The sequence below is a fragment of the Brucella cytisi genome, assembly GCF_038433355.1.
Taxonomy (GTDB): Bacteria; Pseudomonadota; Alphaproteobacteria; order Rhizobiales; family Rhizobiaceae; genus Brucella; species Brucella cytisi.
In genome coordinates this window covers 1-229,180 of record NZ_JBCAUP010000006.1, presented here as the reverse complement: position 1 = coordinate 229,180, position 229,180 = coordinate 1, and the positions used below count along the sequence as shown (strand labels likewise).

Here is a 229,180-nt window from a genome sequence, read left to right as displayed (position 1 = left end):
CTTTCGCTGCGGCAGTCGTCGAGCGAATTGAAAAGATGAGATCGGGGGATCACCAGAGACTGGACGGCAAAGCCTTTACAGGGTCACAAATCGAAGGCATGGACCGCGCAGTTGCCAGAGGTCTGCAAGCACTTCATGGCAAAGACAAAAATACGGACCAGGCATGATGCATACCGAAAATGTCACTTACCGGAATATCCTTGGCGTGAAGGTCGCCTGTTTCGACTGGGACAGCGCCTTTGCCTTTTTCGAGAACCGCATCAATGAAGGCCGGTTCATGAAACAGGGCTGGCTCAATGCCAACAATTCCAACATTACGGATACTGACCCAACTTACCGCACTGCATTGCAGGATTTCCTGATCCTGCCCGACGGTGTAGGCGTCGATATTGCCAGCAAGGTCGCCTATGGCAGCAAATTCCCCGCCAATCTCAACGGGACAGACTTCATTCCGGGCCTTCTGCAGCATATGAAACGCCCGCTGAAGGTTGCACTTCTCGGTGGAGGTCCAGGCGTCGCCGCCGATACCGCGCAGCTCTTCATGCAGCAGATACCGCACCATGAATATCATGTGATTTCAGACGGCTTCTTCAAGCCCGCCGATCTCGACGGTATTCTGGCGCAGCTGAAGGAATTTCATCCCGATATCCTGCTCGTCGCCATGGGCGTTCCGCGCCAGGAACTCTTCATCGACAAGCATCTCACGGAGGAACATTGCACGGTGGCGAGTGCCGTCGGTGCGCTGTTCGACCTGCATACAGGTCGTGTGCAACGCGCCCCGCAATGGGTACGCAAGATCCAGATGGAATGGGTGCACCGGCTGCTACAAGAACCGCGACGGCTCGCAAAACGCTATCTCATCGGTAATCCCGTATTTCTGTGGCGCGTTGCCAAAGGCTGGATGAAGGGAGCCCCCCGGTGAAAACCGCAATCGTCACAGCGAGCTGGGATCAGGATTTCGAGCGCTGCAAGCTGCTTTGCGAAACCATAGACAAATATGTCAGCGGTTTCACGAAGCACTATATCCTTGTCGACAGCAAGGACATTGCCCTGTTCCGCAAGCTCGAAAGCACACAACGCGTCATCATTGATGAACGCGATCTGCTACCCTCATGGCTCCACGCCTTTTGGGACCCGGCCTATCTGTGGCGCAGGCGCGTTTGGCTCTCACTCAGAACCAAGCCGCTGCGCGGCTGGCATGTGCAACAGCTGCGCCGCATCGCGCTTGCCGGTGCCGTGGAAGAAGACGGATTTCTCTATACGGATTCCGACACGGCTTTTCTGCGCCCCTTCGATTGTGGCACGCTCTGGCACCACGAAAAGCTTCGGCTCTTTGTACGTCCCAATGCGCTTGCCAATCCGGAATGGCCGGAGCATCCGGTCTGGGCAGCCAACGCGGCAAAGCTGCTCGGCATCAGGAAAGGGAAAAGCGGCCTGAACGACTATATCGGCCAGCTTGTCTCATGGCGGCGCGATAGCGTGATTTCCATGTGCGAGAGGATCGAAGCCCATACCGGACAGCACTGGGTGGCAGCCCTTGGCAACATACGCCGTTTCTCCGAATGCTTCATCTATGGCCGCTATGTCGATGATGTACTGCAAGGTTCCGGTCATTACAGCGACACCCATGATCTGTGCCGGATGCAATGGTTCGCACCGCCACCGAGCGAAGAGGAATTCCGCACCTTCATCGCCGAAATGGAACCACATCAGGTCGCAATCGGTATGCAGTCTTTCCTCGGTCTTTCGGTTGATGACATTCGCCGCATTATCGGAACCTAAATCTCAAACCCGCTTTGCCGGTAAACGAATGCTCGTATAGGTAAAAACCAGAGACAGCAGATAAAGTCCGGCGAATACGACATTGAGCCCGAGAATCCAGTCATTGTCATCGACATAATTCACGAGCAGAAGCCAGACAAAGAATGCTTTGGCGGCGGTCATCAACACCATGCTCAGCGTCCTGAGACCGGACTGGCCGCGCGCATACAGAATTTCCGTCTGATACTCGATGAGATTGCGAAACCCCGGCACGAGCCACACCAGTGGCAGCAGCCCGACAATCGGTGCAACGCTTGAACCGAGTGCGTTCGGGAAGATTTGCAGGAACACAACCATCGCGCCGAGGCCTGCCACCGAAACGGCAAAGACTGCAAGTTCCAGCCCGGCGCGGATGCGCAATGAGGACAGCATGTCCGGCGTGCGCATGAGCTTTTGCACCAGCATCATGTTGAAGGACCGCACCGGCAAAGCCGTCAGATCGACAAGCCGCATGATGATCGCATAAAGGCCCGCCGTCGCAGGCCCACCGACGGTCAGCACAAGTAGCTTGTCGAGCTCGGCCTGAATATAGAACAGCAGTTCGGCCCCCATGACTGCAATCGCATCGGAAAGCCGCCGTATATAAAGCGCCGGTTTGAAGCGGAGCTGGATAGACGGATAGAATTTCAGCGCCGTCAGCAGCGCAACACCATTGGCCGCCGCATACCACCACGCCCAATGGGCGATGTCATGAACACTCGCCAACCACATGAACAGGACTGCCGCCACGGCGCGCGTGGCTGTCCCGAAAATCACCAGTCCTGCAGATATACCGAACCGGCGCAGGCCGTTGTTGATGATGATGACGATTTCCGTCGAACGCCAGAGCAAGGCTTCAGCAAATACCACCACGGCAAAAGGCAGAAAGGAAATGTCGCGGCTGAAAAAGACGAAATAGATCAGCCAGGACGCCAGCGCGAACAGCGGCAGGGAAACCAGAAGGGCGACAAGAAAACCCGCCGTATAGATACCGAGCAGGCGCGGCTTCACCGTCGATATGCGGTAAAGCGGTGAGCTGAAGCCGAGAGAAATGATACGTGACAGAACCACGCCTGTGCCCGATGCGGTGGCAAATATGCCGAAATCACCGGTTGGGAGTGTGTTTGCGAGCGCGATGAAATAGACGAGCGAAACAACCAGCCTGCCGGCGGAACCGGAAAACAGGGATAGGTAATCACGCACCATTCCGGCATTGTTGCCTGACAATTTCCGGAGCGCTTTTGCTATCAACAGGGGTCCTCGTCTATCATAGTCTGGTGCATGTGCCTTTCCATTGGAACGGAGACATAATCGGGGTTTAGCTAAAAAGACTTAAACTCTTCTTTGCAAGCTCAAAGAGTAAACAAGCAAAAGCTAAAGTTGTAGATTCAAGGAATTGACACTCCACCTCGACATTATTTTAACGTTTTGTTTTCTATAAAAAATTACATTCGGCCTTGAGGTGCGAGCCAACCGGACTCCCGTTTGGCAGGCGGGAGCCTTGGCTTATGAATTTCAAAGCAGCCGCTGGCGCCGGGAACGGTTGAGACGGCTTACAGACACGGACGATTTCAGCAATGAGGGATCACGAGGAGCGCAGAAAGGCGGGAGTTGAGAAACCTCTTCTCGCATTCTCCGACGCTCGCCCGGCTGATCGTCTTGACAGCGAAACCGCACCACCCTGGACACCCCCCGCGACACCGGATGAACGCGCCGCGTTCTTCCGCCAGCGCGATCATACTGCGCAGGAAACACCAGAACCCGCGGAACCCGTTCTCGAAGAAGAACTGGATGATGCCGATGTCGCCGAGCTGCAAAAGCGCGTCGCGCTGATCGAGGCGGAACTGGAACGCAAGGTTCAGGAACGCGAACGCCACAAGGTCGCAGTTGAAACTCCCGCTCCCTCATTCGAGCCGACCGGCGAACCGGTACGGCGCGAACGCCCTGTCATTGACGGACCGGCACCTGATGCGGAGTGGAAACCGCTGATCGATCCGCGCATCGCTATCGACGTGCTGCGCGGATCGCGCAAGCTCCTGCTTGTCAGTACAATACTGGGTGGTGTGGTCGCTGCGCTCTATGCATTGTCCCTGCCACAGATGTATGTCGCATCGACGGATATTCTGGTCGACCCGCGCAATATCAAGACCGTGGGAGACGAGCTGACGCCGGGTCAGCTCCCGACCGATGCGTCACTTGCCGTTGCGGAAAGCCAGGCACGTATCATCGATTCCAGCAGCGTGCTGCTTAAAGTGATCGACAAGACAGACCTGACAAAAGACCCCGAATTCAACGGCACTCTGGTTCCGACCGGCATTGCCGGGCTGTTTACACAGATCAGGGATATGATGTCGCCCCAAAAGGCCAGCGACAGCCAGACACTGCAAACCCGCGTCCTGTACAATCTCCACAAGAACATCGCCATTGGCCGTGATGCCAAGACCTTCATCTATTCGATCTCGGTGAAAACGCGAGACCCGCAGAAATCGGCATCGCTTGCGAACACGATCAGCTCCGTGTTCCAGAGCGAGCTTGCATCCGTGCAATCCGACGCTGCACGGCGCACTTCGGATGAACTGTCGAACCGTCTTGCCGATATGCGCGCCAATGTCGAACAGGCGGAGCGCGCAGCAGCCGACTTCCGCGCGTCGCACGATCTGGTCAATGTCGACGGCAAGCTGATCAGCGACAACGACCTGACTCGGCTCAACGACCAGTTGACCAACCAGCGCGCCGAAACGATGCGGCTTCAGGCCCGCGTGCAGGTGCTCAGCAGTGCTACTTCCGACAGCGTGGTATCCGGGACCTTGCCGGAAGACCTGCGTTCCAACACGCTGACCGCGCTGCGCGCCCAATATGCGCAGGCGCGCCAGACTGCAAGCGGCCTGTCTACCCAGCTTGGCCCACGTCACCCGGCGCTCATTCAGGCGCAGTCGCAGGCAGGCACGGTCCTGAACGACATCGATGCCGAATTACGGCGCATCCGCTCCTCGTTGCAGGTCGAGGTTGCCCGATCCGCGCTGCAGGAAAAGGACCTCAGCGCCCGCCTGGCGCAGCTAAAATCCCAACAGGCGAACAATAGCGGCGATCTGGTGAAATTGCGTGAGCTTGAACGCGAAGCAACAGCGCGGCGCTCGGTCTACGAAGCCTTCCTCCTGCGTTCACGTGAGACGAACGAACAGGAAGGCCTGAATACGGCCAATGTCAGGGTTCTGTCGGAAGCTCGCCCGCCGCTCGATCCGGCAGGCACATCGCGCAAACTGATCGTCATTGCGGGGCTGATTGCAGGCTTCCTTGCAGGCCTTGCAATAACAGCCGTCCGCAACTTCGGACGGCTGCTGCGTCTATCTTAATTCACGCGGACTGCCGCAACGAGGCCTCAACGCGCGTTACCTTGCGTCCACTGGCGCGCAGAATGCCGTGCGCCCCGTCAAGATGGCCCGGCTTCAGCTCAAGCGCCAGAAAGCGACGCTTCTCGTAAGGGCCGGGCATGGCAAGCTCGCCGGTCTTTTCAGCGGTGAAACCAAAACGCTCATAATATTCCGGATCGCCGACAAGGATGATCGCGCCATGGCCGCGGTCTTTTGCTTCATCAATCGCATGACGCATCAACGCCGAACCGATTCCGCAACCGGCAGCCGAAGGATCGACGGCCAGCGGACCGAGCAGCAAAGCAGACACCGGAAAGCCGAAAGCATCGAGACCGGCATGGACATTCCACAACCGCACAGTACCTGCGAGCAGGCCGTCTTCGCCAAGCGCAGCGAAAGCCAGCCCGTCCGCATGCAGGCGACCGCGACGCAGCTTTTCCGATGACTTCCGGCGACGGCCTTCACCCATCGCGCGATCCAGCAGCGCTTCACGCGCAAGCACGTGCTCCAGCGTTTCGCCCGCTATTGTAAAAGCCGGAGCGACGATGGTTGCAGTATGTTCCTGAATTTCAAGAGTTACGTTCATGACATCTATCCCCGCAAAGCGGCAGCAGCACACCCCACCCAGCGCCTTGCAGCACTGGGCGGATTGAGAGGATCATTCGGGACTTTTAAAGGTATGATCTAATCCGAAAACCGGTTCCCACTTTTCGGGATCATACCAAGTCTGAATGATCAGATGACGTAGGATCGCAGCGGTTCGAAGCCGTTGAACGCCACCGCCGAATAGGTGGTGGTGTATGCGCCCGTGCCTTCGATGAGGATTTCATCACCGATGGTCAGCGAGACCGGCAGCGGGTACGGCGTCTTTTCGTAAAGCACATCGGCACTGTCGCAGGTCGGGCCAGCCAGCACGCATGGTTCGGTTTCGCTGCCGTCATGCGGGGTCACGATCTGGTAGCGGATCGCCTCGTCCATGGTTTCGGCGAGACCGCCGAACTTGCCGATGTCGAGATAGACCCAGCGCACATTGTCGTTGTCTGCCTTGCGCGAGACCAGAACCACTTCAGTCTTGATCACGCCTGCATTACCGACCATGCCGCGGCCCGGTTCGATAATGGTTTCCGGAATACGGTTGCCGAAATGCTTGGACAGCGCATCGAAGATCGCCATGCCGTAGGCCTGAGCAGTCGGCACGTCCTTGAGGTAACGGGTCGGGAACCCGCCGCCCATATTGACCATGCGCAGAACAATGCCTTCGTCAGCAAGGATGCGGAACACCGACGCCGCATCGCTGAGCGCACGATCCCATGCAGAAAGGTCCGTCTGCTGCGAGCCGACGTGGAACGATACACCGTAGGAATCGAGACCGAGCGACTTTGCATGACGCAGAACGTCGATGGCCATCGCAGGCACGCAACCGAACTTGCGCGACAGCGGCCATTCGGCGCCTTCGCCATCCGTCAGCACGCGGCAGAACACGCGGCTGCCGGGAGCGGCGCGAGCAACCTTCTCGACTTCTTCAACGCAGTCAACCGCATAAAGGCGAATGCCCAGCTCGAAGGCGCGCGCAATATCGCGCTCCTTCTTGATGGTGTTGCCATAGGAGATGCGGGTTGGCGTTGCGCCAGCTTCCAGAGCCATTTCGATTTCAGCAACCGAAGCGGTGTCGAAGCACGAGCCGAGCGAAGCGAGCAGGCGCAGGATTTCCGGCGCAGGATTTGCCTTCACCGCATAGAAGATGCGCGAATAGGGCAAAGCCTTCTCGAAGCTCTGATAGTTGTCGCGCACGACGTCGGTGTCGACGACGAGGCAAGGACCGTCCGGACGGCGGGTGTTGAGGAAGTCGATGATACGCTGCGTTGCCATGGTCGTTCTCCCGCACGGCTTATCTGTTGCCGTATTCTAAGGGACAAAGTGTGCATGAACGCATCCGCCGTGAAGTCAGCCTTTGGAGGTGCTGATGTCACGCGAAAACTCATGCGGCGATGGAACAACGCTAAACCCGCGTTACTCCGCTTTGTCTGCCTTGGATTGGAATTGGAGAACCGCATCCGCACTTCTGGCAATGAAGGTGTGCCTCTTCAGTAATTTCGGCTTTTGGACAGCCGAAAGACACTAGAAAGGCCCGCACCGTCGTTGCTTCAAGATGTCCTCGATCTGGCGGTTGGCCAACAGATCGACTGGAGCGGTTAGGTCCAGGTACCGTACCGAATTCCTCACCATTCGAGGATCGGCGGACACCCACAGGCACGTGCGACTTTGGGCAAGCGCGATATAAGCGCAAAGTCGTGACCATTCAATGACAAAAATTTCTCCGGACGAATTTATTTTGGCAGGCTCGCGCTGAACGGCGCGCTTGCCATTGTTCAATATAAGTGAAACATTCGCAGCTCAGACCTGCCTCGAAAGAGCGTAAATAGACCGTTAATTGCTGCATGTTGTGAACAATGGCCAGTTTTGATCCCTTCAACGCCATCATTGCAAAACCTGAAAGGTCACCCGTTCACACAGCGGACGGACCGCTCAAAGGCGAACGGCTGGCCGTAAAAGACATTTATGACGTCGCCGGAATGGCAACCGGATGCGGCAATCCGCAAATCGAGGCCGAATCACCTCGCGCCGAAAGATCAGCTCCGGTGGTGGAGAAACTCCTCGCCGCCGGTGCCGAATTTGTCGGCAAGGCGCAGACCGACGAACTTGCCTTCTCCTTGATGGGGCAGAATTCGCATTTCCCCTATCCGATCAATCCCGCAGCATCGGACCGCGTTACTGGTGGCTCATCATCCGGCTCGGCAGCGGCAGTAGCAGGCAAGCTCGCCGATATTGCGCTCGGCTCCGATACGGGCGGCTCCATTCGTGCGCCTGCAAGCTTTTGCGGTCTTATCGGCTTGCGCACCACCCATGGCCGCATTCCGCTCGAAGGTATCATGCCGCTTGCGCCCTCGCTCGATACGATTGGATGGTTTGCACGCGATATCGACCTTTACGACCGCGTTGGCTCTATCCTGCTTGGCGACGACGCCCGAGAATTCAGGCTGACGCAGCTTCTCTATATGCCGGTTCTGGAACAGCTTCTGCTCGGCCAGGAAGAAACTGACGCCTATCGCACCATGTTCTCCGAAGTGCGCCCGCACTTTTCCACCCTGAAGGCGGCAAGTCAGCCGACGCTCTCGATAGACGAACTCTATCTGGCCTTCCGCCACATACAGGGCGCGGAAGCCTGGGCGACGCACGGCGGCTGGATTTCTTCGGGTGATCGCAAGCTCGGCCCCGGCGTCGCAGACCGTTTTGCCTTCGGAGCGAGAATCGCCGCTGATCTCGTTACCAGCCAGCGTATGCGCCGGGCACAATTCACGCAGGAACTAGAACAGATCGTCGGCAATGATGCAGTGCTGGCGCTACCGACCGTACCAGGTGCTGCTCCGCTGGCAAAAGAGCCTTTCGAGGCGTTGCAGGCCTATCGCGAACAGGCTTTGCGCCTGCTTTGCCTTTCGGTGCTTTCCGGCCTGCCGCAGATCACATTACCTTTGGGACAGGTGCAGGGCGCACCTTTCGGCATTTCCTTCATCGGACCACGCGGCAGCGACCGGGCGCTGATCGCACTGGCCAAAAACATCGTCGGGAAGCGGGGCTAGACTATGGACACCCTCACACGTATGCGGGCCTTCATCGACGTGGTCGAGGCGGAAGGCTTTTCCGCCGCCGCGCGAAAAATCGGGCGCTCCAAGGCACTCCTTTCCAAATATGTGCGGGAACTGGAAGACGAGCTCGGCGCACGGCTTCTCAACCGCACAACCCGTCAGTTCTCGCTGACCGAAGCCGGGCACACCTATTATCACCGCGCAGTTGAAATCATTCGCGAGATCGACGCGTTGCAAGATGCTGTCAGCGAAACCAGTTCAGACGCGCGCGGGCGCATCAAACTGTCGGCCCCGCGCACTTTTGCCGATGCCGTGATTGGCCAGTCGCTGATCGACTTTTGCCTCGCCCATCCGGAAATCGTGCTCGACGTTCGGCTGGATGATCGGTTTGTCGATCTAGTGGAAGAAGGCTTTGATCTCGCGATCCGCATCACGCGCTTGCAGGACTCTTCCCTCATTGCCAAGCGCCTCTCGCCCTTCCATTCAATCCTGTGCGGCGCGCCCGAGCTAATCGCCCGCGTAGGCAAGCCCGAACGTCCGGAAGACTTGGCCGACCGGCCCTGCATCATCGACACCAACGCACGCTCACGCAACAATTGGCATTTCCGCAATACCGACGGTTCGATGATGACGGTTCCCGTTAACGGTCCGATTGAGGTGAACAGTCCGGTTGCAACCAAGAATGCTGCACTCGCCGGGCTCGGCTTCTGTATGCTGCCCGCCTTCATCGCCGAAGAAGAAATCGAACGCGGCAGGCTCGTAGCCTGTCTGGACGAATTCATCGTGAAGGATGGCGGCATCTATGCCGTCTATCCACATCGGCGCTATCTGCCAGCAAAAATCCGGGCATTGGTCGATTTTCTGACCCAATGGTTCAAGGAACGGGAATAGAGCGCATCCAGAAAAGGGTGAAACGGTTTTCGGGACTAAGATGCACGATAAAACAACTAGAATGTCGCACTTTCGCCGCCTTCGGGCATAAGCGTGAGAAAACTCTAACGGAAAATTTTATGCTGGTTTCGTCGTCTTGGTTCAAAAGCAGGTTCGTTCGGGCTGCCGCAACTGCGCTGCTGGCCAGTCTCGTGCCGACGACGGTGCTCGCTCACCCGCATGTCTTTGCCGACGCCCGACTGGAACTGACTGTCGCACCTGACGGCACCGTGCAGCAACTTGCTCATGTCTGGCGCTTCGACGACGTTTTCTCCTCGACTGTGCTGATGGAATTTGACAAGAATGGTGACCTGCAACTCGACAAGAATGAACTGATCGACCTCGGCCATGTCATCAATGGTTCGATTGCGGAGTTCAAATATTTCCAGACCGTTTTGGATAACGGCAAGGACGTTAAAATGGCGAGGCCAACCGACCTCGCAGCCGATTTCACCGACAATCGCCTGCTGATCGTTTTTACCAGCAAGCCTGAAAAGCCATTGAAGCTTGCCGCTGGCCATAAAATCAGCTTCGGTGTCTATGACCCGACCTTCTACACGGCCATCGATTACATGGACGACAGCGATCTGGTTGTGAAAGGCCTGCCCGCAGGCTGCACCTCCAAGGTCGTGCGACCCGATCCGGATGAGGCACTCGCCCAGAACCAGGCGACACTGACCGATGCCTTCTTCAACGACCCAACGGGTACGGACATGTCGAAAATATTCGCAACCCGTCTTGAGATAGACTGTGAACCGAAAGGAAAGACAGGCTGATGAGAAAACCGGCTGCCTTCATTCTAACCCTCTGCCTTACGATGATCGTTGCGCAAGCCTATGCGCAATCATCTCTCGGCATTGGCGCGAATGAGGTGGCGATGAAGCCGACCGGGACTTTCGCGCATATCATCCTCTGGATGAACGAGCAGCAGCGCTCGTTTTATCTCGCCATGACCAACGCGCTGAAAGCCATGCGCGAGGATCCATGGCAGGCTTCTGTTCTGGTCGGACTTTCCTTCGTCTACGGTATTTTTCATGCGGCAGGGCCCGGCCACGGCAAGGCGGTCATCTCGTCCTACATGATCGCCAATGAAACAGCGCTCAGGCGCGGCATATTCCTGTCGTTCATTTCATCGCTTTTACAGGCCATCATGGCAATCGCCGTGGTTGGCCTCGCATGGTTTCTGCTGCGCGGCACCGGCATTTCCATGAACCAGACCGCCCGCTATATGGAAATCGCGAGTTTTGCGCTTGTCCTGTTTTTTGGCCTCTGGCTTCTGGCGCGCAAACTGCCACTGCTTTTCAAAAAGCAAGACAATGCAAACCGCAAGCCGGTCTCATCACTTTTTGCTGCAACACCCGCACAGGCAATGGCCTCCGGTCCTGCATGGCAGGGCAGCATTTCGCAAACCACACGCGCGGCAGCGGTCGGAAGCACGGTAAAACTCAACTACAAACCCGCAACTGCCGCTGCATCGGATCATATTTTCATCGGCGAAGGGGATGTATGCGCCGCATGCGGCAATGCCCATATTGCCGATCCGTCGACGCTCGGCGACGATTTCAACTGGAAGACGGCGTGGTCGGCGATTTTCGCGGTGGGCCTGCGTCCCTGCTCCGGCGCGCTGATCGTGCTGACGTTTGCGCTTTTGAATGGCTTGATGGTCGGTGGGCTTCTTTCTGTCTTCGCCATGGCGTTCGGCACATTCATCACCGTGGCTGTTCTTGCCACGCTGGCCGTCACCGCAAAGAATACGGCTCTGCGATTTGCAGGCAGCAATGCCATGTCGGGTCGCCTGAAGGCGGCAATCGAAGTCGCCGCTGCCCTGTTCATCGCGCTGACTGGCGCTCTGCTGCTCAGCGCTTCGCTTGTTAGTTAGTCCTTGTTCTGACGGCGCGAGCGCAGCCAGAAAATGGCAAAGAAGCCCAGAACGAAAACAATCGGGAAGATGATCGCCGCGATTTGCGAGCGTTCGCCCAGTGCCAGCATGATGCTGGGCACGAAATAGGCAAGCACACCGAAGCCGATCAGGATAATGGCAGCGGCAATTGCCGGATTGCTTTTCTTACGCTCAGCCAAGATCACGGAACTCCTCCAGCTTCTTCTTCTGCTGACCGTCACTATCAAAGTTTTCCGGCGCAAGCCATGCCTGATAGGCTTTCTTCAAGGCAGGCCATTCACTGTCGAGAATGGAATACCACGCCGTATCGCGGTTCTTGCCCTTCGCCACCATATGCTGGCGGAAAATTCCCTCGAACGAAAAGCCGAAACGCTCGGCAGCCCGCTTGGAAGGCTCGTTTTCGTTGTGGCATTTCCATTCGTACCGGCGATAGCCAAGCTCGTCGAAAATATACTGCATAAACAGGAACTGCGCTTCCGTGGCGGCAGGCTTCCGCGAAATCAGCGGCCCCCAATAAATGCTGCCTATCTCGATAACGCCATGGGTCGGGTCGATGCGCATCAGTGTCTGGCGCCCGGCAACCTTGCCGCTCGCCTTGTCGATGACAGCGAAGAACAGCGGGTCTTCGCTCTTCGACACCCTTTCCAGCCAGGGCTCGAATTCGTCTCGGGTTGCAGGTGGAAACTCGAACAGCCACGTAAAACGCTGATCTGCATCGTTGACCGAAGAAGCAGCGAAAAGCTCGTCCCCATGCTTCTTCGGGTCCAGCGGTTCCAACCGCACATAACGGCCTTCAAGCACTTTGCGTTCCGGCTTGGGGCGCGGCGTCCAGTTCTGCAAATCAGTCATGCATATTCTCCCAATCACCAGAGACAGGAGCATAAAACAAGCGGGGCGAAAACCGGATTATTGTCCCCGCGTCATTTTTCCCGAATAGCCGCCCGATCAACCGAAACCGCCTTCACCAGCGCAACCACATGGTCACCCGATTGCAGCGCCAGTTCGTCAACCGAGCGCCGCGTCAGCCGCGCACCGAGACGACGTCCCTGGAAGTCCAGCGAAACATAGGCGTTCGGGCCATCATCCGTAGTAATGGCAGTAACGGTCACCGGTAGTACGTTGCGAATGCTGATCGCTTCCGGCACCTTGCGTGCGATGGAAACATCGCGTGCTCGCACGCGCAACCGCACATGCATATTCTGTTTCAGCCCTGCATCGCTGAGCTGGAATGACGCGCCACCAAGGTCGATCTCGGCCAGCTTGTAACGATCATCATAGGACGAAACCGTCCCTTCCAGCAGCACACCGCCGCCCTCGCCCTCTGCGTCGATCAGCGGAAACACATCCGCCGCCGCACCACTTGCCGTCACGTGGCCAGCAGACAGAAGCACGATTTCGTCTGCAAGCCGCGCGACTTCATCGATTTCATGGCTCACATAGACGATCGGCACATGGCTTTCATCGCGAAGACGCTCGATGAAGGGAAGGATTTCCTGCCGGCGCGCGTGATCGAGCGAAGAAAGCGGCTCGTCCAGCAAAAGAAGTGCGGGATCAGACAAGAGCGCGCGGCCAATGGCGACACGCTGTCGTTCACCACCGGAAAGTGTCGATGGCCGCCTGTCGAGAAGATGGTCAATGCCAAGCAGCGCCACAACTTCATCGAAGCTGCGCGTCGCCTGCCGGTGCCCGGCCCAACGCGCATATGTCAGGTTGCGTTTGACGCTCATGTGCGGGAAAAGCCGTGCTTCCTGAAACACATAACCGATGCGGCGTTTTTCCGGTGGCAGATTGACGCCCTTTTCGGCATCGAACAGCGTGAAATCACCCACTGCAATGCGTCCGCTCTCTGGACGGAGTGTTCCGGCAATCATTTTCAGAAGCGTTGTCTTGCCCGCACCGGAATGGCCGAACAAAGCGGTCACGCCCCAGTCGGCAGCAAAATCGGCGGCAACAGGAAACCTGCCATTGCGGCCCGTAATCGAGACAGAAAGCCCGCTCATTTCGTTGCTCCCGCAAGCTTGCGCTGAAGCCATTCGGAAAGGACTACGGCCACAATTGAGATAGCTGCAGATATGGCGATCAGGCGGAACGCCTCGGCATCGCCGGAGGGGGTCTGCATCAGGGCATAGATGGCAAGCGAAAGGGTCTGCGTTTCGCCCGGAATGTTGGAAACGAAGGTTATCGTGGCGCCAAATTCACCCAGCGCCTTGGCAAAACCAAGCACTGCGCCTGCAAGAACACCGGGCAGCAAGGGCGGCAGAATGACTGTGAAGAAGGCCGTGAACCGGTTAGCGCCAAGCGTGCGTGCCGCTTCCTCCAGCCCGCGATCCAACCCCTCTATCGAAAGCCGGATCGGACGGACGAGCAGCGGAAACGCCATGACACCAGCAGCAAGTGCCGCCCCCGTCCAGCGAAAGGAGAAGGAAAGGCCAAACCATTCCTGCAATGGCGCTCCCAGAGCGCCCCGCGCGCCAAACAGGATCAAAAGCAGATAGCCCGTCACCACGGGCGGCAGGACCAGCGGCATGGTGATTATGGCCTGTGCCAGAGACTTGCCCGGAAAATTGAACCGGGCAAGAATCCAGGCGACGATAAAGGCAACTGGCAGCGCGACAATGATAGCTATTCCGGCAACCCGGAGCGACAGAGACACAATCTGCCAGACATTGCCTTCCATCATTATTGGGCAGCCTCCGCAGCTCCCACGAAGCCCTTGTCCTTGATGATCGCCTGTCCGGCATCGCTTTCAAGGAAAGCAAGGAAAGCCTTAGCGGCATCAGTTTCGTTCTTCGCAACAAGCGCCGCCGGGTAGAGGATCGGCGCGTGGCTGCTTGCAGGGAAGCGATAGGCTTCGACAAGTTCCGGTGCCGCGGCACGGTCCGACGCGTAGACGATCGCGGCCTTCACTTCCGCACGGCTGACATATTGCAGCGCAACGCGTACATTCTCGGCAAACACCCCATTCTTCTCGACGTCTTTCCAGATGTCGAGCTTTTCAAGCGCTGCCTTGCCGTATTTGCCCGCCGGGACATTCGACGGGTCACCCATGGCAAAACGACCGACGCTCAAAAGCTCCTTGGCGTCACCCTTCGGCGTGTCCTTCTGCGTTGCAATCACCAGAGCATTGCCAGCGATAACCTTGCGCGAAGCCTTGTCGATGGCATCGGCCTTTTCGACATAATCCATCCAGTCGAGATCGGCGGAAATGAAAATCTGCGCCGGAGCGCCCTGCTCGATCTGCTTGGCCAGAACCGAGGAAGACGCAAACGACGCGACCACTTCGGTACCGTCCTTGGCCTTCACCTGCTTGGCGGCTTCTTCGATAACGTCTTTCATGCTGGCGGCGGCGAAAACAGTCACCTTCTCGGCAGCATGGGCAACCGAGGCAGCACCCGTAGCAACGATGATGAGAAATGCAGCGATCAGTTTTTTCATAAATATCCTCCATATCGCCCGTAGCAACGGACAAAACCATCATCCGCCGGAAAACCGGCGCTGTTTCTGTATGAGCATTGGAGATCTCCTATGCCCCGACTTGCGATGATGGGTGTGATGGAGGCAAACGCGACCCGGATGCCGTCAGACCCTTGATGCACGGGCGTCCATGCAAAAGCCGCCCAAATTCCGTAACGAATTCAGATCGTTCCGGAACCAGAGCCAACATAATGCGATGAAATCTGTTTGACCAGCCCTATGGGGAGCATGCGGCAATAGAGCATTTCCTGTTTTGAAAAAAACATTGGAAATGCTCTATTGTTCTGTTCTGACGCGCATCTTAACCGAGAAATGCTTCACACTTCTCGGGATGAGCTTTGGAGCATTGCCGCAAAATCGCGTCAGCTGCCGATATGTCTGCGCGCCCCGCGCAGTTCGGCGAGCTTCACCTGCTTCTGGCGTTCTGCGTAGCGCGCGCGATCTTCCGGGGTGCGTTCGTCATAACAACCGGCACAGGAAACGCCTTCCTCGAAGAACTGCGAAAATTTGTCTTCCGGCGAAATCGGACGACGGCACGCACGGCAAAGTTCAACGTCGCTTTCAGCAAGGCCGTGACCCACGGCAACGCGCTCATCGAACACGAAGCACTCGCCGTTCCACATGCTTTCCTCGCGCGGGACTTCCTCAAGGTACTTCAGAATACCGCCCTTCAGATGAAAGACATCGTCGAAGCCCAGCCCCTTGACGAAAGCCGTCGCCTTTTCGCAACGAATTCCGCCAGTGCAGAACATCGCGATCTTCTTGCCTTCCAGCTTGTCGCGATTCTGCTCGACCCATTCGGGAAACTCACGAAAAGTCTTGGTCTGTGGATCAAGCGCCCCTTCGAATGTGCCGATGGCATATTCATAGTCATTGCGCGTATCGACCACGACGGTGTTCTCATCGGCAATGAGTGCGTTCCAGTCCTGCGGAGCGATATAGGTGCCGACGCTTTTCAGCGGATCGATGCCATCGACACCCATCGTGACGATTTCACGCTTCAAGCGCACTTTCATGCGATGAAACGGCATTTCGGTCGCATGGGAATATTTGAGCTCCGGCTGAGCCAGATCAGGGATAGCCGTGATGTACTGCACGAGCTTCTCAATTGCCTGGGGTGTGCCTGCGACCGTCCCGTTGATGCCTTCCGCCGCCAGAAGCAACGTTCCCTTGATACCGTTCGAGCAGCAAAGCTGCGCCAACGGCTCGCGCAAGCTCTCATATTGCGGGAGCCGCGCAAAGCAATAAAGGGCGGCAACGGTGAAAGGCAAATTGCTCATCGGTTCTATCTTCTTTGAAAACTATCCCGCAACTAGCCCCCACAAACGGCGAATTCAAGTCAACTTTATCCTCATGCGACCAAGACGCCCCAAAATCGGCCTCGAAGACCACCTTTTTGAGGAGAGAGATATGTTCGACAGCCAGACGATTGCAGCCCTGACGACAATAGCAAATGAGACAGAAATCGACCCGGCGGCTTTGCTGGCAATTGCGGAAGTGGAAAGCGGCGGGCGCGCGCTGTTCGATATCAACGGAGCCAAGGAACCAGCGATCCGGTTCGAAGGGCATTATTTCGACCGCAGACTATCCGGCCGTCTGCGCGACTATGCGAGAAGCAACGGCCTGTCCGCACCGGTTGCAGGCCGGATACGCAATCCAAAATCGCAAGAAGCGCGCTGGCTTCTGCTTGAACGCGCTATGGGCTTGAGCAGAAAGGCAGCGCTTGAATCCACATCCTGGGGGCTCGGGCAGGTCATGGGCGCGCATTGGGAATGGCTTAATTATCCTACGGTCGATGAACTTGTGACGGAAGCACGCGGATCGGTTGCCGGGCAGGCGCGGCTGATGCTGCGCTTTATTGAAAAGGCAGAGCTTCTGGATGTGCTGAGGGCCCGCAACTGGAGCGAATTCGCCCAGCGCTATAACGGCCCTGCTTTTGCCCGCAACGAATATGACAAGCGGATGGCCGAAGCCTATCAGCGCTGGCAAAAGCAACTCGACAGTTTTAAAAGAGCCGCATGAACAAACCTTCTTCAATGGTGGACAAACCGACGAAGGAGATTTAAATCGATTAATAAACTCAAACAGCCGAGCAAGCCATGTCCCAGAAAACCGATCTTCTCGTTCCCATCATGACAGGCCAGCCGGTCATTCCGGTTCTGTTGATCGATAAGGTGGAGCATGCTGTTCCGCTGGCGCGTGCGCTTGCCAAGGGCGGGTTACCTGCGATCGAAATCACCCTGCGCACGGCTGCGGCACTTGATGCCATCCGCGCGGTTGCGTCGGAAGTGCCGGAAGCAATCGTCGGTGCTGGCACGATCCTCAATGCCAAGCAATATGAGGATGCAGCAAAGGCTGGTTCGCGCTTCATCGTTAGCCCCGGCGCGACAAAATATATCGTCGCCGCAGCCAATGACAGCGACGTACCACTTCTGCCCGCTGCCATCACGCCGAGCGAAATGCTGGCGCTCCGTGAGGAAGGCTATACCCATCTGAAATTCTTCCCTGCTGAACAGGCTGGCGGCGCATCGTTCCTGAAGGCGCTGTCCTCACCGCTGGCTGGAACCGTCTTCTGCCCGACCGGCGGTATCAGCCTTGCAAACGCCAGGAATTATCTGTCGCTGCCGAACGTAGTCTGCGTCGGCGGCTCGTGGGTTACACCGAAAGAACTGGTCGAAGCTGGTAACTGGGATGCCATTACCGACCTTGCAAGCGAAGCAGCTGATTTGAAAAGCTGAGTAAGATCAAACGCGAATGAAAAAAGGGGCCCCAAAGGCCCCTATTCTTTTGATTTGCCATCGTTTGGATGGCGATCAGTTGGTTTCCGTGAACTTGGCCACCGTCAGGAAGGTAACGGCATTACCGCTGAACTGGTTGGCGCGCTCGGTAGGCAAATTGCCACGCTGGAAACCTGCCGTGTAGACCATGGCCGGTGCGGAGCGCAGCGCATCGTTGCGGAGGACCGGATTGGTCACCGGTATGGTGCTCGACACCGATTCCGTCGACATGGCGACTTCCGAAGTTGGCATTACCGCAGGCTGGACAACTGCACGCGGCTTGGACTGGGCCTTGGCTACATAACGCCCACCCTTCGCGGTGGTACGAACACCAGTTTCTGCTGCCTTGCCAATCGCTGCAACCTGCTTATGGATTGCGGCAGAAGCAGTAGCTGTGGGCTTTGCCGGTGCCGTGCGGGCAACCGACGCTGTCTGCACAGCTGCTGGAGCCTGTTTTGGCGCAGCGTCTGCAACCGGCTTGCTGTCGTAATCATCGTCAGAAGGCGGTGCGATCAGTTCGCCGATCTCATCCCTCTTGGAAAGCAGGGCAAGCTGCGTATTGGCACGCGGCGCTTCCTTCGGCAGCGGGAACGCTGCCGTTTCGCCCGGCTGCGGCACGGCCGCATTGCCTGCATCAGCAAGCTGTGTCGGTTCGGTCTGCTGGCTATTGACCAGCGCGGCAATTGCATCCTGACCGCTTGCGGCAGGATGTTCACCCGGGCGCGCCGGACGCGCCGACGGGACCACCGCAGCAGCAAGCTGCATATTATCCGTCTCAAGCTGTGGGCGAGCCGACGGGATTGGCACAAAGCCATTCATCAGCGGCGAAGGCGTACCGGCATCGGCAACCTGAACCGTATTCGCATCCACGGCAGCACGGGCGGCAGCTGCTGCATCGGCGGCAGGTTCGGCTGCGGCGAGTGCAACGGCATCCTGAGGCGCCATCGTCGGTTTGCGAGCTGGGATAGGAACGTTTAGCGCGGCGACCGGGACTTCGGCTGTGGTCTGTGCCTGAGCATCAAGGCCAGTTTCTGGACGCGGGGCCTGCACTGGAAGCGGAGCATCGCGGGCAGGCAGAGCTGCAACCATGGTTTCACGCGGCTGCTCGACCGGCTGTTCCGGAACAGCTGCCGGAGCCTGACGCGCAGGCGCCGCGCGAGCTGGGCGCGCTGTCGCCGGTGGGGCGCTCGCGTCACCAGTATCTTCTTCTTCATCGGCGCCGCCACCAAACAGTGCGCCGAAGAGGCTCTTGCTGCGACGCGGCGCAGAATTGCTGGCCATCAAGATTTGGCCACCGCCAGCCTTGCGCTTCTCGATCATGGCCAATGCCTGGTCATAGCCAGGCAACGGCTTACCGTCTGCGGGAAGGTGAGCGGTTTTGCCATCCGGGAAGAGTGCGAGCAGTTCGCGGCGGCTCATGCGTGGCCAGGAGCGAACATTGCCAACATCCATGTGGACGAATGGCGAGCCGGAACGTGGATAATAGCCAACGCCACCGATCTGATAGCGCATGCCGATGCCGCGCAATTTTGCCAGAGGTACGCCAGGAATGTAGAAGTCCATCGCCCGGCCGAGCATATGCTGGCTTTTCTTGGCAACGCCGGTCTTCGCGGAACGCGAGCGCAGCATGGCATTGGTGGCAGGTGAACGATAAGCGGAAACGACGGTGATATACTGGCTCGATCCAGTGGAGCGATAGACCTGCCATACCAGATCGAACAGGCGCGGGTCCATTTTGGTCGGCTCATTGCGGCGCCAGTCTCGCAGGAAAACGTTCAGCTTCTTCAAACCCTGGGCGTCAAAGCGACCGTTTCTCTTGAAAACGATTTCCGCTTTTTCACCGGTGTGAACGTAATAAAGCTTGAGAGAGCGGGTTTCAGCCGAAGCCTGCGAAGGAGACAGCGCCATGAGAACCGCAGCAGCGGCAAGGGCAGACGGAACAGACACAAATGCCTTCATCCCGGTCCAAACCTTCGCAAAGCGCGCTTTAATGGTCGATATGCTGTTCATCGAATCGTATCGCCTTACCGTTTTTCCGCCCCAGAAGCATTCTCCAGGCATCCCTCGGGACTTTCTTTTTGGTGCCACCAAAAGCCTGCGTCCCAGTTCCGCTCGAGCTCCGATTGTCGGGTTTAATGGTTAATGGACGCTTAGTGAACAACAAATGAGGAAACACCATGGCAAAAAAGCCACACACGTGCATCTATTTTTGTCATGGTTAAAAAACTATTAACAGTCTTTAATCGGCAACAGTACCCGCAAAGCGTGACAGCCAAACCGTTATAAACTACTAAAATTCAAACAGTTACACAGAGTTTCATCAGCTGGCTGCACGGCTGAAAGGGGTAGCTTCCTCTTCATCATCGGCACTTGGTCCCTTGCCGGAAATAGACGTCACATCGATGCCATATTCTTTCAGCTTCCGGTAAAGCGTGGTTCTTCCGATGCCCAAACGACGGGCAACTTCGCTGATTTGCCCGTCATAATGGGCGATCGCGAACCGGATCATTTCTTCTTCGGCTGCGGCAAGGGTGCGCACCTCGCCTGCCCCGTCGATCCCGCTGAACAAGCCTGACTGACCACTCACCGTCGGATCGTGGTCGACAAGGTTGAACCGAGCGGATTGTTGTGTTGCCCTTGCCGCCTCAGTCCCCGAACCGATCTGTGCAAAGTCGACCGCTGTCAGTTCGCCAGTCTCGCAGAGAAGGACGGCACGATAAACGGCATTTTTCAACTCCCGCACATTGCCGGGCCAATGATAGGTCTTCAGCTTTTCCAACGCGTGCGTGGTGATGCCGGTGATGTGCCCCATCCGCTCTTCGCTGACATAGCGCATCATGAACTGATGCAGCAGGATCGGAATATCTTCCAGACGGTTGCGCAGCGGCGGCATAGCAACGGCAAAGGAGCCGAGCAGATGGTAAAGCCCTGCATGGAAACGCCCCATATGGACGAGATCCGCCAGAGGACGGCTGTTCGATGCCATGATGCGGGCGTTGGACAGCACGCGTTCGCCTCCCCCGCCAGTTTCGAACTGGCCGGACTGCATGGCAGCAAAAAGCTTGATCTGCGTATGGCGTGGCAGCGCACCCACCTCATCCAGGAAAAGTGTGCCACCATCGGCCTCCGCAAGCTTTCCGAGACTGCGAATGGCGTCATCATCGCGGCGATCACGCCGTGCAGTCGAAACGCCGAAAAAGACTTCGTCAGCGTTGTCCACGGTCAAGGTGCGGCAATCGACGGCCACGAAAGGGCCACGCCAACGTGCACCGCCGCTGCAGATGGCTCGAGCCAGCGTTTCTTTGCCGCTACCGGGTTCTCCCTCAATCAAAAGCGGCGCATCAAGCGCCGAAGCGCGACGTGCCAGAATGCTGACTCGTTCCATTTCCGGGCTTTTGATCGCCATGTCGGAAAGCGTCAGATGGGCCTTCAGCGATGAGCGCGCGCGGCGGATTTCCTGCGTCAGCGCATCGATCTTCAGCGCATTGGAAACTGAAACCTGCACACGTTCGAAAGTGACCGGCTTGGTCACGAAATCGACCGCGCCCATTTTCACTGCCTGCAGAACCGGCTGGAGATCATCATTTTGAACGAGAACGATAACGGGAACATTATTTCCAGCTTCGCGCATTCGGCGCAATACGGTCAGGCCATCCATATCCGGCATCGATAGATCGAGCAGCATCAGGACAATGTCCTTACGCTGGCTTACGAAGCCGAGTGCACTTGCCCCACCGTCAGCAAGAATCGTTCGATAGCCCATGCGCATGACTATCGCTTCAAGATTGCGTCGATGAATCGGATCGTCATCCGCTATGAGTATGCGCGTGGCCATTGACAGCTATCATCAACCTATGGAGTTCCCGCGCCCAAAATACTTAAACAGTTTAAATGTCTCATATTCCAGGCGCGTTATTTGGAGGCAAGCCTTCGTTGAATGCAAGGTACTAAATGTGCCTGAGCGTCCCATTCACAAAAATTGTATCCTGAATCCACTTCCCGGTTCAGGTATTTGCTTTTCTGCAATCCACCGCAGGACAGGCCATCACAAAATTTCGAGGCGCTTTTCCCACCTCTTGGCGATCCTGGCAAGACATGCGAGAAGGGGCTTAATAGAGCGGTTCCGGTTAACACGAAATCGTAGAACCGCTCTATCTCTTTGTTTGTACGCATTATCCGACGAAAAACCGCTTCGCACTTTTTCTGGAGATGCTCTTGGAGAATGTTCATGACCCGATTTTCAGAATCCGTTTTCTTCAACAAGGTTTTGCACGCACCGGCTGGCGATACGGTTGCTGCGGAAAAAACTGACCTCGGCAACCTGCCGGAATGGAATCTGGGCGATCTTTATCCGTCTGCAGACAGCGCAGAACTGAAGAACGATATCGAAAAGGCCTTGAAAGATGCGGCGGCTTTCGAGGAACGCTGGAAGGGCAAGCTCGGTGACCACGCAGCCAAGGCCAATGGCGGCAATTTTGCCGATGCGATCAAGGAATTCGAGGCTCTGGACGAACTGATGGGCCGTATCGGCTCCTTCGCAGGCCTATATTACTATGGCGACACGGCCGATCCGAAGCGCATGAAGCTTTTTGGCGATATGCAGCAAAAGCTGACCGACGCCAGCACCCATCTCATTTTCTTCGGCCTGGAGCTCAATCGCATCGATGATGCAGTTCTCGAAAAGGCTATGAGCGACAATGCAGCCATCGGCCATTATCGCCCGTGGCTGACCGATCTGCGCATGGACAAGCCGTACCAGCTCGATGACAAGCTGGAGCAGCTCTTTCACGAAAAGTCGATTACCGGCTATAGCGCCTGGAACCGGCTGTTCGATGAAACCATGTCCGGTCTTCGCTTTGAAATCGACGGCAAGGAACTCAGCATCGAGCCGACGCTGAACATGCTTCAGGATGCCGATGGCGCTGTGCGCAAAAAGGCATCCGATGCACTGGCAAAAACTTTTGGTGCAAATCTGCGTACTTTCACGCTGATCACCAATACGCTCGCCAAGGACAAGGAAATTTCCGACCGCTGGCGCGGTTTTCAGGATATTGCCGACAGCCGCCACCTTGCCAACCGCGTCGAGCGGGAAGTGGTGGACGCGCTTGCCAAGGCGGTGGAAGACGCTTATCCGCGCCTTTCGCACCGCTATTACGCCCTGAAAGCCAAGTGGCTTGGCCTTGAAAAGCTTGAAAACTGGGATCGCAACGCGCCATTACCGGAAACGCCGCAGGCGCTTATCCCTTGGGATGAAGCGCGCGAAACCGTGCTTTCCGCCTATGGCAATTTCGCACCGGAAATGGCCGAGATTGCGAAGAAGTTCTTCGACAGGAACTGGATCGATGCGCCGGTCCGCCCCGGCAAGGCGCCCGGTGCATTTGCGCATCCGACCGTTCCGTCAGCGCATCCTTACGTGCTTCTCAACTATATGGGCAAGCCGCGCGATGTGATGACGCTGGCACATGAGCTGGGCCATGGCGTGCATCAGGTTCTGGCGGGTAGTCAGGGCGCTCTGATGGCCTCAACGCCACTGACGCTTGCCGAGACCGCATCCGTGTTCGGCGAAATGCTGACCTTCCGTTCGCTTCTGGAGCGCACGAAGGACAAACGCGAGCGCAAGGCCATGCTGGCGCAGAAGGCAGAGGACATGATCAACACGGTCGTGCGCCAGATCGCCTTCTACCAGTTCGAACGTCGCGTCCACACCGAGCGCCGCGAAGGCGAACTGACCGCAGAACGCATCGGCGAAATCTGGATGGATGTGCAACGCGAAAGCCTTGGCGATGCCATCAATCTCAATCCGGGTTACGAAACCTTCTGGACCTATATCCCGCACTTCATCCATTCGCCGTTCTATGTCTATGCTTATGCTTTCGGCGATTGCCTGGTGAACTCGCTCTATGCGGTCTACAAGAACTCGGAAAAGGGCTTCCAGCAGAAATATTTCGACATGCTGAAAGCTGGCGGTACCAAGCATCACAAGGAATTGCTTGCGCCGTTCGGTCTGGATGCAAGCGATCCGGATTTCTGGAGCAAGGGCCTGTCGGTGATCGAAGGTATCATCGATGAGCTTGAAGCGATGGAAGACTGAGCAAACCTGTGACCCAACCGGGTAACAAACCGCTTATCCTGTTTCGGGATGACAAGGCGGGCCGCGATGTGCTTTTCACGGCCCCCTCATCGATCATCCGCGCCGACACACCGGATGAATTCGAACCCGCATGGGATGCAATACAGAAAGCCCACGATGCCGGAAAATGGCTCGCGGGCTATCTGTCCTATGAAGCCGGCTATCTTCTCGAGCCCAAGCTGAGGCCGTTGTTGCCCGAAGGGCGCAATGCCCCGCTTCTCTGCTTTGGCGTGTTCGATGGCCCTTCCGACCTGCACATGCAGGGCCGCGACGCAGACAATGCCACCTTTCTGCGCAATCCGGTCGCACAATGGTCGTTTGACGAATACGTATCGCGCTTCGAGCGCTTGCATCAGCACCTGCGTCAAGGCGACTGCTATCAAGGTAATCTCACCTTTCCGATCCATGCAGAATGGGGCGGCGACCCGCTGATCCTGTTCAACATGCTCGCAAAGCGCCAGCCGGTTCGCTACGCGACTTATTGCGATCTTGGTGGGCCGATTGTCCTGTCGCGCTCGCCGGAACTTTTCTTCGAAGTCGACGGCGACGGGTGGATTGAAACCCATCCGATGAAAGGGACCATGCCCCGCGGTGCGACGCCTGAAGAAGACGAGCAAAACCGCCAGTTTCTGCTGAAGGATCCAAAGAACCAGGCCGAAAACCGCATGATCGTCGATCTGCTTCGCAACGATATTTCGCTCGTCAGCGAAGTGGGATCACTCGACGTGCCGGAACTCTTCCGCATCGAAACCTATCCCACTGTTCACCAGATGATCAGCCGCGTGCGGGCCAGACTAAAAGAAAACCTGCCGCTGCGCTCGCTTTTTGCAGCCCTTTTCCCGTGCGGCTCGATCACCGGCGCACCAAAGATCAGCGCCATGGAAATCCTGCGTAAGCTGGAGGCGGAGCCGCGCGACATCTATTGCGGCTCGCTCGGCTGGATCGAGCCAAGCGGACGGATGCGTTTCAACGTTGCCATTCGCACGATCTCGCTTCTGGATGAAAATCGTGCGATCTTCAATGTCGGGGGTGGCGTGGTCTTCGATTCCACGGCGCAAGCGGAGTACGAGGAATGTCTTCTGAAAGCACGGTTCGCGACAATGTCGAGCCACACGGGGCACAGGCCGTGATCATGGAGCCGGATTATCAGTTGATCGAAACCATGCGCTGGGAACCGCTCTCCGGCGTCCTACGCTTCGATCTACACATGGCGCGCCTCGAAAATTCCGCCCGTGAGCTCGGTTTTGCCTGCAGTATGGAGAACATCCGACAGACGGTTTCAGAAAGTGGCACCGGCGAACAGGCCCTGAAGCTGCGGCTGACGCTAGCGCCAGATGGAGTAGCCACCGTAGCGAGCATTCCTTACGAACCGCTGCCCTCCCAGACGCTCTGGCGAATTGCGATTGCCCGCACATACCTTGATCACAATGATTCTCTGTTGCGTCACAAGACGACGCGACGGCAGGCCTATATCGCAGCGCGCGAAGAATATTCTCCAGCCGAGATCGACGAAGTTATTCTACTCAATGATCGCGGCGAAGTTTGTGAGGGAACCATTACGTCGATATTTCTCGATGTTGGCGGCACGACCTGCACAACACCCGCTCTGTCATGCGGCCTCCTCGACGGTGTGCTGCGCCGTGAATTGCTGAACAACAATGTTGTCGAAGAGGGTATCGTTACCGTCGAAACGCTAAAAAAAGCGCGCAACATTCTCGTCGGTAATTCGCTGCGTGGCATGGTCCGGGCACAGCTGGTCGAAGCTTAAAAAGCCAAAACACGTTAAACATGTATTGATGTCATAGGCTTGTGACGTTTCTTTCTTTCTATGAAGTTGTGTTATCGTTCCCGCGCATAAGCTAAACCGGGCTAAGGATAACCCAACACCGCAATTCTGCGGCTATCAAGAGGAAGAAAATGGCGAAAGCGAAATGGCAAGTCTATGGTGAGATAACCGGCCCCGTCATCATGATCGGCTTTGGGTCGATCGGGCGCGGTACCCTGCCGCTGATTGAACGTCATTTCAAATTCGACAAATCGCGTATGGTCGTGATCGATCCGAGCGAAGCCAATCGCCAGATTCTCGATGACAAGGGTATTCGCTTCATCAAGGAAGCGATCACCAAAGATAATTACAAGAAGGTTTTAGGTCCTCTGCTGAAGGAAGCGGAAGGCCAGCCTTTCATCGTCAATCTTTCAGTCGATACCGGATCGCTCGATCTGATGCGTTACGCCCGAGAGCATGGTGCGCTTTATATCGACACCGTGGTGGAACCCTGGCTCGGCTTCTATTTCGATGAAGAAGCTGACAATGCCTCGCGCACCAACTATGCGCTGCGCGAAACGGTTCGAGCTGAAAAGCGCAAGAACCCCGGCGGTCCAACCGCCGTCTCCTGCTGCGGCGCCAATCCGGGCATGGTCTCGTGGTTCGTCAAGAAAGCACTCGTCGACCTTGCGTCCGACCTGAAGCTCGATTTCATTCAACCGGTAGCGGATGATCGCCATGGCTGGGCGAAACTGATGAAAAAGGCTGGTGTCAAGGGTATCCACATCGCGGAACGCGACACCCAACGCGCAAAAGAGCCGAAGCCTTTCAACACGTTCTGGAATACATGGTCCGTCGAAGGCTTCATCGCCGAAGGCCTGCAACCGGCTGAGCTTGGCTGGGGCAGCCATGAAAAATGGATGCCCAAGAACGCCCGCAAACAGAAGAAGGGCAACAAGGCCGCCATATTCCTCGAACAGCCGGGTGGTAATACCCGCATCCGCACATGGTGCCCGTCGCTCGGCGCACAATATGGCTTGCTCGTCACCCACAATGAAGCGATTTCCATCGCCGATTTTTTCACACTGCGCGACAAGAAGGGCAAGCTCGACTTCCGCCTGACCTGTCATTATGCCTATCATCCGAGCAACGATGCCATTCTGGCACTTGATGAAATGTTCGGCGCAAGCGGCAAGGCACAACCGGTGCAGCACGTTCTGGAAGAACATGAAATTCTGGACGGCAGCGATGAACTCGGCGTTCTGCTCTATGGCCACGACAAGAATGCATATTGGTATGGCTCGCAGTTGACCGTCGAGGAAGCGCGCAAGCTCGCACCTTATCAGAATGCAACCGGATTACAGGTTTCCTCTGCTGTTCTGGCGGGCATGGTCTGGGCGCTGGAAAATCCGCGCAGCGGCATCGTAGAGACCGACGAGATGGATTACCGTCGCTGCCTCGAAGTCCAGATGCAATACCTTGGTCCGTTGAACGGCTATTACACCGACTGGACGCCGCTAGAAGGTCGCGGTCATCTGTTCAAGGAAGATCTTGATACCAAAGATCCGTGGCAATTCCGGAATATTCTGGTGCGCTAATCGATCTGGCCCGGTTTTTGACCGGGCCATTACGTGAGGAATATGTGCGTTTATCGATGTTTGCCCGCAATACGATAGGGCTAGCTGTAAGCCGGTTTCCTGATCTAATGGCTCTGATCTGCGGACTTCTGGTCTTGCCTTGGATTCTTGGTGTGCCGGGCCATCCCAGCCAGACCGTACAGTTTGGATGGACGATCGGACTTGTCTTCATTGTCCTCTATCTCGTTCTCTACCAGATAGCGAAATCCGCTGCCTCCATGGTCTCGCTCAAGAACAATATTGTGCTCAAGCACTATCTTCGTCGCATACTTTCAGCGTCGTCGGTCATCGTCGCCATCATAATGTTGATATCTGCAATACTCGTTTTCAGATCGTGACAGTGGAACGGAAAAATCGAATAGACCCCTTCCACTCTGCGCGGCGATCTTGCATCATCGCCAACAAATCGACAGTCGGAAGCCCATTCCTCACAATGAGGGCTTGTTTTCGTGCAAGTTTCAATACATCAAACTAACCATCCCCGAGCGGTTCCAATCAGCACGGAATCGTTGAAGCCGCTCTAAATACTTGGTTTTACGCATTTCAAACGCCAGCCATTTCGCAGTTCTGGCCCGAAAATGCCTTAATGGAGAGCATGGATATGAAACGCTTCCGCATCATTGCCCCTCTTGCAGTCATGTCGCTGGCGTTGGCCGCGTGTGAAACGGCTGGCCCGGTCGGCGGCAATGTCCCGACAGTATCCCGCAACCCTGCAGGCATTGAAGGCAACTGGGTCGATCCAAACGGCATTGTCTCGTCGTTCAACGGTGGTATTTTCGAGACACGCGCCACCGACACGAACGAAAAGCTTGCCGAAGGCAACTATCGTTACCAGTCGCCGCAGCTTGTCGAGATTGACATGCGCTCCATCGTGCGCGGCACGTCGTCGAAAGTGAACTGCGCACTCGTTTCGCCGTCGCAGCTCAATTGCACGTCGTCATCGGGCTCACGCTTCTCCCTGACGCGTCGCGCGGCAGCATAAGCACCCGATATCTTGCGTAAATTTCAAATATTTACGGCGCGGAAATCACCCGCGCCGATAGAAATTCGCCAGCGGCAATTGTCAGGATTGTAATTTGTCTTTTTTTCTCTAGTTTTCCGGCTGAACAGGAGTCGGAAGATGAGTGAGATGGATAAAGTGCAGGAGAAACCCAGCCAGACAACCAAGCCGGAGGTGCAGGCAAAGCTGCCCAAGGTTGGGGTTCTGCTGGTCAATCTCGGCACACCGGATGGCACGAGCTATGGCCCGATGCGTCGCTATCTGGCCGAGTTTCTCTCCGATCGCCGCGTCATCGAATGGCCGCGCCTCATCTGGTACCCGATCCTCTACGGCATCGTTCTCAATACCCGTCCGAGACGTTCCGGTAAGCTTTATGACCGCATCTGGAACCGCGAGAAAAACGAATCTCCACTGCGGACTTATACGCGCGCCCAGGGCGAGAAGCTTGCCAAGGCGCTCGCCGACTATCCGAATGTGGTGGTGGACTGGGCGATGCGCTATGGTCAGCCGTCCATCGAAAGCGTGACCGACCGTCTTCTGCAGCAAGGTTGTGAGCGGATCGTCATGTTTCCGCTCTACCCGCAATATTCGGCAACGACGACCGCCACGGTGAACGACAAGTTCTTCGAAGCACTCATGAAAAAGCGCTTCCAGCCAGCAGTCCGCATCGTGCCGTCCTATGAAACGGAGCCCGTTTATATCGAGGCGCTGGCCCGCTCCATCGAGAAGCATCTGGAAACGCTTTCCTTCAAGCCGGAAGTGGTCCTTGCATCCTACCACGGCATTCCGAAGAGCTATTCGGACAAGGGTGATCCCTACCGCGAGCAATGTCTTGAAACGTCGCGCCTTTTGCAGGCCCGGCTGGGCTTTGATGACAGTCAGTTTCGCTCCACATTCCAGTCGCGCTTCGGCCCGGAAGAATGGCTCCAGCCCTATACCGACGAAACGGTGGAAGAACTGGCCAAGCACGGGGTAAAATCCATGGCAGTTCTCAATCCGGGTTTCGTGGCCGACTGTCTGGAAACCGTGGATGAAATCGGCAATGAGGCCGCTGAGGAATTTCTGGAAAACGGCGGCGAGAATTTCAGCCATATTCCTTGTCTTAACGACAGTGAAGACGGCATGAAGGTCATCGAGACACTGGTGCGCCGCGAATTGCAAGGATGGGTGTAAGCAATAGGTGATAAGGGCAATATGTTTGCCTCGCTAAAGCATCTATTGTCATATTGCCCTACTGCCTTAAAAGGGAAACAATCAATGACCGGTTTCGATATCATGCTGCTCATTCTGACCGTACTGGTTCTGGCAACGCTGTTTGCCGGTATCAAGACCGTGCCGCAGGGGTTTAACTACACGGTCGAGCGGTTCGGTCGCTATACGCGCACCCTCAATCCCGGCCTCAATCTGATCGTGCCTTTTTTTGATCGTATCGGCGCGCGCCTCAACATGATGGAGCAGGTGCTCGATGTGCCGACGCAGGAGGTCATCACCCGCGATAACGCCATCGTCGGCGTTGATGGCGTGGCTTTCTATCAGGTGCTGAACGCAGCACAGGCGGCCTACCAGGTGGCGAACCTGCAATATGCGATCCTCAATCTGACCATGACCAATATCCGTACCGTCATGGGTTCGATGGATCTCGATGAGCTGCTGTCGAACCGCGATGCGATCAATGATCGTCTGTTGCGGGTCGTCGATGAAGCTGCCCATCCGTGGGGCCTCAAAATGACCCGCGTGGAAATCAAGGATATCAATCCGCCAGAAGATATCGTCACCTCCATGGCACGCCAGATGAAGGCCGAGCGTGACAAGCGTGCGCAGGTTCTTGAAGCCGAGGGCGACCGCAACGCACAGATTTTGCGCGCTGAGGGTCAGAAGCAGTCGCAGATTCTCGAAGCTGAAGGTAAGCTGGAAGCGGCCAAGCGCGAGGCAGAGGCACGCGAGCGCCTTGCCGAAGCCGAAGCGAAAGCCACCACCATGGTTTCTGATGCCGTTGCCAACGGCAATGTGCAGGCGCTTAACTACTTCGTTGCGCAGAAATATACGGAAGCGCTCAGCAATATCGCCAGCGCCAAGAACCAGAAGATCGTACTGATGCCGCTTGAGGCAAGCTCCCTAATTGGTTCGCTCGGCGGCATTGGCGCAATTGCCAAGGAAGTCTTTGGTGATGGCAGCAGGCCAGTCGACCCGGCTCCGCAGCCACCGACTCCTTCCCGTCCGCGCAGCGTTCCGTCCGCAGGGCGCTAAAGCTGCTCAACAAAAGGAAGTGAAGGCGCCATGATTATTGAGTATCTGTCCGGCCTCGGCATCTGGAACTGGCTCGTTTTCGGGCTGATCCTGCTGATACTGGAAATCTCGGCGCCCGGCTTTTTCTTCATCTGGTTCGGGCTCGCGGCATTGGTAACCGGTGCGCTCGCCTTTCTCTTGTCTTCAACGACAGGGTTTGGGTGGCAGTTTCAGACAGTTGTGTTTCTGGTCTTGGCCATCATTTTCGTGCTGGTGGGGCGTCGCTTTTTTGGCTCACGCAGCAGCGACGCCGACGAGCCTTTGCTCAATCGTCGCGGCGAGCAGCTGGTCGGCCAGCGCGCGACATTGACCGAACCGATCATCAATGGTCGCGGGCGTATCCGCATCAATGATACGATGTGGCGCGTGAAAGGCCCTGACCTGCCAACCGGAACAGAAGTCCGGGTAGTAGCCTTCGATCCGGTTTCGCTAGAGATTGAAATCGCAGAGTAAGGCAGTAGGGCAGCATGTCTGCCCTACTAAATATAATGCCTCAATGCAGTATCAAGCAGCGCCGATCCGCAGGAGGTCATGGAAGTGCACGAGCCCGATCGGGCGTCCGGCGTCGGTGACGATCAGCGCACCGATGTGATTTTCATTGATGGTGTTGAGTGCCGCGGTCGCCAGCATGTTCTGGTCAACCGTCTTCGGCTTGCGTGTCATGATGTCGTCAACCGCCAAAGCCGCAAGGTTTCGGCTCAGATTGCGCGATATATCGCCGTCTGTGACGATGCCAGCCAGATCACCACCACTGTCGACAACCACAACACACCCAAAACTCTTTTGCGCCAGAACCTTCATCGCGTCTGGCAGAGAGGTGCCCACTTCCACCAGCGGGAGGCGTTCGCCGCGATGCATGATATCGCGAATATGGATAAGACTTGCACCCAATGAACCGCCGGGATGAAAGGTCTTGAAGTCGCTCGGGGTGAAGCCGCGCGCTTCCAGAAGTGCTATTGCCAGTGCATCGCCGATGGCAAGCTGCATCATGGTTGAGGTCGTAGGCGCCAGGCCATGCGGGCAAGCCTCAGCAGTTTTGGGCAAGAGCAGCACGACGTCCGCAGCACGACCAAGTGCAGAATCCTCACGTGAGGTAATCGCGATCAATGGAATGCGGAAGCGCTGCGAATAATTGACGATCCCTTTCAATTCTGCCGTTTCACCCGACCATGAGATGGCCAGAATAACATCGTCTCGGCCGATCATGCCGAGATCGCCGTGATTGGCTTCCGCCGAATGAACGAAGAATGCCGAAGTACCGGTCGAGGCAAAAGTAGCAGCGAGCTTGGAGCCGATATGGCCGCTCTTGCCGACGCCCGTAACGACTAGACGTCCGCGCGAGGCGACGATACGCTTCACGGCTTCGACAAAGGGGCCGGAAAGTCCGTCATTCAGTGCTTCTTCAAGCGCAGCGAGGCCCGCATTTTCGGTTTTTATAGTGCGCAGCGCCGAAGCGATAGTCGCTTCCGCATCTGCCGGAGAGATGATCTGATCGAGCTTTTCCATGGCGGCAAGGGTTAGCTTTTTCACAGTCGGTTGTCCAAACATTTGTGCAGCGAGCATCGCCATGAATTCAGCCACAGCAACCAAGAATTAACCATGTGCCTTTACCGTTCATCTACCACGTTGCGACGGTTTGAAAACACGACATGCTATTTGCCAAGGCCCCTTCTGGCGGTTCGACGCCCATTGCCCGCAGGCTGCGATGCCTGTTTTTGTCGGGCGTGGCGATGGCAATCTGTCATGGTTCTGCATTTGCTCAGGGGGCCTATCTGCGCGGAAGCGTTGCCGAGGACGTACTTTCAGCCTCCTCGCCGGAAACGCTCGCAAATCGCGGGCTTGCCGCGCCCGGATTTGATGACAGTACCAGCGAGACGACAGACGACAGTTATACCCCGCCTGAAAACACGACAGCAGCAGACCCGACCACCACAACACAAACCGCTCCGACGGTTCCCGTGTCACAGGACAGTCAGCCACTTCTGCCCGACAATATTCGTGTTGGCTCGGTCGATACTGACGCAAGCGACGAAACGGGCGGGGCACAGCGCGAAAATCTTCGGCAATCGCCTGAGCAAGGGCGCAGCTCCACGCAGGAAGCCGATCCGTTCGCGCCGGTCGGCATTCGCACCGGTTCGTTTATCCTGCGACCGTCGCTGGAACAAGGTATCCGTGTCACGACCAATGGCGACAACAGCGCAAGCGGTTCCAGCGCCGTTCTCAACGAAACCACATTGCGGCTCAACGCACAGTCGGACTGGGTACGCCATCAGGCAACGCTTGACGCATCGGGCACCTGGGCCAAGTCCATTTCGGGAGAAGACGTTTCCGAACCGCAAGTTGATATTCAGGGAAAGCTTCGTTTCGATCTCGGTGACCAGACGACCGTCAATACTGGCGCAGGCTACCGGCTGCGTCGCGAAAGCGCGTCGAGCCCAAACGGGGTCGTCGGCGCATTGCAACGGCCTCTGGTTCACACACTCAATGGAAGCCTCGGCGTCGAACGCGACATGGGCCTGATCTTCGGCAGCGCAATCGGACGGGTCGAGCACAATATGTATGGCGATGCGGAATTGTCCTCTGGTGGCACGGTCAGCCAGAAGGATCGCGACAACACCTATGCCAGCATTACGCTGCGCGGCGGTTTCAGCCTGTCCCCGGCAATCAAGCCCTTCACTGAGGTTGAGCTGGGCAAGCGCATCTTCGACGAGAAGACAGACAACAACGGTTATGAACGCAGCGGATCGCAATTTGCCCTGCGCGGCGGCATGATGCTGGATATGGGCGAGAAACTGAACGGCGAATTCGCCGCCGGTTACATGCGCGCCAACAGCGATGATTCTCGTCTTGGCGACATCAGCGGACCGTCGATCAATGCAGCGCTCAACTGGTCACCGCTGCGCGGAACCGATGTGAGCCTCTATGCGCAGACAATGGTCGATACTTCGACCACGCCCGGCATTGCAGGGTCGCTCCTGCATTTTGCAAGCCTCGATGTCACCCACCGCATACGCTCCGACCTGAGTCTCAATGGCAGGCTCGATGCGAATATCCGGCAAAACAAGGATGGCACCGGAACCGACTACACAATCGGTGCGCAGATCGGGGCAACCTACTGGATCAACCGGTTTGTGGGGCTGGATGCACGCCTGCGTCACGAATTCCTGACGAGCAAGATTTCCGATCGCGAATATACCGCCGACAGCGTCTATCTCGGCGTGAAGGTACAGCGCTAGTGTGGAGATAGAACGGCACCCCTTTTCGGGATGCCGTATTATCGTGAGTTTAAGCGAGCCAGAACAGAATACACGCCAAGCCGAAGCCGAGAAGCCCGATAAGGGTTTCCAGAACCGTCCAGGTTTTCAGCGTTGTCTTGACGTCCATATTGAAGAAACGACCGACGAGCCAGAACCCGGAATCGTTGACGTGGGAGAGCATGACCGACCCTGCAGCAAGGGCGATCACCACCGCCGCAATCTCTAGCCCGTGATATCCTGCTGCCTGAACGGCAGGCTGGATAAGCCCTGCGGCCGTTATCAGCGCCACCGTTGCCGAGCCCTGTGCTACGCGCAAAATCGTTGCGATCAGGAAGCCTGCCACAATGACCGGGAGTCCTGTATCTGCGAACGCGTTTGACAAGGCGTCGCCGATTCCGGACGCGCGCAGGACACCACCGAACATGCCGCCTGCACCCGTAATCAGGATGATGGAACATACCGGCCCGAGCGCCGAGTCGAGAATGCGTTCAACGCTGGCTGTATCTCTGCCACGCCTTGGTCCCAGCACATAGGAAGCCACCAATACCGAAATCAGAAGCGCGACAGGTGTAGATCCGATCATTCGCGCCAACTGATACCAGTTTGCATCGGCACTGACCCAGCCTTGGGCGCGGGCAAAATCAAGACCCGTGTTAATGAAAATCAGAACCAGCGGCAGCAGAAGCAGAAGCATGACCAGGCCGGAACTCGGAGGATTGACAGCTGCTTCCCCGTTTTTACCAGCATCAAAACTGTCGGGGATCGGAAGAACAATCTTTTTGCCGATCCATGCGCCAAAAAGGTGCCCGGCAATGAACCAGACAGGTAAGACGACCACGATCCCGACGAGGATGAGAAGTCCCACATCCGCCCCAAGAAGCTCGGATGCGGCAACCGGACCCGGATGCGGCGGCACGAAAACGTGCATCACTGAAAAGGCCGCGGCAACCGGAATACCATAGAGAAGCAGGCTTCCTTTCAGACGTCGTGCAACGGTAAAGACCACGGGAAGCATCACCACCAGACCCGCATCGAAAAAGATGGGGAAGCCGAAGATGAGTGACGCGATGCCAAGCGCCATGGGCGCGCGCTTTTCACCGAACCGCCGGATGAGATCGTCGGCAAGCGCCTGTGCGCCACCGGATATTTCAAGCAACCGGCCCAGCATTGCGCCGAGACCGACCAGAAGTGCCACCCCGCCAAGGGTTGACCCGAAGGCAGCAGTGATTGTCGTCAGAATATTGCCTGCCGGGATACCGGTCGCGAGGGCCGTCAAAAGGCTGACGATTATAAGCGCTACGAAGGCATGGACACGAAACCGGATGATGAGCAAAAGCAATAATAGAACAGCGCCCACCGCGATCGAGATGAGCGCGCCTGCACCCATCGTCTGCTGGAATTCCTGCATGCTTTATTCCTTATGAGGGGAGGAACCTGTTTGATTGATTGCACACGAAAGATGTTTCACACTGTTTTGGGTACGTACTAGGCCAAAAGCCTATTGTCATTGTCAAAAAAGGCAAGTTTCACGGAAATGATACCCACGACCATAAAAAAACGCCCCCTTTGCAGGGGGCGTGACCAGAGATCAGACTGGTTATATCAAGCTGGTTTAATGGTGTTCAGCAGATTGCCAATCGAGCCTTCGACAGAAGGCCGAATGTCGTTGCGCCATAGCGCGAAGGCAACGTTGGCTTCGATAAAGCCAGCCTTGGAGCCACAGTCGAATGTCAGGCCCTGATAATCGAAGCCAAAGAATTTCTGTGCGTCGGCAAGCTTCAGCATGGCATCCGTCAGCTGGATTTCGTTGCCGGCGCCCTTTTCCTGCTTGCTCAGAAGCTCAAAGATTTCCGGCTGCAGGATATAGCGACCATTGATGTAAAGATTGGAAGGCGCCGTGCCCTTGGCAGGCTTTTCAACCATCTGCGTGATTTCGAAACCGCTGCCGATGGCTGCACCCTTGCCGACGATGCCGTATTTATGCGCCTCTTCCGGATCGCATTCCTGCACGGCAATCACATTGCCGCCGGTCTTTTCATAAAGCTCGACCATCTCCTTCAGGCAGCCCTTCTTCGACTGCATGACCATATCCGGCAGCAGAAGAGCGAAGGGCTCATCACCGACGAGCTCGCGAGCGCACCAGACCGCATGGCCAAGACCGAGTGGCACCTGCTGGCGGGTGAAGCTGGTCGTTCCCGGTTGCGGCTGGATATCCTGAAGATGCTCCAGTTCGGCCTTCTTGCCGCGCTCGGCGAGCGTGGAATAAAGCTCAACCTGCGCATCGAAATAGTCTTCGATGACCGCCTTGTTGCGTCCGGTGACGAAAATCAGATGTTCGATACCAGCTTCGCGCGCCTCATCGACCACATACTGAATGACGGGCTTGTCCACGACTGTCAGCATTTCTTTGGGGATCGACTTGGTGGCGGGCAGGAAGCGGGTGCCAAGACCTGCGACAGGGAACACGGCCTTGCGAATTTTTCGGATCGAACTCATTCCTCTCCTCGATTTCACTATTTCAGATTTACTATCAAAGCATTGAAACGACTGAATTTCAAATAAGGCCTTTTCATTAAAGAACGACGAAATTGCGTGACCCATCCCATCACATTCAATGACCCGGCCTTAATGTTGCTTGATTCAAAAATTTTTCGAAACTTCAGGCAAATTTTATTGCAGACCCGCGATGGTAAACCAATTGCTAACCGACAGGTTCTAATTTGAACATTCAACGGTTCGATCCGGAATTTTCTGCTGGCTCAAATTCAACACAGGATGGTATTAATTGATTAATGCAATCCGGAGCGGGCAGAATCCAGATCGAAGGGAAACGCGCCGGTATCGGCTAAATTTTATTGCATAAGGGAAACACAGAATGCTGCGATTTCCATTCACGGTGGGCCAGACGATGAAGCTGAAAGCAGCTGCAACGGTTGCGATAGCTGTGCTCGCCTCAACGCTGACAACCGGTTCCGCACTGGCTGATGCGAAATTTCGCCAATGGGTCGCCAACTTCCGTCCTGTCGCCATAAAGTCGGGTGTTTCACCTTCCACTTTCGACCGCGCGTTTCGCGGCGTGGATGCGCCGGACCCGGTCGTCCTGCAGAAGGCACGCTATCAGCCCGAGTTCACCGAACCAGTCTGGAACTACGTCGATAACCGCGTGAACGAACATTCCGTCTCGGTCGGCCAGAACATGGCGCGCAAATGGGGGCCGTGGCTCCAGCGCATCGAACAGCGGTTCTCGGTAGATCGCAATATCCTGCTCGCCATCTGGTCGATGGAAAGCAATTACGGCGAAATTCTCAAGCGCGATGACGTCATGCGCGATGCTGTGCGCTCACTGGCGACTCTTGCCTATGCAGACCAGCGTCGCGCCAAATATGGCCGCACACAACTGATTGCCGCAATGAAGATTCTCCAGACTGGCGACATCGACCGCGGCCATCTTTCCGGCTCATGGGCCGGTGCGCTTGGCCACACACAGTTCATCCCAACGAGCTATCAGGCTTATGCCGTCGATATGGACGGCAATGGCAAGCGTGACATCTGGAACTCGGTTCCCGACGCGCTGGGCACTGCAGCCAACCTCCTGCATCGCAATGGCTGGCAGCCGGGCCGTAGCTGGGGCTATGAAGTAGCCCTGCCAAAAGGACGCAAATTCCCTTCCGGCTCACTCTCGATTTCCGAATGGCAGAAAATTGGTCTCGTTCGCGCCAACGGACGCGCCTTCCCCGATCCTAGCGAAAAGGCAACCCTGAAAGTGCCGGATGGCCGGCAGGGACCTGCCTTCCTCATGACGAAGAACTTTTTCGTCTTGAAGCGCTATAACAACGCCGACAAATACGCACTTGCTGTCGGCCTGCTTGCTGACCGCATCGGCGGTTATCAGGGGCTTCGTCAGGACTGGAATCGCCCATTCACGCCGATTACCATGGACGAGAGGCAGGAATTGCAAACGCATCTAAAAGCACTTGGCTATTATGATGGCAATATCGATGGAAAGATCGGCTCCACTTCGCGAGCGGCCATCGAAGCTTTTCAGCAGCGCAACGGACTTCAGCCGGACGGTCATCCGAGCAAGGAAGTTCTCTCGGTCCTGCGCCGCCGCTAGACTGGCGGGTTAAATTATCGAATGGGGCGCACTTCTGATTAAGTGCGTCCCATTTTGTTTTTCCAAGCAGCCAAGCTAATATAAAGGCCATGAAGGCAAGACTGATGCGCGAAAATCGGACGGGGAGACCACTGGTGAATGCTGCTTGCGTCATGCTGGCGGTAGCAGCGTTTCTATTATCAGGCATTGCCACAGCTTCTGCACAGGAACGTCCACGCACACTTTTCGATCTCCTGTTCGGCTCGCGGCAAGCACAGCCACAGCGCCAATATCAACAGCACGCTCCACAACGCGCCCGGCCAAAGGCGAAGCGGCCCAAGACCGCCTCTCCCGCTTCACGACCGACGCCACCACCGGCGGCGACCCCGGCAGTCGAGTTCGTCGAGAAAAAACCAGATGCCAAAAAGGTTCTTGTTGTCGGTGACTTCATCGGCAACGGTCTGGCCGAAGGCCTTGATGTTGCTTTCGCGTCGGACCCCGATCTCCAGGTTGTAACCCGGATAAATGGCTCTTCCGGCTTTGTGCGTAACGATCATTTTGACTGGCCCGACAATATCGGCAAGATACTGGACGAAGAGAAGCCGGCAGCTGTCGTCGTAATGATCGGCTCCAACGACAGACAGGCAATCACCGAGAAAGGCGTGAGTCTGCCGGCCAGATCCCCGGAATGGAATGAAGAATATCAAAAGCGCGTCGCCGCCTTCATCAAGGTGATCAACGACAAGCATTTTCCGCTGGTGTGGATCGGACAACCACCTTTCCGTCCGAAAGGCATGTCACAAGACATGTTGGCGCTCAATGAAATCTATCGCACCACCACCGAGAAAGCAGGCGGCAAATTTGCCGATGTCTGGGATGGTTTTGTCGATGAGGACGGGAATTTCACCCAGACGGGTTTCGACATTAACGGTCAGACCGCTCGTCTGCGCGGCAATGACGGCATCAACATAACTTCGGCAGGTAAGCGTAAACTCGCCTTCTACGCAGAAAAGCCGCTCCGAGCCTATCTCGGCGGTGCAAAGGAAGAGGACCAACCCCTGCCTGCGGCAGGCACTCATGACCCGTCCAAGCCAGTTGATCGCGTGGCTCCAGTCAGTATTCGCGACGTTGACAAGGATGAAAGCGGCGTTTTGCTTGGTGGCAACATCGCAGCGCGTCCGCAAGCCACACGGCCAGCCCGGACTGATAGCAAACCGACACCTGGACGAGCCGACGACTTTTCCTGGCCGCAGAAGAGCACAAATCCCTAAATTATTGCCCTTCCTCAATAGGATTGAGCTATCAGCTGATTGATAGCCAGCACCTTTCTCTACCCAATATGATTCTAATTGCTACATTCTGCGCTGTTCACAGGAGCGTTCGCATCGTCTATCAGAAGGCGCTGTCTGCCTGAAAAAGGCTGTACAGGAAGGGTGCTTTTCCTCGCGCGAGCAGGAGTAATTCTCAGCGTCCGCCAGAAACAAGAGGCATTTGAATGAATATTGCATCAAAGCCTTCTGTCGATCCACATCGGGAGGAGGAACCCCATCTTGCACGCAATCTGTCTAACCGACACCTTCAACTGATCGCCATTGGCGGCGCCATCGGCACCGGCCTTTTCATGGGTTCAGGCAAGACCATTTCGCTGGCAGGCCCTTCGATCCTGCTCGTATATGCCGTGATCGGCTTCATGTTGTTCTTCGTCATGCGCGCATTGGGCGAAATCCTGCTGTCCAATCTCGAATATCGTTCCTTTGCGGATTTCGCAGGCGATTATCTCGGGCCGTGGGCGCAGTTCTTCACTGGCTGGACCTATTGGCTTTGCTGGATTGTGACCGGTGTGGCCGACGTGGTTGCCGTTTCTGGCTATGTCTCGTTCTGGTTCCCGGAACTGGCTCTATGGATACCGGCACTCGGCCTGATCTTCACGCTTCTGGCGCTCAATCTGCCGACCGTGCGCAATTTCGGTGAAATCGAATTCTGGTTCGCCCTCATCAAGATCGTCGCCATTGTCGGGCTGATCATTGCCGGCGTGTACATGCTTTCAACTGGTTTTACCCTGCCCAATGGCAGCCAGGCATCGGTCGCCCATCTGTGGAACCATGGCGGGTTCTTCCCCAATGGTTTCCTTGGCTTCGTTGCCGGTTTCCAGATCGCGGTTTTCGCCTTCGTCGGTATCGAACTGGTCGGGACCGCCGCTGCGGAAACCAAGGACCCGGAGCGCAATCTGCCCAAGGCGATCAACTCCATTCCGATCCGTGTGGTGCTGTTTTATCTCGGCGCACTGTTCGTCATCATCACCGTCATTCCCTGGGATCAGGTCGATCCGAATTCGAGCCCATTCGTCGCCATGTTCTCGCTGGCCGGTCTCGGCATCGCCGCTCATGTCGTGAATTTTGTAGTGTTGACTTCGGCAACGTCGAGTGCAAATTCCGGCATCTACTCGACCTCGCGTATGATCTACGGCCTTGCCACTTCAAAGCTCGCGCCAAAAGCGCTCGCCAAACTCAATCAGCGGCAAGTACCGGTGAACTCGCTGTTCTTCTCGTGTGTTTTCCTGCTCGCGGGCGTGGTCCTACTTTATGCCGGCCAGAGCATCATCGAAGCCTTCACCATCGTCACGACGATTTCGGCGCTGCTCTTCATCTTCATCTGGTCGGTCATTCTGGCTTCATATCTGCAATATCGTCGCAAGCGCCCGGACCTCCATGAAAAGTCTACTTTCAAGATGCCCGGCGGACGCCCAGCCGTCGTGATGGTCTTCGCTTTCTTCGCCTTCATTCTCTGGGCGCTGGCGCAAGAGCCGGACACTGCAGCCGCGCTGAAAGTCACACCGTTCTGGTTCGTGCTTCTCGCCATCGCCTATCTGGTGATGAAGTCACGACGCAGCCAAGGCTAAAAACAAAAAGCCCGCCAATCTGGCGGGCTTTTCATTTCTATATGCCTCTCTTAGCGCGGCAGAACCGAACTCCCCATCAAATCCGCATCGATTGCATGCGCTGCCTGGCGGCCCTCGCGGATCGCCCAAACGACGAGAGACTGGCCACGGCGCACATCGCCGGCGGCATAGAGCTTGTCGACATTGGTGCGGTAGTCACGCTCATTGGCCTTGACCGACTTGGAGCCGCGACGGTCGGTAACGATGTCGAGCTTTTCGCCCAGTTCCTTGACCACGCTGTCTTCTGCCGGTCCGGCAAAACCAATTGCGATAAAGGCGAGATCAGCCTTGATGAAGAACTCCGTTCCAGCAATCGGCTTGCGCTTTTCATCGACCTGGCAGCACTTCACATGAGTGAGACGGCCATCTTCGCCAATGAACTCCAGCGTTGCGACCTGAAACTCGCGGGAAGCGCCTTCCGCCTGGCTGGAAGAGGTGCGCATCTTGGTCGCCCAATAAGGCCAGACGCTGAGCTTGTCTTCCTTTTCCGGCGGCTGCGGACGAATATCGAGCTGGGTGACATTGACCGCACCCTGACGGAACGCCGTGCCCACGCAGTCCGACGCGGTATCGCCACCGCCGACCACCACGACATGCTTGCCGCCTGCCAGAATCGGAGCCGAAGTCCAGGCAACGGATTCGATATTCTCGCGACCGACGCGACGGTTCTGCTGCACCAGATAAGGCATGGCATCGTGCACGCCTTCAAAATCTGCACCCGGGATGCCAGCCGGACGCGGCATTTCCGATCCACCCGAATAAAGCACAGCATCATAGGTATCGAGGAGGCCGCGCAGCGGCTTGTCGACGCCAATATTCACCCCGCACAGGAAACGAACGCCTTCGCCTTCCATCTGGGCGACGCGGCGGTCGATGAGGTGCTTTTCCATCTTGAAGTCGGGAATGCCATAACGCAGCAAACCGCCGGGGCGGCTTTCGCGCTCGTAAACATCGACCATATGACCGGCACGAGCCAGCTGTTGTGCAGCCGCAAGGCCAGCCGGGCCAGACCCGATGATGGCGACTGACTTGCCTGTCTTGTTGGCGGCTGGCTGCGGCACGATATGGCCAAGCTCATACGCCTTGTCGCCCAATGCCTGCTCGACCGTCTTGATCGCAACCGGCGTGTCTTCGAGGTTCAGCGTGCAGGCTTCCTCGCAAGGCGCCGGGCAGACGCGACCCGTGAATTCCGGGAAGTTGTTGGTCAGGTGCAGGTTGCGGATCGCCTGATCCCAGTTGTCGTTATAGACGAGATCGTTCCAGTCAGGGATCTGATTGTGGACAGGGCAGCCCGTTGGGCCGTGGCAGAACGGAATGCCGCAATCCATACAACGTGCCGCCTGCTTCTGCACTTCGCCGTCCGTCATCGGAATAGTGAACTCGCGGAAGTGACGGATACGATCCGACGCTGGCTGGTACTTCGCTACCTGCCGGTCGATTTCAAGAAACCCAGTTACCTTACCCATTCTCTTACTCCCCTCGGCCGGCGACCAGCGCATGGTCGGCTTTGCCGGAAGTTGCCCTGTCTGCCGCATCATCTTCCAATGCGCTGGCATGCAAGGGCGTTGTTATCTCTCACGTGGCGAAGGGCACCCGACCCAAAGGCCGGGTTCCACATTTCAGGATGATGTCCTATTCAGCCGCGACACCGATCTGCATACGCTCCATCTCTTCCAAAGCGCGGCGGTATTCAACCGGCATGACCTTCACGAATTTCGGGCGATAGCTCTCCCAATTGTCGAGAATGTCCTTCGCCCGCGTCGAGCCGGTGTAGTGCAGATGATTGGCGATCAGTTGCACCAGACGTTCCTCATCATGATGGGTCATGTTGGCCGAAACGTCCACACGGCCCTTATGCATGAGGTCGCCGCCATGGTGATGCAGCTTTTCGAGGATATCGTCCTCTTCCGGAACCGGTTCCAGTTCGACCATCGCCATGTTGCAGCGCTGGGCGAAATCGCCTTCTTCGTCAAGCACATAGGCGACGCCGCCCGACATACCTGCCGCAAAGTTGCGCCCCGTCTGACCGATAACCACGACGACACCGCCGGTCATGTATTCGCAGCCGTGGTCCCCCACACCTTCGACAACCGTGACCGCGCCGGAGTTGCGGACGGCGAAACGCTCGCCAGCAACACCGCGGAAGTAGCACTCGCCTTCAAGCGCACCGTAGAGCACTGTATTGCCAACGATAATGGAGTCCTCGGCAACGATACGCGTATCTTCCGGCGGGCGGATGACGATGCGACCGCCCGAAAGGCCCTTGCCGACATAGTCGTTGCCATCGCCGATCAGTTCGAACGAGACGCCGCGCGCCAGGAACGCACCGAAAGACTGGCCAGCCGTACCGCGCAAGGTAACAGCAATGGTGTCTTCCGGCAGACCCTTATGACGGAAGCGCTTGGCAACTTCACCGGAAAGCATGGCACCGGCAGAACGATCGACATTCCTGATGTCGATGTCGATCTTGACCGGCTGGCGGTCTTCCAGCGCGGGCATAGCCTCGGCAATCAGCTTGCGATCGAGAACGTCCTCGATCGGATGATGCTGGCGCTCGGTCCAGTAGATTTCGTGCTTCTCCGCCTCAGGCTTGTAGAAGATGCGGCTGAAATCGAGACCCTTTGCTTTCCAATGGTCGATCATGGCTTGCTTTTCCAGAAATTCGGTCTCGCCGATAATCTGTTCCAGCTTGGTTAAGCCCATCTCTGCCAGCAAAGCACGTACCTCTTCCGCCAGATAGAAGAAGAAGTTGATGACGTGTTCCGGCGTCCCCTTGAAGCGCTTGCGCAGAACCGGGTCCTGTGTTGCCACGCCCACCGGGCAGGTATTCAGATGGCACTTGCGCATCATGATGCAACCAGCGGCAATCAACGGAGCCGTGGAGAAGCCGAACTCATCCGCACCGAGCAGCGCGCCAATGATGACGTCGCGACCGGTACGCAAGCCGCCATCAACTTGCAACGCCACGCGGGAGCGAAGCCCATTCAGCACCAGCGTCTGGTGGGTTTCGGCAAGGCCGATTTCCCATGGGCTTCCGGCATGCTTGAGTGAGGTAAGCGGCGAAGCGCCTGTACCGCCATCATAACCTGACACAGTGATGTGGTCGGCACGTGCCTTGGCAACACCGGCAGCAACCGTGCCAACACCCACTTCCGACACCAGCTTGACCGAAATATCGGCAGCCGGATTGACGTTCTTCAGGTCGTAGATCAGCTGTGCAAGATCTTCGATCGAGTAGATATCATGGTGCGGCGGCGGCGAAATGAGGCCGACACCCGGCGTCGAGTGACGGGTCTTGGCGATAGTCGCATCGACCTTGTGACCCGGCAACTGGCCGCCTTCGCCGGGCTTTGCACCCTGCGCAACCTTGATCTGGATCAGATCGGAGTTGACCAGATATTCCGTCGTCACGCCGAAACGGCCCGAAGCTACCTGCTTGATGGCAGAGCGTTCCGGGTTTGGCGTGCCGTCCGGCAGCGGATAGAAGCGATCCGGCTCCTCACCACCCTCGCCGGTGTTCGACTTGCCGCCAATGGCGTTCATCGCGCGAGCCAGCGTTGTGTGAGCTTCTCTGGAAATCGAGCCGAACGACATCGCACCCGTCGAGAAACGCTTGACGATTTCCGTCGCCGGTTCAACGTCATCGATGGAAACCGGTTTCAGACCGCGCTCTTCAGCGAAACGAATATTGAACAGGCCGCGAATGGTCTTCGCCTGCGCCGACTTGGAATCGAGCATGCGCGTATATTCAGTGAAGGTTTCAGGGTTGGAGGTGCGCACTGCATGCTGCAGTCTGGCAACCGCATCCGGCGACCACAGGTGAGCCTCGCCGCGCATGCGGTAGGCATATTCGCCGCCCACTTCCAGCGAGGTAAGCAGAACCGGATCATTGCCGAAAGCATCGGTGTGGCGACGCACGGTTTCTTCTGCGATCTCATCGAGACCAACGCCTTCAATGCTTGTTGCCGTGCCGAAGAAGAATTTGTCGACAAAGCCCGTCTGCAGGCCAACGGCATCGAAAATCTGCGCACCGCAATAGGACTGGTAGGTCGAGATGCCCATCTTGGACATGACCTTGAGGATACCCTTGCCGATGGACTTAATATAGCGCTTGACGACTTCATTCTCGTCCACTTCCGGCGGGAACTCGCGACGGCGATGCATGTCGAGCAGCGTGTCGAAGGCAAGGTAAGGATTGATCGCCTCGGCGCCGTAGCCGGCGAGGCAGCAGAAATGATGTATTTCGCGCGGCTCGCCCGATTCCACAACGAGGCCAACCGAAGTGCGCAGACCCTTGCGGATCAGGTGATGGTGCACGGCTGCCGTCGCCAGAAGGGCCGGGATCGGAATGCGATCCGGGCCAACCTGACGATCCGACAGGATGACTATGTTATAGCCGCCGTGAACGGCCGCTTCGGCACGGTCACAAAGGCGCTCGATTGCGCCGTGCATACCGGCCGCGCCTTCACCTGTATTGTAGGTGATGTCGAGCGTCTTGGTGTCGAAGCGGTCTTCGGTGTGACCGATGGAGCGGATCTTTTCCAGATCGCCATTGGTCAGGATCGGCTGGCGCACTTCCAGACGCTTTCGGCGTGACGTGCCGACAAGGTCGAAAATATTCGGACGCGGGCCGATGAAAGAGACAAGGCTCATCACCAGTTCTTCGCGGATCGGATCAATCGGCGGGTTGGTGACCTGCGCGAAGTTCTGCTTGAAATAGGTGAACAGCATCTTCGATTTGTCGGACATGGCCGAAATCGGCGTATCCGTACCCATCGAACCGATGGCTTCCTGACCCGTCGTGGCCATGGGTGACATCAACAGTTTGGTGTCTTCCTGCGTGTAGCCGAAGCTCTGCTGGCGGTCGAGAAGACTCACATCCTTGCGCAGCGCACGTGGTTCAACCGGGTTGAGGTCTTCCAGAATGAGCTGCGTGTTGGCGAGCCACTGCTTGTAGGGATGCTTCTGCGCAATCTGGGACTTGATTTCCTCGTCCGAAACGATGCGACCTTCTTCCATATCGATCAGCAGCATGCGGCCCGGCTGAAGGCGCCATTTCTTGACGACCTTCTTTTCCTCGACCGGCAGAACACCGGCTTCCGAAGCCAGAATGACAAAATCGTCGTCCGTCACGATATAGCGCGCCGGACGCAGGCCGTTACGGTCGAGGGTCGCGCCAATCTGACGACCGTCCGTGAAAGCGACAGCCGCAGGGCCATCCCACGGCTCCATGAGCGCCGCATGGTATTCGTAGAACGCACGGCGTTCATCCGACATCAGCTTGTTGCCAGACCATGCTTCCGGGATCAGCATCATCATCGCATGAGCAAGGCTGTAGCCACCCTGATGCAGGAATTCGAGCGCATTGTCGAAGCAGGCCGTGTCCGACTGGCCTTCGTAGGAAATCGGCCAGAGCTTGGAAATGTCATTGCCGAACAGTTCCGAGTCGACCGAAGCCTGACGCGCAGCCATCCAGTTGACATTACCGCGCAGCGTGTTGATTTCGCCGTTATGCGCTACCATACGGTATGGGTGCGCCAGACGCCAGGACGGGAAAGTGTTGGTGGAGAAGCGCTGATGCACCAGCGCCACCGCGCTTTCAAAACGCGGGTCCTTCAAATCCTGATAGTAGGCACCGACCTGATAGGCTAGGAACATGCCCTTGTAGACAACCGTGCGCGCCGACATGGACACGACATAGAAACCCTTATCGTCGCCGTCGTTTTCCTGATAGATACGGTTGGAAATGACCTTGCGCAGAACAAACAGGCGGCGTTCGAAATCGTCGTCCGTCTCCAGCATCGGATTGCGTCCGATGAAGACCTGAACGTGAAACGGTTCGGTTGCAGCAATATCCGGCGCCTTGGAAAGCGATGAATTGTCGACAGGCACTTCGCGCAGGCCGATAAAGGTCTGGCCTTCGGCAGTGATGACCTCCTTGATGATTTCTTCAATATGGGCGCGCAGTTCCGCATCGCGCGGCATGAACAGATAGCCGACGCCATAATGGCCGGGCTGCGGCAGATCGATGCCCTGGCGCGCCATTTCCTCGCGGAAGAAGCGATCCGGAATCTGCACGAGAATGCCAGCACCATCGCCCATCAGCGGATCAGCGCCCACCGCACCGCGATGGGTCAGGTTCTCGAGCATCTTGAGGCCGTTTTCCACGACCTGATGCGACTTCTTGCCCTTCATATGCGCAATAAAGCCAACGCCGCACGCATCACGCTCGTTGCGCGGATCGTAAAGTCCTTGCGCTGCGGGCAAACCCGCCGCCGTCGTTTTTCGCGTCGTTCGGTTGGGAGCGGTCGTCGCAGCTTTGACCGTTCCGTTCTGTACGTTGTGAGAAACCACATTCAATACAGATGGCGTCAAATGCGTCATCGTCATTCCCTCCGTTTGGCCCTCATCATGAGGTGCGCGATCAGTATATACCGAGATGGTGTGACAACCATCCCGCCGTTGCTTTACGTATAAAGGAAGCCTTATCGACAAGGCGTTGGACGAGGTTCCGGGCGTGCGGCAAAGCCGGTGCGAGGAACGATGTTTAGCGCCTTATTCTCATCAGGCTTGGACAGACGACACTCAGCCCACCGGAAAATGGCGCACTAGAATTCCTCCCGTCGCGGTCGGGGCGCCTGTTACCGCCAGGCTATGTGCCTGCCAGTACGGCGCCTCTTTCTGAAACTTTTCGGAGAGCGTTGCGTCACTTCCGTTTGCATCAGCGTTTAATTGGACAGCATTGCTGTCCTAATTACGTATGACAGAATTCAAATTGCCTCACAAGATGGAAACGCAATTTTTCTCATCATCTTCCGTAATAAAATATCAAAAGCCGTGATTTTACTGGATTTTAATTACGTTTAGCCGCCATTGCGTCAGTTTGGCGCGCTTTCGCTCAATCCTGAAGCGCCTAAAAAATAGGCAGTTTGATGACATTTTTCGCGCAAACCGGGCCTTAACCGCTTCTGTCAGACAGGTTATAGAAATATCGACTGTGCGACAGCCCATGCAACCCATCTGGAGGAACACGTGCATTTTGCGTCAGACAATTGGGCAGGCGCCCACCCGAAAATCGCCGAGAGCCTTTCGTTGCATGCTGCGGGTTTTGCGCCAGCCTATGGCGCGAGCGAAATCGACAAGCGCGTGGAACAACGTTTCAACGAATTGTTCGAGCGCGAAGTTGCCGTGTTCTTTGTCGGAACCGGAACAGCCGCCAACTCTTTGGCGCTCGCCAGCGTCAACCGGCCCGGCGGGGTTTCGCTGGTGCACCGTGAAGCACATGTGATCGAGGACGAGTGCGGCGCGCCTGAATATTTTACCGGTGGGGCGCGCCTCCACCCGATTGACGGCGCGCACGGTCGTATCGACCCCGAACTTCTCAAGCGCGAACTGAAGAGGTTTAACCCTGCTTTCGTTCATGCCGGACAGCCCATGGCCGTCAGTATCACGCAAGCGACCGAAGTTGGCACACTCTACCAGCCCGAACATATCGTCACCATTTCCAATATCTGCCGCGATGCTGGTCTGCCGCTGCATATGGACGGCGCACGCTTTGCCAATGCGCTTGTTTCGCTGGACATGACGCCAGCCGAAATGACCTGGAAACAGGGCGTGGACATCGTTTCCTTCGGTGGAACGAAAAATGGCTGCTGGTGCGCCGAAGCATTGGTATTCATGGACCCGGCCCGCGCCAAGGACCTACCATTCATCCGCAAGCGTGCAGCACAGCTTTTTTCCAAGACCCGCTTTGTCGCAGCGCAGTTTGATGCCTATCTGCAGGACAATCTCTGGATTGAGCTGGCAAAACATTCGAACGCACTTGCAGCGCGCCTCGCTGGCCAAATCAATGCGTCGAGCCAGATGCGCCTTGCATGGAAGCCAGAGGCCAATGAAGTCTTCGCCATCATGAAACAGTCGGTCTATGATCGCCTGCGCAATGCCGGAGCAATCTTCTACGACTGGAACCCGCCGCATTCAGAAGTGAACCGCATCAGCGACGGCGAAATTTTCACCCGCTTTGTGACGAGTTTTGCCAATACGGAAGAGGATGTGGATCAGTTCGCCGAGTTGATCATCTGACACTTTTAATGACTATGAGAACGAAAAAGGCGGCGCTTGAAACGCCGCCTCTCTTGTTCATTCTCAACCGAGCTTAATGCGCGGTTTTTGCCTCGATCTGCTGAGCGCTGTCGGAGCCAGCCTTGGCAACTTCGATCTTGCGCGGTTTCATCTGTTCAGGAATCTCGCGCTTGAGATCAATGTGCAGGAGACCGTTCTTGAGGCTCGCACCGGCGACTTCAACGAAGTCGGCAAGCTGGAAACGGCGCTCGAAAGCACGTGAGGCGATACCACGATAGAGAACTTCACCGATATCGGAAGCATTTTCGTCCGCCTTCTGACCCTTGATCGTCAGCAGGTTGCGATGCGCTTCGATTTCGAGTTCACTTTCGGAAAAGCCCGCGACCGCCATGGTGATGCGATAGGTGTTCTCACCCGTGCGCTCGATATTATACGGCGGATAGGACTGGTTACCTTCCGGCGAAGCGAGCGTGTCAAGCATGGAGAAGAGCCGATCGAAACCGACCGTGGAACGATAGAGCGGAGAAAAATCTACGTGACGCATGTATTAGCCCTCCTTTAGAGCGACATGATGCTTGTTTCAGCATGGTCTGTTCCGAAGAGCGCTGAGCGCATTCGGGACCATACACGGCGGCGAAACTCCCTTATGGCGAATTCCTTGATGCCGGCGACCCCTTCAAGGCGACCGCAAAACTCATTTGGGAATGGTTCTTTTTCATTTCAAGGCCGCTTGCCCGCGAAGATTGCGAAACACGGGCTGTCACGCGGCGTAATAACTCCTGATCAATAGGGGCCTACATTTTGGGGGATTCGCCGCACAATGAACCCAAAATGAACATCATCTTTGGCGAGCGTTCAGCTGCTTGGGGCTAATGTCCCACTATGCCTGCTGCAAAGCGGGTTCACTAAAGGATCACGGTTATGAGAAAAGCTGTTCTCGCTTTCGCCGCACTTGCTACCGTCGCGACAGGGATTGCGACACCCACCCTTGGAGCCGATAGCGGCCTGCGCGTTCAGATTCAATATTACGATGATGACGGCTATCGTCCGCCGCGTTCATATCCGGGTCCACGCCCTGATTGGGATGGTGGCCAGGATCGCCGCCCGCGCTGGGGCGACGATTATGGTCGTCGCGACATCATGGGACCGCGCCGTATCGCACGCTCGCTGGAACGCCGCGGCTATGATGTCGGTGACATGCGCCTTAACCGCGACACCTATTTCGTGCGCGCCACAAGGCCGAACGGTCGCCGCGTCATCGTCATGGTCGATGCTTATTCGGGCCGCATTGTCGGCGAGCGCCGCCCAGGCGGGTACTAAGCTCTACCCTCTTCAAGTTTCTCTATAGACCAGCTGGTGTAACGTCCCTTGCACCGGTTGTTCTTTGAGCCGGAAGTTCGTTCTCGAACTTCCGGTTACTTTTTATCATCAATTGCCCCATTATGCTGGAGCCCCATATCACGATCTGAAACAGAAAGGTTCGCAATTGGATGTCGGAACTACTTTTCGAAACCGACGCAAATCCGATTCCGCACGGGATTAAGGCCGGACTGCTCGAAGCGAAGAGCGGCAAGACCCTGCGCTATGCCATTCTGAAAGCCGAAACAAGGCCGATACGAGGAACGGTGGTCCTGCTTCAGGGGCGCAATGAATTCATCGAAAAATATTTCGAAACCATGACCGATCTGAGCGCACGCGGCTTCACGGTCGTAACTTTCGACTGGCGCGGGCAAGGCGGCTCGCACCGGTTGCTGAAGGACCGCCAGCGCGGCTATGTCCGCAGTTTCGACGATTATTCGGACGATCTCGACCTTATCCTTGACCAGATCGCTTTGCCCGACTGTCGTCCGCCCTTCTACATTCTCGGCCATTCCGCCGGTGCACTTGTGGCGCTTTCATCGATGGACAGGCTGACATCGCGCATCAGCCGTATGGTGCTGTGCGCGCCCTTCATGGGGCTCGATGGACAGAAACTTAGCGACGATAATGTACGTCGTATCGCCGCCGCTTTTCGATGGCTCGGCCTCAGCCGGGTTTATGCCTCCGGCGGACGCAGGCTGGCTTCGCGTCCTTTTGCAGGCAATCCGCTGACCAGCGATCCGGCACGCTTCATGCGTAATATGGAAATTCCACGGCTTCACCCGGATCTTGCACTTGGCGGTCCGACCGCCCGGTGGCTCTGGAGCGCCCTCGAGACCTCGCGACGCATAAATCAACCGGATTTCTACAGCGGATCAACGGTACCGGTTCTCATCATTGCCGCTGGCGCCGACCGCGTGGTTTCCACGTCGGTGATCGAGCGTTTTGTCGCCCGCACGCGCAATGTCTCGCTGACGACAATTACCGGCGCACGTCATGAGATGCTTCAGGAAGCTGACTTTTATCGTGAGCAGCTCTGGGCCGCCTTCGATGCCTTCATTCCAGGCTCGTCCGAGGTCGAAACCATGCCGGAGACCATTGAACCGATGGCCTCCGGTATTTAGCTAGCTATTCAGCAGATCAAGCGCTGCCCTGTGCAGTTCAGGAGAAGCGGCGGCGACAACATCGCCGCCCTTTTCCGCCGGGCCGCCATCGCGTTGCGTCACCACACCGCCAGCCTGCTCAATCAGCGGAATAAGCGCGACGATGTCATAAGGCTGCAGACCTGCTTCAACTACAATGTCGGCAAAGCCGCTTGCCAGCATCGCGAACGCATAGCAATCGACTCCATAGCGGGACAACCGAACAGCGCTTTCCAGCCGATCAAATCCCTTGCGGCTTTCACCCTTGAAAAGAGCGGGCGTCGTCGTGAACATCGTGGCATCGGCCAAGGTTGCATTCTTGCGCACCGACAAACGGCGAGGCGCGTCTTCGCCGCCATTACGCATGAGATAAGCGCCATTGCCGTCGCTGTAGAACAACTCGCCGGTGAAGGGTTGCGACATCATTCCCGCTTTGGCATCGCCGTCGACTGTCAGCCCCAAAAGCGTGCCCCAAACCGGCAGGCCGGAAATGAAAGCACGGGTTCCATCGATGGGATCGATGACCCAGACATGGCTGCGGTCAATATTCTCCGGCCCGTATTCTTCCCCAAGAATACCATGGTCGGGAAAAACGCTGCCAATAACCGCACGAATCGCACGCTCTGCCGCCCGGTCCGCTTCGGTCACCGGATCGAAACCGACACTATATTTGTTGTCTATTTCCGTCAGCTGACGAAAACGTGGAAGCGTCTGAGCAGATGCAGCTGCAGCCACTTCGGAAAAAAATGCCTTATCGATCAGCAACCCCGAACTCCTGTTTCCAAGACATGGCGCATACTTATGCAAACCATGCTAATTTTGCCTACATAACGAGCACACTAGAATAAGCCCAAAAAATGTGCGCATTTTCTTGACGTTACCGCTATTCGGACGTAACTTAAATCCCAGACAGGTTTTCCTGTCGATGCCTTTCGGGGCATTTCCTCCCTAGTCTTTGACCGCGCTCGTATCGTTCGGGCGCGGTTCTTTTTATTTGCGAGAAGCGCTCGACGGAACGAATTATTCTGCTGCCAGAGGCGGCGTAATAAAGAGATCGTCCGGTAAGGATGTCAGGTCGCTCAGAAAACCATGCAGATCAGCACAGAGCGTTTCGAAACCGGCAAGCTTGTGCAGGCTCTGCTCATTCACATAAAGACTGCGATTGATCTCGATCTGGAGAGCGTGGCAAGCCATGGCGGGTCGCCCGTAATGCTCCGTGATAAACCCGCCCGCATAGGGCTTGTTGTGCGCAACAGTATAGCCCAGATCCTGTAGCAGATCGATGGCAGCCTGCGTCAGCCTTTCGCTGCATGACCGACCGAAACGATCACCAACGATAAAATCCGGACGCGATCCAACTTCACCGGGCCGCGAACCACCAGGCATCGAATGACAATCTATCAGTACCGCATAACCAAAACGCTGACGGGTGGACTGAAGCAATGTATCAAGCGTCTGATGGTAGGGCTTGTAGAGGTCTTCTATACGGTAAAATGCTTCGGCGAGCGGAATGCGCCCCGGATAGATCAACTGCCCCTCACCGACCAGACGCGGCACCGTACCAAGCCCGCCGGCAACGCGCGCCGACTGGCTGTTGACGAAAGGCGGCAATGGCTCAGCAAACATGCGCGGGTCAAGTTCGTAGGCCTCACGGTTCACATCGAGGAAAGCGCGCGGGAAATGGGCCTTGAGTAAGGGCGCCCCGAGCCGCATGGCGGAAGCAAAAAGCTCATCGACATAGCAGTCTTCCGAATGACGTATGCTCAAGGCGTCGAGACGCGACGCTTCGACGAAAGAATGCGGGTAATAGCGTCCGCTATGCGGTGAATTAAAGACGAACGGAATACGCTGTTCCGCCGGAGCGCAGATCTCGAAGGGCGGTATCAGACTAAAATCGCGCTCCAAACTCATTCTTCACCCGTTTTCGGCCTGATCATTCAGGCCATTCGACGACGATCCACGTCAGTATTGCAATAAATTACGTCAGACGGCCCATGCGTGCAAATGGCTGGAAGCCGAATCTTCCGGCCTTCGCATGGCATGCATATGCGACAATCCTGTCACACTAAACAGCTTGTTGCCAAATACGCGCCATAACAATTAACATTCACGCGAGTATTCATTTCATATTTACCAAAGAAGCGTTTTCTACGGTGGATATCGAGTCGTAAGGATCAGCTTTCGGGCGATGAACACGACACAGAATTCGGACGGAACAATGAAGAGAATCCTTCTAGCTGAAGATGACAATGATATGCGCCGTTTCCTCGTCAAGGCGTTGGAAAAAGCCGGCTATCACGTAACGCACTTCGACAATGGAGCGAGCGCTTATGAAAGATTGCAGGAAGAACCTTTCTCCCTTCTGCTGACCGATATTGTCATGCCGGAAATGGACGGCATCGAACTGGCGCGCCGCGCGACAGAAATCGATCCGGACCTGAAGATCATGTTCATTACCGGCTTCGCCGCTGTTGCACTCAACCCCGATTCGGACGCACCGCGCGACGCAAAGGTACTTTCCAAACCATTCCACCTGCGTGATCTGGTAAACGAAATCGAAAAAATGTTGATCGCCGCATGAGGCGATCCCGCAGATTTGCGGCCCTTTGTTTTATCATCAACAAAAAGACGAAAAAACTTCATAAAAGGGCATTGACGGGCGCAACGTGATATGGTGTATGCGCCACATCGAATGGGCGTGTAGCTCAGCGGGAGAGCACTACGTTGACATCGTAGGGGTCACAGGTTCAATCCCTGTCACGCCCACCATTCGATCTCCTTGAAATTGTTAAGATAATTTGCACAAACTAATCGTTTGCTCCAAGAATGAGTTTAGCTTAGCAACAGGCTAGCAGCTTCAAAATCATGATGGCTTTTTTGTACTTACATAGGCAAACGTCGACTCCTTAGCACTGCTGATTTTCCTTGGCCGTCCTTCTAACGATCGGCATTCAATCGCAACATTCATACGAGATTATCGGGTTTTAACTAACAAGAACTCAGAAGCGGTCGTCACTGACGCGTTGATCGAGCCATCTCATTGCCGGTCGAGATGCTCGCAATCAGCGTTCGGCACTTCTCTTGAAATGCGACATCACATTTGATGAGCGTAATACTGATGCCACGCCCGGTTCTGAGCCGTTCATTGGAACCATTTGGACGGGCCTTTCGTTTTTCCTGTTTCTCTGCCTTTCATGCTGATGTCTACAGAGAATGGATTGGGTCCATTTCGACCCGAAAGAGCGACAATGAGAAATCTTGAGAAAGCTCGCGCCCAAATGGTGGAGCAGCTTATCCATCACGGTATCCACGACACGCGCGTGCTGGAAGCGATGGGCACGGTGGCTCGTGAGAAATTCATTGATGAAGGCTTTATCGAGTTTGCCTATGAAGACACACCTCTACCAATCAAAAATTGCCAGACGATCTCACAACCATATATGACCGCCTTCATGATTGCATCGGCGCAGCTAGATGGGGCTGAACGCGTCCTCGAAATTGGAACAGGCTCCGGCTACGCCGCGGCGATCATGGCACAGATAGCCGGTCAGATATTCACCGTCGAACGGTATTCCTCCCTTGCCGAAGCCGCGCGACAACGCTTCGAAGACCTTCGCTGCGATAATATCCATGTGCGTACGGGCGACGGCAGCAATGGTTGGCCAGAAGAAGCTCCTTTCGATGCGATCATTGTTGCAGCAGGCGCTCCGGACATCCCCTCACCCCTCAAGGAGCAACTCAAACCAGGCGGGCGGCTCATCATACCGGTCGGCAGTATGGCGGGTGCCCAGCGCCTTCTGTGCATCACTCGTAAATCTACGGAGGAATTCGACGAGGAAGATCTCGGCGGCGTGATGTTCGTACCGCTTGTGGGAGACAGGGCTTGGCCCGACATGAACTGATATGATTTGGGCCGCGAAGAACGGGAGAAGACCATGATCGAAAACGGATACAAACTTCACAAAAATGGCGATGGCACCTGGTCGGTGATTGACGCCTTCAAGGGCAATCCGATCACGTTCGAAGGCAAGCTGCAAATCGCATTGAACGAAGAAGAGGCAAAGCGGGTTCTCGAGCATCTCAACCGTCAGAATCTTGAACGCCACCCCGAAGACGGCAGTGGACGCTTGCCGTGACTTCTAAGCGCGCCCCAAAACATGAAGTGATCAAATGGGGCAATCTTAAACAGTCAGGAAGCATATCGTTGATGCTTGCGAAAGGAGAATGAGATGCCGCTCTTCAACGAAGCAAGCCGCATTTATAAGCCAGAAGAAGTGAACTTTATGCGCAGCTGCTTTTCCAACGCCGCGATCATTCTTGAAGAAAGCGACAGGGAATATGCTGCGACCGACCTTTCTTCTGCAATCGTTATGCTTTACCAAAACGGGCTGAGGGATTTGAACTACATTGCGGAATTGGCGTCGGGACTTGCCCACAAGAGATATATGGAGCGTCACCCTGATGCGCCCGTCGCAGCGAATGTGAACGTTCTGCCCGGCTCGAAGGGCCCTTCCTGAATTCCCAGCCCAACTAGAGTTCGCCTATCGACACGGGTTAGTTGCAATCACGAATTCTGCTCGGCGTCTATAAACTTGTTAAAGCGGCTATCGCCCATTTCTTCGTAGAGGAAAGCGAGCTTTCGATCGTCAAAGATGGTGAAGAAATCATCCCAATTGATTTCCTCCAGATTGTGGTCTTTTTCTGCGAAATCGATACGCAATATGCCGCCTTCGCTGCCGGTTTCCACCATTGCGGGCCGCCCGTTTCGGTCTTCCGCCCACCGGCGGATCTTGTCGTGGTCACGTGTGATCTGAGCCATGGTTCTACCCTTCCGCTTTAAATTTCTTCGCTTCTTCAAGCAATTTTTTCCGATCCCTTCCAAACCGCTCGATCAACTGGCTAGCTTGCAGCGGAGAAATATCCGAGTTCTCGGCCAGGAACTTGATGTCTTCATCATCCGTCAGCGGGGTGGTTGATTTCTCGTTCATGATTGATCCTCATTTCTGGTGAGCGGGCGCCTGCACCGGCTGGTCGCCGCCCGTGCCGGTCTCTGGTCGGTCATTTTCTACCGGCGGCTTGGTCTTCTGGTCGGCGGAACCTATGGCGGGAGGTGTCTGGATGTCTTGCTTTTGCGTTACCGATCCACCACCGGTCAGGCTCCACCCGAGAAGGAGAAGGAGCAGAACTGCCACTATGACTAATACGAAGCGCGGAAAATATCGGAGCGCTCGCGGCGAAGCCTGTCTCTCCCCTCGTTCACGTTCTGATCGCTTGTTCATGACCACATCCATGAGACTATAAAATATCCGATGACAACCACGGCAATGATGAACCACCAGACCATGTAGGCTGGACCTTCACGCATCTGCGTAGTTTTTCTTGCGGATCGCGCATTCTCTTTCGGTGGCCATGCGCGCAGGCCGGACGCATGACTGGAAGCATTGCTGTCATCGGGTTTTACCGGAGCCGCTAACGGCCGTGTCCCGTGATCTTCAGCCGGTTGAGCGCTGCCGCCAGCCTCTGCATCTGTTTCCATTGGCGCTACCGCAGGATCAAAGCCGGGAACCTTGTCGCCGGTTTCACCCCGTTGGATCGCGCCTCTTGCGCGAGCGCCAGAGCTTTTATCCGGTGGAACTGTTTTCATCATTATGGGCCTCTAAGCTCCAACCATGAGGAAAACCAATTGTTCCGCAGAATTTCATTGCTTCAACCTTGCCATTTCCCGCTCCATCATTCGGTGCTCCTTTTCACTCAATGAAACAATCCGAGGTTTGAAAGGTTGGGCCGCCGTCTCAATAAACGGAGGTTTCCATGAAACACGATCCGAAAACCGGCACCACCGATCAGAAGCCGAAATGGGAAGGCCCGCCGGAAAACCGGCCTCGTGGTTACGAACCCGCTGACGACGATCCCGCAAAGAAACGCGATGCCGCGGGGCACAATCTTGCCGATCCTGACCGCAAAAACCTTGCTGATGCGTTGAGTGAACCCAAGCACACCAGGAGAAAGGGAGGTGGAAAATGACAGTGTCTTCCCTTCCTCCCCTCAAAGCTATCGCGCTCAATGCCACCTTGAAGCGAAGTGCAGACCAGAATCCATCTTCGACCGACAGGATGCTACATTATCTCGATACACATCTTGTTCCTTATGGCGTGCAAACGGAGCATGTGCGGCTGAGTGAATTCAACATCGAACCCGGCGTTACATCGCGCGAAGGCGAAGACGACGAGTGGTCGGCACTCAGAACCAAAATCCTCGATGCGGATATTCTTATTTTCGGCACGCCGATCTGGCTCGGTCAACCATCAAGCATCTGCAAGCGCGTGCTGGAACGTATGGATGCATTTCTTTCAGAGACCGATGATGCCAACCGAATGCCGTCTTACGGGCATGTCGCCGTCGCGGCAGTGGTTGGGAACGAGGACGGGGCACATTTCGTGTCATCGCAGCTCTATCAGGCGTTGAACGATGTGGGCTTCACCCTCCCCGCCAACGGCGTAACCTATTGGGTGGGCGAGGCGATGCAATCAACCAATTTCGTCGATCTGGGAGAAGTACCCGAAACCGTCGTTTCCGCTACGAAAATGTTGGCTGCCAATTGCGCACATCTGGCACGATTGTTGAAGACCGCTCCTTATCCCGGTTCAGACTAACGAGGAGGTTGGCGCGCAACGCATTGTCGGCTGGCCCGGATTGACCGGGCCGGGCGATGGATGTTCAGGCATAGGAAGGGGCGGTATCTGTTCGGGTTCGTCGGGGCTGAACGGCCCCTTATCTGGTTGCGGAATGGTCTCCGGCGGCTCAACCGGAATGCCTTCAGGTTCATTTTCAGGAATTTCCGGCGGGTCGGACGGTGTCCCCGAAGCCGCAGATAGAGTGATCGTCCACCATTCAGCGATATAGATTTTCATTGGTCTCTCCGTTGTCCAAAGCAGGTTAAGCCTGATCTGGTTTGCCGTAAGCCTTGCGCAACTCTTCTTTGGCGGTTTCCAGCACTTGCTTGCGATTTTCCGGCAAGTTCTTGCCAGCGCGATTGACGTAGAAGGTCAGCATGGACATGGCCGAGCGAAACGGTTCCACCTTGCGTTTGTGGCTCTTGTCAGCCGAGCGTTTCAAGGAAGCTGCGATTTCCTTCGGATCATCCTGCTCGAACACATGCGGTTCGAGATCTAGCGCGTCGCTGTGTTCGGTCACGTCGGCTGACCATTTCTTTGCCTGGACCATATCAAAACTCCTGTGTTGCAAGTTTCGATAACCGCCGAGGGCAGCTCATGTTCCCTTTCACTTGTCTGCAGCCGTGATCCAAGGTCCAGTGCCCCAGAGTTTCGTCACTCTTGGTGGAACAATGTGCCTGCAAGCTTGTTCGGAGCGCAGTTAACCACCGGGTCGTCGGAACGGAGAAAGCACAATGTTCAACACTGCACCCTCAAACATCCAGTTACTCTTCTTCAACAAGGATCGCGTCGGAGCGGGCGAACCATCCCAGCACGAAACACGGGATCATCAGGCACGCCCGACGCACGAACAGTCCAACGCACCCGGCAATCCACGTCGGCCTCAAGCGGAGGATCGGCAAAAGGACTTCGATTTTGACTACCCCAATAGCGCGCGCCCGAATGACCTTGCCAATCCCGGTCCGCGTGAAATGAGACGCGAACGCAGCGATCGAGACTGATCGCCCCCCTTACAGGAGCAGAAGATGCCTGCGAAATCCAAAGCACAACAACAGGCAGCCGGCGCGGCCTTGGCTGCAAAACGCGGAGACAAATCAAAAAGTGAACTCCGTGGAGCGTCCAGGGAAATGGCCAAGTCAATGAGCGAGAAAGAGCTCGAAAAAATGGCCTCCACCAGACAGAAGGGTAAGCCGGAACATAAATCGAAGTCCTGACAGAATGAAGAGGAAGTAACGATGATCGTCCTGAAATCGATTGCCGTCGTCACGTACGCCGTCGCATTACCAAGGCTGGAGCCCTGTTCGTCAACATCGGACAAAGGGGACGTATCCCCAGAAAGTCCCTCACAACCGGCCAGCTCCCCGACGCAACCCTGATCGCGACTGCTCGCCTGTTTTTTTCGATCGCGCGAAACAAAATTATTCCTAGCGGGTTAGGTGCGCCGTCGTCGCAATTTTCAACCGCACGACAAGAACAGTTCATAACCACAAGGAGGAGCCGGAAATGGCCAGCACCAAGCAACGCAATCTCGATGACCTATTCTACGACACGCTCAAGGACATTTATTATGCGGAGCGTAAGATCTTGAAAACGCTTCCCAAAATGTCCCGAGCGGCCACTGATGAAAAGCTCAAGAACGCGTTCGAAAAGCACCGGGAACAAACCGAAGGACATGTCGAACGTTTGCAGCAATGCTTCGAGATTCTCGGCAAGCGTGCGCAAGGCAAGACCTGTGATGCCATTGAAGGTATTATCGCTGAAGGGGAAGAGATCATCGAAGAGTTTTCGAATAGTCCCGCCCTTGATGCCGGTTTGATATCTGCGGCCCAGGCGGTCGAACATTACGAAATCACGCGTTACGGCACATTGAAGCGTTGGGCCGAAACCCTGGGCCACAAGGATGTGGCGAAACTCCTCGACCAGACCCTTCAAGAAGAGGGTCAGACCGATAAGGACCTGACGAAACTCGCGGAGTCCTCTGCCAATCCCCGTGCGGAAGCCGCCTGAGCGCAGACTTTTCAAGACCGCTAGCGAGGTGATGACATGGAAAGTGCCCTATTCCGGGGTGATCCTACGGGAAAAATTCGTGTCGTTTGCCAGTCTTCCGACAGTCCTCACAATGTAGCCAGCGTGGAAGCGTTGGCTGCCCGCTTATGTTCGCTGACCGGCAGGCAATTGCGGCCCACCCTGCAAAGCTTTGACGAGAACAACGAAACGTTTTTCGTACCGACTTTTGCTCTGGTCCGCCAGGACGGGCACCCCGAAATGAGCGTTGAGAACTTCTACGGCGGCATCGTTCACCACGGTTTTATGGCAACGAAACTCGTTACCCATCCACACTGGCACGACGATGACAATTTGCCGGAAGGTTGGGCAGGACCCTTTGCAGCTTGTTTACAGGATTGTGTTCTACCCGGCTTTTCGGTCTTTTCACATGGCCATGCACTGGATGCCGCTGGTGCCCTGCTAAAAAAGCACAAGGTTCGATTCAAAAATCCCTATGCGTCCGGCGGCAAAGACCAGACCGTCATCGAAACCGTTCGCGCCCTCGACCGATTTCTGGAAACCGTGTCTGATCGCGAAATTGCGAACGGGCTCGTCGTCGAAGAGGACGTTGAAAACTCTACCACCTATTCCGTCGGACAGGTCCAGATCGAAGATCACATCGGAAGCTATCTAGGCCGTCAATATACTTCGCACGACGAGGACGGGAGTAAAGTTTATGCGGGTAGCCGTTTGCGTGTGGTGAGCGGCGGCTGGGACGCTCTGCTTCACCAAGTCCAATCGCCCGTTGCACGTAGGATCGTAGAGAATGCCAGACGTTACGATGAAGCAGCTCTGCAACATCTCGGTCTCGTTGCGTCGCGCAGAAACTACGACGTTCTTGTCGGGCCGATAACGGAAAATGGCGTCCGCTGCGGCGTATTGGAACAATCATGGCGTGTGGGAGGTGCCTCCCCTGCCGAAGTTCTGGCATTGGAAAAACTGGCGCAGGACGAAACTGTTACCGCCGTACAGGCAGTATTGCGCGAGAGCTATGGTCAGCCATCTACATTCAACGAGGACGATTTCGTCGTTTACGTCGGCGACGACGATTTCGGACGACCTCTCCACAAATATGCGCGAATAGAGAAAATCTATCATGATCCGTAACGCCACCGCCGTCAGCGTCGACCAGCACGAACTGGCCGCGACTGTCATTTCTCCGGATACCACCATTCCGGGCGTTCTATTTCTGCACGGTTGGGCCGGTAGCCAGGAACGCGATATCGAAAGAGCAAATGCGATATCCTCGCTCGGTTGTGTTTGTCTTACCTTCGACATGCGCGGCCATGGGGAATTGCTGTCCAGCAACAAAACCGTAACGCGCGGTGAAAATCTTGACGATGCTATTGCTGCATATGACCGGCTGGCCAGCCTCAAAATGGTCGAAGACGGTTCGATTGTGGTCATAGGAAGCAGCTATGGAGGGTATCTCGCGACATTGCTGACCGAATTTCGGCCCGTCCGTTGGCTGGCATTAAGAGCCCCGGCACTTTATCGTGACCAGCTTTGGCAAGTCCCTAAAGCACGGCTCGACCGCAGTGACCTGCAATCCTATCGTTCGACACTCGTAAAGTTTGATGATAACCGCGCACTTCGACAGGCCCGAGAATTTCTTGGCGATGTACTGCTGGTCGAGTCCGAACACGACATCATCGTCCCACATCCCACGGTCGCAAGTTATCAAACTGCCTTCATCAATTCTCAATCGTTGACCGTTCGGATGATAGGTGGCGCGGATCACGCACTTACCGGAGACCATCATCAAAAGGTCTACAATCAGCTTTTGACCCGTTGGATCAGAGAAATGGTTCTCGGAGCACGCTAACGGAACAATGTAAGGGTTCATTGGTTGGGACAGTCCCTCAGAAACAAGGGAGCCAACGATGAAACGGTCTATTCGAAATCTCGCAGGCGCAGCCTTCTTGCTGCTCGCACCAGCGGCGTTTGCCCAAACTACACCTACTGAAGAACCTCAGACTCCCGCAGTTACCACGCCCGGAGAGAAAAATCCGAAGGCACCGGTGCCTGGGCAGAACAGTTTTACCGAGGATCAGGCAAAGGAACGCCTGACCGAAGAGGGGTTCAGCAACATTATGAATCTTCAACTCGGCGAAGATGGCATCTGGCGCGCCGAAGCCGCGCGTGACGGTCAGCCTGTCAAAGTTCTTCTCGACTTTCAGGGAAACATCACCACGCAGTGACCGGTTGTAGTCGCAACACCATAAAGGAGATAAAAATGGCTTATATCACGGGTCTATTCGACAATCACGACGAAGCCGTCGATGCCGTTAGAGCGCTCGAAGAAGCCGGGATTCCGGCTGAAAATATCAGCCTGATTTCGAATAACACAGATGGTCGATATGCAGGCGAGGCCCTGAAGGACGAAGAGAGCGCAGTCACAGGTGCTGAAACCGGCGCCGGTCTTGGTGCAGTAGCAGGCGGTGGTGCCGGGCTGTTGACCGGGCTGGGCCTGCTATCCATACCGGGTGTCGGTCCGGTCGTGGCGGGCGGTTGGCTCACCGCCACACTGGTCGGACTGGTCGGCGGAGCGACTGCCGGCGGCGTCGCAGGCGGTATTGTGGGCGCTCTCGTGGAAACCGGCGTGCCCGAAGAAGAGGCGCAGGCCTATAGCGAAGCCATTCGCCGTGGCAGTACTCTGGTTGCCGTTCGTTGCGATGAGACGGAGCGAGAGAAGGTCGAAGCTATTCTTGATGATTGGGCGCGGGTCAATATCGGCCAAAGACGCGATGCTTATATCGAAGAAGGATGGGAGAGCTTCAATGCGTCGGGCGCGCCCTACACTGCGGACGAAATTGAACGCGAACGTCAGCGCTGGGGCTAGGCGGATTGACTATGAAAGAAGTAGATCCGCGCAAGGCCCGTCAAGGTTTGAATGGGCGGCGTATTCTAATGATACTCATTTCCAGCCTAATACTGGCCGTGATTGTCTGGGGCGCAGTCGAATTTTACGGGAAAATGCGCCCCGGTCGCGGTTTCATGGATGACAATAGCAAGCCGCCTGCATCCACGGAATCGCAGCCGCCACCTTCGGCCACAGGTCGGCAATGACATCTTCAGCAATCGCGTGTCACCGGCACATTCTTAAACAAGTCTGCGCAGAAGCGCGGACTTGTCGGCGTTGCGAACTCTATCGAAATGCTACACAGACCGTTTTCGGCGAAGGCCCCATCGATGCCCGAATTTTCTTCGTTGCCGAACAACCCGGCGACAAGGAAGACATCGAAGGCCGCCCCTTGATCGGCCCGGCCGGCCAACTCTTCGACACCTGCCTCAGTGAAGTCGGGATCAAACGAGAGCGATGCTATATCACCAATGCGGTAAAACATTTTCGACACACCCAGCGCGGCAAGAGACGTCTTCACCGGCGCCCCTCTACCAGCCATATCGAGGCCTGTCGCTGGTGGCTTCAGCGTGAAATTGACCTAGTTGAACCCCGGATCATTGTTGCGCTGGGCGCAGTTGCCGCCCGCTCCCTTCTCGGCAAACCGGTCAAAATCGCCGCGACGCGCGGTCGTCCTCTGGAGTTCGAGAACCATATTATTCTTGTGACGATCCATCCATCCTACCTGCTACGCTTGCGTGCCGAAACTGGCTTTGAGCGCGAGCGCTCGATGTTTCTCACGGAGTTGACCAAAGTCGCGGAGTTCGAATGCGGCACCGAAACGTGAAGTTTATTACAGTGGTTTCCCCGGAACATCATTTGCTCTTTCTGGTTAGGCTTATGTCACGCGCGACAAATTCCACTCCCAACAATCAATGGTCTGAAACCACTGAAAGGAAAGAGAATGGCACAGAACCACACGCAAGGTGGCACACAAGAACAACACGTGAAAGCCGGCCAGCAGAGCCATAAGAATGATGGCAAGCATGCGAGCAGCGGAGGCGGCGAAAAGCAACAGCAGCAGGCGTCTTCCCGTGGGGGAACCCATGAACAGCATGTAAAGGCAGGTCAACAGAGCCATAAGAATTCATAATTCAAAGGGGCGGCTTCGTGCCGCCCCATTCTCAAACCGGACTTTTGTTCGGAAAGGCTAAGACGATGTCTTTCAAGCCAAATCCCGATTACATGCTGGAGCCGGAACATCTCGTAGCGATGATACCGGCTTTGCGAGCGTTTTCCCGTACATTTTACCGCCAGAAAGAAGATGCTGAGGATCTCGTTCAGGAAACATTGCTGAAAGCACTGGCCAATCGGGAAAAATACGTTCCCTATTCGCCGCTGAAATCCTGGCTTTTTACCATCATGCGCAACACGTTCTGCACGCGTATTCGCATCCAGAAGCGTGAAGCACCGGGCGTGAGCGAGTGCGTTTCACCCATAGTTTCAGTCAAAGCCTCGCAAGAGCTGACGCTCGAGGCACACGACGTGCAAACAGCAATGGAAACCCTGCCCCACAAATATCGCCGCGTTCTGGCATTGGTGGTGTTGGAAGGCCAAAGCTATGAACGAACGGCCCAGCTTTGCGAGTGCTCAATCGGAACGGTGAAAAGCCGCCTGCATCGCGCTCGCCATAAACTCCACGAAATCGTGGAATGCGCCTAGATGAGGTTATCCAGGCATCTGCATTCGAAAAATCGTGCTGTGGTTCGTGATGTGAAATCAACACGAGACATCTTGTCAATCGTTTTCAGACATGGCCAACTGTTTGTAATGATTAGATCTAGCGATGATACGATGCGTCTATTCTCAGGAAAGCGCATTTTGATTTTTGAAGATGATTTTCTGCTTTCAGAAGAAGCAGAAGCCTGTCTGACGAAGGCTGGCGCTGTCGTACTCGGTCCCGTAAACACGGCTGATCAAGCACTGTATTATCTGGAACGTGAGAGGGTAGACGCTGTTGTTATGGATGTCACTCTGGAACCGGAAGCGGTGCTTCCGGTTGTCGCTGAACTGGAACAGAGCGCCATATCCTTCATATTCGCCCTATCAGACACCCCCGTCTTGGACAGTCTGGGCTTCGCAGGATTTGTACTCAGCGCGCGCCACAGAGACCTGTCCACAATAGCGGAAGCATTGTTTCTTCATCGTAACCTGGAACATTAATAGTCCAAATCGATTGATCACTGTTTCTCCTCCAAATGCTTCTGAACGTCTGGAACAGACAGCGTACTTCGTTGTTAGGGCGACAGGGCGAAAAGGAAGGACTAGTCGATATGGAAAGCCAATATCCCAAGCCACCATTCGAAACAAAGCAGCAACCGATGCCGGGCATAACCGATAAGATGAATCCGAAACCGGATCATGGCGAAACATCCTATAGGGGTTCGGGAAAACTGAAGGGGTTGAGGGCAGTCATTACTGGAGGAGACAGTGGCATTGGTCGTGCGGTTGCGATTGCGTTTGCACGGGAAGGCGCGGATATCCTGATTGCTTATCTGGAAGAGGATGAGGATGCACTGGAAACCCAAGCGCTTATCGAGAAAGATGGTCGAAAAGCCGTCTTAATGAAATGCGATATCCAGCATGCCCAGACCTGTCGCGACCTGATTGATCGTGCGGTAGGCGAACTAGGAGGAATCGATATTCTGGTGAACAATGCGGCTCATCAGGCAAGTTTCTCCGAACTCGATGATATCAGCGACGAAGAATGGGAGCTGACATTTCGCGTCAATATTCACGCGATGTTTTATCTGACAAAAGCCGCCCTTTCTCATATGAGACCCGGCGCTGCGATCATCAATACGGCTTCCATCAATTCAGATATGCCGAATCCAACTCTTCTGGCCTATGCGACGACAAAGGGTGCGATCCAGAATTTTACCGCTGGGTTGGCCCAGCTTCTTGCAGAAAAGGGAATCCGTGCCAATGCGGTTGCGCCCGGTCCGGTTTGGACCCCGCTCATACCGTCGACCCTTCCTGATGAAGCGGTACGTAATTTTGGCAAACAGACGCCAATGAAAAGACCGGCCCAACCAGCGGAACTCGCTTCCGCATATGTCATGCTGGCAGACCCGCTATCGAGTTTCACGTCCGGCGCTACAATTGCAGTCACTGGCGGCAAGCCGATTTTGTGATGCGTACTCGTTCGCTTTGCGGCTATGGCTCCACTGCATTGTTATTTTCGTGGATCAATCAGCGCTATGCCGAATTCCGGTCGATAGGTCCGCACCATAGTGCTGGTATTTTCCTTAATCATTACTTCGAGCGTCGGCCGCACCAAGGCTTCAATCAGGTGCCCGCCTTTCGCCTCACCGTTACGAATTCCCAAAACCACATGCAAATGAAGAATCGGACTGCCCTCTTCGCCCAGAGCGCAATCACCCAGCAAGCTAAGTACCTCGCACTGCTCGTCAAGTTCGATCCGGTGATAGTCTTGTCGCTCAAGGTCGAAAAATCCAAGCGTAGCGCGTCGGAAAGCTCCAATCGCGGTTACCGAGGCTGCTGTTAGATCCTGTCCCCGGACAAACCGGGTAAGTGTCGCGACCACCGCTTCTTCCGGAGCGAGAATGACGACGAAGATCCGTTGCCCCGCTCCTTCTCCCAGCAGTTTGAATTGCATTATCTGTGCCTCCTGTTTTCAGGTTTTTGAAGATGCAACCAATAGCGGGACAAAAAGTTTCAGCTTGCCATCAAAGGAAAATTCGGTCGCAACTCATTTCCAGATTTGTCCGCTACCGTACCAAAAATCATTTGCCGGATCAGAGTGTTATAGAATCCCAACCGTAAAAGAGAGTTGGGGGGGCACAACGGCGAATAGCTGGTACTTTGCCCGAAGTAGCACAGATGTACGACGAATCTAAACTGCACAACCGCCTGTTGAAGAGCCTGCCTCCAGAAATTCTCAATAGTATTTGTTCGTCCCTGGAACCTGTCACGCTTGAGCGTGGTCAAGTTATTGTCAGGGCCAATCAATCGATCGACTATCTATACTTTCTTTGCGGCGGGATCAGTTCGGTCATCGCCGTATCGACCAGAGGTCAGCTGGTAGAGGCTGGCATGGTCGGACGCGAAGGGTTTTCACCAACGTCAGGAGCGGTTGGCGCCACAACCAGCATTCATGAAATTATCATGCAAGTCAGCGGCTACGGTCATCGGATTGCCGTCAGTGCTGCACGAGAGGAAATCAATCGCAACAGCGTGTTTGCCAGTTTGTTGGCCCGTTACATTCAGACTTTTGCCTCACAGGTTTCTTATACTGTCTGGGCCAACGTAAACTTGCATGTTCACGAGCGGCTGGCGCGCTGGCTCTTGATGTCACATGATCGTGTTGACGGGGATGAAATTATCCTGACCCACGACTTCATCGCTCTCATGCTCGGTGTAAGACGCCCCAGCATTACGACAGGACTTCACCTACTGGAAGGCAAAAAACTGGTGCGATCAGAGCGAGGCCGCATCACAATACGTGACCGTAGGGGTCTCGAAGAATTTGCTGGCGAAGCCTACGGAAAACCCGAAGAAGAATATAGCCAGCTTTTCGGCGCTCAAAACTAGATGTCACCGACAGGTTCAAATCCCTGCATCAGCCGCACGTATTCCTTTTCCGGCCAGCCATAGGCATCTCGAGCATAGCGTTCCAGCCCGTGACGATTACGAATAAAGACAACTCCTCGTTCAGACTTGATCAAGCCCAATCCTTCAAGAACATGAAGAGAAGTCGTGACACTTGGCCGACGAACTGCAAGCATTATCGACAGGAACTCGTGAGTGATTGCTATTTCTTTGCCTAATATTCGGTCATCACACATCAGCAACCATCGGGCCAATCGTTGCGTGACTTCATGAATGGCATTCGAGACGGCGGTATAGGCAAGCTGAACGGAAAACGCCTCGATAGAGCGGATCATGATCCTGGAAAAACTGCGGCTTTCGTCCATCCACCGCCGAAACTTCTCATAAGGCATTTCATAACCTTGCGCAGCAACCTGAACCAGGACGTCATAAGAACTGTTTTCGACACCAGCGATTGCAGACGTTGGAATATACCCATCGAAGCCGAAAATTCCCGCTTCTGCACGTTTTCCTTCGGCGGTCGTCACAATAACCGAGCCGATGCCTGTCGTAAGAAAATAAACTTTCGCGATCGGCTTCCCCGTTTCTGCAAGCACCGTCCCACGCGGAAGTTCCACATAAGTAGTTTCCTGGATAATGGCTTCATAATCGGAGGGCGGAAGCAAAGCCAAAAGTTTGTTAGCAATGGCATTCTGTGGAGGAAACGGCATTTCGTGATCCTCATTCCATCATCATGAAGTGGAAACACCGCGGAAGGATGGTTGGTTCCGAGAAGCAATCGGTAAACGCTTATTTCGGTACGCTACCGCACCAATGCGAAAGAACAGGTTTTAAGACTATCTAAGTCCAGTAAACAGCGTATCATTGAAGCTTCGTTTCTTGATGGAGGCTGACATGCCGTTATTTAATGAAGCCAGCAGAATTTACTCATCAGTTGAAGTTAATTTCATGCGTAGTTGTTTTGCTCAATCTGCAATAATTCTCGAAGAAAGTGACCGTTCTTATTCGGCCACTGAGCTCGCAGAGTGCATAATACGACTATATGAAAGCGGCTTGCGTGATCTTAATTACATTTCAGAGCTAGCTGCAAGGCTCGCTCATTCACGATTTGAGATCCGGCATCACGATTTCGCGGCCAACACCAATCACTCGCAGAAATTCGTTTAAGCTATCATTTCCGAAGACTCTTTTCAGCCGGATACAAGTCGCTTTCGAGTTGCGCTCTTGCTCTGTTAAGCCTGCTCTTGATCGTTCCGACCGTGCAGCCTGCCGCCATCGCAGCCTTTTCGTAACTCAGCCCGCGAAATATCACTAAGTCAAGAACGCTCTTATGTGCCGGCGACAGTTTACAGAAAGCCTCCCCGACATCCTGCAATTCCATGGCCCAATCCTGCGATGGGTTGATTGTTGGTCCCTCCCAATTCTCAATTGCATCTTCGCGGCGGGATTTCTTGATCCGGGTGCAGAATGTGTTCTTCATGATGGTGAACAGCCAGGATTTGAGCGATCCATAGGGGACGAACTTATCGCGATTGCACAGAGCTTTTAATAGCGTTTCCTGAACAAGGTCCTCTACGTCGGAACGCTGATGGTACATCGTTCTGGCGAACTGATGAAGCGCAGGTCCAAGTGCCAGCAACTCTTCTTCGAACTCGGATATCGAGGGCATGTGTCTCCTCCTTCCCCAGGTAAGGTAAGGCCCAGCCAGCCAGTTAGTTCCTCCGCAAGGTCTGTCTGTACGATAGCGTACGGTTGTGAAGTGGAGCGCGATGAGCGTGGGAACCAGCCGTATTCGGCTTCGCCTCGTTGCTGAAACCCCGGGTATTTCAATCTGGAACGAAAGCAATTCTGGCGGGTTCGGCATATTTGGCAGGAGTTTGGCAAATGACTATGGAAACCCAAGTCGTTTCGATGGAAGACAATGAAGCTTATTCGGTTCAGTTTTTTGACGATGCAGGAACTGCCGTTTCTGTCTACTTCCAGAACCCGCAGCATGTTCACTTGTCAACAGCCGACGCGGTGAACGAAGCAACGGCGCGGATATTGCGTCTGCTTGAGGGAGCCCGTGGGCAAATCGTCATAGAAAGACTTGAAGGATAACATGCCTCTGGAAACCGGGCTTCTACGTTGAGATTTGCGGGGCGGCTGCATGCATCTATGCATAGACATGCAGAATCTTTTCGGACCTGCTTCGCCTTGGCACGTGCCATGGATTGACGCAATCTTGCCCAATATCGTGGATATCTGCTCCCAGCGCAGTGAAGAAACGATCTTTACTCGCTTTATACCTCCAAGGTCACCCGACGCTGCCCTGGGAGCATGGAGAGGTTATTACCGCAAGTGGGAAACCCTTACTCTCAATCGTATCGATCCGTCATTCATCGACCTTGTGGACCCGCTGGGAGATTTTTCGCCGCCTGCTGTTGTACTCGATAAGACTGTTTACTCCCCTTGGACCGAAGGCTTCCTCCAGCGATATCTGCACAAAAGGCGCGTTCATACTTTGATCGTTAGCGGAGCGGAGACCGATCTTTGTGTTCTCGCAACACTATTGGGTGCCGTAGATCGCGGATATCGGGTGATCATTGTCCACGATGCAGTATGCAGCGTTTCCGATCAAACCCACGACGCAATTATCTCTCTTTGTCACCAACGATTTAGTGAGCAATTGGAACTCGTCTGCACGGATGAGCTGATCGACTCCTGGCGATAAGACTTGGCAAACCACGGAACTTTCAAATTGATGGGGGTTTGACCTGCTCCCCTTGTTGTCCGCGATTATAAGCTCACCATGGAACATGGTACACCGGGATGACGCTGTGGTCATTAAAATTGCGGACGGCATCCCGCAGACGCTGAGAACAGTCGCAGATGCCGAGAATATATTGCTGTCTCAATGGAATAGGCTCAAACTAGATAGTCTCGGCGTCGCTATCACGGTCTGCCTTTTATGCACACGACATTGGGAGTGCCGAAGACGCACGACTTGCTTTCGAAATGCCGCTTCGACGTCAGGAATCCTGGCTTAACTCTTTGGCTGAGCAGGACCTTTCAGAACCGATCTCAAAGCGGCCTAAACACGTCAGATACCCATCTGTCAGCCGTTTATAATAAAGCTCATGACAAGGGGGGACTGGAATGGAGCATTTCTGGTCCAACTAAGTAGAGTCGAAAAGACGACCTTCACCCTGCAACTGGCGAAGAGGGGCAGAGAATTTCGCAACAAACCCTTCGGTTCCATAGTCAGCGTCAACCTCACCGGCGCCTAACAGTCCCATTTTTATGAGCTTGGAGCCAAACCCGGTCTTAGTTGGCGCGATAACAGGTGGCCCACCAAATTCAGCCCAACGCAACGAGAAAACTGCATCATCCTGTTTTTTTGACACAGCTACTTCTAACAGCACATGACCCTCATTGTTTGAAAGAGCGCCATATTTGATCGCATTGGTGGTCAGTTCGTGGATTAGAAGCGATAGCGTTGAAGCTCCTTTAGGGCCGATCAGCACATCCGGTCCGCTTATCTGTACGCGATCCGCCACCGCCAGCGCGTTTGTTATTCCGCTCACAATCTGACGAAGAGAACCTTCGGAGCTTTTGCCCAATCGTAACACATCGTGTGCATTTCCGAGTGCAAACAGGCGTCTGGTAAAGGTGTTGATCACTTCTTCATCAGCATTGTTATTGAAAGTCTGACCTGCAATCGCCGCTACTATGCTAAAGGTATTTTTGATCCGATGAGCGAGTTCGGCATTCAGTATGCGAGCATGTTTTTCCGCTTCAACCTTTGCCGTGGTCTCGATGACAGTATCCATCATGCCGGCTATTTGTCCCCGTTCATTATAAATCGGACTGTAGCAGAAGGTAAAATAACATTGCTCTGGGTATCCGTGCCGATCGATGATCAAGGGAAAGTCTTCAATAAAGATGGCTTCACCCGCATAGGTCTTCTGGACCATTGGTTGAATTTCATCCCAAGCCTCGGCCCAAATATCGCGGAAAGAAGCTCCCAAACAGTTCTCTTTCTCACCGAGAATCTGCCGGAAGGCATCGTTATAAATCGTGGTGAATTCCGGTCCCCAGATAATGGCCTTTGGGAAATGCGAAGCCAGCATCATCTGAACCGCAGTTATCAGAGAAGTGGGCCAGTTTTCTGGCTTTCCGATTGGATTGCTGTTCCAATCCAACATCCGGATTTCATCGGCCGACTGTCCACGCGCATGCAAGAAAAGCACTGCACTATCCATAAAATTTTTCCATACCGGTATGCGGAAGATTCAAGGGCGACCAAGAAAAAATCTATTGGATTCAAGTCGTAAATGCCAGACGAATGTTATTCGTGAAAAGCCATAAAACAAAAAAGCGGCCTCGCGGAGCTGCCTTTCTATGTGAGAACTCGTGAGCTACAACCTTCGATTGATCAGTTATACCGCAGGCAAGAGGTCTCACCTCCAGTCTTAATGAAAAGCAGCCATTTCAACGTGCAACGTTCAGCGTCGCTGAGCTCCGGCGCTGCTAGCCGGATAGCCCCAGCGGCGTTGATCTCCGAAGCAAGTTTTCCAGTCAGCCAGTGTTCAGGGATAGCGGGATGTATATAAGACCTCCGGCATACCTCTCTTGTATTGCCGAGCAGGTGCGCAACCTTATCGATTTCGCTATTAAGCCTCTGCTTTTGCGCCCTGTCACTCTCAGGCAAATCGAGGCAGCGTAACAACTCAAGGGCAGTTGCCGTTGCAGCCCATGTCCGGAAATGCTTCGACGTGAAATCGGACCGCATGGCCATTCGCAGATAGTCATTTATATCCTGTGAGGAAACGGGACAGCGATCACCCGCCTCGTCAATATATTGAAACAACTGTTGCCCAGGCAGTTCCTGGATGGAGCGTACGATACGGGCAATTCGTTTATCGGAAAGCTTGAGAGTCCACATTTTTCCCGATTTTCCAGTAAAGACGAGCCGCAATCCGCTACCATCATCCCGCAAATGCCGATTGCGAAGCGTAGTGACCCCAAAGCTCTTGTTGTCGCGTGCATAATCTGGATTTCCGACCCGCAGCAATAGTCGATCCATTAGCCAGATGACGGTCGCAACGACCTTTTCACGACAGAGCGAGCGTCGCTGCATATCAGCATCAAGTGCTTTACGCAGTCGGCTAAGTGCACGGGCGAAGTCTGGCAGATTTGAGAATTTGGTTTCCTCCTGCATCGCCATCCACGCGGGGTGATAACGATACTGCTTCCTTCCGCGCGTATCACGCCCGGTTGCCTGTATATGTCCGCGCTGATCGCAACATATCCAGACATCGCTCCAAGCAGGCGGAATGGCAAGCTTAGCAATCCTGTTTCGATCTGCGACGGAAATCGCCTTTTTGTCAAACTGGACATAACGGAAACCGGCTCCGCAACGCTGGCGTCTAATTCCCGGCGCGGTATCGCTGACATGGAGCAGCTTGTCCTGAGCAGCTTCGTTTTCAAGCGACGGTACGGCGGAATACTTTTTAAGCAATTGGCAACTCCAGTTGTACTTTCCTTGCCGAATAACCACTACAAACCGCGACAGGTTCCCAGGCTGAACAAATCTGATCGGGAACTATCGGGCTTCAAACAGGTTATCCTGTTCTTTCCGGAGGATCAGCTCGTGCCCCACAGTTTCTGGAAAGGCTATCTCAAACTCTCGCTCGTCACCTGTGCAGTGGAGCTGACACCTGCGACCAGCGAAAACGAGAAGGTGCGCTTCCACACCCTGAATGCCGAGACCGGCAACCGGGTGATCAGCCGATATGTGGATTCCGTTACGCAAAAGCCTGTACGAGATGACGATGAGGTCAAAGGGTTCGAGAAAGACGACGGCAGCTATATCATACTTGAAGAGGATGAGCTGGAAGCTGTGGCACTCGAGAGCACCAGAACTATAGACATCGACAAATTTGTACCGCGCGACAGCATTGGCTGGATCTGGTACGACAAACCGCACTATCTCGCGCCTTCCGACAAGGTAGGTCAGGAAGCCTTTTCCGTCATTCGGGAGGCAATGTATAAAAGCGCAGTCTTCGGTCTGGCCCGCCTCGTCATGTACCGGCGCGAAAGAGCAGTGCTTCTTGAGCCAAGCGGGCGCGGGATTATCCTGTGGACGCTGCGCTTCGGCGATGAGGTGCGGAAAGCGACCGACTATTTTCCAGATACTGAGGAAGACAAACCGGACACGAAGCTTCTTTCCATGGTCCGCAGACTCATCAAGGGTAAGACAGAAGATTGGAATCCCGATTTTCTTCAGGACCCAATGCAGAAGAACCTTCAGTCGATGATCGCTGCAAAGAAGAAAAAGAAACCGGCAACAGGGTCGAAGCCGCGCAAGACGGCACCAGAAACCGAAGACAATGTTATCAACATCATGGATGCCCTACGAAAAAGCCTCGCCGGTGAAAACAAAAAAAAATGATGTGAAGAGCGCTGCTTATTTCTTCAGCTTGGGCAGCGGTGTTTCCGCGCTGCTAAACTCCTGCCAAGGATCATTATTCAATGCAGCCAGCCGGGTCGGCGTGTTGAGAATAGTAAAATGGGTGGGGCCTATTGCTGGCGTCACTTCTTCCCACGCAAGTGGCATGGAAACTGCAGCTCCAGGACGTGCTCGCGGCGAATAGGGTGCTACAGCAGTCATGCCGCGCTGGTTGCGTAGATAGTCGATAAGAATTTTGCCTTTGCGCTTGGCCTTGGAAATAGTCGAGACATAGCGATCAGGGCTGTCCGCAGCCATCTGATCGGCAATAGCCTTGGTAAAGCTCTTGAGGGCGTCCCAGTCGGCCTTCGGTTTCAATGGCGCGACCACATGCAGCCCCTTGCCGCCAGACGTTTTAACAAACGTCGTCAATCCGAGTTTTTCCAGACGTTCCTTAGTCTCGGTCGCAGCTTCGATCACGTGTGGCCAGGGAACCCCCTCACCCGGATCGAGGTCCATGGTCAACATGTCCGGCAGTTCCCAGTTTTTAAGCGTAGAACCCCAGGGGTGAATTTCCAGCGTCGCAGCTTGCACCAGACCGATCAGTCCGTCAAACTCCCGAATACTGATGTAAGGTTCTTCTTCCTTGTTCTTTGGGTCCTCAACCTCGACAATATGCTTATTCAGCCCTTTCCATGCATGTTTTTGGAAAAAGTGTTCTCCGTCGATGCCAGTCGGGCAGCGCACCAATGCCAGGGGGCGGTTGACGATAAAAGGTTCGATGCGAGGCCAGACATCGGCGTAATAATCGGCAAGCCCCTGTTTTGTGACACCCTCACCCGGCCAGTAAATCCGGTCGGGATGTGTGAGCTTCACGTCGATTTGATCTGGAGCGTTGCCGGAAACACGAGCTGACATGGTTTGCGTCTCCCATATGATGTCCTTGGCAGCTTTATCGTCGCGCAATCCTCTGAAAGAAGCGTGACGCAAACGTTTGTCAGCCGTCCAGGCGCCAAATTCGATTTCTGCTACCAGTTGGGGCGTGACGAACCTGATGCCGCGTTTTTCATCTGCGGTCAGTGGTACGGCGAATGGACTCTCTTCCAGCCGCATGGCCTGCAGCCGTTTGTAAAGTTCTTTTGCAATCCTGACCGAAAAGCCCGTTCCCACCCGGCCCACGGGAACCAGCCCCGTTTTATCCTGTACACCCAGGAGGAGCGAACCGACTGCCGCTCGCGTTGCCGACGAAGGAACATAGCCTGCAATGACGAATTCCTGTCGTCCAATGCATTTCGACTTGCGCCAAGCGTTGCTTCGACCGCTTCTATAAGATGCGTCTCTGAGCTTCGATACAATGCCTTCAAGACCGAGCCCGCATGCATTCTTCAGTACCGTAGCCCCATCCGCATCAAATGCCTCACTGAAGCGAAGAGTTGACGATGATCCAGAGATCAGTTTTTCAAGCAACCTCTTGCGCTCAGCCAGAGGTGTCTGGCGCAGGTCTTTGCCGTCAACATACAGAAGATCAAAGAGATAGTAGACGAACCGATCCGAACGCCCCTCGCTCAAATCCTCCTGCAAAGCTGAAAAATCAGATAGTCCCGACTGGTTTTCGACCACGACCTCACCATCGTAGATGGCTTCATTCACGCCAGTACCAACAAGATCGTCGACAATCAGCTGCCCGAATTTTCCGGTCCAATCCAGTCCCCCGCGCGAATAAAGGTTGACCGTGCCCCCTGCAATATGAGCCTGAATGCGATAACCGTCGAACTTGATCTCGTGGAGCCAGAGGTCTCCATCTGGAGCGGCTGATACGAGTGTAGCAAGCTCAGGCTTGACGAAACCCGGCATCGCCCGCTTCCTCGCATTTCTGATCTTTGCCCCCCTGCGCGCTTCTTGAACGGCCGCCTCCTTATGGATGGGACCGGTCTTCGATGACCAGCCTGGCGCTTCGTCTTCCACATCAGCGATCGTACGACCAGTTTTTACAGAATTCGGCTTCTCTTCAAGAATGTCGGGCTCATCAGGACCTCCCCTGGCGAACTCGTCCTCTCCCTTGATGAGGAGCCAATTTTCTCGCTTCTCGCCTGGTTTTCCGTGCATACGAACCAAATGCCAGCGGCCTTTGAGTTTTTCTCCATCAAGCTCAAACTCGAGATGTCCTTTTTTGTATTGCTTATGTGGGTCGCCAATGGATTTCCACCGCCCTGTATCCCAGACGATAACTGTACCTCCCCCATATTCGCCTTTCGGGATCGTGCCTTCAAAGCCCCCATATTCAAGGGGATGGTCCTCCACATGAACCGCAAGCCGCTTTTCACCAGGAACAAGGCTTGGACCTCGCGTCACGGCCCAGCTTTTCAGCACGCCATCCATTTCAAGGCGAAAATCATAATGCAATCTTCTGGCATCGTGTTTTTGCACGACGAAGAGATCACCTTTCATTCGTGAGGATTTACCGCGTGGTTCCTTGGTCCGCGTAAAATCGCGTTTCCTACGATAGGTTTCGAGTGGCTGTCCCATGATCAGCCTGCCTTTTTTCCAGACTTTGTTCCAGAGGCCGCCCCGAACTTGGTTTTGCCTTTTGTTGCTTTGGTCGGGGCCTGCCTGGCCCGGCCCAGACTCACGCTCTTGCGAAGAGCCTCCTTGAGATCGATGACCTCGGCAGTCTTCCGCACGACCGGCTTCTTGAATGGTCTCCCCTCAATCTTCGCCTTTATCAAACTTGCCAGTGCTGCATCGTACCGGTCATCGAAGGCTGCGGGGTCGAAACTGCCCATCTTGGTGTCGATAATATGCTTCGCGAGGTCGAGCATTTCCTGATCGAACTTGAAAGTGCCCACGTCGGCAAATGCCTCCGCTGCCGCTCGAACCTCATATTCGAAATTGAGCGTCGTGGCTATCAGACCATCATCGTCGGCACGGATCAGAACCTGTCGCGCGCGGCGGAAAAGGACAGTCTCGGCGATTGCGGCTACCTTTTCAGATTTCATACCCTCACGAACGAGCACGAAACTATCGCTATCTCCAACCGGGGCAAGATAATATGGCCGGTCGAGATAGACATCGTCGATCTCGGCGCATTTGACAAATCGGGTGACATTCAGCGTCTTGTCACTTTCGGGAATGGCCGAAGCGATTTCCTCTTCATTGAAACTCAAATAGGTGCCGGACGACACTTCATAACCCTTGACCTGGTTTTCGCGCGGCACCGGTTTGCCCGTGTCGCTGTCAACGAATTCCCGGTTGAGGCGGTTTCCGGTCTTGCGATTAATCAGATGGAATGACACACGATCAGACGTTGATGCCGCCGTAAACAACGCGACGGGGCACAAAAGCTGATCAATTTTCAACTGGCCTTTCCAATTTGCACGGGGTGCCATCGATTTGTCCTTGCTTCCGTTAAGTTCGATCTTCGCCCGCGCTGGTACCCCCCGTACGCTTTAGATAATGTGCATATGCGAAGCCGCTTATGAGAAGCACGGGCAGCCCAATCAAAACAATCCAAAACAACAATTCACCCATTTCGCGCTCCTCTATGTTGGTCATAGATTTGTTGCCTGAGACAAACTCAAGGGACGCGGCAATTGTTCCGATATTGATTAGCCAAGTGTAATCGTAAATGTTCGATCCATAATGAAAATTGGAGAATCCACGTTTTTGCCGAAGCAAACTAAGCATATCGAACAGACCCAACTTTCCAAAAGCGATGGAACTGATCTTTTTGCAGATACCGCCGGTGGGTTTCATCGACGCTACGCTTTTTTAGTTCCAATACTCTGCCCCAAGGGCGACGCTGAACTGCGATGCGCTGGTATTCACATGCTCCCCAAAAGGGTCGTTACGCCTACATTGCTGTCAACGTCCGCGAAGGAGTAGGAAGCGGAATATCCGCTTTGTTGTACTAGTTGGCTGAAAAGAGGAAATCTCAACGTGTGAGGCGCTACAATGCGGCCAGTGCACCATTCGACCTCCTTGAAATCGTTGTGATAAATTGGTTCAATGAAACGTCGTTCCAGAACAGGTTTTCGGTCCGGCAACGTCAACGATCATCAAGGCTCTATGGTGCTTTGATTGGCAAAATCTAGCTCCTCACGTCGTCCTGACATTCATTCTAGAGACCAACAAAACCTCATCGTGACGTTTGCATAAGAAACCCTGATTCTTCAAAAAACCGCTTAGTTTTTCCCGCCTTCCCCTGAGTATCAACCTACCTAGGACGGGATGCGCCTGCGATCAGTACGATAACGCAGCCCATTATCCTACGAGCGCAGGACTACTCGTTCGCCTGACCGTGTCTGTGCAATCACAGACATATCCGGCTCGCTCCCGATTACTACTTTGATCTGATTCTTGTCCATGAGGCTGAACGCAGTCGCCCAGGCATCAGCTCGTGCTGCATCGCGGGCTACTACGGTCACCCGGCGATAAAGTGCCGCTGAAAATCCGGTTTTTGGGTTGAGCAAATGGTTAAACCGTCCGGACTCCTCGAACTGAAATCCAGTGAAACTGGATGTTGCGAGCGCCTGATTGCGGATATCAACATACTCTTCGGCAGCAGCTCGGGCTTCCAGATCGGCGATGCCAATGCGCCATGACGTGCCGTCAGGTCTTGAACCGAGAGCGCGATACTCCCCCATATCGACCAACGCATGTTCGGCTCCTGCCGTTTGCAACAATGCCGTCACGCGGTCGGTGACGTAGCCCTGCGCAATACCGTTTAAAGTCAGAGACATAGATGACTTGGTGAAAGCAATACGGTTATCATCGAATAGAACATAACCGAACCCTACCCTTGCAAGCGCTTCGTCCCAAAGCTGTCGCGACGGCCCGTCAGGAGAAGAATGCTCTTGCGAAAAATGCTTCTTCAGACAGTTCCAAAGGGGCTGTACTGTCGGATCGAAAAGGCCATCGCTGGCCTGCCAGCATTTATGGCAGATCCGCAAGACCTCGACCAGATCAGGCGAAGGCGATGCCAACGCCCCATTGCGATTAAGTTTGGCGAGTTCTGATTCTGCGCGATAAAGGCTGAAGATATTCTCCAGCCTTTCCGCTTCTAGAGCAGATTCACGTAGCAACCGTTCAGCGGTCGGACGATCAGAATGATAGAGTATGATCTTCGCAGGCGCTCCCATCGCTTGGCCGCGCCAGATGATAGACTCAGGAAGCTCGAGTGAAGCTGCCTGTTTTGGAATTGCGCAGAGCATTACTCCAGCCGCACCGCCCGCAAGCACAAGCCGGCGACTGACACGCCGTCCACCTTCAATGCGCATGGCTTTCGGCTCCAACGTCGGTGGTCCGTACTGACTGACCGCCGAGAACGTAATCCTCCGGTATTTCGGTGAACGTTCTAATACGGCCGCCCTTTTCCGCAACGAACTTCTCCGCTGCTTCTCGTGTCGAAAACGGTACGGCCTCCTGTGCCCCCATTCCGCCTACAGCAGCGCTTTCAATCACGAAAAAGGCTTTGCGCGCATCGACCCAGTTTTCCGCTCCCGGCTCTTCCCAGCTTGGCGCTTTCGCCATGTCCGAAACGTAGATCGCTGCGATCCCCTTCGGCTCCTCCGGCAACATTGTAAAGGCGAGTGTATCGCGGGCGGAAGAGAACCATACCGCCTCATTTGCCGGTTCGAGAATGATCTGGCCCTTGGGACCAGGATGTTCCAGAACATTCATCCCGCAATAGCGGCCCATCGCGCTTTCTGTCAGCGCGAAAGGAGCAATGACGACATCTTGCTTTTCATCCGGAGAACATCCGGCAAGCAGAACAAGAAACAGGGGAGCAAGAAACAGAGTGCGTTTCATAATTCTTTCCTCGAGAAAACCAGCATGGAAAGGGACAGCGGCAGCAAGACCCAGAGGCCGAGCGCCAGCGTCAGAGCTGGAGCCGAGAGTGTAGCGTTACCGGCTATACCACCCATACCAGTCAGCGATCCGGCATGGCCGAGACCGAAATTGAGAAGCCGGTAGGAATCGGCCGGGTTGAGAAGAAGCAGACCGTTGAGTACACCACCGCCAACAATACGGCCCTGATCGAAAACCAGCAGAGCAAGAAGTGCTGCATCATAGATCAGCACGAAGAACAGCCAGACGCCGATGGCGATACCTGCTGCCGTGCTCCGCTCCCGCACCAGCGTACTTGCGAGAAAGCCGATGGCGATGAACACGGCTCCCAGCAGGACCGACGAGATAATGAGTTTGAACAGCGACAGCCAGCTTCCAGCATCCACGCCGGACCCGGTCACAATCAGCGCCACAGCCGCCACGCCGTACCCGAACAATGTCGCGAAGGCCAGAATGGCAAGCTGGCCGATGAATTTGCCAAGAACCAGCTGAAACCGGCTTATCGGATAGCTTAGAAGCAGCAACATCGTACCGCGTTCCATTTCACCGACGACCGCGTCATGCGAAATGAGAAGGGCAATGAGAGGAATGAGGAAGATGGTCAGGCTGGAGAGGCTGACGATCACAACGTCCAACTTGCTCGCGGCAACCGAACTGCCGGTGGGAGCACTGCCGAGAAAAGTCATACTCAGTGCTAATGCCGCAAGCAATAACGTGGTCGCCAGAACCCAGCGATTGCGCAAGCCTTCCTGAATTTCCTTGGAAGCGATTATGAGAATATTGTTCATTCCGCTGCCTCCGCAAGGGCCGCTTCTCCGGCATTCAGAAAATGGGCGTAAAGTTCGTCCAGCGTCGGCGGAACGAGATCAAATTCTGTGAGATTGTCGTTCATGGCTACGATTTCGCGAACAAGAGCCATCTTGCCTTCCGTCGGAGCTTCCGTTTCGAAAATATCCAGGCCGAGACGATGCCAGCGCAATGCAGCATTGGCGGCTGTCGAAGGCAGCCGAGAGACATCGGGCGTCTGCACCCGTATGCGAAGCGGCAATTGTGAAATCCGACGCAATGCATCAATGGAGCCATCGGCAATGATCTTGCCCTTGTTCGCGATGATGACGCGCCCGACCTTGGTTTCCAGTTCGGTCAAGGCATGGGACGACATGAGGATTGTCGTGCCTTTGCTCCGCAATTCTTCAAGGACTTCATAGAAGCTCTGGCGCAAGGCGGGATCGAGACCGGTCGTCGGCTCGTCAAGCAACAGAACGGATGGCTGCCCAAGCAATGCCTGAGCAAGCCCCAGTCGTTGGCGCATCCCTTTCGAATAGGTGCCGACCCGCCTGTTCGCAGCATGGGCAAGGCCGACGTGCTCCAGCAGCTCCACATTTTGGGCAACTGGCATTCTCTTGAGCCGCGCATAGAAGCCGAGCGTTTCTGCTCCAGTCAGCGCCAGATTGAAAGAGACGTGCTCAGGCAGATAGCCAAGCCGCAATCTGGCGGCAAAGGCACCGGTCGCTGGGTCCTCGCCTAACACGCGAACCGCGCCCTTGGTTGGACGGATCAGCCCGAGCATGAGCTTTATTATCGTTGTTTTTCCAGCACCATTATGGCCGACCAGTGCAATGTTTTCTCCAGCGTGGAGGCTGAAACTCGCATCGCTGATGGCGTTGAACCCGCCATAGGACTTTGTGACCTGATCAAGAATGACAGTCTCAGTCATTTGGTTTTCCTTTCACCGGATCGGCCGGATGCGGCGGCTTCATAAGGGGATGGCTATCGATGACACCGCCCGGCAGAAGCGCTGGAAACTGGGTCTGTGCCCAGCGGATAGTCTCGATTGCCGGACTATTGATGAGAATTTTTGCTTGTGGCGCAGTCCACAAAACCTTGTCGATCAGATCATTGGGTCGGTAAGGGCTGTCTGCGATACCGTCGCCGTTTAGATCGAAAGCAGGGTTGTCGCTCCAGTAATTGCCACGTCCATTGACCGACCAGTCGAGGTTGCGCGTGCCGACATATTTCACCTGATTGCGGTTGTTGATGAAGGCGTTGCCGCTCATGGCATTGCCCTCGGAACCGGCAGTAAAGTGAATGCCTATGCTGCAGTTCTCGAAACTGTTTTCAGTGAACTTGTTCTTGTTGGCATTGTAAATGAAGACGCATTTTTCCGGACCGAGCCGCGAGGTTTCGCCCGTCTGCGTTTCCGTCTGGTCCTCCGCAGGAAGGCCGTGTTCAGCTTTCTGGACACCGGCATCAAGCCAGCGATCTATCGGTTGCCTGCGCCCGATCACGCGATTGCCGGAAATGACCGAACTGTTTGCATAATTGAGCAACAAGCCATGATCCCGGTCGCCGTCAGACAGATTGTCCAGCACCTTGAGACGGTTGGTGTACATGATCGCGAAACCGACCGAATTGTTGCGCGAAACATTGCCGATGACCTGGCTGTCATCCGTGTACATGTAATGAACGGCGAACCTGACATCCTCCATCACATTGTCGCGGAATATATTCTTACGACTGGCATTGGTATAGATGCCGTCGCGTCCGTAGCGAATGACGTTGCCGATAACCTGTGCGCCGAGGGCATTCCATATTGAAACTCCACTGCCGGTTTGCGCCATGCGCACGCCTCGGCGGCCAATGATCTCATTGCCGCTTGCGATGGAATTCGCAGCGCCGTGCAAATAAATCCCGTAGAGATTATCGATAAGGCGATTGTTCTCAACGCGTGCGCCCGTGGCGGTTTTTGCCACGAAAATCCCGGAATTGAGGTCGGGCATGTTTTCGCCCGAGCCACGCACTTCCAGCCCACGCACGATCGCGTCCGGCGCGTTGACCGTTATGGCATTGCCCGAGCCAAGTCCGTCTACAACGGCACCTGGCTCGCCACTCAGTTCAATGGCGCGGTCGATCGTGACCGCGCCATTGTGCTTACCTTTCAGAAGCCGGACGACATCGCCCGGCTCCGCCTTGTCGATGGCCGCCTGTACGCCTTCGCCTGCCACGACATCGATCTGCCGTGCCTGCAAGCCGTCGCACAGAACGACGGTCAGCAGCATTGCGGCGCTCAAGGACTGAAACCGGCGGGGGAACCTCATGGCAGTCAGGCCTTCTTCGGTTCCACGAGCATCCGGCCCTTCATTTCCATGTGCATGGCATGGCAGAACCACGAGCAGTAATACCACCACACACCTGGCTTGTTGGCCGTGAAGGTGACAGACGCAGTCGCCTGCGGCCCGATCTCCATGTTGACCCCGTAATTGATGATGGCGAAGCCGTGCGTAAGATCTTCGATCTCGTCGATATTGGTGACACACACCGTCACCTCATCGCCCTGCTGGACAGTGAACTCGGTGAGACCGAAGGCTGGCGCGGCAGACGTCATATAAACGCGCACCTTATTGCCATCCCGGATCACTTCATTGGCGTCCATCAGGTCGAGACCATCGGCCTTTGCCTGAGTGACAGCGTCGGCGAAAAACGGATCCTCACGGTTCCAAAAGTTGACGGGATTGATCTTCGAGCGATGAACAATCGTTGCATCGTGCGGTTCGGCAAAACTTGGCCCGTCATGGACAATCACCATCTTCTCACCTGAAATGTCGATGAGCTGGTCATTTTCGGGCTTGAGCGGCCCGACATTGAGATAGCGATCCTTGGAGAACTTGTTGAGCGAGACCAGCCACTGACCGTCAGCTTCCTTGGTTTGCCCCATGGAAGTGTGGTTGTGACCCGGTTGATAATGCACGTCGAGCTTCTGACGGATCGGATCGACCTTTTCACCCTTGAAGGCACGCTTGGCGTCCTCAATGTTCCATTTGCATATCTGGCTGTCGATGAAGAGCGTTGTATAGGCGTTGCCCTTACCGTCATAAGCCGTATGCAATGGTCCAAGTCCGAGTTCGGGTTCCGCAACCACAGCATCGCGGGGCTTGATCTTGTCGTCGAAAAGTTCGTCGAACTTGCGAACGTCGAACACGGTAACGGTCGGCGACAGCTTGCCATTGGCAACCACATGAATACCGTCTGGCGCGGTGTTGATGCCATGCGGGCTGTTCGGCACAGGAATATAACGGGTATATTTGGAACCGTGACGTCCATCGATAACCGGCACACCGTTGATTTCCTTGAAATCACCCTTGGCAACGGCCTCTTCGATACGCTTCAGGTTGAAGATGACGATCCAGTCCTGTTCGCTCGACATCATTTCGGCGAGCGTCGTACCTTCCTCGGAATTGTAGCAGGTGGCAAAAGCGTATTTGCCCTGATAATCGCAGTCGACATTGTCGAGATTACCATCGACCATGATCTGCCAGGCAACCTTCATGGTCTCGCCGTCAACGGCCGTGAAGATTGCATGATATTGCTTGGTGTCCGTCAGATTGCTGCCGTCATTCGGGATCGGCGCACGGTCTTCACCGTTGCAGAAGACATACCCGGTTTTCGGATATTTCTGCACTCGCAAGCCATGCACAGTGTGCTGGTTCGGAAGCTGAATGATCTTGTCGCATTTCATCACATCGAGACGGATGCGGCAGACACGTGTATTGGCCTTGTCGTTGGCGTAGAGATAACGCCCGTCATAGGTGCCTTCCGTGAAGGACGGGTGCGGGTGGTGCAGGTCACCATTCAGGAAAATGCCGCCACGATCCTTGAGGAACTCTTGATCCTGCGGCAGAAGGCCTTCGGTCAGCACCTTAAGGCTTTCATTTGTCTGGCCCCAGCCGGTAGCGCTGTCGCGGTTAAACACCGGAATGCGCATCAATTCGCGCATCGATGGCAAGCCGACAATACGGACCTCACCACTCTGCCCGCTGGAAAAGAAGACGTAATATTCGTCCAGTTCTCCGGGCTTTACCTCTGCACTGTGGCCAGCACCACCGGCAGCAGCCATTGCCGGTTCAGTTGAACCTGCAAACAGCGCCCCACCAAGACCGCTTGCACCGGCAGCAGCCACAAAAGCCGACGTGCCGAGCAGCTGTCTTCGACTAAGCTGCGTTTTCTTGGTTTCTTCAGACATGCTTCTCTCCTTTAGAAAAGTCAGGCAGCAGGACCGGTATCGGCAGCGCCTTCAACCGGTTTCCCTTTGACTGAGATGACGGGTCTGGCCGGTCCACCGCCACGTTCGGCAGCCGCTGCGAGGGGGGCATTGCGAGCTGCGAATTTTTCACGCTTCACGCGCACCTGAATCATGTGCGGGCAGCGCTGGTCGTCGTGATAGAGTTCCTGACAATGCATGCAGTAAATGCATTCATTGACGTTGATCTGCCCCTCCGGATGGATCGCCTCGACCGGGCATTCCTTTGCGCAACGGTGGCAGGGCGAACCGCATTCCGGCCAGCGCTTCAGCCATTCGAACATCCGGATTCGTCCGGGAATGGCGAGAGCTGCACCAAGCGGGCACAGATAGCGGCAGTAGAAACGCTCGATGAACAGGCCCGCGGTCAGAAGTGTCAGGGCATAAATGACGAACGGCCACTCACGTGCAAATTTGAGAATTATCGAGGTCTTGAACGGCTCGACTTCCGCAAACACTTCCGCCAGCGCAACCGAATAAAGCGACAACCCAAACAGGCCGAGGAAGATCATATATTTGAGAGGCCAGAGCCGCTCGTGCAGTCCCCATGGCAGCTTGACTTGCGGTACCTTCAGCCATTGGGCGAGATTGTTGGCGAGTTCCTGCAGGGCGCCAAACGGGCACAGCCAGCCGCAGAAGGGTCCACGGCCCCAGAACAACAGCCCCGCCGCCACCGATGCCCACAGAATGAAGATCAAAGGCGAAGTCAGGAAGAACTCCCAGTTGAAGCCGGTAATCAGGGAATTAGTGAAGGTCAGGACGTTGACGACCGACAATTGTGCATTGTTGTAGAAGCCAAGCCAGACGAGGATGAACAGGAGATAGCTACGCCGCAGCCAGGTGAAGAGGCGCGGATGCCTGACCAGACTGTTCTGGAAGAAGAAAATACCGACAAGAACCGTGATGGCAAAAGCGGTGATGACCACATTAATACGATTCATCTCCCACATGCGGACCCAGAGCGGATTGCCCTCGCCCAGAATGTCGGCAGCATTTGCTTCGCCGACCGGCTGCGGCTGACGCGGTGCATCGGCAGTTGATGTAGAAGGCTTGGCCGGAGCCGGTTCCGGTTGCTTCGCCAGATATTTATCCGGCAAACTATAACCGAGATCATAGCTGACGTTGGCCTTGTCGCGAGCGCCAAAGCCGCGCTGCACCAGAAGCTGCAAATCCCACGGTTCCGTCACGTCGAAGGCAAATCCGTCCGGCACCTCGAACAGTGCTATCTCGCGCAGACGCGGTGCGCCATCGGCCATGATGTCGCCAATACGGGTATGGTTCTTGTCGCGGAAACGTACGCCCTGTCCACCCTGCATCAACTCGATGCGGTCAAAGATACCGCCGCGCACATATCCAGAGCCCTTGAAAGAATAGGCTCCGTCGCCCGCAACCAGGATCGCCTGGCGCCCCGGCTTCAACCGCTTTTGCAGACGCTCGAAGCCATCCTTACCAAGCAGGCTAATGCCGATCGACGGCACCGAGACTGGCGCAACATAAAGCTCGATAAATTCGTCTTCAGGATCGGTTGTTTCAGGGTTTTCGGCAGCGCGATCGTGCTTTGCGTCACGGAACGCCTGTGTTACATCACCAACCGACAGTTTCAGGCCGCGGACCGAACCGTCACCGATCAGTGCCTGCCAGTCCTGCTCATCACGGACCTCCAGATTAACCGTACGCTGCGCATCGGCTGCAGCAGCCTGCACAGGCGCGTTGCCGAGACGCCCGCTGCGGACAAGCCCAACGGCCGAGCGAACGACGCTGTCTCCCATGACGAGCACAGTAACCGTGGCACCGCTGACGATCTCCACCTGCGGAGGTTTGCTCTGGCCAGCAGCAACAGCGCTCATGTTGCTGTCTACCAGCGAGTTCAGCGCAGCCACGACTTTAGCTTCGGGAATGCCTATCAGCACGATCGGCTCTTTGTGGTCGACCAGTTTTATGCCGCGTATGACGCCTTTGGTATCAATGCCGACGACGATATGGATAGGCTTGCCGGAATAACCGATGGAACTGGTGAAATCAGAATTCAAGTAAGCATAACCGATCACCTCGCCCCGCTTCATCAGTGGTGCGATTGGCGGCTCGCCCTGTGGCTTGCCGATAGCATCGGCCTCTTTAAAGAGCGCGTTTGCTTCCACCTTGGGAAGGTATTTTTCCAGATCAGCTGCGGATGCCGTGGGCTGCCAGCAGAGCGTCAGAACCATCGCCGCCAACGAGACGATCCTGACGGCTTCTAGTAAAAATGAAAATGACTGATTGACACTTGGAAAACCCTGCTCCGGCAGTCGGAAAGCTGGAGCGACCACACGGCCCAATATTGCTATTTTCACGTCCAACCTGCATTTGCTCTGCTATTATTTGCGAGCATGTCTTTCGGTTGGAAACTATCGGATCAGACAAAGAGTTCATTGATTTGGAACAAATACAATAAGAAATCGCCCAACAACACGACAACCAGAAATCCAAACGGACGAACGCCGGTTTGCCTGGCATATCAAACCAATGTTGGGGAAGATGGCGGTCACTGACGTCGGTACAGGTATCGTCAAGCGCATGCCCCATGACATCAAGGTCGGCAAGATGAAGGCGATTGCCAAAACAACGAAATAAGGACACACAGTCATTACAAGCAATGCCAGAAGTGCAGCGAGTCCCCCGTCATGGACAAGATGAGGCGGACTTAGCATCCGAACGCACCTTTCTAAAATCTTGCAATATATATCTAAGGTATCTCACCGCGCAGATGGCTCGACAGGAAGCCCAGATTGTCCTGCCCCCAATAAACTTCATTTTCATAGATATAGGTTGGAAATCCGAATACGCCCTTTTCGGCGGCGATCTCGCGATCACTTCGCCATTTTTTCTGGACGTCTTCGTCCTGCTCCCGTGACAAAAGATAGGCACCGTTGAAGCCTGTGGCGTCAGCCACTGCACGGCGGACACTCGGTTGCCCTATGTCCTTCGCTTCCTCCCATAATGCCTGTTGCAGCGCTCGCGCCAGCTGCAACCAGTTTTCCCCGTCAAGATAAGCAGCTATGACCAGAAAGGAAGCGGACGTCGGGTCGCCAATCGCCGGGCGATTTTCCACCAGCAAAGGTTTACCGCGAAACTTCGCCCACCGTTTCAGGTCACGCGCGCCATAGGCACGGCGCGCATCGGGACGGTTTCTGGCGAATATTCCGCCATTCTCCTCGATTATGGTCGCCAGATGAGGCTTGATTTCAACCAGATGCCTTGAGGACAGCTCTTCCAGCGTATCCAGCCCGAGATATGACCACGGCGATCCAATGGAGAAGAAATATTCGACAGTTTTTGGCACTTTCGATCCTTCAGTTGCAGGGAAATAATGTCCGGCTCAGTTGAACTTCGGCAGTCCCGGCGGATTTGTTTCGGAGCGGGGAAGCGCTTCTTCCTCCAACTGCCAGCGCTCGAGAATTCTGGAATAGGTTCCATCCTCAATCAGACCATTGGTAGCTACCGTCAGCGCAGCGGCCAGGCCGCTCCCCTTGCGGGTTGTGATCGCGACATCGGAACGATCAGGCCAACCTGCACTCAGTGTTCCGACCCGCTTGATGTTCTTGTCGCGCGCTGCAATGAAAACGAGCTGGGCGTGGGGTTGCACGATCACGTCTGCGCGTCCCGACCTGAGCGCGAGCAGGCTGGCTGCCTCATCGTCATAATATTGAAGATCGATAGGCTTCAGACCCGCCGCCACGTTCTCCTCGCTCCATTTGACGAGAATGCGCTCCTGATTTGTCCCTGCGCCGACGATGATGCGCAAACCGGCAGCATCCTTCGGTTCCTTAATGGAAGTAACCGGACTGTCCGACTTGACAAAGAACCCGTGCAGGCCCTGCCGATAAGTCGAAAAGTCGAATTTTTCCTTGCGTTCCTCGGTCACGCCAACGTTCGAAATGACGGCATCATACTTGCCGGAAGCCAGCCCCAGCGGCCAGTCGATCCACGCCACTGGAACGAGCTCCAGCTGCAGGCCCAGACTTTCAGCGACCGCAGAAGCATATTCCGGATCGGCGCCGACGACCGTTCGCGCATCAGTGGCATAAGTCGCCAGAGGCGGGCCACCGGGAGCCACCGCCACGGTAAATTTACCCGGCACAACAAATTTGAAGTCGGCAGGAATGGCTGTCGCAGCCGTCTCATTCTTCTTCGTATGAATACGGCCCGGTTGCTCTGGAGAGAGGTCGAAACCGTCCCCGGCCACGACCGTCAGAACCGGAAATATCATCCATGCAAGGGCCGCGATCAACAGAGCTCCTGCTCTCATGTAAATTTTCTCCAGTATCACAGGAATATGCGGGTCAGTTCGCGTCCACTCAAACCGGCCCGCCCCCTCACCTTTCAACTCACGAACCGCTCTTCGGCAATCCCTGCGGATTGGTTTTGGCTTCGGTGATTGCCTCCGGTCCAAGATTCCAGGTTTCCAGAACTTTCTGATATGCCCCGCTTGCGATCAGATCGTTGAGAACATCGGTCAACGGCTGGGCAAGGCCACTTCCCTTGCGCGTCGTGACGGCGATTTCAGCCGTAATCGGCCAGCCCCCACTCACAGTACCGACGAGCTTCGTCTTGCCGTTAATGCCCGCAGAGTAAGCTTGCGTCGCATTCACGCTGAAAACAGCGTCGGCGCGTCCGCTCTGGACGGCAAGATCCTTGACCGCATCATCATCGTAATACTGCACCTCAACGGCTTTCAGACCAGCAGCCACGTTCTGGCGGTCCCATTCCAGCAGGATTTTCTCCTGATTGGTGCCCGCATCTGTTATGATTTTGAGGCCAGCAATATCTTTCGGAGATTTGATCTCTTCGATCTTACTGTCGGACTTCACATAGAAGCCCAGCTCATCCTTGCGATAAGTGGAGAAATCGAATTTCTCCTTGCGTTCTTCCGTTACCGTCACATTCGAAATCACTGCATCGAACTTGCCAGAGGAAAGCCCCAACGGCCAGTCGGCCCATGCGACAGAAACCAGTTCCAGCTTGAGGCCCAGACTATCGGCGATGATTTGCGCCAGATCGACGTCGTAACCGATGACGGTCTTGGAATCCGACGCATAGTCATGCAACGGCAGATGTCCGCTGGTGCTGATGCCGATGGTCAAAACGCCGTCCTTGACGAACTTGAAGTCCTTGATCTCCTCGACACGCTTGTCGATCTTCTCGACGCGCAGCCGGTTCGGCTGTTCCGGGCTGAGATCGAATTTCCCCTCGCTGCGCGCAACACCGGAACCAAACAGCCCGATCGCGATAATCCCGGCGGTCCAGTAGCCCGCCTTTCTGATAAATGTCATTTCCCATCTCCTTGTTGTGTCAGTTCTTCCAGCGGCAGTTCAAAAGACCTTGGCCAGAAATTCGCGTGTGCGCGGATGCTGCGCGTCGTTGAAAATGCGAGATGGCGGACCGGCCTCCACAATCTGCCCGGCTTCCATAAAGACAACAGTGTCCGCAACTTCACGCGCAAAGCCGATCTCGTGGGTGACGATCACAAGCGTGGTCCCGGTACGGGCAAGTTCCTTGATGACGTCGAGCACCTCACCGACCAGTTCGGGGTCAAGCGCCGAAGTCGGTTCGTCGAACAGGATGACCTTCGGACGAAGCGCCAATGCCCGGGCGATCGCCACGCGCTGCTGCTGTCCTCCGGACAATTGGCGCGGATAGGCTTCAGCCTTGTCGCTGAGGCCGACACGAGCAAGCAGATCAAGCGCCAGCCGAACCGCTGCATCGCGCGCAAGACCGCGTACCTGAATCGGCGCTTCGATGATGTTTTCAAGAACTGTCATGTGCGGAAAGAGATTGAAGTTCTGGAACACCATCGCGATATCGGCTCGGCGTTTGAGGATTTCCTTTTCCTTCAACTCATAGAGCGTATCTCCGTCCTGACGATAACCGACCAGCGCGCCATCAACGGAAATGAAGCCTTCATCCACACGCTCCAGATGATTGATAGAGCGCAGCAGCGTGGATTTACCGGAACCGGACGGGCCGAGAATTGCCGTCACGCTGCCTGCCGGAAGGGACAGTTCCACATGGTTCAGCACCGTGTTCGTGCCGAAGCGCTTGGAAATATCGTGGATATGAATAGGTGCGCCCGCAGACACCGTGCCTGCATCGCGGAAACCGGCGACTGGAACCGTCCTGTGCACTTGTCCCGACAGCCCCGAGGTCAACGGCAAGGAGCGCTTGTAACGATTGAAGAATGCCTGGAATGGCAGGGGAACGGGATTGCGAACCGCACCCTTGGCGAAATAGCGCTCGATATAATACTGCACCACCGAAAGCACGGTCATGATGACCAGATACCAGACGGTCGCGACCATCAACAGCGGAATGACTTCCAGATTGCGCCGGTAGATCACCTGAACCGTGTAGAACAGCTCCGGTAAGGCCAGCACATAAACCATTGAGGTGCCCTTGGCGAGACCGATGATCTCGTTGAAACCCGTCGGAAGGATGGAGCGCATGGCCTGTGGCAAAACAATTCGCAAGGCTTGCCGGTTGCGCGGTAGGCCAAGTGCGGCAGCAGCCTCATGTTGACCCTGATCGACGGAGAGAATGCCGCCGCGCACGATTTCGGCGAAGAAAGCTGACTGGTTGAAGGTCAGGCCGAGAAAGGCAGCTGCAAACGGTGTCAGCAATTGTACCGTCGGGTAATCGAACAAGACCTGACCACTGAAAGGTACGCTCAGCGTGATGTTGGCATAGAGGTAACCGAGGTTATTCAGGATGAGCAGCAATACAATCAGGGGTATGGAGCGCAGCAACCATATATAGCCCCAGGACAGGCCCGAAAGCAGAGGCGAACTCGATACACGGGCTAAGGCCAGCAGCGTGCCGAGAATGGAACCTGTTACAGCCGCAAGTGCTGTTAGCAGCAGCGTCCGCCCAAGGCCGACCAGCACCGGTTCGGCAAAGAACCATTCAGCAAAAACGTTCCAGCCCCACTGTGGATTGGTAAAGATCGAATAGAGCACAAGGCCGATCACGAGGGCCGCGAACACGCTACCGGCAAAGCGTGCTGGATGTTTTGCTGGAACGATCCTGTAGCGCGAATAGTCGTGCTTGCGCTCCACCGGGCGGGTTGCAATCTGCGCGTTTGGGAATTCTGTCGTTACTGCCATCTGGTCATTCCTTGGCCTTCAGCCCTGTGATGAAGTTCACTGGCTGGCGATATGTTGTCGGTCCGTAATGCGGTGATCAGTGCCGCGCCTGAGTGGAGCGACCAGATGGCCGATCTCCTTTTCAAAAGGCAGCGTCTTGTAAATTTCAGGATCTGCACCCGTGTCGAAAAGCGCCGTATAGCCGTTGTTGAGATAGAGACCGACGGCTTCAGGCTGACGGAAGCCGGTCGTCAGGTAGATGCGGGAATAGCCCTGTCTTGCCGCCTGTTCTTCCAGTTCCACGAGAAGCTTGCGCGCCAGCCCCTGTCGCCGCAGATCCGACCGCGTCCAGATGCGCTTGAACTCCGCAGTATGTGCATCAAAAGCCTTGAAGGCACCGCCACCGATGGTTTCACCGTCCCGGATCAACAGCACAAAATTACCGCTGGGTGGCGCAAACGCTTCGGGCGGATAGCGGTTCATTTCAGCCGCCGCACCTTCCGCGTTGAAATATGTGCCGTAACGACTGTCATATTCATACAGAAGTTCATCGATGAGCGGCTTCGCACGTGGATCAAGAGAACTGGTGTACAGAAAAATATCGCTCATCATCATCACCGTCTGTTTTCGTTGAGAAAGGCTTCGGCAAGCTGCACCCAATAGAGAGCAACTGGCGCGATGATCTGATCGTTGAAGTTGTATTCGGCACTATGCAGCGGCGCACTGTCGCCGTTACCGACAAAGAGATAGCTGCCGGGCTTTGCCTGCAGCATGAAAGCAAAATCCTCGCTGGCAGTGCGTGGCGCAAATGCGCTGTCTAGAGCACCATCGCCGAAGGCATCGGCTGCAACCTTGCGGGCGAATGCGGTCTCCTCAACCGGATTGATGACAGAAGGAAAGCCCAACCTGTAGTCGACCTCCGCAACGGCGCCAAAACTTTCAGCCTGAGCGCGGGCAAGCGCCGGGATGCGTATCTGCAATCCGCGCCGCACCTCTTCACTGTAGGAACGGATCGTCAGTTGCAGTTCCACCGAACCAGGAATGACGTTCGAAGCTTCACCGCCATGAATCGAGCCAACAGTGACAACCGCCATTTCACGCGGATCAACATTGCGCGAAACGATGCTCTGCAAGGCGATAATGAGACACGCAGCGGCGACAATAGGATCGACCGCATTGTGCGGTTCAGCTCCGTGACCGCCCTTGCCGACGATCTTGATGACAGCCTTGTCCACAGATGCCATAGCCGGTCCCGCGACAAACCCGAAACGCCCTGCAGTGACACCCGGCCAGTTGTGCAATCCAAACACCGCATCGGAGGGAAACCGCTCAAAAAGCCCTTCGCTTATCATCTTACGCGCTCCGGCACCGATTTCTTCTGCCGGTTGAAAGACAAGATCGAGCGTACCGCTGAAATCCCCCTCCTCGGCCAGATATCGCGCAGCTGAGAGCAGGATCGTCGTGTGCCCGTCATGGCCGCAAGCGTGCATCACACCTTTGTTTCGACTAGCATAGGGAAGCCGCGTCGCCTCTTCTATCGGTAGAGCATCCATATCTGCCCGGATCGCGAGACGGCGCTGACCTTGCCCCCGCGCCAAGGTTGCGACGACGCCGGTTCCCGCAATTCCCGTCGTGACCTCATAGCCCCAGGAGGCGAGTTTTGAAGCAACGAGATGGCTCGTGCGATGCTCGTTGAAGGCAAGTTCCGGATGCTGATGAATGTCATGGCGAAGCGCTATGAATTCGTCGAGATGCGCGGCAATGCCTTCTCTCGCGGCATCGAGCCTGTTGCGGGATCGGGAGGTAACATCCATGAAACCGGCTCCTCAGGCCCGCGCGGTCTTGTTTACCGGTTGATCTACCGCCGATGAATAACGGCTTTCGCGGAACGGCAGCCCCAGATGATCGCGCAGCGTTTCACCGCGCAGTTCCGGGTTGAAATAACCACGCTCTTCCAGGATCGGCAGTACATGTTGGATGAAATCGTCGAGACCTTCCGCAATGATGGGAAAGCCGAGAATGAAACCATCGGCCGCTTCGCTTTCCACCCAATCGATCAGTTCGTTGGCGATAGCTTCCGCCGTTCCAATAAAGGCGGTGCGTGGTGTCGCGACATCGAGTGCGATCTCGCGTAATGTGGCACCGGTTTCCCTTGCCGTCTTCTTGATGCGATCTGTCGTGGCGCGGAAACTATTCTTGCCGATTTCGCCGAGTTCAGGGAAAGGCTCGTCGAGCGGATAGATACTGAAATCGTGATGATCGAAGAAGCGACCGAGATAAAGCAGCGCTTCTTCAACCGACACCAGATTACGGATCGCCTGATACTTCGCCTCGGCCTCCTCCTGCGTACGCCCGACAATCGGGCCAATACCGGGGAAAATCCCAACATCGGAAGAACTGCGCCCCTGCGCAACCGCACTTTGCTTTACTTGCCTGTAGAAAGATCGCACGTCCTCAATCTTGGTGCCGTTCGTGAACACCGCATCGGCATGTTTACCGGCAAGCCGGATGCCGGAATCCGACGATCCGGCCTGAAACACCACTGGCTGCCCCTGCCTGGAGCGGCTGATATTTAGCGGTCCTTCGACATTGAAAAAACGCCCTTTGTGATTAATGCGACGTAACTTGTTTTTATCGACATAGACACCGGTTTCGCGATCGCGGACGAAAGCATCGTCATCCCAGGAATCCCAGAGCCCTTTGATGACGTCAAGATACTCGTCCGCAATTTCATAGCGTAGTTCGTGTTCCGGATGCGGGCGCCCGTAATTGCGGCCAGATCCTTCCAGCGGGGAGGTGACAGCATTCCATCCGGCGCGTCCGCCAGAAATGAGATCCAGCGAAGCGAACTGGCGCGCGATGGTGAATGGGTCGCTGTAGGACGTCGATACCGTACCTACCAAACCAATTTTTGAGGTGGAAGCAGCGAGCGCCGAAAGGATTGAAATCGGTTCGAAGCGATTGAGGAAATGCGGTATCGACTGTTCATTGACGTAAAGTCCGTCAGCAACAAAGGCGAAGGCGATCCCCGCCGCCTCTGCCTTGCGCGCGGCATTGACGAAAAAATCGAAATTGATGCTTGCATCGACGGGCCCACTTGGATGCTTCCATGCGTTCATATGGCCGCCGGCCCCCTGCAGCATGACGCCAAACGTGATTTGCTTTCGTTCACTCATGTCATTTCTCCAAGGAAGAGTTCGACGCCATGCGTCCATCTTGCAGTTTCCGGTCGTGCTGCATTCGCACTGAGCAGCTAGACGTTTTCCATGAGAACAGCGTAAGCACGCCTCGGCCTGCCGATAAGAAAAGTAATTCTATAATTTTTATATACTTTAAAATTGCAATGCGGCTTGAAGCGGAGCAAAACAGAATAGGTAATAAAATCAATTGGATAGAACGACTATCCCCTCGTTTTTTGTCCGTGACGAGCTCAAAAGAAAAATCTGACTGAAAAGAGGCGAATTTTGAGACGTCTGTTCCTTGATGAAGAATGCTTGGTGGCCCACCATTCAAACATGGACACGAGCTATACCTATATCATCATCGCCCTGCTCCCGTTTCTGCTTTGGAGCACGATTATCTTCGTATTGTCGGAAGCCAGCATCCAAACCGATTACCGGGACTGCGAGGGTACGAATGACGATCGCCCGACCGACGATCAGATGGCCGATATCGTGACCATTCCCTACGGTCTAATTTTCCCGCTTTATTATCATACACCGACCACATCGCACGAAATCGGTTAAAACAGCCACTATGCTGCGACACTCGGCCAGCCACGGTACGCTATTAATTCTCTCGATTTCGTGCCAAAGCATTCCGGCGAAACATCGGCGGAGTGGATATGCTTACAAAGAAGGGCAAATACGGTCTGAAGGCTCTGGCTCATCTCGCCGCACTTGAACCGGGAGAAAGCGCGTTCGTCGCCGAGATTGCCGCCAGGAACAATATCTCCAAGAAATTTCTCGACGCAATCCTGCTGGAATTACGCAATGACGGCATTCTGCGGTCCAAGAAAGGTCCCGGTGGCGGCTATAGCCTTTCCAAGTCTGCGTCGGAAATTACCATTGGTCAGGTCGTCCGTGTTCTCGACGGACCACTGGCACCAATCCGTTGCGCCAGCCGCACAGCATACGAACCGTGCAACGATTGCGTGGATCATCGAGCCTGTCAGGTGCGCCGGTCCATGCTGCTGGTGCGCGAAGCAATAGCGGGTGTTCTCGATAGGATGACGCTGGAACAGTTCGCTCGTAACGGTGGGTTGGAAGACGACCGCTCTGCGCCCGCTTGGGCACAGTTAAGCGCCTGATATAGCGTCCAGAAGGCGATAGCCGCCATTGTGATACAGAAGCGGTTGACCGGAACCCGTAACGATTTTCAGAACACGACCGATCACGATTGCATGCGTATGACGTTCGATTACGTCTTCCACGGCGCAATCAACTGAAGCCAATGCGCCAGCAAGTGCTAGCGCACCGCTTTCGAGTGCATACCATTCGGCATCCGCGTAACGTTCAATGCCCTTGATCCCATCTTTGCCAGCGAAACGATCAGCAATGGACTGATGGCCAGAAGACAGCACATTCACACAGAAATGGTTATGGCGACTAATCGCCGACCAGACCGATGAACCCCGGTTGATGTTTACGATAATCGTTGGCGGTTCAACCGAAAGCGCAGTGGCTGACGTCACAGTCGCCCCGGTGCGCCCTTCATCGAAACCCGCCGTGACAACGCTCACGCCACCTGCAAGCTGTCTCATGGCTGCTTTAAGCTCGCCTGGAGAAACCTCGATATCTTCAGGCTCTTCAACATATTGCGGAATGCTCTCGCGGAGATATGTAACCGTTGATCCCATCTCTGTTTATTACTCCAGATTTATCAATCTGCCATACGGTAGCAGCGCTCGGCAAATTGGCCGAGAATGCACTTTCTATATTCGACTGATTTTGTAGAAAATTAGAGCCTGTCTGCAAAACGGAAGTAGATGTGCGGCGACGCCACTATTTGCCACTGATGAATGCTTGCAGCGGTTACGCTGGTAGATCGAGATTATCGAACAGTTTTCGTTCGGTATAACCGTCTCAAAACACACTCAGGAACAGATTTTGAAATCTGCGTCATGATTTTATTCCGATCGTCATTGAATGAATTGGATAACTAGCCAGCGCGAACAACGCTCAGCTCTGGCTTGCTTGCGCCCGAGGCAGGAAGAAGCCGCGCAAAGTCTGTGAGGATTTGCGCATAATCCTCTGCGTGAAATTCGTAAGGCAGCTCCAGCCGAAATTCGGAGACAAGCGGCAAAACAGGATCGGTGGTTAGTGTTTCCAGAATTTGCTCTGTCGTGCCCACAATATCTGGCAGGAAAAGTGTGCGGCGCGGACCATGGGCAAAACCCGTTCGCTTGTTGCGTTCGGCGGCGAATTCTGCATAGCGACGGCGCGCATCGGGACTTGCGCTGTCCGTGGGCAGGATCACCCGGCCAAGTGCGACACGCGGCGCACGTTCATGCGCCCATTCGTGACGGAACCGTTCGATGAGTGTTTTCTGGGCCGTCAGAAAATCATCCGTGTTCTCACCGCTGACAATGTTTCCCGTCAGGAGATTGAACCCGGCCTGCCCCGCCCAACGTGCTGAATTCTGTGATCCACCACCATACCACAGGCGGTCGGTCAGCCCTTTGGCAAAGGGTCTCAAACGCGGGATTTGCGCTCCGGCGGCATTGCCCGCTTCGGTCTCGCCCGAAAGCGGTTCTGACCGCAGGGCCTGTGCCAGTTTTTCTGCACGCGCATGACTGTAATCAGCGATGGGAGCCACATCGACGAAATCTGCAACAAGATGCGCAAAGGGCGGCGCACCAACTGAAACGCCAACATTCAGCCTGCCGTTTGACAGCAGGTCTACAGTTGCAAGATCTTCGGCCAGCCGGAACGGGTTTTCATATCCAAGCTGGATGACCGCAGTGCCAAGACCGATGCGTTTTGTTCGCTGCGAAGCTGCGGCGAGAAAGGTCGCGGCGGATGAAATACCACGCTCCAGATGGCGCTGGCGCACCCATGCGCTGTCATATCCCAGTCGCTCTCCATATTCGAAAAGCTGCAATGTGTCCTCCAGACCCTGCGCGGGATCATTTTCGCGATGACTGCCAGGAATGAGGAAGGCAAAATGTTCGATATGTGAAAGGGGCATGGCTTGTTTCCCTTCTCACGCAGCGGTTTCGCGATAGCTTTGAAGCCGCGCCAGAATGTTTGCTTCCTGCACCGCCTTGCGCTCCCGTACACACCGGGTTGCTTCTTCAAAGGAGGCAGATGCTGGATAAAGTGGCGAGGAGATCTGCTGGCCCAATCTGGTGCCAATGTGCTTTTCAAACGGCAGCGACCGATATTGCCGGACATCGACGGATATATCGAAAAGCGGACGATAGCCGAGTGAAATGTAAAGCGCTGTGGCCTCGGGTTGGCGATAGCCGGTCGAGAGATAAGCCCGTGTGTAACCTAGCTCACCGGCACTTTCTTCGAGCGCCAGCACAATACGGCGCGCCAGCCCCTGCCTGCGCAAATGCGATGCCGTCCAGATACGCTTGAGTTCGACGGTTTCATCGTCGTGGCTCATATAGGCGCCCCCGGCAATGGTTTCCCCATCGCGCTGAAGCAGCAGGAATCCGCCAAGCGGCGGCGCAAATGCGTCCGCGGGGTAGCGCAGGATTTCTGTGCGCGCGCCACCGGATCGGTCCAGATCGGCATAACGAAGATCATATTCGTGAACCAGGCCATCGATAAGGGGCTGCGCTGCCGGATTTAAAAGAGAGGACTGGACAATAATATCAACCATGGAAAGCCTCCGCTGAAACAAATGCTGCCCGACCTGTGTTGAGTGGAAGCAAAAAGCCGCCATCGAACAGTATCTTCCTCTAACGGTGCCTGTTAGCGCGCACGTTTGCACGGCATGAACGTTTAATGAGTGTGCAAATATTGGAAGATCGTTGCTCGATTAATATTCTACAAAAAACATAGATTACTCCTCGTCAAATTGTTGATGAGGATGAAATGCCCTACGCGCTCAGTTTACTCGATAAAAGTCCCATTCATGACGGCGAAGCGGCTCAAACCGCACTGGCCCGCACGATAAAGCTTGCGCAGAAAGCAGAAACCGCAGGCTTTCATCGCTTCTGGGTGGCTGAACATCACAACTCACCAGAGCTCGCCAGTTCATCGCCGGAAGTGCTGATCAGCTTTTTGCTGGCACATACCAGACATATCCGGATTGGTTCGGGCGGCGTTATGCTGCAGCATTACAGCGCTTATAAAGTCGCTGAGAACTTCAATCTTCTTGCTTCGCTTGCGCCCGGACGTGTCGATCTGGGTGTGGGAAAAGCCCCTGGGGGCTTGCCGCTTTCAACGCGCGCCTTGCAGGGAGCCTATGACCCTGATCGCAAACCATCATTCAATGAACAACTGATTGAGCTGGATAAATTTCTCGACGAAAGCCCTGAAAATACCGATAACCGGAACGGCCTTGCCGCTTATCCGGTTCCGCCGCAAAAACCCGAACGTTTCCTGCTGGGTGCGAGTGTCGAAAGTGCTGAACTTGCCGCACGTCTCAACTGGGACTTCGTCTATGCCGGTCATATTCAGGGTGACCCGACAGCCATAAAGGAAGCGGTTGAAGCCTATCAGGCAATCGCGAACCGCCCTGCCATTCTAGCTGTCGGCATAATCGTTGCGGAAAGCGAGGCCGAGGCAGAAAGGCTTGCCGTTGACATTCGGCGCTTCCGTGTCGCGGTCGAAGGCCTGCAGCCGGTCAATGTCGGCAGCCACGAACAGGCGCTTGAATATGTGCGGCAGGCCGGTACCACACAATACAGCATCGAAGAGCGCACGCCTCGTGTGATCCGTGGCACCGCCACCCATGTTCACACTGAGCTTCAACGCCTGCATCGGGAGTTGGGCATCACTGAGTTTGTAATCGACTGCCCTGTTTCAGAAGGTAGCCATCGCCTCAAAACCATTGAGCTGCTCGCCAATAATCGCCCGGCCATCGCGGCATAAGTTTTCCCAATTTCCCGACATCGGATGGTGGTTATGCATCGGTTGACGCTATGGGAGAATAGGTAGCGGTTCACCAAAATCTGCTTACTTGCTCATTCATTATCAGGCATGCCGTTCTGCTTGAGTTCGGCAAACTTGATAGCCATCGTCGGGTTACCGCGCGTGAGCCGTTTGACCGTCAGGTCCTCCGCCTTGTCGTTTGCAAGCCGCAAGTTATTGGCAGACTTGTGAAGCGCTTCCTTCGTTTTCTCCAGATCCTTGATGGCTTCGTCGATGCGTTTGACTGCCTCCTCAAAGCCATCTGAAGCCAGACGCCAGTTGCGCCCGAATGCGGCTTTAAAGTCATCAAGCTGGGATTCGAAGTTTGTTATGTCGACGTTTTGCGCCTTCACCAGCGCTAGCTCTTTCTTGTATTGGAGCGAGTTCATCGCCGCATTGCGCAGCAGCGTGATGATTGGGATGAAAAACTGCGGTCGGACGACGTACATTTTTGGATAACGGTGGGATACATCAATGATCCCGGTGTTATAAAGCTCACTCTCAGGCTCAAGCAACGAGACCAGCACGGCGTATTCGCAGCCTTTCGCGCTCCGGTCCTTGTCTAACTCTTTGAAAAAGTCTTCGTTCTTCTTCTTGGTAGCCGTCTCGTCATTTTCGTTCTTCATCTCGAACATGATCGAGACGATTTCAGAACCTGCATCGTCAATGTCGCGGAAGATAAAGTCGCCCTTGCTACCGTTGCGCGCGTCGTTATCCTTCTCAAAATAAGCGCGCGGGAAAGCGGTGGCACGAATGCGGTCAAACTCGATTGCGCAGTGCTGTTCCAGCGTCTCACCGATCATTTTTGTCGATAGTTTCGCTTTCATATCCCTCAGACGCTCGATTGCGTCGTTGCGATCCTTTAGCTGCGTTTCGTACTTGTCCCTAAGTGCAGTTTCAGCAAGCTGTTTTTCGAGCGTAATTCGAGCAAGCCCGTTCTTCAGTTCGTCACGCTCTTTCTCAACTGTATTGACGGCTTCGGTGACAGCGAGCTTCTGTGAAAGCTCCCCGGCATCGAGCCTGGCCTTCAGGCTCTGGATCTCCACGTCTTTAGTGGTGGCTGCCTTCTGTAGTTCAGCAGTAAGCTTCGCCTCGGCCAGTTTTGATGCAGCCTCCTGCTCCCGTCTGGCTTTCTCAAGCTCATGCAAAAGAGTATCGCGTTGTTTTTCGACAGCACTCAACGCCTCAGCCACTGCGAGTTTCTGCGCGACTTCACTGGATTCAAGTCTTGCCCTCAGTTCCTGGATTTCAGAATCCTTGGCTGCAGCAGTCTTCTGCAATTCATTGGCAACTTTAGCCTGTGCAAGCTCAACAGCGTTACGCTTGTCCTGATCAGCCAACTCCAAGCGCTCATGCAGCTGCTTCTCGAAATCACTGTCACGCACCTGCTTCAGGATATCGGCATAGCCCGTCTCATCGATCTTAAATGCCTTGTTGCAATGCGGGCAGATGATTTCATGCATGATTATTTCCATTAGCCTTGGCCAGAACCTCTTGGAGAAACTCCATGAGCTGCTATTGATCCGTCACCTTGTGAACGATCACTGTCTACACGGTCAAGGTCATTTACGGTTGCTTGACCAGGCCTGCGGTCTAGCGAACCGAAGAACCCAGCTGAAATCAGCCACGCTACAACATGAATCAGGGCTCGCCGGCTGTCAGCGCAGATGACAGATTGATGGTCAAACGGCTGTACCAACGAATGGATAGCGCATCCGGCTTGCTTGTAATTTCAGCGATCGGCTTTAAACCAATAAATACGTCGTGGTCTGCGGGTCGAAGCCGACAATACGCTTACCTTCATCGAAGGCAGTCAGCAGCTGTTCGCGAAGCAACAACCTGGCATGTATCGCCGCCGCCGGATCAGTTGCAAGCAGGTGATCGATGTCGCCCGGTATTTGCACACGTTGAGCATCTGCGGGAAACTCAAATTTCTGGCCTTGAGATCGAGCTTCCACACGCAGATCGTCCAATTGCCAGTCAGCCACGATCCTGTCCGAAGGCAAACCGGAATTGATGCCGACCATAGGGCCGTAATAGTCGATATGATAAATGGACGATGTAGCCCCGAGGCTCGCAATGTTAAGACTGGCATTGACCGCCCGGATCGGATCATAGGTCCAGCGCACATGAGTAATGCCTCTCGCAAGACACCAATCGCGCTGGAACCACTTCATCCGCGCGCCAAGTTTCAAGCCTCTTGCTTCTGGAAGAACTGCCAGACGGTGAGAATGCTGAACGCCCTGCGCTGCACTTGGGAAACCAAAAATGAAACCTATCATCTTCCCGCCATCGAACGCTCCGGCGACAAGGCCACCTTCGTGCTGGATCGCAAGCAATAGGTCTGAGGCATCGACAGGATCGTCCTCTCCCCACACCAGCCGCTGCACGATCTCCGAATCTTTCATCTCATCGAGAGAGGCGAGCTCGCGGACCAATATTTCGCTCATGCGACGAAATCCTCGCGATGGCTGGTGACCGTATCGAGAAATACATGGTCCAAGGTCACACCGATACCTGGACCGTTCTTGGGAACGGCCATTCGGCCATTTTCGGCTTCCAGCGGCTCGTTGACAATATCGCGCGGGAAGTAGCGGCTGGCGGACGATGTATCCCCCGGCTTCGTGAAATTCGGCAATGTGGACAGGTGAATATTATGCGCCCTACCAATGCCTGCCTCAAGCATCCCGCCGCACCATACAGGCACATCGAAGGCTGCGCAGACATCGTGAATAGCGCGTGAAGCACTGTGTCCACCGACGCGACCCACCTTGATATTGATGACACGGCAAGCTCTTGCGACAAGCGCCTTGCGCGCATCCACCGAAGACCGGATGCTCTCATCCAGGCAGATGGCGGTCAGCAGCTTTTCCTGTACATGAACGTGATCGGTAATGTCGTCGAAAGCCAGCGGCTGTTCGATATAATCGAGTGCGAAAGCATCCATGGCCTTGAGAAGCGGCAGGTCGGAAAGCCGATAGTCTGTATTGGCATCAACCGTCAGCTTGGCTTCCGGGAAACGCTCGCGCACCGCCTGAATCATAGTGAGATCATGACCGCGCTTGATCTTCAGCTTAACGCGCTTGTAACCGGCATCAAGCGAGGCCGCGACCCGGTCAATCGTCGTTGGAATATCGGCAATGCCAAGGCTGACCCCCACATCGATAGCATCGCGAACGCCACCAAGCGCAACGCTCAATGGCAGGTTCAGTGCTTTCGCCCACAGGTCCCACACGGCCATTTCGACCATGGCCTTGCTCATTCTATGTCCGCGCCACGGATCAAGAATTGCGGAAAGGTCCGCCGGACCGGCGAAGCGTTTCCCAACGATTTGCGGCAGCAGGACGTCGCGCAGGAAAGAGAGCGAACCGGAGATGGTTTCCTCCAGATAATCCGGCAACGGATCCATCACGCCCTCGGCATAGCCTTCCAGGCCTTCAGCCCGCAGAGTGAGGATCGGAATGATCTTTTCGGTCATTGTTCCCGTGGAAATCACGAAAGGCACGAGCAGCGGCAAACGTATGACCCGTATTTCAGCCGCCTCGATCTTTAACCCGGTGAAAATTGGCGCTGCGTGCATCGGATACTCCATCCGTGAGTACAAATGATCGGTCTGGTCCAGGAGTTCCTTGGTGACGAGGCGTCATCCTAATTGTCCCCCTCGACCGAATTAAATTCCCTGTTCGCTGTCAAAAGTCCAATAGTTTCGTCAGCGCGCTTACTGATGCTGATCCGGCAGTGTATCCAGAGGGAAAACCGGACGCCGCAGTCGAGCGTAGATCCGTCTCGACAGATCCGGTGAGCTCAAACCGCCAGCATCTGTAACAATGATCTGTACTGCAATTGGGCCGAACGCCCCTTTGAAATGCTGCATTGATTTGACCGCCAGAACGGATTTTTCCTTAGGCTCGATGCCGACGATCCGGAAAATGTTCTGATCCAGCATTTGCATGCGTTCCGACACGATCATGATATCGATCCCCTCGACGCGCAGGCAAACGGCTTTTCCGGTTGTTCCAGGCAAACCTGTAAACATCGGCCCCTCAAAGACGAAGGTACCGTCGCTGACCGACATGACACGGCCTGTCACAGTCAAAGGACCGCCACCGACAGATGGATCGGATTTGCCGCCAATCGTCACCGTAACAGTCTCGCCTATCGCCTTGGCTGCAATCTCCGTCACCGCTTCAGGGTCGAGAAGCGCACCTGCGGCGGCATTGGTCACACCGGCCTGAAGCATCGCAGCAATGAGCGCAGTGCAATCGCTATAAGCGCCCGAACCGGGATTGTCGGAGAAATCAGCGACGACAATCGTGCCTTCAGCACTCCGAGCCTCTTTCAATTGCCGGATACATTCATCGAGAGGCATAGGCTGCGACCATTGATCCTTATAGGACCAGATTTCATCGCACATCTTGCCCGCAACATCACAAGCGGTTTGCTGATCGACACTTTTATGATCGAAGGTTACGATGACACTGGGTCCAGCTGCCCAGACGTCCGCATCGGTAAACCCCGCATTGATCGCAACGTTCAAAATACCCGGTTGCTGCATCTCACGACCGGCACTTTCAAGCAAGCGGCACATCGGGCCGTTATCCGTTGTGCGACCGTCGTCGCAACCGAGCAGCATTGGTGGGCGCGCGATGGCCAGCGCAGGTTCGATTTCGCCCCTCATCGCCCGATCCAGCAACGAACATGCTTCAACGCCAACCTCATTCATGTCGATATGAGGATAGGTACGGAATGAAACGGCGACCTGCGCCAGATCAGCCAGTTCATCAAAAATATTCGCGTGAAGGTCTAGGGTGATGGCAATGGGGACATCATAACCAACCGCGGACCGGATTTCTCGCAGGAACTGGCTGTCGCCATCCTGATCCGTCTCCGTCACCATGGCACCATGCAGAGCAACAAATATGCCGTCAAAAGGCCCGGCTTCCTTCAGCCGCCGCAGGCACTCGCCCGTGATTTCCTGACGCGCAGTTTCAAGCACTGGTCCGTTCGGTTCCGCATGGGCTGCGGTGATGTAAACAGGCGTCCAGCCTTTTTCATCCGCGACCTTTATCGCGCCACCGACCTCAGAGCCTGTACCTCGGAAATTGGCTGGAATCTCATCGCCCTTGAAATAATGCGACGCCCGAAAATCACTGATGCTCGTGCGATTTTGCGTGAAAGTATTACTTTCATTGATGAGTTCTATGATCGCAACACGATAGGACACGGATCGACCTTTCTTTTGTCAGCAAAGACCAGTCTGGGTTGGTCGAAACGAAATGGCTGAGGCCAGATTATGCTCACACGCAGTGAGCACCTGATCTGATGTGGTGTCTCAAATCAGGCACTCTGTATGCGAGGGTGGGAGCGAACTACTTCGCGAAGATTTCGCTCGCGAATTTCGGCTTTTCCCTGATGTCGAAATCAAAGTACTTGGCACTGATCTTGTCATAGCTACCGTCCTGGATGATCTCTGCTAGCGCCTTGTTGACACGCGTGCGCAGTTCTTCGTCATCCTTGCGGAAGGCCATTCCGGCACCAAGAGTTCCATCTAGAAGGAACTCGCTGCCGACAAATTCGCAGCAATCTGCACCCTTCTTAATCCAGTCGCTGAGCGCGAACTTGGATTCAAGCAAGAGGTCAATGCGACCGTTCTCGATATCCAGGAAGGCTTCTTCCAGTGTGGGATAGAGCTTTACCTCATTATCCGGGAAAAAGCGCTGCAAAGCATCGACTGCGATGGAGCCAGTCTGGGTGCCTATGACCTTGCCCTTGGCGCTTTCCGGCGTTACGTCCTTCAGGCCGAGCTCCTTCAAAGCAACAAACCGCATGGTGTTGTAGTAATACGGATCGGAGAAGTTGACCTGCTGCATACGCGATTCAGTAATAGCCATCGAAGAAGCCATGATGTCGAACTTCTTTGACTGAAGCGCCGGAATAATCCCGCTCCACTCGTTGGCGCTCCATACGCAATCAGCTTTCAGTTTTTCACAGATCGCATTGCCGACATCGATATCAAAGCCTTTGAGCTGCCCGCTCGGGTCCAGGTAATTGAAAGGGGCATAGGCACCTTCGGCTCCCATTCGGATTTCCTCAGCATGGGCTGGAAGGGTACCGCATACCGCGACAAGAGCCGCAATAATTCCCATTTTAGCTTGCTTAAGCACGTTTCGTTCTCCTTTTATACGCCCTTGCCCAGTACATCACAGACATGCACTGCCGTCCGTGATCAGGACCAGATGAGCTCAGACACCCAAGGGCATTTTTGTTTATTGACGATTATGCTTGTGCCGAGGGTCGATCAATGCAAAAGATCTATTCAATGGTATTAGAAAAATTCATAATGATATGACTTTAAGGGCGAAACGACGAAAACTCCCAAGCTTGAGAGCCTTAAGGGCTTTTGAAGCGGTTTCGCATTGTCAAAGCTTCACTGCCGCTGCGGAAGAGCTTGCAGTCAGCCAAGGCGCCGTGAGTCATCAAATCAAGCTTCTGGAACAGGCTTTGGGTTGTCAATTGCTTATTCGCGGCTCGCGCGGTGTATCCGTTACCGCAGAAGGTGCGCTGCTGCTGGAGGTTTGTGCTCGGGCATTTGATGAAATCGGCGCGGTTACGACGCTGATCGGACAGGACAACAAGACCCAAATTCTGCGGGTTCGGGCCGGCCCCTTTTTTGCAATGGAAGTGATAGCAAGCAGGATTGCTGGCTTCTTAAAGAAGAATCCAGGTATCCAACTCCACCTGAATAATCTCGATGTAGATTCCATCGCTCAGGATAGAGAAGACGCACAGATCAAGTATTGTCTGCATCCGCCCGCAGGCATGTACAACATCGAAATTCTTAAAGAAAAACTGGTACCTGTCTGCAGCCCATCACTTCTGGCCAACGTGAAAAATCCAGAAGATCTTCTCATAACTCCTGACATTCCTCGCTTGCATTATCGGGACGTAAACGACTGGAAAAGATGGATATCCCACCACGGATTTGATGATTTAACCGCCAATTCAAACCTTTTTTTTGACGATCAGCACACACTGTTGGCGGCTGCTCGTTCCGGACAGGGCATTGGTTTTTCTCATCGACCTCTGGTCGAAAACGACGTGCAGCGCGGAAGCCTCTGTATCGTGTCCGAGCGATATTTCGAGCCCAGGGAATCCTACAAGTTTATATGCAGCCACGAAAACATTGCCTCTAATCCGGCGTTGCAGCTCTTCCGCGACTGGCTTGTCAAAGAGGTTTCAATGATCTCTTAGGTTCAAACAACTCCTGAAAGTTGAGACGGGAAAATTGCAAGTGAGCAGGTAAGCAAGCTACAAGAGAAAGTCTGAGCGGGTGCGCTCGATAATGATTTGTCGTAGCGACACGTTTGCAGGTGCGGAAAGTGCGTAGAAAATCGTTTCCACCACCTCCCTATTCGTTATGCCTTCGTCTGCCCTACGTGTTCTGTGCCATTCCGCCGTGGTCGGTGAAACGTCCTCAATGAGGCCTGGATAGATCGACGTGATGCGGACGGAAGTTCCTGCCATTTCCTCGACCAGCCCTTGCGTGAAACCATCTTGTGCTGCTTTCGCTGCCCTGAAAGGAAGCGAGGCTCCGACAAACCTCGCGTACGGCAAACCGGACATCGAAACGATGTTATGGATATCTGCGCGCTTTCGAGCCTTCAATAAAGGTATTAGCCGTCGCGTCAGAATCATGGTGCCCGTGACTGCCGAATTCACCACGGACATGATCTGCTCGTCGGTGTGATTTTCCAGTGATCCTGATGTGAAGTGCGCGCCGTTGTTGATTAATATGTCGATATCGGGATGCAACGCCGCGATCTGGTTCCCCGCGTTGAGGATGGATTGGGGTTCGGAAAGGTCGCAGACAAAACAATCGATTTTCGGCCCGCCGTTACCAGTAATGACGTCAACTACTTCCAGCAACATGTCTGCAGAGCGTCCAAGAAGTATCGGAATGGCCCCATATGACGCAGCCGCGATTGAGAGAGCTCGACCAAGACCTCGGCCAGCTCCTGTAATAACGATTTTCCTGCCTTGCATTGACATTTCCCAGGTTAGTTGCTGCACATAACGAAGTTCTGCTTATCATAGAGTTGCAACCGGAACCCGCCAGTCCACTCCCAGACCCTTCACGGACGTTGAAAGCTTGATCGATGGAACGACCGCTTTGAGAAGTGTGTGATTGATACATTAATTTCAAACATGAAAGCGCACTCCAGTCGGAGAGGTACAAAGTCCCTTGCTGTCCGTCTTTTTCTCTGACGTGTCGACCTCAGGAGACAGACAAAGCCCGCCCGCTTCAATTGGGCAGGCTTTGGAATGGTTAGCGACTGAAGGGTAAAACGGACACTACCCAACCCTACCAATCGACCGCTTCAATCATTTGCGGAGACACACGATCATTTCCATATCAGACCGCGAAGTAGCCTAGTATTTCTGCCGTGCTGCGCACTTCAGCAAAGGTATCTTCCAATGATACGAGTGCAGACTGGTGCAACTGTTCATGGGGAATAACGATGCCTTGATAATTAGACAGGTCTCGCGTGGCGCTGGCGTCGGCTGCGACAATAACGTGGTAACCGAGCGGAGCCGCATCCCTTGCTGCGCCTGCAACACAAGCATGTGTCATCAACCCGGTAATAATCAGGGTCGTTGCACCGGCGGCCTTGAGCTGGGCATCAATATCGGTGCCTTGAAATACACTAACCTCAGATTTCCTGATGACGGCGTGGTGGCCCGCCGGGGTGATATCGCGACGAAAAGCGACCGTTTCCCCATCTTCGGCAAAAATGGGAGACCCTGAAGGTGCAACGTGCTGGACGTGAAAAACGGACATTCCGGCGTGGTCCGCTTTTTCAATCAGGAGCTTCGCATTCTCTAGCGCTGCTACACCATTCGGGATGGGTAGTCGGCCGCTGAAATATTCCTCCTGAAAATCAATCACAAGGAGAGCGGTCGTTGACGGGACGACCTTTGAAGTTTCAGGAGCGCCGGCAATTACCCGTATCGTTGGATTTTCCATCATAAAGTCCTCTTGATCAACAGATGCAGTTGCTTCGCCCAGTTTTGATCGACTTAAAAGTGGCTCATCGGACAATATATGCTAACATTGGGCCAAACGGACGATGGAACCCGACAATGCACACCATAGCTGTTTTGGCCTATGACGGAATAAGCCCCTTTCATCTATCAGTACCGGGGATCGTGTTTAGCGACGACCTGTTGAAGCTCAGCACCCCGCGATACAATTTGCATGTATGTGCCGAACGCATCGGTCCGATAAGAACGCTTTCCGGATTTAACATCGACGTGAGATACGATTTATCGGCCGTGGAGCAGGCTGACACTGTGATCATACCTTCCTGGAGCGCTCCCGATGACATTCCCCAGAAGGCATTGATTGATGCCTTGGTAGAAGCGAAAGCACGCGGTGCCAGAATTGTGGGACTTTGCCTCGGGACATTCGTTCTGGCTTATGCAGGTCTTCTCGAAAAAAGAACTGTCTCTACACATTGGGCTTGGGCTGATGACTTCCAAAAGGCCTATCCAGATGTCCGCCTCGATGCAGATGCTCTTTATTCGGATGAAGGAGACATCATCACTTCGGCCGGGACAGCCGCTGCCATTGATTGTTGCCTTCACATACTGCGGAAGGATCAGGGTGCAGAAATTGCCAATCGTGTTGCTCGAAGACTGGTCGTCGCGCCGTATCGTCATGGTGGGCAGTCCCAGTATATTGAGATGCCTAAATCGGATTTAATTCGAACCGACGGTCTATCCAATGCAATGGATTGGGCACTGGCACATCTGAATGAGACCATCACCGTCGACGTTCTCGCCAATCGGGCTAATATGAGCCGCCGCAGTTTCACGCGCCATTTCCGCCAGAAAACAGGGACAACCCTTGTCCAATGGCTGCTCAATCAGCGGCTTTCCGTTGCGCAGCGCTTGCTGGAAACCGGCGATTGTTCAGTCGAGAATATCGCCAGTATGGCAGGCTTTGGCTCAACGGTTTCATTCAGGCTTCAGTTCGCGAAAACATTCTCTGTGTCCCCTGCAATCTATCGCAGACATTTCAGAAACACAAAACATCAGATTATGATTTAACCGCATATACCCCCTTCACGGACGTTAACGGAATTGTAATCGGAGCCGGCTTTCGGGAGTTCGCGAAATGCATTCCAACGACCGAGTAAAGCGTAAAACGGACGCCGGCTTACGACAAATTTCACATCTTGATCAGATCACTGCTTTCAGAAGGACTATAATGGTTTGTCAACTGGATCCGGCCATCACATATGTGCCTACCGTCAGGCTGAACTGAAGCGAAAGTCTTTACATATCCATAACTGAAGAAACTCTTCATCCAATCGACAGTATCAATAACATTCGATCCATGCGTCGCTGGCCCAGTTGTTTCAGATCAACATTGGCGATCCTTTGATCACAACAAGCGCCCCGGCATGTTAGATCCGAAAAGCAGAACCCGACGATGCGTAACCAGGTGGTTAAGCGCGATGCCGGGATCTGCCAACATTTCCTTCAGATTGTGATAGCTCGGTCAGCTGATAAAGAGCCGAAAGACCAGCGTCTTCGTCACAAGCAGAACTTTATCAGCCATTCCTTGGCCTTCTTATGTGTTTGCCGAAACGAAAGCCGACATGCTGGTAATCAGCAGCATTCCAACCGTTGCACCTGCGTCCTGAAGGCCGACAGTCTTTTCCTGGAAAGCAGCCGCCTTGCCGTGCTGGGCAACCATGGTCTTGGTTGCTTCAAGCGCATCTTCGGCGGCTTTGGCAGCAGCTGCAAGTGCATCAGTAAGTGATACACCCGCTGTGGCTTGGGCTTCCAGCGTTACGGCAATCGGATCAAGCACATCGAGAAGCGTCTTGTCTCCGACCTTTGCCTTGCCGCGCTCGGCGATGCCATCGCGATAGGCACGCCAGAAAGCGGCGATCTCTGCGGTGCCTAGCTCATCGGTGCCATCGCAGGCCTTGCTTGCACGCAAGAAGCCCGTTGCGGTCAGCGTACCCATGGTCGATGGTGCAGCGCGTGCCATGGTTGCACCAACCGTGCGCAAGAGCTTGGCGATGCCTGCAGTTTCGCCCTCTGCATGGGCTACTTCAGCCGCAGCTGCAAAGGCCTTACTCATGGTAATGCCGAGATCGCTATCGCCGACTTTGCCGTCCAGCGCGATGAGGAATTCACGCTGTTCTGCAAAAAGTTGCTTCCAGCTGTCGAAGAGATTGATGAGATCAGATGCTGTAATAACGTTCATGACCAGACCTTAACCCGCAAAATGCTTGAAGAATGGCGTGTTTGCGGAAGCTGCAACCAGCGGCTCCAGTTCTTCATCGAGATGCAGTACGGATACCGATGCGCCAGCCATTTCCATGGAAGTGGCAAACTCGCCGATCCAGACATGCTTGACCTTGACGCCACGCTCGTCGAAGAGCTGCGAAACGCGACGGAACATGATGTAAAGCTCTTCAAGCGGTGTGCCGCCAAGACCATTAACCAGCACAGCTACTTCCTCGCCCTTGGCATAGGTCTGTTCCACAAAAATGCGTTCCATCAGCTCATCGATGACCGCATCTGCACTGGCAAGCTTCGTGCGACTGATGCCTGGTTCACCATGGATGCCCATGCCGATTTCCATTTCATCTTCGCCGATGGAAAAGGTGGCATGACCGATTTCCGGCACAACGCAGCTCGAAAGTGCAACGCCCATGGTGCGGGTGCGCAGACGTGCCTTGTCAGCAACACGCGTCACTTCATCAAGCGACAGGCCGTTGGCCGCTGCTGCACCGGCAGCCTTGTAGACAAAGAAGATACCGGCGACGCCGCGACGCTTGTGCTCTTCACCGACAACGGAGGAAGCCACATCGTCATTGCCGACAACTTGCTTGACGGTGATGCCATCGAGATCGGCAAGTTCTGCAGCCATATCGAAATTGATGATGTCGCCGCTGTAGTTGCCATAGATGTAGAGCACGCCAGCGCCCTGATCGATGGCCTTGGTAACCTGATACATCTGCTCTGAGCTCGGCGACTGGAAGACGCCGCCCACAGCCGCGCCATCGATCATGCCTTCGCCGATATAGCCGAGGAACAGCGGCAGGTGACCTGAGCCACCACCTGTTGCAATGCCGACCTTGCCGGATTTGGGATTGGCTGTGACCATGCAACGCTTGTCATTGTGGACAAAGATAAGTTCGGGATGGGCCCGATAGATGCCTTCGAGCATCTCATCCACGAAATTGACGGGATCGTTCAGGAATTTCTTCATGATTTCCTCTTGAGAGTATCGGGTTATTTCTTGCGTTGGCGGGTGACGAAGAAGGCCGCGGCCAGCAGGATGAAGCAGCCGACGACGAGACGCTGCCACGTGCTTGGGATGCCGACGAGCACTAGAACACTGTTGATGACGGTGATGAGCAGCACACCGAGAAGGGTGCCAAAGACGGTGCCGGTGCCACCGGTGATGCGTGCACCACCGAGAACCACGGCGGCGATGACGGCGATTTCGGTTCCGACAAAATCGAAGGGGCTCGACTGGCGATTGGCGCAGACATGGATGATGCCTGCAAGTCCGGCAAGACCACCTGCATAGCCGAACAGGAAGATATGGATAGTGCGCAGATTATAGCCGAGGCGGCTTGCGATCTGGCTGTTGCCACCCATCGCGAAAATCGCGCGTCCCAGCAAGGTTCGGTTCAAGATCCACCAGGTCAGGATTGCAGCCGCAGGCAGCACCAGAAAATAGAACGGCATGGTGATGGTGGCACCAGTTGCCGATTCAAACTGGAACAGCGGTAGGCGACCGAAAGCACCCATTGTCGGAGGCAGGGACATAATCCAGACCGTGCCGACAAAAGCCAGCAGGAAGCCGCGGAAGAGATATTGCGTGCCGATGGTGACAATCAGTGACGGTACATTGAGGTAATGCACCAGCAGACCATTGAGGATACCAAGGAAAATGCCGCCAGCAATCGCCATCAGAATTATGAAGATGATCGGCAGTTCCGGCATATAGTCCTGCACCAGAAGCGTCAGCGAATAGACTGTGGTGGCAGCAATTGCCGTAAACGAAACATCAATGCCGCCTGCGGCGAGAATGATGAAGACGCCAAGCCCAAACAGCCCCATCACGACACTGGCGCGACCGATATCGATTAGCGTCGAAGATTGCAAAAAGGCTGGATTGACGATCGAGACGATCGTGCAGATTGCCACGAGCAGGAAGAAAGTAATCGATTCCGGGCGCCTGCGAATGAATTCACCCAACTTGAAAGATTGGGCGCGGCTCAGATCCTGTTGATATTGCGACGCACTCATTAGGCAACTTCCTTCTGCGACGACATCATGGCTTGATAGAGCTGATCTTCAGTGGCCAGTGCAGCATCCAGTTCTGCGACGATGCTGCCTGAGTTCATGACGAGAATGCGGTCGGCATTCTGCAGAAGCTCCGGCAGATCATCGCTGACGATGATGAGGCCCATGCCAGCTTCGGCCAGCGCCTGAATTGCGCGGTAAATCGTGTCTTTTGATCCCACATCGACGCCAACAGTCGGGCCGTGCAGCACCAGAAGCTTGGGACCGATGCTCAGCCAGCGACCGATCAAAACGCGCTGCTGATTGCCGCCCGAAAGCGCGCCAACAGGCAGGTCGAGATTGGTTGTGTTCAGCCGCATCTCTTTCATCAGCGAAGCGGCGATGTTGCGGCCCTGTTTCTGATCGACAATACCGAGACTGTTGCAGAGCTTTCTGAAGATCAGCGCGATCTCGTTTTGAAAGATTGATTTATCGAGGAAAAGGCCTTCTGCAAGGCGGTCTTCCGGCACATAGCCAATGCCACGCTCAATGGCTTCCGCCGGGCTTTTAACTCCGGTCGTCCGACCTTCGAGGCGGATTGAGCCTGAATTCGCGGGCACAACGCCAGTGATCGCCATGGCCAGCTCGTTGCGGCCGGAATCTGCAAGACCGGTGATGCCGAGTATTTCGCCTTTTCGCAGCGTAAAGCCGATGTCCTTGAAGCCCGATGCGGTGAGGCTGTCGAGTTTCAGCAGTTCGGCTTCGTCGGGCTGCGCCGTGCGGTAACGCTCGGCATCGATTTCTCTGCCGATCATGAGCTCCGAAAGCTGCTTCTTGGTGTAGTTTTCGATCGGGCCCTGTGCCACGCACTGGCCGTCGCGGAAGACAACTGCATTACCGCCCATGCGGTAGCATTCATCAAGCTTGTGGGTCACGAAAAGCACGGCGACGCGTTCTGCGCGCAGGCGTTCGACGACTTCAATCAGATTGTCCACTTCGCGGCGGGTCAGCGATGTGGTTGGCTCATCCATGATGACGAGCTTGGCGCGCGTAGCGATTGCGCGTGAGATGGCAACCAGCTGGCGCACGGCAAGCGGCAGTTCAGAAACGATTGTGTTCAGAAAAGCTTTATCGGTTGGCAGGCCTACGGTGCTCAATGCCCGTACTGCAGTCTCGCGGAGCTGCGAAAGCCTGACGCCGCGATACAGTCGGCCATTGCCTTCGACAAGCTGCTCATTCAGCGCTACGTTTTCAGCAACGGTCAGATTGGGGATAAGTGAAAGATCCTGATAGACAGTCTCAATACCGGCTGCCAGTGACTGGATCGGGTTCAGCGAAGTATAGGTTTTGCCATCAAGAATGATTTCGCCTTCGCTGGGTGCATGTGCGCCGGACATGATCTTGATGACGGTGCTCTTGCCGCAGCCATTTTCACCCAACAGGTGATAGGCCTGGCCAAGATCAATGGTCAGATTGATGCCGCGCAGCGCGTGAACGCCGCCAAACCGCTTATGGATGTTGCGCAGTTCGAGAAAACGATCCGGAGACCGATCGTTGCTCGTCCCATTCTTCGTCGTAGTTGACACGTTAAATTCCTTTGTCGCCGCACCTCTCGCCAAAGCGATTGGGCTGGCTGTAGGACCGGCTGGCTTTAATTCGACACGCGCTAATGTCTTGATTTTTGGTGGTTCGTTTGGTCCGGGTGCCCGGATGCAACGAAGCATCCGGGCTTTTGAGACCATCGCATGCGGCTGAACGATGTCCGCACATGATGGTCAGTCAGCCTGTAGCAGCGCCCTTAGAACAGATGTTCCTTGTAGGTCGCCTTGTCAGCAATAACCATGCCGTTACCGATGACGAGGAGGCCTTCACCGGCACCTTTTTTGACGCTGACCTTGTTATAGCCTTCAACGCCGAGGTCAGTGCCTTCCTTGACTTCCTTCTTTTCGAGCAGAAGCTTGGCAACCGCATTCATCGCCATGCCAGCCTTCTGCGGATCCCAGAAGCCTATTGCGGTGATGGCGCCCGATTCAAGAAGATCTGCCGACGGGTTCGGCAGGCCGGTGCCAACCAGGCAGACCTTACCGCTCAGGCCAGCTTCGTCGATTGCACGGCCAACGCCGAGAACGTCGTTGCCAGCAGAAGTCTGGAAGCCCTTCAGGTCAGGATGCTTGCGCAGGATTTCCTTGGCCTTTTCATAAGTGCCGTTGGCGTCGTCGAAGGATTCGTTGTTCGGATCGACGAGCTGCATGTCAGGATACTTCTTGGCGTTTTCTTCGCCCGAACCGACCCACTGCATGTGCGTGCGGCTGCCGAGCGAGCCAACGAAGGTAGTCCACTTGCCACTCTTGCCCATGCATTCTGCGAGACGCTCATTGAGTGCCGTGCCATAATCGGCATTATCAAAAGCTTCAACGTCGGCCATGGTGTTGACCTGGTTGTCGGCTTCATGCGTCACAACAATGATGCCGCGTTCCATGGCGCGCTTGAAGGTACCTTCAAGAACAGCCGGGTCCATTGGAACGACTGCAAGTGCGTTAACGCCCTTGGCAACAAGGTCCTGTACAATCTGAAGCTGCTGCGCGGCGTCTGCCGTTGCCGGTCCGCTCTGCGTTGCAACCACATCTGGGTTGGCCTTCTGGTAGGCTTCAACGCCTGTGTTCATGCGGTCGAACCAAGGAATACCACTGATCTTGACGACCGTTGCGATAACGGGCTTTTCCTGTGCGACGAGCGCACTTGCGCTGCCGGCGACAATCGCTGCGCCGATGACAGTTCCAGCGAGCAGTTTCTTTGTTACTGATTTCATGATTTCCTCCACGCTAATATTCCCCCAATGTCTATGTTCGGGTGCCTGAGGGTTGAGCACCGATGTCTCCCTTTTTGCGATTGCCGAGGGTAAAGAATCCCGCGATGTCGTATTTGCCGATTGCAAGGAAGGCGAGCAGCAGCAGGCCCCAGGCGAAGTCGCGGACGAAATTGGAAAGGCCGCCGAAGTTGAGCAGGCTGGACATGAGCTGCAAAGCAATAGCGCTCAGTACCACGCAGATGACACGGCCATAGCCACCTTCAGGCTTCACGCCAGCCATGACGGCGATGAGAATAGCAACCAGCAAATATGAGCTGCCGTAGTCGAACTTCACGTTGACGTTGCGTGCTGCAATAATGATGCCTGCAATCGCTGCCAGAAATCCGCTCGTTGCATAGGTCGCAATCAGCACGCCATTACGCGGAAAACCAGCGAAGACAGCGGCTTTCGGATTGGTGCCCATCAGCATCAGCCAGTAGCCGTATGGGGTAAAGCGCACGATCGCTGCGATCAGCAAGGCCACCGCTATGAAGATCAGGAAGCTGATTGGCACGGCGAGAAACATGTCATTGCCGATGCGTGACAGAAGATCGGGGCTGCCGACCATGACGGCACGACCGCGAGACACAACAACGGCAAGACCCGTAAATGCCATCTGCGTACCAAGCGTGCAGAGGATCGGGGTGATGTTGAAGCGCGCAATCAGGATTCCATTGACGATGCCGCCCGCAAGACCGATCACCAAAGCCAGTCCGACGAAGGCAAGGCTGAAGCCAAGCTGGTTCTCGGCGCTTGAGATGAACATCGAAACGATGACAGCTGAAAGCACCCCGGAAAGGTTGGCCAGCGCAATACCCGAAAGATCGATCCCGCCATTGCCAGCGCACATGGCCAGCATGACGCCGATTGCCAGAAGCCCGATTTCCGGCACCTGACCTGCCATGGACTGCAGATTGAACAGGGATAGGAAAGATCCTCCCGAAATATACGCGCCAAGCGCGAGCAATCCGAGATTGATGACAACAAGCATAGCAAGCTGATTGCCTGTCTTCTGCATGGCCTCCTCCTACCATGTTTAGTAAACAAAACTATTATTCACTAAATAAATGACGGGATGGCATACAGCTGTCAAGCGCAACATAGGCAGATTTTCGTTGCCTGTGGAACGATTTTGCCCTAACCGGTTGAAATATCGCTCATATTGTTTACTAAACATATGATTCATAACACGATGCAAAAGCGAGCGTTTGCCGTTGAAAAGATGGGGCCTGTTAATTCTTGATCTGAGACCAAAACCGGCAACATATTGAATCTGGTGCATTTGCGGATTTGAAGTTTCCGAGGGCAGGTGCCATACAAATGGCAGATGTTCTCGTTCCCGGAGCTTATGTCCTTAACCGAATTCCTATAATCGTGCGGAGCATATGAAAAAGAAAAAGTCTTTTACGATCAGAGATATCGCAGAGACTGCCGGCGTTTCTCCGGCCACGGTTTCGCTTGTGCTCAACGGTAAGGGCGAAATTTCGGGTGAAACGCGTGCACGTGTCCTCGAAGCCGTTTCCAGACTGAATTATGTGCCGCGTCCATCAAAAACCGCGCCCAGCACAGGCGAAACGATCCGCTTTCTCAAGATTGCCAAGCATGGCGAGACGGTCAACCGCGACCACAGTGTTTTTGTTTCGGACTACATTGACGGCATGTCCTCGGAAGCGACGCGCCGAAACTATACACTGGAAGTTGTAAGTTTCGATGGGCAGCCGATAAGTGCAGTAGCGGAATCGCTTGCTGGGGCACCGGTGCGCGGTGTGATCGCGCTTGGCACCGAGCTTTCGGCGGCAGATATCCATATGATACAAGGGCTCGGCCTGCCAACCGTCTTTATCGATACGTTTCATGAGGTCGTTGAAGCCAATTTCGTCGACATGAACAATGAGGATGCCGTCTTCAAGGTTCTGTCGCGCTTCAAACAGCTTGGCTTTTCAAGGATTGGTTTTGTTGCCAGCCATACGGAGACAACAAATTTCCGTCTTCGTCGCGATGCATTTTTCAAGAATATGCAGCGTCTGGACCTGAGAGTTCAGGAGCGCGACGTTCTCTCGGTGGAGTCGACCTATGAAGGCGCTCATCGCGATACTTGCACGATGCTGCATTCAGGACTCGATCTGGCCGAGTGCTATTTCTGCACGAACGATATCATCGCATATGGCTTCATCCGCGCCTTGAAGGGCAAGGGTCTTCGTATTCCTGACGATGTTTCGGTCATTGGCTTCGATAATCTGCCGCAAAGTGCGACCATGGAGCCGGGCCTCACAACGGTCGATGTCTCCAAGCGTAAAATCGGAAATCTCGCAGTTACCGTTCTCGATGACCTGATCAATACAGCAGAACCGCAACCGCCGGTAAAGATTCTGGTTGGGGCAAATCTGATCCTACGGGCGAGTGAAACTGCTCGTACTCCAGAGGCCGCCAGAAGCCGTGAATTCGGCTAGCGTAAGGAAATGTGCCCGATAGAACGGGAAAACCATATTATGAAACCGGTAAGTAGCTGGCAAGCAATCCGGGCCCGACAGACCAACTTCAGAAAGACAGAAAATTGTCCAGAAACCCTCCTCGCAATCAGGCCGGTTTTGCAACACGTGCGATCCATGTCGGTCAGGAACCTGACCCTTTGACCGGAGCCGTGATTCCTCCGATCTATCATGCAACGACCTACGTGCAGGATGGCATAGGAGCGAGCAAGGGGTACGACTATACGCGAAGCGGCAATCCGACCAGAAATGGTCTCGAACGCTGCCTTGCCGATCTCGAGGGCGCAGAAGCGGCATTCGTTTTCCCGAGCGGGCTTGCAGCCGCCGCAACATTGCTGGAGGCGCTTCCGGCCGGTTCGTCCATATTGGCCCATAACGATCTCTACGGCGGTGTCTATCGGCTGCTGGCCAGCGTCAGACCAGTTACCGCCGCGCACAATGTGAATTTCGTGGATTTTTGCGACGCGGTTGCACTGCGCCAGGCTGTCCTTGACCACAAGCCTGCTCTGCTTTGGTTTGAGACCCCTTCCAATCCAACACTTCGCATTGTTGATCTGTCACTGATTGCCGAACTTGGCAAACAGGCTGGTGCAATTACGGTTTGTGACAGCACTTTCTCGTCACCGGCAGGCCAGCGTCCTATCGATCATGGAATTCATGTGGTTGTACATTCGGCAACGAAGATGCTGAACGGGCATTCGGATCTGCTAGGTGGCGTGGTCGCGGTATCTGCAAACGCACCCGCCAAGCTTGCCGAACGAGTTGGATATCTGCAGAACGCCCTTGGCTCCGTCATGTCGCCAACGGATTGCGCTCTTCTGCACCGCTCACTGAAAACCCTGGAAATCCGCAGCGTCCGGCAATCGGAAACGGCATTGAAGCTGGCGACCAGTCTCGAACAAAAAGCTGACGAACTGGGATTGACCAAGGTTGTATATCCCGGCCTTGCCAGCCATCCCCAGCATAAACTGGCCGCTGAACAAATGCTCAACTTCGGCTGCGTCATGTCTATCGATGTTGCAGGCGACCTGACACGCGTCGAACGTATTCTGACTTCGACCCGTTATTTTCACTTTGCAGTCAGCCTTGGCAGCGTGGAAAGTCTCATTCAGCATCCATATTCCCTGACCCACGCGGTTGTTCCAGAAGACCAGAAAAATCATCTGGGAATCGGCGCTCAGCTCATTCGTATCTCGATCGGTCTGGAAGATCCGGAAGATCTGGAATCCGATCTGATGCAAGCATTCTCAAGCAACAGGTGATCTCCCCTCCATCTCGAACTTTTGCAACTGAGCCACTCCTCCGGGTGGCTCACACGCTTTTCGATCGCAAGGAAAATTCCAACCTTCTTTGAGATACAACAAATCCGGTTTGTGCCTGTCACTCTAAAATGGCTCGAATGATGATGCGGCTGTCCTCATCATGCTTCGAAGCCTGACAGCCACGGAACAATAAGATGTCGGCAGAACCTGTCTCACTATCCCCCGTAATTGATGTTCGCACCATACCGCCCATTTCGCGGCATGCGACGATCTTTTCAATGATCGATTCTCTTGAACCCGGCGACGCGCTGGAAATCATCAATGATCACGATCCGGTGCCGCTGCGCCAACAGCTTGAAACCCGTAACCCGGGAGCATTCTCGTGGGTCTATAAGGAAGCGGGTCCGTTATGGCGGGTAGAGATCGGTCGCCAAAAAGGCCATCATGGTGCTGGCCATGAGTGCACCTGCGGCAATCACTGAAGTCTTACAGGCACAACGTCCGGGACGAACTGAGATGATCGGCGCGACACTTTCCCGTTGGACCCTCTCTTACTTTACCGCTTCGCTGGTTTTCCTCGTCTTTGGACTTGCCTTGATGGCAGGTGGTTTCGGCTTTCCGGGTCATGGAATTCGCGCCGCGGAAACACTGATAGTCGTGCATGCCATCACTATTGGATGGCTTGCACTGCTCATGAGCGGCGCACTCCTGCAATTTGTGCCGGTTCTCGTGAACAAATCGCTGTGGGGAAGCCGGGCAAGTCTCCCCGCTCTGCTTCTGCTCGTAACAGGCTTGTCCGGCCTTCTGATTGCCTTTGCAGGCATGGCTGGGCTAACAGAGAGCCCGGCATGGTTGCTCCCACTCTCTGGCATCCTGCTTACCTGCGGATTTTCCGTAATTTTCGTAATACTGGGCATGACACTCTGGCTCGCTCGCCCAATCGCCCTGCCCGCACGGTTTGTTGCAGCTGGCATCTGCTGTCTTATGATAACAGCTCTGCTAGGCAGTGTTTTCACCTTCGCGCTTTCCGGCTTTACGGAACAAGCCGCTCTGCTCGATATTGCGGGAGCGGCATTGCCGGTTCACGCCGCGCTTGGGCTGGGCGGCTGGATGACCTTCACGGCTATGGGAGTAAGCTACAGACTGCTGACAATGTTCATGCTGTCCCCCGATGCTGCTCGGCAGACAACCAGAATTATCTGGTGGGAAGGCGCCGCTGCCCTGACCATCCTCGCAGTCGGAATTGTCGTTGTTGCCTTGGAAGAGGGAACAATCGAAATCGCCGTGACGGCAGCTCTCATTCCCGGAATCGCCTGCATTGCGCTCTATATCGTCGATATTCAGACGATCTACCGGCAGCGTAAACGCAAGACGATAGAACTAAACAGCGCCGCCAGCATTCCAGCCTTCATCGCGCTAGGGCTCTCGCTACTTCTGGCAATTGCCCTGTTCAGGACGGGCGCAACCGATGCGATGATTGCTGCCCTTGTCTATCTGTTCACCTTCGGTTGGCTGACCGGCCTCAGCCTTGCCCAACTTTACAAGATCGTACCGTTTCTGACCTGGCTCGAATGTTATGGTCCCGTCATGGGCCGGGCACCGACGCCGCGCGTACAGGATATGGTCAGCGAGCGCCGCGCACGACAGTGGTTCGCTCTTTATTATACCGGTGTCGCACTGGCGACACTGGCTTTGATTGCCGATTATCCAACCGTATTTCGGTTGGCCGTGATGTTGAATCTCGCAGCAATCCTTGCGTTGGTCGTACACTTCTTCCGCGCCCGGCGGCTTCTCTATGTACCGCACAGCCTACGCCTGCCAAAAGGGGTAATTCTGCCGCATCTTATCTATGCCGGTGAACCAATTCTCAGGAGATCGAAATGACATCCTCAGTTCAGGACATCACGCACCATGTGCTGGACGTGCGCCCACTGATCAAAGGCGGCGTGGAACCGTTCAATGCCATCATGGAAGCAGTCGACAGTCTTTCACCGGGACAAAGCCTCCTGCTGATCGCCCCGTTCAAACCGGCACCGCTTTTCAGTGTCATGGAGCGAAAAGGCTTTTCCGCCAAGGCCGAGCCTCTGGATAATGGCGACTGGCAAGTCCTGTTCAGTCCGGTGATGGATGCCGCGCCTGAACTGCGTTTCTCCGACAATGTCGTTTCGCCGGATGTCTGGCCCGAACCGTCGCGCTATCTCGATTGTTCGGACATGCAGCCACCGGAGCCGATGGTGCGCATTCTTGCGGAAGTAGAGGAGATGCCCCCAGGCGCGGTTCTGTTCGCTCTGCTGCACCGTGAGCCTTTATTTCTCTTCCCCGAACTCGAAACCCGCGGTCACGAATGGGTCGGCAACTTCGACGAGACCGGCACCGCCTATCGTATAATGATCCGCGTTGGAGACGCGAGGTAGCTGTCATGGAGAACACAGTACATGACCAGCTGGAGGGGCAGATCATCGAAAATCTCCGCCTGGTGCTCGATCCTGAACTTGGATTCAACCTCATCGATCTCGGTATGATTTACAGCATCGACATTGGTGATGGCGGAATTGTCGACATCAGCATGACGACGACGGCCCCCGGTTGCCCGGCTGCCGGCTATCTGACCGATGCCGTTCGTGCGAGCGCTGAATCTGTTGAAGGCGTTCATACAGTCAATGTCGAACTGATCTACGAGCCGGAGTGGCTTCCGGAGATGGCAATGCCTGAAGTACAAGCTCGATTTGGAGAATAATCTCCAGATGTATATCCGTATCGTCGAAGCCGGCGAACGAAGGCAATCCGTTCGCTGGTTTCTCGTTTGATCGAACACCCACGTTTCAGCCTTTGCTCCAGCGCAAACAAGGCGAAACATAGATCGAGATAATAACATAACATATTGATATATAATAACTAATATTACCTGACTTTTTGCATCACCTTGATCGCAGTCAAGGAAGATCGAAGCGCCTCTTTCTATAGTCGGTATGACAGAGCAGGAAATGCTCGGTCCTATCGTAAAGGAGAGTATCGATGGCCGACCAGATGCAAATCAGCCGCCGCACCATATTGGCAGGAGCCGCCCTGGCTGGGGCGCTTGGGCCGGTTCTGGCAACCACATCCGCCTGGGGACAAGGTGCGGTGAGGAAGGCAAGTGCAGCAGAGATAGCAGCGCTTCCACGCCAGAAAGTGGAGCTCGTGGCCCCTCCCTTCGTGCACGCCCATAGTCAGGTTGCAGAAGGTGGCCCCAAGGTAATAGAGTTCACCATGGTCATCGAGGAAAAGAAGATCATCATTGATGATGCGGGAACCGAAGTCCATGCCATGGCATTTAATGGCACCGTTCCGGGACCACTGATGGTTGTGCATCAGGATGATTATGTCGAACTGACCCTCATCAACCCCGACACCAATACGCTGATGCACAATATCGATTTCCATGCGGCAACGGGCGCATTGGGTGGCGGCGGACTGACTGAAATCAATCCGGGCGAGAAAACCATCCTGCGTTTCAAGGCGACAAAACCCGGCGTCTTCGTCTACCACTGCGCACCTCCCGGAATGGTACCCTGGCACGTCGTATCGGGCATGAACGGTGCAATCATGGTGCTACCGCGTGAGGGCCTGCATGATAACAAGGGAAAAGCGCTGACCTACGACAAGATTTATTACGTCGGCGAACAGGATTTCTATGTACCGCGCGACGAGAATGGCAAATACAAGAAATACGAGGCACCCGGCGACGCTTATGAAGACACCGTCAAGGTTATGCGCACCCTCACTCCGACCCATGTCGTGTTCAACGGCGCTGTCGGCGCATTGACCGGCGACAAGGCCATGACGGCAGCAGTCGGCGAGAAAGTCCTGATCGTCCATTCGCAGGCCAACCGCGATACGAGACCGCATCTGATCGGAGGTCATGGGGATTATGTCTGGTCGACCGGCAAATTCAACACGCCGCCGGATGTCGATCAGGAGACCTGGTTCATTCCAGGCGGCGCGGCCGGAGCAGCTTTCTACACGTTCCAGCAACCCGGCATCTATGCCTATGTGAACCACAATCTGATCGAGGCGTTTGAACTCGGTGCCGCGGCCCATTTCAAGGTCACAGGCGAATGGAATGACGATCTGATGACGTCGGTCCTCGCACCATCCGGCACGTAAAGCAAATGCATGAAGGTGCTTCGCCTCCCAGAGCGCCTTTGACAAATCTTCTCTAACGATCCTTTAGGACGAAAGGCTCGGGGCTGCATCCATTCACCTCCCACATGGCTGCGGTCCCTTGATATCCGATGAACGAAGGCAGAGGAAAAAAGTGCCTGCATGAGCTTGCCGTAGCCGTCCCGGCGGTTCTGCTGGCAGTCGTCGCGGGATTGTCCGTTGTTGATGCCGTTGGGCGTACATACCGCACGACGCCGGGTGTGACCACCAACGGTCCGGAAACGGTCGTCATCGCGGCCCGCACCATGACCTATCGAGCGAATGGTGACTTTCAGAAGAACAACTATCCCGTTGACGCCCCATGGACGACCCGCAAGCTGCAGCGGGCATTCGAGATCATGAAATATCAGGTTAGCACGACCGAATACGAACGCTGCGTCGCTGATGGCGACTGCCAGCCTGCCGAGGCCTTGCAGCACAATCACGATGCATCCGATGCAGACGGCCCGATCGTCGGCGTCAGCTATGATGATGCCTTGGCCTATGCCAACTGGCTTTCACATAAAACCGGTGAGAACTGGCATCTGCCGACGGACGAGCAGTGGGCATTCGCAGCCGGCTCGCGCTTTCCCGACGATGCGCTCGGCATTGAGGATGATGCTGCGGCCAATCCGGCAATCCGCTGGCTGAAAGACTATGAAAAACAAAGTGCTCGCAAGCTGGACAGGAGCCCGGCCAGACGCCCCGCTGGCGCTTTCGGTATCAACGAGCTAGGAGTGGCCGACATCGCAGGCAATGTTTGGGAATGGACGCAGACCTGCCACCGCCGCGTCAATATCGATGCCTACGGCAAACAGGTTGCGGAAGTGCCGTCGTGCGGCGTTTATGTCGTCAATGGCAAGCATCGCGCTGCGATGAGTTCGTTCATTCGCAACCCGAAAACCGGAGGATGTAGTGTTGGCGTACCGCCCGATAATCTCGGTTTCCGGCTGGTCCGAGACAACCGCTGGTATGCTGTGATGTGGAAGCGTATCCAGAACATCTGCGCATGAGGGATTAACTGTGAATGTCCGATCCCCGGATCCGAAAACAATTCCAAGCCCGCTTTGCTGTGCTAAGGTAGATGCAGGGTCTTGGAGTGTGAGAAACGCAATGTCCTTGATAGATCGCGGACTTGTCAGGAAACTGTCGCTGTTCGCCAAAATGAGTGATGACGAACTCGACAAGCTTGTTTCGTACGCAACTATAAAGCGCGTTCCGCCGGGAGAGGCGATCTTCGAGCAGGGCGACGATGCCGTTCTTTTCTACCTCCTCCTGCATGGGCGGTTGAAGGTCAATCAGATCACTCCAGACGGACAGCAGATCATCGTTCGCATGGTGCATCCGGGGGATCTTTTCGGCTTTGCCCGGGCTTTGCAGAGAAGCGATTATCCAGGTACAGCGATTGCCGTGGCGGAAAGCATCGTACTGGCCTGGCCAACCGAGCTTTGGGATTATTTTGTCGAGCAGAACCCCGGTCTTGCAATGAACGCGATCCAGACAATCGGCAAACGGCTCGAAGAAGCCCACACGCGTATCCGTGAGATGTCGACGGAAGAAGTGGAACGGCGTGTCGCGCACACCGTTCTGCGCCTTGCCCGTCAGGCTGGTAGGAAAGAAGATGACGGTATCCGGATCGATTTTCCAATCACGAAACAGGATATTGCCGAGATGACAGGAACGACACTGCATACAGTGTCACGCATTCTCACCGGCTGGGAAGCGCAAGGGTTTGTTCGGGGCGGTCGCCAGAAGTTGACCGTCCTCAATATGTCGGGTGTGAGACGGCTTGCCGACGGCGAGCGGTAGAACAGCCGGAACACGATATGCCGAACGAAAGACATCCGGCATATCGTCTTCGCCTCACCCAAAAACTTCCCGCTCCTCGGATTTCGCTGCCAGCAGCGCCTCTATCATCAGCTTTTCTGACAAGATATGGCGACGCACGCTCTCCATAAAGCCTCGCACCATGTACGAGATCGTGTCCCAAGCGAGACTGCAACGACCTTCTGCAATTGCCGTTAATGTTTGCGACAATTCCTCGGCGGCCAGTCGGTCACAACGATGTTCCGCCTTCAAGCGTTCGATGATGGCGGTGGCAAAATGGGAGTGAGCCTGACGGATGAAATCGGGGAAAAGAACTTCCTCTTCAAGCGCATGAGTTTCACCCACAACGCGGGGAATGAGCATAGCGATCCGACGATACTCCTGCATTGAGGCACCGGTCTCGAGGTCATCAGTGATTTCCTCCAACTGCAGACATAATTCCAGCAAATCATGATGATGGATTTCGAGACGGTTAATATCTGTCGCGTGCAAGACTGGCGACGCGTCCATGGCTCTCTCCGCTACCTATTGGCCAAGGAAAAGAACGACCGCAATCACGATGGAAGCAGCAACGGCGGATAGCGTGCCGGCACCTTGCAAAGCTCCCATACGAAAAAGAACCAGTGAAAAGCCGATGATCGCCGGTGTTGCGACCATGAGTCCGATCTGCGCATCCGTCATTGAAATTTCCTTTTTCATGGCGGAGATACAATAGCGCCGTCAGTGCATTTCTTCTTTGCCAAAACGCAAAGAAGGTCCGAACTATGAGCGCTAGGCATGTTTCATGTCTGGAACCGAAGATTTGGCCATAGCTGCAATCAGCGCGGAAGATCGGGCGGAGGATGATCTTCTGCTCTGGATTCTCGTGTGGAGCGAACTTGTTGCCTTTGCGATCCTTCTGATTGCGTTCGTGGTGATGTCTATCATCAATGTGGAGGGGGTCGCGCAGTTGCGGGCACATTTGAGCCCCGGCCTCGCTGCAGCCAACACAGTCGTTCTGCTGATAAGCGGCTGGCAGGCGGCAATCGCCGTGCGCAGGCGCAACGATATAAGTCTGGCTCGCCGTCCACTGTTAAATGCCGCCTTTTTCGGCCTCGTTTTTGTAGCAATCAAACTCGTTGAATACTCGCATGAGATCCAGTTTGCAGGCGATGAAGCAGCAGGGTCATTCCTCGAGCTTTATTTTCTCCTGACCGGCTTTCACCTCATGCATGTGCTGTTCGGCTCGGTGGTGCTGGTGCTTGTCGCCTGGCGACCGACACGCTCGAATGTTCTGCTGATTACAACGCTCTGGCACGCCATCGACCTCGTATGGCTGGTGATGTTTCCTGTCCTTTATCTCGCCTGAGGTCCGCAGTGCCCGATCGTAATCACCCTTCCCTGACCCGTACATTCGTCGTTCTGATCATTCTCGCTTTGAGTGGTGCATTTATGGCAGGCACCAGCGCCGGAATGCTCGCAGCTATCGTCATTGTGCTGATCCTCGCTTTTGCAAAAGGCTGGTTCGTCATCCTCGACTTTATGGAGATGCGCGGAACCGACGGCATATTGAAGCCTGCTTTGCTGGCCTGGCCTGCCATTTTGTTGGTGCTTGCCCTTGCACGTTCCATCGTCGTCCGCGTCCTCTTCTGAACGACACGCTATCTCTTTGTTTATACACCCTATCCAACGCAAAGCCGGTTCGCACTTTTGCTGGAAATGCTCCAGTCTTTGCCAAATCGCAAAGAAGGCTCTCCTCCGACCGATAGAACTGTCCTGTCCCGTGATGCTGGCGAGGGGATTGACCAGCCGCACTATCGACGGGGGATTAGATGCCGAGGCTCCGCCTTCGGCCAATGAAAGGACGAAGGGGATGGCAGAACGCCTAACCAAGACCGGCGCACGAAACGTCTTCTACGGCGGGTCTATTTTCTTTTTCGCGATCTTCGTGGGGCTGACGGCGCACAGCCATTATTACATGAAAACCACGTCCACAGATGAATCGACACTCACTGCAGGGGTCGCACGCGGCAAGCACATCTGGGAGAAAAACTCCTGCATCAACTGCCACACACTGCTTGGCGAAGGCGCCTATTTTGCACCCGAACTTGGCAATGTCTGGAAGCGCTGGGGCGGAGAAGAAGACCCGGACGGCGCACGCGAGACGATGAAAGCCTGGATGCAGGCCCAGCCCACGGGGATAGAAGGGCGTCGCCAGATGCCCCAGTTCAACCTGAGCGAACAGGAACTCAACGATCTGGCTGATTTCCTCGAATGGACCAGCCGCATCAAGACCCAGAACTGGCCGCCCAACGAGGCAGGCTGAGCGCGGGATGAACGGAGTTACATTATATGAAATATGAAAGCCAAAAGGTCGCGATGCTCTATTTCTACGGAGCGCTCGTGCTGTTCATCGCGCAGGTCGCATTCGGCGTTCTCGCCGGTACGATCTATGTTCTGCCCAATACGCTGTCAGAGCTTCTGCCCTTCAACATCGTCCGCATGATCCACACCAATGCGCTGGTCGTCTGGCTGCTGATGGGGTTCATGGGGTCGACCTATTATCTTCTGCCGGAAGAAACGGAAACAGAGCTCTACAGCACCAAACTCGCCGTCATCCAGTTCTGGCTGTTCTTTGTCGCAGCCGGTATCGCTGTTGTCGGCTATCTGTTCCATATTCACGAGGGGCGCGAATTTCTCGAACAGCCATTCATCATCAAGGTCGGCATCGTTGTGGTCTGCCTGATCTTCCTGTTCAACATCACGCTGACGGCACTCAAGGGCCGCAAGACGACCGTGACCAACATCCTCCTGTTCGGTCTGTGGGGCCTTGCCCTGTTCTTCCTGTTTGCCTTCTACAATCCGATCAATCTCGCACTCGACAAGCTCTACTGGTGGTACGTCATCCATCTGTGGGTTGAAGGTGTATGGGAACTCATCATGGCGTCGATCCTCGCCTTCCTGATGATCAAGCTGAACGGCATCGACCGTGAAGTCGTCGAAAAATGGCTCTATGTCATAGTCGGTTTGGCCCTGTTCTCGGGCATTCTTGGCACTGGTCATCACTATTACTGGATCGGCGCGCCGGGCTACTGGCAGTGGATCGGTTCGCTGTTCTCGACGCTGGAAGTCGCTCCGTTCTTCACCATGGTCATCTTCACCTTCGTGATGACATGGAAGGCCGGTCGCAAACATCCAAACCGTGCAGCCCTTCTCTGGTCCATCGGTTGCTCGGTGATGGCCTTCTTCGGAGCGGGCGTATGGGGCTTCCTGCACACTCTGTCGTCAGTCAACTACTACACCCACGGCACACAGCTCACCGCCGCCCACGGACACCTCGCCTTCTTCGGGGCCTATGTCATGCTCAATCTCGCAGTCATGGCCTATGCGGTCCCGGAATTGCGCGGACGTGCACCTTATAACCAGATGCTCTCCATGGTGAGCTTCTGGGCCATGTGTACGGCCATGTCCGTGATGACCTTTGCGCTCACCTTCGCAGGTGTTGTCCAGACCCATCTGCAGCGCGTTCTGGGTGAGAGCTTCATGGTCGTGCAGGACCAGCTGGCGCTATTCTACTGGATCCGTCTTGGCTCAGGCGTCGTCGTGGTGATCTCGGCTTTCATGTTCATCTGGGCCGTTTTGGTGCCGGGCAAGGAACGCCGTGAAAACGCAAACATGTTGATACACCCCGCCGAATAATCGACGTCAAGCCCCGCCTTTTGGCGGGGCTTCATTGCCTGATACAAAGGAAAACAACCATGAACCCCGTTCTCAAGAATGTAGAAAATGCCAATGTCCCGATCCCACCATACAGCTCGTCCGGCAATGAGTGCGCACTCTTCGAAATGGCCTGGACGCGCAAGCTGCCGTTGCTTCTCAAAGGACCGACCGGCTGCGGCAAGACGCGGTTTGTAAGCCATATGGCCGCAAAACTCGGCCTGCCGCTCTCTACGGTTTCCTGCCATGACGATCTCACGGCGGCTGATCTGACCGGGCGTTATTTGCTGAAAGGCGGCGATACCATATGGGTTGACGGCCCGCTGACCCGCGCAGTGCGTGAAGACGGCATCTGCTATCTTGATGAGATCATCGAGGCGCGCAAGGACGTGGCCGTGGTTCTGCATCCGCTGACTGACGATCGCCGGCTTCTTCCATTGGAACGCACCGGCGAACTGCTTGAAGCACCGGACCGCTTCATGCTCGTCGTGTCCTATAATCCGGGTTACCAGAATCTGCTGAAATCCCTGAAGCCAAGCACACGACAGCGCTTCGTAGCAATTGAATTCGACTTCCTACCCAAGGAGCAGGAAATCGTGTTGGTGAGCGAGGAAAGCGGCCTAGCGAGTCAAAAAGTTGTTCCGCTGGTGGCGTTGGCTCACCGGCTGCGCGGGCTGAAAGGCCACGATCTGGAAGAAGGCGTTTCAACACGGCTGCTGGTCTACTGCGCCACGCTGATCGACGCCGGCATGTCGCAGCGCGAAGCCGCACGTGCCGCAATGATCGAACCGCTTACCGATGAGCCGGATGTGAAAGCCGCTTTGATTGAAGTTGCTGATGCAATGCTGAAATAGGTGGCACACAATGCTGGATTTTCTGGAACTGGAGGAAACAGTTGGCCGGGCTTGGCACCGCCTGATCGGTAAGACCGGATCATGGCCGCATTATCCCCAACACGCCGTGCAGCTTGGCGGTATTCGCCAGAAGCTCGCCATCTGCTTTCGTGGTTTCGGTGGCGATGTTGCCGTACAGATTGCCCCTGCCCGTGCCAAAACCTCCGGCCATCGGTTGGGATTGCGGCAGCGCATGGCTCTGGGCGAAGAGAAACTTAGCCAGCCGTTGCGGGATGAAGCGACATTGATGCTGCCGCCCGAGATTGCGCTCTTTCCCGATCGCACACTCAATTACGATCTCTATGTCTGGCTTACCGGCTATATGGCGGTTATGCCGACCGGATTAGGCGAACTTCCGCATGACCCTTTGCGCCGCGATCTAGCAGCACTTGCAGCGGCATCGGATACGGTTGCGAATACTTGCCGGATATTTCCGGGCCTGCAGAAACGTTATGCACGACTGTGCAAAGCGATGCTGGCTATACGTCCCAAACGTCCGCTCTATGGTCTGGAGCAACAAGTGGAGGAGCGCATTCTGGCGCTTCTGAAACAGGGGGCAGGATTGCCGGACGACAGTCTCCCTACGATCTTTCCGCATTGCGTACACGCAGGCTATCTGCCTGCCCTGCCCGTCCCGCTCTGGCCAGAGTTGATAAGGCGCGAGGAAACAGCCCCCCGCGACAGCGACGACCAGCCGGTACTCAATAGCAAGGCGGAAGGCCTCGAAACTGGACGGCAGATCGCCAACCGCGAGAAGCAGGACCCCAGACTGGCCAACCGAAGCCCGTTCATTCTCAATCGCTTCGAGAAAATCCTTGCCATGGCTGAAATGGTGAGCGTTGACAGACCAACCGAGGATAGCGACGAGCAGAACGCCAGATCTGCCGATGAGCTTGACGAACTGACATTGGGAGAGCGCAAGGGCAGACCTGCTGCCCGTTTTCGGTTCGACCTCGATCTGCCGCCTGAAGCTGTCGACCGGACGGCTCTCACCGCCAAACTGACCTATCCGGAATGGGATTACCGCAAGTCAGCTTATCTTCAGGATCACTGCAGTGTTCTGGCAGCACCAGCGCAGGACCATGAAGAAGCACTGGAACTGGATGACGAAGCGCAACGCCTTATGCGCCGGGTGCGCCGCCAGTTTGAAATCCTGCGGCCGGGTCGCGAATTGATGCGGGCGCAGCTCGATGGCAACGATCTCGATCTTGATGCCGTGGTTCGTTCACAATGCGACTTTGCCGCCGGAGGACAGGGCAGCGATCATGTGCACCTGATGAGCCGACCCAAAGCAAACGACCTTGCCGTCACCCTTCTGGTCGATGTTTCGCTTTCAACCGATGCGTGGATTGATAATCGGCGCGTGCTGGATGTGGAAAAGGAGGCACTTCTGGTTCTGGCCAATGGCATTGCTGCCTGTGGCGACCGATGTTCCATCCAGACCTTTACCTCGCGCCGCCGCTCATGGGTGCGGGTTGAAACCGTGAAGGACTTCGACGAAACCTTCGGTCCTGTCGTAGAACACAGAATTGCGGCGCTGAAGCCGGGCTTTTACACGCGTATGGGAGCTGCGATCCGCCATTCGATGGCAAAGCTTGCCGAACAGCCGAGCCGAAGGAAGCTTCTGCTGGTCCTGACGGACGGCAAGCCGAACGATGTCGATCACTATGAAGGCCGGTTCGCACTAGAAGACAGCCGCAGAGCGGTCAACGAAGCACGCGCTATGGGCGTCAACGTCTTTGCCGTGACAGTCGACCGAGAGGCTAGCGCCTATCTCCCCGCACTTTTCGGTCGGAGAAACTATGCACTCGTCGCCAAACTGTCGAAACTTCCAGTCGCTCTACCGGCGATCTATCGAGTGATGACCGGGTGAGACGGCATCCAATCAGAAAGTTCTGTCTTCCCGGTCCTCGTCCCTGACGAAGGTGCCTGATCCATGCCGACGCACGACAATTCCGGCAAATACCAGCATGCCTATGGCCTCTCTCAAGGTTGCACGAGAAACCTTGAGATCATCTGCCAGATCAGCCTCTTTTGGCAGGCGTTCACCTCTGCGCCAGTGGCCTTTAAGGATCGAAAGCCGCACGCTTTCCGCGACCTGGATCACAAGCGGCTGCCTGTCTAACGGACGCAGCCATTCTGCTGGCGCGTCTTGTACCACCTCGTCTTTTGCCATACTCAACCCGTCTGCGTGGCCGTGTCGGTTCTGGAAAGCCGCATCGCATAGCGGCGCGCCAGAACAGCACCTACCAGAATCTGGATCTGGTTATAGAGCATGATCGGCAACACGATCATGCCGAAACCTGGCAGACCAGCGAACAGGACCTGCGCAAGTGGAAGCCCGGATGCGAGGCTCTTCTTTGACCCACAGAACACAGCCGCGATCTCATCTTCACGGGTAAAGCCCAACCAGCGCGAGCCGATCATCGTAAAGCCAATCACGCCCGCCAGAAGAACGACGCAAAGCACAATCGCCATAATGAGCCCCGACGGCGGCAAGACCTGCCAGAGCCCGGCGGTGACCGATTGAGAGAATGCCGAATATATGATCAGCACAATCACCGACTGATCATAATTCTCCAGCCAGTGCTTGCGCGTCGAAAGGAGGGGACCAAGCCAGCGATGGCAGGCTTGCCCCAGACCAAACGGCAGCAGCAACTCAATCACCACGTCGCGCAAAGCTTGTCCCAAATCGATTGACCCGGATGAACGCATGAAAATCGTCATCAGAAGCGGCGTCAGCAACAATCCAAAGACATTCGATCCAGCCGAATTGCAGACCGCAGCAGGCACATTGCCCCTGGCTATGGCGGTATAGGCAATAGAGCTGGAAATAGCCGAGGGCAAAACACCCAAATAGATGAAACCAAGCACCAGATCAGAGGGCAAGATGCTTTCGGGAATGAGCCGCAAAGGCTGCACGATCAACAGGAAGACGATAAATGTTGTCGCAAAAATAAACCCATGCAATTGCCATTGCTTCAAACCAGAAACAATCGCCCTGTGAGACAGTGCTGCTCCGTGGCCGAAAAACAGCAGGGCAACACCGATAGTACCCAGCATACTGACAATGTCTGCCGCGTTGCCGGTCGCAGGAAAGAGAGTTGCCAGAACGACTGCGGCAATCATCAAAATCAAAAAAGGATCAAGGCGCATCTATTCATCCACCATTGGTTCGTCGGCCATTCGTCAGCTTGACCAATCGTTGCATCGGGGATAGATCTCCGCGCAATTGGTCTACAAATTGGTATGGAACACCGCCGGATGACAGATCGCATGCCGACCACCGAAGCGATGCAACGCATGCAGAAGCTGCTCGTGGAAAAGAATTTCGGCCCGCAAGATAAAATCCCACCCGAGCGTGTTTTGTCGATGATGCTCGGCTGCAGCCGCGAGACGATACGAAAGGTGCTACGGCAGCTTGAGATTGAAGGCGTGGTATGGCGTCATCAGGGCAAAGGCACCTTCATGGGCCCTCCCGCCTCGAGCATCGAACGGCCCTTGGACCGGATCATCGAATCCGCGTCCGCTCAGGATCTCATGGATGCAAGGCTGGTCTATGAGCCAGCCCTTGCCGCAGCCGCAGCCAAATATGCCACACAAGATGATCTTGCCTCCTTGCGCAAGCTTGCTCTCGCGACGGGTAGGGCACGTGACTGGCGGGAATATGAGCATTTGGATGATGCCTTTCACAAGGCTGTTGCACGCTCTAGTGGAAATGCGCTGCTAGCCGCGATTTTCAGTTCGCTCGCCTCGGTCCGGGGACGTTCGACGTGGCAACGCAGACATGATGCGATCTTTCGGGAGGCCCGTAAACGCGAATACGCGGCAGAGCAGAGCGTGATGCATCTGGCAATCGTCGATGCAATCGAGGCACAACAAGGCGACCGTGCTCACCACGCCATGCACGCTCATCTAGAAGCCATCCGCACGCTGGCCATTACATCCCGCTGATGCAGATCAACCCGCCGCCCGTGATCGACGGCGACGGGTCTGAGAAGCGATTGGAATAAAATCGCCTACAGGCTGTTCACCAGACGATGTGAGACGTTTTTCACGACCGTATAATGATGCAGTCCTTCGGCACCGCCTTCGCGGCCCAGTCCGCTATCCTTGACGCCACCGAATGGAGTTTCGGCAACAGAAGCTTCTAGCGTGTTGATCGAGACGTTTCCAGCTTCCAGTTCCGTCATCAGGCGGTCCACATTTTCCGTAGAGTTTGCGAAACCATATGCCGCCAGACCAAACGGAAGCGAATTCGCCTTTTCAATAGCCGCATCAAGAGATGCAACCGGATTGATCAGCGCCAGCGGACCAAATGGTTCCTCCGACATCGCACGGGCGTCATCCGGCAATTCAGCCAGAGCCGTTGGCGGGAAGAAATAGCCATTGTTCTTCAGGCGACGACCACCGAAAAGCAGTTTCGCACCTTTCGCTTCTGCATCGCTGACCAGCTCTTCCAGAGCCATGACGCGGCGATCATTGGCTACCGGGCCCATCTGGACCCCGTCATCCAGGCCGTTACCGACACGGATCGATTGCGCCGTTTCGATGAAGGCCGCAGTGAAACGTTCATAATGGCTTTCATGAACGAAGAAACGCGTTGGCGAGGTGCATACCTGGCCCGAGTTGCGGTATTTGCGGCGCGCCGAGGCAATACCCGCAACGACCGGATCGGCATCCTCGCAAACGATGACGGGAGCGTGGCCGCCAAGTTCCATCAGCGCCGGTTTCATATGGCGCGCAGCGATTTCGGTCAGGTGTTTGCCGACGGCAGTCGATCCGGTGAATGCAATGGCGCGGATCTCGGGACGCGGGATGAGGAATTGCGAGATATCGGCAGGAACGCCGAAAACCAGATTAAGTACACCCGCTGGCAGACCCGCATCTTCGAACGCACGCGCGATATGCGTCACAGCCGTCGGCGTTTCCTCGGAAGCCTTCAGGATGATCGAGCAACCGGCAGCCAGTGCGCCCGCAATCTTGCGCGCTGGCTGGCTCATCGGGAAATTCCACGGCGCAAATGCTGCGACCGGACCGATCGGCTCGTGCACGACGATATAGCGAATGCCGGGCGCGCTCGGAATGACGCGGCCATAGAAGCGAATGCACTCGCCAGCATCCCATTCGAAGAATTCGCAGCCACGTATGACCTCAAGTCGGGCTTCGCTGATCGGCTTTCCGTTTTCCAGCGTGATCGCACGTGCGATCTCTTCCTGCCGTTCGCGCATCAACGCCGACGCCTTCATTATGATGGCAGCACGGGCCGCAGGCGCCGTGTTGCGCCAGACCTGATAACCGTTCCACGCCGCCTGAAGAGCCGCCTCCAGATCCTCGCGTTCCGCAACCGCAACCTGCCCGATTTCAGTCTCGTCCGCGGGATTGATGATGGGAAGCGTATTGGCGGTCTTGCGCCATTCACCGCCTATGAAAAGCTGCACGTCGGATTTTTGCATCAGAAAGCCTTTGCAATCTAAAAATTCGGGCCACGCCCAGATCATCGTTACAGTCAGAATGGGATGTTTTAATTCATGCGACAATTCACGTTAAAACCATATATCCATGATAATAATCACATGAATTAGTATAAGGCTCGCAAGTCGTACCCGCGCGAAACCACTAGCCGCGCATCGCCACGCGGTCGTACAATGTTTCTTTGAAGCCTATCAGAGCGCGTTTCGATCTGATTGAATCAGACCGACGCCCCAGCTTTTTGATTTAACGCGCATCCCGAAAACCGTTTCACCCTTTTCGGGATGCGCTCTAACCGATGTTGCGAATACCGGTTAGCAAGGCCTGCGACATCTCGGTTTCAGGCAAACGCCAGTCCATCAGAATATTGTAATGGTTCCGGTTTGCTACCTCGATGGTTTTTGCCTCTCCACCTGCCGCAGCCCAGCTTTCGGCATAGGCGCACGACTGGCGCTTGAAGCCGTCTGCTTCGTGCTCTGCCCACGCCACCGTAATCGGACAGCCACGCACGGGAATGTGACGGATCGGGCTGAGCTGATCGACATCGGCAGGACGAAGATTCAGCCACTCCTGTGGGAAAGTTGCCGCCAGTGGCGCAAGCTCGAAAAGCCCGCTAACCGGCATGGCAAACTTCACAACATCCTTCGGCAAACCGAAATCGTGCTGCCAGCCTTCTGCAAGAAGCGCACCAGCAAGATGACCACCTGCCGAACTCCCCCCAACCGATATCCGGTCCGGATCGAGACCATATTCCCGTCCGTGATGCCAGACAAAGGCGAGAGCAGCACGCACCTCCCGCGTAATTTCCGCAAGGGAGACTTCCGGCGCCAGACAATAGTCAACGACAACGGTCGCAATACCTTCGGCCGCGAGCATTCCCGCCATCATGGCAGAATCTTCCTTGGACAGAGCGCGCCAGTAACCGCCGTGAACAAACACGAAAACCGGGCACAGTCCACTCCGCGAAGACGGGCCGAAAATATCGATCCGCTGTCCGCTTTCTTCGTCATAGACCACGTCGAAATGCCGGCCCCAATCAGCCCGGGGCGCGATACTTGCCTCGCGATAGCGCACCATTTCGGCGGCAAAGGCTTCCGGTGAAACCGTGGCCTTGGCATTGTAATCGCGATCAAGACGGGCAGGGTCGAAACCTGCTTCTTCAGTGAGCGTTATCATGCGTTGAACACGCTGATGACGTTGGCCACATTCGCAGGCTGTTCAAGCGTCGGAAAGTGGGTCGTGCCGGGAAGCTTCTTAGGCTGGAACCACGGATTGCGAGCCGCAAAATCCACCTGTGCCTGCGTATATTCCGGCTCGAATGGCTGCGAATAGATATGGGTGATTGGACGGTTTTCGGCCATGGCCGCCATGCGCTGCATGGGGCTGCCCCATTTGCGATAGGCTTTGCCGATTTCCCGCCCGGAGCGGGCCCACATTTCGTAAGAATAGCCCGCCATCTCGTTGTTCACATGATTGACGATATCGGCGTTCTTTGTGTCGCCGATCCAGTAATCGAAGAAGCCCGCACGACCATTCTCCCAGACCTGCCGATCCTGAATACCGTCGATCAGTTCGAAGAAGGTTTCGTTCGGCTGGTTCATGATCCAGTCGATAACAACCGATTTCGGCACGCGGCTTGATCCTAGCCGATCGGTGACTTCAATATTGGCCCAGCCACCATGGGAAGTCGAAACGGGAAGAAAAGTCTCAAGCTCCAGCGCGTCGACGAAAGCGACAAGATCATCGGCTTGCTGGTTGATGTCGAAGTCGCCGTCATGACCGCGGTATTCACCGTGACCGCGCCAATCGAAGCGGATGACGCGATGATCTTTCGCCAGTTCCGGCACCAGTGTCTTGAACAGGCGGTGATCCTGGCACCATCCAGAAAGCAGCACGAGGGCCGGACCGCTTCCGGTTTCATCCCAGGAAAAAACATTGTTGCCAATTTTCATCGAATTCATAGAAATCTCCATCATCCGGCGTTTCAGGCTGCGCCTGTTGGAACATGTAAAGCGGTCTTCATGCGTTCCGCACCAAGCGGAGCGCATTTTCCGGTAATTTTCAGCACTTGCGAGCGCACATCGTCGGGCCAGTAATTCATGTCGCCCAGTCGCTCCGCGGTATCCTGCGTGTGTTCGGTCAGCGGGCGTTCGCGCGCCTCCCAGGCGGCCAGCGCTTCGCTCACATCCGCATGTTCGTCCAGTACAACAGCCAGTCCGAGCGCATTCATCAGAGCGCAACCACCGCCTTGCCCGAGATAAGGTGGCATCGCATGAGCGCCATCACCGAGGATTGCCGCCCGGCCCTTGCTCCATGATTTCAGCTTCAGGACTTCGAATGCATCCCACCGCCCCGCATCGCCGAAACGAGCGATCAAAGATGCAAGATGCGGGAAACTTTCGGTCCAGAGCGCAGTGTCGACCGGTGTGCGATAGGCCACTTCGTCATCGACCGATGCACAGAGCGCTATATAGAGATCGGTCTCGCTGGCGGGGGTATAAAGAATACGGCGCGAGCCGGAAAAATGCTCGATATAGCGCGGCAAATCTTCAACGGGAGCGTCTGCGCTATCACGCTTTATCATCATGCGCACGGCACCGTAGCCAAGCGGCTTGCGGTACATCATGAGATCGAGCGAATCCCTGACCTTGGAATTGATGCCATCCGCCCCGATGACCAGATCGGCGGCAAGGCGCTTACCATCGGCCAGCAGCAATTCTCCTTCCGGTGTTGCCCCGACAGCTTCCGCGCCGGTAACAACTTCAACACCAGCGCGACGCGCAGCGTTGAGCAATGCCGTCAGCAATGTCTCGCGCAGGATTGTTATAAGGCGTGCTGGTCCGTTGCCATTGATTGGAATCTCTTCCATCGTTTCATTGCGGTGATCGCGCGTATGGAACTCCGGTCCCTCATGAGCGCCAATCACGGCCTCGTCATAAGCGCCGAGGGCCTTGAGCACATGCAGGCCATTGCTCCAGATATAAATCCCGGCGCCGAATGTGCGCAGATTGGGCGAACGCTCATGCACCCGTACGCTCCATCCGCGTTGAGCGAGCGCTGTGGCAGAAGCCAGCCCCGCAATGCCTGCGCCAGCGATCTCCGCGTGACGTTTCGTCATTCCAATTCTCCTCAACCCATTTCGAAAAGAGATTTCCAAGTCCTGCCGACAAAGGAAAGTGAATTCTGACCGCGACAGATATGAGGAAATAGAATATCTGTGGGCAGACATATCCTTGAGGAGGCGATATGGCATTGCTCACCAACCATCTGACGATCCGGTATATCCGCATCATCGATGCGATCGAGGAGGAGCGCAGCATCGCGCGTGCTGCCGATCGCTTGAACGTTACCCAATCTGCAGTCACCAAGGCATTGCAGGAAATCGAAGCCTTGACCGGATTGCGGCTTTTCACGCGTACAAACAGGGGGGTGATCCCAACCCATGCGGGCATGCAACTGACCACGGATGCCAGACGTCTCCTTGCCCATCTGATGGTGGCCGAGCAGAATCTTGCGGATCTGCGCGACGGCACTGGCGGACGGCTGGCCATCGGAACCTTGCTGTCTGCATCTGCCGACCTGCTTCCCAGAGCCATCGCCAAAGTCCGGCGCGACAATCGCCGCATCGTGGTCAAGGTCGTGACAGGAACGGATGATGTCTTGATGCCAGCATTGCGGGCGGGGGAACTCGACATGGTGATAGGCCGCCTTTCCGAGCGGCATGAACCGGTCAATCTGGTTCAGGAGGTCCTGATTCCGGATAACGCCGTCGTCGTTGTGCGCCGCGACCATCCATTGACACTGCGCCCCGCACTTCGCCTTCATGATCTGATCGAGTGGGACTGGATCTTGCCGCCCAAGGAGACCAATCTCCGCCTTCAGATCGATCGCACATTCCGCGAGGAAGGCGTTCCGCCGCCCGCGCAATCCGTCGAATCCGTCTCACCGCTCATCAATAGGGGATTGCTCTTGCAGGCGGATTATATTTGCGTCATGCCCGCGCAAGTGGCGCGGATTGAAGAAGCGTTGGACCAGCTTGCCATCCTGCCGGTCCAGCTTGGTGCGACTTCCGGCTTTCTGGGGATCACCACCCTTCCTGAAAGCAACCGTTCCGCCACGGCAGACCTGTTCATTCAGGTGCTTCGGGAAATTGCCCGGACAAGCTGAAGACAAGCTCCTTCCCACCCTCAACACGTCGTTCTGATATTCCTGAGCCTCATAGCAGTGCGAAGAGTGTTCAGTTTACGGGCTTCAAGTTTCAGCATGAAATGACCGGCAAGACCTCCTGTCCGAGACAGCGTTTTCAAGCGCGGGACAGAGAAAAGGTCGTGAAGGGCAATCAAGAGAGGAACTTTCATGCTCAAGCTTTCACTGCTTGGTGCTTCGGCACTTTGTCTATCTCTGGCCGGGACTGTCGTGGCCTTCGCCAAGGAACCCGTCACCATCGGCATGATCACCACCTTGTCTGGCCCTGCCGGTTATCTCGGGCAGGACATTCGGGACGGTTTCCAGCTCGCAATCGATCAGAATGGCGGCGAACTGGGAGGCAAGCCGGTCGCGCTTAAAGTCGAGGATGACGGCCTCAAGCCGGGCAATGCCAAGCAGATTGCTGAAGCCATGTTGTCCGAACAGGGCATAAAACTCTTTACCGGCATGGTCTTCGCCAATGTCGCGGGTGCGGCTCTTCCAGATATTCTCGATGAAGGCGGCATCTATATCAGCCCCAACACCGCCTCTGCTGAATTTGCAGGTAAGGAATGCCATCCGAACTATTTCGTCAGCTCCTGGCAGGATGACAGCCAGGGAGAAAGTGCTGGCGCGCTGGCGCAATCAATGGATTATCCTTCGGCATTCTTGATCGCACCGAACTATCAGGCAGGCCGTGAGACGATGGATGCGTTCAAGCGCTTCTACAAGGGCAAGATCGTTGGCGAAGTCTATACCCAGATGGACCAGACGGATTTTGCTGCTGAAATCGCGCAGATACGCGCTGCAAAGCCAGCGATGGTCTATGAATTCGAGCCCGGCGGCATGGGCATTGCGTTTCTGCAGCAATATCAGCAGTCAGGTCTGCTGAAGGAAATCCCGATGGTCGTTCATCCGGCATCGCTCGATCAGGTGATCGTCAATGTTGTCGGAAAAGCAGCCGACGGCGTACGGGTAACCAGCCACTGGAACGACGATTTCGACAATGCGGAAAACAAGAAATTCGTTGCCGCCTGGAAAGCAAAATTCGGGGATCGCCCGATCACCTATTATGCCGCACAAGGTTACGATGCTGCGCTGATGATGGGTGCCGGACTTGCTGGCGTCTCGGGTGAAGAGATCGATGCCAAGACATTCCGCAAGGCGCTGCTTGCCGCACAAATTCCTTCCGTGCGCGGAGAATTCAAACTCGGACCGAACCAGCATCCCGTTCAGGATTGGTATGCGCTCGGCGTAGCCGAAGGTACCAACGGCAAATCCTATCTGAAGACCGAGAAGAAAGTCCTGACCGCGCATGGCGATATCTATGCCGCACAATGCAAGATGGATGGGGAATAAGGCTTCCGAATAGAAAAAGCCCCGCTACTAGGGGCCTTTCGTTAAGCAAGTGTGTCAGATAACCGTCGTGGCGACACGGTTCTCGATCGAACGCACAAGGTTGAGCGCGGTCATTTCGGACGACTTTGGGTTGGTTGCAAGCGGACCGTTTTCAAAACGCAGATGCATCCGACCGAAATCACCTTCGGCAATGATCTCATGCATGTTGAGACGTGCTGCCGGGTCCGCAACCAATGTGACGCGGGTGCGATCAAGACCAATCCCTGCGAGTGACGTAATCACCGCGGCGTTGGCATTTTGCGGAAATGCATCCGCAGCGTTGCGTGCCGTATCCGTGAAGAAGACCGTGGCCTCACTGATTTCGTCAAGCGGCACCAGTTGGGCGGCCTGCGTTCCCGCCCATGCTTTCGCAGGCTTGATGATGCGATGCTCGACACTTTCAATCGAAAGACGGCTTGCAGCCGAAAGCGCATCGATGCCACCCAGGGCGCCAGGTGGAATAATCAGTTTCGCACCGCTGGCCGCAGCCGCGTCCTTCAGTCTTCGAAACAAGGCATCGTCAACGAAAGCCGATGTTGATGAAACCGCAAAATCCATTCCGGCGGAAAGCGCCGCCTGCCCCCATGGCAAGACGCTGGGGCGACCTGCTGCCTCCACGACAAGACTTGCGCCGGTGGCAGCAAGCTCGGCAGGATCTTCGATGAGCACGGCACCCGCAGGCAGTCCGTCACGGGATGCCGACCGGTCACGCACCGCCACCGCGCCGATCCTTACGGGACTTTTCCGCTCAGCGAGAAGGCCCGCAACCCGCTTGCCGATAGCGCCCCATCCAACGAGGACGATTGTCTCAGATACCCACATATGCATGCACCTGGTCGCGGTCACGTTCGAGATCGGCACTCGTCCCGCGCCAGACCGTCCGGCCTTTCTCGACAATATAATGGCGATCCGCCAACTTCTTCAAAACCGCGATATTCTTGTCGATCAGGAGTATCGACTGGCCCATTTCGCGCAATTGCATGATGCAGTGCCAGATTTCCGTGCGGATGACCGGAGCAAGCCCTTCCGTCGCTTCATCGAGGATCAGAAGATGCGGGTTCGTCATCAATGCACGCCCGATGGCCAGCATCTGCTGTTCGCCGCCTGAAAGCGTGCCCGCCGTCTGATCCGCCCGCTCCTGCATACGCGGGAAAAGCGCATATATCTTGCCAAGATCCCATGGCGACTGTCGCTTGCAGCGGTTGGATGCGGTTGCGACCAGATTTTCCCGAACGGTCAACGTTGGGAAAATCTGCCGGCCCTCCGGCACAAGACCGACGCCCAGACGCGCCACTTTTTCGGGGCTGTAGCTGGTCGTGTCGCGCCCCGCGATCTGGACCTGTCCCCCTTTCGGAGCGAGCAGCCCCATCAATGTGCGTATGGTGGTGGTCTTGCCCATGCCGTTGCGGCCCATGAGAGTAACCAATTCGCCCTCATTCACTTCCAGCGAGACATCGAACAATACCTGAGAATGGCCATAGGCGGCCTGAAGTCCATCGATTTTCAGCACAGTTCCTCCTCCCCGCCGAGATAGGCTTCCCGCACAGCTTCGCTTGCCCGAATGTCTTCCACCGTACCCGTGAGAATGACGCGGCCATAAACAAGCACCGATATGCGGTCAGCGAGCGCAAACACCGCCTCCATGTCATGCTCGACGAGCAGCATAGAGACCTTGCCGCGCAGCCCCTGCAAAAGCTCGATCATTTCCTGGCTTTCGACATGGCCGAGACCCGCCATCGGCTCATCTAGGAGCAGAAGCTTCGGCTTTCCGGCCAGCGCCATGAGCAGTTCCAGCTGCTTGCGCCCACCGCTCGACAGATCGCCTGCAAGCTTCCCCGGGTGATTGGCCAGACGGCTTCCGGCAAGGATTGCATCAACTTCACGCCAGATTGCACTGCGGCCTTTCAGACTGTCGAGAATCCGGAAATTGTGCCCCTCGCGCGCCTGCACCGCCATCGCGATGTTCTGGCGCACACTCATATCGTTCAAAAGCGTCGATATCTGGAAAGTGCGTCCCAATCCGCGCTCGACACGCGTTGCTGCGGGTAGATTTGTGATGTCTTCACCCATCAAGCTGATCGTGCCCGATGTGGGTGCCAGCTCACCGCAAAGCTGGTTGATGAGCGTGGACTTGCCTGCTCCGTTCGGGCCGATCAGGGCATGGATATGCCCTTCCGTGACGTCGAGCGTCACATGATCCGTCGCGACCAGACCGGCAAAACGCTTCACCAGATCGCGGACCTGCAATATCGCAGTCATGCGGGCACCTCCATCTTGCGGTCTTTGCGAAACGGACGGCAAAGCGCGCGCCAGCCGCCGACAATGCCGCCCTTGGTTCCCAAAACCACGACGAGCAGAATGATCCCCATGGCAAGCTGCCAATGCTCCGTCCAGGAGGCGAGATAGGTCTGCAGGATCAGGAACGCGGCCGCCCCCCAGATGGGACCGAAGAACGTGCCGACGCCCCCCAGAATGACCATAACCATCAACTCACCCGATTTGGTCCAATGCAGCGTATCCGGGCTTGCAAAACGCATGAAGATGGTGAGAAGCGCACCAGCCAGACCAGCGCCCATTCCGGCAAGGACAAAGCCGTAGAGCTTGTAGCGATAGGTTTCGATCCCCATCGCCGTCATGCGCCGCTCGCTCTGACGAATGCCGGAAAGCACCGCGCCATAGGACGAATGCACGACCCGCCAGAGGAAAGCGAAATACAGGATCATCGAAACGAGGATGACGTAATACATCGTCGTCTTGTCACGCAGGCTTAGGCCGAAAAGATTATTTGCCCGCCGCACGATGATACCGTCTTCGCCGCCATAGGTTTTGAGCGAAACGAAGAGGAAGAACAGCATCTGGGCGAAGGCGAGCGTAATCATGATGAACTGCACGCCCGAAGTGCGCAGTGCCAGCGCACCGATGACCAGCGCTGCAAGACCTGCCACCAACATCGCCGCCGGAACCGTAATCAGAAACTGGTCGGAGCCCGGGATGAAACCGAAAAGCAGCGTCTCTTCGGCGTGGTGGAAATAAAGGATACCCACGACATAGGAGCCGATCCCGAAGAAAGCGGCATGACCGAAGGAAACCATCCCGCCATAGCCGAGGATCAGATTGAGACTGGCCGCGGCTATGGCATAGATCATGATCCGGGCGACAAGGCTGGATGCAGCCGTCTGCCCCAGCGCTTCGGCCCCGAAGGGGAAAAGTGCAAGCGCCGCGCAGCCGAGGAAAACAAACAGAATACGATATGACATGATTCAGGCTCCCACCGGAAAGAGGCCTCTCGGGCGGAACAGAAGAACAATAGCCATCAACAGATAGATGCCCATTGAGGCGATACCCACGCCAAGCGCGTCAGCCTCGGCCCCGGCCATGAAATGGCGCAGAATGGAAGGCAGAAAGGCGCGCAGACAGGTATCGATGATACCGAGCGAAATTCCCGCAATGAAGGCCCCCTTGATCGAGCCGACGCCGCCGATAACCACGACGACGAAGGTGGCAAGCAGAATTTGCTCGCCCATGCCGACCTGAACGGCAAGGATCGGCCCGGTCATGAAACCGGCAAGGCCCGCAAAAGCCGCACCGAGCGCAAAGACTAGCGTATAGAGCAGACGGATATCCACGCCCAGTGCGCGGACCATATCGCGGTTGGTCGACCCTGCCCGGACCAGCATGCCGATGCGGGTGCGGTTGATGAGCAGATAAAGACCACCGGCAACCAGCAGGCCAGCCACAATGATGAGCAGCCGGAACGGCGGATAGCTCAGGCCTGAAAACAGTTCGATCGGCTGCGAGAGCGATGGGGGCAACTGCGTGAAAATCGGCTGACGGCCAAAGATCAGCACAGTCAGCTCATTGAAAATCAGAATGAGCGAGAAAGTCGCCAATACCTGATCCAGATGATCGCGCTGGTAAAGCTTTCGCATGACGCCAAGCTCGATCACGATACCGGCAATCGTCGCGGCCAGAATTGCTGCAGGCAGGCCTAACCAGAAATTCCCGGTCTGCACGGCCACCCATGTGCCGATGAAAGCGCCGATCATGTAGAGCGAGCCATGAGCGAGGTTGATGACGCCCATGATCCCGAAGATCAGCGTCAGCCCTGCTGCCAGAAGGAACAACATGACGCCGTAGAGAAGGCCATTCAAAAGTTGCTCGAAGATGAGTGTCATTGGAGGAAACGACCTTCATGAGAAATGAAAAGAAGCGCGACGCGCGCTTTCGCGCGCGCCGGACGGTGGCTGTCAGAGCTTGCACTCCGCAGAATAGGAATCACCGTAATTTTCGATCAGCTTCTTCTTGATCCTGGTGGTCGGATTGCCATCCTCTCCCTTGACGACATCAAGGAGATACCAGTCCTGCAACGGATGCTGGTTAGGACCGAAGGCAAAATTGCCACGCACCGACTGGAAATCCGCCTTCCGCAACGCTTCGCGCACCGCATCCACATCGTCAACGCCGCCAGTCTGCTTCAAGGCAGAAGCAATCAGGCGAGCCACATCATAGCCTTGCGTGCCGTAATAGGTCAGAGGCCGGTCAGGATACGCGGCTTTCCACTTTGCCACGAGCTCCTTGCTCGCCGCATTGTCCATATCCGGGCTCCAGTGACTGGTGGCCATGATTCCAACCGAAGCATCCCCCAGTGATTTGAGGATCACAGCATCGCTGGACGGTTCGGAAAGAACCATCGGAATCTTGCCGAGAAGGCCTGCTTGCTGATACTGGCGCATGAACGCAATACCCATGCCGCCCGGATGAAACTGGAAGACCACATCGGGATTGGCGGCGCGAATTTGCGCCATCTCTGCCGAATAATCAGTCTGGTCGAGCTGGGTGTAGATTTCACCGACAACTTCGCCCTTGAACCGGCGCTTGAAGCCCGCCAACGCATCCTTGCCCGCCTGATAGTTCGGGGCAAGAATGAAGGCGCGCTTGAAGCCTTCCTGTTCCGCAGCAATGCCCGATGCCTCGTGGAGCGAGTCATTCTGCCAGGAAACCACGAAGTAATTCGCATCGCAGCCCTTGCCCGCCATGTTCGATGGCGCAGCGTTGGCGCTGATATAAATACTGTCATTATCGATGATATCCGGCACTGTTGCGCCGGCTACATTCGAGAAGATGATGCCGGTAAAAAGCTTGACACCGTCTTCCGACATGAATCGCTCGGCGATCTGTCGTCCGTTACCGGGCTTGGCCGCATCGTCTTCGACCTTCAGTTCAACTGGCACACCACCAAGTTTGCCGCCTTCGGCATCAATGGCGAGCTTCATGCCATCGCGCACGTCCTGACCGAGATAACCTCCCGGACCCGACAAGGTCGTAATCACGCCAATCTTGACCGGTTCAGCAGCGGCAGCACCAGTCGTCAGCCCCGCCAGCAGACCGATTATCAGGAGTTTGTTTTTCATTTCATTTCCCCTTGTCTTTTTATGGATGGGCGCCCGGCAGTTCCGCCGGGCATGCCTCATCAGAGCGCAACCCAGCCTTCCGGCGGGTTCTTGCCGGGGTGGACGGTGTTGCAATGTGGGCAGGTCCGCAGTTTCTCATCGTTGTAGAAAGCGGCATAGAGCGGCGGCAGATCGTCGACGATGGATTCCAGATCCACTTCGGCGCGATGAACGAGGCCGCTGCATTCGAAACAATACCATTCGACGGCATCGAGAACGCCTTCGGGACGGGCCGGTTCGATCACCAGACCGATGGAACCTTCCTGCGGGCGCTGCGGCGAATGACGGATATGCGCCGGCAGAAGGAAAATATCGCCTTCGCGGATCGGCACGTCGTAAAACTCGCCTGTCGACGTATCATGCAGCTTCAGCAGCATGTCGCCTTTGAGCTGGTAGAAGAATTCTTCGACCGGATCGTCGTGGTAATCGGTGCGCTTATTCGGGCCGCCAACGACCGTAACCATCAGGTCCGCATCCTTGAACACCAACTGATTGCCGACAGGCGGCTTCAGAAGGTGCTTGTGTTCATCGATCCATTTCTGGAAATTGAAGGCGCTGAGTTTTGTCATTCTTGTTCCCCTTTTCGGTTCGATCAGGATAGTTTGAGACCGCAGCTATCAAATGCCTCCCGGATTGCCCGTTTTTCAGCGTCGGTCAGCTCAAGCATCGGCGCGCGAACAGGTCCACCAACCTGGCCAAGCAGCTCCTGCCAGTATTTTTGATGCGAAGTGGGCTTTTCAGCCGGTCGCGTCGACTTGAAGGCATGACGGACGGGCTCGAGGCTCTGCCAGACGGCGCGCGCCTCTGCCTCTTTGCCCGCAAAGGCCAGATCGGTATAATCGCGCATGCGGCGATCAGCCTTGGTCTGCAGCGTGTAGGGCGGCGAAGAGCAGAGATAAAGCTGCCAGCCCAGTTCGAGAATATTATCCAGCCATTCGTCTTCCGATGCGGTCGAGACCAGAATGCGGTCGCCTGCTAATTCCGTGAGCTTGCGATACATGTCGCGCGGGACCGAATATTTGATCGCGACAACCGTTTCGATGTCGGCCAGACGGTTGCAGAGCTCAGGGCTCATCAGATAACCGCTATCTGGATGCGACCAGAGCGCAAGGCCGATATCCACCTTGGAGGCAATGGTTTCGTAGTAGCGCAGCAGCGTTTCGTCCTGCGCACGCAGGAAATGCAGAACAGGTGCATGGACGACGATATAGTCCGCGCCGCAGGCCTGCGCATGCTTGGCCAGATCGATAACCACATCCATGTTCTGGTCCGAGCAGGACATGATTGTCTGCGCCTTGTCACCTACTGCCGAGACAGCCAGATCGAACATGCGCTTGCGCTCGTCAACCGACATTGAGAAGAATTCGCCCTGCTTTCCCGCGACGAAAAGTCCGTCAATGCCCAGATCGTTGATCCAATGGTCGACGTTCTTGCGAAAGCCGCCTTCATCGATCGATCCGTCCTCATTGAAAGGCGTGTTTGCCGCAGCCCAGATACCGCGCATCGTAGCGCGCGAATGGGCCTTGGCGTTCTGACGGTCATACTTCATCGGAATCCTCGCTTCGGGGCGGGTCACTCCAAACCCGCGTCTCCCTGATCGAGCCTGACTTTCTTTCATTCGAGAAGTCTTGTAAGTAGAATATATTCATAAACAAAAACTCATAAGTGAGCCGATGCGTCCCACTCTCCGCCAGATTGAATGTTTTCAAGCCGTGGTCGAACTGGGAAATTTTTCTCGCGCAGCCGAGCGTGTCAGGACGACCCAGGCCAATCTTTCCCACACGATCCGTGATCTGGAGACGGTGCTGGACGCGCGGCTTTTCGACCGGACGACACGGCGCGTCAGCCTGACGGATGCCGGACGTGCCTTTGCCGAAGGTGCGCTTGCCGGTCTTGCCGAAATTGACCGCGCCGCCGAAGTCGTGCGCGATCTGGGGAAATTGCGGCGCGGTCAGGTCAGCATCGCAGCCCCGCCTTTGCTGTGCACGACGGTGCTTCCTCATCTGGTTCGCCGCGTAGCCGATGAACACCCCAACCTCGTCATCAAAATCGAGGATGTCGGGCCTGAAATCGTCATAGAACAGGTTCGCAACGGACGTTGCGACCTCGGCGTCGGCACTTTTTCCGGTGAAGATTCCGACGTTGAAAGCCAGATGGCACTGCGCGATCAGCTAATGATTTTCGTGTCGCCCCATCACGATTTTGCCGGGCATGAGCAGGTCCGTTGGACAGAACTCGACAATCAGCCCATCATTACGCTTACCCAGAAAAGCAATATCCGGCTTTTAACGGAAATCGGCTTCGAACAGGCAAAACTGGCGCTTCGACCGCATATGGAGGTCAATCAGATTCACTCGGTGTTGTCGCTGGTCGAGGTTAATGCCGGTATCGCTGTTCTACCCGCCTATGCCTTCACCGCCTTGCGCGGGCGTGGCATCGTGGCTCGCCCCCTGACGGACCCGGCCATCGTGCGCGAGGTGCGCCTCATCACGCCCCGCGACCGCGAACAGTCTGCAGCCACCGTCGCCGTACGATCCATCCTGCGAAACTTGCTGCGCCAGATGATCCCAGAAATTCCTGGAACCGGCAGCGCCAGTTAAACCACTTCTACGCATGCCTCCCGAGCCTTTTGAGCTTGCTTCACGAGCCTTTGCGCGTTCAAATGCTGCCGCACCGCTGTTTAGAATCATCTGAAAAAGTCGATACTGAACAACCCGTTGAAGGTCGGTCGCGTCGCAAGCAAGGGAATGCAGTCTCATGAATACATACGGAAAACTATTTTCAGCCGCGCTGGTTGCGGCTGCGCTCAACAGCACGGCAGTGGGACAGGTCTTTGCCAAGACGTTGATCTATTGCTCCGAGGCATCTCCTGAAATGTTCGATGCGGCGCAGACGACATCCGGCGCCGTGTATGACGCGTCGGCGCGCAATGTGTCCAACGGGCTTATCAAGATCAAGCGCGGCTCGACGGAACTGGAACCCGGCCTCGCGGAAAGCTGGGACGTTTCTGCTGACGGCAAGGAATATACGTTTCACCTGCGAAAGGGCGTGAAATTTCACACCACGAGCTATTTCACTCCGACGCGTGAATTCAATGCTGACGACGTCATCTTCACGTTCGATCGTCAGGGAAACAAGGACAATCCCTACTACAATCAGGGCACATGGCCGCAATTCGGAGCCTATTCCTTCCCGTCGCTGATCGAGAAAATCGAAAAGATCGACGATCACACCGTCAAGTTTGTACTGGCGCATCCCGAAGCGACCTTTATCTCGACGCTGTCGCTGACATTCGCCGTCATTCAGTCCAAGGAATATGCCGACAAGCTGGTCGCCGAGGGCCGCATTGCGGAGTTCAGCCAGCAGCCAGTCGGAACCGGCCCCTATCAGTTTGTCGCCTATCAGAAGGATAGCGCCATCCGCTATCAGGCCAATCCCGACTACTGGGCAGGCAAGCAGAAAATCGACAATCTCATCTTTGCGATCACGCCGGACGCGGCAGTACGCTATCAGAAGCTGAAGTCGGGCGAGTGCCATGTCATTGCCGCTCCCAACCCTGCCGATATTGCGGAGATGAAGAAAGATCCGACCGTCGAAATGCTGCACAAAGAAGGCCTGAACCTGTCCTTCCTTGCCTACAACACCCAGCAAAAACCCTTTGACGATGTGCGTGTCCGCAAGGCGCTGAACATGGCAGTCAACAAGGCTGCGATCATCGATGCGGTCTATCTCGGCTCTGCGGTCGCTTCGGTCAATCCGCTGCCGCCAAGTGTCTGGGGCTACAACAAGAACGTCAAGGACGACGCTTACGATCCTGAACAGTCGCGCAAGATGCTCGATGAAGCGAGCGTCAAAGACCTGAAAATGAAGATCTGGGCCATGCCCGTGCAGCGGCCCTATATGCCGAATGCGCGCCGCGCAGCCGAGCTCATTCAGTCCGACTTCGCCAAGGTGGGGGTAACGGCGGAAATCGTTACCTATGACTGGGGCGAATATCTCAAGCGTTCGCTGGATAAGGATCGCGATGGCGCCGTCATGCTTGGCTGGACCGGCGGCATTGCCGATCCCGACAACTTCCTCGCCGCTCTTTTGAGCTGTCAGGCCATCGGCAGCGCCAATCGCGCAAACTGGTGCGATCAGGATTTCGAGAAGCTCATTCAGGCGGCCAAGCTGACCACCGATCAGGCCGAGCGCACCAAGCTCTACGAACAGGCGCAGGTCGTGTTCAAGGAACAGGCTCCCTGGCTGACCATTGCTCATCAGATTGTCGAGCAGCCGATCAGCAAGAAAGTCAAAGACTTCCGCATCGACCCCTTTGGCGGCTATCTGTTTGAAGACGTCGACATCGAGGAATAGGCCTTGTCCGCGCCAGCTTGATGGCTGGCGATGAATTCCGGGTAGCGGGTATATAATGCCCGCTATTCTTCTTTCACGCCCCGTTGGAGCGCGTTTCAGACCAATAGCCGAGAAAATATTATGGATATCGTAGACCGCTTTCTAGCCTATACCCGTATCAACACGACCGCTGTGCCGCATGCAGGCAAACTCCCTTCGAGCGAGGGACAAACCGATCTCGCAAAGTTGCTCGCCAGCGAAATGCGCGCCATGGGCATGGATGTTGAAGAGCGTGACCACTCGATCGTTGTTGGCACATTGCCTGCCAATGTCTCGAATGCCGATCAGCAGTTTCCGACGATTGCATGGGTCGCCCATCTCGATACGTCCAGCGAATACACGACCGATACCCGCGCTCATGTGGTTGATTATCAGGGCGGGGATATTCTGCTCAATGAAGCGACCGGCGCTGTCATGCGTCTTGCCGAATTCCCCGAGCTGGAACGCTACGTCGGGGACAGGATCATCGTGACGGACGGCACTAGTCTGCTCGGTGCCGATAACAAATCCGCCATCGCCGAGATCATGCATGCCATGCAGATTCTGACCACCCACCCCGAAATCGAGCACGGCACGGTCAAGGTGGTCTTCGTTCCCGATGAGGAAATCGGATTGCTCGGAGCCAAGGCGCTCGACGTCGCGTCCCTGAACGCCGATTTCGCCTATACGCTCGACTGCTGTGCGGTGGGCGAGATCGTGTATGAGAACTGGAACGCGGGTGAATTCCGCCTCACCTTCAAAGGCCAGCCAGCCCATCCAATGTCGGCCAAAGGCAAGCTGCGCAATGCCATTCTTTATGCCCAGCAATTCATTGCAATGATGCCAGGCGGCGAACGTCCGGAATATACGGAAGGTACCGAAGGCTACTATTGGGCCAAGGGCATTCAGGGGACCGTTGCCGAGACAAGCCTGATTATCGACATCCGCGATTTCACGAAGGACGGTTACGAAACACGTCGTGCGTTCATCGAGAACCTCGCCGCAAGTTTCAACCATCTCCACGGCGACGGCACGGTTCACGTGGACTACAAGGCTGTCTACCGGAACGCCGCCGAGAGCCTGCAGGGCGAAAATCGCTACCCGGTCGTTCTTGCCCTTCGGGCCATGAAGGCAATAGGTGTGGCACCGACACCGCTACCGATGCGCGGCGGCTATGACGGCGCGGTCCTGTCCGAAAAAGGACTGCCATGTCCGAACCTGTTCTGCGGCGCGCACAATTTCCACTCGATTTACGAGTTTCTGCCGGTCGGTTCGCTTAACAAGGCCTCCGAAATGGTCATTGAGATACTGACGAGCGCACAAATAACCGACAAGAACGCTGATTGATCTAACCCAAACCAAACATTGAGGAGACGTGAAGTCATCTCGTCTCCTCGCTCTGTCTATGCCCTCGGTTACCGCCATAGCGGTTCCGTTTTAGTATCCTATTGCAGCACCAGCGACGGCGCGACTGTCGATAGCGCCATAATATCGGTTGTCGCCGCCCTTTTCGATGGCTGCCATATCCTTGCCGCCGACAAGAATGCCGGCTGCCTCACCCCAGACCGGCCAGTCAGCGTCTTCTCCGACCGTATAGCCCATGCCGGTCAGCAGCCGGATCGTATCCGGCGAAAGCGCGTTTGCTTCCATATAGACCCGATCCGGCAGCCACTGGTGATGGATGCGCGGGGCATCGATAGCCTCCTGAATGTCCATACCGTGATCAATGACATTCATGATCGCCTCGAGGGTGATCGTGATGATGCGCGAACCGCCGGGACTGCCGATAACCATGAACGGTTTGCCATCCTTCGATACGATGGTCGGACTCATTGAGGACAACGGTGACTTGCGCGGTTCAATGGCATTGGCTTCGCCTTGTATGAGACCGTAGAGATTGGCCACGCCGGGCTTGATGGTGAAGTCATCCATCTCGTTGTTGAGAAGAATTCCGGTGCCCTCAGCCACCTTGGCCGTGCCGAACGAACCGTTCAGCGTGTAGGTCACGGCGACCGCATTGCCGTCCTTGTCCACGATGGAATAATGCGTGGTTTCGTTGGACTCCTTGAATTCAGCCGGTTTCAGCGCCTCGCTGACACCTGCGCGATAAGGATCGATACGATTGCGGATTTCTGCGGCATAGGCCTTGCTGGTGAGCTTCTCGATTGGATTATCGATGAAATCAGGGTCGCCCAATGCCGTGTTGCGGTCGACATAAGCGTGGCGCATCGCTTCCACCATCAAACGCGTGGTTTCCGCAGAACCATAGCCCAGATAGGAAATCGGATAGCCCTCAAGCACGTTCAGGATTTCACAGATGATTAGCCCGCCCGAAGACGGCGGCGGCGATGAGACGATGTCATAGCCGCGATAGCTGCACTTGACTGGCTCCAGCTCACGGACCTTGTATTGCTCGAAATCGGCCTTGACGAGAATGCCGCCATTTTCCTTACTCGATTTGACGATCAGATCGGCGATATCGCCCTGATAGAAGGCCGATGGCCCCTTTTCCGAAATGGCCGAAAGCGACTTTGCCAGATCCGGCTGGACAAGCTTCTCGCCCAAGGGAATCGGCTTTCCGTCTTTCAGGAAGATTTTTGCCGCCGCCGGGTCTTTCGCCAGTCTTTCATTGCCGTCAGCAAAAGACAGAATATCGCCCAGTTCAAGCGTAAAGCCGTCCTTGGCAAGTTTCAGCGCCGGGTCGATCAGCTCCTCGCGCTTGCGGGTGCCGTATTTTTCGCGGGCTTCCTCAAGGCCAGCCACCGTACCTGGCACGCCGATGGCGAGATAGGTTTCAGTACTGGCGCCATCGACCGGCTTGCCATCCTTGTCCAGATACATGGTCTTTGTTGCAGCCAGCGGCGCACGCTCGCGAAAATCAAGAAAGGTGCTCTTGCCGTCCTTGAAGCGGATCGTCATGAAGCCACCCCCGCCGAGATTACCGGCAGTCGGATAGACAACCGCCAGCGCATAGCCGACCGCGACAGCCGCATCGACGGCATTGCCACCATTCTTCAGCACATCGATACCAACCTGCGAAGCGAGATGCTGAGCCGTAACCACCATGCCGTTCTGGCCTTCGGCCGGGGCTGGCGATGCCGCATGAGCCGATGGCAGATGGCCTGCAACGGCAATGACAGCGGCAAGGGAAAGCGATTTCAGTCTGTAATGCTGCATGTCTTTCCTCCCAAGTGTTCTCCTGGACGGGAGTCCGACAACAACGTCCGCAAAATCTTGCGCAAAAGCAAGCGTGAGAATTTCTCTCCGATCAAGGTTGCGGATAGAGCCTAGAGCGATAATAATGTGCAGTATTCGGTTCAGATGCTGCCAGATTTGCAGCCGAAACCAAAGCCTTTGCCAGCTTCCTTCCGGACCACTCTGGCCATTCGGGCTGTATTCCCATTCCATTTCAGATGATGCGATCTCACCATACAGGAGAAATCCATGACCTATGCTCAATGCGCATGCGGAAATCTTACAGTAACACCCCACGGGCTGCCGCAATTTACGGCACTGTGCCACTGCTTCGCCTGTCAGCGGAGAACAGGTTCGCCGTTCAGTGCAAATGCCTTCTATGCGATAGACTGCGTTGAAATTTCGGGCGCATCGACAGAATTCGTTCGGACGGCTGAGAGCGGCCGCAAGGTCCGTCTGCATTTTTGCCCGGCTTGCGGCTCGACCGTGTATTGGCTGCCTGATGCGGCCCCTTCCGTAATCGGCGTGGCGGTTGGCCTGTTTTCCGATCCGGCTTTTGCACCGCCCACCCTGTCTGTATTCGAGCAATCGAAGCATGAATGGGTGTTCCTCGATGAAACGATGGAACACTTTCCACGTTTGCCGGAGAATGACTAGCGGTCTGATTCCGACAGATCGTCAAACCATAACGACCATTCTTCTGGAACTTTACGCACAGGTCGTTGCCAGCGTTCGTAGCAAGGTCGAGAACGTGAGGGAGCGGTTCACGTCCGGCTGGCTGTCGCTGATGCCGTCGTTTCGCGACAGCGACTTGCGGACATTGCTCGGACTGTAGCCGAAATGCTGCGTGAATGCCCGTGTGAAATTGGCTGCAGTATCGAAGCCAAACAGTTGCGCAATGTCGGACACTCTGCGGTTTTCGGATGCATCTGCGAGCATCTCATGTGCCGCGAGCAAACGCTTCTGGCGAATATAGTTGAGCACCCCGCCCGAGCCTTCGAACAACTGATAAAGATGCGTGCGTGAGATGGCGAGCTCCTTGCTCAGCGCATCGGGTGTGAGTTCGCGGGACATGAGATTTTTCTGGATGAAGCGCCTGGCCTTGGTCATCAACCCGAGAGAAGCATTATGCTCGCTCGTGTCGTTTTCCTTCACCAAAGGAGCGATCGTGTCAAATACGAGCTGGCGCAGGGCGTCGCGCAGCTCCGGCAGGTCTTCGCTTCTGATATGGTCAAGCCCCGCCTGGATCGTCGATACGAAATCGATCAGCAGCTTGGCGCGATAGCCACCGAGCGTCGCATTGTTGCACGCCTCCGGCATACCGCCCAGACCGGCGAAATGATCAACCGGAATAATCAGTAACACCACTTCCGTGGCCAGCGCACGACCGCGAAACGGATAGCCAAACGAACGGATATTGATCATGCCCGGCTCGTTTTCCGCCACACGATCATCCACCGCCGTCCAAGTGCGACCGCTTCGCAGAAAACTGATCTGCCAGTGATCAATCGGGCTGAAACGAACCTTTTCCGCTGTGCGTTCATAACTGAATGGAGGAACAGTCTGCTCTATAAGTAGCATGCCGCGCAGATCCCAGACTTTCTGGGTAACGGCAAAACCGTCTTCGACATTCACACCATCCGGCATCCGCACATCATAGAGCGGAGCCACATGCTGTTGCCATGCAGGAAACTGCGCTGAGGGTTCCAGCTCTTCGGTCGTAAAGACCAGCGGGGTCAGAATATTGGTGCTTCGGGCATCTTCTCCAAGAGGCGTGAGTGAAACGCGCACTGACTGGCGGCGCTCCACAAAATCGGGCTTCAGATCACGCGTGGCCTTGTCGCTCGGGGGTGTCACGGCAACTCCCTAAACCAACCCGGAGGCTCAAGGCGCGGTAATGGCGACCCAAGCCCTGCGTTGATATTAGCATTTGCACGTATAAAATCAAAATAAGCTGGAACACTATCAGCCACATAACCGTTCAGACCGGTAGCCGACGTTTTCCCTTGCACGCCGACAACCCGCTTTCCCGGCTTTTTTTCAGATTTGGCCGGAAGTGTCAGGGCGCGTAAAACGGCCTCTGAAATAAGTTTATTGCATCCCATTTGATGAAAATTTTCAGGAAAATCCGGCCAGAATATTAAAACGCGTCCGATAGAAAGCACGGTAATAACAACCGGAGGCAATCGCATGAACAATGTATTTGCATATACTGTGCGCCGCGAAAGCTTGAAATGGGCTGCCGCTATTGTCGTTGGACTGTCCGCTTCATTATGCCTGACGGCAGGCGCCGAAGCCAAGGACGCCAGCAAGCAGAAAAGCGAAACGGTTTCCGTTTACCTCGTCAAGTACAAGGTGAATAGCCAGGCACGATACAACAAGCCTGCATCGGCCAAGGTCATCAGGGTTTCCGCTTCGCAATATACGGCCGGTACGCCCTATGTGTGCACGCCGAGCGGTTTCGGGCAAAAATCCCGCTGCTTCATCCGCGATTAGAGCGCATATCGGTCTGATTCAATCAGTTCGACGCTCCACTTTCTGTTTGAACCACGCATCCCGAAAACTCTTGCACATTTTTCGGGATGCGCTCCATGGCATACCGGCTCGCAAGAACTCCATACAGATCAGCGAGCCGGCATGCTTGCCTCGCGATCAGCTCGCTTTGGCTTTCATGATTGCCAGTCCCTTGCTAACACGGTCACCGCGCAGCAGCTTGGCGGCCTCATCGGTCGGGCGTGGCGGATTGTTGCGGAAGACATACCAGCTGCCGCCCAATGAGCGCTTCTGATAGATGACGCCATCTTTCTCGCGATGGATGAAACAGGTGATATTGCTGCCACCACCCATCTTGTTGACCCAATAGGCCTGCAAGCAGAGCTTGCCGCTGTCGGTAGCGTACCAGCGCCCCTGCCCGTAAGACCAGGCCCTGCCTTTCTGCGACCAGGCAATGAAACGATGTCTGTCGGCGGAGAAATAGCCGCCGCCGTCCTTCCATTTCCATGATTTGCCAGAATAGAGCGCCTCAAGCGCTTCGGCTGATAGCGGTGCAGCCGCCGCAGCCTTGATGGCGATCGGGTCCTCGGTTTTCTGTTTCGGCGCCGCATCGGCAGCGCCTGCCAGAAGAAGCACGGACAGCGCCGCACTTACGGTTCTCAAACGGATCGAAAACATTGTCGTATTCCTGTTCAGACGTTAGAGCATTTCCAGCAAAAGTGCGAAGCGGTTTTGCGTTAGGTAAATGCGACGAAACAAATAGTTAGAGCGGTTTCAGCGACTCCGTTCTAACTGGAACCGCTCTGGAGCATGACCAGATCGAGACGCATTCGCGCCTGTGGATCAATCAAGCGGATGGTTCGCAACCCGCCAGTCAGGCCGCCCGACACCCCGTGGCCACGGATAGACTTCGCGGTCGTTGAAGTAGACGGTCGCAGTCAGTTCCGGAAATTCGGGCTGCGGCTTGTTGGTCTCCTGTGCCCAGGCCCGGACATAGGCGTCGCTTCCTTCATAACCGAGCTCGGCGACGACAATTGGCTTCTTGAAGCCCACCACCCGGTCATATCCCGGCTTTGTCCGTTCAACAAATGTGGACGCATGTCCCAGCTCCAGCATATCGTAAGGTTCATAGCCGAACACCGACAGGCCAATCACATCGACATAGCCGTCGCCCGGATAGTAGGCCTCAAGCCCCGCATCTCCCTTCGGCGACCACATATATTTGGCGTTCGGCAATGACTTGCGGCAGACATTGACCGCATGCTGATAGGCGCGGACGTAACCCTGTGCCGACCAGTAGGACCAGGTGAACTGACCCGTCTTGTCATCCATTTCCTGTGCCCAGCGAATGGTCACAGGGCTCTTCAGCTTCGAAGCAGCGGAGCAGACGGCGGACATGTTTGTATCGTAATGCCCCCGCACGATGCCGCTCAGGAGATCATCCGGTGCAACGCGCCAGTCGCGAGCCCACGACCAGGGTTCGACAGTGATCAGCAATTCGCGGCCCCGTTCCTGCGCATAGGCATCAGCGGTTGACAGGCTTGTCAGGTCCACATCCTCCCACGGAAGGAACAGATGCTCGATGCGGGAATTGGGATCGTTGGTGAAATCCCCGTGCGGATCATAGGCCCCGAACTTGATGGATTGCGGGGTTATGACCGGGCGCTTGTCATGGAACATGTTGCGGGTGTCGACATTGGCACCCGAAACACCACTCGCCGCGTAAACTGCGGTTGAAAGCAGCCCACCGCAAAGAATTGCTGTTGCTATTTTATATGAGGTTTTCATCGCCGCCTCCTTTATTGTACGGGCGATTGGGCAACGGGCAACGCCAGATTCAGCGCTTCCGTTTTTGGCGTTATTGTTTCGATGGAGAGGAGCTTGCGCGCCTCGTCATCCTTGTTTCCGCCAGCATGGCGGAAGACGTACCAGACACCGTCCGGCTCGCGTTTCTGATAGATCGTCCCATCGGCGATACGGTGGGAGAAGCAGGTCTTGTTCGGGAAGACGCCCTGAGCCAGATGCCATTTCGCATCGAAGCACATCTGGCCTGACCAGGTGATCCGCCAGCGGCCTTCAGCCCAGGCCTTGCCCTTCTCGCCATCGACACGAGCGGTGAAACGGCGGTTCTGGCTTTCCATCCGGCCAGCGCCGTCGGCCCACTGCCAGTTTTTGTCACGATAGAGTAGGTAAAGCTCGGCAGGCGTCATCACACGGGCGCCGTCGGGCAAACCATCTGCCGGAACTGTTGCCGCTCCAGCCGGTCCGCTTAGCCCCGCAAGCAGGACAACCAGCGGCAGAACATATCTGCTCCGATCAGTGTTCCGACCAGATCGGGACCGTTGGCCTTCAAACATCACATGTTTCATTTGAACCTCCCACGACCTTCAGGTTGCGCGCACCCGCCAAGGGTTCTTGCGATTGACGGATGCGCGCGTGCGGCAGAACGTTTGTTGGTCTTGTTTCCTGCCGCAGTTGAACAGGACGGCCGATTGTCGAAACCCGGAAGCCCAGATTCTCGGCAACCGCCGGTGAAAAGACATTACGCAGATCGACGAGTACGGCGTCCCGCATGAGCTGTTTCATCCGAATGAGATCAAGCTTGCGGACACTGTCCCATTCGGTCACGACCACCGCCGCATCGGCAGTGCTCAGGCACTCGTAAGGATCGTCGTAAAACTCGACGTCGCTGAGAAGACGGCGTGCATTCTCCAATCCGGCCGGATCATAGGCCCGGATGCTGGCACCGAAGCGCTGCAAAGTCTCGATGAGCGGGATGGACGGTGCATCGCGCATATCATCCGTATCGGGTTTGAATGTCAGGCCGAGGACGGCAATCGTCCGGCCTTCGACACTGCCGCCAAGCGCATCCAGAACCTTCAGCGCCATGCGACGCTTGCGCGCTTCATTGACGGTGACCGTTTCCTCGACCAGTCGCAGGGCAACCCCGTGATCCTGGGCAGTGCGCAACAGCGCAATTGTATCCTTTGGAAAACAGGAGCCACCATACCCCGGCCCCGCATAGAGAAAACTGGTGCCGATACGTTTGTCCAGCCCCATGCCGAGCGCCAGCTCGGTGACGTCGCTGCCGACTTCCTCACACAGATCCGCCAGTTCGTTGATGAAGGTGATCTTGGTGGCGAGAAAGGCATTGGCTGCATATTTGATCAGTTCCGATGTCCGGCGCTTCGTGATCACGATTGGCGTCTTTGCGGCCTCAAGTGGCGGAGCGTAAAGGGCGACAAGCGCAGAACGTGCGCGTTCGTCCTCAACGCCGATGACGACGCGATCGGGCTCGAGGAAATCGCGGATCGCGACACCCTCGCGCAGGAACTCCGGATTGGACGCGACGGAGAATGTGCCGGGCCTGCGAACCGAGCCGATGATCTTCTGCACCACATCACCTGTGCCGACCGGAACGGTGGACTTGACCACAACGACGCTATGGTGGTCGATCAGTGGCGCAAGCTCACGAGCGGCCATGTAGACGAAGGACAGATCGGCATCGCCGTGACCTGCCCGTGCCGGTGTGCCCACGGCGATGAAGACAAGCTCCGCCCCCTTGACGGCTTCCGCCAGATTGGTGGTGAATCTCAGCCGGCCAAAGGCGAAATTGCGTTCCACCAGTTCGTCCAGCCCCGGCTCGTAGATCGGCACGACGCCGCGCTCCAGCCGGACAATTTTCTGGACGTCCTTGTCGACGCAGACGACCTCGTGTCCCCATGCCGCGAAGCACGTGCCACTGACCAATCCGACATATCCCGTACCGATGACAGCGATCTTCATAATCGTCGCGCCTTTCCCGCTAGTTCGTTCCGCTGGCGGTATTCGTGCGCCAACGTGGATTGAAAATTGTCCTGTGGACGTCACGTCCGCCTACGCCGGCACCCGCAACCGAGAAGCGGTCGTCAAATACCGTGAAGCTTTTCGTGCCCCAGCTCAGTGCCTCAATGCCGTCGCGTCCGCGCTCGACAGTGGTAAAGCCGGTCAGCGCGACCAGCGCCGTAAAACTGCAAGCCATTACCGGTCGATAGAAGCAGCTCGTCATCCGCACGTTATTTTCGCGCGTGTGCTGGATCACGATCATCGCCATCAGGAACAGGTAGAAACACGCATTGATGATGGCGAAGACGAAGAAGCCTCGCGTCTGATCGGCAGAACTGACGAAGAGGACCGGCAGAATGGACAGGCCGGAAATCAGCGCATAGGGAGCGATCACCCGCAGTGGCACCGGATCGACCTCGGATGAGCCTTTCGGCGTAACACGAAAATCGACAAAGGAACCGGTCAGCCAGTCGCGGAAAGCTGCGAAGGTACCAGCCAGAACCCAGGGCCACCGCGCCAGCAGGAACAGCATCGCTTCCCAGCTGAAAATCCTGCCGTCGACCGGGCGGAAGGTCTTGCTCGACCGCCACCAGAATGCCAGCGCCAAAATCACGAGCGATTGCGGCATGAAATGCGTCAGAAAGGCAGGATAGGTAACGCTGACGAAATTATCGCCATAAGCCAGGATGGCTATCGGCAGAACGAATGTCAGCGCCAGAAAGAACGCGTAGAGAGGATACCAGAGCTGCGAGAACAGGAACTGGATCTTCAGACGCAGCGGCAGCCGCCCGATCAGCTTCGGCGTATATTGCAGCAGGATCATCACAAGACTGCGCGACCACTGGAACTCCTGCGTCACAAGATCGGCAAAGGTGCGCGGACCGTCGCCGTGGGCAATGGCATCCAGCGCATGGACACCTCGCCAGCCATGCGTATTCATGAACAGGGTCGTGGAATGATCCTCGGCCAGTTCCGGTCCAAGACCGCCGATTTCCCTCAGCGCCGCCGTGCGTACCGCATAATGAGAGCCGATGCAGACCGGGGCAAAGCCGCCGTTGTAACCAGCCTGCAGCGAGCCATGCATACTGGCTTCCACATAAAGACGCCCGCGGGCCGACCAGCTTTCATGCGCATTGCGATCACAAATGCTCGGTGCAGAAACATATCCCACAGCGGGATCGGCGAAGGGCCGCAGCATGTTGAAGAGATAACCCGGTTCCGGCACGTGGTCAGCATCGAGCTGCGAGACGAAATCATAGCGTTCATAGCCATAGTAATCGTAGAAGAAGGCGAGATTGCCTTCCTTGCACCGGGTACGGCGCGGCCAGGTCTGCCGATGATAGTCGGCACGGCCCTTGCGCGTGGAAACGAACACGCCATGCTCACGGCACCAGGCAAGCGTCGAGGGTGAAGGGTCCTCATCGGCAAGCCATGTATCGTGTGGCACATCCTGCGCCAGCATGGCGCGCAATGTTTCAGCCACCACCTCGAAAGGTTCCGAAGGCGCTTTGGTGACGACCATGGCGACGCGGCTTCCGGTGGGGATGCGAAGCGGGCCGGTCGGGCGCGCTGCGTGGAAGAAAACCGTGATGAAATAAAGCGGCAGGATCGTGATCCAGGCCAGGAGTGCCGTCACCAGAATGGAACCGAGCAGATGATTGTGCTTTGCGCTGAAGAACCACCATTGCCAGAAATAGGTGATAGCGAGCGCCCAAAGGATGATGCCCACCACATATTCCACCCGCTTGCGGCCAGTGAAGATGGGCGCCAGCAATGGTTCCCTTTCACCGTTGTCGCCGTCAATGGCCGGATGAAATTCGCGCCGTGTCATGTCCGCATCTCCAGACCAAAGAAGGGCGCAGCCGTGCGGATGATCGTGTCGAGATCGGAATGGAGCGTGCGAAACCCAAGCTTCGCAGCCGCTTCAGCCGGGTCGGCATAAAGCACCGGCGGATCGCCCGCCCGACGCGCGCGCATTTCGACAGGCACCTTGCGTCCGGTAAGCCGGTCTATCGCATCCACGATTTCCTTGATGGATGTTCCGCGCCCGGTTCCCAGATTAAGGACCAGATTGCCGCCGCCATTCAGAAGATGCTCGACTGCAAGCACATGGGCCCGCGCCAGATCGACCACGTGAATATAGTCGCGGATGCAGGTGCCATCCGGCGTTTCATAATCGTTGCCATAAACTTCCAGACAATCCGCCATGCCCGCCGCAGCCAGCATGGCGCGTGGTATCAGGTGGGTTTCGGGGTCGTGCTTTTCGCCCAGTTCGCCATCCAGATCGGCACCGCAGGCATTGAAGTAGCGCAGTGCCGCATAGGGCATGCCGTAGGCAGCCGAATAGTCGGCCAGCATATGTTCCGCGATCAGCTTTGTGCGTCCATAAGGGTTGATCGGATTCTGCATTTCGCCTTCGCGGATCGGCAGCACATCCGGAATGCCATAGGTGGCGCAGCTCGACGAGAAAATGACCGGGCGCCCGCCTGTCAGGCGGCTGGCTTCCAGAACAGACTGGATGCCGCCGACATTGTTGCGATAATATTTCGCGGGGTCCGTGACGGATTCACCCACATAGGCCGAGGCCGCAAAGTGGATGATGGCTGCCGGATCATAAGTCCTGACGGCAGCGATAAGCTGTTCCTGCGAAAGCGTGTCGCCCTCGACAAACTCGCCCCAGCGCACGGAAGACCGGTGACCCGTCGACAGGTTGTCATAGACGACCGGGGAGAATCCGCTCTTGTGCAGTAACTTCGCGGTATGGCTGCCAATGAAGCCAGCGCCACCGGTGACGAGTATGTTCTGACGGGTCATCTCGCCACCTCGAAGAGCTCGCCCGATGGTCTGACCAGCTGGCGTTCGAAATAGGCGATCGTCTGCTTCAGTCCTTCGACAAGTGCAATCTGTGGTTCCCAGCCAAGTTCACGCTTGGCAAGCATGATGTCTGGACGCCGCTGGCGCGGATCATCGGTGGGCAGCGGGCGATAGACGATGCGCGAGGACGAATTTGTCAGCGCAATGATCTGCTCGGCCAGTTCACGCACGGTGAACTCACCCGGATTGCCGAGATTGACGGGCTTCTGAACCTGGCTGCTCATCAACCGGCTGAAGCCTTCGATCAGGTCATCGACATAGCAGAAGGAACGGGTCTGCGAGCCATCACCATAGATGGTGATATCTTCGCGCTTAAGGGCCTGAACGATGAAGTTCGACACGACACGGCCATCGTCGGGTCGCATGCGCGGGCCATATGTGTTGAAGATGCGCACGATACGGATGTCGACGCCATACTGCTTGTGAAAATCGTAGAACAGTGTTTCGGCCGAGCGCTTGCCTTCGTCATAGCAGGACCGGGGTCCGAAAGAGTTCACATTGCCCCAATAGGCTTCCGGCTGCGGATGTGTTTGCGGGTCGCCATACACTTCCGACGTCGAAGCCTGAAAAATCCGTGCCTGATAATGCGCGGCAAGCTCGAGCAGATTGAGCGAGCCGATGACGCTCGTCTTCATCGTATGCACCGGATCGGCCTGATAGTGCGGCGGCGATGCGGGGCATGCGAGATTGTAAATCTCGTCCACCGGCAGATCGATCGGGTTGACGATATCATGACGCACGAAGCTGAACGTGTCGTAACGCAGGAGATTGCGCAGGTTCTCAAGCCGCCCCGTCGAGAAATTATCGACGCAGATGACGAAATTTCCTTCGTTCAGAAGACGCTCGCAAAGATGAGAACCGAGAAATCCTGCACCACCTGCTACAAGAATGCGCCGTGTTGACATGCGCTCTGCAGATATAGCCGATGATCTGAAATTTATACTCACGATAACCTCCAACGCTACTTCTTCACTTGCGTGATCTGGCAAAAAGCAAAGAATTCCCTTCAACGCGCCCGAATAGAAGCGTGCCGGTTGGTGTTTTTCGATTGCTTTACTAGATGATTGAAGATAGCCGGGCTGAAGTCTTGAGTCGTTAGCGTAGAATCCGGAATCTTATCCTTGCGTCCATTTTTGAAATGGAGCGATTTCTGTTATCCGGTGCTTTCGTGCTGCTGCGAATGCGCCTTTTCGCGCCGTGTTCCAGAGCATGTCCCACATAAAGGGAAACCGCTTTGGGGAGGCATATTCTAGAGTATAATCCGACCGGAGTGAAACGAGGATCGATAAGATTATGCTTAAAATATAATAGATTAGAGCGCAGAATATCCGAAAGACGCTTCTGTTCCTTTTCGACGCGCTCAAGATTGAGGTCCGCCAGAAGATCAAGAATATGGGTCTTCATCAAGGCCGCGGCGTCATCGCTCCTGTACTCTTGGATGACCTCGACCAACGCATGATGCGCGTCGCTCTGGCAGGTCGTCCCGCGCCGTTGCCAATAGGCGAAACGACGGGCGAGGAATGCGGCAGCAGATCGCCTACAGCTTGGTGTCCGGACGCAGACGATGGCTGACGCCCGCCTCAAGCAAGACGTTATAGACCGGAAACCGACGCACATTCGCGCCCTTTTAGTCTGTCACGTTCGTCACAGCCGAGTTCATCATCATCCAGCAGAAGTTGTTCAAATGGCGGGTGCGATCGGTTGATAATGCATCGTCAAACCCGCTATCAATTTGCTTGGACATCGAACACAGGTCCGGCGAACGTCAAAAATGTCGCCAGTTTTGATGCACAAATCTACTGAAATCAGCCGAACATCGTTTCTGGGGGCTAAGAAGGTTCAAAGACAGCCGATGCGTTATCAATTCCAGAAACCTTCTGAATAGAAAAAAGCGCGCCGGAAACCGACGCGCCTTTTGAACTGACAAACTCGGAACAGGCTAACTTCGCGCCTGCAACTGCGCGAAATGGGCCAGCATCCGGTCCGGGTCAGCCTTGATGCCGCTGAACAGTTCGAATGCGCCAACCGCCTGAAACACAGCCATACCGCCACCGTCGAGCACGTGGCATCCGCGCTCCTTGGCAAGCTGGACAAGGGCAGTCTGGAGAGGAAAATAGACAATATCCGAAACCCAGAGGTGCGGCTGTACCAGTTGAGGCGCGAGCGGCAGGCCCGGATGCGCATCCATGCCCGTCGGGGTTGCGTGGACCAGACCCGAGGACTGTGCCAGTGTCTGCTCCAGACCGGCCCCGGCAACGAAACTGCATTGCGGCTGCACTGAAACAAGCTTGTCGATTACCGCATCAACCTTCGCCGCATCGAGGTCGAAGATGTGGACCTCCCGTGCGCCCATTTCGGCCAGCGCATAGGCAACGGCGACGCCTGCTCCGCCCGCACCGAGCAACACGACACGCTCCAACGACGCATCCGGCAGGCCGCGGCGAAACCCTTCCGCATAGCCCCACCAGTCGGTATTGTGACCGATGCGCCTGCCATTGGAGAACACCACCGTGTTGATCGATTGCAGGGCGCGGGCGTGCAGCGAAAGCTCATCGACCAGCGCCACGGCGGCCTGCTTGCAGGGATGCGTGACGTTGAGCCCGGCAAATCCCGCAGCCTCCGCCTCCTCGACAAGAACGGGCAGATCACTTGCCGAACGTTCGTTTTCAGCAATGTCGATAATATCGTAGCGATAGGCGAGACCGATGGCTTCGCCTTCGCGCATATGCATTGCCGGCGAAAGCGAACGTTGAATATTTGCGCCGATCAGACCCACATGCACACGACGTTTGGTCACTTCACTTATCAATTCTCATCTCCGCAGGATCGGACGACACGCCTGTCCTCGTTATTCCGGGCTTTTCAGAAGGGCGATGATCGTATCGCTGATCAGGCGGCGATGCCGTGCCTTCACGTCGGACGCCATCAGGTCGGTGCCGAAAATCGCGCCGAACGTATGTCTGTTGGACACACGGAAGAAACATTGCGCACTGATCAGCATGTGAAGGTCGAGCGCGGAAATGCGCCGTTGAAAGATGCCCTGCTCACGCCCGCGCTCAAGGATTTTCTCGATCGTTTCCAGAATGGTTACATTCTGGCGCGACAGAACATCGGAGCGCTCCATATGTTCGGCGCGGTGAATATTTTCCACCGCGACGAGCCGCACGAAATCCGGATTGGCGTCGTCATGGTCGAAAGTGCTTTCCACCAGACTGCGCATGGCGGATTCCGGGTCCTGATCGTCAAGCGACAGTGAGCTTTCAAGCGTGCGTATCTTGCCATAGGCCCGTTCCAGCACGGCGAGATAAAGCCCATCCTTGCTGCCGAAATAATAGTAGATCATGCGCTTGGACGTGCGGGTCTGCGCCGCGATTTCATCCACGCGCGCGCCGGAGAAACCCGATGCCTCGAACTCCCGCGCCGCGACATCGAGAATATTCTCGCGCGTTGCGTCAGGATCATTCTTGCGCGGCTGCACCTTGGCGAGTGCCTTTGCCATAGTCCTCCCCCTTCAGCGTTCAGAGTGCCGCAGCACTTTTCGGCATTCCCGCCGGGCGCATGTATCGCCGCAGCGCCGCAATGCGGAAGATTGCATTGGCTGCCCCATATCCCTTGTAGCCTCGCCTCTGCACGACTTCGAAAAAGAAGCCCTGATCGTCGGTTGGGCTATAGAGCTGGAAATATTCCCCGCTCTCGTCGCGATCATAAAGGACGTTCGCGGCCTTGAGCCGGTCCGTGAATTCCGGGTCGAGACCTAGTCGCGCTTCCAGATCGTCATAATAATTCGGCGAGATTTCCAGCGTGTGGAAACCGTTGTCGCGCAGAGCCGCAGCCGTCGCAAAGATATCATCCGTCGCAAAAGCCAAATGCTGAATGCCCGACCCAAAGGTTTCAGCAATGAAGCGACCAGCCAATGTGCGACGGTTTTCCGCGCCATTGAGCGTGATGCGCAGCGTTCCCTCGTCGTTTTCCACCACCTGACTACGCACGACGCCGCCCGGATCGACAATATCGACCATGGGCGATTTCCGCGATTCCGTGAGCGAGGTATAAAAGAGCAGCCATGTCAGAAGTTCATCGAACTTCATCGTCTGGGCAACGTGATCGATATGGGTGAGGCCGACACTGGTCCTGGCATCATTGCCTGCAACCGGCTCGAACTCGATATCGAAGATACGGCCGAGATCGGTCTTCTCATCGAGGAAATAGACCAGCCCGCCGCCAACGCCACGGATGGCAGGCATACCGATTTCGCCCGGATCGAGGGGTTGCTCAAAACTTTCCGCACCCATGTCAAGCGCGCGGGCATGGGCTTCAGCCGCATCGTTCACAACGAGCCCCATGGCGTAGGCAGCGGTGCCATGGACGGCATAGGCCGAGCTGGCGAAGCCGCGCGTATCCGTATTGATGACGAGGTTGATGTCGCCCTGCCGGTAAAGCGCAACGTCCTTCGTGCGATGCTTGCCAGCGAGCTTGAAGCCCAGCGCGCCGACAGCGGAAACCAGCCGTTCGGCATCATCGGCATGGGTGGCGAACTCGACAAAGCCCACACGATGCACCTTTGCGCGGGGCGGCATGGCGGCAACTGTCAGCTTGTTGTCCGGCTCGACCCGGCGAACCTGATCGCCAAGATAGATCAGCGAACGGCGTCCGTCGGCGGCGATGGTGGCCGGCGATCCGCCACGGAACTGGTCGTTGAAGATTTCAAGCGAGAAATAGCCGTCATAACCGGTCGCAGCTACCGCACGCATGAAATCCAGTACTGGCAAGTCGCCCTCGCCCGGCATGTTGCGATAATGGCGGCTCCAGTAAAGCAGATCCATGTCGATCAGCGGCGCATCGGCCATCTGGATGATGAAAAGCTTGTCCTTTGGAATGGAGCGGATCGAATTCACGTCGATCTTGCGCGCCAGAGTATGAAAACTGTCGAGGATAAGACCGACATTGGGATGATCGACGCGGCGCACAATTTCCCATGCATCGCGGTGGTCACTGATATGGCGCCCCCAGGCGAGCGCCTCATAACCGACGCGCAGATTGCGCTGCGCCGCCCTTTCGCCAAGCTCACGAAAATCATCCGCGGCGCGGTCGATACCGCCAATGGCGGCTGGCGACACGTTGGAACAGACCAGAACGAGATCAGTGCCCAGCTCCTGCATCAGGTCGAACTTGCGTTCCGCCCGATCGAACGTGCGGCTGCGCAACGGCTCCGGCATGCCTTCAAAATCACGGAAAGGCTGGAAAAGCGTGATCTCCAGACCAAGATCGCGCGCCATCTGGCCCACCTGACGCGGGCTTTCGTCAAAGGTGAGAAAATCGTTCTCGAAAATCTCCACCCCGTCGAAACCGGCTTTGGCGATGGCCCCCAGTTTCTGCTGGAGATCGCCGCTGATGGAGACGGTTGCTATCGAAGTCTTCATGTCACGCTCCTGTCTCCGGCCGGGCCGGAGTTTTCTGCTCAGTTCCGGGCAAACCCGCCCGGAACCATTTGCTCATTGTCCGCAGGATATACAGCCGTACTATCTCTTAATTACCGCCGCGTACCTTCTTCAATTCGGCGAAGAGCTCATCGACTGTCTCCGCACCGATTTCGGCCGTAAACTTTTCGATGATCGGCTTTACCGCATCGCGAAGGCGCGTGGTTTCTTCCGGCGTAAGCTCCGTAACCTGCATACCGGTCTTCTTGATCTCGTCCAGCGCGGTCGCATCCTGCTCACGCGAAACCTTGCGCTGATAATCGCGCGCCTCGACTGCTGCCTGTTCGATCACCGCCTTTTCCTCATCGTTGAGGCGGTCCCAGAACTTCTTGCTGATCATGACGATCTGCGGATTATACTGGTGGCGGGTCAGCGTCAGATATTTCTGCACTTCATAGAATTTGGCATTGATGATGTTGGCGTTCGGATTTTCCTGCCCGTCGACCGTGCCGGTTTCAAGCGCTGTATAAAGCTCGGTATAGGGCAGCGGCACCGCATTGGCACCGAGCGCATTGAACAGGGCAACGGGAACCGGCGATTGCAGGGTGCGGATCTTCAGCCCGGTAATATCCTCCAGTTTCGCAACCGGATGGCGATTATTGGTCAGGTTGCGGAAACCGAGTTCCCAATAGGCAAGCCCGATCAGCCCCGTATCGGGCAGGCGTTTCATCAGATTGGTGCCGAAGGGGCCATCCATGACCTTGTCGGCTTCCTCGCCGCTGTTGAACAGGAATGGCAAATCAACTGCTTCGAATGCCTTGACGGTGCTGGACAGGATGCCCGCATTCATCACCGTCATTTCCACGACGCCGCCCTGCAAGCCGGAAAGCGTCTGCGGATCGCTGCCCAGAACACCGCCTGGAAACAGTTTCACATTGATCTGCCCGCCGCTTTTTTCCTTCACCAGCTCGGCAAATTTCTCCATGCCCGTGACCTGCGGATGGCCCTTGCTGTTGGCGGCGGCAAACTTGATCGTCTGCGAACGGATTTCAGCCATGGCGGTGGTCGTCATCAGGGCCAGCGGCAGAACCATTCCCAATGCCATTGTCTTCAATAGTTTCTTCATGTCTTCCTCCCACTCAAAAATTCTGTTTTTGTCTTTACGCATGTCTTTATTCCGAAACCGGTTTCCACTTTCGGGAGACATGCTCTGATTTAATGAAACCAGTTCATCGGGACCGTCACCAGTTGCGGGAACAGCACCATCAGGAAAAGCACTACCAGCTGCGCAATCAGGAACGGCAGAACACCCGTCATCACTTTTTCGAACGGCAGGCGCGCGACGCCGCACACCACATTCAGCACCGTGCCGACAGGCGGGGTGATGAGGCCAATGGAATTGTTGATGATGAACAGCACGCCGAAATAGACCGGATCGATGCCAGCTTCCTTGATGATCGGCATCAACACCGGCGTCAGGATCAGGATTGTCGGGGTCATGTCCATGGCCATGCCGACGAGAACGACCAAAAGCATGATGGCAAGCAGCAGAAGCGTCTGGTTGTCCATCAAAGGACGCACCAGTTCGGCCAGTTCACCCGGCACATCGGCAACCGTAATCATCCAGGCCGAAACACTGGCGCTGGCAACGAGGAACATCACCACGGCGGTCGTCTTCGCTGCGTCCACCATGGCCGGATAGAGCCTTGAAAGCGGCAATTCCCGATAAATCACGGTAGCGACAAACAGCGAATAGACAGCGGCAACCACGCCCGCTTCCGTCGGCGTGAATACGCCAAAGCGAAGACCGACAATAATGATGACCGGCAGCATCAAGGCCCATATACTGTCGAGGAAGGCACGCATCCGTGCGCCGGGTTCGGCCTTCTTCGGCAATTCGAACTGTTCGCGACGCGCAAGGATGAACCATGTCACGCACAGCGCGACGGCAATCATCAAGCCGGGGAAAATCCCCGCCAGAAACAGCTTGGTGATCGAAACGCCGCCGACCACACCGAACAGGATGAAACCGATGGAAGGCGGGATGATCGGGGCAATGATCGATGCCGAGGCGATCAGCCCGGCAGCACGACCCGGCTCGTGTCCGGCATTGCGCATCATCGGGAACAGCAATGCGCCGAGCGCTGCCGCATCGGCAACCGCCGAACCCGAAAGGCTTGCGATCACACAAGCCGCAAAGATCGCGACGAAACCGAGACCGCCACGCACATGCCCCACCATGACCAGCGCCAGATTGACGATGCGACGCGAAAGGCCGCCCGCATTCATGATTTCCCCGGCAAGCAGAAAGAACGGAACGGCCATGAGCGGAAAACTGTCAGCGCCGTTCAACACGTTCTGCGCCACGATCTGGGCGTCGAACAAATCCATATACATCATCAGCGCCGCACCGCTGATGATGAGCGCAAAGGCAACGGGGACGCCGAGCGCCATCGGAACCAGTAGGGCAGCGAGAAAGATGAGCAAGGTCATGGTCGGCGCGCCCTATTTGCGATCTTCATCGGTCGAAACGGGCGTGACATGCTCCTCGCTATCCATCACAAAATGCGTCCTGGCGACATCAATCCGCCCGGTTGCGATGCCGAAACCGTTCCATGCAATGATCAGGAGTGCGGGGACGGCAAAGGCTAGTCCTGCGCCGTAAAACCAGCCCATCGACATACTCGTCGCCGGAGCCAGAGTCGGAATATTGATAAGCGTCTGCGTCCAGCTTCCCGAAAGAACCAGCCATGTCGCGCCGAACATCATGATATGGCCGGCGACCAGCGCAATGCGCGCGCCCGTAGGCGACAGGCGGCGCACCAGCGAATCCACGCCCAGATGCGCATGGTCGCGCATAGCGACCACCGCGCCGAGAAAGGTGAGCCAGATGAAGAAGATGCGCGACAGTTCTTCCGAAACCGTAATGCCCTGATTGAAGGCATAGCGCAGCACCACATTGCCGAACACGAGCACGACCATGCAGCCAAGAAGGCAGGCAATGGCAAACCGCGCTGCGGTAAAATAGAAATCGACTAAAGCTTTCATGTTCCTCCTCCCGGCACAACGCTTGCAGACTGCTGCCCCTTTTCGGGTTTCGGTGAAAGCGACGCGACATCACCGGCAGGAGGTCCCATGCATCCCCGAGGCGAAATATCGCTTTCCCCACAGTCCCTGACCGACCATCGCAACGAAAGCCCTGTCAGAAAACCATTTCGGTCTCCGGCATGTGCCTCATCGTGACCTGCAGTCCACTCCTCCTCAGCCCATCCCGCTTCAGAACAGAATCGCATCGGTCGGCTGCGCCATTCCTCTAAAATGTACTAACTAGTTAGGAAGTCAATCGCTTCTGTTCAAACAGGCGCATGAAAGGCTTTCATTTCATCAATATCAGGAATGTTCCATCTCGTTCAAAACAGCAGATTTCTGTGCAGAGCGCAGGCTGTTGAAGAAAAATCAGCCGCCGTTCACCAACGCCAGAATAAGCTGGTGGACATTGCCGCCATTGCCCATCTCAACCTTGTCGAAGGCGCGGCCCTGAGCGCGCTGCACGTCCACCATATCGGTGATTTCCTTGATGAGCACCTTGCGGATCTTCTGGCATTTCGGGTCGTTTGGAACCGACAAGCCAACGGTCCGGCGCACGATCTCGCGCGTCATGTCCTTGGCATGGTCGCCGTGCACAAGCTCATGCTTGCGGATGCCTTCGGAGAAAGTCTCCCAATGCTCCTTCACGGGCGAGGCAAGTTTCTGCGAGGGCTTCGGCAGCATATAGGTGATCTTCAGCTTCGGTGTGGCCGACAGGATCGTACAGGCATTGTTGGAGCGGTCGAACTTCCGGTCCCAGGTCAGCACATAGCTGGTATGGGCGATGACGCGGGTTTTGCCGCCGCCGATCTTCGGGCCACGCTCGCCGATGGATTCATAAAGTTGGGGACCGGTTTTCCCGGCGATGGCGTAGGTTTTGATTTCCTCGACGGCTTTCCAGTTGTCCTCTGCAAGTGCAGGTGCCGCCACCAGAATTCCAAGGAATGCGAATACTGCCGCTTTTTTCACGCTTGTCCCGATCCATCGATTTGCCCGGATGATTTGCGGGCAAGCTACAATATCAGCGGACGATGCGTAAACGGCTTTCCAGCAAAAAGCCCGCCCCGGTTTCCCGGGGCGGGCTTTTTCAGATCATATATTGATCTTACTTTTCGATAGTGCGGTTCCAGCGGCTGTTGAGCTGCTGGCGACCTTCATTGACGGCATCCCAGTCGAGCGTATTGGCTGTTTTCATGTAGCCGTTGAAAGCGTCGAGCTTGGCTTGCGCATCAGGCGTACCGGCCTTTGCCTTCTGGTTCGACGGAATGAGGTTGCCATGGTCGAGCGCCTTGCTCTGCGCATCTGCCGAAAGCAGATAGTGAGCAAGCTTCTGGCTCAGTTCGGGTTCGTTGTTGCCTGCGAGCACACATTCGGTCACGGCGAGGACGACAGAGCCTTCCTTCGGCTGTGCATATTCAACCGGTATGCCCTTGGCTTTCAGGTTATTGACGCCCGTCGGCGTCAGCGGGAAGATCGCTGCCTCGCCGGTCTGCACCATTTCCGAGATCTTAGCCGATGACGGAATGTATTCCAGGACGTTCTTGCCGATTGTGTCCGGGAATTTTTCGAAGCCCGGTTCGAGGTTCTTTTCATCACCGCCCTGAATTCGGTTGAACATCAAGAAGGCGTGGAGGCCGAAAGTCGAAGCGGAAGCCGACTGGAACACCACGGCGTTCGCATATTTTTCGTCGGCAAAGTCCATCCACGAGGTCGGTGCTGCCCAGCCCTTTTCGTCGAAAAGCTTCTTGTTATAGGCAATGCCGGTCATGCCCATATCGATGCCGATGGCCATGTCGTTCTTGAGACGCGCGGCAGGCTGAATATCAGCCAGAACCGGATCATCAGAAATCTTCTGGCACAGGCCGGAACTGATTGCGCGCACCATGACGCCATCGTCGAGCAGCATGACATGCATCTGCGGATTATCCTTCTGCGCGGTTGCTTTGGCGAGAATATCCGCCGAGTTGCCCGGCACGACAACGACCTTGACGTTGTTGGCCTTTTCAAATTCCGGCAGAACGTGCTCGGTATAGGCCTTCTCCATATTGCCGCCATTCATGCCGATATAGAGCGTCTTGGTTTCAGCCGATGCGGCGGAGGCAAAGGCGACCGACAGGCCGAGCGCCAACAGGGCGGACTTGGTGATGGCCTTGGTAACGGATTGAGTTTTCATGCTACTCCCCTTTGTGGTTTGAGTTTTTATTGAACCGGTCGATACGGAATGCATCGATCGGCGTTTCCGTCTCGCCTTTGACGGCGAGATCGCAAAGAACAGCGCCCACAGCCGGGCCGGTCTGGAAACCGGCGCCGCAAAATCCGAAGGCGTGAAAGAGGTTCTTGACCTGGCTGCTTGGCCCGATCACCGGATTATCGTCCGGCAGTTCCGATTCAGTGCCAGACCAGAAACGGATAACCTGGGCATTTTTCAGATGCGGGAAAAGTTCGATGGCACGCAGCATCACCGATGACGCCGCATTGACCGAAGGCCGCGAAAAATCCGGGTTTTCAAGCGGTGTACCGCGCCCGCCGCCCATCACATAATTGCCGCGCGTTACCTGACGACCGTAGAAGCCGCCGCCTTCTTCGCCAAGGCTCATCAGCAGGCGAAACGGCATTGGCTCGGTAACGACCATCGACGGATAGATGCGCTGGAGCGGCACCGGCTCGCCGAAAGACGCTGCAAACTGATCCGACCATGCACCGGCGCAATTGAACAGAAGACGCGAGCGGATTTCGATCGTGTCACCCGTGGGGTAAGAGCCCGCCAGAATGGCAAATCCATCACCGGTTTCACGCGCTTCGATGACCGGCGTGTTTTCCAGCACCGTGGCCCCCGCCGCCAGTGCAGCGCGGGCAAAGGCAGGCGCGACCAGACGCGGATTGGCGTGGCCATCTTCCGCACAGAGCGAAGCGCCCGCGACGTTGCCCGGAAGCCATGGGAAACGTTCCCGCACCGCATTGCCGCCGATCAGCTCTACATCGAGCCCAAGCGGCTGCACCGTGGCGGCATAAGCTTCTAGGCTTGCGAAATGCGCTTCCGTGCGCGCAAGCTTCAAATGTCCGCTGCGAATATATTCGCCATCGATGCCAATAAGTTCCGGCAGACGCGCCCACAATGCGTGCGAACGCTGTGCGAGCGGCAGCTGTTCTGGCGCGCGCCCCTGTCTGCGCACGCCGCCATAATTGATGCCGCTTGCCTGCGCGCCGCAAAAGCCCTTGTCGAGCAGGATGACCGACAACCCGGCCTGCCGCATGAAAAGAGTCGCCGAACCGCCAACAATCCCGCCACCAATAATCACCGCATCGGCCTGAAGATACTTTGTCATGACGAAGCGCCTCCCCTGGCCGGCGCACCAAAGCCAAGCGGGATCGGTTTGACCGGTGCCTGCGCGCGGATGCGCCCGACTTCAGCGGGCGTCTTGTCCTGCATCGAAGCCAGAAGTTCGGCAGTCGCAGCGGTACACATGCGCCCCTGACAGCGCCCCATCCCCACACGGGTAAGCGCCTTTAGCCGGTTGATCTCACGCGTATCGCCTTGGCTGATGACTGCCTTCGCTTCACGCACCGCGATTTCTTCGCAACGGCAAAGTGTGACATCGCCTGCAATCGTGTCAAACCAGTCGTGCGGGAACGGGAAGGCTTTTTCGACGATCAGGCGTTCGCGATATATATGATCGAGCTTTGCGAGAAGACCACGTTCCGTGCCTTCGTCAAAGGGCAAGCTCCTATCGCGCAACAAAGCAATCGCGGCCAGATGCCCACGAATTTCGGCGGCATCCGCACCGGCAATGCCCGCGCCGTCACCCGCGACATAGACGCCTTCGCGGCTTGAGCGGCCAAGCGTGTCGGCAGCAGGAAGCCACGCACGATCGCGTTCTTCAAAGCGGAATTCGCAACCGACGAGATCAGCAAGCTGGGTCTCGGGGCGCAGCGCAAAGCCATAGGCCAGCGCATCGCATTCAACCTCGCGAACACGCTTGCCTGTGCGATAGCGAACGCCTTCGACATGACCTTCGCCCAGAACTTCATCTGGGCGCACATTATAATGGATCGGCACGCCGCCAAGCTTCAACCGCAGGCCGTAATAAGCGCCAAGAGCGACAATGCGCGGTGCATAAAGCGCCAGATGTGCCAGATGGAGTTTTGAAGCGAATGGCGCCGTGTCCAGGACGGCCGCAACCTTCGCACCAGCATTATGATACTGACAGGCGACCAGATAAAGCAGCGGCCCCGAACCCATGAACACCACGCGTTCACCGACCGTGCAGCCTTGCGCCTTGAGTGCCGTCTGCGACGCGCCAAGCGTATAGACGCCGGGCTTGGTCCAGCCTTTGAACGGTAGAACCCGGTCCGTAGCTCCCGTCGCCAGAATGAGATAGCTGTAGGGCAGCTGGCTATGGACGCCCCTGGTCAGGAGATCGAGATGATCGCCATCATTCCGGGTGATATTCCAGACCAGCGTTTCTGGGCGGTAATCAATTGCACCGCGCAATGTGTCGAAGGTCTTGTGTAGCGCTTCGGCCTTATGCGCTTCCGACCCATAACGGCTAAAATAGCTGCGCCCGTCATCGAGCGGCGGGCGACGGTAGATCTGGCCGCCAGACCGAAATCCTTCATCGAGAACGATGGGCCTGAGACCTGCCTTGACCAACGTTTCGGCTGCACGAATGCCCGCAGGACCAGCGCCGACAATAACCGGATGGAGGACCGCATTCATAGTGCAGGCTCCGTCACAAAGGCCATGCCGTCTTCCAGAAGCGTGGTGCAGGCACGAAGCTTGTGGCCTTCAGCCGTCATGACATGACAATCCTGACACGCGCCGATCAGGCAGAAGCCCGCACGCGGTTCTCCAGTAAATTCGGTATAACGCAGCTTTCCCTGCACGGAGAGAATGGCTGTCAGCACGGTATCGCCACGACGTCCCTCGAAGGAAACGCCGTCAAGCGAGAAGCTGATCGGCTGTTCGGTCAGCCGATACCGTCTGCGGAACTGAGCCGCCGAAGGGGAAACCGGGATCGTCATAATCTGCCTGCTCAACCCTTGCCCACCAGAAGCCGGTCGAGGCCGAACATGCGATCGATGATAATCATGGTCACGGTGGCAACGAGGATCATGAGCGCCGAAACCGCCGCCATCATCGGGTCGATGGATTCGCTGGCATACATATACATGCGGACCGGCAGCGTGACCGTGGACGGAGAAGTGACGAAGATCGACATCGTGAGTTCATCGAACGAATTGATGAAGGCGAGCAGCCAGCCGCCCGACAGGCCCGGCAAAAGCAATGGCAAGGTGATGCGACGGAACACGGTCCACTCACCCGCGCCGAGTGTGCGCGCTGCATTTTCCGCATTGCGATCCATGCTGCCAAGCGAAGCGAGGATGAGGCGCAACGCATAAGGCGTGACGACAATCGAATGTGCCGCGACCAGCCAGACGAAGGAGCCGGTGAAACCCATCAGCGAAAACAGGCGCAGGAATGCAACGCCCAGAACCAGATGCGGAATGATGAGTGGCGACAGGAAAAGCGCGTTCAGCGCATCGCGACCGCGGAAGTTACACTGCGCAATCGCCAGACCAGACGGCACGGCCAGAAGCGTCGAAATCGTTGCCGAGAAGAACGCGAGCTGCACACTATTATAGAACGAGGTCATGAAATCGTTATGCTCGAACACGGCCAGGAACCAGCGCAGCGACAAGCCCGCATTCGGGCCGCTCCACGGCATGGTCAATGTGTTTTCCGGTGTGAAGGCAACCAGGCACACCACAACCATCGGCGCCAGCATGAAGATGACGATCAGCGTGTGGAAGAAAAGGGCGAAAGGACCGTTCTTAACCATGGCTCTATCCCAGCTTCTTCTTGGCCTGCCCTTCGAGCAGACGATTATAGGCAATCATAATGACGAGATTGGCGACCAGAACGATGATGGCGATCGCAGCACCCAACGGCCAGTTCAGCTCGATCAGGAACTCATCATAGACGACAGTCGCCGCCATCTTGAGACGACGTCCGCCGAGAAGACCCGGAATAGCGAAGGAGCTGGCCGAAAGCGCAAACACGATGAGGCTGCCCGACAAGATTCCAAGGACTGCCTGCGGAAACACCACACGGCGAAGTGCTGTCAGGCGCGATGCGCCGAGCGTCAGCGCTGCGGCTTCCACCGACGGATCGAGCTTCTGCAGCACGGTCCAGACCGGGATCACCATGAATGGCAGCATGATATGCACCAGACCGATGACGATGGCCGTTTCGCTGTAGAGGATCTGCGCCGTCGGCAGACCCACCATGTCGAGGGCGCTGTTCACGAGGCCGTTGCGGCCCAGCAACATGCTCCAGCCAAATGTGCGGACCACGACCGAAACCAGAAGCGGGCCGATGATGACCAAAAGGAAGATCGAGCGCCATGGCTTGCGCATATTGGACAGAATATAGGCCTCGGGCACACCGACCAGCACCGTGATGACGGTTGTGATCAACGCCAGCTTGAGCGTGCGCCAGAAGATCGAAAGGTAATAGGGGTCTTTCAGAACCTGCACATAATTGGCAAGCGAGTAGACGTTCTCAATGCCCTTGTCATAGCTGTAGCTATTGAATGAAAGCAGCACGGTAAGGCCGAGCGGCAGCAGCACCAGCGCGAAGAACAAAAGCGTCGACGGCCCGACCAGAAAGAGCGGGGTCAGATCGCGCTGCCCTTTGGGCGCGGCGGATGTATCCTCTGAGGTGACGCCCGACATGTTCAGTTCACCCCTGCGGTAAGGATGCGGCAATCCTCATGGTTCCAGCTAAGGCCAACCGATGTGCCTTCCGAGGGCGGCGGGTTGCCGAGATTAGGCAGCGCCACCGAAAGCTGGCCCGCAGGCGTTGCCACGCCAAGCAGCCACTGCGCACCCATGAAATAGCGCGTGGTCACTTCACCGGCGATATGCCCCTCGCCTGCTGCAACGAGCTGCAGCTTTTCAGGACGGATGAAGACGGACAATTCTCCGGAAACCTGTTTGCCATTTGCGGGAAAGCGGATTGCAGTTTCCGCCAGCGCAATCATATCGCCCTCGGCGCGCGCTTTCAGGAAGTTCGACTTGCCGACGAAGTTGGAAATAAAGTGGTTATGCGGGTGCTCATAGAGCTTGTATGGCGCATCGACCTGCGTGATGACGCCCTTTTCCATAACCACTATGCGGTCGCTGATCGAAAGCGCTTCGGCCTGATCGTGCGTAACCATGATGGTGGTAATGCCGACAGTACGCTGGATGCGGCGCAGCTCGAACTGCATTTCTTCACGCAGTTGCGCATCGAGATTGGAAAGCGGCTCATCAAGCAGCAGGACCGGAGGATTGATGACCAGCGCGCGGGCAATGGCCACACGCTGACGCTGGCCGCCGGACATTTCACGCGGGTAACGATCGGCAAGTGCGCTGAGATGCACCAGTTCCAGCACGTCGCGAACGCGCTTTTCGCGCTCCACCTTCGATACGTTGCGCATCTCGAGACCGAAACTCACATTCTGCGTGACCGTCATGTGCGGGAAGAGTGCATAGCTCTGGAAGACAACGCCAAGTTCGCGCTTGGCCGGGGCAAGGCGCGTGATCTCGCGCCCATCGAGCGTAATGGAACCTGCAGTCGGCGTTACCAGCCCGGCGATCATCTGCAAGGTCGTGGTCTTGCCGCAACCGGAGGGACCGAGAAGCGAAATGAACTCGCCCTTTTCAATCGTCAGGTTGAAATTGTCCACGGCCGCGAACTTGCCATAGTGGCGGGAAATTCCGGAAAGGGTCAAAAAGCTCATTGCATCTCTCTCTCGGTCTAATGTCCTCCTTGAATAGCAGGGGAGCAGAAGCGCCGTGATGTTGTCTCACGTCGCCTCTTCATCGGGGCTGGCTGGGGGGAGCGGCTTGATCGCGCTTTTCAGGCGCGACCGGACCTTGGGTCTTTTGAACACGTGACTATCCAGCCGCTAACGCAGCCGCAGCGTTCCCCATTACGTCAAGTTAAAACCGCCGACCCGCTTACAGCATTGGTTGCAATAGCTTGCCGGACCTTCCCATTGGCGACGGTTCCAGTTGGCGGAAAATTCTGCAGGAATGCAAATTATAATTTTCAAATCTGGAAGAAATTATATATTTCTTTCAAAATACAGAATTTGGAAGAAAAATAATGGATGATATATCTGAGAATCCGAAATCCAGCGCCGCACTTAACTCAAGTCTGGTGAAGGCAATCCATATTTTGAAAGGTCTGGCATTCAGCACCGAGTACGGCGTGCGGCTGATCGATCTGGCGCGGGACCTCGAACTCAGCCAGCCATCGACCCATCGCCTGCTGAAGACGCTGATTGCGGAAAACCTTGTCGAACAGCTTCCCGACAAGAAGGCCTATCGCCTGTCCCTGGAATTTTTCGCGATGGCAGCGCAGGCGCGCCAGCGCGATGGCATATTAAGCATTGCGCGCCCGTCGCTTCTGCGGCTTTCGACCACGTTCAACGATACGGTCTTCCTGCTGGTACGCAGCAATTTCGATGCGGTCTGCCTCGACCGGGTGGAAGGCCCGTTTCCGATCCGCTCTTTTACCGGCGATATTGGCGGCAAGGTGCCACTAGGCATCGGTCAGGGCAGCCTCGCCATTCTCTCCTTCCTGCCGGATGAAGAGCGCGAGGCAATCATACGCTTCAACATGCCCCGCATTCTGGACAAGTCTGCTGTCGACGAGGTCGACCTGCGCATCATGATCGAGGAAGTGCGCAAGAGCGGTGCCGCAACCTTCAATTTCAACATGATCGACGGCATGGCAGGTCTCGGCGTGCCTATTTTGAACCGTGACGGCGAAGCCGTGGCAGCACTCAGTATCGGCACGCTGGCCGCACGCCTTACTGAAAAGCGCCAGCAGACGGTGACAGAACTGCTGCGCAAGGAAGCGGCAATTATCTCCCAAAAACTTAATCCGTTCGACCCGACGCTGCGACACCCCAATCAGGCTTTGTTGAAATAAACGAAAGCTTTAGCAACGCTCCACGCAACAGACTTGCTTTGTCCACAGCGGGCAAAAAGTTTGGCGATTGACACACACACGCCGTCAGCGTTTGATCGCTGTCAGGTGTGGGGGTTCTGTGGGCGGAGGCAAATTATCCAAAGCAGAAAATCCATCTCTATAACGCTACAGTATTGGAGTTCTGTTGTGATCAAATCCACCAGACGGGGAATAATCCACCTTGCCATTGCTCTCGCCGCATCGACGGCGATGGGCTCGTTCGCCACAACGGCGGCACAGGCTCAGGACAAGATCCTGCTCATCATCAATGGCGCGCTCGGCGACAAGTCGTTCTTCGACAGCGCCGCCAAGGGCATGAAGATGATCAAGGACAAGTATGGAGACGATGTCGAGACCAAGATTCTCGAAATCGGCGACGATCCGACCAAATGGGAACCGGTGTTCCTCGATGCTTCCGAGCAAGACTGGGACCTGATCATCGGCGGCACCTACCAGATGGCGGAAACTGTCGGTTCGGTCGCCCAGCAATATCCGGACAAGAAGTACGTCCTCTATGATGCAAGCGTGCCTTACGAAGAAGGCGGCTACGACAATGTCTATTCCATCCAGTACAAGCAGAACGAAGGTTCCTATCTCGGCGGTATGCTAGCGGCTTCGCTCCTGAAGGAAGGCAAGCTTGGCGATACAGGCAAGAATCTCGGCTTCCTCGGCGGTATGGACATTCCGGTCATCAACGACTTCCTCGTCGGCTATATTGCCGGTGCGCAGTCGGTCATGCCTGATGCCAAGATTGCAATTTCCTATGCCGGTTCCTTCATGGATGCTGCAAAGGGCAAGGAACTCGGCCTCGCACAGTATCGTTCCGACGTGTCGCTCGGCTTCGTCGTCGCCTCGCAGACCGGCCTCGGTCAGCTTTCGGCAGCCAAGGAAACCGGCAAATATGTTCTGGGCGTCGATTCCGATCAGGAAGCGATCTTCAAGGACAGCGATCCGGCAATTGCCAAGCAGGTTGTCAGCTCCGTTCTGAAGAATGTCGATGTCAGCCTTCTGCAGGCCTATGAACGCTTCAAGGCAGACGACCTGCCGTTCGGCAAGGCAGAAGCACTCGGCCTCAAGGAAGGCGCTGTCGGCATCGTGCAGGACGGCAACATGGCTTCCATGGCCACGCAGGAAATGAAGGACGCCATCAAGAAGGCTTCCGACGAAATTTCCGAAGGCAAGATCACGGTTCCGACCGCATTCGGCATGAGCACCGAGGATCTTAATGCGATCCGCAACAAGGTTCGTCCCTGATCGTGGAAAATCCAGCTGAAAATATTGAAGGCGGCGATGCTATCGTCGCCTTCCGCCATGTGAACAAGGTCTATCCGAACGGCACGCAAGCGCTTCGCGACGTGTCGTTCTCGATCCGCGCTGGCTCCATCCACGCCATTTGCGGCGAAAACGGTGCAGGCAAATCCACGCTCATGAAAATCCTGTTCGGCATCGAAAACGCCACGGCAGGCGAAATCATTGTCGATGGACAGCATATTGCATCCTGGTCGCCGGAAGATGCCGCCGCCAGGGGCATAGGCATGGTGCACCAGCATTTCTCGCTCGTGCCGACCCTGACGGTCACTGAGAATATCATTCTCGGTCATGAACCTGTGAAGTCTGGACTGATCGACCGTGTGAGCGCGCGCAAAATGGTCGAAGCGCTGATGCAGCAATATGATCTGCACGCCGACCCCGAAGCGATCACGGGCGCGCTTTCCGTCGCCGCCCAGCAGAAGGTTGAAATCCTAAAAGCGCTGGCGCGCCGCACGAGGCTCCTGATCCTCGACGAGCCGACCGCCGTTCTCTCTCCGCCGGAGATCGAGGAACTGATGCGCAAGCTGAAGGCACTGCGCGATGAAGGCATTACCATCCTCTTTATTTCCCACAAGCTGAACGAAGTCCGCGAGCTGGCCGAAAGCGTGACCGTGCTGCGTGCAGGTGCTGTTGCCGGCACGGAAAAGCTCGCCGATGTGCCGGACGATGCCATCATGCAGATGGTCATGGGCCATGCGGTCGACATTCCGCAACGCGCTCATAAGCACGGCGCGATGAAAGCCGTTCTCGACATGAAGAGTGTCACGACGAAAGCTGTCGATCCGGCAGACCGCATCAAGGATGTGAACCTGACCGTCGGCGCAGGTGAAATCGTTGGTGTCGCCGGTGTCGACGGCAGCGGCCAGCGCGGCCTCGTATCAGTGCTTTCCGGCCTTGCTGACGCGGCCAGCGGCACGATCAGCCTCAACGGTGAGGATATGCTGCGCGCCGACACGGCAAGCTGGCGCAGACAAGGTCTCGCTCACCTGCCAGCCGACCGCTTTTCGCAAGGTGGAGCACCCGGCCTGTCTCTCGCTGAAAACGCGATTGCCGGAACGGCATCAAGCGCCGGATCGATTACCGCCGACAAGCAGATCTTCTGGGGGCCATTCCTGCGCTGGAATGCGATCAAGGCCCGTGTCAGCGGGATGATCAAGCAATACTCGGTGCGCGCAGGCGCAATCACCGAACGGCTCGAATCCCTTTCCGGCGGCAATGCGCAAAAGCTCATTGCCGCGCGCGAACTTGCCACCAATCCGAAATTCCTGATCGCTGATCAGCCGACGCGCGGCATCGACGTTTCGGCGGCAGCCTTCCTGCACCGGCGCATCGACGAAGTGGCGCAGGGCGGCTGCGCCGTGCTGCTCGTCAGCGCCGATCTCGATGAATTGCTGCGCCTCAGCGACCGCATCGTCGTTCTCTTCAACGGACGCATCGTCGCCGTCCTGGAAAACGGACCAGACATAACACCGGCTGTCCTTGGACCTTATATGCTCGGCACAAGGGATGCAGCGTAATGCGCAGACTGATTTCCTATCTCATTCCATTCTTCCTGACCGTGCTTGTTATCGCCGTCATCATGGCGGTGCTTCTGGTGCCACTGGCGCTGATGCAGGACAATCCCGCCGGGGTTCTCAAGACGTTTTTCCTCGGACCATTCGGCAGCATTCGCCATATGGGCAACGTGGTGGAAGCAGCAACACCCATCATGCTGACAGGCCTTGCGATCACCATCATGTTCCGCTCCGGCCTGTTCAATCTCGGCGCGGAAAGCGGCTTCTTCCTCGGCGCGCTCGGCGCTGTAGCAGGTGCTGTGCTGCTCCCTTCGCTCGGATGGTTCTCGCTGCCGATTGCCATTTTGTGCGGTGCGGTTGCGGGCAGTTTCGCCTGCACCATCCCGGCAGCGCTGCGGCTGCGTTTCGGCGCATCGGAAATGGTGACGTCGCTCGTCCTGAACTATGCCTTCCTGTTTCTCGGCCTGTTCGTCCTCAACTATGTCATCCGCGACCCGGCTGCGGGCGGGATGATGTCGCTCAGGATTCCGCCCGATGCCAAGCTTGACCGCCTGCTGGCCGGTACGCGTCTCAACAGCGGTTCGATCATCGCCATTCTGGCCTGTATCGCTGGCGGCATCTGGCTTTACTGGACGCGCTCGGGCCTCAATATCCGTATCGCAGGCTCCAGTCCGGGCTTTGCCAATCATCTTGGCCTGCCGCTCAAGGGCATCATCATGCGTGCCCAGATTGTCGGCGGACTGGTAGCGGGTCTGGCCGGTGCGCTGGAAGTGCTCGGCCTTCATGCCCGCTTTGCCTGGCTCGATCTGCCCGGCTATGGCTGGACGGGCCTCGTCGTCGCCATTCTGGCGCGCGAAAATCCGTTCCTGCTTATTCCGTCCGCACTTTTCCTTGGTTTCGTGCAGATCGGCGGCGATCTTCTGGCCCGCAACATGAACATCCCGACCGAAGTCGTGGGGCTTGTAACCGCCGCCATCATGGTAGGCGCGACGGCAAGCGTCATTCACAATCATCCAACCGTATTGCGGCTGATCCGCAACCTTCGCAGTCGCGAAGGAGAACAAGCGGGAGTACAACCATGAGTATGGTTCTCGCACAAATTCTCGATCCATCCTTCATTGGCACCATCCTGCGCGTGGCAACACCTTTGTTGCTGGCGGCGCTCGGCGTGATGATTTCCGACCGCGCAGGCGTCCTCAATATCGGCATGGAAGGCATGATGCTGTCGGCGGCGCTCATTGCCGTTCTAGCCAGTGCGGCCACCGGAAGTCCGGCTTTCGGCCTGCTGGCCGCGCTCATCACAGGGGCAGTTCTCGGCTGGCTGATGTCGCTCTCGGTCAATCGGCTGGGCACCGATCTCATCATGACCGGCATCGCGCTCAACATCGCCGCCGCGGCAGCAACAACACTCGGGCTTTTTCTTGCAACGGGCGACAAGGGCATGTCGGGCGCGTTGAAAAGCGGCGCTCTGCCAAGCCTTCCCGTGCCTTTCATCGGCAATATTCACATATTGACCTTCGCCGCCCTTCTTGCCGTCCCAGCGGTCAGCCTTTTGATGATGCGCACGCGCTTCGGCCTGCATCTGCGCGCCACCGGCGTTGATCCGAAATCAGCACGCGCCGCCGGTATCCACACAGGTCGGGTGCAGATGATGGCGCTTGTCCTGTCCGGCCTCTTCGGCGGTGCAGCCGGTGCCTATCTGTCGCTCGGTTATGTCACCTGGTTCGCCCAGAACATGACTGCAGGTCGCGGTTTCATTGCCATTGCGGCGGAAGTCATGGGACAGGGAACCGCCTGGGGTACGCTTGTGGCAAGCCTGGTTCTTGCGGCGGCGGAATCTTTCGCCATTACACTTCAGAGCCTCGGACTGCCGTTCGAACTGATGCAGATGATCCCTTATCTCGTCCCCGTCGTCGTGCTGACGATCCACGCGGCGCGCCGTCAGCGGCGCGCAAAGCAACTGAAAAACTCCTGAAATGCATATCCAACATATTGAAATGAGCATGAAATGAAGGCTTGGGAACTGACCCGCGATCTGCTGCGCGACACCAAACCGGTTGTACGCACAGCGGAAGAACAGACCTGGGATGCAAGCCCTGTCATGAAGGCGCAGGACGATCTCATGGCCATGTTCTGGAAAAGCAACGTGCCAGGATCGGCAGCACCTGAATGCCTGATGGCCGGTGCGTTACAATCGCTGGAAAACAAGGGCTTCGTTCTCGCTCCTTATGAATATCTTCTTCGCGACGGGCTGGCCGCACTTGAACGCGCCGATTTTGAAACGCTGTATCGTATAGACATGCATTTGCGCGTCCTGATGCGCGCAGCGCGGCCCGATCCGAACCATCCGTCGCAAAAGACGGTGCGTTACGGATCGTGGCACGAATTCGACGCTGCCGTCCAATGGCCTGACGATTTGCTCTATGCCGTCCAGTCCGATGATTTCCGCGACCGCACCGCAGCCGCCTGGATGGCGCAGCTCGTGGGCGCTGCGGCAGGTACGGCGCTCGAAGGTTATACGGCGGAAAACATTGCCGAGGTCTTCGGACCGATCCGCGATTATGTGCGCGAGCCCAATACCTATAATGACGACATCACCTTTGAGATCGCTTTTCTGGAAGCCTTCGGTGACAAGGGTTCTGCCGTGACCAGCGCCGACATTGCCGAGCGCTGGACCTCGCTGATCCCGCTCGGCTGGTCGGCAGAGGCGATTGCGCTTTCCAATATGCGGCGGGGCCTCGCCGCGCCTGAAACCGGCACTTCCGACAATCCGTTCGATGAATGGATCGGCGCACAGATGCGCGGCACGATCTGCGGCATGGTCGTGCCGGGCCGCGCCCGTGAAGCTGCCCGCCTCGCATGGATGGATGCGGAAATCTCCCATGCCGGAAACGGTATTTTGGGCGAAGTCTTTAACGCTGTCATGGCGGCGCGCGCCTTTGTGATCAGCGACACGCGCGAATTGCTCGTCTCTACAGCAGTGCTTTTCTCAACCGACACTGAATATGGCGCGGTCCTGGCTTTCGCGCTAGACACCTGCCGTTCTGCCGGTAACTGGCAGGACGCATGGGCGAAATGCGATGCGGAATATGCTGAATATAACTGGATTCATGTCTATCCGAATGCAGCCGCGCAAGTGATTGCGCTCTGGTTTGGCGAAGGCGATTTCGACCGCACGCTCGAAATCGTCTGCGGCATCGGCCACGACGTCGACTGCAACGCCGCGCAGATTCTGAGCATGATCGCCATCCAGCGCGGGTCCACCATCATCGCCGAACGGTGGTCAGAGCCGCTGCTGGTCGACGACATCGTCACCTACATGCGCCGCCCGGCGAAAATCTCCTTCGACGCGCTTGTCGACCAGACGGTTAGTGCCGCGCGCAACGCTCTCTAGAATATCTCATCAGGAAACCATCATGGCCCGTAAAATCATTATCGATACCGATCCCGGTCAGGACGATGCCGTCGCCATTCTTCTGGCCTTGGCAAGCCCGGAACTCGACATTCTCGGCATCACCGCCGTTGCAGGCAATGGCCCGCTGGCACGCACCGAAATCAACACCCGCACTATTTGCGAAGTGGCAAAAAAGCCGGAAACCAAGGTTTTTGCAGGCTCTATCCGTCCTCTGGTGCGCCCGCTCGTGACAGCTGAAAACGTCCATGGCAAGACCGGTCTCGACGGTTACGACCTGCCCGCCCCGACCATGCCGCTTCAAGCGCAGCACGGCGTTGACTTCATCATCGAAACGTTGATGGAGGAAGAACCGGGCACCGTCACGCTTTGCCCGCTGGGACCTCTGACCAATATCGCGTCCGCACTGATCCGCGAGCCGAAGATTGCCGGACGCGTCAAGGAAATCGTGCTGATGGGTGGCGGCTATTTCGAGGGCGGCAATATCACGCCATCGGCGGAATTCAACATCTATGTCGATCCGCATGCCGCTGCGGTCGTGTTCAAATCCGGCATCAAGATCACCATGATGCCGCTCGACGTGACACACAAGGTTCTCACCACCGAAAAGCGCATCGCCGCCATTCGCGGCATCGGCACGCATGTTGGCGAAGTCGTCGCGGCATGGCTCGAATTCTTCGAGCGCTATGACGAAGCCAAGTATGGCACCGACGGCGGCCCGCTGCACGACCCGAACGTCATCGCCTATCTCATCAAGCCGGAACTCTATTCCGGACGCGAGTGCAATGTGGAAATCGAAATCAATTCGGAACTGACCATCGGCGAAACAGTCGTCGACTGGTGGGAAGTGACCGACAGACCGAAGAACGCTCTCTTCATCAAGGATGTGGATGCAGACGGCTTCTTCAGCCTGCTGGTCGAGCGTCTCGCAACGCTTTGATTTTTTCTGGGCATGATCTTATCCGAAAACCGGAAGCCCACTTTTCGGGATCATGCTCTAAATCACAAAACATTCACAAAGAAGCCGCGAGCGCCTTATTCTCGCGGCTTCTTCGTCACGCTTGACAAGAGGTTTTTACGTAGTTTTCTGCTCAAATTGAGCGAAATTGGCGCAAACTGCCCCGAATTTCATTCGGCCTTGGTTTGCAGAAGCGCTCCCACTTCCTCGGAGGTCGGTGCAGCCGCTCCCGCGCCCGTTCTTGTGACCGCAATGGCACCCGCTGCCGAACCATACTGCACGCAATCGTGCAAGGACTGCCCCTGCGAGAAAGCGACGGCGAAACCACCATTGAAACTGTCGCCGGCTGCAACCGTATCCACCACCTGGACCTTGAAGGGCGCAAAGTGTTTCACCTCGTCCGCCGTCACCAGCAATGCACCACGGCTTCCAAGCTTGACGATGACCATCTTCGGCCCACGCTGCAGAAGATTACGCGCGGCGGCTTCCGCCGAAGCAAGATCGGTCGGTTCGATACCGGTAATTTCAGCAGCCTCAGTCTCGTTGGGAGAGATGATGTCGGTGAGCGAAATCAGGTCCGTCATGCGGCTTGCATCCCCCACCGGCGCCGGATCCAGCAAAACACTACCGCCTGCCGCACGCGCGGCTTTTGCCACGGCCAGATTGGCTTCATGCGGAACTTCACGCTGCAACAGCGTAATCTTCGCCTTGGCAATATCGGCAGCATAGGCTTCAATATCGGTCGCCGACCAGCGCGCATTGGCGCCAGCACAAACAGCAATTGTGTTCTGCCCGGCTTCCTCGACCTGAATGATCGCCATGCCCGTATCGACGCCGTCAATCACGCGCACGCTTTCGGTGTTAAGGCCAAATTCCTGCATCTGCTTCAAGGCCAGTTCGCCGAAGGCATCTTTACCGACAGCACCGACGAAGCGGATATCACCGCCCATCTTGGCGACCGCAACCGCCTGATTGGCACCCTTGCCACCCAGACCAATACCATAGCCCGATGCATTCACGGTCTGCCCCGGACGCGGCAGCGCGGCCATCCGGGCGCTGACATCCACATTCACACTGCCGAAAATAAAAATCTTCAACGGCTTTCTCCATCGCTTTGCTGCCGCACAATAGCTGCGCAGAAACAAAACTTCCATGCCGGGCTTGTCACCATGCACAAAGAGAAAAAGCCGCGGATTTTTCCGCGGCTTCACCGGATCACCGATATGAAGACCTTACTCGGCCTTCAAAAATTCGCCCACTTCCAGCAAGACGAATTCATTATCATCGACCTTGTCGAGGAAGCGACCAGCCGAGAACGGCATATTGTTGTCGTTGCCGACCACGATATGCGTGTCGTCCACGCGATCCACATTCTCGATGGTCAGGAACGGCATATCGTAAATGCCTTCACGCCCGCCCTGGCGACGCTTGTTTTCCGGGTCGGCAATGGCGAGCAGATCGATATAACCGATCTTGCGCACTTCCTTGCCGACATTGCCGTCATCGAAAGCGATCTTGTAGATACGCTTCACTTTCGACGGCACATCGAAGCAATCGGCTTGCGGCTTCTTCGGATCGGCGCAGGCCTTGTCCGCCATGCCGACGCCGTTGTCACGCTCGATGACCAGCGCGGTGGTTTCATCCAGCATGTTGAAATCGCCGATAGCTTCGCCAGCGTCAGCCAGCGGATAGAGCCAGGAGCGGCCCGACCACTTCTTGTCGGCAACGTTGAATTCAATAACCCTCAGGCCGGTCTTGCCGCTTTCGGTCTTTTCCGGCGCACCATCGACGAAAAGCGGACCTTCCAGAAGACCATAAAGCTTCGAGCCATCCTTCGACATTGCCAGTCCCTCGAAGCCACCCGAGCGCTTCAGATTGTAAGACGGCAGCTTGAGACTCGGATTGGCGGGCAGAGCGAGCTTCGGACTGTCCGGTGATACGACTTGTGTCTCGCCGACAACTGTCGGAATAACGTCGGTAAGCTTGCCGTCCATGTCGAATTTCAGGAGGAAAGGACCGAATTCCTCGCCGACCCAGAAACCGTCCGCTACCGGCTGGATGGATTCCACGTCAAAGTCGGCGCCGGTCAGATAGCGCTTTTCTGCGCCTTCCATGACGATGGGAAACGGAGCCTTCTTGTCCGGATCGCTGAGGAACACGGTCTTCACGCGCTCGACCGTACCCTTATCCCAGTCGAACTTGACATTATGCAGCATCAGCATGGCGTCCGGCGAGTTAAGCTTGGAGCCAAAACCATTGTCGGACAGCGACCAGAAGCTGCCGTCTTCCATAGTTTTGATGCCGGAAAAACCCTGTACCGGCTGGCCGTCGAACGGCACAGAAAGGCCGGTCTTGCGCACGCCGTCCTTGCCTTCAACAGTGCCGATGCTCTCGGCGCGCTTGCGATCAGCGGTAGTGAACTTGCCCGACGTCTTCAGATGTTCCCCCGCATCTTCCGGTGCAGCGATGATCGTATTCGCGGGCAGGATGGCATGGGCCTTCAGCGTGGCGGGAAAAGCCTTTTCTTCAGCGGTGGCCGGAAAAGCCAATGCGACGGCACCGGCAAGCATGGTCGAGGCGACGAGACGCGATATCATGATAAGTCCCCGTTGGATTTGAAATACAGAGACGGAATTAGGCTGGCTTTGTATCGCTGGCTTGACGCTTCCGTGAAGCTTTGACGATGGCCCCCGGCTTTCACCAGGGGCAAACTGTCTCATCAAATCATTAAACCGCGATCTTGCCGCCGCCTTGCTTGGTGATTGCCACCACGGCAGGCCGCACCGGCATATCATCCCTGAAATCCGGCCAACGGGTGGACAGGTCCTCGTAATAGGACGGACGGCCATGACCGTCCCAATCCTCACCGCCGTCGCCCGGATGCTGCACGGCAACGAAAGCCGTCTCATCATCGGGTGCAAACAGCGGACCGCACATTTCCGCGCCCACCGGCACACGGTAGAACAGTTTCGAGGTCGCACGCGCATCGCCTTCCGTGTCGACGGCCCAAAGTCCGTCAGTGCGGCCGGTATCCTTGTTGCTGTTGCCATCGGTTGCGACCCAAAGCCGACCAGCGCTGTCGACGGCAGCATTGTCGGGCATACCGAACCAGCCATTGCGCGTTGTATCAGTGGAGAAGCTGGCACCTACTTCGGCTACGGAGGGATCGCCGCATTTCAGCAGCACTTCCCACTTGCCCGTCGTGGTGGCAAAATCCTGCCCATCTTCCTCGATCTCGATGATATGGCCGAAGGCGTTCTTGGCGCGCGGATTGGCAGCGTCCAACTGATCATCCTTGCGCTTCGTGTTGTTGGTGAGCATGACATAAACGCGGCCATTGACCGGGTTCGGCTGCACGTCTTCCGGGCGGTCCATCTTGGTGGCGCCGAGAAGATCGCCCGCGCGACGGGTTTCGATCAGCACATCGGCCTGACTTTTGAAGCCGTTCTGCTCGGTCAGTGGGCCTTGGCCGAACACCAGCGGCATCCACTCGACCTTACCGTCTTCATGAAATTTGGCCACGTGAAGCGTGCCTTCATCCAGCAGGTCCAGGTTGGCAGCGCGATCATCCGGGTTGAACTTACCCGCCGTCACGAATTTGTAGACATAGTCGAAGCGTTCGTCATCGCCTAGATAGAAGACCACGCGCCCATCCTTGTTGACGATGGATTCGGCACCCTCATGCTTGAAACGGCCAAGCGCGGTCCGCTTCTTCGGCACGGAGTTCGGGTCGGACACATCGACCTCGACAATCCAGCCGAAACGGTTCGGTTCGTTCGGCTCCTTGGAAACATCGAAACGGTCGTAGAAACGCCCCCATTCGTACGAGCCCTCCGGAATGCCCATGCGCTTGTAATTGACCGTTTCCGCGTGACCTTCCGGCAGTTCGCCGATGAAATAGCCGTGAATGTTTTCCTCGGCCATGATGTATGTGCCCCAGGGCGTGACGCCGCCTGCACAATTATTGATCGTACCGAAAACCTTGGTACCTGAAGGATCGGCATTGGTCTTGACGCGATCATGACCGGCCACGGGACCGCTCAGCGTCATCTCGGTACTGGAGGTGATACGGCGGTTGTTTGCACCGTCGAGCACCGGCTGCCACTTGCCGTCCTGCTTGCGGATTTCGACTATCGTGCCGCCATGGGCGGCCATTTCGATATCCACCTGTTCCTTCGAGAGCGGGGCCTGTTCCACCTTGCCATCGACGATCTTGACAAGGCCGGAGAACATCAGGTGCGGATTGGTATATTCGTGGTTGACCACGAGGATGCCATGTTCCGGCGACCCCTCGATGGCGATATAGCCGACATAATCATTGTTGTAGCCGAACTGGCGCGCTTGCGCTTCGGCAGACTGTCTGGTCGGGTCGAATTCTGGCGCATCGGCGAAAAGCTTGTCGCCCCAGCGCAAAAGCACATCAGCATCATAGCCTTCCGCGACATGATGATAGGCATCCACACCGGCTTCGACCTCCTTGAAGGAAAAGGCCGAACCGGATGCAGCGCGCGCATCACCCGCACTCAACAGGGCGAGCGGACTTACGGTTGCCGCAATGGCCGAGACAGCGAGCGATCCACGCAAAAAACCACGGCGGGAAAAGCGCCGGCTGATGATTTCGCCCATGGTTGGATTATCGGACGGATTGCGCGGATCGGCATCTGCTTCTTCCAACTGGCTGGTCTTGAACAGACTTTGCTGGGAAAGATTCTCTGACATTGCTGGCTCCCTATCGAATTGTGGAGTTGCAAATTAGAAGCACTAGATGACAGCCGGACGACATTGAGCTGTCCAAATTGGATTCCCACATGCGTCGCGGGCCCGCATGGTTGCGTTCCAGTTACCCGCCCAGGTTTTGTATGGTTGAAGACGCGTTCGCTGACGCGATAATCACCTAACCGGATAGGCCAGCAGCCAAATTCTGTCTACCTTCTCAGTAAAATTTTCGTCACATCCACCTCATCGTTTGAAACGGAATAGCTGATCTGGCCAAAAAATGTTCTATCCAGTTGTAGAATAATTTTGCCGGCAAATGCGCTTTCCGATAAAACCATCCCGGTTTTATCGATTGAGGGGTTGGTGATGACCGACATGACGACCGCACGGCGCAATATTATTATCCTGACGATTGCACAGGCACTGGGCGCTTCCAGCCCGCCTATCGTGATTTCGCTGGGTGGTCTGGTGGGTCAGAAACTGTCTTCCGATCCAGCGCTCGTCACGCTTCCTGTCAGTCTGTTCAATCTCGGCCTTGCGCTCGGCACCCTGCCTGCCGCTTTCTTTATGCGCCAGTTTGGACGCCGCAATGCCTATATGCTGGGCGCGCTTGTTGGCGCCTCAGCAGGTGTGATTGCAGCCACTGGTATTTTTGCCGCCTCCTTCCTTATCTTCTGCCTTGGAACGCTGACCGCCGGTTTCTACGCCTCTTATGTCCAGAGCTATCGCTTTGCCGCCACCGATACGGCAACAGGCGACATGAAGGCGCGCGCTATCTCATGGGTCATGGTGGGCGGACTCATTGCGGCAATCGTCGGGCCACAGCTCGTCATCTGGACACGCGATACCATTCCGGATGCGATGTTTGCAGGCAGTTTCCTCAGCCAGGCGGTTCTGGGGCTTCTCGCCCTCCCCGTCCTCTTCATGCTGCGTGCGCCGAAAATCCGGAGAGATCCAGGCACCGTCCATGATACAGGTCGTCCTCTCGGCGAAATTCTCCGTTCACCGCGTTTCGCCCTTTCCGTGGCTGCCGGTGTTTGCTCCTACGCGCTGATGACATTCGTGATGACAGCTGCACCCATCGCCATGGTCGGCCATGGCCATTCCGTCGATCACGCAGCCCTTGGCATCCAATGGCATGTGCTCGCCATGTTTGCGCCCAGCTTCTTTACCGGAAAGCTCATCACCCGTTTCGGCAAAGAAAAGATCACCGCGCTCGGGCTCGTGTTGATCGCGTTTTCCGCCATTATTGCACTGGGCGGCTTTGATGTCGGCCATTTCTGGGGTGCGCTGATCTTCCTCGGCATTGGCTGGAACTTCGGCTTTATCGGTGCGACTGCCATGGTGACCGACTGCCATACGTCGGCTGAACGCGGCAAGGCTCAGGGCGCCAATGATTTCATCATGTTCGGCACTGTGGCCTGTGCTTCGTTCTTTGCAGGGTCGCTGCTGCATTCTTCTGGCTGGGAAACGATCAACTGGCTGGTCTTCCCGATCGTCGCCCTTGTTCTGGTTCCGCTAATTCTGCGCCTGAAACCGAAAGGAACTACAGCCGAGGCCTGATCGGCCAAAACCCTGCTCGTTCATCCAGAGCCATCCGCCTTCGGATACTGCGTCATAAACCGCGCCACCGAGGGCGGCGCCGATATCCGTATGTAAGCCCGCATATAATGCTGCCTCTCCCGCCTCCCCGTGCGGCGCGGAAACGGCGATGCAATCCGTTCCAGTCCCGGTTATGGCTTTGCCGTCGACATCGAGGCCAAGTTCGATAATTGCAACGGTGCGTGCTTCAGCCGCAATCGACATTGCCTCTATATGAGCTGCAACCGACAAGGGCTTGTCGATGTGAACTAGAAGATTGATCGTTCCAGCTGGCATCTTCAGTTGCGAGAGCTCACCAACCCTCCCCGCATTCGACAGGCCCACCGTGGCAAGACAGGCGGCATGCGCTTCGCCGGAGCGCCGTGTTGCAATATGGTGCTTTTGAACGCTGCGCGATGTCATCATCTGGACCGCATCACCATACCCGGCTTCTGCCAGTCTTTCCTGCAGCAAAAGCCCCGCGTCAACGTCCAGCGTCAAATCGTCGTTGCGGACTTCCAGCCACGCGACGGAATGCGCTGAGACAAAACCCGGGCGTGTCAATGACCAGCTCAGAATGTTTTGCCGGTCTGAAAATTCAACCGCGAGCACCGGAGCGGAACAATGGATCGTGAAAGGAAGCATGACCAATCTATCGCAGATCGGCGCGGACTTCGCGACCAGCGCCTTTCAGCCATCCACAGGACTGCCCAGAAGACAGGGATGTCGGAATACGACCGACGCGGCGATAAAGCACGCCTTCGTGACTTGGCCGCGGTTGCGCGAGCAGATATTTATCTCGGAATATTGTTTCGCGCGTCACGGAAACGGACAAGCGGTTTGCTCTGGATTGCGTTATGATCAACGATCTCACCGATGAGATATTCTGGATATTCACCATCGGGTGCTGCATCCTCTTCATCATGCGCCTGCTTTCACCTCCGCCGCGTCATAAGGTCGGTCAAAAACAAGACCTGAACACTTTGCACCCTCGCCGTCGTTCACGTCGTCGCCGCTTTCAGACACTGGACTAAGTTCAGACCTGCTGGCCACATCAAGCTTCAAAGTGCGAAGCCTTCACAAGCTGCACCGGCAATCGGCAGATCGCTTCGTCATTAAATGACGTTACGAAGCGCCAATATCAGTGGCTATGTAACTTGCTGCGCTAGTGCGGGACGCTGTCAAACAGCCACCTCTGGTCGTTGCCTTGGACTTCATGAACAACACGAAACTTAAATAGCCATTTGGTTTTGTCCATTCAGCGCGGCCATAAGCATGGGTCTGATTGAGAACGAGCCGTTGGCAGCCTTTTCCGTCAGAATTCGTAAATAGCCACCAGCGGACTGGATTTGCTCATAACGCTGCAGGATATAAGCGATTACAATCGATGCATTATGAGTTCCTAGCGTTTTCTTTGCGAGATCGTAGAGCTTTCCATCGATTCCCAAGAAAGAACGTACTTTCTCTGCCGTGTTGGCCAAATCCTGCCAATGCCGGATCGATGAGATGGCATAGGCCGTGATCTCTGGACAGGAACGAAGCACCATGTCGAGCGAAACCGTGGGTTCGATCTGAGCGCTGGTGATTTTATTCACTCGCTGGTTGATAAATTCAGGCGTTGTCCTTTCAGAATAGGAATCTGGATTCGATTCAATTTGCTGCCGCTCATTTTGAGATTCATTGGCGTTCAAATTTTCAACATTCTTTTGAATTTTCAATGTGTTATCGATTTCCGCACGAATGAATTGCATGGATTCGACCAGTGCTGCGAGTTCTTCATACTCGGCACGGCGCGGAATGCCGTCGACGATAAGGCGGAAACGATGATGGATGTCTTCCCAATCTCCGGTCAGTTCCTCCTGCGCGGCGAATTCAATAAGCTTGGTGATGTCACGACGCAGCAATGTGAGACGCTCGCGCATTTCACGCAATGCAATCTTCTCGGTCCTCACCTGCTCGGCAGCTGTCTCCAGTTCGAAAGCACGTGCAAGCAATGGCGCGAGTGAAAAGCCGAATGCGATCTGTACGTCTCCACTTTTGGCACGGCGTGCATAGCGCTTACCATTTGGGCTGTCCTGGCGGTGGATGAAACCGGTATCGACCAGCGCTGCCAGATGACGGCGCAAGGTTGCATCGGCCATACCATGGGCGCGCAATGCCAGTTGCTTGTTGGACGGGAATACGATCAGGCTGTTCCGTTCATTCAGTTCCGTCTCCGGATAGAATGACAGCAACGCTGAAAGAACCGCCAGAGAGCGATCATTCAGGCCGAACTGTGTCTTTGCTTCACATAGCCATCGATGCAGTTGCCATTTATCGGCAATCGTTCCCGGTGCGATTTTCTGTGTGTTCTGTTGACTTGCCAACAAGGCAAGCGTCATCCTTCGACTGCCAAACGGCGTCGAGGCCAATTGAATCTCCATTTTCTTTCACCTTCCACAAGGCAAAAGAAATCCACCCGCCAAAATGACGCTAATTACACTTGACAGTGATTCGTGGATTTGCGATTCTCTAGCTGCTAAACCAATGAGAAGGGCTTCCACACGGCGACGTTGGGGGCCTTTTTCTTTTGCTGTCTCGTTCCTCTTCCTGAACAGTTTCGACGCAAACACACTTACTATTGAACGCTACACAATCGAACCGTGGCAACTGCCGCTGTTCGTTACGCTTACTTACTTCTCCTCGCTCTGGAAAGACGCATAAAGCTCATCCAGATTACGAGAAAGCCAATCGGCAAAACGGGGCCCGTTGGCTGCACTGAGAGCCAATGTAGTCGATTTGCCATTCTGTTTGATAATTGCGCTGACCGTTTTGTCAGAAGCCATCCAGCTGGTGCCGGGACGCAGAGCCGCCTTGGTGACAGGTTTCTTCTGTTTACTGCCTTTGAGATAGCCGTAAAGCTGCTCGAAACGAGCAACCGACGAAGCGTTTTCAAACGCTGATGTTACCAGGAGCTCTTCGGCAGCATTCTTTTTGCCCGGAATTTCTATCAGCTTTCGCAGTTCAAGCCAGCGGTCACGACCGATGCCCTTGGCGGGACCGATAGCGAGAAGAATATGCTCCGGAATGGCTTTCGGAATGGTCAGCATCTTCGACAGGGTCTGGTAATCGACCGTCAATGCCGCCTGTATGGCCTCGCGTTCGAAGCCAAGCGCTTCGAGACGTGCAGCAAAGAAAACTCGTTCGATAAAGCTCAAATTGGCGCGCGCGGAGTTTTCCTGACCCTGGCTCAGAATATGTTCCAGATCGGCGAGAGGCTTAATGACGGCTTTGACCTTGATACCAAGCTCTCTGGCGGCCCGTGCGCGCCGATGACCGAAAACGATCATATAACGGTCGCTGGTCTCGGGATGGGGACGAACGAGAATTGGACTGTCCTGACCACGCTCGCGAATGGCTTCCAGAAGTTCCCGATACTCTTCGTCATCCGTTTCAGGCAGACGGTCGGCCACGAAGGAGCCATCAAGATTGGTGGGATCAAGCTCGATAATGGCTTCGCCATCAAGCTTCTGGGCTGCCTGCTTTGCTAACTCATCGATCGAAGCGGATAGAGACTTGGCAGCACCGAACCGGCGCGATACGTTTTCGACCGACTGCGAAGTCTGTTCGGCAGCCGGTTCGTCCCGCATAACGCTTTCGAATATGTTCTTTCTTGCCATTCTCATGTCCTCAAACCGGTCAGAGACCTGATTTTATTCAATATTCACCGCTTTAGACGGCAGTCTAACGCCCCCAAGCCTCGTGAATGAGGCCACGAATTTCAGCATTAACCGCTTCCATGGCTTCCATAGCGCGATCATAAGTGCCGCGGTTCATCGATGAACGCTCGACCTCGTAAAGCGTCTGTTTGGTCAGACCTGCATCCGAAATCGCGGTTGATTTCAGCATCTGATGCTTCAGCATATGTGAGGCGAGCATGCTCTGCATGAAGCCGACCATCTGTGCTTGCGGAACATCGGTTGGCTCATAACGGGTGATCAGATAGCGGAACCAGTCTAGCTGAACCGCTCCGCCTGCTTGGCGAACTGTCTTCAGAATATCACCGAGCATCAGCAGGAACTGTGACATAGACATAAGGTCGAGCATCTGCGGATGGACAGTGATCAAGACGGAAGTTGCCGCTGAAAGCGCTGTCAGCGTCAGATAGCCGAGCTGAGGAGGGCAATCGATGACAACAACGTCATAATCGTCATCGACGTCAGCGAGAGTTCGCGCGATGCGATTCCAGAAAGTCTTGCCCTCGCCACCGTTCTGCATGGCGAGCGGTGTGTCATATTCATATTCCTGCAGCTCCAGCATTGCCGGAATGATATCGAGGCCTGGGAAGTTCGTCCGGCGAATGACCTCGCGGATTGGCTTCCTTTCGGAATCGTAACGAATAGCCTCATAGAGCGACGGAAACTCGTCGAGCTCTGGCTGAATGCCATGCAAAGCCGATAGCGAAGCCTGCGGATCGAGGTCGATTGCCAGCACGCGATGGCCGGTCAAGGCCATGTGTTGCGCCAGATGGGCAGCTGTTGTCGTCTTGCCCGAGCCACCCTTGAAGTTGACGACACCGATAACCTGGAGTTTTTCATTGCCGCGGCGATGTGGGACGTAACGCTTCACGTCAGCGCGACCATTCTGGTCAAGCCACTGGCGCAATTCCTGAATCTGGTCGACACTATAGGCCCGACGGCCACCTGTCAGAATAGTTGGTTCGACACCCTTGCCTTCCAGATGCAGTTTCTTGAGATTGCTGGGCGAGACACCAAGGAAATACGCGGCCTCAGCCATCGAAAACTGACGCAGCATGTTCTTGCGCGCATCTGGCGGAAAGTTTTCGTGACGCAGCAGATTGAGCTTGCGAGAAATCTCGCGCCCTTGCGATAGTATCATGTCGTCAAACGACAAAGCTGCTGCTGGATTTGCGATATTCATTAACTTGGGATCCCTAGTGACGGCACTGGAACTAATACCGCCTAAATACCGTCATTATGTCCGATTCTTATTCTATCGCAAGAGGCGGTCGAATTAACAAAGAGTTAGCGCCAGGATTAAAATTGAGCAAAGTTTTATCGATTCGACTGGAATGCGCCTATCTATTTGTTTTTGTATGGTACTATTGAATTTAGACGGCGGACTATAATTCAACAGTCTCCTCCGTTCTCGAATTTCAATCGAGAAGATTCTATTTCCACATGGGAATGAGGTGGTTTTCCTGTTGTTGGAGGTGTCCAACCGATTCTCTGATTGTATGGGCCGATCAAGCATCATTCCGACGCCGAAATGATAAATTCGACGCCGGTTGAGCCCGTCAGCGTGGAGGGGCTGTGCTCCGGTTCTGGCTTGAGAAGAGATAAGTTACGCAGAGCGGAAGCATCAGATATCACCAACGGCGTGTCGTTCAGAGCGATGTGGTATACCTTCTGTGCTTTTACCTCATGCTGAGGTTTGTCGTGAATGGTCTTTGACCAAGCCGGTAATCGACGGTGGAAAGCGCAACGAAGACAACATATTCATTTTATGATGGGATGATTTCGGTAACGGCTTTATTCCGCCCCGCTTCACATGGTCTTCAGCATATGAAACAAAGAGAACACGAAACGAGCAATTGCGGAACGATGGAAGGTGTGCCGGTGGCTTCGGCGATCTAACGGCGAAAGCTCGGAGAGGGAAGGGAGCGTGGCCTCCTTTTCTGAAAGTTAGAGGCCGGATTCTTTGTGACTCGGTTCCAGTTTTTGTATCGAACTCTTTTTCGGCTTCGGATCGCTGGTTTCAATGACTATGGTCCTGCTCCCGGGCTGCTGCAAACCAGCGTCTCCGATTTTTCACTTTGTGGAGCTTTCATCTCCAGGGATGGATTTCTTAACCAAATCGGGGTAGCATTGGTATCGTTAAGGAGATTGCTCCTGCGCTGTCAGATCAACCCAATACGACGCGCCAAACCCCCTTCTCAGAACAGCGAAAACCATTGTCAGACTGGCGAAATCTAAGGCAGCTTTAGCTTTAGTAGCGTCCAGAATAGCTAATTGTTTCAATATAATGCCTGTGCGACTTGGTACCATAAAAAGGGTATGCGGCGGTAAGCGGGGCATATCCGTTGGCGGTGCCATTTTGTTGTGCAGTTGCACGGTGAGTTGCAATCTACCATAATTCCTTTTGCCAAAGAGGATCGTATAGATTGCACGATGAAGAAGACGCCGATTACCGAGCTCGATATTGATAGTCTTGATGAAGCCACGCTGATGGAATTGAACCGGCACATCGTTGAACGATTGCAGTTTCTCCATCAACAAAAGACAGCCGCTGTGCTGCAGGATATTAAGATCGGCAGTGGCGTGATGTTTGAGGGGCCAGATGGTACGATGGTTCGAGGCTTTGTTATTCGTCGCAATCGCAAGACGGTGACGGTGCACACGGATGACGACAAACAGTGGAATGTTTCACCATCATTACTGAGCTTGACGGGTGGTCATATTATGGAGGAAGCACCAGCAAGAGCAGGTCGGGTGGTGCCATTCTCAAAGCCTGACAGTCGTAAGTAAGTGGGATCAGGCTTTGGCGATAATGAGGCCTGCAAGCTCCGGAATGGCTGTTTGTTGACTGGATATACCAAGCCGGTCGCCGAGATAATGCCAGAAGGAAAGCCGAAGCTTTTTGCAGGTCTTCATAAGGCCCAGCATGGTATCGCGGGCAATGCGTCCATCGTTGCTCATGGTGCCACCCGAGATTTTGCGTTGTCTAATCGCCGACTGCGCGTCAAGTGAATTCGTGGGCATTGAGCATCCTTGCGGGTTTGCGGAAGAGGCAACCCGGTTCAGATTGATTGATACCAAGGATCGTGCGCGGCTGGCTTAATTAGGCTCGCGAGCGCGTCCTCAATCGGGCGCTGTAGCGAGTGAGCGGCTTCATAGTCTCCCTCAGCGGGCCGTATCTTTCGGAGCTGTCCAGTGCCGGGAGCAGCGTTGTCTCCGCGGTCGACAACAGTCGCCGCACAATGGGTCTTCGCAGGCAGGATCTTCCTATGTTTGGTGCGCAGTCTCAAATGAGCTGCAGCGCAAATTAACGGAATGATCCAACCCACGTCCGCGGCAGGGGACGCTCAGCGCCTCAAATCAGATTTGACGACGCTGAGGGATGAAGGCTGACACTTCCCGCTTATGCGGTGGCGCCGGCCGATGCGTTGAAGACTTCTCCGGTCTTGAGCATGCTGTGCATGATGACCGCAAGCTTTCGGGCGACCGCCACTGCGGCACGCTTGAAGCCCAGCCGCTCACGCAGTTTAAGCCCCCAGATCTTGAGGCTGCTCTCGATCCTGGCACTGGTTCTTGTGAGGATCACCGTCGCCGCTTCGTAAAGCAGTCCCCGCAGGCGATTGTCGCCTCGTCGCGAGATATGGCCGTCATAGTCGACCTCACCTGACTGGTAGCGCCGCGTTGTCAGCCCGAGCCAGGCGCCAACCGAGCGCGACGTTTTGAAATTATCTGGATCTTCAATCGCTGCCACGTAGGACACGGCGGTGACGGCGCCAATGCCCGGAATCGTCATCAACAGCTTGGTCGCCTGGCTCTGCCGCGCCGCTGCGACCAGCTGGCGATCAAGATCGGCCGCGCGCTTGCGGATGTCGCGCCACGCCTCAAGCAGAGGCAAGATGATCCGTGCCAGGCCGTCATTCCCATCCAAGAGTTCCCTGATATTGGCATCAAAGACCCGACCCGTTCCTTTGGGGACGATGAGGCCGAACGTCTTCATCAGGCCGCGGATCTGGTTGCTCAGCTGGGTTGAGATGCTCAGGAGCTGATTGCGAGCCCCGACCAGCGTGCGCGTTAGCATGCTGTCGAACGCTTTTACCCGGACCGCCTTGTAGAAGCCGGCTTCGGCCAGCTGGGCCAAGCCATCCGCATCATTGGCATCGGTCTTGTTGAGCGTCTCGTTCAAGATCTTTTGCGCGTGCCGCGCTTCAATGCAGATCGCCGGCACCCCCTCGACCGTCATCGCGTGATAGAACCACGTCGACAGCGGCCCCGTCTCGAATACGACGCGTTTGGCGTGCGGGGCATGCTTGCGGATCATCTGCGCTAGAAGTTTTGGATCCGAAGGGCACTTCCCCCGCCAGATCCGCTTCCCGTCCCGGCGGATCGAAATCGCGGTATCTTTCAATGAAATGTCGAGCCCTATATATTGGTCCATGGTTGCCTCCATTCGATGTTTGGGCCCGGTTCAGATCGTGAGCCCGTTTCTCCATCTTATCGGGGGCAACCACCCCCGCCAGCCATCACTCTTATAAAAATGGCCCGGGACGATCGCACCGCGATTACCCCATGTTTGGTGACGCAGCTGCGCAGATCGTTCTCGGAGGCGTTGGTGTGCAACGGAATTTCCGGGCATTCGAGAACCTTGAGCAGTTCTTCCTTGCGGCGTAGCAGGCGTGCCAACAGCTTGTCCAGCTCCACACAACCCGTCCGGATAGAGAAGATGCGGTCAAACCGTTGCCGGAAAGCGCTGATTGATCCCGGTGAGGGGCTCTTCTGCCTGAATGCCTTGAGCTTTCGCGTCTGTTGCCTTGTCCATGCCCGACGGTTTGAACGGGGGCCGTGGCGGCAGGTCTTTCAGCCGCGCAATCTCATCACGCAGTAACCGGTTCTCGACCTTTAGCCAGGTGTTTTCCAGACGAAGCTCAGCGTTGTCGGCACGAAGCTGTTTATTTTCTGTCTCCAGTTTCTCAAGACGTGCTTCAGCTTGCTCCGCTCGTTCCAGCAAACCAGTCACCAGACTACACAACGCATTCAGCGAAAGCGTGTCGGCATGTTCGGGTGAGGGAAGCCTTCTCTTCGACATGAGAACAAAGAATCATGATTTGTCACAAACAGGAATCCACCGGCTCAAAATGAGCGGCCAACTTCGCCTTTATGCACAAATCTTCAGTAAAATGCATTTCTGACTCTTACTCTCAATCAGAAACCCGCAAATAAATCTGCCCGCTTACCCGACAGGATTGATTACGCGTGTTCGGTAAAGAGACGCTTCGCAGAAGTGCCATGCAATAGACAAAACTGGCGGAGAGACGTCATTTTGCATGGCCATTGCTATCTCTGTCTGCGAAGAGATACGTGATGTCAGGCTCATGTTTTTAAGCTGCATTGGCTGCCCGTTCATCTTGCGCCGAATAGACTTCAGACGCACTCAATGCGCCGGCTACGTCATCCAGCCCCCGCAAATAAGCAAACAGGACGTGCGTCATTGGTTCATGGGCACGCAGAACGGTGAAACGGCGGACTGCGACATGGTTTTTACATCTGTCCGGTTAGAACAATGCGATCACTCTAGCGATGCCCCCACCCGCGAAACCTCGATCAAGTGTTCGATTTTCAGTGGCAGATGTGCCTTGCGCTTCGGCAGTGCTATTTCATGGAATGATTGAAGCCGGGACAATAAGGCGGCGGATGACGCAGTTGAGCTCCCGCCGCCTCGATTGCTTCTGTGATGCCTGCAACGCTGTGAGCAGGCAGATTATCCAAACAAGCAGAAATCTCATCGACCCGTGTTTCACACCGGTCGGATCATGCATTAATTCTTGGAACCGGTGGTCATTGGAACGACGATCTCTTTCCAGAATTTGTCTTCATCGATGTAGTTCTGAATGGCAGCTTTCTGAGTGCCGACCGGTCCCGGTTTTGCTTCTGCATTGCCTCCTATATCATTGTTGGTGAAAGCAAGGCTTCGGCCATAGTCGAGACCCATCTCGGTGTTCACGTCGACATAGACACCGGTGACAGGTGCAACTACACCATCCTTGGGGCGAGGGGCGTTGTTCCAGGCAAGGACAATCGACGGGTCGATGACATAGGCCGCCGCAAACAGGTCCCAGACGTTATCGGGTCCGAATGTCGTTCCGCCTTGCGCCTTGATTTGTTCCTCCCGTGCAAGCCAGAGTTTTTGAATGCCGGGAGGGCTATTGTCGACCATTTTCCGATAGAGGTCCTCCGGCATTCCTCCTGTATGTTCATTGGCCTCCAGACCGGAGATCACCTGATTGCCATATGCCTTGAAGGATTCGGAATTCGGATCGCCCCATTTCGAGCGGACGCTGATCTTGGCGGCTTCAGGGTCTGCCCACCAGTTGAACTCAGCCGATGCCGACGAATTCCCCGGAACGTAGAAGGCGCCGCCCATATAGACGATTTCAGCGACCTTCGATGGAAAGCTCGGATCCTTCAGGATGGCACGTGCAATATTGGTGAGCGGACCAATTGCCACCAGCTTGACCTGGCCGGGATATTTGTTGACGGTCTCGACGAGAAAATCCACAGCGTCCCTGTTGCCATCCGGGTCCGGATTCTCCAGACCATATACCCGCTTATAGGACGGGGCCTCGCCATATTTATGCTTGTAGACGTCGGACCATTTTGCCGTCGGGTCGGCATCAATGTCGTTGCCCGCATCCGGCCGTAGATAACCGCCCCAGCCAGTGATAGGACTGATTTGCAATTCAGCTGCCAGCACCTCGGGGGTGGCTTTATTTCCTCGCCAGTTGCGAATGCCGTAACGGCTGCCTTCGTAGATTGGCACCTCGGAGCCGAGTGCCTCCAGTTGTCGCGCGCCCGCGGCGACGCCGGCTGGCATGGGTGTGTTTCCTGAAACAACGGTTACGCCCAGCAGGTCGATGTTGGGAGCGCGCTCCAGCAGAAGCATGGCGGTGCCATCATCGAATAGTTCGACCATATCCGCGTCTAAAATGACTTTCGTGCGCGTTTCTTGTGAAAATGCAACGCCAGATACTGCCAGCGAACAAGTCAAAGTCCAGGCAAAGATAGACGGCCTGATATCCATTCTGTCCTCCCTTTGTAGGGCCCGCGCTGTCAGAGCGAGGCAAGGCGATAGAATATTACGTGGTTTTACCTGTCAACATGAAGAAATTATGTATATCGAAATCTTATACGAAAAATCATTCCATATATATTGAGGAACTACAGTTTAGAACTTTATGTATGTAACGTTTTGCGCCGCTGCGTGGATAGATTGTTTTGCCATTATTTCATCAACGAAACTGGGGCGGCGCTCCAGTTTCTGAAACCAGTCTTTCGGGCGTCTGTTGGATGTCCCGACCGAAGTGAGACAAGACAGTTTTTACCACTGATAAAAACGTTTTTATTTTTCTTGAAAACGTTTTTATATGTTGCTACCGTTTTGATATCACGATTGTGGGAGCTGGAGATGTCGAGGTCGATTGATCGAATGAAAACGCGTGTGCGACCTACGATCAAAACGCTCGCGGAACATACGGGCTATTCGATTGCGACGATTTCGAAGGCATTGCGCGGTTCGCCGGTCGTAACGGAAGAGACGCGCAAGATTATTCTTTCCGCTGCAGACGAGCTCGGCTATCAGGCCGATGCCCGTGGCATGGCGTTGCGTACCGGCAAGACCTACCAGGCCGCTGTGTTGATGCCGATGAATTCGGTGGCGGGTTATGAATGGGACGGTGTCGAATATACGCAGATTCTCAGCGGTCTCAGCCAGATTCTCGATGATAGTGATTATCAGCTTTCCGTTTATGGCTATCGCAGTTTCGACGATGCCTGTGCCATCACGCGCCGCATCGTTGATCAAAGCCTCGCTGACGGTCTGATCTTTTCAGGCGTTCTGGCCGATGATGCGCGCATCGACATGCTGGTGGAGACTGACTTCCCTTTCGTGTCGCTGGGGAGGTGTCGCAAATCGCTCGTTTATGCCCATGTCGATGTGGACAATGAATGGGCTGCACATGCTGCAACTGCACGACTGATCGCTGGCGGGCACCGGCGCATCGGTCTGGTGAATGCGGATGCGCGTTTTTCCTATGCTCTCGACAGGATGGATGGTTTTACGCGTGCCTTCACAGAAGCAGGTGCTGCGCCATGTACCGATCTGGTTATCGGCGGCGACTTGTCCACACGCTTCGGACGCGATTCTGCGCTGGCTCTCCGGGAAAAGCGTGATCCACCGACGGCGCTGGTCTGTGTCAATGAATCGACAACGCTCGGTGTGTTGTCCGCATTGCGGTCGCTGGGACTGGAAGTGGGGCAGGATATTGATGTCATCGCCTATGACGACATCAACGTCAGTGCCTATTTCACCCCGCCGGTCACGACCCTCTACCAGCCGATCGAAGTGTTGGGACAACGGTTGGGGGAATTTCTATTGCAGCGTATGGGAGGGGAAGACCCTGCGCAATTGAGGGAGGTTTTTCGTCCGGAGCTCGTCGCGCGCCAGCCCGACGATCTGGGTGGGAAGTTTAATTCCTAGAGCGGTTTGGCCTTTTTTACGGAATGGCGGGAACCGCTCCGGCGAACAGCTCTCAATGCTGTTTCAGAGGCACAACCGCTTCATGCATTCGCTGAAAGTGTTCTAATGGGAGGAGTACACATGAAAAAGACAATCCTGACTTTGGCGCTCGCGTTGATGTCCTCTGTCGCCGCACAAGCGGCCGATCTTGAGGGAAAAATGCTCAAGGTCGGTTCCGACACGACCTCGCCGCCGATGGAAAGCGTCGACCCCGCCACCGGGCAGATCGTCGGCTTTGATGTCGACGTGGTGAACGCAATCTGCGCCAAGATCAATTGCAAGGCGGAATTCGTGACTACGGGCTGGGATGGCATTTTCGCGGCTCTGGAGCAGGGAAATTTCGATCTCGTTGCATCCGGAGTTTCGATTACCGATGAACGCAAGAAGGCGATGGATTTCTCCGAGCCTTACATCATCAACAGCCAGGCCGTTTTGATGCGTGCCGAAGATGATGGCCTGACACTTGATGACTTCAAGTCGAAGGGCAAAAAGCTGTCAGCCCAGGCAAATACGACCGACGCTCAGGTGGCCGAAGGCATTGTCGGCAAGGACAATGTTGTTGCCTATGACAGTTTCAGCGCCTCTGTCATCGCGCTCAAGAACAAGGACGTCGACGGCGTGGTGATCAACGGCGCCAATGCACCCGCCTATGAAAAGGAATTCGCAGGCGAGCTCGTTGTTCCAATCCGCGACCTGCAATCCGATCCGCTGGGGCTGGTCTTCCGCAAGGGCGATGAAACCGCTGCCGCCTTCAATGAAGGGATCAAGGCCATCAAGGAAGATGGCACGCTCGATGCTCTCATCAGCAAATATTGGGGCGCAAAATAGTCAGGAACATTTCTGGCGGTGGACCTGCGAAAGTGAAGCAAGAGCTGCCGAGATGATACGCAAAACCAAGAAGGAGAGCCTATCCCGAAGAACGCAGGGCGGTTTTCGGGATAGCCAAAACAGATAGAGCAGTTCCAACGACTCCAATTCCGTTGGCCTTGGCCCACACGCAACGCCTCCAGAACAATGTATCCGGAGGGTCGGGAGACGGTTCAATGTATTTTTTGATGCGCTTGCGTCCGAGCAACATGATCGTGCTCGCCGCACTGCCATTTGTCGTCTATCTTTTCGCCAGTTCGAATGACTACCAGCGTTCGCTTCTGGCGATCCTGGGTGTCGAGCCGGGATCATCAGCTTTTGTGCCGGGTTTTGTGCTGCTTTGCGCAGCCTTTGCCTCCGGTCTTGCCACGATGCTCTTCATGCGCAGGAACAATACGCGCTGGGCGGTTCCTTGCGCAGTGTTCAATCTCCTGTCGGCTGCCGCGCTCGTGGCAACACCTGTCGTGTATCCCTATCTGCACTCGGTTGTGGCCAATGGAGTCGATCCGTTCACGTCCGATCTCGTGATGAAAGGCGTCACACCGCGGCGACTTACCGAGGCCGCGGCACTGGCGACTGATCGGTACGGGTTCACCATCCTGTTGAGCTATCTCGGTACGACCATTCTGGGTCTGCTCCTGAGCCTGACGGGGCGATCCGGTAACGGGTTGTCGCGATCGCGCAAGGCGGGTTTCATCCTGCTGGCAACGATCAACGGACTTGGATTATTTCTTGTCCTCTTTGCAGCGCATGTGGCATTTGCCGCCGGGGTTGCAACGACCATTCGGGCTGCCATCTCGGCTTATATCATTGCGGCGCTTCTGGCTCTGCTTTGGGTTGGCCTGCAAAAGCTTCAATATAGCAGCCGGGGAGATCTCATCTTCATCGGCCTGACGTTGCTGATGGCCTGCATGGCTGCCTGGTTTCTGTTTCAGCCACGCCAGGCCTATACACTCGCCGGCACGCTCGACGGAAAGATCGGCGTGGTGACCGGCACGCCGTCGAGCATGATCGGTACGGCGCGATACGGCCAGTTTCCCGGTGGTCCCGAAAATGAAGTGCCATTGCGCACATTTCGCGGTCCGCCTGAAGCGCTCGCCGCTCTTGGCAAGAAGGCCGATGTCAGCGCGGTTCTGCTTCCGGCGGCTTCAGTCCCAGCGAACATGCCTGTCCTGTGGCAGACGGAAGCATTGAACGACCGCGACAAATCGGCGGGCATTGCCTTCGTCGTTCTGGCCATTGCGCTCGGATTGCTGACGGCTTGCGGTCATATCCATCGCCGTCATCCTCTCTCCATCGGGTCAGAATTCATCGTGGATACGATCCGGGGCATTCCCATGCTCGTCATCGTGCTCTATGTCGGCCTGCCCTTGAGCGGCGCACTGAAGGACGCCACTCAGGGCGTGATCGATCCACCAAACATGGCCCGCGGCGTGGCGGCGATGGCGTTGGCCTATTCGGCCTATCTGGCGGAAATTTTTCGCTCCGGCATCAACGCCATTCCAAGGGGACAAATCGAGGCGGCATGCAGCCTGGGTCTCAATGGCTGGCAGACCGCCCGTCTGGTGATCCTGCCGCAGGCTTTCCGTATCATCATTCCGCCGCTTGGTAACGAGCTGATCGCTATTCTCAAGGACACGTCGCTTCTGTCGATCCTGTCCATTCGGGATATCACCCAGCGCATGCGTGAGTTCCAGTCAGCAAGCTTCCTGCCGTTCGCGCCGTATAATTCGGCTGCGATCTTCTACATTCTCCTCACGCTGGCTGCGGCCAGTCTCGTCAGCACAATCGAGAGAAAATATGATGCCAAACATCGTTAAAGCCCGCCAGGACCTGCAGCAGCGCGCCTCCGGACTGGTCTTTCCAAATGACTTTGCCTTTGGTGCCGCGACCTCGGCCTATCAGATAGAAGGCGCCCCTTATGAAGACGGCAAGAGTGAGAGCATCTGGGACCGTTTCTGCAAAAAGCCGGGCGTCATCATTGACCAGTCCAGCGGCGATGTTGCGTGCGATCACTACCATCGCTGGCGCGAGGACATTGCGGTGCTGAAAGCGATGGATCTCAAAGCCTATCGCTTTTCCCTCGCCTGGACCCGGATTTTGCCGGGGGGGTACGGTGCGGCCAATATAAAGGGAATAGGCTTTTACGACCGTCTCATAGACGATCTGCTGGAGGCGGGCATCGAACCCTATGCGACGCTTTATCATTGGGATCTGCCGCAGATCTTGCAGGACAAGGGCGGCTGGTATGTCCGGGAGACCGCGGATGCGCTGGCCGAATATGCATCGGTTGCCGTTCGCAGTTTCGGTGATCGTGTCAAGAAATGGACGACACTCAATGAGCCATGGACCTTCTGCTGGTCAGGCCATGCCAGCGCTGAAGATGCGCCGGGGTTGGCTGACGGCGTAAAGGGCGGGGTCACGTCAAGCCATCATGCACTGCTTGGCCACGGCAAGGCAGTCCAGGCCATTCGTGCAGAACGCGCGGATGTCTCGGTGGGCATTGTGTTCGATCTCAACGTGGCGGAACCAGCCACCAACGATCCGCGCGATGTTGCGGCAGCGAAACGTTTCGATGGTGCACAGAACCGCTGGTTCCTCGATGCCGTATTCAAGGGAGCTTATCCGCAGGACATGCTGGAGCTTTACGGCGATCTCCTGCCGCCCATCCATCCGGAAGACAACAAGACGATTGCGGAGCCGCTCGATTATCTGGGCGTCAACATCTATCGCCGGTCTGTGATCGCAGAAGGTGACGAATTGCCACCACTCAATTATCGCCGTGTGCAGCCGGAAGGCATCTATTCTGCAGTTGGTTATGAAGTCTGGCCGCGCTGCATCTATGACATTCTGCATTACGTAAATGACGGATATGCGCCAAAGGAAATTTATATTTCCGAAAGCGGCGTAGCAACGCGGCCGGAAGATGTGGGGCCGGATGGGCATGTCTGGGACGATCTGCGTGCGAAATATTATGTCGATCATCTGGAGCAGGTGGCCATGGCCATTGATGAGGGCGTGCCGGTGAGGGGTTACTTCGCCTGGACACTGACAGACAATTTTGAATGGGCCTTTGGTTACACGACACCGTTCGGCATTACCCATATCGATTTCAAAACCCAGGAGCGTCGCGTGAAATATTCCGGCGAGGTCTACGCCCTCATTGCACGGCAGGATGGAAATATTGAAACGAGGAGCGCGGCGATTGGCTGACAACGGGCAAAGGACCGTCCTGATTACCGGGGCCACGCGCGGCCTAGGCCGCGAACTGGCACGGCAATATGCCAAGGATGGCTGGCGTGTGATCGCCTGCGGTCGCCGCCCGCCTGAAACGCCATGCGCCCCCGATATCGAGTTTCAGATACTTGATACGGCTGACCCGGTTTCGGTGGCCGCCCTTGGTGATCGTCTGGTCATGCGTTCTCTGGACCTCGTCATCAACAATGCGGCTGTTCGCAGTCGCATTACTGGCCTTGCGCCGCTCGATCCGGATGATTTCATGGCAGTCGTCAGGACAAATATGCTCGGCCCTGTTCTGGTAGCGCGCGCATTGCGGAACAGCCTGGCGCGCGGCACGGAGCCGATGATTGCCAATATCAGCAGCCGGGCCGGCTCGATCTCAGAGGGGCTGTTGGATGATAACGACGACGATTACGCATATCGGTGCTCCAAAGCCGGATTGAATATGGCGACCGCCCAACTGGCCTTTGATCTTCATGCCGACGGCATAAAGGTGATTGCACTTCACCCCGGCTGGGTAAAGACGGACATGGGCGGTGAAGGAGCCGTCGTGAATGCAGAGAACAGCGCGTGCGGATTGAGAACGGTAATCGCCGGTGCTCCCAAAACTGGGGCCTTCCTCTCCTTTAATGGCAACGAAATCAGTTGGTAAGCTGACCTGATTCAGCCAGATCGAAATATGCTCCGGGCAAACAATCGTCATTTATCGGGGATCAAGTGGTGCATTGACTCATCTCAGAAATTGGCTATAACCGTAAATGCAGACTGAAGATTTAAGACCATCTGCAAGGATGGTCTTATTGCGTCTGGAATCCGGATAAGTCCTCTTGCAGATGTCTTAACGACGTTGGGAGGACGCCGTAATGCACGGAAGCAAGATAGCCCTGAGGGGCGTGCCGGATATTATTTCCTACATTGATGCGAATGACGGTATTCGAGGTCGAGCCGGTATCATCTGGTGGCTTGCCCTCGGCGGCCTGTTCCTTGATGCTTTCGCCAATTCGGCGCTGAGCGCAGGGCTTGGGCCTATGACACGTGATCTGGGGCTGGATGCGGCGCAGGTTGCGCTTATGACGTCCTTCGCCTCGTGGGTATCGATCGCATTCAATCCAATTGGCGGCTGGATCGCCGACCGCTGGGGCCGTATGCGCCCACTTATCTTCGCCAAACTTATCGCACTCATCGGGGCGGTACTGGTGATGACGGCCCATTCCTATGAAGTCATTCTCATGGGGCGTTTCTTCGTGGGCGCCGCCTACGGTATCGATTTCGCCATTGCAATGGCTGTGCTTGCCGAATTCACACCGGCGCGCCTGCGCAGCCGCCTCAATACCTGGCAGGGCATCTGGTATACCGCCGTTTGTACAAACGTGCTTCTGGCCATGCTGTTCTACAGCTGGGACGTGGGTGACTCGATCTGGCGCTATTCTGTTGCCGCAACGGGTGTGTTCGCCTTCACCATCATGGTTCTTCAAGCGGTATTCATGGTTGAAAGCCCGATCTGGCTCGCCCGCAAGGAGCGGCTGGAGGACGCTGCCCGTGCGATGACCCGTATCTATCACCGCGATTTTGTTGCCGCCCTGCCTGAAGACCGTTTGCCGGTTCTCAATCAGGCCCGTCGCGGCATCGCCAATGTTGCCCTGATTTTCCGTGGCATCTATCTGCCGCGCACGATTCTTGCCGCAACCGTCCAGATCGGACAGTCGATCCAGTATTTTGCCGTGGGCTGGTACTTGCCGCTCATCAGTGCGGCGCTGTTCGGCAAGGACTTCCTCTACGCCATGATGGGCACGCTGGTGTTCAACGTGTTTGGCATCATCGGTGGCTTCTCTTCGCCGGTCATCGGACGCGTACTCGGCTTGCGCAAGGCTTCCGCCATCGGCTTCGGTGCAGTTTTTGTCATGCTGCTGATCATGGGCCTGTTCCATGACACCATGCCGACCTGGCTCGCGGTGATCGTGCCGTCGCTGTTCATCCTGTTCCATTCCGGCGGTCCCGGTGCGAACGGCAAGAGCCTGTCGTCACTCTCGTTCCGCAGCGAACTGCGTGCAGGCGCCAACGGTATCATCGGTGCGCTCGGCGCCATGGGCGCGGCGCTTGGCTTGCTGGTGTTTCCAATCTTCCGGGAGACCTACGGTCTCGGCACGACATTCCTGATCCTGTCGGTCGTTCCACTGATTGCCTGCATCATCTGCTCGATCATTCAGTGGGATCCCACACGCACCAAGATCAGCCCGGATGACGAGCCGAATGCGCCGCAGTTCGAAGGCGACAGGTAATAACGGAGGATAATGTGAACGGACGCAGACAGGCCATTCTGGCCATTGATGAAGGAACGTCCGGAACCAGGGCCGCGCTTGTCGCGGCCGACGGTTCGGTCTCCGCCGTCAATTACACGACGCTTGCCGTATCTTCGCCGCGTCATAACGTGGTGGAACAGGACGCCGATGTTCTTTTGCAAAAGACCATCGAAGTGTGTGGCAAGACGATTACCGCAGCGCGGGATGCGGGCGTGGAGATCGCCGCAATGGCAATTGCCACGCAACGCGCAACCGGTGTTCTGTGGGATACGGAAACCGGCCGGGCGCTGGTTCCAGCCATGGTCTGGCAGGATTCGCGCTATGCCGAAGAACTGAAGCCACTCGGTGCCATATGGGACGCGAAACTCGTGTCACTTGCCGGGCGTCCGGTTGGCGGACGGGCGATCTATCTGTGGGCGGCGCGCCATATGCAGGAAACGCCTGCTGTACGCGAGGCGTGGAAAGCGAAAAGACTTGCCTTTGGCACGGTCGACAGCTGGTTGCTGTGGAACCTGTCCGAAGAACGCAAGGCCGTCACGACGCCGACCAATGCGACCTCTGCCGGTGCCTATATTCTCGGTGAACATCGCTATTTCACCGATTGGGTGGAAGCGCAGGATTTTCCGCTGGAACTGTTGCCCGCGCTGAAACAGGATGCCGATGATTTCGGTTTTACGCGGCAGGACATTCTCGGTATCCGCGTGCCGATCAAGGCGTCCTGCGGTGATCAGCTCGGTGGTCTGGTCGGTCTTGGCTGTCACGATGCGGGGCAGGCCATGTGCGTGCATGGCACGGGCAGCTTCGTCGATTTGGTAATCGGAAAGCAGATGCCGAAAAATCCCGGTCTCTACGAGGCAACATTCACCATGACGGCCTGGCGGAGCGAAAACCTCTCGCATTTCGCGGTCGAGACCTATGCCGCCACAACTGGCTCGGCGCTCAACTGGCTCTGCAATGAAATGCGCTGGTTCGAGAACGCCAGGGAAATCAGCGAACTGGCCGCGACAGTACCGTCTTCCAACGGTCTTTTCTTCATGCCGACCCTGACGGGATTGCGCCAGCCGAACATCGTTCCGGATGGCCGGGCATCGCTGACCGGGCTTTCAATGGCCCACAGCCGGGCGCATCTTGCTCATGCCATTCTGGAGGGCATTGCCCATTCGGTTGTTTCCTGCGCAGAGGCAAGTTCTGAAGTGGCTGGCGTTCCGGTGCGGGAAGTGGTGGTGGGCGGGGGGCTTTCGTCCAGCGATACGTTGCTTCAGCTGCAGGCTGATCTCAGTGGTGTTCCTGTGCGGCGCATGGCGGATCAGGATCGCGCGAGCCTGCGGGGCGCAGCGTTTCTGGCAGGCAGCGACGGATTGCTCTGGCGCGAGCTTGCGGAAGCTCGCGCCACGTTGCCCGAAGGTAGTCTCTTCATCCCCAAGACCAGCGAAGCGGAAAGACAGGACCGTAGAGCGCGATGGCACTCCCTCACGGATGAGGAAGTCGCACGCGTTCAGTCGGGTCACTATCATTAAACAGGAGTTGAAATGCTGAATCTGCGCTCCCGGCGCGCGGACAAGGATCGCGCCCGGATGATCCGCACCGAGCCACTGAGGTTGAACCGGTCGGAACACGAAGACCGTCTTGCAACTGAAACCTACGATATTCTGATCGTTGGCGGTGGCGTGACCGGTGCTTACTGCGCCTTTGATGCAAGCCTGCGCGGCTTTCGCGTTGCGCTGGTCGAGAAGGATGATTTTGCATCCGGTACGTCGTCCAAATCCTCCAAGATGGTGCATGGTGGCCTGCGCTATATCGAGCAGGGCAATCTTGGTCTGGTGCGCCACTCCCTGCTGGAGCGTCAGCGCCTGCGCCGCAATGCCAGCCATCTGGTGCAGCGCCTGCCTTTCCTGTTCCCCATTCTGGAACGGGATGGTGTGTTCGATTCACGCTTCGCCAAGGCGTTTGAAGGCTTGCTCTGGACATATGATCTGGCTGGTGGCTGGCGCGAAGGTATCCTGCATCAGAAGCTGACTGCGGCGGAAGTGCTGGCGCATTGTCCGACGTTCAAGGACGAGTATCTGCGTGGTGGCCTCATGTATTTCGACGCCCGCGTCGATGATGCGCGTCTGACGCTGGCACTCGCCCGTTCTGCTGCCTTTTATGGAGCCACGGTCCTCAACCATTCGAAGGTAGCAGAGATTACCCGTAGCTCGGGTCGGGTGGATGGCGCTATCGTTCATACCGTCGAAGGTAAGGAAATCCGGGTGCGTGCCAAGACCGTCATCATGGCGACAGGCGTGTGGCTGCGCGACTGGATGGGACTCGGCAAGGATGGCGAAAAGCCGTTGCATGTGCGTCCGGCCAAAGGTGTTCACGTCGCGATCCCGTGGTTGAAAATTCGCAATGACTGCACCGTGACGGTGCCGGTTCCGGGGCGCAGCCGCCGTGCGACAATCACGCGCTGGGGCAACGTTTCCTATCTTGGCACAACGGACGAGGACTATCAGGGTGATCTCGATGATGTGCATTGCACGCGTCGCGAGCTCGATTTTCTGATCGAGGGCGCGCGCAGCGCGCTCAATATCGACCTGACGCCGGATGATGTCGTCGGCAGCATTGCCGGGTGCCGACCACTGGTAGCCGCTTCGTCAGGCGGCAGCACCATGGACGTCAAGCGCGACCATTCCGTGCATGTTGCACCAGACGGCCTCGTCACGATTGTGGGCGGCAAGCTGACGACTTCGCGCCATATGGCCGAACAGACAGTAGATGCTGCTGCAAAAGTTCTCGGTGATCGTCGTCGCTGCGCCACGAAGAAGGCATTTCTGCTCGGTGCAGCCGGTTATGACGCACAGGCAATCGTGGCCTCCGGTGGCTTGGAGGCGCATCTCGGCGAACGTTACGGCACGGAATCACGCTTCGTTAGCGATCTGACGGCTGCTCGTCCTGAACTTGCCGAACCGGTGGTGGAGGGCCTGCCTTACACTGGCGGCGAAGTCGTCTACGCTGCCCGGCATGAACTTGCCCGCACTATCGATGACGTGCTGTCGCGTCGTATGCGTGCCCGCCTGATGGCGCGCGATGCCTCCGCTCGTGCTGCCGCAAAGGTTGGCGCCTTGCTGGGTGAAGAGCTTGGTCTCCCCCAGGCCGAAATCGACCGTCAGGTCGCCGCCTATGTAGCCGCGACCGAAAAAGAAAAATCCATTCTCACAGGAGCGAACTGAACATGATCAGCAAGGAAGCCATCAAGCGCGGTTACAATCGCGGAAATTATGTTGTCGGTGCCCCGACCCAGCCGCATTATGCCGGCAGCATTAACGAAATCGGAACCAAGGCAGATCTGGCTCAGAACACCGTTTCAGTGGACGCCGCCCTCGTTGAGAAGCTGCAGGGCATTGCTGACGAAGTTCTGACCACGCGCGACGATCTCGTTGTGAATACCCGCGACTGGTGGGCGCGCACGATGGTCGCGGAAACGGGCGGAAAGCCTGCAACGGTTGATGGCGTGTTCGTTCGCGTTTCGACGGTGGAGCAGGTTCAGGCTGTCATGCGCCTTGCGCACGAAGCCAAGGTTCCGGTCACTGTTTCTGCAGGGCGCTCCAACGTTACGGGCGCAGCGTTGCCGCTGCGCGGCGGCATCGTGCTCGATGTCTGCAATCTCAATCGTTTTGTCAGCTTCGATGCGGACAGCCAGATCGTTGAAGTTGAAGCTGGTATGTTCGGCGATATTTTCGAGGAAATGATCCAGCGTGACTTTGGCATGACCATGGGGCATTGGCCGTCCTCGTTCGGTATCAGCACTGTGGGTGGCTGGATAGCCTGTCGCGGTGCGGGCCAGCTTTCGACGCGCTACGGCAAGATTGAGGACATGGTTTACGGCATGGAAGTCGTGCTGGCCGATGGTTCGCTGGTAACGGTTGGAAACTATGCCCGCGCGGCAATCGGACCTGATCTGCAGCAGATATTTATCGGTTCGGAAGGCACGCTCGGCATCATCGTGAAGGCGCGTCTGAAACTGCATCGCCTGCCGGACTACGCCCGTGCGATTGCCTATGGGTTCAAGAGCTTTGCCATCGGTCTGGAAGCCTGCCGCCGCATCATGCAGGGCGGTGCCAATCCGGCAGCTCTGCGTCTTTACGACGAGTTGGAAAGCGGCGTGCAGTTCGGCCTGCCGGAAAGCAACGTGCTGCTGATCGCCGATGAAGGCGCGAAGGAAATGGTCGATGCCGTGATGGCGATCAGCGAAAAGGTTTGCGCCGAACTCGGTGACAAGCTCGATGGCGATACGATCTTCGAGAAGTGGCTCGACACGCGTTATCTGACTGGCAAGAGCGCCGAGGGCTTCAAGCGCAGCCCAGGCTTCGTTGCCGATACGCTCGAAATGACCGGTTGCTGGCGCGATCTGCCTGCGATCTATGATGAGGTGGTCGCTGCCATTAACGCAGTGCCGGGTACGCTGGCGGGTTCGGCGCACCAGTCACATGCCTATGTCGATGGCGCTTGCCTTTATTTCTCGCTGCGTGGCGACGTGGAAGTGGAAAAGCGCGCTGAATGGTATCGTGCTGCATGGGATGCTGCCAATACCGTTCTAATCAAGTATGGTGCAGCATTAAGCCATCACCACGGCGTTGGATTGCTCCGTGCGCCTTACATGAAGGACGCTCTGGGATCGGCATTTCCGCTGCTGGAAACGGTGAAGAAGGCGCTCGACCCGGACAACCTGCTTAACCCCGGCAAGCTCGGACTTTCGCTCGACATGCCAAGAGACGGAAAATGATGGAATGACTTTGGACAGAACGATCGGTGAGCGGCTTTTACGGGCACCAGTCATGGCTACGCTCTACGGCGTGGACAATCTTCAGGCGTTTCTGGACAGCAAGGCGGAAGTGGGCATCGTCGCCAATATCGCCTTGCGCCATGTCGCCGAAGTGCTGAACGCGCTCAAGAAAAGCAACAAGCTGATCGTTCTGAACATCGACAGTTGTGAAGGCCTCTCGCAAGACAAGGGGGCCATCGAGTTTCTTGCCGAGATCGGTATTTCGGTACTTCTGTCGACCCGCGTTCCAACAATTCAGAAGGCTGCGCAATGCGGCCTTCTAACCATGCAGAAGGTCTTCGTGACCGACCGTTCCACCTGGCCCCGCAGCCTAAAGGCGATCTCGCAAAGCGCACCCAATCTGGTGCAGATTATGCCATCGCCGATGCTTGGATACCTGTCTGCAGAGGACAAGCGCCGCCTGCCGCCCATCGTGGCTTCTGGCTTTATTTGCAATGAGGACGATGTGTCTGCGGCAATGAAGCAAGGTGCTATTGCCGTTTCTTCAAGCAACAAGTCGCTCTGGAACTATGGTAGCCGTCGATAGGCGTAAGGCAAACCCAGTGGATCCTGTAGCTATTCCACCTGGAATGCAAACCGCTTCAAAGACGCTCAGGTTGCATGACTGTGGCCAATCGTCCTGGCCAGCCCCATCGGTTTTGAATCTATTCAAGGCTATCAGCAGGTTCGCTCTTTATGGAGGCGTTCGGCCTGTATTTGTCGGTCGAAACTTACGTATAGCAACCCAGTTGCGCGGCTTCTGTTCTCGCCTGCACTCGCTGGATTTCTCTTAGCGCCGGATATTCCGTTCGCTGGAGAAGTTGCTTGCATCTGGCCTGCTTATATTCAGGGTCAATCGGCCGATCCGTGCTGCAACCAGAAAGGACGAGTATTGTGATACAAGCTGCAGCAAGCGTTTTCATTGGTGATCCTCTTTGAGAAGAGTATAGCGCTCATTCACGTAACTGCTAGAAAAGATGAGCCAGAAGGAGCGATAAAAGTGCATGGTCGTTTGCCGAGCTATCTCTTCAACGAAGCTTGAGAGCATCCGTGGAGATAGCGATCTTGCAAGCTTCGGACCATTGATCAGGTTTTCACGACATTCTCTGAATATCCTTCGATGATCAGAAAACATATCTACAGTTCATTTGGTTTTCTGGTCAGCCTATCGAGACAAGCTCTTGTGAAAGAGCATTCATGGATTCAGCTCCATCGGCGGCGATGAGGAATTGTTCTTCGATCATCAGGGCTCCTAATCCGTTTGCGTAAAACGGTGCCTCCACGGCCAGCACCATATTCGGTTCGATGACCATGTCGTTGCCATGCGAGATGAAAGGCCATTCCTCGATCCCGAGCGCCGAGCCGACCGAGTGCCCGAAATGCCCACGATAATATTCGCTAAAGCCATGACGACGCATGGTGGAGAGCATCGCTTCGTGAACCTGACCGAATGTGTTGCCGGGTTTCAGCAGGGCTGTTCCGGCTTGAAAGGTCTCTTGGAGCGCTTTGTAAATCTGCTCAGCAAGAGGAGCAGGCTTGCCATAGACGAAGGTGCGCGCGCCATCCGAAGAATAACCATTCACAAGCGTGCCGACATCGGCCTTGATGAGGTCGCCTTCCGCCAATTGTGCGGCAGGGTTTTGAAGGTTCGGCCCGACCGAAATATAGGCCCAATGGCCGGACAGGCTCTGGCTGTTTGCTTTGGCAGCATTGGTCGCTCCGGTCAGCCAGGCATCGGAAAGCTCGGCGGCTGTGGAGCCCGACTGCGCCGCAGTCGCCATATTCTGCAACCCGCTTTCCGCATAACGGGCGGCATTGCGTAGATATTCAATCTCGCGGGGGCTCTTTATCAGGCGCAACCGTTTTACGATGCTGGAAGCATCGCGCCATTGGGCAAAAGGCATAATTTCTTTCAACAGCACAAAATCAGCCACAGGCATGAATTCAAGGTCGACGCCGAGGCTGGCTTGAGCGAGACCACGTTCGGCAATCATATCTGCAAGCAGTTGAAAGGCTGCTTTGTGGTCGAAGGTTTCCGGGCGGGGACCGATATTACCACTGTTGCGATAGGCAGCGTTGAGGTCTTCTATCGAGTGGGCGTCGCGAACCGCGACGGCGTCAATCCAGATTCGATGCGAGCGGAAGTCGATCTCATCAGCCGTTGCGTGTGCTGCTGTCAGCGCCTGATCGCTGACAATGGCGCCAGGACGTGTCGAGGCATCCGCTGGAACCAGCGCTATGGCCGAACCGGCGCGCCCCCACATTGTCGCCACGCCCGCAGCAATTCCGGTGGCATAGCGAAAGTTTTCCGGCTGAAAAAGCACCAGTGCATCCAGTCCTTCTGCAGTGAGCAGATCCTGTGCGCGGTTCCGATCCATATAAGTCATGGCTGATCTCTTGAGGTTATGCCTTGTCAGTGCGCCTTATATCGGACGGCTTGTGCTGCAGTCCGGATGGTTTGTCTAATAGATTGACTCTTTATGGAATAAATTTCTAATAATTCTCGCTATCTTACGGTGCCACCGCTTACCGATGCTCTCGCGGTCGCGGTATAAGCGTTGCTAACGGAGAGCCTGATAGGGCGCTTTCCACGCAGGAGAATAATATGGGCGGCTTCAACATTCGTGATCGCAAATCTGGATTGGCTTACTGGAGCTTGAGCGCGGCATTGGCCGTGACGCTCGGTATCGGATCGTTCAGCCAGGCGCTGGCGCAGGAAAGCGACCCGGACGCGACAATCAATATCGGCTCGCTCTACGAGCCGCAAAACCTCGACAATACCGCCGGTGCGGGGCAGGGCATCAACGAAGCCTTCAACGGCAATGTCTATGAGGCCCTGTTCCGGCTTGCTGATGACGGCAAGGTCGAGCCGGTCCTGTCGAAGGATTACAGCGTCAGCGACGACGGGCTGACATATACGTTCAAGCTGCAGCCGGGCGTGACTTTTCACTCTGGAGCGCCGTTGACTTCCAAGGACGTCAAATTCTCCATCGAGCGCGTTGCCGCGCCGGAATCGAAGAGCTCGCGCAAAAGCAGCCTCAGGACTATTTCGGCCGTTGAGACTCCGGATGATGAAACCGTTGTCGTCAAGCTGTCTTCGCGCTCAATCTCGCTGCCGTACAATCTAAGCTATGTATGGGTGGTGAACGACGAAGCGAAGGATCTGCAGTCGAAGGAAGACGGAACCGGACCTTACGAGCTGGAAGACTGGCGTCGTGGGTCGTCTCTGTCGATGAAGCGCTTCGATAAATATTGGGGCGCCAAGCCGAAAAACAGCGAGGTGGTCTTCCAGTATTTCACCGATGCAAGCGCGCTGAACAATGCTTTGCTGACCGGTTCGGTTGATATCATCACGTCGGTTCAAAGCCCGGATTCGCTAGCCCAGTTTAAGGACAATCCCGATTTCACCGTCAGCGAAGGGCAGTCGACCACCAAGCTGCTGCTAGCCCATAACGACCGTATTGCGCCATTCGACAATGTCAAAGTGCGCAAGGCGCTCGCCCGTGCAATCGACGACCAGAAGCTTTTGAAAGCTGTGTGGGGCGATTATGGCACGCTGATCGGCTCATTCGTACCGCCGACCGATCCGTGGTATGTCGATCTCACCAAGGTCGACGCCTATGATCCTGAAAGTGCCAAGGAACTTCTCAAGGAAGCTGGTTACCCGGATGGCTTCACCTTCACTATCGATACGCCGAATTACGATCCACACCCGATTGCCGCGCAGTTCATCCAGAGCGAGCTGGCCAAGGTCGGCGTAACCGTCAAGATCAACGTCATCACTGCCAATGAGTGGTACACGAAGGTCTATAAGGCACACGATTTCCAGGCCACCTTGCAGGAGCATGTGAACCATCGCGATATCGTGTTCTATGGCAATCCCGATTTCTATTGGGGTTATAACAATCCGAAGGTTATCGAGCTCATCAAAGAAGCGGAAGCAAGTGCGACGACGGATGAACAGACGGCCAAGCTGACCGAGGCGAACAAGATCATTGCCGAAGATGCGGCCAGCAACTGGTTCTACCTCTATCCGCAGATCGTTGTTTCGAAAAAATCAGTGAGCGGCTACCCGATCAACGGCCTGAACTCCCAGTTTTCCGCCTATGACATTGTGAAAGCGGAATAATAACCGCCTGTCGATATCGAGAACATCAACTCGACAGACCGCGCCGCCTGAATTAATTTCCGGCGGCGTTGTCGCATTTGCATGAGGGTCCGAGCGCTGCCCTGACATCGGAGAGGTAAACGCTATTTTCGCCTATATCATACGCCGTTCAGCCATATTGGTTCTGTCGGTTTTCATCGCATCGATCGTGTTGTTTCTGCTGTTGCGCCTTCTGCCGGGCGATCCCGCAAATGCGCTTGTTTCTGTCGGCGCGGATGCGGCGCAGATCGAGGCAGCGCGCAAGCAGGTCGGTTCGGACCTGCCTCTCTATGAGCAGTTTCTGCGTTTTATCGGTAGCCTCCTGCGCTTTGATCTTGGAAATTCCTTTGTGAGTGGAGCACCGGTTCTTGCCGAAATCGGCAAGCGGCTGATTGTGACCGTGCCTTTGACGCTGATGGCATTCGTCGTTGCAATCATGATCGCGGTACCACTCGGTATTCTGTCGGTTGTGCGTCAGAACCGCTGGTATGGAACGGTGATATCCGTCATCTCCCAGCTCGGCATCGCCGTGCCGGTGTTCTGGATAGGCATTCTGCTGGTCTGGTTTTTTGCAGTTAAGCTGCGGTTGTTTCCTTCGGGTGGGTTCCCATCACGCGGATGGCAGTCGGTGCCAGCTGCTTTTCAATCGCTGGTATTGCCGGTCACAACCATTGCCATCGTCATGTCGGCATCGTTGATCCGGTATGTCCGTTCGGCCACGCAGGACGTGCTTGGCAGCGACTATCTTCGTACCGCACGGGCGCTTGGCGCGACATTCTCGCGGGCTCTTGTCCGTCACGGTATTCGCAACGGCGCGGTGCCGGTGATCTCGATCCTCGGTATCGAGCTCGCCTCGACTTTGCTTGGTGCTGTGGTGGTCGAACGTGTGTTCTCGTTGCCGGGTCTCGGTTCGATGCTTCTGCTCGGCATAGAGCAGCGCGACTATCCCAATGTCCAGGGTGTTCTGTTTGTATCGACGCTTCTGGTGCTGCTGGTCGGCTTTGCCGCAGATCTGCTGCAACGACTGATCGACCCGCGCTTGCGCCAGCGGTCTGCGGGAGGTCGTGCATGACGGAGCCTGCTGATATGACGCCTGCCGTCGGGGATGAAAAGTCGGCTTACCGACTGCCATGGCCTCTTATTGTGGGTGGATTGCTGCTGGGGTTGCATCTGGCTGTCGCTCTTCTCTCGCTGGTCTGGACACCTTACGGTGCCGGCGAAATGGTCGGCGGACGACTGGAGGCTCCGTCCTGGCTGCATTGGGCCGGTACGGATCGTCTAGGACGCGATTTGATGACGCAAATCATGATCGGTTCGCGCATTGCGCTTATCGTCGGCTGTGGAGCCATCGCACTCAGCGCAGTGATTGGCGTTACGCTTGGTGTGCTTGCGGCGTTTGCAACGCAGACGCTTGATGACGTGCTGGCGGCAACGCTCGATATTCTCATCGCCTTCCCAACCCTGTTGCTGGCCATGTTGATCGTTGCTTCCAGCGACGGTGCAAGCCTGACGACCGCCATCGTGGCAATTGGTATTGCCGGATCGGCCATCGTGGCACGTCTGACCCGCATCCTCGCAAAGCGGGTTCTGGCGATGGATTACATTACGGCATCGCGCATTTCCGGCACATCACGGCTCGGGTTGGTCCGCATCCATGTGCTGCCGAACATCTGGCCGACGCTGATTGTCAATTTTGCGCTTCAGTTCGGGCTGGCGGTGATCGCGGAAGCATCGCTTTCCTATCTTGGTCTTGGCGCTCCACCGCCCAATTCATCCTGGGGACGGCTTCTGCAGGAGGCGCAAGCGTCGGTTTATACGGCGCCGTTCGGTGCCATAGCACCCGGTCTGGCGCTTGTCTCATTGGTGATCGGGCTCAATCTGTTTGCCGACGGGCTGCGTGACGTGGCCGACCCAACACGGAGGAGACAACGTTGAGCATTTTGCTGAATGTGGAGAACCTCCAGATAGAAGCGCCAGGCAGGTCTCTGGTTTCCGGCGTCTCGCTGTCGGTTGGACAAGGTGAAAGGGTCGGTCTGATCGGTGAATCCGGTTCAGGCAAGTCGTTGACGGCTCTTGCTATCATGGGACTGTTGCCGGACGGCATGCGGGCAAGCGGATCGATCACGCTCGACGGCCACCAAGTGATAGGCGCGCGAGACCGTGAGCTGGTGCCATTGCGCGGGCAGAGTATTGCAACGGTTTTTCAGGAACCGATGACGGCGCTCGACCCACTGATGCGGATTGGCAAACAAGTCGGTTTGGTCGTCCGTCGCCGTGCGCTTCGCGACGGCCGCCGAACCGGGAAAACTGAAGTCAGTGCTGAGGTCCGCTCACTTCTGGAACGCGTATCCCTGCCGGACCCAGAGCGCATTGCCCGATCCTGGCCCCATGAAATATCGGGTGGTCAACGCCAGCGTGCGGCTATCGCAATGGCTCTCGCCTGTCGTCCCAAGCTTTTGATCGCGGACGAGCCGACGACGGCGCTCGATGTCACCACGCAGGCCGAGATTTTGAAACTGCTGGAGCAATTGGTGCGGGACGAGGGAATGGGGCTTCTGTTCATCAGTCACGATTTGCCGGTGGTTGCGGCCGTTACGGAACGCGCGCTGGTCCTGCGGGACGGAAAACTTATAGAAGAAGGGCCGGTTGCGGCGCTTTTCACCGATCCGCAGCTGCCCTATACGCAGGGGCTCGTGGCCGCTGCACGGGCGTTCGATGCCGCTCTGGAGGTTGCGCGATGACTTTGATGGACCTTTCGGGCGTTTCCTTTGCCTATGCCGGCGCTAAGACGGTTTTGCATGATGTCGATCTGAAACTTGAGACCGGAAGCAATCTGGGCATTGTCGGTGAGTCCGGTTCCGGCAAAACGACCATGTTGAAACTGCTGCTTGGACTGCAGCGCCCGTCTTCGGGGAACGTTTCGTTTCGCGGCAATCCTCTGGATATTGGCAATCGCGGTTTCATGCGCGATTTTCGCCGTTCGGTGCAGGCGGTGTTTCAAGATCCCTATTCATCGCTCGATCCGCGCCAGCGTGTCTTCGACATCATTGCCGAGCCGCTGCGATCCCTGAAAATCGCAACCGATATTGGGCAGGCTGTTGCGCAGGCGCTTGCTTCCGTCGATTTGCCAGCGGATGCCGCCCGCCGCTATCCGCACGAGTTTTCAGGTGGCCAGCGCCAGCGTATAGCCATCGCTCGGGCGATTGTCTCCAAACCTGAGCTCATCGTCGCCGACGAGGTGGTCAGCGCGCTTGATCTGACGACGCGCGCCCGCATTATCGATCTCATGCGTTCTCTTTCAGAGCAAACCACTTTCGTTGTGGTGTCGCACGACATTGCGCTGGTCGCGCTGTTGTGTGAGCAGTTGATCGTTCTGGAAAAAGGCCGGATCGTGGAGCAGGGCAATACGCGGGATATTCTGGCCAATCCGCAGCATGCCTACACGAGAAAACTTCTCACCAGCTTGCCGAGAATGCCTCAACCGGCTTGAGGATCGAAGCATTATTGGATCACGCGATGCCGGTTCGGAGCTTTTATACCACAGGTTAATAGTGAGACCTGCCGACACTGTTCTGCTGTTTCGAGTGGACGTGCCGTACAACACCAACGCTGGAATGGTTTGTGCTCCTGCAAGACAAATCCGCCAGCGCTGATGACCGGCGCGCATTTCTCAGCCTCGATCGCATCGGACCCAGCGGATCAAGTGGCCCATAAGCGTGCGCAAACTAGCAACGCTTCCGCGCGGCAATCTTTGAATATCACCACCAGCGTCAATCCGTTGTATTGGATTGACGCTGCCAATGAAACATACGCTGGACGGCACAGGGCCAGTTCAATTCAGCTGAACAAGACGTCGTCGGACGTCAACTCGCTCAACAAGACACCTTCAATTACAATCCCATTCGTTGCGCCATCAATGCTGACGAAAACACCGTCTGGTGTATCAACTGACGCCGCAACGAAGCTGGCGAAATCAGTTATGACCTCAGTATCCCGGAACAAAAGCACATCGCCACCTTGAACATCAAAGTCGGTGACGTGATCAATATCGTTGGATTGCAAGGATGCATTGTCCCAAATAAATGTATCGGCTTCAGTTCCACCGCTGAGAGTGTCTGCGCCGGTTCCACCCAGTAACCGGTCGGAGCTTGCGCCACCATACAGTTTATCATCGCCCTCGCCACCAAGAAGGCTGTCCAGCCCAAACTCTCCATGGATCACGTCGTTTCCCCCGCGACCATTATAGCTATCGTTCCCACTCAAGCCTTCACGATAGCTCTCGATGCTGACGATGCGGTCATCGCCATTTCCGCCGAATACCTGAGCACCTTGATAGGCGGAGATTACACTGATGTTGAACATCTCGGTCGAGTTATAGTCGGCGGCGTCGAATTTGAAACCCGCCGCCACATCATCGAAAGTGACGGCCAATGTATCAATACCCTCTCCCCCATCAATAGTACCAAGTCCTCCATCCGAATAGATCGAAAACGTGTCGTTTCCGGCACCGCCGTGCATTTCAAACCAATAGCCGCTATAACCGCTGTCTATAGAACCCGCCGAGAAGTAATCGTTTCCGTCGCCTCCAGCCAAAATATCGCCGTCAGTACCCGAGTTCCGTAAATAGTCGTCGCCTGCTCCACCCAACAGTATGTCGGTCCCAGCTCCGCCGTAGAGACGGTCGTTGCCGTCTCCTCCATTCAGCGTGTCGTTACCTTCGTCCCCCATCAGGGTATCGTTTCCCCTGCCGCCGCTGAGCCAATCGTTGCCATCATTACCGGACAGCGCGTCGTTGCCATTACCACCGTCGATCACATCATCACCGCTACCGCCCTTGATCTGATCGTCACCAATACCGCCCAGTAGATTGTCGTGGCCCGCTCCACCGGCTATCTGGTCGTTGCCAGTGCCGCCTCGCACATAATCATTGCCCGCACCTGCATGTATGTTGGCAAACTGGAAGCTCGTGGCGTCAATAGTATCATTGCCAGCGCCGGTTTTGAGGTTGAGACGTTCCAGATCGGTGAAGTAGAGATGATCAAAGCTTGAGCTGCCATCACCCCAATAGGCATGCCCCTGCTCTGCGTTAAACGCCACTGAACCTGAGCGATGGGATAAATCGGTGACGAGCGTATCAACCCCTTCACCCCCTCTTGCCGCACCACCCGAAAAATTGAATATGAGACGGTCGTTACCGCTGGCACCGTTCAATTCATCGAACTCCAGCACATTGCGCGATGTTGTTGTCAAGACGTCATCGCCTGCACCACCGTCGATGATATCGCTACCAAGACCTCCGTCGACGATGTCATTTCCCGCAAGGGCCCAGATGCGGTCATTCTCTTCCGTGCCAAATATAGTATCGGCATCATTGGTTCCAACGATCTTCGGCATCACATGTCCTCCTACTGAAGATAGAAGAAGTATGGTCGAATATTTCGTCATAGTTAGAGCCTGTACCAAAAAGGGTTGAGCGATTTCAGCAGGTTATGATTCAATCGGATTTCTGACATACGATGGAGATCACGATGGCCTGGACTGAAACCGCTCGCCGACAGTATGAGCGTCGCAATTCGCGTTATGCAAGCGATTTAACGGATGCGGAATGGTCTGTGCTCGAACCGCTGATGCCTTTGCCACGACATCTCGGTCGCCCTCGAAAGACAAACCTGCGAGAAGTGGTGAACGCGCTTCTTTATATAGCTTCTTCGGGCGGTGCGTGGCGGCTTTTGCCTACTGAATTCCCACCATTCTCCACGGTGCAGAAATATTTCTACCGCTGGAGAGATGATGGCATGCTGCGGACCATCAACAACACACTTGTGATGATTGCGCGTGAACAGGCCGACAAGCAGCCCAGCCCCACGGCTGGTGTGATCGATAGCCAGTCGGTGAAAACCACGGAAAGCGGCGGAATACGAGGTTTTGATGCGGGGAAGAAGATCAACGGTCGCAAACGTCATATTGTGGTTGATACTCTCGGCCTGATGGTTGGTCTCGTGATCCATTCTGCGGGCATTCAGGACAGAGACGGCGCGCCGGATGTCTTGAAAACCATTCTCAAACGTTGGCCGTGGTTGCGGCATATCTTTGCTGACGGCGGATACGCAGGACCAAAGCTCAAAGGCAGGCTGGAAAAGGTCGGGAGGTTTACACTGGAAATCGTCAAGCGGTCTGATCGCGCTGAAGGTTTCCAACTACTCCCGCGTCGATGGGTTGTCGAACGCACATTTGCATGGCTGGGACGGTGTCGCAGACTGACCAAGGACTTCGAGAAAACCATCGCTTCCTCTGAAGCGTGGATCTACATCGCAAATATCCGCTTCCTCACCCGAAGGATCGCAAGAGCCTGATATCGTTACGTTCATTATGATTCAGGCTCT

At 55.8% G+C, this 229,180-nt stretch carries 217 protein-coding genes, 1 tRNA gene and 4 pseudogenes (1 of these 222 cut by a window edge); 104 read left to right on the top strand and 118 right to left on the bottom strand.

The window, feature by feature from the left end; translation table 11 throughout:
- The 3 genes in view from AAE521_RS08675 to AAE521_RS08665 are tightly spaced (each overlapping or abutting the next) and all read left to right on the top strand, a layout consistent with a single transcriptional unit that may run on beyond the window.
- Positions 1-167: the final stretch of a glycosyltransferase family 4 protein gene (locus AAE521_RS08675; protein ID WP_071630605.1), read on the top strand. 1,036 nt of this gene lie to the left of the window's left edge; only the last 167 of its 1,203 coding nucleotides appear in the window; its start codon lies beyond the left edge, outside the window; its stop codon occupies positions 165-167.
- Complete coding sequence (locus AAE521_RS08670) at positions 164-922, top strand: WecB/TagA/CpsF family glycosyltransferase (RefSeq protein WP_071630774.1); 759 nt, start codon at positions 164-166, stop codon at positions 920-922. Before AAE521_RS08675 ends, AAE521_RS08670 begins: the two co-directional genes overlap by 4 nt.
- On the top strand, positions 919-1,782 hold the full coding sequence (locus tag AAE521_RS08665) for a DUF6492 family protein (RefSeq protein ID WP_206044269.1): 864 nt from the start codon (positions 919-921) through the stop codon (positions 1,780-1,782). Before AAE521_RS08670 ends, AAE521_RS08665 begins: the two co-directional genes overlap by 4 nt.
- 3 nt (positions 1,783-1,785) lie before the next feature.
- Here the strand turns inward: AAE521_RS08665 and AAE521_RS08660 are convergent, their stop codons facing one another.
- Positions 1,786-3,051, bottom strand: a complete 1,266-nt coding sequence (locus AAE521_RS08660; RefSeq protein ID WP_342061077.1) for a lipopolysaccharide biosynthesis protein — start codon at positions 3,049-3,051, stop codon at positions 1,786-1,788.
- A gap of 326 nt (positions 3,052-3,377) precedes the next feature.
- Here AAE521_RS08660 and AAE521_RS08655 point away from each other — a divergent pair, with 326 nt between their 5' ends.
- Positions 3,378-5,153, top strand: coding sequence for a GumC family protein (locus tag AAE521_RS08655; protein ID WP_342061076.1), 1,776 nt, complete (start codon positions 3,378-3,380; stop codon positions 5,151-5,153).
- Between the two features lies 1 nt (position 5,154).
- Here the strand turns inward: AAE521_RS08655 and AAE521_RS08650 are convergent, their stop codons facing one another.
- Positions 5,155-5,757: a GNAT family N-acetyltransferase gene (locus AAE521_RS08650; protein WP_342061075.1), complete on the bottom strand. Its 603-nt coding sequence runs from the start codon at positions 5,755-5,757 to the stop codon at positions 5,155-5,157.
- Positions 5,758-5,906: 149 nt separating this feature from the next.
- Entirely contained in the window at positions 5,907-7,040 is a 1,134-nt protein-coding gene (gene odc2, locus AAE521_RS08645; protein WP_342061074.1) for an ornithine/lysine decarboxylase, read from the bottom strand.
- A 581-nt stretch (positions 7,041-7,621) separates the two neighbouring features.
- Between odc2 and AAE521_RS08640 the strand changes: the two genes are divergently transcribed.
- The 4 genes from AAE521_RS08640 to AAE521_RS08625 all read left to right on the top strand — a co-directional run bounded on the left by AAE521_RS08640 (position 7,622) and on the right by AAE521_RS08625 (position 11,624).
- Positions 7,622-8,809: an amidase gene (locus tag AAE521_RS08640; protein WP_342061073.1), complete on the top strand. Its 1,188-nt coding sequence runs from the start codon at positions 7,622-7,624 to the stop codon at positions 8,807-8,809.
- 3 nt (positions 8,810-8,812) lie between these two features.
- Positions 8,813-9,706, top strand: a complete 894-nt coding sequence (locus AAE521_RS08635) for a LysR family transcriptional regulator (RefSeq protein ID WP_061347625.1) — start codon at positions 8,813-8,815, stop codon at positions 9,704-9,706.
- Between the two features lie 119 nt (positions 9,707-9,825).
- The gene (locus AAE521_RS08630; protein WP_342061072.1) at positions 9,826-10,521 is read left to right on the top strand and encodes a DUF1007 family protein; all 696 of its coding nucleotides are present in this window, start codon (positions 9,826-9,828) and stop codon (positions 10,519-10,521) included.
- Positions 10,521-11,624, top strand: coding sequence for a nickel/cobalt transporter (locus tag AAE521_RS08625; RefSeq protein ID WP_342061071.1), 1,104 nt, complete (start codon positions 10,521-10,523; stop codon positions 11,622-11,624). The genes AAE521_RS08630 and AAE521_RS08625 overlap by 1 nt, the downstream gene beginning before the upstream one ends.
- Here the strand turns inward: AAE521_RS08625 and AAE521_RS08620 are convergent.
- From AAE521_RS08620 to trhO, 6 genes are all read right to left on the bottom strand, one after another.
- Positions 11,621-11,830, bottom strand: coding sequence for a hypothetical protein (locus tag AAE521_RS08620; protein ID WP_010660689.1), 210 nt, complete (start codon positions 11,828-11,830; stop codon positions 11,621-11,623). The genes AAE521_RS08625 and AAE521_RS08620 overlap by 4 nt on opposite strands.
- Positions 11,817-12,494: a GNAT family N-acetyltransferase gene (locus AAE521_RS08615; RefSeq protein ID WP_071630614.1), complete on the bottom strand. Its 678-nt coding sequence runs from the start codon at positions 12,492-12,494 to the stop codon at positions 11,817-11,819. Before AAE521_RS08615 ends, AAE521_RS08620 begins: the two co-directional genes overlap by 14 nt.
- 71 nt (positions 12,495-12,565) lie before the next feature.
- A complete protein-coding gene (modC, locus tag AAE521_RS08610) occupies positions 12,566-13,645 on the bottom strand; it encodes a molybdenum ABC transporter ATP-binding protein (RefSeq protein ID WP_071630615.1) in 1,080 nt (359 codons plus the stop codon).
- On the bottom strand, positions 13,642-14,328 hold the full coding sequence (gene modB, locus AAE521_RS08605) for a molybdate ABC transporter permease subunit (protein WP_206044274.1): 687 nt from the start codon (positions 14,326-14,328) through the stop codon (positions 13,642-13,644). Before modB ends, modC begins: the two co-directional genes overlap by 4 nt.
- Complete coding sequence (gene modA, locus AAE521_RS08600) at positions 14,325-15,080, bottom strand: molybdate ABC transporter substrate-binding protein (protein WP_071630617.1); 756 nt, start codon at positions 15,078-15,080, stop codon at positions 14,325-14,327. Before modA ends, modB begins: the two co-directional genes overlap by 4 nt.
- A gap of 401 nt (positions 15,081-15,481) precedes the next feature.
- A complete protein-coding gene (trhO, locus tag AAE521_RS08595; protein ID WP_342061070.1) occupies positions 15,482-16,399 on the bottom strand; it encodes an oxygen-dependent tRNA uridine(34) hydroxylase TrhO in 918 nt (305 codons plus the stop codon).
- A gap of 130 nt (positions 16,400-16,529) precedes the next feature.
- Here trhO and AAE521_RS08590 point away from each other — a divergent pair, with 130 nt between their 5' ends.
- Both AAE521_RS08590 and AAE521_RS08585 read left to right on the top strand, forming a co-directional pair.
- Positions 16,530-17,141, top strand: coding sequence for an N-acetylmuramidase family protein (locus AAE521_RS08590; RefSeq protein WP_342061069.1), 612 nt, complete (start codon positions 16,530-16,532; stop codon positions 17,139-17,141).
- 77 nt (positions 17,142-17,218) lie between these two features.
- A complete protein-coding gene (locus tag AAE521_RS08585) occupies positions 17,219-17,857 on the top strand; it encodes a 2-dehydro-3-deoxy-phosphogluconate aldolase (protein ID WP_342061068.1) in 639 nt (212 codons plus the stop codon).
- Between the two features lie 75 nt (positions 17,858-17,932).
- Here AAE521_RS08585 and AAE521_RS08580 read toward each other — a convergent pair whose 3' ends face one another.
- Both AAE521_RS08580 and AAE521_RS08575 read right to left on the bottom strand, forming a co-directional pair.
- The gene (locus AAE521_RS08580) at positions 17,933-19,906 is read right to left on the bottom strand and encodes a peptidoglycan L,D-endopeptidase MepK (protein ID WP_342061067.1); all 1,974 of its coding nucleotides are present in this window, start codon (positions 19,904-19,906) and stop codon (positions 17,933-17,935) included.
- A gap of 310 nt (positions 19,907-20,216) precedes the next feature.
- Positions 20,217-21,731 carry a sigma-54-dependent transcriptional regulator gene (locus AAE521_RS08575; protein WP_071630622.1) on the bottom strand — a complete coding sequence of 505 codons (1,515 nt, stop codon included), beginning with the start codon at positions 21,729-21,731 and terminating at the stop codon, positions 20,217-20,219.
- Between the two features lie 393 nt (positions 21,732-22,124).
- Here AAE521_RS08575 and AAE521_RS08570 point away from each other — a divergent pair, with 393 nt between their 5' ends.
- The 9 genes from AAE521_RS08570 (at position 22,125) to AAE521_RS08530 (ending at position 31,167) form a co-directional block, all read left to right on the top strand.
- Positions 22,125-23,987: a M3 family oligoendopeptidase gene (locus tag AAE521_RS08570; protein WP_342061066.1), complete on the top strand. Its 1,863-nt coding sequence runs from the start codon at positions 22,125-22,127 to the stop codon at positions 23,985-23,987.
- An 8-nt stretch (positions 23,988-23,995) separates the two neighbouring features.
- Positions 23,996-25,156 carry an aminodeoxychorismate synthase component I gene (locus AAE521_RS08565; protein WP_342061065.1) on the top strand — a complete coding sequence of 387 codons (1,161 nt, stop codon included), beginning with the start codon at positions 23,996-23,998 and terminating at the stop codon, positions 25,154-25,156.
- Positions 25,099-25,794 (top strand): aminotransferase class IV family protein, encoded by a 696-nt coding sequence (locus tag AAE521_RS08560; protein WP_342061064.1) that lies wholly within the window; start codon positions 25,099-25,101, stop codon positions 25,792-25,794. Before AAE521_RS08565 ends, AAE521_RS08560 begins: the two co-directional genes overlap by 58 nt.
- A gap of 149 nt (positions 25,795-25,943) precedes the next feature.
- Positions 25,944-27,389 carry a homospermidine synthase gene (locus AAE521_RS08555; protein WP_342061063.1) on the top strand — a complete coding sequence of 482 codons (1,446 nt, stop codon included), beginning with the start codon at positions 25,944-25,946 and terminating at the stop codon, positions 27,387-27,389.
- Positions 27,359-27,766: a hypothetical protein gene (locus AAE521_RS08550; RefSeq protein WP_235817445.1), complete on the top strand. Its 408-nt coding sequence runs from the start codon at positions 27,359-27,361 to the stop codon at positions 27,764-27,766. Before AAE521_RS08555 ends, AAE521_RS08550 begins: the two co-directional genes overlap by 31 nt.
- 263 nt (positions 27,767-28,029) lie before the next feature.
- Entirely contained in the window at positions 28,030-28,410 is a 381-nt protein-coding gene (gene omp10 / locus AAE521_RS08545; protein ID WP_342061062.1) for an outer membrane lipoprotein Omp10, read from the top strand.
- Positions 28,411-28,548: 138 nt separating this feature from the next.
- A complete protein-coding gene (gene hemH / locus AAE521_RS08540) occupies positions 28,549-29,601 on the top strand; it encodes a ferrochelatase (protein ID WP_342061061.1) in 1,053 nt (350 codons plus the stop codon).
- Between the two features lie 84 nt (positions 29,602-29,685).
- Positions 29,686-30,675: an SPFH domain-containing protein gene (locus AAE521_RS08535; protein WP_342061060.1), complete on the top strand. Its 990-nt coding sequence runs from the start codon at positions 29,686-29,688 to the stop codon at positions 30,673-30,675.
- Positions 30,676-30,705: 30 nt separating this feature from the next.
- Positions 30,706-31,167, top strand: a complete 462-nt coding sequence (locus AAE521_RS08530) for an NfeD family protein (protein ID WP_071630629.1) — start codon at positions 30,706-30,708, stop codon at positions 31,165-31,167.
- A gap of 51 nt (positions 31,168-31,218) precedes the next feature.
- Here AAE521_RS08530 and AAE521_RS08525 read toward each other — a convergent pair whose 3' ends face one another.
- Positions 31,219-32,220: a KpsF/GutQ family sugar-phosphate isomerase gene (locus tag AAE521_RS08525; RefSeq protein ID WP_342061116.1), complete on the bottom strand. Its 1,002-nt coding sequence runs from the start codon at positions 32,218-32,220 to the stop codon at positions 31,219-31,221.
- A gap of 143 nt (positions 32,221-32,363) precedes the next feature.
- Here AAE521_RS08525 and AAE521_RS08520 point away from each other — a divergent pair, with 143 nt between their 5' ends.
- A complete protein-coding gene (locus AAE521_RS08520; RefSeq protein ID WP_342061059.1) occupies positions 32,364-33,950 on the top strand; it encodes an outer membrane beta-barrel protein in 1,587 nt (528 codons plus the stop codon).
- Positions 33,951-33,999: 49 nt separating this feature from the next.
- Here AAE521_RS08520 and AAE521_RS08515 read toward each other — a convergent pair whose 3' ends face one another.
- Entirely contained in the window at positions 34,000-35,379 is a 1,380-nt protein-coding gene (locus tag AAE521_RS08515) for a GntP family permease (protein ID WP_342061058.1), read from the bottom strand.
- Between the two features lie 194 nt (positions 35,380-35,573).
- Positions 35,574-36,467 carry a UTP--glucose-1-phosphate uridylyltransferase GalU gene (galU, locus tag AAE521_RS08510; protein WP_206044270.1) on the bottom strand — a complete coding sequence of 298 codons (894 nt, stop codon included), beginning with the start codon at positions 36,465-36,467 and terminating at the stop codon, positions 35,574-35,576.
- Positions 36,468-36,846: 379 nt separating this feature from the next.
- Between galU and AAE521_RS08505 the strand changes: the two genes are divergently transcribed.
- From AAE521_RS08505 to cycA, 3 genes are all read left to right on the top strand, one after another.
- Complete coding sequence (locus AAE521_RS08505; RefSeq protein WP_071630632.1) at positions 36,847-38,085, top strand: lytic murein transglycosylase; 1,239 nt, start codon at positions 36,847-36,849, stop codon at positions 38,083-38,085.
- A 104-nt stretch (positions 38,086-38,189) separates the two neighbouring features.
- Complete coding sequence (locus tag AAE521_RS08500) at positions 38,190-39,335, top strand: SGNH/GDSL hydrolase family protein (RefSeq protein ID WP_342061057.1); 1,146 nt, start codon at positions 38,190-38,192, stop codon at positions 39,333-39,335.
- 224 nt (positions 39,336-39,559) lie between these two features.
- Positions 39,560-40,963: a D-serine/D-alanine/glycine transporter gene (gene cycA, locus AAE521_RS08495; protein WP_342061056.1), complete on the top strand. Its 1,404-nt coding sequence runs from the start codon at positions 39,560-39,562 to the stop codon at positions 40,961-40,963.
- A 50-nt stretch (positions 40,964-41,013) separates the two neighbouring features.
- On the opposite strand, the gene AAE521_RS08490 is transcribed toward cycA, so the two are convergent.
- Both AAE521_RS08490 and gltB read right to left on the bottom strand, forming a co-directional pair.
- Positions 41,014-42,468: a glutamate synthase subunit beta gene (locus AAE521_RS08490; protein WP_342061055.1), complete on the bottom strand. Its 1,455-nt coding sequence runs from the start codon at positions 42,466-42,468 to the stop codon at positions 41,014-41,016.
- Between the two features lie 166 nt (positions 42,469-42,634).
- Entirely contained in the window at positions 42,635-47,386 is a 4,752-nt protein-coding gene (gene gltB / locus AAE521_RS08485; RefSeq protein WP_342061054.1) for a glutamate synthase large subunit, read from the bottom strand.
- A 648-nt stretch (positions 47,387-48,034) separates the two neighbouring features.
- Between gltB and AAE521_RS08480 the strand changes: the two genes are divergently transcribed.
- Complete coding sequence (locus AAE521_RS08480) at positions 48,035-49,084, top strand: threonine aldolase family protein (protein WP_342061053.1); 1,050 nt, start codon at positions 48,035-48,037, stop codon at positions 49,082-49,084.
- Between the two features lie 73 nt (positions 49,085-49,157).
- Here AAE521_RS08480 and AAE521_RS08475 read toward each other — a convergent pair whose 3' ends face one another.
- The gene (locus AAE521_RS08475; protein ID WP_010660660.1) at positions 49,158-49,628 is read right to left on the bottom strand and encodes an Hsp20 family protein; all 471 of its coding nucleotides are present in this window, start codon (positions 49,626-49,628) and stop codon (positions 49,158-49,160) included.
- Between the two features lie 377 nt (positions 49,629-50,005).
- Here AAE521_RS08475 and AAE521_RS08470 point away from each other — a divergent pair, with 377 nt between their 5' ends.
- Together AAE521_RS08470 and AAE521_RS08465 are read left to right on the top strand one after the other, a co-directional pair.
- Positions 50,006-50,404, top strand: a complete 399-nt coding sequence (locus tag AAE521_RS08470) for an antifreeze protein (RefSeq protein WP_342061052.1) — start codon at positions 50,006-50,008, stop codon at positions 50,402-50,404.
- Positions 50,405-50,574: 170 nt separating this feature from the next.
- Positions 50,575-51,567, top strand: coding sequence for an alpha/beta fold hydrolase (locus AAE521_RS08465; protein WP_071630639.1), 993 nt, complete (start codon positions 50,575-50,577; stop codon positions 51,565-51,567).
- Here the strand turns inward: AAE521_RS08465 and hisN are convergent, their stop codons facing one another.
- Together hisN and AAE521_RS08455 are read right to left on the bottom strand one after the other, a co-directional pair.
- Complete coding sequence (gene hisN, locus AAE521_RS08460; RefSeq protein WP_342061051.1) at positions 51,568-52,350, bottom strand: histidinol-phosphatase; 783 nt, start codon at positions 52,348-52,350, stop codon at positions 51,568-51,570. It lies immediately after the preceding gene.
- A gap of 255 nt (positions 52,351-52,605) precedes the next feature.
- On the bottom strand, positions 52,606-53,496 hold the full coding sequence (locus AAE521_RS08455) for an N-formylglutamate amidohydrolase (protein ID WP_071630641.1): 891 nt from the start codon (positions 53,494-53,496) through the stop codon (positions 52,606-52,608).
- A gap of 307 nt (positions 53,497-53,803) precedes the next feature.
- On the opposite strand from AAE521_RS08455, the gene cpdR reads away from it, so the two are divergent.
- The 5 genes from cpdR to AAE521_RS08430 all read left to right on the top strand — a co-directional run bounded on the left by cpdR (position 53,804) and on the right by AAE521_RS08430 (position 56,102).
- Entirely contained in the window at positions 53,804-54,166 is a 363-nt protein-coding gene (cpdR, locus tag AAE521_RS08450) for a cell cycle two-component system response regulator CpdR (RefSeq protein WP_002966536.1), read from the top strand.
- A gap of 113 nt (positions 54,167-54,279) precedes the next feature.
- Positions 54,280-54,354: transfer RNA gene (locus AAE521_RS08445), tRNA-Val, on the top strand.
- 479 nt (positions 54,355-54,833) lie between these two features.
- A complete protein-coding gene (locus tag AAE521_RS08440) occupies positions 54,834-55,487 on the top strand; it encodes a protein-L-isoaspartate(D-aspartate) O-methyltransferase (protein WP_071630642.1) in 654 nt (217 codons plus the stop codon).
- Positions 55,488-55,520: 33 nt separating this feature from the next.
- Positions 55,521-55,721 carry a hypothetical protein gene (locus AAE521_RS08435; RefSeq protein WP_021585811.1) on the top strand — a complete coding sequence of 67 codons (201 nt, stop codon included), beginning with the start codon at positions 55,521-55,523 and terminating at the stop codon, positions 55,719-55,721.
- A 93-nt stretch (positions 55,722-55,814) separates the two neighbouring features.
- The gene (locus AAE521_RS08430) at positions 55,815-56,102 is read left to right on the top strand and encodes a hypothetical protein (RefSeq protein WP_071630643.1); all 288 of its coding nucleotides are present in this window, start codon (positions 55,815-55,817) and stop codon (positions 56,100-56,102) included.
- Between the two features lie 47 nt (positions 56,103-56,149).
- Here AAE521_RS08430 and AAE521_RS08425 read toward each other — a convergent pair whose 3' ends face one another.
- Together AAE521_RS08425 and AAE521_RS08420 are read right to left on the bottom strand one after the other, a co-directional pair.
- Positions 56,150-56,404 (bottom strand): hypothetical protein, encoded by a 255-nt coding sequence (locus AAE521_RS08425; RefSeq protein ID WP_071630644.1) that lies wholly within the window; start codon positions 56,402-56,404, stop codon positions 56,150-56,152.
- Positions 56,405-56,408: 4 nt separating this feature from the next.
- Positions 56,409-56,573, bottom strand: coding sequence for a hypothetical protein (locus tag AAE521_RS08420; protein ID WP_167375507.1), 165 nt, complete (start codon positions 56,571-56,573; stop codon positions 56,409-56,411).
- 18 nt (positions 56,574-56,591) lie between these two features.
- Between AAE521_RS08420 and AAE521_RS08415 the strand changes: the two genes are divergently transcribed.
- On the top strand, positions 56,592-56,786 hold the full coding sequence (locus tag AAE521_RS08415; protein ID WP_342061050.1) for a hypothetical protein: 195 nt from the start codon (positions 56,592-56,594) through the stop codon (positions 56,784-56,786).
- Positions 56,787-56,860: 74 nt separating this feature from the next.
- Here the strand turns inward: AAE521_RS08415 and AAE521_RS08410 are convergent, their stop codons facing one another.
- On the bottom strand, positions 56,861-57,232 hold the full coding sequence (locus AAE521_RS08410; RefSeq protein WP_071630645.1) for a hypothetical protein: 372 nt from the start codon (positions 57,230-57,232) through the stop codon (positions 56,861-56,863).
- A 164-nt stretch (positions 57,233-57,396) separates the two neighbouring features.
- On the opposite strand from AAE521_RS08410, the gene AAE521_RS08405 reads away from it, so the two are divergent.
- Entirely contained in the window at positions 57,397-57,609 is a 213-nt protein-coding gene (locus AAE521_RS08405) for a hypothetical protein (protein WP_012093577.1), read from the top strand.
- Positions 57,606-58,238, top strand: a complete 633-nt coding sequence (locus tag AAE521_RS08400) for a flavodoxin family protein (protein ID WP_342061049.1) — start codon at positions 57,606-57,608, stop codon at positions 58,236-58,238. The genes AAE521_RS08405 and AAE521_RS08400 overlap by 4 nt, the downstream gene beginning before the upstream one ends.
- On the opposite strand, the gene AAE521_RS08395 is transcribed toward AAE521_RS08400, so the two are convergent.
- Positions 58,230-58,496 (bottom strand): chitin-binding protein, encoded by a 267-nt coding sequence (locus AAE521_RS08395; RefSeq protein WP_071630647.1) that lies wholly within the window; start codon positions 58,494-58,496, stop codon positions 58,230-58,232. The two genes, AAE521_RS08400 and AAE521_RS08395, sit on opposite strands and share 9 nt — an antisense overlap.
- 25 nt (positions 58,497-58,521) lie before the next feature.
- Complete coding sequence (locus tag AAE521_RS08390) at positions 58,522-58,809, bottom strand: DUF3175 domain-containing protein (RefSeq protein ID WP_084093993.1); 288 nt, start codon at positions 58,807-58,809, stop codon at positions 58,522-58,524.
- Positions 58,810-58,993: 184 nt separating this feature from the next.
- On the opposite strand from AAE521_RS08390, the gene AAE521_RS08385 reads away from it, so the two are divergent.
- From AAE521_RS08385 to AAE521_RS08330, 12 genes are all read left to right on the top strand, one after another.
- Positions 58,994-59,260 (top strand): hypothetical protein, encoded by a 267-nt coding sequence (locus tag AAE521_RS08385; protein ID WP_342061048.1) that lies wholly within the window; start codon positions 58,994-58,996, stop codon positions 59,258-59,260.
- Positions 59,261-59,284: 24 nt separating this feature from the next.
- The gene (locus AAE521_RS08380) at positions 59,285-59,473 is read left to right on the top strand and encodes a DUF3008 family protein (protein WP_071630650.1); all 189 of its coding nucleotides are present in this window, start codon (positions 59,285-59,287) and stop codon (positions 59,471-59,473) included.
- Positions 59,474-59,762: 289 nt separating this feature from the next.
- Positions 59,763-60,266, top strand: coding sequence for a YciE/YciF ferroxidase family protein (locus AAE521_RS08375; protein WP_012093582.1), 504 nt, complete (start codon positions 59,763-59,765; stop codon positions 60,264-60,266).
- 36 nt (positions 60,267-60,302) lie between these two features.
- Complete coding sequence (locus AAE521_RS08370) at positions 60,303-61,412, top strand: DUF3182 family protein (protein ID WP_342061047.1); 1,110 nt, start codon at positions 60,303-60,305, stop codon at positions 61,410-61,412.
- A complete protein-coding gene (locus tag AAE521_RS08365) occupies positions 61,402-62,130 on the top strand; it encodes an alpha/beta hydrolase family protein (protein WP_036588041.1) in 729 nt (242 codons plus the stop codon). The genes AAE521_RS08370 and AAE521_RS08365 overlap by 11 nt, the downstream gene beginning before the upstream one ends.
- 58 nt (positions 62,131-62,188) lie before the next feature.
- Positions 62,189-62,506: a PepSY domain-containing protein gene (locus AAE521_RS08360; protein WP_012093585.1), complete on the top strand. Its 318-nt coding sequence runs from the start codon at positions 62,189-62,191 to the stop codon at positions 62,504-62,506.
- A gap of 35 nt (positions 62,507-62,541) precedes the next feature.
- Entirely contained in the window at positions 62,542-63,147 is a 606-nt protein-coding gene (locus AAE521_RS08355) for a hypothetical protein (RefSeq protein ID WP_012093586.1), read from the top strand.
- A gap of 223 nt (positions 63,148-63,370) precedes the next feature.
- Complete coding sequence (locus AAE521_RS08350) at positions 63,371-63,994, top strand: UdgX family uracil-DNA binding protein (RefSeq protein WP_342061046.1); 624 nt, start codon at positions 63,371-63,373, stop codon at positions 63,992-63,994.
- Between the two features lie 117 nt (positions 63,995-64,111).
- Positions 64,112-64,300 carry a hypothetical protein gene (locus AAE521_RS08345; protein WP_342061045.1) on the top strand — a complete coding sequence of 63 codons (189 nt, stop codon included), beginning with the start codon at positions 64,112-64,114 and terminating at the stop codon, positions 64,298-64,300.
- Positions 64,301-64,365: 65 nt separating this feature from the next.
- A complete protein-coding gene (locus AAE521_RS08340) occupies positions 64,366-64,869 on the top strand; it encodes a sigma-70 family RNA polymerase sigma factor (RefSeq protein ID WP_071630656.1) in 504 nt (167 codons plus the stop codon).
- Between the two features lie 72 nt (positions 64,870-64,941).
- Positions 64,942-65,370 (top strand): response regulator, encoded by a 429-nt coding sequence (locus AAE521_RS08335; RefSeq protein WP_342061044.1) that lies wholly within the window; start codon positions 64,942-64,944, stop codon positions 65,368-65,370.
- Positions 65,371-65,480: 110 nt separating this feature from the next.
- Positions 65,481-66,341 carry an SDR family oxidoreductase gene (locus AAE521_RS08330; RefSeq protein ID WP_342061043.1) on the top strand — a complete coding sequence of 287 codons (861 nt, stop codon included), beginning with the start codon at positions 65,481-65,483 and terminating at the stop codon, positions 66,339-66,341.
- A gap of 41 nt (positions 66,342-66,382) precedes the next feature.
- Here AAE521_RS08330 and AAE521_RS08325 read toward each other — a convergent pair whose 3' ends face one another.
- Positions 66,383-66,826 carry a PPC domain-containing DNA-binding protein gene (locus AAE521_RS08325; RefSeq protein WP_342061042.1) on the bottom strand — a complete coding sequence of 148 codons (444 nt, stop codon included), beginning with the start codon at positions 66,824-66,826 and terminating at the stop codon, positions 66,383-66,385.
- Between the two features lie 224 nt (positions 66,827-67,050).
- On the opposite strand from AAE521_RS08325, the gene AAE521_RS08320 reads away from it, so the two are divergent.
- Positions 67,051-67,761, top strand: coding sequence for a Crp/Fnr family transcriptional regulator (locus tag AAE521_RS08320; protein ID WP_071630659.1), 711 nt, complete (start codon positions 67,051-67,053; stop codon positions 67,759-67,761).
- Here the strand turns inward: AAE521_RS08320 and AAE521_RS08315 are convergent.
- Complete coding sequence (locus AAE521_RS08315; RefSeq protein ID WP_071630660.1) at positions 67,758-68,489, bottom strand: Crp/Fnr family transcriptional regulator; 732 nt, start codon at positions 68,487-68,489, stop codon at positions 67,758-67,760. The two genes, AAE521_RS08320 and AAE521_RS08315, sit on opposite strands and share 4 nt — an antisense overlap.
- Positions 68,490-68,950: 461 nt before the next feature.
- Positions 68,951-69,448 carry a sigma-70 family RNA polymerase sigma factor gene (locus tag AAE521_RS08310; RefSeq protein ID WP_342061041.1) on the bottom strand — a complete coding sequence of 166 codons (498 nt, stop codon included), beginning with the start codon at positions 69,446-69,448 and terminating at the stop codon, positions 68,951-68,953.
- A 215-nt stretch (positions 69,449-69,663) separates the two neighbouring features.
- On the opposite strand from AAE521_RS08310, the gene AAE521_RS08305 reads away from it, so the two are divergent.
- On the top strand, positions 69,664-69,879 hold the full coding sequence (locus tag AAE521_RS08305; protein WP_143132692.1) for a hypothetical protein: 216 nt from the start codon (positions 69,664-69,666) through the stop codon (positions 69,877-69,879).
- A gap of 49 nt (positions 69,880-69,928) precedes the next feature.
- Positions 69,929-70,492: a cysteine hydrolase family protein gene (locus AAE521_RS08300; RefSeq protein ID WP_342061040.1), complete on the top strand. Its 564-nt coding sequence runs from the start codon at positions 69,929-69,931 to the stop codon at positions 70,490-70,492.
- A 445-nt stretch (positions 70,493-70,937) separates the two neighbouring features.
- Here AAE521_RS08300 and AAE521_RS08295 read toward each other — a convergent pair whose 3' ends face one another.
- On the bottom strand, positions 70,938-72,023 hold the full coding sequence (locus tag AAE521_RS08295) for a sensor histidine kinase (protein WP_071630664.1): 1,086 nt from the start codon (positions 72,021-72,023) through the stop codon (positions 70,938-70,940).
- 173 nt (positions 72,024-72,196) lie between these two features.
- Positions 72,197-73,321: a DNA topoisomerase IB gene (locus AAE521_RS08290; protein ID WP_342061039.1), complete on the bottom strand. Its 1,125-nt coding sequence runs from the start codon at positions 73,319-73,321 to the stop codon at positions 72,197-72,199.
- Between the two features lie 93 nt (positions 73,322-73,414).
- On the opposite strand from AAE521_RS08290, the gene ku (AAE521_RS08285) reads away from it, so the two are divergent.
- The gene (ku, locus tag AAE521_RS08285) at positions 73,415-74,215 is read left to right on the top strand and encodes a non-homologous end joining protein Ku (protein WP_342061038.1); all 801 of its coding nucleotides are present in this window, start codon (positions 73,415-73,417) and stop codon (positions 74,213-74,215) included.
- Positions 74,216-74,230: 15 nt separating this feature from the next.
- On the opposite strand, the gene ligD is transcribed toward ku (AAE521_RS08285), so the two are convergent.
- The 17 genes from ligD to AAE521_RS08200 form a co-directional block, all read right to left on the bottom strand.
- Positions 74,231-76,738 (bottom strand): DNA ligase D, encoded by a 2,508-nt coding sequence (gene ligD / locus AAE521_RS08280; RefSeq protein WP_342061037.1) that lies wholly within the window; start codon positions 76,736-76,738, stop codon positions 74,231-74,233.
- A 2-nt stretch (positions 76,739-76,740) separates the two neighbouring features.
- Complete coding sequence (ku, locus tag AAE521_RS08275; protein ID WP_342061036.1) at positions 76,741-77,598, bottom strand: non-homologous end joining protein Ku; 858 nt, start codon at positions 77,596-77,598, stop codon at positions 76,741-76,743.
- Positions 77,599-77,617: 19 nt separating this feature from the next.
- On the bottom strand, positions 77,618-77,965 hold the full coding sequence (locus tag AAE521_RS08270; protein WP_071630668.1) for a hypothetical protein: 348 nt from the start codon (positions 77,963-77,965) through the stop codon (positions 77,618-77,620).
- 512 nt (positions 77,966-78,477) lie between these two features.
- Positions 78,478-79,488, bottom strand: coding sequence for an FAD:protein FMN transferase (locus AAE521_RS08265; RefSeq protein ID WP_374864442.1), 1,011 nt, complete (start codon positions 79,486-79,488; stop codon positions 78,478-78,480).
- Positions 79,478-80,020 (bottom strand): nitrous oxide reductase accessory protein NosL, encoded by a 543-nt coding sequence (locus AAE521_RS08260; RefSeq protein ID WP_342061035.1) that lies wholly within the window; start codon positions 80,018-80,020, stop codon positions 79,478-79,480. Before AAE521_RS08260 ends, AAE521_RS08265 begins: the two co-directional genes overlap by 11 nt.
- Positions 80,017-80,847, bottom strand: a complete 831-nt coding sequence (locus AAE521_RS08255) for an ABC transporter permease subunit (protein ID WP_342061034.1) — start codon at positions 80,845-80,847, stop codon at positions 80,017-80,019. The genes AAE521_RS08260 and AAE521_RS08255 overlap by 4 nt, the downstream gene beginning before the upstream one ends.
- Positions 80,844-81,776 carry an ABC transporter ATP-binding protein gene (locus tag AAE521_RS08250; protein ID WP_342061033.1) on the bottom strand — a complete coding sequence of 311 codons (933 nt, stop codon included), beginning with the start codon at positions 81,774-81,776 and terminating at the stop codon, positions 80,844-80,846. The genes AAE521_RS08255 and AAE521_RS08250 overlap by 4 nt, the downstream gene beginning before the upstream one ends.
- Positions 81,769-83,157: a nitrous oxide reductase family maturation protein NosD gene (locus AAE521_RS08245; RefSeq protein WP_342061032.1), complete on the bottom strand. Its 1,389-nt coding sequence runs from the start codon at positions 83,155-83,157 to the stop codon at positions 81,769-81,771. The genes AAE521_RS08250 and AAE521_RS08245 overlap by 8 nt, the downstream gene beginning before the upstream one ends.
- 5 nt (positions 83,158-83,162) lie before the next feature.
- Positions 83,163-85,079, bottom strand: coding sequence for a TAT-dependent nitrous-oxide reductase (nosZ, locus tag AAE521_RS08240; protein WP_342061031.1), 1,917 nt, complete (start codon positions 85,077-85,079; stop codon positions 83,163-83,165).
- A 20-nt stretch (positions 85,080-85,099) separates the two neighbouring features.
- Positions 85,100-87,340, bottom strand: coding sequence for a 4Fe-4S binding protein (locus AAE521_RS08235; protein ID WP_342061114.1), 2,241 nt, complete (start codon positions 87,338-87,340; stop codon positions 85,100-85,102).
- 518 nt (positions 87,341-87,858) lie between these two features.
- Entirely contained in the window at positions 87,859-88,455 is a 597-nt protein-coding gene (locus AAE521_RS08230) for a 2-hydroxychromene-2-carboxylate isomerase (RefSeq protein ID WP_071630675.1), read from the bottom strand.
- A gap of 36 nt (positions 88,456-88,491) precedes the next feature.
- Positions 88,492-89,421: an ABC transporter substrate-binding protein gene (locus AAE521_RS08225; RefSeq protein ID WP_342061030.1), complete on the bottom strand. Its 930-nt coding sequence runs from the start codon at positions 89,419-89,421 to the stop codon at positions 88,492-88,494.
- 79 nt (positions 89,422-89,500) lie between these two features.
- Positions 89,501-90,445 (bottom strand): ABC transporter substrate-binding protein, encoded by a 945-nt coding sequence (locus tag AAE521_RS08220; RefSeq protein WP_342061029.1) that lies wholly within the window; start codon positions 90,443-90,445, stop codon positions 89,501-89,503.
- 39 nt (positions 90,446-90,484) lie between these two features.
- Positions 90,485-92,272, bottom strand: a complete 1,788-nt coding sequence (locus tag AAE521_RS08215; RefSeq protein WP_342061028.1) for an amino acid ABC transporter permease/ATP-binding protein — start codon at positions 92,270-92,272, stop codon at positions 90,485-90,487.
- Between the two features lie 36 nt (positions 92,273-92,308).
- Positions 92,309-92,860 carry a GNAT family N-acetyltransferase gene (locus tag AAE521_RS08210; protein ID WP_342061027.1) on the bottom strand — a complete coding sequence of 184 codons (552 nt, stop codon included), beginning with the start codon at positions 92,858-92,860 and terminating at the stop codon, positions 92,309-92,311.
- 5 nt (positions 92,861-92,865) lie between these two features.
- Positions 92,866-94,065 (bottom strand): M20 aminoacylase family protein, encoded by a 1,200-nt coding sequence (locus AAE521_RS08205; protein WP_071630678.1) that lies wholly within the window; start codon positions 94,063-94,065, stop codon positions 92,866-92,868.
- A gap of 12 nt (positions 94,066-94,077) precedes the next feature.
- Positions 94,078-95,427, bottom strand: a complete 1,350-nt coding sequence (locus AAE521_RS08200; RefSeq protein ID WP_071630679.1) for an LLM class flavin-dependent oxidoreductase — start codon at positions 95,425-95,427, stop codon at positions 94,078-94,080.
- A gap of 321 nt (positions 95,428-95,748) precedes the next feature.
- Between AAE521_RS08200 and AAE521_RS08195 the strand changes: the two genes are divergently transcribed.
- Together AAE521_RS08195 and AAE521_RS08190 are read left to right on the top strand one after the other, a co-directional pair.
- Entirely contained in the window at positions 95,749-95,997 is a 249-nt protein-coding gene (locus AAE521_RS08195) for a hypothetical protein (RefSeq protein ID WP_342061026.1), read from the top strand.
- 98 nt (positions 95,998-96,095) lie between these two features.
- The gene (locus AAE521_RS08190; RefSeq protein ID WP_071630680.1) at positions 96,096-96,560 is read left to right on the top strand and encodes an RrF2 family transcriptional regulator; all 465 of its coding nucleotides are present in this window, start codon (positions 96,096-96,098) and stop codon (positions 96,558-96,560) included.
- On the opposite strand, the gene AAE521_RS08185 is transcribed toward AAE521_RS08190, so the two are convergent.
- The 3 genes from AAE521_RS08185 to AAE521_RS08175 all read right to left on the bottom strand — a co-directional run bounded on the left by AAE521_RS08185 (position 96,549) and on the right by AAE521_RS08175 (position 99,082).
- Positions 96,549-97,109: a flavin reductase family protein gene (locus tag AAE521_RS08185; protein WP_071630681.1), complete on the bottom strand. Its 561-nt coding sequence runs from the start codon at positions 97,107-97,109 to the stop codon at positions 96,549-96,551. The two genes, AAE521_RS08190 and AAE521_RS08185, sit on opposite strands and share 12 nt — an antisense overlap.
- Before the next feature lie 302 nt (positions 97,110-97,411).
- Positions 97,412-98,440: an LLM class flavin-dependent oxidoreductase gene (locus AAE521_RS08180; protein ID WP_342061025.1), complete on the bottom strand. Its 1,029-nt coding sequence runs from the start codon at positions 98,438-98,440 to the stop codon at positions 97,412-97,414.
- Positions 98,441-98,455: 15 nt separating this feature from the next.
- Positions 98,456-99,082 carry a GNAT family N-acetyltransferase gene (locus AAE521_RS08175; protein ID WP_071630683.1) on the bottom strand — a complete coding sequence of 209 codons (627 nt, stop codon included), beginning with the start codon at positions 99,080-99,082 and terminating at the stop codon, positions 98,456-98,458.
- A 215-nt stretch (positions 99,083-99,297) separates the two neighbouring features.
- Here AAE521_RS08175 and AAE521_RS08170 point away from each other — a divergent pair, with 215 nt between their 5' ends.
- A complete protein-coding gene (locus AAE521_RS08170; protein WP_342061024.1) occupies positions 99,298-100,299 on the top strand; it encodes an LLM class flavin-dependent oxidoreductase in 1,002 nt (333 codons plus the stop codon).
- Positions 100,300-100,391: 92 nt separating this feature from the next.
- On the opposite strand, the gene AAE521_RS08165 is transcribed toward AAE521_RS08170, so the two are convergent.
- From AAE521_RS08165 to AAE521_RS08145, 5 genes are all read right to left on the bottom strand, one after another.
- Entirely contained in the window at positions 100,392-101,801 is a 1,410-nt protein-coding gene (locus tag AAE521_RS08165; RefSeq protein WP_342061023.1) for a DUF2130 domain-containing protein, read from the bottom strand.
- 282 nt (positions 101,802-102,083) lie between these two features.
- The gene (locus tag AAE521_RS08160) at positions 102,084-102,788 is read right to left on the bottom strand and encodes a GNAT family N-acetyltransferase (RefSeq protein WP_342061022.1); all 705 of its coding nucleotides are present in this window, start codon (positions 102,786-102,788) and stop codon (positions 102,084-102,086) included.
- Positions 102,785-103,918: an o-succinylbenzoate synthase gene (gene menC, locus AAE521_RS08155; protein WP_071630687.1), complete on the bottom strand. Its 1,134-nt coding sequence runs from the start codon at positions 103,916-103,918 to the stop codon at positions 102,785-102,787. The genes AAE521_RS08160 and menC overlap by 4 nt, the downstream gene beginning before the upstream one ends.
- A 138-nt stretch (positions 103,919-104,056) precedes the next feature.
- On the bottom strand, positions 104,057-105,562 hold the full coding sequence (locus AAE521_RS08150) for a M81 family metallopeptidase (protein WP_071630688.1): 1,506 nt from the start codon (positions 105,560-105,562) through the stop codon (positions 104,057-104,059).
- A 145-nt stretch (positions 105,563-105,707) separates the two neighbouring features.
- Complete coding sequence (locus AAE521_RS08145; protein ID WP_342061021.1) at positions 105,708-106,418, bottom strand: ABC transporter substrate-binding protein; 711 nt, start codon at positions 106,416-106,418, stop codon at positions 105,708-105,710.
- 301 nt (positions 106,419-106,719) lie between these two features.
- Between AAE521_RS08145 and AAE521_RS08140 the strand changes: the two genes are divergently transcribed.
- Complete coding sequence (locus AAE521_RS08140) at positions 106,720-107,589, top strand: LysR family transcriptional regulator (protein WP_235817468.1); 870 nt, start codon at positions 106,720-106,722, stop codon at positions 107,587-107,589.
- Positions 107,590-107,646: 57 nt separating this feature from the next.
- On the opposite strand, the gene AAE521_RS08135 is transcribed toward AAE521_RS08140, so the two are convergent.
- Positions 107,647-108,381 (bottom strand): SDR family oxidoreductase, encoded by a 735-nt coding sequence (locus tag AAE521_RS08135; RefSeq protein ID WP_342061020.1) that lies wholly within the window; start codon positions 108,379-108,381, stop codon positions 107,647-107,649.
- A 370-nt stretch (positions 108,382-108,751) separates the two neighbouring features.
- Positions 108,752-109,366 carry a cysteine hydrolase family protein gene (locus AAE521_RS08130; RefSeq protein ID WP_342061019.1) on the bottom strand — a complete coding sequence of 205 codons (615 nt, stop codon included), beginning with the start codon at positions 109,364-109,366 and terminating at the stop codon, positions 108,752-108,754.
- A 113-nt stretch (positions 109,367-109,479) separates the two neighbouring features.
- Between AAE521_RS08130 and AAE521_RS08125 the strand changes: the two genes are divergently transcribed.
- Positions 109,480-110,448 carry a GlxA family transcriptional regulator gene (locus AAE521_RS08125; protein ID WP_071630692.1) on the top strand — a complete coding sequence of 323 codons (969 nt, stop codon included), beginning with the start codon at positions 109,480-109,482 and terminating at the stop codon, positions 110,446-110,448.
- 526 nt (positions 110,449-110,974) lie between these two features.
- Here AAE521_RS08125 and AAE521_RS08120 read toward each other — a convergent pair.
- The 6 genes from AAE521_RS08120 to AAE521_RS08095 all read right to left on the bottom strand — a co-directional run bounded on the left by AAE521_RS08120 (position 110,975) and on the right by AAE521_RS08095 (position 117,521).
- On the bottom strand, positions 110,975-111,619 hold the full coding sequence (locus AAE521_RS08120; RefSeq protein ID WP_071630693.1) for a dihydroxyacetone kinase family protein: 645 nt from the start codon (positions 111,617-111,619) through the stop codon (positions 110,975-110,977).
- A 9-nt stretch (positions 111,620-111,628) separates the two neighbouring features.
- Positions 111,629-112,630 carry a dihydroxyacetone kinase subunit DhaK gene (locus AAE521_RS08115; RefSeq protein WP_071630694.1) on the bottom strand — a complete coding sequence of 334 codons (1,002 nt, stop codon included), beginning with the start codon at positions 112,628-112,630 and terminating at the stop codon, positions 111,629-111,631.
- 23 nt (positions 112,631-112,653) lie between these two features.
- Positions 112,654-113,679, bottom strand: a complete 1,026-nt coding sequence (locus tag AAE521_RS08110) for an ABC transporter permease (RefSeq protein ID WP_071630695.1) — start codon at positions 113,677-113,679, stop codon at positions 112,654-112,656.
- Positions 113,679-115,241 (bottom strand): sugar ABC transporter ATP-binding protein, encoded by a 1,563-nt coding sequence (locus tag AAE521_RS08105; RefSeq protein WP_071630787.1) that lies wholly within the window; start codon positions 115,239-115,241, stop codon positions 113,679-113,681. Before AAE521_RS08105 ends, AAE521_RS08110 begins: the two co-directional genes overlap by 1 nt.
- A gap of 212 nt (positions 115,242-115,453) precedes the next feature.
- Positions 115,454-116,464, bottom strand: a complete 1,011-nt coding sequence (locus AAE521_RS08100; RefSeq protein WP_342061018.1) for a substrate-binding domain-containing protein — start codon at positions 116,462-116,464, stop codon at positions 115,454-115,456.
- 31 nt (positions 116,465-116,495) lie between these two features.
- Positions 116,496-117,521 (bottom strand): ABC transporter permease, encoded by a 1,026-nt coding sequence (locus AAE521_RS08095; protein ID WP_342061017.1) that lies wholly within the window; start codon positions 117,519-117,521, stop codon positions 116,496-116,498.
- 367 nt (positions 117,522-117,888) lie between these two features.
- On the opposite strand from AAE521_RS08095, the gene AAE521_RS08090 reads away from it, so the two are divergent.
- From AAE521_RS08090 to AAE521_RS08050, 9 genes are all read left to right on the top strand, one after another.
- A complete protein-coding gene (locus tag AAE521_RS08090; RefSeq protein ID WP_342061016.1) occupies positions 117,889-118,953 on the top strand; it encodes a LacI family DNA-binding transcriptional regulator in 1,065 nt (354 codons plus the stop codon).
- Between the two features lie 104 nt (positions 118,954-119,057).
- Positions 119,058-120,254, top strand: coding sequence for a trans-sulfuration enzyme family protein (locus AAE521_RS08085; RefSeq protein ID WP_342061015.1), 1,197 nt, complete (start codon positions 119,058-119,060; stop codon positions 120,252-120,254).
- Between the two features lie 194 nt (positions 120,255-120,448).
- The gene (locus tag AAE521_RS08080; RefSeq protein WP_071630700.1) at positions 120,449-120,736 is read left to right on the top strand and encodes a DUF2249 domain-containing protein; all 288 of its coding nucleotides are present in this window, start codon (positions 120,449-120,451) and stop codon (positions 120,734-120,736) included.
- Between the two features lie 34 nt (positions 120,737-120,770).
- Positions 120,771-122,138: a hypothetical protein gene (locus tag AAE521_RS08075; RefSeq protein WP_342061113.1), complete on the top strand. Its 1,368-nt coding sequence runs from the start codon at positions 120,771-120,773 to the stop codon at positions 122,136-122,138.
- Positions 122,135-122,668 (top strand): DUF2249 domain-containing protein, encoded by a 534-nt coding sequence (locus AAE521_RS08070; protein ID WP_342061014.1) that lies wholly within the window; start codon positions 122,135-122,137, stop codon positions 122,666-122,668. Before AAE521_RS08075 ends, AAE521_RS08070 begins: the two co-directional genes overlap by 4 nt.
- Positions 122,669-122,673: 5 nt before the next feature.
- Positions 122,674-122,991 (top strand): metal-sulfur cluster assembly factor, encoded by a 318-nt coding sequence (locus tag AAE521_RS08065; RefSeq protein ID WP_342061013.1) that lies wholly within the window; start codon positions 122,674-122,676, stop codon positions 122,989-122,991.
- Positions 122,992-123,269: 278 nt separating this feature from the next.
- Positions 123,270-124,400, top strand: coding sequence for a copper-containing nitrite reductase (gene nirK / locus AAE521_RS08060; protein ID WP_342061012.1), 1,131 nt, complete (start codon positions 123,270-123,272; stop codon positions 124,398-124,400).
- 128 nt (positions 124,401-124,528) lie between these two features.
- The gene (locus AAE521_RS08055) at positions 124,529-125,449 is read left to right on the top strand and encodes an SUMF1/EgtB/PvdO family nonheme iron enzyme (RefSeq protein WP_342061011.1); all 921 of its coding nucleotides are present in this window, start codon (positions 124,529-124,531) and stop codon (positions 125,447-125,449) included.
- Positions 125,450-125,549: 100 nt separating this feature from the next.
- A complete protein-coding gene (locus tag AAE521_RS08050) occupies positions 125,550-126,245 on the top strand; it encodes a Crp/Fnr family transcriptional regulator (protein ID WP_342061010.1) in 696 nt (231 codons plus the stop codon).
- A 54-nt stretch (positions 126,246-126,299) separates the two neighbouring features.
- Here the strand turns inward: AAE521_RS08050 and AAE521_RS08045 are convergent, their stop codons facing one another.
- Both AAE521_RS08045 and AAE521_RS08040 read right to left on the bottom strand, forming a co-directional pair.
- A complete protein-coding gene (locus tag AAE521_RS08045) occupies positions 126,300-126,773 on the bottom strand; it encodes a hemerythrin domain-containing protein (protein ID WP_342061009.1) in 474 nt (157 codons plus the stop codon).
- Positions 126,774-126,788: 15 nt separating this feature from the next.
- Positions 126,789-126,944 (bottom strand): hypothetical protein, encoded by a 156-nt coding sequence (locus tag AAE521_RS08040; RefSeq protein ID WP_342061008.1) that lies wholly within the window; start codon positions 126,942-126,944, stop codon positions 126,789-126,791.
- A 103-nt stretch (positions 126,945-127,047) separates the two neighbouring features.
- Here AAE521_RS08040 and AAE521_RS08035 point away from each other — a divergent pair, with 103 nt between their 5' ends.
- The 6 genes from AAE521_RS08035 (at position 127,048) to AAE521_RS08010 (ending at position 132,725) form a co-directional block, all read left to right on the top strand.
- The gene (locus AAE521_RS08035) at positions 127,048-127,611 is read left to right on the top strand and encodes a cytochrome c oxidase subunit 3 (protein ID WP_342061007.1); all 564 of its coding nucleotides are present in this window, start codon (positions 127,048-127,050) and stop codon (positions 127,609-127,611) included.
- An 8-nt stretch (positions 127,612-127,619) separates the two neighbouring features.
- Positions 127,620-127,895: a cytochrome C oxidase subunit IV family protein gene (locus AAE521_RS08030; RefSeq protein ID WP_342061006.1), complete on the top strand. Its 276-nt coding sequence runs from the start codon at positions 127,620-127,622 to the stop codon at positions 127,893-127,895.
- Between the two features lie 220 nt (positions 127,896-128,115).
- Positions 128,116-128,568 carry a c-type cytochrome gene (locus AAE521_RS08025; protein ID WP_342061005.1) on the top strand — a complete coding sequence of 151 codons (453 nt, stop codon included), beginning with the start codon at positions 128,116-128,118 and terminating at the stop codon, positions 128,566-128,568.
- 26 nt (positions 128,569-128,594) lie between these two features.
- Positions 128,595-129,941, top strand: a complete 1,347-nt coding sequence (locus AAE521_RS08020) for a nitric-oxide reductase large subunit (protein ID WP_071630711.1) — start codon at positions 128,595-128,597, stop codon at positions 129,939-129,941.
- 59 nt (positions 129,942-130,000) lie between these two features.
- Positions 130,001-130,813 carry a CbbQ/NirQ/NorQ/GpvN family protein gene (locus tag AAE521_RS08015; RefSeq protein WP_342061004.1) on the top strand — a complete coding sequence of 271 codons (813 nt, stop codon included), beginning with the start codon at positions 130,001-130,003 and terminating at the stop codon, positions 130,811-130,813.
- Between the two features lie 10 nt (positions 130,814-130,823).
- Positions 130,824-132,725: a nitric oxide reductase activation protein NorD gene (locus AAE521_RS08010; RefSeq protein ID WP_342061003.1), complete on the top strand. Its 1,902-nt coding sequence runs from the start codon at positions 130,824-130,826 to the stop codon at positions 132,723-132,725.
- A gap of 12 nt (positions 132,726-132,737) precedes the next feature.
- Here AAE521_RS08010 and AAE521_RS08005 read toward each other — a convergent pair whose 3' ends face one another.
- Together AAE521_RS08005 and AAE521_RS08000 are read right to left on the bottom strand one after the other, a co-directional pair.
- Positions 132,738-133,028 carry a winged helix-turn-helix domain-containing protein gene (locus tag AAE521_RS08005; RefSeq protein ID WP_342061002.1) on the bottom strand — a complete coding sequence of 97 codons (291 nt, stop codon included), beginning with the start codon at positions 133,026-133,028 and terminating at the stop codon, positions 132,738-132,740.
- A 2-nt stretch (positions 133,029-133,030) separates the two neighbouring features.
- On the bottom strand, positions 133,031-134,008 hold the full coding sequence (locus AAE521_RS08000; protein ID WP_342061001.1) for a bile acid:sodium symporter family protein: 978 nt from the start codon (positions 134,006-134,008) through the stop codon (positions 133,031-133,033).
- Between the two features lie 120 nt (positions 134,009-134,128).
- Here AAE521_RS08000 and AAE521_RS07995 point away from each other — a divergent pair, with 120 nt between their 5' ends.
- On the top strand, positions 134,129-134,806 hold the full coding sequence (locus tag AAE521_RS07995) for a FadR/GntR family transcriptional regulator (RefSeq protein WP_342061000.1): 678 nt from the start codon (positions 134,129-134,131) through the stop codon (positions 134,804-134,806).
- Positions 134,807-134,871: 65 nt separating this feature from the next.
- Here the strand turns inward: AAE521_RS07995 and AAE521_RS07990 are convergent, their stop codons facing one another.
- From AAE521_RS07990 to AAE521_RS07975, 4 genes are all read right to left on the bottom strand, one after another.
- Positions 134,872-136,308, bottom strand: coding sequence for an NAD-dependent succinate-semialdehyde dehydrogenase (locus tag AAE521_RS07990; protein WP_071630789.1), 1,437 nt, complete (start codon positions 136,306-136,308; stop codon positions 134,872-134,874).
- Positions 136,309-136,615: 307 nt separating this feature from the next.
- Positions 136,616-137,500 (bottom strand): alpha/beta hydrolase, encoded by an 885-nt coding sequence (locus AAE521_RS07985; RefSeq protein ID WP_342060999.1) that lies wholly within the window; start codon positions 137,498-137,500, stop codon positions 136,616-136,618.
- A complete protein-coding gene (locus tag AAE521_RS07980) occupies positions 137,497-138,285 on the bottom strand; it encodes an alpha/beta hydrolase (protein WP_071630717.1) in 789 nt (262 codons plus the stop codon). The genes AAE521_RS07985 and AAE521_RS07980 overlap by 4 nt, the downstream gene beginning before the upstream one ends.
- Before the next feature lie 23 nt (positions 138,286-138,308).
- A complete protein-coding gene (locus AAE521_RS07975; protein ID WP_342060998.1) occupies positions 138,309-139,442 on the bottom strand; it encodes an FAD-dependent oxidoreductase in 1,134 nt (377 codons plus the stop codon).
- Between the two features lie 128 nt (positions 139,443-139,570).
- Between AAE521_RS07975 and AAE521_RS07970 the strand changes: the two genes are divergently transcribed.
- Together AAE521_RS07970 and AAE521_RS07965 are read left to right on the top strand one after the other, a co-directional pair.
- Entirely contained in the window at positions 139,571-140,491 is a 921-nt protein-coding gene (locus tag AAE521_RS07970; protein WP_342060997.1) for a LysR substrate-binding domain-containing protein, read from the top strand.
- Between the two features lie 189 nt (positions 140,492-140,680).
- Positions 140,681-141,868 (top strand): ABC transporter substrate-binding protein, encoded by a 1,188-nt coding sequence (locus AAE521_RS07965; RefSeq protein ID WP_342060996.1) that lies wholly within the window; start codon positions 140,681-140,683, stop codon positions 141,866-141,868.
- A gap of 54 nt (positions 141,869-141,922) precedes the next feature.
- Here AAE521_RS07965 and AAE521_RS07960 read toward each other — a convergent pair whose 3' ends face one another.
- From AAE521_RS07960 to AAE521_RS07925, 8 genes are all read right to left on the bottom strand, one after another.
- A complete protein-coding gene (locus AAE521_RS07960) occupies positions 141,923-142,729 on the bottom strand; it encodes an aspartate dehydrogenase (RefSeq protein ID WP_342060995.1) in 807 nt (268 codons plus the stop codon).
- Positions 142,716-143,417 (bottom strand): ABC transporter ATP-binding protein, encoded by a 702-nt coding sequence (locus AAE521_RS07955; protein WP_109988262.1) that lies wholly within the window; start codon positions 143,415-143,417, stop codon positions 142,716-142,718. The genes AAE521_RS07960 and AAE521_RS07955 overlap by 14 nt, the downstream gene beginning before the upstream one ends.
- Positions 143,411-144,166: an ABC transporter ATP-binding protein gene (locus tag AAE521_RS07950; RefSeq protein WP_071630723.1), complete on the bottom strand. Its 756-nt coding sequence runs from the start codon at positions 144,164-144,166 to the stop codon at positions 143,411-143,413. Before AAE521_RS07950 ends, AAE521_RS07955 begins: the two co-directional genes overlap by 7 nt.
- Positions 144,163-145,164, bottom strand: coding sequence for a branched-chain amino acid ABC transporter permease (locus tag AAE521_RS07945; RefSeq protein WP_071630724.1), 1,002 nt, complete (start codon positions 145,162-145,164; stop codon positions 144,163-144,165). The genes AAE521_RS07950 and AAE521_RS07945 overlap by 4 nt, the downstream gene beginning before the upstream one ends.
- 3 nt (positions 145,165-145,167) lie before the next feature.
- Positions 145,168-146,082: a branched-chain amino acid ABC transporter permease gene (locus tag AAE521_RS07940; RefSeq protein WP_071630725.1), complete on the bottom strand. Its 915-nt coding sequence runs from the start codon at positions 146,080-146,082 to the stop codon at positions 145,168-145,170.
- Between the two features lie 72 nt (positions 146,083-146,154).
- Positions 146,155-147,318 carry an ABC transporter substrate-binding protein gene (locus tag AAE521_RS07935; RefSeq protein ID WP_071630726.1) on the bottom strand — a complete coding sequence of 388 codons (1,164 nt, stop codon included), beginning with the start codon at positions 147,316-147,318 and terminating at the stop codon, positions 146,155-146,157.
- Between the two features lie 59 nt (positions 147,319-147,377).
- Positions 147,378-147,926, bottom strand: a complete 549-nt coding sequence (locus AAE521_RS07930) for a 3-hydroxyanthranilate 3,4-dioxygenase (protein WP_010660590.1) — start codon at positions 147,924-147,926, stop codon at positions 147,378-147,380.
- A gap of 23 nt (positions 147,927-147,949) precedes the next feature.
- Positions 147,950-148,906, bottom strand: a complete 957-nt coding sequence (locus AAE521_RS07925) for a dihydrodipicolinate synthase family protein (RefSeq protein WP_071630727.1) — start codon at positions 148,904-148,906, stop codon at positions 147,950-147,952.
- A gap of 124 nt (positions 148,907-149,030) precedes the next feature.
- Here AAE521_RS07925 and AAE521_RS07920 point away from each other — a divergent pair, with 124 nt between their 5' ends.
- From AAE521_RS07920 to pepT, 3 genes are all read left to right on the top strand, one after another.
- Positions 149,031-149,957, top strand: coding sequence for a LysR family transcriptional regulator (locus AAE521_RS07920; RefSeq protein WP_071630728.1), 927 nt, complete (start codon positions 149,031-149,033; stop codon positions 149,955-149,957).
- A 157-nt stretch (positions 149,958-150,114) separates the two neighbouring features.
- The gene (locus AAE521_RS07915) at positions 150,115-151,713 is read left to right on the top strand and encodes an ABC transporter substrate-binding protein (RefSeq protein WP_071630729.1); all 1,599 of its coding nucleotides are present in this window, start codon (positions 150,115-150,117) and stop codon (positions 151,711-151,713) included.
- A 120-nt stretch (positions 151,714-151,833) separates the two neighbouring features.
- Entirely contained in the window at positions 151,834-153,078 is a 1,245-nt protein-coding gene (pepT, locus tag AAE521_RS07910) for a peptidase T (RefSeq protein ID WP_342060994.1), read from the top strand.
- A 90-nt stretch (positions 153,079-153,168) separates the two neighbouring features.
- Here pepT and ggt read toward each other — a convergent pair whose 3' ends face one another.
- Positions 153,169-154,908 carry a gamma-glutamyltransferase gene (gene ggt, locus AAE521_RS07905; protein ID WP_342060993.1) on the bottom strand — a complete coding sequence of 580 codons (1,740 nt, stop codon included), beginning with the start codon at positions 154,906-154,908 and terminating at the stop codon, positions 153,169-153,171.
- 267 nt (positions 154,909-155,175) lie between these two features.
- Between ggt and AAE521_RS07900 the strand changes: the two genes are divergently transcribed.
- On the top strand, positions 155,176-155,583 hold the full coding sequence (locus tag AAE521_RS07900; protein WP_071630732.1) for a GFA family protein: 408 nt from the start codon (positions 155,176-155,178) through the stop codon (positions 155,581-155,583).
- A gap of 51 nt (positions 155,584-155,634) precedes the next feature.
- Here AAE521_RS07900 and AAE521_RS07895 read toward each other — a convergent pair whose 3' ends face one another.
- Together AAE521_RS07895 and AAE521_RS07890 are read right to left on the bottom strand one after the other, a co-directional pair.
- Positions 155,635-156,783, bottom strand: a complete 1,149-nt coding sequence (locus AAE521_RS07895) for a helix-turn-helix domain-containing protein (RefSeq protein ID WP_342060992.1) — start codon at positions 156,781-156,783, stop codon at positions 155,635-155,637.
- Positions 156,780-157,118 carry a hypothetical protein gene (locus AAE521_RS07890; protein WP_342060991.1) on the bottom strand — a complete coding sequence of 113 codons (339 nt, stop codon included), beginning with the start codon at positions 157,116-157,118 and terminating at the stop codon, positions 156,780-156,782. Before AAE521_RS07890 ends, AAE521_RS07895 begins: the two co-directional genes overlap by 4 nt.
- Between AAE521_RS07890 and AAE521_RS07885 the strand changes: the two genes are divergently transcribed.
- A complete protein-coding gene (locus AAE521_RS07885) occupies positions 157,117-157,422 on the top strand; it encodes a hypothetical protein (RefSeq protein ID WP_342060990.1) in 306 nt (101 codons plus the stop codon). The two genes, AAE521_RS07890 and AAE521_RS07885, sit on opposite strands and share 2 nt — an antisense overlap.
- Before the next feature lie 156 nt (positions 157,423-157,578).
- Here the strand turns inward: AAE521_RS07885 and AAE521_RS07880 are convergent, their stop codons facing one another.
- The 22 genes and pseudogenes from AAE521_RS07880 to AAE521_RS07775 form a co-directional block, all read right to left on the bottom strand.
- Positions 157,579-158,097, bottom strand: a complete 519-nt coding sequence (locus AAE521_RS07880; protein ID WP_071630735.1) for a DUF995 domain-containing protein — start codon at positions 158,095-158,097, stop codon at positions 157,579-157,581.
- A gap of 165 nt (positions 158,098-158,262) precedes the next feature.
- Positions 158,263-159,207, bottom strand: a complete 945-nt coding sequence (locus AAE521_RS07875) for a glycoside hydrolase family 26 protein (protein WP_342060989.1) — start codon at positions 159,205-159,207, stop codon at positions 158,263-158,265.
- An 11-nt stretch (positions 159,208-159,218) separates the two neighbouring features.
- Positions 159,219-159,776 carry a DUF995 domain-containing protein gene (locus AAE521_RS07870; protein WP_010660579.1) on the bottom strand — a complete coding sequence of 186 codons (558 nt, stop codon included), beginning with the start codon at positions 159,774-159,776 and terminating at the stop codon, positions 159,219-159,221.
- Positions 159,769-161,205 carry a UDP-glucose dehydrogenase family protein gene (locus AAE521_RS07865; protein ID WP_342060988.1) on the bottom strand — a complete coding sequence of 479 codons (1,437 nt, stop codon included), beginning with the start codon at positions 161,203-161,205 and terminating at the stop codon, positions 159,769-159,771. Before AAE521_RS07865 ends, AAE521_RS07870 begins: the two co-directional genes overlap by 8 nt.
- 19 nt (positions 161,206-161,224) lie before the next feature.
- Positions 161,225-163,075, bottom strand: coding sequence for a glycosyltransferase family 2 protein (locus tag AAE521_RS07860; protein ID WP_342060987.1), 1,851 nt, complete (start codon positions 163,073-163,075; stop codon positions 161,225-161,227).
- The gene (gene galE / locus AAE521_RS07855) at positions 163,072-164,058 is read right to left on the bottom strand and encodes a UDP-glucose 4-epimerase GalE (protein ID WP_342060986.1); all 987 of its coding nucleotides are present in this window, start codon (positions 164,056-164,058) and stop codon (positions 163,072-163,074) included. Before galE ends, AAE521_RS07860 begins: the two co-directional genes overlap by 4 nt.
- Positions 164,055-165,023 carry a UDP-glucuronic acid decarboxylase family protein gene (locus AAE521_RS07850; protein WP_010660575.1) on the bottom strand — a complete coding sequence of 323 codons (969 nt, stop codon included), beginning with the start codon at positions 165,021-165,023 and terminating at the stop codon, positions 164,055-164,057. The genes galE and AAE521_RS07850 overlap by 4 nt, the downstream gene beginning before the upstream one ends.
- Before the next feature lie 412 nt (positions 165,024-165,435).
- A pseudogene (locus AAE521_RS07845) lies at positions 165,436-165,659 on the bottom strand (GntR family transcriptional regulator); the annotation flags it as partial.
- A 398-nt stretch (positions 165,660-166,057) separates the two neighbouring features.
- Complete coding sequence (locus AAE521_RS07840; protein WP_342060985.1) at positions 166,058-166,927, bottom strand: shikimate dehydrogenase; 870 nt, start codon at positions 166,925-166,927, stop codon at positions 166,058-166,060.
- 39 nt (positions 166,928-166,966) lie between these two features.
- Complete coding sequence (locus tag AAE521_RS07835; RefSeq protein WP_342060984.1) at positions 166,967-167,617, bottom strand: TetR/AcrR family transcriptional regulator; 651 nt, start codon at positions 167,615-167,617, stop codon at positions 166,967-166,969.
- A gap of 19 nt (positions 167,618-167,636) precedes the next feature.
- The gene (locus tag AAE521_RS07830; RefSeq protein ID WP_342060983.1) at positions 167,637-169,538 is read right to left on the bottom strand and encodes a bifunctional sugar phosphate isomerase/epimerase/4-hydroxyphenylpyruvate dioxygenase family protein; all 1,902 of its coding nucleotides are present in this window, start codon (positions 169,536-169,538) and stop codon (positions 167,637-167,639) included.
- Between the two features lie 106 nt (positions 169,539-169,644).
- The gene (locus AAE521_RS07825; protein WP_342060982.1) at positions 169,645-170,661 is read right to left on the bottom strand and encodes a TRAP transporter substrate-binding protein; all 1,017 of its coding nucleotides are present in this window, start codon (positions 170,659-170,661) and stop codon (positions 169,645-169,647) included.
- Between the two features lie 89 nt (positions 170,662-170,750).
- Complete coding sequence (locus tag AAE521_RS07820; RefSeq protein WP_125301091.1) at positions 170,751-172,028, bottom strand: TRAP transporter large permease subunit; 1,278 nt, start codon at positions 172,026-172,028, stop codon at positions 170,751-170,753.
- 12 nt (positions 172,029-172,040) lie between these two features.
- Positions 172,041-172,583 (bottom strand): TRAP transporter small permease, encoded by a 543-nt coding sequence (locus tag AAE521_RS07815; protein ID WP_342060981.1) that lies wholly within the window; start codon positions 172,581-172,583, stop codon positions 172,041-172,043.
- A gap of 408 nt (positions 172,584-172,991) precedes the next feature.
- Entirely contained in the window at positions 172,992-173,591 is a 600-nt protein-coding gene (locus AAE521_RS07810) for a DUF922 domain-containing Zn-dependent protease (protein ID WP_342060980.1), read from the bottom strand.
- 136 nt (positions 173,592-173,727) lie between these two features.
- On the bottom strand, positions 173,728-174,795 hold the full coding sequence (locus AAE521_RS07805; RefSeq protein ID WP_342060979.1) for an ABC transporter substrate-binding protein: 1,068 nt from the start codon (positions 174,793-174,795) through the stop codon (positions 173,728-173,730).
- A gap of 1 nt (position 174,796) precedes the next feature.
- The gene (locus tag AAE521_RS07800) at positions 174,797-175,948 is read right to left on the bottom strand and encodes an NAD(P)/FAD-dependent oxidoreductase (RefSeq protein ID WP_342060978.1); all 1,152 of its coding nucleotides are present in this window, start codon (positions 175,946-175,948) and stop codon (positions 174,797-174,799) included.
- Entirely contained in the window at positions 175,945-177,339 is a 1,395-nt protein-coding gene (locus tag AAE521_RS07795; RefSeq protein ID WP_342060977.1) for an FAD/NAD(P)-dependent oxidoreductase, read from the bottom strand. The genes AAE521_RS07800 and AAE521_RS07795 overlap by 4 nt, the downstream gene beginning before the upstream one ends.
- On the bottom strand, positions 177,336-177,644 hold the full coding sequence (locus AAE521_RS07790) for a (2Fe-2S)-binding protein (RefSeq protein WP_342061112.1): 309 nt from the start codon (positions 177,642-177,644) through the stop codon (positions 177,336-177,338). The genes AAE521_RS07795 and AAE521_RS07790 overlap by 4 nt, the downstream gene beginning before the upstream one ends.
- 11 nt (positions 177,645-177,655) lie before the next feature.
- Positions 177,656-178,462 carry an ABC transporter permease gene (locus AAE521_RS07785; RefSeq protein ID WP_342060976.1) on the bottom strand — a complete coding sequence of 269 codons (807 nt, stop codon included), beginning with the start codon at positions 178,460-178,462 and terminating at the stop codon, positions 177,656-177,658.
- Positions 178,463-178,466: 4 nt separating this feature from the next.
- Positions 178,467-179,357: an ABC transporter permease gene (locus AAE521_RS07780; RefSeq protein ID WP_342060975.1), complete on the bottom strand. Its 891-nt coding sequence runs from the start codon at positions 179,355-179,357 to the stop codon at positions 178,467-178,469.
- Between the two features lie 2 nt (positions 179,358-179,359).
- Complete coding sequence (locus tag AAE521_RS07775; RefSeq protein WP_071630753.1) at positions 179,360-180,406, bottom strand: ABC transporter ATP-binding protein; 1,047 nt, start codon at positions 180,404-180,406, stop codon at positions 179,360-179,362.
- Between the two features lie 368 nt (positions 180,407-180,774).
- Between AAE521_RS07775 and AAE521_RS07770 the strand changes: the two genes are divergently transcribed.
- The 7 genes from AAE521_RS07770 (at position 180,775) to AAE521_RS07740 (ending at position 188,821) form a co-directional block, all read left to right on the top strand.
- Positions 180,775-181,605 carry an IclR family transcriptional regulator gene (locus tag AAE521_RS07770; protein ID WP_071630754.1) on the top strand — a complete coding sequence of 277 codons (831 nt, stop codon included), beginning with the start codon at positions 180,775-180,777 and terminating at the stop codon, positions 181,603-181,605.
- Between the two features lie 186 nt (positions 181,606-181,791).
- A complete protein-coding gene (locus AAE521_RS07765; RefSeq protein WP_342060974.1) occupies positions 181,792-182,898 on the top strand; it encodes a BMP family ABC transporter substrate-binding protein in 1,107 nt (368 codons plus the stop codon).
- A gap of 2 nt (positions 182,899-182,900) precedes the next feature.
- On the top strand, positions 182,901-184,472 hold the full coding sequence (locus tag AAE521_RS07760; protein WP_342060973.1) for an ABC transporter ATP-binding protein: 1,572 nt from the start codon (positions 182,901-182,903) through the stop codon (positions 184,470-184,472).
- Positions 184,472-185,551: an ABC transporter permease gene (locus AAE521_RS07755; RefSeq protein WP_342060972.1), complete on the top strand. Its 1,080-nt coding sequence runs from the start codon at positions 184,472-184,474 to the stop codon at positions 185,549-185,551. Before AAE521_RS07760 ends, AAE521_RS07755 begins: the two co-directional genes overlap by 1 nt.
- A complete protein-coding gene (locus tag AAE521_RS07750) occupies positions 185,548-186,444 on the top strand; it encodes an ABC transporter permease (RefSeq protein ID WP_342060971.1) in 897 nt (298 codons plus the stop codon). The genes AAE521_RS07755 and AAE521_RS07750 overlap by 4 nt, the downstream gene beginning before the upstream one ends.
- Before the next feature lie 33 nt (positions 186,445-186,477).
- Positions 186,478-187,863 (top strand): ADP-ribosylglycohydrolase family protein, encoded by a 1,386-nt coding sequence (locus AAE521_RS07745; protein ID WP_071630759.1) that lies wholly within the window; start codon positions 186,478-186,480, stop codon positions 187,861-187,863.
- A gap of 22 nt (positions 187,864-187,885) precedes the next feature.
- Entirely contained in the window at positions 187,886-188,821 is a 936-nt protein-coding gene (locus tag AAE521_RS07740) for a nucleoside hydrolase (RefSeq protein WP_342060970.1), read from the top strand.
- Positions 188,822-189,009: 188 nt separating this feature from the next.
- On the opposite strand, the gene rbsK is transcribed toward AAE521_RS07740, so the two are convergent.
- The 3 genes from rbsK to AAE521_RS07725 all read right to left on the bottom strand — a co-directional run bounded on the left by rbsK (position 189,010) and on the right by AAE521_RS07725 (position 193,558).
- Complete coding sequence (gene rbsK, locus AAE521_RS07735) at positions 189,010-189,993, bottom strand: ribokinase (protein WP_342061111.1); 984 nt, start codon at positions 189,991-189,993, stop codon at positions 189,010-189,012.
- A gap of 78 nt (positions 189,994-190,071) precedes the next feature.
- Positions 190,072-191,436: an esterase-like activity of phytase family protein gene (locus tag AAE521_RS07730; RefSeq protein ID WP_342060969.1), complete on the bottom strand. Its 1,365-nt coding sequence runs from the start codon at positions 191,434-191,436 to the stop codon at positions 190,072-190,074.
- A gap of 130 nt (positions 191,437-191,566) precedes the next feature.
- Entirely contained in the window at positions 191,567-193,558 is a 1,992-nt protein-coding gene (locus AAE521_RS07725) for a PhoX family protein (RefSeq protein ID WP_342060968.1), read from the bottom strand.
- A 363-nt stretch (positions 193,559-193,921) separates the two neighbouring features.
- Between AAE521_RS07725 and AAE521_RS07720 the strand changes: the two genes are divergently transcribed.
- Positions 193,922-195,118, top strand: coding sequence for an MFS transporter (locus tag AAE521_RS07720; RefSeq protein WP_342060967.1), 1,197 nt, complete (start codon positions 193,922-193,924; stop codon positions 195,116-195,118).
- Here AAE521_RS07720 and AAE521_RS07715 read toward each other — a convergent pair.
- A complete protein-coding gene (locus AAE521_RS07715; protein ID WP_342060966.1) occupies positions 195,074-195,700 on the bottom strand; it encodes an adenosylcobinamide amidohydrolase in 627 nt (208 codons plus the stop codon). The two genes, AAE521_RS07720 and AAE521_RS07715, sit on opposite strands and share 45 nt — an antisense overlap.
- 293 nt (positions 195,701-195,993) lie before the next feature.
- Here AAE521_RS07715 and AAE521_RS07710 point away from each other — a divergent pair, with 293 nt between their 5' ends.
- Positions 195,994-196,170 carry a hypothetical protein gene (locus AAE521_RS07710; protein ID WP_342060965.1) on the top strand — a complete coding sequence of 59 codons (177 nt, stop codon included), beginning with the start codon at positions 195,994-195,996 and terminating at the stop codon, positions 196,168-196,170.
- A gap of 198 nt (positions 196,171-196,368) precedes the next feature.
- Here AAE521_RS07710 and repC read toward each other — a convergent pair whose 3' ends face one another.
- The 3 genes from repC to repA form a co-directional block, all read right to left on the bottom strand.
- A complete protein-coding gene (gene repC, locus AAE521_RS07705; protein ID WP_342060964.1) occupies positions 196,369-197,559 on the bottom strand; it encodes a plasmid replication protein RepC in 1,191 nt (396 codons plus the stop codon).
- 249 nt (positions 197,560-197,808) lie between these two features.
- On the bottom strand, positions 197,809-198,795 hold the full coding sequence (repB, locus tag AAE521_RS07700) for a plasmid partitioning protein RepB (RefSeq protein ID WP_342060963.1): 987 nt from the start codon (positions 198,793-198,795) through the stop codon (positions 197,809-197,811).
- A gap of 64 nt (positions 198,796-198,859) precedes the next feature.
- The gene (gene repA, locus AAE521_RS07695) at positions 198,860-200,056 is read right to left on the bottom strand and encodes a plasmid partitioning protein RepA (RefSeq protein WP_342060962.1); all 1,197 of its coding nucleotides are present in this window, start codon (positions 200,054-200,056) and stop codon (positions 198,860-198,862) included.
- 1,250 nt (positions 200,057-201,306) lie between these two features.
- Here repA and AAE521_RS07690 point away from each other — a divergent pair.
- Positions 201,307-201,663 (top strand): hypothetical protein, encoded by a 357-nt coding sequence (locus tag AAE521_RS07690; RefSeq protein WP_342060961.1) that lies wholly within the window; start codon positions 201,307-201,309, stop codon positions 201,661-201,663.
- Between the two features lie 6 nt (positions 201,664-201,669).
- Here the strand turns inward: AAE521_RS07690 and AAE521_RS07685 are convergent.
- From AAE521_RS07685 to AAE521_RS07660, 6 genes and pseudogenes are all read right to left on the bottom strand, one after another.
- Positions 201,670-201,861 (bottom strand): annotated as a pseudogene (locus tag AAE521_RS07685) (IS66 family transposase); the annotation flags it as partial.
- 415 nt (positions 201,862-202,276) lie between these two features.
- Positions 202,277-203,308, bottom strand: coding sequence for an IS110 family RNA-guided transposase (locus tag AAE521_RS07680; RefSeq protein ID WP_342060959.1), 1,032 nt, complete (start codon positions 203,306-203,308; stop codon positions 202,277-202,279).
- A 56-nt stretch (positions 203,309-203,364) separates the two neighbouring features.
- The gene (locus tag AAE521_RS07675; protein ID WP_342061110.1) at positions 203,365-203,625 is read right to left on the bottom strand and encodes an IS66 family transposase; all 261 of its coding nucleotides are present in this window, start codon (positions 203,623-203,625) and stop codon (positions 203,365-203,367) included.
- 40 nt (positions 203,626-203,665) lie between these two features.
- Positions 203,666-203,956: pseudogene (locus AAE521_RS07670) on the bottom strand (IS66 family transposase); the annotation flags it as partial.
- Between the two features lie 578 nt (positions 203,957-204,534).
- Positions 204,535-204,636: pseudogene (locus AAE521_RS07665) on the bottom strand (IS630 family transposase); the annotation flags it as partial.
- Positions 204,637-204,685: 49 nt separating this feature from the next.
- Positions 204,686-205,948: a nucleoside hydrolase gene (locus AAE521_RS07660; protein ID WP_071633219.1), complete on the bottom strand. Its 1,263-nt coding sequence runs from the start codon at positions 205,946-205,948 to the stop codon at positions 204,686-204,688.
- Positions 205,949-206,332: 384 nt separating this feature from the next.
- On the opposite strand from AAE521_RS07660, the gene AAE521_RS07655 reads away from it, so the two are divergent.
- The 10 genes from AAE521_RS07655 (at position 206,333) to AAE521_RS07610 (ending at position 219,197) form a co-directional block, all read left to right on the top strand.
- The gene (locus AAE521_RS07655; RefSeq protein ID WP_071633220.1) at positions 206,333-207,403 is read left to right on the top strand and encodes a LacI family DNA-binding transcriptional regulator; all 1,071 of its coding nucleotides are present in this window, start codon (positions 206,333-206,335) and stop codon (positions 207,401-207,403) included.
- A gap of 120 nt (positions 207,404-207,523) precedes the next feature.
- A complete protein-coding gene (locus AAE521_RS07650) occupies positions 207,524-208,270 on the top strand; it encodes a transporter substrate-binding domain-containing protein (protein ID WP_071633221.1) in 747 nt (248 codons plus the stop codon).
- Between the two features lie 215 nt (positions 208,271-208,485).
- On the top strand, positions 208,486-210,129 hold the full coding sequence (locus tag AAE521_RS07645; protein ID WP_342060957.1) for an amino acid ABC transporter permease: 1,644 nt from the start codon (positions 208,486-208,488) through the stop codon (positions 210,127-210,129).
- A complete protein-coding gene (locus AAE521_RS07640; protein ID WP_342060956.1) occupies positions 210,113-211,522 on the top strand; it encodes a GH1 family beta-glucosidase in 1,410 nt (469 codons plus the stop codon). Before AAE521_RS07645 ends, AAE521_RS07640 begins: the two co-directional genes overlap by 17 nt.
- Positions 211,515-212,201 (top strand): SDR family oxidoreductase, encoded by a 687-nt coding sequence (locus AAE521_RS07635; protein WP_342060955.1) that lies wholly within the window; start codon positions 211,515-211,517, stop codon positions 212,199-212,201. Before AAE521_RS07640 ends, AAE521_RS07635 begins: the two co-directional genes overlap by 8 nt.
- A 211-nt stretch (positions 212,202-212,412) precedes the next feature.
- Positions 212,413-213,828, top strand: a complete 1,416-nt coding sequence (locus AAE521_RS07630; RefSeq protein ID WP_071633224.1) for an MFS transporter — start codon at positions 212,413-212,415, stop codon at positions 213,826-213,828.
- Positions 213,829-213,842: 14 nt separating this feature from the next.
- Entirely contained in the window at positions 213,843-215,366 is a 1,524-nt protein-coding gene (locus AAE521_RS07625; RefSeq protein ID WP_342060954.1) for an FGGY-family carbohydrate kinase, read from the top strand.
- Positions 215,367-215,378: 12 nt separating this feature from the next.
- Positions 215,379-217,058, top strand: a complete 1,680-nt coding sequence (locus AAE521_RS07620; protein ID WP_342060953.1) for a glycerol-3-phosphate dehydrogenase/oxidase — start codon at positions 215,379-215,381, stop codon at positions 217,056-217,058.
- A gap of 2 nt (positions 217,059-217,060) precedes the next feature.
- Positions 217,061-218,611: an FAD-binding oxidoreductase gene (locus AAE521_RS07615; RefSeq protein ID WP_342060952.1), complete on the top strand. Its 1,551-nt coding sequence runs from the start codon at positions 217,061-217,063 to the stop codon at positions 218,609-218,611.
- Between the two features lie 4 nt (positions 218,612-218,615).
- Positions 218,616-219,197 (top strand): glycerol-3-phosphate responsive antiterminator, encoded by a 582-nt coding sequence (locus AAE521_RS07610; RefSeq protein WP_080900338.1) that lies wholly within the window; start codon positions 218,616-218,618, stop codon positions 219,195-219,197.
- A gap of 613 nt (positions 219,198-219,810) precedes the next feature.
- On the opposite strand, the gene AAE521_RS07605 is transcribed toward AAE521_RS07610, so the two are convergent.
- A complete protein-coding gene (locus AAE521_RS07605; RefSeq protein ID WP_342060951.1) occupies positions 219,811-221,037 on the bottom strand; it encodes a M24 family metallopeptidase in 1,227 nt (408 codons plus the stop codon).
- Positions 221,038-221,255: 218 nt separating this feature from the next.
- Between AAE521_RS07605 and AAE521_RS07600 the strand changes: the two genes are divergently transcribed.
- From AAE521_RS07600 to AAE521_RS07580, 5 genes are all read left to right on the top strand, one after another.
- The gene (locus AAE521_RS07600; protein ID WP_342060950.1) at positions 221,256-222,779 is read left to right on the top strand and encodes an ABC transporter substrate-binding protein; all 1,524 of its coding nucleotides are present in this window, start codon (positions 221,256-221,258) and stop codon (positions 222,777-222,779) included.
- 157 nt (positions 222,780-222,936) lie between these two features.
- Positions 222,937-223,869 carry an ABC transporter permease gene (locus AAE521_RS07595; protein ID WP_084094349.1) on the top strand — a complete coding sequence of 311 codons (933 nt, stop codon included), beginning with the start codon at positions 222,937-222,939 and terminating at the stop codon, positions 223,867-223,869.
- Complete coding sequence (locus AAE521_RS07590) at positions 223,866-224,732, top strand: ABC transporter permease (protein ID WP_342060949.1); 867 nt, start codon at positions 223,866-223,868, stop codon at positions 224,730-224,732. Before AAE521_RS07595 ends, AAE521_RS07590 begins: the two co-directional genes overlap by 4 nt.
- The gene (locus AAE521_RS07585; protein WP_342060948.1) at positions 224,729-225,538 is read left to right on the top strand and encodes an ATP-binding cassette domain-containing protein; all 810 of its coding nucleotides are present in this window, start codon (positions 224,729-224,731) and stop codon (positions 225,536-225,538) included. The genes AAE521_RS07590 and AAE521_RS07585 overlap by 4 nt, the downstream gene beginning before the upstream one ends.
- A complete protein-coding gene (locus AAE521_RS07580; protein ID WP_342060947.1) occupies positions 225,535-226,287 on the top strand; it encodes an ABC transporter ATP-binding protein in 753 nt (250 codons plus the stop codon). The genes AAE521_RS07585 and AAE521_RS07580 overlap by 4 nt, the downstream gene beginning before the upstream one ends.
- A 347-nt stretch (positions 226,288-226,634) precedes the next feature.
- On the opposite strand, the gene AAE521_RS07575 is transcribed toward AAE521_RS07580, so the two are convergent.
- Positions 226,635-228,191, bottom strand: a complete 1,557-nt coding sequence (locus AAE521_RS07575) for a calcium-binding protein (RefSeq protein WP_342060946.1) — start codon at positions 228,189-228,191, stop codon at positions 226,635-226,637.
- Between the two features lie 134 nt (positions 228,192-228,325).
- Between AAE521_RS07575 and AAE521_RS07570 the strand changes: the two genes are divergently transcribed.
- A complete protein-coding gene (locus AAE521_RS07570; RefSeq protein ID WP_342060385.1) occupies positions 228,326-229,150 on the top strand; it encodes an IS5 family transposase in 825 nt (274 codons plus the stop codon).
- The last annotated feature ends 30 nt before the right edge of the window (positions 229,151-229,180 follow it).

Excerpts from the sequence above, each read along its gene's own strand:
- modA (WP_071630617.1), bottom strand. The coding sequence starts at position 15,080 with ATGAAAAAACTGATCGCTGCATTTCTCATCATCGTTGCTACGGGTGCT.
- AAE521_RS08580 (WP_342061067.1), bottom strand. The coding sequence starts at position 19,906 with ATGAACAGCATATCGACCATTAAAGCGCGCTTTGCGAAGGTTTGGACC.
- AAE521_RS08575 (WP_071630622.1), bottom strand. The coding sequence starts at position 21,731 with ATGGCCACGCGCATACTCATAGCGGATGACGATCCGATTCATCGACGC.
- AAE521_RS08400 (WP_342061049.1), top strand. The coding sequence starts at position 57,606 with ATGACAGTGTCTTCCCTTCCTCCCCTCAAAGCTATCGCGCTCAATGCC.
- AAE521_RS08110 (WP_071630695.1), bottom strand. The coding sequence starts at position 113,679 with ATGAGTGCGTCGCAATATCAACAGGATCTGAGCCGCGCCCAATCTTTC.
- AAE521_RS07965 (WP_342060996.1), top strand. The coding sequence starts at position 140,681 with ATGCTCAAGCTTTCACTGCTTGGTGCTTCGGCACTTTGTCTATCTCTG.
- nirK (WP_342061012.1), top strand. The coding sequence starts at position 123,270 with ATGGCCGACCAGATGCAAATCAGCCGCCGCACCATATTGGCAGGAGCC.
- AAE521_RS08205 (WP_071630678.1), bottom strand. The coding sequence starts at position 94,065 with ATGGATGTTACCTCCCGATCCCGCAACAGGCTCGATGCCGCGAGAGAA.
- AAE521_RS08065 (WP_342061013.1), top strand. The coding sequence starts at position 122,674 with ATGGAGAACACAGTACATGACCAGCTGGAGGGGCAGATCATCGAAAAT.
- AAE521_RS07720 (WP_342060967.1), top strand. The coding sequence starts at position 193,922 with ATGACCGACATGACGACCGCACGGCGCAATATTATTATCCTGACGATT.
- AAE521_RS07960 (WP_342060995.1), bottom strand. The coding sequence starts at position 142,729 with ATGTGGGTATCTGAGACAATCGTCCTCGTTGGATGGGGCGCTATCGGC.
- AAE521_RS08090 (WP_342061016.1), top strand. The coding sequence starts at position 117,889 with ATGAAAAAGAAAAAGTCTTTTACGATCAGAGATATCGCAGAGACTGCC.
- AAE521_RS08390 (WP_084093993.1), bottom strand. The coding sequence starts at position 58,809 with ATGGTCCAGGCAAAGAAATGGTCAGCCGACGTGACCGAACACAGCGAC.
- omp10 (WP_342061062.1), top strand. The coding sequence starts at position 28,030 with ATGAAACGCTTCCGCATCATTGCCCCTCTTGCAGTCATGTCGCTGGCG.
- AAE521_RS08330 (WP_342061043.1), top strand. The coding sequence starts at position 65,481 with ATGGAAAGCCAATATCCCAAGCCACCATTCGAAACAAAGCAGCAACCG.
- AAE521_RS07825 (WP_342060982.1), bottom strand. The coding sequence starts at position 170,661 with ATGAAGAAACTATTGAAGACAATGGCATTGGGAATGGTTCTGCCGCTG.
- AAE521_RS07835 (WP_342060984.1), bottom strand. The coding sequence starts at position 167,617 with ATGGCAAAGGCACTCGCCAAGGTGCAGCCGCGCAAGAATGATCCTGAC.
- AAE521_RS08325 (WP_342061042.1), bottom strand. The coding sequence starts at position 66,826 with ATGCAATTCAAACTGCTGGGAGAAGGAGCGGGGCAACGGATCTTCGTC.
- AAE521_RS08080 (WP_071630700.1), top strand. The coding sequence starts at position 120,449 with ATGTCGGCAGAACCTGTCTCACTATCCCCCGTAATTGATGTTCGCACC.
- AAE521_RS08640 (WP_342061073.1), top strand. The coding sequence starts at position 7,622 with ATGGCCAGTTTTGATCCCTTCAACGCCATCATTGCAAAACCTGAAAGG.
- AAE521_RS07980 (WP_071630717.1), bottom strand. The coding sequence starts at position 138,285 with ATGAATTCGATGAAAATTGGCAACAATGTTTTTTCCTGGGATGAAACC.
- AAE521_RS08130 (WP_342061019.1), bottom strand. The coding sequence starts at position 109,366 with ATGATGGAAAATCCAACGATACGGGTAATTGCCGGCGCTCCTGAAACT.
- AAE521_RS08220 (WP_342061029.1), bottom strand. The coding sequence starts at position 90,445 with ATGACATTTATCAGAAAGGCGGGCTACTGGACCGCCGGGATTATCGCG.
- AAE521_RS08020 (WP_071630711.1), top strand. The coding sequence starts at position 128,595 with ATGAAATATGAAAGCCAAAAGGTCGCGATGCTCTATTTCTACGGAGCG.
- AAE521_RS07785 (WP_342060976.1), bottom strand. The coding sequence starts at position 178,462 with ATGGTTAAGAACGGTCCTTTCGCCCTTTTCTTCCACACGCTGATCGTC.
- AAE521_RS08560 (WP_342061064.1), top strand. The coding sequence starts at position 25,099 with ATGTCTTCTGAAAGCACGGTTCGCGACAATGTCGAGCCACACGGGGCA.
- AAE521_RS07775 (WP_071630753.1), bottom strand. The coding sequence starts at position 180,406 with ATGAGCTTTTTGACCCTTTCCGGAATTTCCCGCCACTATGGCAAGTTC.
- AAE521_RS08430 (WP_071630643.1), top strand. The coding sequence starts at position 55,815 with ATGCCGCTCTTCAACGAAGCAAGCCGCATTTATAAGCCAGAAGAAGTG.
- AAE521_RS07880 (WP_071630735.1), bottom strand. The coding sequence starts at position 158,097 with ATGTTTTCGATCCGTTTGAGAACCGTAAGTGCGGCGCTGTCCGTGCTT.
- trhO (WP_342061070.1), bottom strand. The coding sequence starts at position 16,399 with ATGAGCAATTTGCCTTTCACCGTTGCCGCCCTTTATTGCTTTGCGCGG.
- galE (WP_342060986.1), bottom strand. The coding sequence starts at position 164,058 with ATGACCCGTCAGAACATACTCGTCACCGGTGGCGCTGGCTTCATTGGC.
- AAE521_RS08120 (WP_071630693.1), bottom strand. The coding sequence starts at position 111,619 with ATGAACGTTATTACAGCATCTGATCTCATCAATCTCTTCGACAGCTGG.
- AAE521_RS08520 (WP_342061059.1), top strand. The coding sequence starts at position 32,364 with ATGCTATTTGCCAAGGCCCCTTCTGGCGGTTCGACGCCCATTGCCCGC.
- AAE521_RS08255 (WP_342061034.1), bottom strand. The coding sequence starts at position 80,847 with ATGAACAATATTCTCATAATCGCTTCCAAGGAAATTCAGGAAGGCTTG.
- AAE521_RS08180 (WP_342061025.1), bottom strand. The coding sequence starts at position 98,440 with ATGCCCCTTTCACATATCGAACATTTTGCCTTCCTCATTCCTGGCAGT.
- AAE521_RS08210 (WP_342061027.1), bottom strand. The coding sequence starts at position 92,860 with ATGAGCGATATTTTTCTGTACACCAGTTCTCTTGATCCACGTGCGAAG.
- AAE521_RS08320 (WP_071630659.1), top strand. The coding sequence starts at position 67,051 with ATGTACGACGAATCTAAACTGCACAACCGCCTGTTGAAGAGCCTGCCT.
- AAE521_RS08405 (WP_012093577.1), top strand. The coding sequence starts at position 57,397 with ATGAAACACGATCCGAAAACCGGCACCACCGATCAGAAGCCGAAATGG.
- AAE521_RS07660 (WP_071633219.1), bottom strand. The coding sequence starts at position 205,948 with ATGGATATCAGGCCGTCTATCTTTGCCTGGACTTTGACTTGTTCGCTG.
- AAE521_RS08055 (WP_342061011.1), top strand. The coding sequence starts at position 124,529 with ATGAACGAAGGCAGAGGAAAAAAGTGCCTGCATGAGCTTGCCGTAGCC.
- AAE521_RS08305 (WP_143132692.1), top strand. The coding sequence starts at position 69,664 with ATGACTATGGAAACCCAAGTCGTTTCGATGGAAGACAATGAAGCTTAT.
- AAE521_RS07610 (WP_080900338.1), top strand. The coding sequence starts at position 218,616 with ATGACTTTGGACAGAACGATCGGTGAGCGGCTTTTACGGGCACCAGTC.
- AAE521_RS08145 (WP_342061021.1), bottom strand. The coding sequence starts at position 106,418 with ATGGGAGCCGAAGGTGCCTATGCCCCTTTCAATTACCTGGACCCGAGC.
- pepT (WP_342060994.1), top strand. The coding sequence starts at position 151,834 with ATGGATATCGTAGACCGCTTTCTAGCCTATACCCGTATCAACACGACC.
- AAE521_RS08360 (WP_012093585.1), top strand. The coding sequence starts at position 62,189 with ATGAAACGGTCTATTCGAAATCTCGCAGGCGCAGCCTTCTTGCTGCTC.
- AAE521_RS08615 (WP_071630614.1), bottom strand. The coding sequence starts at position 12,494 with ATGACTGATTTGCAGAACTGGACGCCGCGCCCCAAGCCGGAACGCAAA.
- AAE521_RS08385 (WP_342061048.1), top strand. The coding sequence starts at position 58,994 with ATGTTCAACACTGCACCCTCAAACATCCAGTTACTCTTCTTCAACAAG.
- ku (WP_342061036.1), bottom strand. The coding sequence starts at position 77,598 with ATGGCACCCCGTGCAAATTGGAAAGGCCAGTTGAAAATTGATCAGCTT.
- repC (WP_342060964.1), bottom strand. The coding sequence starts at position 197,559 with ATGGAGATTCAATTGGCCTCGACGCCGTTTGGCAGTCGAAGGATGACG.
- AAE521_RS08270 (WP_071630668.1), bottom strand. The coding sequence starts at position 77,965 with ATGAAACCCACCGGCGGTATCTGCAAAAAGATCAGTTCCATCGCTTTT.
- AAE521_RS07600 (WP_342060950.1), top strand. The coding sequence starts at position 221,256 with ATGGGCGGCTTCAACATTCGTGATCGCAAATCTGGATTGGCTTACTGG.
- AAE521_RS07590 (WP_342060949.1), top strand. The coding sequence starts at position 223,866 with ATGACGGAGCCTGCTGATATGACGCCTGCCGTCGGGGATGAAAAGTCG.
- AAE521_RS07640 (WP_342060956.1), top strand. The coding sequence starts at position 210,113 with ATGCCAAACATCGTTAAAGCCCGCCAGGACCTGCAGCAGCGCGCCTCC.
- AAE521_RS08185 (WP_071630681.1), bottom strand. The coding sequence starts at position 97,109 with ATGGGATCAACGGTTACATATCTCCGCGAGAGCATTCCGCAATATGTT.
- modC (WP_071630615.1), bottom strand. The coding sequence starts at position 13,645 with ATGAGCGGGCTTTCTGTCTCGATTACGGGCCGCAATGGCAGGTTTCCT.
- AAE521_RS07875 (WP_342060989.1), bottom strand. The coding sequence starts at position 159,207 with ATGAAAACCTCATATAAAATAGCAACAGCAATTCTTTGCGGTGGGCTG.
- AAE521_RS07690 (WP_342060961.1), top strand. The coding sequence starts at position 201,307 with ATGAAGAAGACGCCGATTACCGAGCTCGATATTGATAGTCTTGATGAA.
- AAE521_RS08115 (WP_071630694.1), bottom strand. The coding sequence starts at position 112,630 with ATGAAGAAATTCCTGAACGATCCCGTCAATTTCGTGGATGAGATGCTC.
- AAE521_RS08585 (WP_342061068.1), top strand. The coding sequence starts at position 17,219 with ATGTCCCAGAAAACCGATCTTCTCGTTCCCATCATGACAGGCCAGCCG.
- gltB (WP_342061054.1), bottom strand. The coding sequence starts at position 47,386 with ATGACGCATTTGACGCCATCTGTATTGAATGTGGTTTCTCACAACGTA.
- AAE521_RS08625 (WP_342061071.1), top strand. The coding sequence starts at position 10,521 with ATGAGAAAACCGGCTGCCTTCATTCTAACCCTCTGCCTTACGATGATC.
- AAE521_RS07795 (WP_342060977.1), bottom strand. The coding sequence starts at position 177,339 with ATGAATGCGGTCCTCCATCCGGTTATTGTCGGCGCTGGTCCTGCGGGC.
- AAE521_RS08475 (WP_010660660.1), bottom strand. The coding sequence starts at position 49,628 with ATGCGTCACGTAGATTTTTCTCCGCTCTATCGTTCCACGGTCGGTTTC.
- hemH (WP_342061061.1), top strand. The coding sequence starts at position 28,549 with ATGAGTGAGATGGATAAAGTGCAGGAGAAACCCAGCCAGACAACCAAG.
- AAE521_RS07805 (WP_342060979.1), bottom strand. The coding sequence starts at position 174,795 with ATGAAAACTCAATCCGTTACCAAGGCCATCACCAAGTCCGCCCTGTTG.
- AAE521_RS07945 (WP_071630724.1), bottom strand. The coding sequence starts at position 145,164 with ATGTCATATCGTATTCTGTTTGTTTTCCTCGGCTGCGCGGCGCTTGCA.
- AAE521_RS07630 (WP_071633224.1), top strand. The coding sequence starts at position 212,413 with ATGCACGGAAGCAAGATAGCCCTGAGGGGCGTGCCGGATATTATTTCC.
- AAE521_RS07930 (WP_010660590.1), bottom strand. The coding sequence starts at position 147,926 with ATGACAAAACTCAGCGCCTTCAATTTCCAGAAATGGATCGATGAACAC.
- AAE521_RS08370 (WP_342061047.1), top strand. The coding sequence starts at position 60,303 with ATGGAAAGTGCCCTATTCCGGGGTGATCCTACGGGAAAAATTCGTGTC.
- AAE521_RS08670 (WP_071630774.1), top strand. The coding sequence starts at position 164 with ATGATGCATACCGAAAATGTCACTTACCGGAATATCCTTGGCGTGAAG.
- AAE521_RS08125 (WP_071630692.1), top strand. The coding sequence starts at position 109,480 with ATGCACACCATAGCTGTTTTGGCCTATGACGGAATAAGCCCCTTTCAT.
- AAE521_RS07725 (WP_342060968.1), bottom strand. The coding sequence starts at position 193,558 with ATGTCAGAGAATCTTTCCCAGCAAAGTCTGTTCAAGACCAGCCAGTTG.
- AAE521_RS08380 (WP_071630650.1), top strand. The coding sequence starts at position 59,285 with ATGCCTGCGAAATCCAAAGCACAACAACAGGCAGCCGGCGCGGCCTTG.
- AAE521_RS08315 (WP_071630660.1), bottom strand. The coding sequence starts at position 68,489 with ATGCCGTTTCCTCCACAGAATGCCATTGCTAACAAACTTTTGGCTTTG.
- AAE521_RS08010 (WP_342061003.1), top strand. The coding sequence starts at position 130,824 with ATGCTGGATTTTCTGGAACTGGAGGAAACAGTTGGCCGGGCTTGGCAC.
- AAE521_RS07995 (WP_342061000.1), top strand. The coding sequence starts at position 134,129 with ATGCCGACCACCGAAGCGATGCAACGCATGCAGAAGCTGCTCGTGGAA.
- AAE521_RS08590 (WP_342061069.1), top strand. The coding sequence starts at position 16,530 with ATGTTCGACAGCCAGACGATTGCAGCCCTGACGACAATAGCAAATGAG.
- AAE521_RS07770 (WP_071630754.1), top strand. The coding sequence starts at position 180,775 with ATGGATGATATATCTGAGAATCCGAAATCCAGCGCCGCACTTAACTCA.
- AAE521_RS07885 (WP_342060990.1), top strand. The coding sequence starts at position 157,117 with ATGAACAATGTATTTGCATATACTGTGCGCCGCGAAAGCTTGAAATGG.
- AAE521_RS07915 (WP_071630729.1), top strand. The coding sequence starts at position 150,115 with ATGAATACATACGGAAAACTATTTTCAGCCGCGCTGGTTGCGGCTGCG.
- AAE521_RS07780 (WP_342060975.1), bottom strand. The coding sequence starts at position 179,357 with ATGTCGGGCGTCACCTCAGAGGATACATCCGCCGCGCCCAAAGGGCAG.
- AAE521_RS07830 (WP_342060983.1), bottom strand. The coding sequence starts at position 169,538 with ATGAAGACTTCGATAGCAACCGTCTCCATCAGCGGCGATCTCCAGCAG.
- AAE521_RS08015 (WP_342061004.1), top strand. The coding sequence starts at position 130,001 with ATGAACCCCGTTCTCAAGAATGTAGAAAATGCCAATGTCCCGATCCCA.
- menC (WP_071630687.1), bottom strand. The coding sequence starts at position 103,918 with ATGCACGCAGCGCCAATTTTCACCGGGTTAAAGATCGAGGCGGCTGAA.
- AAE521_RS08425 (WP_071630644.1), bottom strand. The coding sequence starts at position 56,404 with ATGGCTCAGATCACACGTGACCACGACAAGATCCGCCGGTGGGCGGAA.
- AAE521_RS07745 (WP_071630759.1), top strand. The coding sequence starts at position 186,478 with ATGAAGGCTTGGGAACTGACCCGCGATCTGCTGCGCGACACCAAACCG.
- AAE521_RS08005 (WP_342061002.1), bottom strand. The coding sequence starts at position 133,028 with ATGGCAAAAGACGAGGTGGTACAAGACGCGCCAGCAGAATGGCTGCGT.
- repA (WP_342060962.1), bottom strand. The coding sequence starts at position 200,056 with ATGAATATCGCAAATCCAGCAGCAGCTTTGTCGTTTGACGACATGATA.
- AAE521_RS08075 (WP_342061113.1), top strand. The coding sequence starts at position 120,771 with ATGATCGGCGCGACACTTTCCCGTTGGACCCTCTCTTACTTTACCGCT.
- AAE521_RS08375 (WP_012093582.1), top strand. The coding sequence starts at position 59,763 with ATGGCCAGCACCAAGCAACGCAATCTCGATGACCTATTCTACGACACG.
- cpdR (WP_002966536.1), top strand. The coding sequence starts at position 53,804 with ATGAAGAGAATCCTTCTAGCTGAAGATGACAATGATATGCGCCGTTTC.
- AAE521_RS08470 (WP_342061052.1), top strand. The coding sequence starts at position 50,006 with ATGAGAAAAGCTGTTCTCGCTTTCGCCGCACTTGCTACCGTCGCGACA.
- AAE521_RS08215 (WP_342061028.1), bottom strand. The coding sequence starts at position 92,272 with ATGGCAGTAACGACAGAATTCCCAAACGCGCAGATTGCAACCCGCCCG.
- AAE521_RS07975 (WP_342060998.1), bottom strand. The coding sequence starts at position 139,442 with ATGACGAAACGTCACGCGGAGATCGCTGGCGCAGGCATTGCGGGGCTG.
- AAE521_RS08505 (WP_071630632.1), top strand. The coding sequence starts at position 36,847 with ATGCTGCGATTTCCATTCACGGTGGGCCAGACGATGAAGCTGAAAGCA.
- AAE521_RS08410 (WP_071630645.1), bottom strand. The coding sequence starts at position 57,232 with ATGATGAAAACAGTTCCACCGGATAAAAGCTCTGGCGCTCGCGCAAGA.
- AAE521_RS08490 (WP_342061055.1), bottom strand. The coding sequence starts at position 42,468 with ATGGGTAAGGTAACTGGGTTTCTTGAAATCGACCGGCAGGTAGCGAAG.
- AAE521_RS08635 (WP_061347625.1), top strand. The coding sequence starts at position 8,813 with ATGGACACCCTCACACGTATGCGGGCCTTCATCGACGTGGTCGAGGCG.
- AAE521_RS07790 (WP_342061112.1), bottom strand. The coding sequence starts at position 177,644 with ATGACGATCCCGGTTTCCCCTTCGGCGGCTCAGTTCCGCAGACGGTAT.
- AAE521_RS07615 (WP_342060952.1), top strand. The coding sequence starts at position 217,061 with ATGATCAGCAAGGAAGCCATCAAGCGCGGTTACAATCGCGGAAATTAT.
- AAE521_RS08630 (WP_342061072.1), top strand. The coding sequence starts at position 9,826 with ATGCTGGTTTCGTCGTCTTGGTTCAAAAGCAGGTTCGTTCGGGCTGCC.
- cycA (WP_342061056.1), top strand. The coding sequence starts at position 39,560 with ATGAATATTGCATCAAAGCCTTCTGTCGATCCACATCGGGAGGAGGAA.
- AAE521_RS08165 (WP_342061023.1), bottom strand. The coding sequence starts at position 101,801 with ATGCATGAAATCATCTGCCCGCATTGCAACAAGGCATTTAAGATCGAT.
- AAE521_RS08465 (WP_071630639.1), top strand. The coding sequence starts at position 50,575 with ATGTCGGAACTACTTTTCGAAACCGACGCAAATCCGATTCCGCACGGG.
- AAE521_RS07890 (WP_342060991.1), bottom strand. The coding sequence starts at position 157,118 with ATGCGATTGCCTCCGGTTGTTATTACCGTGCTTTCTATCGGACGCGTT.
- AAE521_RS07815 (WP_342060981.1), bottom strand. The coding sequence starts at position 172,583 with ATGAAAGCTTTAGTCGATTTCTATTTTACCGCAGCGCGGTTTGCCATT.
- AAE521_RS07860 (WP_342060987.1), bottom strand. The coding sequence starts at position 163,075 with ATGACACGGCGCGAATTTCATCCGGCCATTGACGGCGACAACGGTGAA.
- AAE521_RS08035 (WP_342061007.1), top strand. The coding sequence starts at position 127,048 with ATGTCTGGAACCGAAGATTTGGCCATAGCTGCAATCAGCGCGGAAGAT.
- AAE521_RS08245 (WP_342061032.1), bottom strand. The coding sequence starts at position 83,157 with ATGAGGTTCCCCCGCCGGTTTCAGTCCTTGAGCGCCGCAATGCTGCTG.
- AAE521_RS08160 (WP_342061022.1), bottom strand. The coding sequence starts at position 102,788 with ATGAGCGAAATATTGGTCCGCGAGCTCGCCTCTCTCGATGAGATGAAA.
- AAE521_RS08250 (WP_342061033.1), bottom strand. The coding sequence starts at position 81,776 with ATGACTGAGACTGTCATTCTTGATCAGGTCACAAAGTCCTATGGCGGG.
- AAE521_RS07940 (WP_071630725.1), bottom strand. The coding sequence starts at position 146,082 with ATGACACTCATCTTCGAGCAACTTTTGAATGGCCTTCTCTACGGCGTC.
- nosZ (WP_342061031.1), bottom strand. The coding sequence starts at position 85,079 with ATGTCTGAAGAAACCAAGAAAACGCAGCTTAGTCGAAGACAGCTGCTC.
- odc2 (WP_342061074.1), bottom strand. The coding sequence starts at position 7,040 with ATGGCAACGCAGCGTATCATCGACTTCCTCAACACCCGCCGTCCGGAC.
- AAE521_RS08455 (WP_071630641.1), bottom strand. The coding sequence starts at position 53,496 with ATGAGTTTGGAGCGCGATTTTAGTCTGATACCGCCCTTCGAGATCTGC.
- AAE521_RS08265 (WP_374864442.1), bottom strand. The coding sequence starts at position 79,488 with ATGCGCATTGAAGGTGGACGGCGTGTCAGTCGCCGGCTTGTGCTTGCG.
- AAE521_RS08420 (WP_167375507.1), bottom strand. The coding sequence starts at position 56,573 with ATGAACGAGAAATCAACCACCCCGCTGACGGATGATGAAGACATCAAG.
- AAE521_RS08655 (WP_342061076.1), top strand. The coding sequence starts at position 3,378 with ATGAGGGATCACGAGGAGCGCAGAAAGGCGGGAGTTGAGAAACCTCTT.
- AAE521_RS08530 (WP_071630629.1), top strand. The coding sequence starts at position 30,706 with ATGATTATTGAGTATCTGTCCGGCCTCGGCATCTGGAACTGGCTCGTT.
- AAE521_RS07970 (WP_342060997.1), top strand. The coding sequence starts at position 139,571 with ATGGCATTGCTCACCAACCATCTGACGATCCGGTATATCCGCATCATC.
- AAE521_RS07865 (WP_342060988.1), bottom strand. The coding sequence starts at position 161,205 with ATGAAGATCGCTGTCATCGGTACGGGATATGTCGGATTGGTCAGTGGC.
- AAE521_RS08300 (WP_342061040.1), top strand. The coding sequence starts at position 69,929 with ATGCATCTATGCATAGACATGCAGAATCTTTTCGGACCTGCTTCGCCT.
- AAE521_RS08000 (WP_342061001.1), bottom strand. The coding sequence starts at position 134,008 with ATGCGCCTTGATCCTTTTTTGATTTTGATGATTGCCGCAGTCGTTCTG.
- AAE521_RS07750 (WP_342060971.1), top strand. The coding sequence starts at position 185,548 with ATGAGTATGGTTCTCGCACAAATTCTCGATCCATCCTTCATTGGCACC.
- AAE521_RS08515 (WP_342061058.1), bottom strand. The coding sequence starts at position 35,379 with ATGCAGGAATTCCAGCAGACGATGGGTGCAGGCGCGCTCATCTCGATC.
- AAE521_RS08040 (WP_342061008.1), bottom strand. The coding sequence starts at position 126,944 with ATGACGGATGCGCAGATCGGACTCATGGTCGCAACACCGGCGATCATC.
- AAE521_RS07650 (WP_071633221.1), top strand. The coding sequence starts at position 207,524 with ATGAAAAAGACAATCCTGACTTTGGCGCTCGCGTTGATGTCCTCTGTC.
- AAE521_RS08170 (WP_342061024.1), top strand. The coding sequence starts at position 99,298 with ATGCCCTACGCGCTCAGTTTACTCGATAAAAGTCCCATTCATGACGGC.
- AAE521_RS08500 (WP_342061057.1), top strand. The coding sequence starts at position 38,190 with ATGCGCGAAAATCGGACGGGGAGACCACTGGTGAATGCTGCTTGCGTC.
- AAE521_RS08070 (WP_342061014.1), top strand. The coding sequence starts at position 122,135 with ATGACATCCTCAGTTCAGGACATCACGCACCATGTGCTGGACGTGCGC.
- galU (WP_206044270.1), bottom strand. The coding sequence starts at position 36,467 with ATGAGTTCGATCCGAAAAATTCGCAAGGCCGTGTTCCCTGTCGCAGGT.
- AAE521_RS07620 (WP_342060953.1), top strand. The coding sequence starts at position 215,379 with ATGCTGAATCTGCGCTCCCGGCGCGCGGACAAGGATCGCGCCCGGATG.
- AAE521_RS07655 (WP_071633220.1), top strand. The coding sequence starts at position 206,333 with ATGTCGAGGTCGATTGATCGAATGAAAACGCGTGTGCGACCTACGATC.
- AAE521_RS07570 (WP_342060385.1), top strand. The coding sequence starts at position 228,326 with ATGGCCTGGACTGAAACCGCTCGCCGACAGTATGAGCGTCGCAATTCG.
- AAE521_RS07710 (WP_342060965.1), top strand. The coding sequence starts at position 195,994 with ATGATCAACGATCTCACCGATGAGATATTCTGGATATTCACCATCGGG.
- AAE521_RS08225 (WP_342061030.1), bottom strand. The coding sequence starts at position 89,421 with ATGAGAGCAGGAGCTCTGTTGATCGCGGCCCTTGCATGGATGATATTT.
- rbsK (WP_342061111.1), bottom strand. The coding sequence starts at position 189,993 with ATGGAAGTTTTGTTTCTGCGCAGCTATTGTGCGGCAGCAAAGCGATGG.
- AAE521_RS07580 (WP_342060947.1), top strand. The coding sequence starts at position 225,535 with ATGACTTTGATGGACCTTTCGGGCGTTTCCTTTGCCTATGCCGGCGCT.
- AAE521_RS08435 (WP_021585811.1), top strand. The coding sequence starts at position 55,521 with ATGATCGAAAACGGATACAAACTTCACAAAAATGGCGATGGCACCTGG.
- AAE521_RS08350 (WP_342061046.1), top strand. The coding sequence starts at position 63,371 with ATGACATCTTCAGCAATCGCGTGTCACCGGCACATTCTTAAACAAGTC.
- AAE521_RS08050 (WP_342061010.1), top strand. The coding sequence starts at position 125,550 with ATGTCCTTGATAGATCGCGGACTTGTCAGGAAACTGTCGCTGTTCGCC.
- AAE521_RS08440 (WP_071630642.1), top strand. The coding sequence starts at position 54,834 with ATGAGAAATCTTGAGAAAGCTCGCGCCCAAATGGTGGAGCAGCTTATC.
- AAE521_RS08355 (WP_012093586.1), top strand. The coding sequence starts at position 62,542 with ATGGCTTATATCACGGGTCTATTCGACAATCACGACGAAGCCGTCGAT.
- AAE521_RS08235 (WP_342061114.1), bottom strand. The coding sequence starts at position 87,340 with ATGGTTCTGACGCTCTGCTGGCAGCCCACGGCATCCGCAGCTGATCTG.
- AAE521_RS07920 (WP_071630728.1), top strand. The coding sequence starts at position 149,031 with ATGCGTCCCACTCTCCGCCAGATTGAATGTTTTCAAGCCGTGGTCGAA.
- AAE521_RS08100 (WP_342061018.1), bottom strand. The coding sequence starts at position 116,464 with ATGAAATCAGTAACAAAGAAACTGCTCGCTGGAACTGTCATCGGCGCA.
- AAE521_RS08190 (WP_071630680.1), top strand. The coding sequence starts at position 96,096 with ATGCTTACAAAGAAGGGCAAATACGGTCTGAAGGCTCTGGCTCATCTC.
- AAE521_RS08025 (WP_342061005.1), top strand. The coding sequence starts at position 128,116 with ATGGCAGAACGCCTAACCAAGACCGGCGCACGAAACGTCTTCTACGGC.
- AAE521_RS07950 (WP_071630723.1), bottom strand. The coding sequence starts at position 144,166 with ATGACTGCGATATTGCAGGTCCGCGATCTGGTGAAGCGTTTTGCCGGT.
- AAE521_RS07925 (WP_071630727.1), bottom strand. The coding sequence starts at position 148,906 with ATGAAGTATGACCGTCAGAACGCCAAGGCCCATTCGCGCGCTACGATG.
- AAE521_RS08340 (WP_071630656.1), top strand. The coding sequence starts at position 64,366 with ATGTCTTTCAAGCCAAATCCCGATTACATGCTGGAGCCGGAACATCTC.
- ggt (WP_342060993.1), bottom strand. The coding sequence starts at position 154,908 with ATGCAGCATTACAGACTGAAATCGCTTTCCCTTGCCGCTGTCATTGCC.
- AAE521_RS07645 (WP_342060957.1), top strand. The coding sequence starts at position 208,486 with ATGTATTTTTTGATGCGCTTGCGTCCGAGCAACATGATCGTGCTCGCC.
- AAE521_RS08395 (WP_071630647.1), bottom strand. The coding sequence starts at position 58,496 with ATGAAAATCTATATCGCTGAATGGTGGACGATCACTCTATCTGCGGCT.
- AAE521_RS07850 (WP_010660575.1), bottom strand. The coding sequence starts at position 165,023 with ATGTCAACACGGCGCATTCTTGTAGCAGGTGGTGCAGGATTTCTCGGT.
- AAE521_RS08555 (WP_342061063.1), top strand. The coding sequence starts at position 25,944 with ATGGCGAAAGCGAAATGGCAAGTCTATGGTGAGATAACCGGCCCCGTC.
- AAE521_RS08175 (WP_071630683.1), bottom strand. The coding sequence starts at position 99,082 with ATGGTTGATATTATTGTCCAGTCCTCTCTTTTAAATCCGGCAGCGCAG.
- AAE521_RS08570 (WP_342061066.1), top strand. The coding sequence starts at position 22,125 with ATGACCCGATTTTCAGAATCCGTTTTCTTCAACAAGGTTTTGCACGCA.
- AAE521_RS08310 (WP_342061041.1), bottom strand. The coding sequence starts at position 69,448 with ATGCCCTCGATATCCGAGTTCGAAGAAGAGTTGCTGGCACTTGGACCT.
- AAE521_RS07800 (WP_342060978.1), bottom strand. The coding sequence starts at position 175,948 with ATGACAAAGTATCTTCAGGCCGATGCGGTGATTATTGGTGGCGGGATT.
- AAE521_RS07985 (WP_342060999.1), bottom strand. The coding sequence starts at position 137,500 with ATGATAACGCTCACTGAAGAAGCAGGTTTCGACCCTGCCCGTCTTGAT.
- AAE521_RS08095 (WP_342061017.1), bottom strand. The coding sequence starts at position 117,521 with ATGCAGAAGACAGGCAATCAGCTTGCTATGCTTGTTGTCATCAATCTC.
- AAE521_RS08200 (WP_071630679.1), bottom strand. The coding sequence starts at position 95,427 with ATGAGTGAACGAAAGCAAATCACGTTTGGCGTCATGCTGCAGGGGGCC.
- repB (WP_342060963.1), bottom strand. The coding sequence starts at position 198,795 with ATGGCAAGAAAGAACATATTCGAAAGCGTTATGCGGGACGAACCGGCT.
- AAE521_RS07990 (WP_071630789.1), bottom strand. The coding sequence starts at position 136,308 with ATGCAAAAATCCGACGTGCAGCTTTTCATAGGCGGTGAATGGCGCAAG.
- AAE521_RS07605 (WP_342060951.1), bottom strand. The coding sequence starts at position 221,037 with ATGACTTATATGGATCGGAACCGCGCACAGGATCTGCTCACTGCAGAA.
- AAE521_RS08135 (WP_342061020.1), bottom strand. The coding sequence starts at position 108,381 with ATGCAAGGCAGGAAAATCGTTATTACAGGAGCTGGCCGAGGTCTTGGT.
- AAE521_RS08045 (WP_342061009.1), bottom strand. The coding sequence starts at position 126,773 with ATGGACGCGTCGCCAGTCTTGCACGCGACAGATATTAACCGTCTCGAA.
- AAE521_RS07730 (WP_342060969.1), bottom strand. The coding sequence starts at position 191,436 with ATGATATCGCGTCTCGTCGCCTCGACCATGCTTGCCGGTGCCGTCGCA.
- ligD (WP_342061037.1), bottom strand. The coding sequence starts at position 76,738 with ATGGGACAGCCACTCGAAACCTATCGTAGGAAACGCGATTTTACGCGG.
- AAE521_RS08535 (WP_342061060.1), top strand. The coding sequence starts at position 29,686 with ATGACCGGTTTCGATATCATGCTGCTCATTCTGACCGTACTGGTTCTG.
- AAE521_RS07575 (WP_342060946.1), bottom strand. The coding sequence starts at position 228,191 with ATGCCGAAGATCGTTGGAACCAATGATGCCGATACTATATTTGGCACG.
- AAE521_RS07755 (WP_342060972.1), top strand. The coding sequence starts at position 184,472 with ATGCGCAGACTGATTTCCTATCTCATTCCATTCTTCCTGACCGTGCTT.
- AAE521_RS07870 (WP_010660579.1), bottom strand. The coding sequence starts at position 159,776 with ATGTTTGAAGGCCAACGGTCCCGATCTGGTCGGAACACTGATCGGAGC.
- AAE521_RS08525 (WP_342061116.1), bottom strand. The coding sequence starts at position 32,220 with ATGGAAAAGCTCGATCAGATCATCTCTCCGGCAGATGCGGAAGCGACT.
- AAE521_RS08295 (WP_071630664.1), bottom strand. The coding sequence starts at position 72,023 with ATGGATAGTGCAGTGCTTTTCTTGCATGCGCGTGGACAGTCGGCCGAT.
- AAE521_RS07900 (WP_071630732.1), top strand. The coding sequence starts at position 155,176 with ATGACCTATGCTCAATGCGCATGCGGAAATCTTACAGTAACACCCCAC.
- AAE521_RS08345 (WP_342061045.1), top strand. The coding sequence starts at position 64,112 with ATGGCACAGAACCACACGCAAGGTGGCACACAAGAACAACACGTGAAA.
- AAE521_RS08260 (WP_342061035.1), bottom strand. The coding sequence starts at position 80,020 with ATGAAACGCACTCTGTTTCTTGCTCCCCTGTTTCTTGTTCTGCTTGCC.
- AAE521_RS07740 (WP_342060970.1), top strand. The coding sequence starts at position 187,886 with ATGGCCCGTAAAATCATTATCGATACCGATCCCGGTCAGGACGATGCC.
- AAE521_RS07820 (WP_125301091.1), bottom strand. The coding sequence starts at position 172,028 with ATGACCTTGCTCATCTTTCTCGCTGCCCTACTGGTTCCGATGGCGCTC.
- AAE521_RS08650 (WP_342061075.1), bottom strand. The coding sequence starts at position 5,757 with ATGAACGTAACTCTTGAAATTCAGGAACATACTGCAACCATCGTCGCT.
- AAE521_RS07680 (WP_342060959.1), bottom strand. The coding sequence starts at position 203,308 with ATGGACCAATATATAGGGCTCGACATTTCATTGAAAGATACCGCGATT.
- AAE521_RS07935 (WP_071630726.1), bottom strand. The coding sequence starts at position 147,318 with ATGAAAAACAAACTCCTGATAATCGGTCTGCTGGCGGGGCTGACGACT.
- AAE521_RS08365 (WP_036588041.1), top strand. The coding sequence starts at position 61,402 with ATGATCCGTAACGCCACCGCCGTCAGCGTCGACCAGCACGAACTGGCC.